The sequence below is a fragment of the Nocardia sp. CA-128927 genome, from assembly GCF_050955855.1.
GTDB lineage: Bacteria > Actinomycetota > Actinomycetes > Mycobacteriales > Mycobacteriaceae > Nocardia.
Genome location: NZ_CP192087.1, coordinates 2915114 through 3145799, shown reverse-complemented (window position 1 = coordinate 3145799; position 230686 = coordinate 2915114). Strand labels below are relative to the sequence as shown.

At 65.6% G+C, this 230686-nt stretch carries 200 protein-coding genes, 1 tRNA gene and 6 pseudogenes (1 of these 207 only partly in view); 106 read left to right on the top strand and 101 right to left on the bottom strand.

The features are described from left to right. The 5 genes from ACQPW1_RS14845 to aceE form a co-directional block, all read right to left on the bottom strand. Positions 1-331, bottom strand: the 5' end (the start) of a protein-coding gene (locus ACQPW1_RS14845) for a KasA/KasB family beta-ketoacyl-ACP synthase (protein ID WP_150408151.1). The gene continues 920 nt to the left of window position 1, outside the view; only the first 331 of its 1251 coding nucleotides appear in the window; it begins with the start codon at positions 329-331; its stop codon lies beyond the left edge, outside the window. Positions 332-341: 10 nt separating this feature from the next. Then, positions 342-641 carry a meromycolate extension acyl carrier protein AcpM gene (acpM, locus tag ACQPW1_RS14840; RefSeq protein WP_150408150.1) on the bottom strand — a complete coding sequence of 100 codons (300 nt, stop codon included), beginning with the start codon at positions 639-641 and terminating at the stop codon, positions 342-344. 118 nt (positions 642-759) lie between these two features. Next, on the bottom strand, positions 760-1674 hold the full coding sequence (locus ACQPW1_RS14835; RefSeq protein WP_433663290.1) for an ACP S-malonyltransferase: 915 nt from the start codon (positions 1672-1674) through the stop codon (positions 760-762). A gap of 127 nt (positions 1675-1801) precedes the next feature. Next, a complete protein-coding gene (locus ACQPW1_RS14830; RefSeq protein ID WP_433663289.1) occupies positions 1802-3136 on the bottom strand; it encodes a PucR family transcriptional regulator in 1335 nt (444 codons plus the stop codon). A gap of 11 nt (positions 3137-3147) precedes the next feature. Continuing rightward, positions 3148-6054 (bottom strand): pyruvate dehydrogenase (acetyl-transferring), homodimeric type, encoded by a 2907-nt coding sequence (aceE, locus tag ACQPW1_RS14825; protein WP_433663288.1) that lies wholly within the window; start codon positions 6052-6054, stop codon positions 3148-3150. Positions 6055-6289: 235 nt separating this feature from the next. Between aceE and ACQPW1_RS14820 the strand changes: the two genes are divergently transcribed. From ACQPW1_RS14820 to ACQPW1_RS14805, 4 genes are all read left to right on the top strand, one after another. Beyond that, positions 6290-6847, top strand: coding sequence for a hypothetical protein (locus ACQPW1_RS14820; protein WP_433663287.1), 558 nt, complete (start codon positions 6290-6292; stop codon positions 6845-6847). 126 nt (positions 6848-6973) lie between these two features. Next, the gene (locus tag ACQPW1_RS14815; protein WP_150408147.1) at positions 6974-7396 is read left to right on the top strand and encodes a DUF3052 domain-containing protein; all 423 of its coding nucleotides are present in this window, start codon (positions 6974-6976) and stop codon (positions 7394-7396) included. 75 nt (positions 7397-7471) lie between these two features. Then, positions 7472-7936 (top strand): peroxiredoxin, encoded by a 465-nt coding sequence (locus tag ACQPW1_RS14810; protein WP_433663286.1) that lies wholly within the window; start codon positions 7472-7474, stop codon positions 7934-7936. Between the two features lie 19 nt (positions 7937-7955). Next, positions 7956-8027 (top strand) — tRNA-Val (locus tag ACQPW1_RS14805). A 189-nt stretch (positions 8028-8216) separates the two neighbouring features. On the opposite strand, the gene ACQPW1_RS14800 is transcribed toward ACQPW1_RS14805, so the two are convergent. The 7 genes from ACQPW1_RS14800 to ACQPW1_RS14770 form a co-directional block, all read right to left on the bottom strand. Continuing rightward, positions 8217-8879, bottom strand: a complete 663-nt coding sequence (locus ACQPW1_RS14800) for a DUF899 family protein (RefSeq protein WP_433663285.1) — start codon at positions 8877-8879, stop codon at positions 8217-8219. 32 nt (positions 8880-8911) lie between these two features. Continuing rightward, positions 8912-9151 (bottom strand): RNA polymerase sigma factor, encoded by a 240-nt coding sequence (locus tag ACQPW1_RS14795; protein WP_433663284.1) that lies wholly within the window; start codon positions 9149-9151, stop codon positions 8912-8914. Continuing rightward, a complete protein-coding gene (locus ACQPW1_RS14790; RefSeq protein WP_433665238.1) occupies positions 9148-9357 on the bottom strand; it encodes a hypothetical protein in 210 nt (69 codons plus the stop codon). Before ACQPW1_RS14790 ends, ACQPW1_RS14795 begins: the two co-directional genes overlap by 4 nt. A 120-nt stretch (positions 9358-9477) precedes the next feature. Next, a complete protein-coding gene (locus ACQPW1_RS14785) occupies positions 9478-9714 on the bottom strand; it encodes a BON domain-containing protein (RefSeq protein ID WP_433663283.1) in 237 nt (78 codons plus the stop codon). Between the two features lie 55 nt (positions 9715-9769). Beyond that, positions 9770-9925 (bottom strand): DUF6131 family protein, encoded by a 156-nt coding sequence (locus ACQPW1_RS14780; protein ID WP_433663282.1) that lies wholly within the window; start codon positions 9923-9925, stop codon positions 9770-9772. A 46-nt stretch (positions 9926-9971) separates the two neighbouring features. Continuing rightward, the gene (locus tag ACQPW1_RS14775) at positions 9972-10199 is read right to left on the bottom strand and encodes a CsbD family protein (protein ID WP_433663281.1); all 228 of its coding nucleotides are present in this window, start codon (positions 10197-10199) and stop codon (positions 9972-9974) included. A 282-nt stretch (positions 10200-10481) separates the two neighbouring features. Next, a complete protein-coding gene (locus tag ACQPW1_RS14770) occupies positions 10482-11330 on the bottom strand; it encodes a DUF1206 domain-containing protein (protein WP_433663280.1) in 849 nt (282 codons plus the stop codon). A gap of 239 nt (positions 11331-11569) precedes the next feature. Between ACQPW1_RS14770 and ACQPW1_RS14765 the strand changes: the two genes are divergently transcribed. Further along, positions 11570-12250, top strand: coding sequence for a YoaK family protein (locus ACQPW1_RS14765; RefSeq protein ID WP_433665237.1), 681 nt, complete (start codon positions 11570-11572; stop codon positions 12248-12250). A 23-nt stretch (positions 12251-12273) separates the two neighbouring features. Here ACQPW1_RS14765 and ACQPW1_RS14760 read toward each other — a convergent pair whose 3' ends face one another. From ACQPW1_RS14760 to ACQPW1_RS14750, 3 genes are all read right to left on the bottom strand, one after another. After that, positions 12274-12621, bottom strand: a complete 348-nt coding sequence (locus tag ACQPW1_RS14760) for a hypothetical protein (RefSeq protein WP_433663279.1) — start codon at positions 12619-12621, stop codon at positions 12274-12276. 120 nt (positions 12622-12741) lie between these two features. Continuing rightward, on the bottom strand, positions 12742-13437 hold the full coding sequence (locus ACQPW1_RS14755; RefSeq protein ID WP_433663278.1) for a chemotaxis protein CheB: 696 nt from the start codon (positions 13435-13437) through the stop codon (positions 12742-12744). A gap of 203 nt (positions 13438-13640) precedes the next feature. Beyond that, positions 13641-13805, bottom strand: a complete 165-nt coding sequence (locus ACQPW1_RS14750; protein WP_433663277.1) for a hypothetical protein — start codon at positions 13803-13805, stop codon at positions 13641-13643. Between the two features lie 180 nt (positions 13806-13985). On the opposite strand from ACQPW1_RS14750, the gene ACQPW1_RS14745 reads away from it, so the two are divergent. Beyond that, the gene (locus ACQPW1_RS14745) at positions 13986-14273 is read left to right on the top strand and encodes a sigma factor (protein WP_433663276.1); all 288 of its coding nucleotides are present in this window, start codon (positions 13986-13988) and stop codon (positions 14271-14273) included. After that, positions 14165-14425: a sigma-70 domain-containing protein gene (locus ACQPW1_RS14740; RefSeq protein WP_433665236.1), complete on the top strand. Its 261-nt coding sequence runs from the start codon at positions 14165-14167 to the stop codon at positions 14423-14425. The genes ACQPW1_RS14745 and ACQPW1_RS14740 overlap by 109 nt, the downstream gene beginning before the upstream one ends. Positions 14426-14896: 471 nt before the next feature. On the opposite strand, the gene ACQPW1_RS14735 is transcribed toward ACQPW1_RS14740, so the two are convergent. Then, positions 14897-15544: a TetR/AcrR family transcriptional regulator gene (locus ACQPW1_RS14735; protein ID WP_433663275.1), complete on the bottom strand. Its 648-nt coding sequence runs from the start codon at positions 15542-15544 to the stop codon at positions 14897-14899. A gap of 173 nt (positions 15545-15717) precedes the next feature. Here ACQPW1_RS14735 and ACQPW1_RS14730 point away from each other — a divergent pair, with 173 nt between their 5' ends. Together ACQPW1_RS14730 and ACQPW1_RS14725 are read left to right on the top strand one after the other, a co-directional pair. Beyond that, a complete protein-coding gene (locus ACQPW1_RS14730) occupies positions 15718-16176 on the top strand; it encodes an SDR family NAD(P)-dependent oxidoreductase (RefSeq protein WP_433663274.1) in 459 nt (152 codons plus the stop codon). 1 nt (position 16177) lies between these two features. Next, positions 16178-16995 (top strand): annotated as a pseudogene (locus ACQPW1_RS14725) (cytochrome P450). A 310-nt stretch (positions 16996-17305) separates the two neighbouring features. Here ACQPW1_RS14725 and ACQPW1_RS14720 read toward each other — a convergent pair. After that, positions 17306-19171, bottom strand: coding sequence for a glycoside hydrolase (locus ACQPW1_RS14720; RefSeq protein ID WP_433663273.1), 1866 nt, complete (start codon positions 19169-19171; stop codon positions 17306-17308). Positions 19172-19446: 275 nt separating this feature from the next. On the opposite strand from ACQPW1_RS14720, the gene ACQPW1_RS14715 reads away from it, so the two are divergent. Both ACQPW1_RS14715 and lysM read left to right on the top strand, forming a co-directional pair. Continuing rightward, on the top strand, positions 19447-19863 hold the full coding sequence (locus ACQPW1_RS14715) for a hypothetical protein (protein ID WP_433663272.1): 417 nt from the start codon (positions 19447-19449) through the stop codon (positions 19861-19863). Positions 19864-20344: 481 nt separating this feature from the next. Beyond that, positions 20345-20824 carry a peptidoglycan-binding protein LysM gene (lysM, locus tag ACQPW1_RS14710; RefSeq protein WP_433663271.1) on the top strand — a complete coding sequence of 160 codons (480 nt, stop codon included), beginning with the start codon at positions 20345-20347 and terminating at the stop codon, positions 20822-20824. Positions 20825-21090: 266 nt separating this feature from the next. Here lysM and ACQPW1_RS14705 read toward each other — a convergent pair whose 3' ends face one another. Continuing rightward, positions 21091-21177, bottom strand: a complete 87-nt coding sequence (locus ACQPW1_RS14705; protein ID WP_433665235.1) for an aldehyde dehydrogenase family protein — start codon at positions 21175-21177, stop codon at positions 21091-21093. 226 nt (positions 21178-21403) lie between these two features. On the opposite strand from ACQPW1_RS14705, the gene ACQPW1_RS14700 reads away from it, so the two are divergent. After that, positions 21404-21883 (top strand): hypothetical protein, encoded by a 480-nt coding sequence (locus ACQPW1_RS14700; RefSeq protein WP_433663270.1) that lies wholly within the window; start codon positions 21404-21406, stop codon positions 21881-21883. 106 nt (positions 21884-21989) lie between these two features. Here the strand turns inward: ACQPW1_RS14700 and ACQPW1_RS14695 are convergent. Beyond that, a protein-coding gene (locus ACQPW1_RS14695; RefSeq protein WP_433665234.1) for an IS5 family transposase occupies positions 21990-22876 on the bottom strand; the annotation gives its coding sequence in 2 pieces (ribosomal slippage) (positions 21990-22778 and positions 22781-22876; 885 coding nt in all). A 512-nt stretch (positions 22877-23388) separates the two neighbouring features. On the opposite strand from ACQPW1_RS14695, the gene ACQPW1_RS14690 reads away from it, so the two are divergent. From ACQPW1_RS14690 to ACQPW1_RS14670, 5 genes are all read left to right on the top strand, one after another. Then, positions 23389-23841, top strand: a complete 453-nt coding sequence (locus ACQPW1_RS14690; RefSeq protein ID WP_433663269.1) for an NTP transferase domain-containing protein — start codon at positions 23389-23391, stop codon at positions 23839-23841. Between the two features lie 38 nt (positions 23842-23879). After that, positions 23880-24317 (top strand): hypothetical protein, encoded by a 438-nt coding sequence (locus ACQPW1_RS14685; RefSeq protein ID WP_433654082.1) that lies wholly within the window; start codon positions 23880-23882, stop codon positions 24315-24317. Next, on the top strand, positions 24314-25315 hold the full coding sequence (locus tag ACQPW1_RS14680; protein ID WP_433654083.1) for a transposase: 1002 nt from the start codon (positions 24314-24316) through the stop codon (positions 25313-25315). Before ACQPW1_RS14685 ends, ACQPW1_RS14680 begins: the two co-directional genes overlap by 4 nt. Positions 25316-25381: 66 nt before the next feature. Further along, positions 25382-26758, top strand: coding sequence for an aminotransferase class I/II-fold pyridoxal phosphate-dependent enzyme (locus ACQPW1_RS14675; protein ID WP_433663268.1), 1377 nt, complete (start codon positions 25382-25384; stop codon positions 26756-26758). Next, positions 26755-27687 (top strand): phosphatidylinositol-specific phospholipase C, encoded by a 933-nt coding sequence (locus ACQPW1_RS14670; protein WP_433663267.1) that lies wholly within the window; start codon positions 26755-26757, stop codon positions 27685-27687. The genes ACQPW1_RS14675 and ACQPW1_RS14670 overlap by 4 nt, the downstream gene beginning before the upstream one ends. 337 nt (positions 27688-28024) lie before the next feature. Here ACQPW1_RS14670 and ACQPW1_RS14665 read toward each other — a convergent pair. Both ACQPW1_RS14665 and ACQPW1_RS14660 read right to left on the bottom strand, forming a co-directional pair. Then, positions 28025-28177 (bottom strand): annotated as a pseudogene (locus ACQPW1_RS14665) (LicD family protein); the annotation flags it as partial. 64 nt (positions 28178-28241) lie between these two features. Beyond that, positions 28242-29087: a PIG-L family deacetylase gene (locus tag ACQPW1_RS14660; RefSeq protein WP_433663266.1), complete on the bottom strand. Its 846-nt coding sequence runs from the start codon at positions 29085-29087 to the stop codon at positions 28242-28244. A 48-nt stretch (positions 29088-29135) separates the two neighbouring features. Between ACQPW1_RS14660 and ACQPW1_RS14655 the strand changes: the two genes are divergently transcribed. Both ACQPW1_RS14655 and ACQPW1_RS14650 read left to right on the top strand, forming a co-directional pair. After that, positions 29136-30227 carry a glycosyltransferase family 4 protein gene (locus ACQPW1_RS14655; protein ID WP_433663265.1) on the top strand — a complete coding sequence of 364 codons (1092 nt, stop codon included), beginning with the start codon at positions 29136-29138 and terminating at the stop codon, positions 30225-30227. Next, positions 30224-31078, top strand: coding sequence for a hypothetical protein (locus ACQPW1_RS14650; protein WP_433663264.1), 855 nt, complete (start codon positions 30224-30226; stop codon positions 31076-31078). The genes ACQPW1_RS14655 and ACQPW1_RS14650 overlap by 4 nt, the downstream gene beginning before the upstream one ends. On the opposite strand, the gene ACQPW1_RS14645 is transcribed toward ACQPW1_RS14650, so the two are convergent. After that, positions 31053-31244: an AMP-binding protein gene (locus tag ACQPW1_RS14645; RefSeq protein ID WP_433665233.1), complete on the bottom strand. Its 192-nt coding sequence runs from the start codon at positions 31242-31244 to the stop codon at positions 31053-31055. The two genes, ACQPW1_RS14650 and ACQPW1_RS14645, sit on opposite strands and share 26 nt — an antisense overlap. Before the next feature lie 376 nt (positions 31245-31620). Between ACQPW1_RS14645 and ACQPW1_RS14640 the strand changes: the two genes are divergently transcribed. Then, positions 31621-31830: a DUF5988 family protein gene (locus ACQPW1_RS14640; protein WP_433663263.1), complete on the top strand. Its 210-nt coding sequence runs from the start codon at positions 31621-31623 to the stop codon at positions 31828-31830. 236 nt (positions 31831-32066) lie between these two features. Here the strand turns inward: ACQPW1_RS14640 and ACQPW1_RS14635 are convergent. Both ACQPW1_RS14635 and ACQPW1_RS14630 read right to left on the bottom strand, forming a co-directional pair. Beyond that, positions 32067-33749 (bottom strand): annotated as a pseudogene (locus ACQPW1_RS14635) (FAD-dependent oxidoreductase). Further along, on the bottom strand, positions 33749-35551 hold the full coding sequence (locus ACQPW1_RS14630) for a molybdopterin-dependent oxidoreductase (protein ID WP_433663262.1): 1803 nt from the start codon (positions 35549-35551) through the stop codon (positions 33749-33751). The pseudogene ACQPW1_RS14635 and the gene ACQPW1_RS14630 overlap by 1 nt, the downstream one beginning before the upstream one ends. Positions 35552-35627: 76 nt before the next feature. Between ACQPW1_RS14630 and ACQPW1_RS14625 the strand changes: the two genes are divergently transcribed. Beyond that, entirely contained in the window at positions 35628-36236 is a 609-nt protein-coding gene (locus ACQPW1_RS14625; RefSeq protein WP_433663261.1) for a TetR/AcrR family transcriptional regulator, read from the top strand. A gap of 21 nt (positions 36237-36257) precedes the next feature. Here ACQPW1_RS14625 and ACQPW1_RS14620 read toward each other — a convergent pair whose 3' ends face one another. The 5 genes from ACQPW1_RS14620 to ACQPW1_RS14600 all read right to left on the bottom strand — a co-directional run bounded on the left by ACQPW1_RS14620 (position 36258) and on the right by ACQPW1_RS14600 (position 41848). Next, entirely contained in the window at positions 36258-37481 is a 1224-nt protein-coding gene (locus ACQPW1_RS14620) for a helix-turn-helix domain-containing protein (RefSeq protein WP_433663260.1), read from the bottom strand. A gap of 345 nt (positions 37482-37826) precedes the next feature. Next, entirely contained in the window at positions 37827-38039 is a 213-nt protein-coding gene (locus ACQPW1_RS14615; protein WP_433663259.1) for a hypothetical protein, read from the bottom strand. A gap of 167 nt (positions 38040-38206) precedes the next feature. Further along, positions 38207-39430 (bottom strand): IS110 family transposase, encoded by a 1224-nt coding sequence (locus tag ACQPW1_RS14610; protein WP_433653875.1) that lies wholly within the window; start codon positions 39428-39430, stop codon positions 38207-38209. A gap of 185 nt (positions 39431-39615) precedes the next feature. Then, on the bottom strand, positions 39616-40587 hold the full coding sequence (locus tag ACQPW1_RS14605) for a GNAT family N-acetyltransferase (protein WP_433663258.1): 972 nt from the start codon (positions 40585-40587) through the stop codon (positions 39616-39618). Positions 40588-40726: 139 nt separating this feature from the next. Beyond that, positions 40727-41848, bottom strand: coding sequence for a diguanylate cyclase domain-containing protein (locus ACQPW1_RS14600; RefSeq protein ID WP_433663257.1), 1122 nt, complete (start codon positions 41846-41848; stop codon positions 40727-40729). Between the two features lie 836 nt (positions 41849-42684). Between ACQPW1_RS14600 and ACQPW1_RS14595 the strand changes: the two genes are divergently transcribed. From ACQPW1_RS14595 to ACQPW1_RS14560, 8 genes and pseudogenes are all read left to right on the top strand, one after another. After that, positions 42685-44274: an N-acyl-D-amino-acid deacylase family protein gene (locus tag ACQPW1_RS14595; RefSeq protein ID WP_433663256.1), complete on the top strand. Its 1590-nt coding sequence runs from the start codon at positions 42685-42687 to the stop codon at positions 44272-44274. A 286-nt stretch (positions 44275-44560) separates the two neighbouring features. Next, the gene (locus ACQPW1_RS14590; protein WP_433663255.1) at positions 44561-45007 is read left to right on the top strand and encodes a hypothetical protein; all 447 of its coding nucleotides are present in this window, start codon (positions 44561-44563) and stop codon (positions 45005-45007) included. 445 nt (positions 45008-45452) lie between these two features. Next, on the top strand, positions 45453-46541 hold the full coding sequence (locus tag ACQPW1_RS14585) for a hypothetical protein (protein ID WP_433663254.1): 1089 nt from the start codon (positions 45453-45455) through the stop codon (positions 46539-46541). A gap of 220 nt (positions 46542-46761) precedes the next feature. Then, positions 46762-47790: a helix-turn-helix domain-containing protein gene (locus ACQPW1_RS14580; protein WP_433665232.1), complete on the top strand. Its 1029-nt coding sequence runs from the start codon at positions 46762-46764 to the stop codon at positions 47788-47790. Positions 47791-47958: 168 nt separating this feature from the next. Continuing rightward, positions 47959-48921 (top strand): helix-turn-helix domain-containing protein, encoded by a 963-nt coding sequence (locus ACQPW1_RS14575; RefSeq protein WP_433663253.1) that lies wholly within the window; start codon positions 47959-47961, stop codon positions 48919-48921. Between the two features lie 447 nt (positions 48922-49368). Beyond that, positions 49369-50583: a hypothetical protein gene (locus tag ACQPW1_RS14570; protein ID WP_433663252.1), complete on the top strand. Its 1215-nt coding sequence runs from the start codon at positions 49369-49371 to the stop codon at positions 50581-50583. Positions 50584-50664: 81 nt separating this feature from the next. Next, positions 50665-51567, top strand: a pseudogene (locus ACQPW1_RS14565) (carboxyl transferase domain-containing protein); the annotation flags it as partial. 693 nt (positions 51568-52260) lie between these two features. Beyond that, positions 52261-53129 (top strand): annotated as a pseudogene (locus ACQPW1_RS14560) (3-hydroxyacyl-CoA dehydrogenase). Positions 53130-53281: 152 nt separating this feature from the next. Here the strand turns inward: ACQPW1_RS14560 and ACQPW1_RS14555 are convergent. Both ACQPW1_RS14555 and ACQPW1_RS14550 read right to left on the bottom strand, forming a co-directional pair. Continuing rightward, on the bottom strand, positions 53282-53890 hold the full coding sequence (locus ACQPW1_RS14555) for a phosphoribosylanthranilate isomerase (protein WP_433663251.1): 609 nt from the start codon (positions 53888-53890) through the stop codon (positions 53282-53284). A 474-nt stretch (positions 53891-54364) separates the two neighbouring features. Continuing rightward, on the bottom strand, positions 54365-55024 hold the full coding sequence (locus tag ACQPW1_RS14550; RefSeq protein ID WP_433663250.1) for a TetR/AcrR family transcriptional regulator: 660 nt from the start codon (positions 55022-55024) through the stop codon (positions 54365-54367). A gap of 547 nt (positions 55025-55571) precedes the next feature. Here ACQPW1_RS14550 and ACQPW1_RS14545 point away from each other — a divergent pair. Beyond that, positions 55572-56585, top strand: a complete 1014-nt coding sequence (locus ACQPW1_RS14545; RefSeq protein WP_433663249.1) for a LysR family transcriptional regulator — start codon at positions 55572-55574, stop codon at positions 56583-56585. 88 nt (positions 56586-56673) lie between these two features. Here the strand turns inward: ACQPW1_RS14545 and ACQPW1_RS14540 are convergent, their stop codons facing one another. Continuing rightward, positions 56674-56988 (bottom strand): hypothetical protein, encoded by a 315-nt coding sequence (locus ACQPW1_RS14540; protein WP_433663248.1) that lies wholly within the window; start codon positions 56986-56988, stop codon positions 56674-56676. Between the two features lie 1197 nt (positions 56989-58185). On the opposite strand from ACQPW1_RS14540, the gene ACQPW1_RS14535 reads away from it, so the two are divergent. Both ACQPW1_RS14535 and ACQPW1_RS14530 read left to right on the top strand, forming a co-directional pair. Further along, positions 58186-59076 (top strand): TetR/AcrR family transcriptional regulator, encoded by an 891-nt coding sequence (locus ACQPW1_RS14535; protein WP_433663247.1) that lies wholly within the window; start codon positions 58186-58188, stop codon positions 59074-59076. A gap of 87 nt (positions 59077-59163) precedes the next feature. Then, positions 59164-60738 carry a carboxylesterase/lipase family protein gene (locus tag ACQPW1_RS14530; RefSeq protein ID WP_433663246.1) on the top strand — a complete coding sequence of 525 codons (1575 nt, stop codon included), beginning with the start codon at positions 59164-59166 and terminating at the stop codon, positions 60736-60738. A gap of 385 nt (positions 60739-61123) precedes the next feature. Here the strand turns inward: ACQPW1_RS14530 and ACQPW1_RS14525 are convergent, their stop codons facing one another. The 12 genes and pseudogenes from ACQPW1_RS14525 to ACQPW1_RS14470 form a co-directional block, all read right to left on the bottom strand. Further along, positions 61124-62716 (bottom strand): TerD family protein, encoded by a 1593-nt coding sequence (locus ACQPW1_RS14525; RefSeq protein WP_433663245.1) that lies wholly within the window; start codon positions 62714-62716, stop codon positions 61124-61126. Between the two features lie 500 nt (positions 62717-63216). Next, complete coding sequence (locus tag ACQPW1_RS14520) at positions 63217-64074, bottom strand: class I SAM-dependent methyltransferase (protein WP_433663244.1); 858 nt, start codon at positions 64072-64074, stop codon at positions 63217-63219. A 2-nt stretch (positions 64075-64076) separates the two neighbouring features. Next, entirely contained in the window at positions 64077-64772 is a 696-nt protein-coding gene (locus ACQPW1_RS14515; protein WP_433663243.1) for a MerR family transcriptional regulator, read from the bottom strand. A 174-nt stretch (positions 64773-64946) separates the two neighbouring features. Further along, positions 64947-66563 carry an alpha/beta hydrolase gene (locus tag ACQPW1_RS14510; protein ID WP_433663242.1) on the bottom strand — a complete coding sequence of 539 codons (1617 nt, stop codon included), beginning with the start codon at positions 66561-66563 and terminating at the stop codon, positions 64947-64949. A gap of 32 nt (positions 66564-66595) precedes the next feature. Beyond that, a complete protein-coding gene (locus ACQPW1_RS14505) occupies positions 66596-67099 on the bottom strand; it encodes a GNAT family N-acetyltransferase (RefSeq protein ID WP_433663241.1) in 504 nt (167 codons plus the stop codon). A 46-nt stretch (positions 67100-67145) separates the two neighbouring features. Beyond that, a complete protein-coding gene (locus ACQPW1_RS14500; protein WP_433663240.1) occupies positions 67146-67964 on the bottom strand; it encodes a hypothetical protein in 819 nt (272 codons plus the stop codon). A 59-nt stretch (positions 67965-68023) separates the two neighbouring features. After that, positions 68024-68733 (bottom strand): annotated as a pseudogene (locus tag ACQPW1_RS14495) (response regulator). Positions 68734-68755: 22 nt separating this feature from the next. Beyond that, complete coding sequence (locus ACQPW1_RS14490; RefSeq protein ID WP_433663239.1) at positions 68756-69829, bottom strand: sensor histidine kinase; 1074 nt, start codon at positions 69827-69829, stop codon at positions 68756-68758. 297 nt (positions 69830-70126) lie between these two features. Continuing rightward, complete coding sequence (locus ACQPW1_RS14485; protein ID WP_433663238.1) at positions 70127-71566, bottom strand: alpha/beta hydrolase; 1440 nt, start codon at positions 71564-71566, stop codon at positions 70127-70129. Positions 71567-71852: 286 nt separating this feature from the next. After that, on the bottom strand, positions 71853-72980 hold the full coding sequence (locus tag ACQPW1_RS14480) for a diguanylate cyclase domain-containing protein (RefSeq protein WP_433663237.1): 1128 nt from the start codon (positions 72978-72980) through the stop codon (positions 71853-71855). Between the two features lie 212 nt (positions 72981-73192). Next, on the bottom strand, positions 73193-74368 hold the full coding sequence (locus tag ACQPW1_RS14475; RefSeq protein ID WP_433663236.1) for an alkane 1-monooxygenase: 1176 nt from the start codon (positions 74366-74368) through the stop codon (positions 73193-73195). Positions 74369-74749: 381 nt separating this feature from the next. Continuing rightward, the gene (locus ACQPW1_RS14470; RefSeq protein WP_433663235.1) at positions 74750-75106 is read right to left on the bottom strand and encodes a TetR family transcriptional regulator C-terminal domain-containing protein; all 357 of its coding nucleotides are present in this window, start codon (positions 75104-75106) and stop codon (positions 74750-74752) included. A gap of 477 nt (positions 75107-75583) precedes the next feature. Here ACQPW1_RS14470 and ACQPW1_RS14465 point away from each other — a divergent pair, with 477 nt between their 5' ends. Both ACQPW1_RS14465 and ACQPW1_RS14460 read left to right on the top strand, forming a co-directional pair. Then, a complete protein-coding gene (locus ACQPW1_RS14465) occupies positions 75584-76132 on the top strand; it encodes a hypothetical protein (protein WP_433663234.1) in 549 nt (182 codons plus the stop codon). A 215-nt stretch (positions 76133-76347) separates the two neighbouring features. After that, on the top strand, positions 76348-77841 hold the full coding sequence (locus ACQPW1_RS14460; protein WP_433663233.1) for a carboxylesterase/lipase family protein: 1494 nt from the start codon (positions 76348-76350) through the stop codon (positions 77839-77841). A 5-nt stretch (positions 77842-77846) separates the two neighbouring features. Here the strand turns inward: ACQPW1_RS14460 and ACQPW1_RS14455 are convergent, their stop codons facing one another. The 5 genes from ACQPW1_RS14455 to ACQPW1_RS14435 form a co-directional block, all read right to left on the bottom strand. Then, the gene (locus ACQPW1_RS14455; protein ID WP_433663232.1) at positions 77847-78548 is read right to left on the bottom strand and encodes a DUF899 domain-containing protein; all 702 of its coding nucleotides are present in this window, start codon (positions 78546-78548) and stop codon (positions 77847-77849) included. A gap of 123 nt (positions 78549-78671) precedes the next feature. Next, on the bottom strand, positions 78672-79577 hold the full coding sequence (locus ACQPW1_RS14450) for a universal stress protein (RefSeq protein ID WP_433663231.1): 906 nt from the start codon (positions 79575-79577) through the stop codon (positions 78672-78674). Between the two features lie 28 nt (positions 79578-79605). Continuing rightward, positions 79606-79833, bottom strand: coding sequence for a hypothetical protein (locus tag ACQPW1_RS14445; RefSeq protein WP_433663230.1), 228 nt, complete (start codon positions 79831-79833; stop codon positions 79606-79608). A 44-nt stretch (positions 79834-79877) separates the two neighbouring features. Next, positions 79878-80480, bottom strand: coding sequence for an Rv1733c family protein (locus ACQPW1_RS14440; protein WP_433663229.1), 603 nt, complete (start codon positions 80478-80480; stop codon positions 79878-79880). Between the two features lie 81 nt (positions 80481-80561). Next, on the bottom strand, positions 80562-82274 hold the full coding sequence (locus tag ACQPW1_RS14435; RefSeq protein ID WP_433663228.1) for a SulP family inorganic anion transporter: 1713 nt from the start codon (positions 82272-82274) through the stop codon (positions 80562-80564). Positions 82275-82473: 199 nt separating this feature from the next. Here ACQPW1_RS14435 and ACQPW1_RS14430 point away from each other — a divergent pair, with 199 nt between their 5' ends. The 14 genes from ACQPW1_RS14430 to ACQPW1_RS14365 all read left to right on the top strand — a co-directional run bounded on the left by ACQPW1_RS14430 (position 82474) and on the right by ACQPW1_RS14365 (position 97262). After that, positions 82474-83001, top strand: a complete 528-nt coding sequence (locus tag ACQPW1_RS14430) for a flavodoxin domain-containing protein (RefSeq protein WP_433663227.1) — start codon at positions 82474-82476, stop codon at positions 82999-83001. 29 nt (positions 83002-83030) lie between these two features. Beyond that, positions 83031-83942 carry a universal stress protein gene (locus ACQPW1_RS14425; protein WP_433663226.1) on the top strand — a complete coding sequence of 304 codons (912 nt, stop codon included), beginning with the start codon at positions 83031-83033 and terminating at the stop codon, positions 83940-83942. Positions 83943-83977: 35 nt separating this feature from the next. Beyond that, positions 83978-84856 (top strand): universal stress protein, encoded by an 879-nt coding sequence (locus tag ACQPW1_RS14420; RefSeq protein WP_433663225.1) that lies wholly within the window; start codon positions 83978-83980, stop codon positions 84854-84856. A gap of 25 nt (positions 84857-84881) precedes the next feature. After that, positions 84882-85931 (top strand): zinc-dependent alcohol dehydrogenase family protein, encoded by a 1050-nt coding sequence (locus tag ACQPW1_RS14415; protein WP_433663224.1) that lies wholly within the window; start codon positions 84882-84884, stop codon positions 85929-85931. 73 nt (positions 85932-86004) lie between these two features. Next, positions 86005-86925, top strand: coding sequence for a universal stress protein (locus ACQPW1_RS14410; protein WP_433663223.1), 921 nt, complete (start codon positions 86005-86007; stop codon positions 86923-86925). A gap of 13 nt (positions 86926-86938) precedes the next feature. Continuing rightward, complete coding sequence (locus tag ACQPW1_RS14405; RefSeq protein WP_433663222.1) at positions 86939-87565, top strand: DUF2267 domain-containing protein; 627 nt, start codon at positions 86939-86941, stop codon at positions 87563-87565. Next, a complete protein-coding gene (locus ACQPW1_RS14400) occupies positions 87562-88224 on the top strand; it encodes an SRPBCC family protein (protein WP_433663221.1) in 663 nt (220 codons plus the stop codon). Before ACQPW1_RS14405 ends, ACQPW1_RS14400 begins: the two co-directional genes overlap by 4 nt. A gap of 20 nt (positions 88225-88244) precedes the next feature. Beyond that, positions 88245-91439, top strand: a complete 3195-nt coding sequence (locus ACQPW1_RS14395; protein ID WP_433663220.1) for a beta-phosphoglucomutase family hydrolase — start codon at positions 88245-88247, stop codon at positions 91437-91439. Positions 91440-91550: 111 nt separating this feature from the next. Beyond that, positions 91551-92276: an SDR family NAD(P)-dependent oxidoreductase gene (locus tag ACQPW1_RS14390; protein WP_433663219.1), complete on the top strand. Its 726-nt coding sequence runs from the start codon at positions 91551-91553 to the stop codon at positions 92274-92276. A 28-nt stretch (positions 92277-92304) separates the two neighbouring features. Beyond that, positions 92305-93195, top strand: coding sequence for an ATP-binding cassette domain-containing protein (locus ACQPW1_RS14385; protein WP_433663218.1), 891 nt, complete (start codon positions 92305-92307; stop codon positions 93193-93195). Positions 93196-93213: 18 nt separating this feature from the next. Next, positions 93214-93996 carry an ABC transporter permease subunit gene (locus ACQPW1_RS14380; RefSeq protein ID WP_433663217.1) on the top strand — a complete coding sequence of 261 codons (783 nt, stop codon included), beginning with the start codon at positions 93214-93216 and terminating at the stop codon, positions 93994-93996. Between the two features lie 55 nt (positions 93997-94051). After that, positions 94052-95341, top strand: a complete 1290-nt coding sequence (locus tag ACQPW1_RS14375; protein ID WP_433663216.1) for a wax ester/triacylglycerol synthase domain-containing protein — start codon at positions 94052-94054, stop codon at positions 95339-95341. A 102-nt stretch (positions 95342-95443) separates the two neighbouring features. Beyond that, positions 95444-95695, top strand: a complete 252-nt coding sequence (locus ACQPW1_RS14370; RefSeq protein WP_433663215.1) for a hypothetical protein — start codon at positions 95444-95446, stop codon at positions 95693-95695. A gap of 82 nt (positions 95696-95777) precedes the next feature. Beyond that, positions 95778-97262, top strand: coding sequence for a phospholipase D-like domain-containing protein (locus ACQPW1_RS14365; protein WP_433663214.1), 1485 nt, complete (start codon positions 95778-95780; stop codon positions 97260-97262). Between the two features lie 50 nt (positions 97263-97312). Here ACQPW1_RS14365 and ACQPW1_RS14360 read toward each other — a convergent pair whose 3' ends face one another. Then, on the bottom strand, positions 97313-97567 hold the full coding sequence (locus tag ACQPW1_RS14360; RefSeq protein WP_433663213.1) for an excalibur calcium-binding domain-containing protein: 255 nt from the start codon (positions 97565-97567) through the stop codon (positions 97313-97315). A gap of 452 nt (positions 97568-98019) precedes the next feature. On the opposite strand from ACQPW1_RS14360, the gene ACQPW1_RS14355 reads away from it, so the two are divergent. Beyond that, on the top strand, positions 98020-99021 hold the full coding sequence (locus tag ACQPW1_RS14355) for an Acg family FMN-binding oxidoreductase (protein WP_433663212.1): 1002 nt from the start codon (positions 98020-98022) through the stop codon (positions 99019-99021). Positions 99022-99080: 59 nt separating this feature from the next. Here ACQPW1_RS14355 and ACQPW1_RS14350 read toward each other — a convergent pair whose 3' ends face one another. Next, positions 99081-100040 carry an acyl-ACP desaturase gene (locus ACQPW1_RS14350; protein ID WP_433663211.1) on the bottom strand — a complete coding sequence of 320 codons (960 nt, stop codon included), beginning with the start codon at positions 100038-100040 and terminating at the stop codon, positions 99081-99083. 30 nt (positions 100041-100070) lie between these two features. Beyond that, positions 100071-100823 carry a sigma 54 modulation/S30EA ribosomal C-terminal domain-containing protein gene (locus ACQPW1_RS14345; protein WP_433663210.1) on the bottom strand — a complete coding sequence of 251 codons (753 nt, stop codon included), beginning with the start codon at positions 100821-100823 and terminating at the stop codon, positions 100071-100073. A gap of 227 nt (positions 100824-101050) precedes the next feature. On the opposite strand from ACQPW1_RS14345, the gene ACQPW1_RS14340 reads away from it, so the two are divergent. Beyond that, positions 101051-102076 carry an Acg family FMN-binding oxidoreductase gene (locus ACQPW1_RS14340; RefSeq protein ID WP_433663209.1) on the top strand — a complete coding sequence of 342 codons (1026 nt, stop codon included), beginning with the start codon at positions 101051-101053 and terminating at the stop codon, positions 102074-102076. 9 nt (positions 102077-102085) lie between these two features. Further along, the gene (gene mgtA, locus ACQPW1_RS14335; RefSeq protein ID WP_433663208.1) at positions 102086-104740 is read left to right on the top strand and encodes a magnesium-translocating P-type ATPase; all 2655 of its coding nucleotides are present in this window, start codon (positions 102086-102088) and stop codon (positions 104738-104740) included. A 12-nt stretch (positions 104741-104752) separates the two neighbouring features. On the opposite strand, the gene ACQPW1_RS14330 is transcribed toward mgtA, so the two are convergent. Next, positions 104753-105604 (bottom strand): Acg family FMN-binding oxidoreductase, encoded by an 852-nt coding sequence (locus ACQPW1_RS14330; protein WP_433663207.1) that lies wholly within the window; start codon positions 105602-105604, stop codon positions 104753-104755. Positions 105605-105806: 202 nt separating this feature from the next. On the opposite strand from ACQPW1_RS14330, the gene ACQPW1_RS14325 reads away from it, so the two are divergent. The 5 genes from ACQPW1_RS14325 (at position 105807) to ACQPW1_RS14305 (ending at position 111815) form a co-directional block, all read left to right on the top strand. Next, on the top strand, positions 105807-107339 hold the full coding sequence (locus ACQPW1_RS14325) for an AAA family ATPase (protein ID WP_433663206.1): 1533 nt from the start codon (positions 105807-105809) through the stop codon (positions 107337-107339). A 27-nt stretch (positions 107340-107366) separates the two neighbouring features. Continuing rightward, the gene (locus ACQPW1_RS14320) at positions 107367-108014 is read left to right on the top strand and encodes a response regulator (RefSeq protein ID WP_433663205.1); all 648 of its coding nucleotides are present in this window, start codon (positions 107367-107369) and stop codon (positions 108012-108014) included. A 77-nt stretch (positions 108015-108091) separates the two neighbouring features. Next, a complete protein-coding gene (locus ACQPW1_RS14315; RefSeq protein WP_433663204.1) occupies positions 108092-109867 on the top strand; it encodes a GAF domain-containing protein in 1776 nt (591 codons plus the stop codon). Positions 109868-109977: 110 nt separating this feature from the next. Beyond that, positions 109978-110895 (top strand): universal stress protein, encoded by a 918-nt coding sequence (locus ACQPW1_RS14310; protein ID WP_433663203.1) that lies wholly within the window; start codon positions 109978-109980, stop codon positions 110893-110895. Between the two features lie 41 nt (positions 110896-110936). Next, positions 110937-111815, top strand: coding sequence for a universal stress protein (locus tag ACQPW1_RS14305; protein WP_433663202.1), 879 nt, complete (start codon positions 110937-110939; stop codon positions 111813-111815). On the opposite strand, the gene ACQPW1_RS14300 is transcribed toward ACQPW1_RS14305, so the two are convergent. Further along, entirely contained in the window at positions 111816-113159 is a 1344-nt protein-coding gene (locus ACQPW1_RS14300) for a wax ester/triacylglycerol synthase family O-acyltransferase (protein ID WP_433663201.1), read from the bottom strand. It abuts the gene before it with no gap. A 342-nt stretch (positions 113160-113501) separates the two neighbouring features. Between ACQPW1_RS14300 and ppsA the strand changes: the two genes are divergently transcribed. The 3 genes from ppsA to ACQPW1_RS14285 are packed head-to-tail and all read left to right on the top strand — an operon-like array spanning position 113502 to position 116989. Continuing rightward, positions 113502-115778: a phosphoenolpyruvate synthase gene (ppsA, locus tag ACQPW1_RS14295; protein ID WP_433663200.1), complete on the top strand. Its 2277-nt coding sequence runs from the start codon at positions 113502-113504 to the stop codon at positions 115776-115778. Between the two features lie 51 nt (positions 115779-115829). Next, positions 115830-116117, top strand: coding sequence for a hypothetical protein (locus tag ACQPW1_RS14290; protein WP_433663199.1), 288 nt, complete (start codon positions 115830-115832; stop codon positions 116115-116117). Further along, positions 116114-116989 (top strand): DUF302 domain-containing protein, encoded by an 876-nt coding sequence (locus ACQPW1_RS14285; protein WP_433663198.1) that lies wholly within the window; start codon positions 116114-116116, stop codon positions 116987-116989. Before ACQPW1_RS14290 ends, ACQPW1_RS14285 begins: the two co-directional genes overlap by 4 nt. Before the next feature lie 177 nt (positions 116990-117166). Here ACQPW1_RS14285 and ACQPW1_RS14280 read toward each other — a convergent pair whose 3' ends face one another. After that, entirely contained in the window at positions 117167-118156 is a 990-nt protein-coding gene (locus ACQPW1_RS14280; protein ID WP_433663197.1) for an Acg family FMN-binding oxidoreductase, read from the bottom strand. A 97-nt stretch (positions 118157-118253) separates the two neighbouring features. Next, positions 118254-119264 (bottom strand): 1-phosphofructokinase family hexose kinase, encoded by a 1011-nt coding sequence (locus ACQPW1_RS14275; RefSeq protein ID WP_433663196.1) that lies wholly within the window; start codon positions 119262-119264, stop codon positions 118254-118256. Between the two features lie 428 nt (positions 119265-119692). Here ACQPW1_RS14275 and ACQPW1_RS14270 point away from each other — a divergent pair, with 428 nt between their 5' ends. The 6 genes from ACQPW1_RS14270 (at position 119693) to ACQPW1_RS14245 (ending at position 123617) form a co-directional block, all read left to right on the top strand. Beyond that, positions 119693-120145: a nitroreductase/quinone reductase family protein gene (locus ACQPW1_RS14270; RefSeq protein WP_433663195.1), complete on the top strand. Its 453-nt coding sequence runs from the start codon at positions 119693-119695 to the stop codon at positions 120143-120145. Positions 120146-120386: 241 nt separating this feature from the next. Further along, positions 120387-120881 (top strand): PAS domain-containing protein, encoded by a 495-nt coding sequence (locus ACQPW1_RS14265; RefSeq protein WP_433663194.1) that lies wholly within the window; start codon positions 120387-120389, stop codon positions 120879-120881. Between the two features lie 149 nt (positions 120882-121030). Further along, positions 121031-121381, top strand: a complete 351-nt coding sequence (locus ACQPW1_RS14260; RefSeq protein WP_433663193.1) for a WXG100 family type VII secretion target — start codon at positions 121031-121033, stop codon at positions 121379-121381. 21 nt (positions 121382-121402) lie between these two features. Next, positions 121403-121714, top strand: a complete 312-nt coding sequence (locus ACQPW1_RS14255; protein WP_433663192.1) for a WXG100 family type VII secretion target — start codon at positions 121403-121405, stop codon at positions 121712-121714. Beyond that, positions 121711-123042, top strand: a complete 1332-nt coding sequence (locus ACQPW1_RS14250) for a hypothetical protein (RefSeq protein WP_433663191.1) — start codon at positions 121711-121713, stop codon at positions 123040-123042. The genes ACQPW1_RS14255 and ACQPW1_RS14250 overlap by 4 nt, the downstream gene beginning before the upstream one ends. Positions 123043-123206: 164 nt before the next feature. Beyond that, a complete protein-coding gene (locus ACQPW1_RS14245) occupies positions 123207-123617 on the top strand; it encodes a hypothetical protein (protein ID WP_433663190.1) in 411 nt (136 codons plus the stop codon). 99 nt (positions 123618-123716) lie between these two features. Here ACQPW1_RS14245 and ACQPW1_RS14240 read toward each other — a convergent pair whose 3' ends face one another. The 8 genes from ACQPW1_RS14240 to ACQPW1_RS14205 all read right to left on the bottom strand — a co-directional run bounded on the left by ACQPW1_RS14240 (position 123717) and on the right by ACQPW1_RS14205 (position 133977). Next, the gene (locus ACQPW1_RS14240; RefSeq protein WP_433663189.1) at positions 123717-125735 is read right to left on the bottom strand and encodes a helix-turn-helix transcriptional regulator; all 2019 of its coding nucleotides are present in this window, start codon (positions 125733-125735) and stop codon (positions 123717-123719) included. 229 nt (positions 125736-125964) lie between these two features. Then, positions 125965-126906, bottom strand: a complete 942-nt coding sequence (locus ACQPW1_RS14235) for a hypothetical protein (RefSeq protein ID WP_433663188.1) — start codon at positions 126904-126906, stop codon at positions 125965-125967. A 3-nt stretch (positions 126907-126909) separates the two neighbouring features. Beyond that, positions 126910-127959, bottom strand: coding sequence for a 3-oxoacyl-ACP synthase III family protein (locus tag ACQPW1_RS14230; protein ID WP_433663187.1), 1050 nt, complete (start codon positions 127957-127959; stop codon positions 126910-126912). A 92-nt stretch (positions 127960-128051) separates the two neighbouring features. Beyond that, entirely contained in the window at positions 128052-128888 is an 837-nt protein-coding gene (locus tag ACQPW1_RS14225; RefSeq protein WP_433663186.1) for an SDR family oxidoreductase, read from the bottom strand. Positions 128889-129362: 474 nt separating this feature from the next. Beyond that, on the bottom strand, positions 129363-130385 hold the full coding sequence (locus tag ACQPW1_RS14220) for an ABC transporter permease (protein ID WP_433663185.1): 1023 nt from the start codon (positions 130383-130385) through the stop codon (positions 129363-129365). Continuing rightward, positions 130382-131350 (bottom strand): ABC transporter permease, encoded by a 969-nt coding sequence (locus ACQPW1_RS14215; RefSeq protein ID WP_433663184.1) that lies wholly within the window; start codon positions 131348-131350, stop codon positions 130382-130384. The genes ACQPW1_RS14220 and ACQPW1_RS14215 overlap by 4 nt, the downstream gene beginning before the upstream one ends. Further along, positions 131343-132878 (bottom strand): sugar ABC transporter ATP-binding protein, encoded by a 1536-nt coding sequence (locus ACQPW1_RS14210; protein ID WP_433663183.1) that lies wholly within the window; start codon positions 132876-132878, stop codon positions 131343-131345. Before ACQPW1_RS14210 ends, ACQPW1_RS14215 begins: the two co-directional genes overlap by 8 nt. A gap of 22 nt (positions 132879-132900) precedes the next feature. Next, complete coding sequence (locus tag ACQPW1_RS14205; RefSeq protein ID WP_433663182.1) at positions 132901-133977, bottom strand: ABC transporter substrate-binding protein; 1077 nt, start codon at positions 133975-133977, stop codon at positions 132901-132903. 172 nt (positions 133978-134149) lie between these two features. Between ACQPW1_RS14205 and ACQPW1_RS14200 the strand changes: the two genes are divergently transcribed. Further along, positions 134150-135163 (top strand): LacI family DNA-binding transcriptional regulator, encoded by a 1014-nt coding sequence (locus ACQPW1_RS14200; protein WP_433663181.1) that lies wholly within the window; start codon positions 134150-134152, stop codon positions 135161-135163. Between the two features lie 14 nt (positions 135164-135177). Here ACQPW1_RS14200 and ACQPW1_RS14195 read toward each other — a convergent pair whose 3' ends face one another. Further along, on the bottom strand, positions 135178-135438 hold the full coding sequence (locus tag ACQPW1_RS14195) for a response regulator transcription factor (RefSeq protein ID WP_433663180.1): 261 nt from the start codon (positions 135436-135438) through the stop codon (positions 135178-135180). A 236-nt stretch (positions 135439-135674) separates the two neighbouring features. On the opposite strand from ACQPW1_RS14195, the gene ACQPW1_RS14190 reads away from it, so the two are divergent. Together ACQPW1_RS14190 and ACQPW1_RS14185 are read left to right on the top strand one after the other, a co-directional pair. Then, positions 135675-136409, top strand: coding sequence for a response regulator (locus tag ACQPW1_RS14190; protein WP_433663179.1), 735 nt, complete (start codon positions 135675-135677; stop codon positions 136407-136409). Between the two features lie 118 nt (positions 136410-136527). Next, positions 136528-139134 carry a tetratricopeptide repeat protein gene (locus ACQPW1_RS14185; RefSeq protein ID WP_433663178.1) on the top strand — a complete coding sequence of 869 codons (2607 nt, stop codon included), beginning with the start codon at positions 136528-136530 and terminating at the stop codon, positions 139132-139134. A 73-nt stretch (positions 139135-139207) separates the two neighbouring features. Here ACQPW1_RS14185 and ACQPW1_RS14180 read toward each other — a convergent pair whose 3' ends face one another. The 7 genes from ACQPW1_RS14180 to ACQPW1_RS14150 all read right to left on the bottom strand — a co-directional run bounded on the left by ACQPW1_RS14180 (position 139208) and on the right by ACQPW1_RS14150 (position 153844). After that, positions 139208-142138, bottom strand: coding sequence for a BTAD domain-containing putative transcriptional regulator (locus ACQPW1_RS14180; protein WP_433663177.1), 2931 nt, complete (start codon positions 142136-142138; stop codon positions 139208-139210). Between the two features lie 282 nt (positions 142139-142420). Further along, entirely contained in the window at positions 142421-143725 is a 1305-nt protein-coding gene (locus ACQPW1_RS14175; protein WP_433663176.1) for a hypothetical protein, read from the bottom strand. 82 nt (positions 143726-143807) lie between these two features. Further along, positions 143808-144116: a hypothetical protein gene (locus ACQPW1_RS14170; protein ID WP_433663175.1), complete on the bottom strand. Its 309-nt coding sequence runs from the start codon at positions 144114-144116 to the stop codon at positions 143808-143810. Positions 144117-144148: 32 nt separating this feature from the next. Further along, positions 144149-144958, bottom strand: a complete 810-nt coding sequence (locus tag ACQPW1_RS14165; protein WP_433663174.1) for an ESX secretion-associated protein EspG — start codon at positions 144956-144958, stop codon at positions 144149-144151. Further along, the gene (locus ACQPW1_RS14160) at positions 144955-147579 is read right to left on the bottom strand and encodes a hypothetical protein (protein ID WP_433663173.1); all 2625 of its coding nucleotides are present in this window, start codon (positions 147577-147579) and stop codon (positions 144955-144957) included. The genes ACQPW1_RS14165 and ACQPW1_RS14160 overlap by 4 nt, the downstream gene beginning before the upstream one ends. Continuing rightward, entirely contained in the window at positions 147572-153334 is a 5763-nt protein-coding gene (locus tag ACQPW1_RS14155) for a hypothetical protein (protein ID WP_433663172.1), read from the bottom strand. Before ACQPW1_RS14155 ends, ACQPW1_RS14160 begins: the two co-directional genes overlap by 8 nt. 12 nt (positions 153335-153346) lie before the next feature. Then, positions 153347-153844, bottom strand: coding sequence for a YbaB/EbfC family nucleoid-associated protein (locus ACQPW1_RS14150; protein WP_433663171.1), 498 nt, complete (start codon positions 153842-153844; stop codon positions 153347-153349). A 237-nt stretch (positions 153845-154081) separates the two neighbouring features. On the opposite strand from ACQPW1_RS14150, the gene ACQPW1_RS14145 reads away from it, so the two are divergent. From ACQPW1_RS14145 to ACQPW1_RS14135, 3 genes are read left to right on the top strand one after another with little or no spacing between them, the layout of a single operon-like run. Continuing rightward, a complete protein-coding gene (locus ACQPW1_RS14145; RefSeq protein WP_433663170.1) occupies positions 154082-154504 on the top strand; it encodes a YbaB/EbfC family nucleoid-associated protein in 423 nt (140 codons plus the stop codon). 18 nt (positions 154505-154522) lie between these two features. Beyond that, positions 154523-167455 carry a C2 family cysteine protease gene (locus tag ACQPW1_RS14140; protein ID WP_433663169.1) on the top strand — a complete coding sequence of 4311 codons (12933 nt, stop codon included), beginning with the start codon at positions 154523-154525 and terminating at the stop codon, positions 167453-167455. Between the two features lie 43 nt (positions 167456-167498). Beyond that, positions 167499-168530 carry a hypothetical protein gene (locus ACQPW1_RS14135; protein ID WP_433663168.1) on the top strand — a complete coding sequence of 344 codons (1032 nt, stop codon included), beginning with the start codon at positions 167499-167501 and terminating at the stop codon, positions 168528-168530. A gap of 26 nt (positions 168531-168556) precedes the next feature. On the opposite strand, the gene ACQPW1_RS14130 is transcribed toward ACQPW1_RS14135, so the two are convergent. Next, on the bottom strand, positions 168557-169096 hold the full coding sequence (locus tag ACQPW1_RS14130; RefSeq protein ID WP_433663167.1) for a hypothetical protein: 540 nt from the start codon (positions 169094-169096) through the stop codon (positions 168557-168559). Between the two features lie 35 nt (positions 169097-169131). Between ACQPW1_RS14130 and ACQPW1_RS14125 the strand changes: the two genes are divergently transcribed. The 7 genes from ACQPW1_RS14125 to ACQPW1_RS14095 all read left to right on the top strand — a co-directional run bounded on the left by ACQPW1_RS14125 (position 169132) and on the right by ACQPW1_RS14095 (position 176795). Beyond that, a complete protein-coding gene (locus ACQPW1_RS14125; RefSeq protein WP_433663166.1) occupies positions 169132-169686 on the top strand; it encodes a type VII secretion target in 555 nt (184 codons plus the stop codon). A gap of 70 nt (positions 169687-169756) precedes the next feature. Beyond that, positions 169757-170017: an AMP-binding protein gene (locus ACQPW1_RS14120; protein ID WP_433663165.1), complete on the top strand. Its 261-nt coding sequence runs from the start codon at positions 169757-169759 to the stop codon at positions 170015-170017. A 16-nt stretch (positions 170018-170033) separates the two neighbouring features. Then, entirely contained in the window at positions 170034-171158 is a 1125-nt protein-coding gene (locus ACQPW1_RS14115) for an ANL family adenylate-forming protein (RefSeq protein WP_433663164.1), read from the top strand. A gap of 22 nt (positions 171159-171180) precedes the next feature. After that, positions 171181-172737, top strand: a complete 1557-nt coding sequence (locus tag ACQPW1_RS14110; RefSeq protein ID WP_433663163.1) for an NAD(P)-binding domain-containing protein — start codon at positions 171181-171183, stop codon at positions 172735-172737. Next, positions 172734-173813 carry an alpha-hydroxy acid oxidase gene (locus ACQPW1_RS14105; RefSeq protein WP_433663162.1) on the top strand — a complete coding sequence of 360 codons (1080 nt, stop codon included), beginning with the start codon at positions 172734-172736 and terminating at the stop codon, positions 173811-173813. Before ACQPW1_RS14110 ends, ACQPW1_RS14105 begins: the two co-directional genes overlap by 4 nt. Next, positions 173810-175222, top strand: a complete 1413-nt coding sequence (locus ACQPW1_RS14100) for a cytochrome P450 (protein WP_433663161.1) — start codon at positions 173810-173812, stop codon at positions 175220-175222. Before ACQPW1_RS14105 ends, ACQPW1_RS14100 begins: the two co-directional genes overlap by 4 nt. 124 nt (positions 175223-175346) lie before the next feature. Continuing rightward, entirely contained in the window at positions 175347-176795 is a 1449-nt protein-coding gene (locus ACQPW1_RS14095; RefSeq protein ID WP_433663160.1) for an ATP-binding protein, read from the top strand. Between the two features lie 18 nt (positions 176796-176813). Here ACQPW1_RS14095 and ACQPW1_RS14090 read toward each other — a convergent pair whose 3' ends face one another. Both ACQPW1_RS14090 and ACQPW1_RS14085 read right to left on the bottom strand, forming a co-directional pair. Then, a complete protein-coding gene (locus tag ACQPW1_RS14090) occupies positions 176814-179843 on the bottom strand; it encodes an alpha-mannosidase (RefSeq protein WP_433663159.1) in 3030 nt (1009 codons plus the stop codon). A gap of 246 nt (positions 179844-180089) precedes the next feature. Further along, a complete protein-coding gene (locus ACQPW1_RS14085) occupies positions 180090-181280 on the bottom strand; it encodes an IS110 family transposase (protein ID WP_433663158.1) in 1191 nt (396 codons plus the stop codon). 238 nt (positions 181281-181518) lie between these two features. On the opposite strand from ACQPW1_RS14085, the gene ACQPW1_RS14080 reads away from it, so the two are divergent. Genes ACQPW1_RS14080 through ACQPW1_RS14065 form a run of 4 tightly spaced genes read left to right on the top strand, consistent with a single transcriptional unit; the run spans position 181519 to position 185652 of the window. Beyond that, positions 181519-182904 (top strand): extracellular solute-binding protein, encoded by a 1386-nt coding sequence (locus ACQPW1_RS14080; protein ID WP_433663157.1) that lies wholly within the window; start codon positions 181519-181521, stop codon positions 182902-182904. Beyond that, complete coding sequence (locus ACQPW1_RS14075; protein WP_433663156.1) at positions 182897-183817, top strand: carbohydrate ABC transporter permease; 921 nt, start codon at positions 182897-182899, stop codon at positions 183815-183817. Before ACQPW1_RS14080 ends, ACQPW1_RS14075 begins: the two co-directional genes overlap by 8 nt. Next, entirely contained in the window at positions 183817-184641 is an 825-nt protein-coding gene (locus tag ACQPW1_RS14070) for a carbohydrate ABC transporter permease (RefSeq protein ID WP_433663155.1), read from the top strand. The genes ACQPW1_RS14075 and ACQPW1_RS14070 overlap by 1 nt, the downstream gene beginning before the upstream one ends. Next, entirely contained in the window at positions 184642-185652 is a 1011-nt protein-coding gene (locus tag ACQPW1_RS14065; protein WP_433663154.1) for an ABC transporter ATP-binding protein, read from the top strand. 24 nt (positions 185653-185676) lie between these two features. Here the strand turns inward: ACQPW1_RS14065 and ACQPW1_RS14060 are convergent, their stop codons facing one another. Beyond that, complete coding sequence (locus ACQPW1_RS14060; protein ID WP_433663153.1) at positions 185677-186657, bottom strand: hypothetical protein; 981 nt, start codon at positions 186655-186657, stop codon at positions 185677-185679. A gap of 390 nt (positions 186658-187047) precedes the next feature. Between ACQPW1_RS14060 and ACQPW1_RS14055 the strand changes: the two genes are divergently transcribed. Next, complete coding sequence (locus tag ACQPW1_RS14055; protein ID WP_433663152.1) at positions 187048-188454, top strand: glycoside hydrolase domain-containing protein; 1407 nt, start codon at positions 187048-187050, stop codon at positions 188452-188454. A 42-nt stretch (positions 188455-188496) separates the two neighbouring features. Here ACQPW1_RS14055 and ACQPW1_RS14050 read toward each other — a convergent pair whose 3' ends face one another. Next, the gene (locus ACQPW1_RS14050) at positions 188497-188877 is read right to left on the bottom strand and encodes a winged helix-turn-helix transcriptional regulator (protein WP_433663151.1); all 381 of its coding nucleotides are present in this window, start codon (positions 188875-188877) and stop codon (positions 188497-188499) included. A gap of 111 nt (positions 188878-188988) precedes the next feature. On the opposite strand from ACQPW1_RS14050, the gene ACQPW1_RS14045 reads away from it, so the two are divergent. Continuing rightward, entirely contained in the window at positions 188989-189396 is a 408-nt protein-coding gene (locus ACQPW1_RS14045; RefSeq protein WP_433663150.1) for a RidA family protein, read from the top strand. Between the two features lie 69 nt (positions 189397-189465). Continuing rightward, a complete protein-coding gene (locus tag ACQPW1_RS14040) occupies positions 189466-189969 on the top strand; it encodes an HAD domain-containing protein (RefSeq protein WP_433663149.1) in 504 nt (167 codons plus the stop codon). Here the strand turns inward: ACQPW1_RS14040 and ACQPW1_RS14035 are convergent. Both ACQPW1_RS14035 and ACQPW1_RS14030 read right to left on the bottom strand, forming a co-directional pair. Next, positions 189929-190354 (bottom strand): fumarylacetoacetate hydrolase family protein, encoded by a 426-nt coding sequence (locus ACQPW1_RS14035; protein WP_433663148.1) that lies wholly within the window; start codon positions 190352-190354, stop codon positions 189929-189931. The two genes, ACQPW1_RS14040 and ACQPW1_RS14035, sit on opposite strands and share 41 nt — an antisense overlap. Before the next feature lie 22 nt (positions 190355-190376). After that, positions 190377-190760 carry a winged helix-turn-helix transcriptional regulator gene (locus ACQPW1_RS14030; RefSeq protein WP_433663147.1) on the bottom strand — a complete coding sequence of 128 codons (384 nt, stop codon included), beginning with the start codon at positions 190758-190760 and terminating at the stop codon, positions 190377-190379. Positions 190761-190852: 92 nt separating this feature from the next. Between ACQPW1_RS14030 and ACQPW1_RS14025 the strand changes: the two genes are divergently transcribed. After that, positions 190853-191692 carry an NAD(P)H-binding protein gene (locus ACQPW1_RS14025; RefSeq protein WP_433663146.1) on the top strand — a complete coding sequence of 280 codons (840 nt, stop codon included), beginning with the start codon at positions 190853-190855 and terminating at the stop codon, positions 191690-191692. A gap of 30 nt (positions 191693-191722) precedes the next feature. Here the strand turns inward: ACQPW1_RS14025 and ACQPW1_RS14020 are convergent, their stop codons facing one another. The 3 genes from ACQPW1_RS14020 to ACQPW1_RS14010 form a co-directional block, all read right to left on the bottom strand. Next, on the bottom strand, positions 191723-194467 hold the full coding sequence (locus ACQPW1_RS14020) for a P-loop NTPase fold protein (RefSeq protein WP_433663145.1): 2745 nt from the start codon (positions 194465-194467) through the stop codon (positions 191723-191725). A gap of 119 nt (positions 194468-194586) precedes the next feature. After that, positions 194587-195120, bottom strand: a complete 534-nt coding sequence (locus tag ACQPW1_RS14015; RefSeq protein WP_433663144.1) for a DUF3145 domain-containing protein — start codon at positions 195118-195120, stop codon at positions 194587-194589. A gap of 95 nt (positions 195121-195215) precedes the next feature. Further along, entirely contained in the window at positions 195216-196049 is an 834-nt protein-coding gene (locus ACQPW1_RS14010; RefSeq protein ID WP_433663143.1) for a serine hydrolase domain-containing protein, read from the bottom strand. Between the two features lie 42 nt (positions 196050-196091). Here ACQPW1_RS14010 and ACQPW1_RS14005 point away from each other — a divergent pair, with 42 nt between their 5' ends. Continuing rightward, positions 196092-197285 (top strand): serine hydrolase domain-containing protein, encoded by a 1194-nt coding sequence (locus tag ACQPW1_RS14005; protein WP_433663142.1) that lies wholly within the window; start codon positions 196092-196094, stop codon positions 197283-197285. 12 nt (positions 197286-197297) lie between these two features. On the opposite strand, the gene ACQPW1_RS14000 is transcribed toward ACQPW1_RS14005, so the two are convergent. Continuing rightward, on the bottom strand, positions 197298-197825 hold the full coding sequence (locus tag ACQPW1_RS14000) for a hypothetical protein (RefSeq protein WP_433663141.1): 528 nt from the start codon (positions 197823-197825) through the stop codon (positions 197298-197300). Positions 197826-197935: 110 nt separating this feature from the next. On the opposite strand from ACQPW1_RS14000, the gene ACQPW1_RS13995 reads away from it, so the two are divergent. Next, complete coding sequence (locus ACQPW1_RS13995; protein ID WP_433663140.1) at positions 197936-198436, top strand: GNAT family N-acetyltransferase; 501 nt, start codon at positions 197936-197938, stop codon at positions 198434-198436. An 86-nt stretch (positions 198437-198522) separates the two neighbouring features. Beyond that, positions 198523-198870: an iron chaperone gene (locus ACQPW1_RS13990; protein WP_433663139.1), complete on the top strand. Its 348-nt coding sequence runs from the start codon at positions 198523-198525 to the stop codon at positions 198868-198870. 74 nt (positions 198871-198944) lie between these two features. On the opposite strand, the gene ACQPW1_RS13985 is transcribed toward ACQPW1_RS13990, so the two are convergent. The 3 genes from ACQPW1_RS13985 to ACQPW1_RS13975 all read right to left on the bottom strand — a co-directional run bounded on the left by ACQPW1_RS13985 (position 198945) and on the right by ACQPW1_RS13975 (position 201885). Further along, positions 198945-200075, bottom strand: coding sequence for an NDMA-dependent alcohol dehydrogenase (locus ACQPW1_RS13985; RefSeq protein ID WP_433663138.1), 1131 nt, complete (start codon positions 200073-200075; stop codon positions 198945-198947). Between the two features lie 143 nt (positions 200076-200218). After that, complete coding sequence (locus ACQPW1_RS13980; RefSeq protein ID WP_433663137.1) at positions 200219-200749, bottom strand: DinB family protein; 531 nt, start codon at positions 200747-200749, stop codon at positions 200219-200221. 71 nt (positions 200750-200820) lie between these two features. Then, positions 200821-201885, bottom strand: coding sequence for a phosphotransferase family protein (locus ACQPW1_RS13975; protein WP_433663136.1), 1065 nt, complete (start codon positions 201883-201885; stop codon positions 200821-200823). A gap of 80 nt (positions 201886-201965) precedes the next feature. On the opposite strand from ACQPW1_RS13975, the gene pabB reads away from it, so the two are divergent. Together pabB and ACQPW1_RS13965 are read left to right on the top strand one after the other, a co-directional pair. Further along, positions 201966-204221 carry an aminodeoxychorismate synthase component I gene (gene pabB, locus ACQPW1_RS13970; RefSeq protein ID WP_433663135.1) on the top strand — a complete coding sequence of 752 codons (2256 nt, stop codon included), beginning with the start codon at positions 201966-201968 and terminating at the stop codon, positions 204219-204221. A gap of 105 nt (positions 204222-204326) precedes the next feature. After that, entirely contained in the window at positions 204327-206120 is a 1794-nt protein-coding gene (locus ACQPW1_RS13965) for a TerD family protein (RefSeq protein ID WP_433663134.1), read from the top strand. Positions 206121-206198: 78 nt separating this feature from the next. Here the strand turns inward: ACQPW1_RS13965 and ACQPW1_RS13960 are convergent, their stop codons facing one another. The 4 genes from ACQPW1_RS13960 to ACQPW1_RS13945 all read right to left on the bottom strand — a co-directional run bounded on the left by ACQPW1_RS13960 (position 206199) and on the right by ACQPW1_RS13945 (position 210143). Further along, positions 206199-206924, bottom strand: a complete 726-nt coding sequence (locus ACQPW1_RS13960; RefSeq protein ID WP_433663133.1) for a TetR/AcrR family transcriptional regulator — start codon at positions 206922-206924, stop codon at positions 206199-206201. A gap of 9 nt (positions 206925-206933) precedes the next feature. After that, the gene (locus tag ACQPW1_RS13955; protein WP_433663132.1) at positions 206934-208163 is read right to left on the bottom strand and encodes a cytochrome P450; all 1230 of its coding nucleotides are present in this window, start codon (positions 208161-208163) and stop codon (positions 206934-206936) included. 188 nt (positions 208164-208351) lie between these two features. Next, positions 208352-209767, bottom strand: coding sequence for a DUF1254 domain-containing protein (locus ACQPW1_RS13950; RefSeq protein WP_433663131.1), 1416 nt, complete (start codon positions 209765-209767; stop codon positions 208352-208354). 82 nt (positions 209768-209849) lie between these two features. Further along, complete coding sequence (locus tag ACQPW1_RS13945) at positions 209850-210143, bottom strand: hypothetical protein (protein WP_433663130.1); 294 nt, start codon at positions 210141-210143, stop codon at positions 209850-209852. Positions 210144-210575: 432 nt separating this feature from the next. On the opposite strand from ACQPW1_RS13945, the gene ACQPW1_RS13940 reads away from it, so the two are divergent. After that, entirely contained in the window at positions 210576-210854 is a 279-nt protein-coding gene (locus ACQPW1_RS13940) for a hypothetical protein (RefSeq protein WP_107654974.1), read from the top strand. A gap of 143 nt (positions 210855-210997) precedes the next feature. Continuing rightward, a complete protein-coding gene (locus ACQPW1_RS13935; RefSeq protein ID WP_433663129.1) occupies positions 210998-211591 on the top strand; it encodes a MerR family transcriptional regulator in 594 nt (197 codons plus the stop codon). A gap of 59 nt (positions 211592-211650) precedes the next feature. Here the strand turns inward: ACQPW1_RS13935 and ACQPW1_RS13930 are convergent, their stop codons facing one another. Together ACQPW1_RS13930 and ACQPW1_RS13925 are read right to left on the bottom strand one after the other, a co-directional pair. Next, complete coding sequence (locus ACQPW1_RS13930) at positions 211651-212955, bottom strand: carotenoid oxygenase family protein (protein ID WP_433663128.1); 1305 nt, start codon at positions 212953-212955, stop codon at positions 211651-211653. Between the two features lie 26 nt (positions 212956-212981). Beyond that, positions 212982-213536 carry a hypothetical protein gene (locus ACQPW1_RS13925; protein ID WP_433663127.1) on the bottom strand — a complete coding sequence of 185 codons (555 nt, stop codon included), beginning with the start codon at positions 213534-213536 and terminating at the stop codon, positions 212982-212984. Between the two features lie 104 nt (positions 213537-213640). On the opposite strand from ACQPW1_RS13925, the gene ACQPW1_RS13920 reads away from it, so the two are divergent. Then, on the top strand, positions 213641-214159 hold the full coding sequence (locus ACQPW1_RS13920; RefSeq protein WP_433663126.1) for a PadR family transcriptional regulator: 519 nt from the start codon (positions 213641-213643) through the stop codon (positions 214157-214159). Between the two features lie 15 nt (positions 214160-214174). On the opposite strand, the gene ACQPW1_RS13915 is transcribed toward ACQPW1_RS13920, so the two are convergent. After that, entirely contained in the window at positions 214175-215449 is a 1275-nt protein-coding gene (locus ACQPW1_RS13915) for a vWA domain-containing protein (RefSeq protein WP_433663125.1), read from the bottom strand. Positions 215450-215652: 203 nt separating this feature from the next. Here ACQPW1_RS13915 and ACQPW1_RS13910 point away from each other — a divergent pair, with 203 nt between their 5' ends. Together ACQPW1_RS13910 and ACQPW1_RS13905 are read left to right on the top strand one after the other, a co-directional pair. Then, positions 215653-217029: an MFS transporter gene (locus ACQPW1_RS13910; RefSeq protein WP_433663124.1), complete on the top strand. Its 1377-nt coding sequence runs from the start codon at positions 215653-215655 to the stop codon at positions 217027-217029. Then, positions 217019-217441, top strand: a complete 423-nt coding sequence (locus ACQPW1_RS13905; RefSeq protein WP_433663123.1) for a MarR family winged helix-turn-helix transcriptional regulator — start codon at positions 217019-217021, stop codon at positions 217439-217441. Before ACQPW1_RS13910 ends, ACQPW1_RS13905 begins: the two co-directional genes overlap by 11 nt. 12 nt (positions 217442-217453) lie before the next feature. Here ACQPW1_RS13905 and ACQPW1_RS13900 read toward each other — a convergent pair whose 3' ends face one another. Both ACQPW1_RS13900 and ACQPW1_RS13895 read right to left on the bottom strand, forming a co-directional pair. Next, a complete protein-coding gene (locus tag ACQPW1_RS13900; protein ID WP_433663122.1) occupies positions 217454-217870 on the bottom strand; it encodes a hypothetical protein in 417 nt (138 codons plus the stop codon). 188 nt (positions 217871-218058) lie between these two features. After that, positions 218059-218232, bottom strand: coding sequence for a CsbD family protein (locus tag ACQPW1_RS13895; RefSeq protein ID WP_433663121.1), 174 nt, complete (start codon positions 218230-218232; stop codon positions 218059-218061). A gap of 222 nt (positions 218233-218454) precedes the next feature. On the opposite strand from ACQPW1_RS13895, the gene ACQPW1_RS13890 reads away from it, so the two are divergent. From ACQPW1_RS13890 to ACQPW1_RS13860, 7 genes are all read left to right on the top strand, one after another. Continuing rightward, the gene (locus tag ACQPW1_RS13890; protein ID WP_433663120.1) at positions 218455-218787 is read left to right on the top strand and encodes a hypothetical protein; all 333 of its coding nucleotides are present in this window, start codon (positions 218455-218457) and stop codon (positions 218785-218787) included. Positions 218788-218886: 99 nt separating this feature from the next. Next, positions 218887-219474: a chemotaxis protein CheB gene (locus tag ACQPW1_RS13885; protein WP_433663119.1), complete on the top strand. Its 588-nt coding sequence runs from the start codon at positions 218887-218889 to the stop codon at positions 219472-219474. Beyond that, a complete protein-coding gene (locus ACQPW1_RS13880; RefSeq protein WP_433663118.1) occupies positions 219471-221381 on the top strand; it encodes a CheR family methyltransferase in 1911 nt (636 codons plus the stop codon). The genes ACQPW1_RS13885 and ACQPW1_RS13880 overlap by 4 nt, the downstream gene beginning before the upstream one ends. Before the next feature lie 35 nt (positions 221382-221416). Beyond that, on the top strand, positions 221417-222304 hold the full coding sequence (locus ACQPW1_RS13875) for a GAF domain-containing protein (RefSeq protein ID WP_433663117.1): 888 nt from the start codon (positions 221417-221419) through the stop codon (positions 222302-222304). Positions 222305-222319: 15 nt separating this feature from the next. After that, positions 222320-223075, top strand: coding sequence for a GAF and ANTAR domain-containing protein (locus ACQPW1_RS13870; RefSeq protein ID WP_433663116.1), 756 nt, complete (start codon positions 222320-222322; stop codon positions 223073-223075). A 149-nt stretch (positions 223076-223224) separates the two neighbouring features. Continuing rightward, the gene (locus ACQPW1_RS13865; RefSeq protein WP_433663115.1) at positions 223225-223989 is read left to right on the top strand and encodes a phosphoribosyltransferase; all 765 of its coding nucleotides are present in this window, start codon (positions 223225-223227) and stop codon (positions 223987-223989) included. 178 nt (positions 223990-224167) lie between these two features. After that, positions 224168-225070: an STAS domain-containing protein gene (locus tag ACQPW1_RS13860; RefSeq protein ID WP_433665231.1), complete on the top strand. Its 903-nt coding sequence runs from the start codon at positions 224168-224170 to the stop codon at positions 225068-225070. A 6-nt stretch (positions 225071-225076) separates the two neighbouring features. Here the strand turns inward: ACQPW1_RS13860 and ACQPW1_RS13855 are convergent, their stop codons facing one another. After that, positions 225077-225751: a PAS and ANTAR domain-containing protein gene (locus tag ACQPW1_RS13855; protein WP_433665230.1), complete on the bottom strand. Its 675-nt coding sequence runs from the start codon at positions 225749-225751 to the stop codon at positions 225077-225079. A gap of 202 nt (positions 225752-225953) precedes the next feature. Here ACQPW1_RS13855 and ACQPW1_RS13850 point away from each other — a divergent pair, with 202 nt between their 5' ends. Both ACQPW1_RS13850 and ACQPW1_RS13845 read left to right on the top strand, forming a co-directional pair. Further along, positions 225954-226436, top strand: a complete 483-nt coding sequence (locus tag ACQPW1_RS13850) for an anti-sigma factor (RefSeq protein WP_433663114.1) — start codon at positions 225954-225956, stop codon at positions 226434-226436. Continuing rightward, entirely contained in the window at positions 226426-227262 is an 837-nt protein-coding gene (locus ACQPW1_RS13845) for an RNA polymerase sigma factor SigF (RefSeq protein WP_433663113.1), read from the top strand. Before ACQPW1_RS13850 ends, ACQPW1_RS13845 begins: the two co-directional genes overlap by 11 nt. A 4-nt stretch (positions 227263-227266) precedes the next feature. On the opposite strand, the gene ACQPW1_RS13840 is transcribed toward ACQPW1_RS13845, so the two are convergent. The 4 genes from ACQPW1_RS13840 to ACQPW1_RS13825 form a co-directional block, all read right to left on the bottom strand. Next, entirely contained in the window at positions 227267-227773 is a 507-nt protein-coding gene (locus ACQPW1_RS13840; protein WP_433665229.1) for a flavin reductase family protein, read from the bottom strand. A gap of 107 nt (positions 227774-227880) precedes the next feature. Then, positions 227881-228546 (bottom strand): VC0807 family protein, encoded by a 666-nt coding sequence (locus tag ACQPW1_RS13835; protein ID WP_433663112.1) that lies wholly within the window; start codon positions 228544-228546, stop codon positions 227881-227883. Next, positions 228546-229103 (bottom strand): TetR/AcrR family transcriptional regulator, encoded by a 558-nt coding sequence (locus ACQPW1_RS13830; RefSeq protein WP_433663111.1) that lies wholly within the window; start codon positions 229101-229103, stop codon positions 228546-228548. The genes ACQPW1_RS13835 and ACQPW1_RS13830 overlap by 1 nt, the downstream gene beginning before the upstream one ends. A 16-nt stretch (positions 229104-229119) precedes the next feature. Further along, entirely contained in the window at positions 229120-229482 is a 363-nt protein-coding gene (locus ACQPW1_RS13825; protein WP_433663110.1) for a MerR family transcriptional regulator, read from the bottom strand. A gap of 51 nt (positions 229483-229533) precedes the next feature. Between ACQPW1_RS13825 and ACQPW1_RS13820 the strand changes: the two genes are divergently transcribed. Continuing rightward, complete coding sequence (locus tag ACQPW1_RS13820) at positions 229534-230169, top strand: NAD(P)H-dependent oxidoreductase (protein WP_433663109.1); 636 nt, start codon at positions 229534-229536, stop codon at positions 230167-230169. A 139-nt stretch (positions 230170-230308) separates the two neighbouring features. Here ACQPW1_RS13820 and ACQPW1_RS13815 read toward each other — a convergent pair whose 3' ends face one another. Then, the gene (locus tag ACQPW1_RS13815; protein ID WP_433663108.1) at positions 230309-230557 is read right to left on the bottom strand and encodes a YdeI/OmpD-associated family protein; all 249 of its coding nucleotides are present in this window, start codon (positions 230555-230557) and stop codon (positions 230309-230311) included. Between the last annotated feature and the right edge of the window lie 129 nt (positions 230558-230686).

The window sequence follows — 230686 nt, the reverse complement described above, 5'->3', positions numbered from 1 at the left end:
CCACACCCAGCCGTTCCGGGTCGACCTCCGGGCTGCCCGCGTTACGCCAGACTTCGCGACCGAGCACGGTCGCGAGCTGCTCGACGTACGCCATGCGCCGGCACTCGACTCGGGTGAGCAGGGTCTCGGGCCGAACCTTCAGGTGACCGCCGATGCGGACCGGAAGATCGTATTCCTCGACGAAGGAGTCCTCGAGAACGTCGATACCGCTCTCGCCGTTGAGGAGTCCCTTCCACGTCGCATCGACATCACCAGCGATCGACGTGGTCGCCGCCAGGCTAGTGACGACGACGTTGGGGAAGTTCCCGTTCAAGGTGGAAGGAGTGGTCACAGTGTCAGCCCTACTCGGCGTCGAACTTGGCCTTGAGCTCCGCGGCGGCTTCGCTGTTCTCCGCCTCGAGCTTCTGGATGTAGCCGACAGCGTCGCCGACAGTCTTCAAGCTCGCCAGATCCTCATCCGGGATCTTCACGCCGTACTTGTCCTCGGTCTGCACCGCGATCTCGACCATGGACAGCGAGTCGATGTCCAGGTCATCGACGAAGGACTTCTCGATCGTCACCTCGGAGGGTTCGATACCCGTCACCTCTTCGATGATCTTGCCGAGTTCCTCGACGATTTGTTCCTGGGTCAGAGCGGCCACTTCGTGGCTCCCTTCTTGTTCTTTGTAGGGCGTGTACTGGTTTTTCGGATCGAGACGGCCGAAGGTTACGTCCGCTCGGTCACAACCGTGCATATCGATGCATGGCTGCGCAGGAAAGCTAGCCGGAGATGCTTACCCCGGCCAACGCGGGGAGGTCTTCCGGGGTCTTCAGGGCCAACGTGCGCGTGCCCTTCAGCTCCCGTTTCGCAATGCCGACCAGGGTGCCCGCCGGTGGCAACTCTGCCACCATGGAAACCTCTGCCTGCCTTACGGTTTCGGTGCACAGATCCCACCGGACGGGCCGGGTGACCTGGGCAGCAAGCTTGTTGATCGCGTCGCGACCCGAGGTAACCGGCTTACCGTCGAAGTTCGACAGCAACGTCCGGGTCGGGTTGTTCGGCACGATCTGCGATATGGCATCGGTCACAGCCTCCTGTGCCGGCGCCATGAACGCGGTGTGGAAAGCACCCGCGACGGGCAACGCGCGAATCCGCGCCTTCTCCGGCGGGTTCGCGGCGAGTTCCGCCAGCGCGTCCAACCGACCCGCGGCCACGATCTGGCCCGCCGCGTTGCGGTTGGCCGGAACGAGGTCGAGTTCCGCGAGCCGTGCGAGCACGGTGGCCTCATCGCCACCGAGCACCGCGGACATGCCGGTCGGTTCCAACGCGCACGCCTTGGCCATCTCCGCTCCGCGGATGGCGGCCAATCGAACCGCGTCATCCGGGGAGATGACCCCGGCGACAGCGGCGGCGGCGAGCTCACCGACCGAGTGCCCGGCGACGATGGTAGCGGCCGGAAGTGAATCCGTGGGGATTTCCGAGTAGGCCAGCAACGCGGCGGCCACGACGAGTGGCTGGGTCACTGCCGTATCGGTAATCTCCTCCGCCGTCGCGGTGGTGCCGAGGCGAACCAGGTCCAGGCCGGAGGCCATGGACCAGAGAATAAGCCGGTCAGTCGCGCCAGGGAGATCGAGCCAAGGCGCGAGCATGCCGGGAGTCTGGGACCCCTGTCCAGGGGCGAACAACGCGATCACTCCCTAAGAGAACACTGTGAGGTGCCCCGCCGGAGATGTCGACGCGAATGAAGCTTGCCCTCGCGTTTTGTGGGAGTCCCACAAAAGGTCACGTGGGTCGGTCGGATCGAACGTCCCACGAATTCCGTTACAGGCCCTCGCCACCCAATGTGAAATGAGAGGCCTCTGGGGTAGGTGTTGACGGTTCGTTACGGGTTCGTGTCAAACGACCCACTGTTGCGGCGATTCTGAGCACATACGCGTCTCGCGGATTCATCGGATCACGACCCGTGATTTCGGCAATCCGTTTGAGGCGGTAGCGAACAGTATTTGGATGGACGTACAACTGACGCGCGCACGTCTCGACGGCTCCACCGCAATCCAGATAGGCCTCGAGCGTGTCCGCCAGTGACGATCCCGCCGAGGCCAACGGAAGGACAAGATACTCGTTCAACGCGTCGATCGCAGCTCGATCGCCGAGCAAAGCGCGTTCCGGCAGCAATTCGGTCGCATGCACCGGGCGTGGCGCGCCGCGCCAGCCCACCACGGCCTCCATTCCGGCCAGCGCTTCGACCGCGCTGGCATGCGCGGCGCCCAGCGTGCGGGTGGTCGGACCGATCACGACCGGGCCATCGGAGAAGACCTCGGCCAGCAGATCCGCCAGGAATGGCGATATATAGGAAGAGTCGCCGAGGTGGCCACTCACCACCATCACCAGCCGAGTGCCCTGTACTACTGCCAGCGCGGCCCGGCCGTGCCTGGCCGCGATCGCGTGCACCGAGCCCACCGATGACACGCCCTGTTCGCCGGGCGGGGTGCCGACCAGCACGGTTGCCGGTGCGGTGGCGTCCCAGTTCAACGTGGCGGCCCGGGACAGCATGTCCGGACCCGTGTCACCACGCACCACGGCGTCGACGACCAGCGCCTCCAGCCGGGTGTCCCACGCGCCACGCGATTCGGCGGCGCTCGCGTACACCGAGGCGGCCGCGAAGCCGAGCTCACGCCCGTACCTCAACACCGCCTCGGTGAGCGCGACCAGCTGCCGGTCGTTGCGCGCGAGCGCGGGCAGCCACTGTTCGAAGAACTCCATGGCCACCCGGACCATGTCCACGGTCTGGCGCAGCGTCAACCGCCGCGCCAGATCCTGCGGGATCACCTGGAACGCGTCGAGGCTGAACCGGATGTCGCTATCCGGGTCCTGTAGCCATTCCAGGAAGTTCACCACCGCGGTCTGCACCAGCATCTGGACGCCCGCGCGCTGCGCGGCGTCCAGATCGGCGAAGAACGGCAACCGATCCTGCATCGACCCGACCGCCTCGGTAGAGAGACGGCCTGAGAACTGCTTCACGCGTTTGAGCAGCGTGTCCGGTAGTGGGTCGCGAGTTTGCCGGTTCGGGGAGAGCGCGCCCGTCGGCAGATACACCTCGTGCTCGGAAGAGCCTTCGGAGATCCGACGCGGCCGCGGCGGTTTACGGTCCACCATCCAATCGTCCGCTACTCGCCATCCCCATCGGAACTCGACGCGTTCTTCGGCGCGGCGTCGACGTCATCGATGCGGTACTTGCTTGCGGCCTCGATCACCTTGGCATTGTCGATCTTTCCGGCCTTTGCGAGGCCGGACAGCGCGGCTACCACGATCGATTGGGCGTCGACATTGAACACGCGGCGGGCGGCGGCCCTGGTGTCGGAGAAGCCGAAGCCGTCCGTGCCGAGTGTGATGAAGTCGCCGGGCACCCACTTGCGCACCTGGTCCGGTACCGCGCGCATCCAGTCCGTCGCGGCGACGAACGGGCCCTCGGCCCGCGACAGCGCCTGGGTGACGTACGGGGTGCCGTGGTCCTCGTCGGGGTAACGCAGTGCGGCGATCTCCCGCTGCAATGCCTCCTTGCGGAGTTCGCCCCACGAGGTCACCGACCAGACATCGGCCTGCACGCCCCAGTCCTCGGCAAGCAGCGCCTGCGCGCGCAGGCCGTCCGGCACGGTGACGCCGGAGACCAGGATCTGGGCTCGCACGTTGCCGTCGCCGCCGGGCTTGTAGAGGTAGATGCCCTTGAGCAGACCGGCGATGTCGACGCCTTCCGGCTCGGCCGGCTGCTGGTACGGCTCGTTGTAGAGGGTGATGTAGTAGAAAATGTCCTCGCCGCCGAAACCGCCGTCCGCCTTGCGGGTATCGGTCCCCGGCAGCGCGTACGGACCCGGTTCCGGGGTGCCGCCGCCGTACATCCGACGCAGGCCGTCCCGGATGATGTGCGCGATCTCGAAGGAGAACGCCGGATCGTAGGTGACCACAGCCGGATTGGTGGAGGCGAGCAACAGCGAGTGTCCGTCGTTGTGCTGCAGACCCTCACCGGTCAACGTGGTTCGCCCGGCGGTTGCTCCGAGCACGAAACCACGCGCCAGTTGGTCCGCCGCGGCCCACAGACCGTCGCCGGTGCGCTGGAAACCGAACATCGAGTAGAAGATGTACAGCGGGATCATCGGCTCGCCGTGCGTCGAGTACGAGGTGCCCACCGCGGTGAACGACGCGGTCGATCCGGCCTCATTGATGCCCTCGTGCAGGATCTGCCCGATCGAGCTCTCTTTGTAGGCAAGCATCAACTCGGCGTCGACCGATGTGTACAACTGGCCGTTGCGGTTGTAGATCTTCAACGAAGGGAACCACGAGTCCATACCGAAGGTACGGGCCTCGTCGGGGATGATCGGGACGATCCGCTTGCCGATCTCCTTGTCCCGCAGCAGCTCCTTCATCAGCCGCACCAGCGCCATCGTGGTGGCCACGCTCTGCTTGCCCGAGCCCTTGCGCACCGACTTGTACGCCTCGTCGCCGGGAAGTTGCAGCGGCTTTGCTGTGGTGCGTCGTTCGGGCAGGAACCCGCCGAGCGCCTTGCGGCGATCCAGCATGTACTGGATCTCGCGTGACTCCATGCCCGGGTGGTAGTACGGGGGCAGGTACGGATCCTTCTCCAACTGCTCGTCGGTGATCGGAATCCGTTGCAGGTCACGGAAATCCTTGAGGTCCTGCAGCGTCAGCTTCTTCATCTGGTGCGTGGCGTTGCGGCCCTCGAAGTGCTTGCCGAGGGTGTAGCCCTTGATGGTCTTGGCCAGGATCACCGTCGGCTGACCCTTGTGTGCCATCGCGGCCGCGTAGGCGGCGTACACCTTGCGGTAGTCGTGGCCGCCGCGCTTGAGGTTCCAGATGTCCTGATCGGACAAGTCCTGCACCAGCGCCTTGGTGCGCGGGTCACGGCCGAAGAAGTGGTCGCGAACGTAGGCGCCGTCGTTGGCCTTGTAGGTCTGGTAGTCGCCGTCGGCCGTGGTGTTCATCAGATTCACCAGCGCGCCATCGCGATCCGCGCCGAGCAGCGCGTCCCACTCCCGGCCCCAGATCACCTTGATGACGTTCCAGCCCGCACCGCGGAAGAACGACTCCAGCTCCTGAATGATCTTGCCGTTGCCGCGCACCGGACCGTCCAGCCGCTGCAGGTTGCAGTTGACCACGAAGGTCAGGTTGTCCAGGCCCTCCAGCGCCGCGACGTGCGCGAGACCGCGCGATTCCGGCTCGTCCATCTCACCGTCGCCGAGGAACGCCCACACGTGCTGATCGGAGGTGTCCTTGATGCCGCGGTCGTGCAGGTAGTGATTGAACCGCGCCTGATAGATGGCGTTCATCGGGCCGAGACCCATGGAAACCGTGGGGAATTCCCAGAAGTCCGACATCAGCCGCGGGTGCGGGTACGACGGCACCCCGTGGCCCGGGCCGCCGTGGCTGTACTCCTGCCGGAAGCCGTCGAGCCGGTCGGTGCCGAGCCTGCCCTCGAGGAAGGCGCGCGCGTAGATGCCCGGCGAGGCATGCCCCTGGATGAAGATCGAATCGCCGCCGCCGGAGTGATCCTTGCCGCGGAAGAAGTGGTTGAAGCCGACCTCGTACAGCGCCGCCGAGGACGCGTAGGTCGAAATATGGCCGCCGACACCGATTCCCGGGCGCTGCGCGCGATGCACCATGATCGCGGCGTTCCAGCGGATCCAGGCGCGGAAGCGCCGTTCCACCTCTTCGTCGCCGGGGAACCACGGCTCATTTTCGGTGGGGATGGTGTTGACGTAATCGGTAGACGTCAACGCGGGGATGGCGACACGGCGTTCACCGGCCCGCTCCAGCAGACGGAGCATGAGGTAACGCGCTCGGCCGGGGCCCTCACGGTCGAGCATCTCATCGAACGACTCGAGCCATTCGCTGGTTTCCTCCGGGTCGATGTCCGGTAGGTAGGACGCCACCCCTTCGCGGATAACCCGCACGCGCTCGGTCGGCTGGGCTTGCGTTCCGTTCGGATCGCGGCCGGCCGGAGCGGCGGACTCGGATCCAGCGGGTTGCGCTGGAGCGGAAGAGTGGATCAGGTCGGTCAAATCTGCTCCTCGTACAGGGGTGGACATGCGGATAGCGTCGGTATCCCTGAGCGGTGGCGCGTGGGTTTGCGTACCACTCGTTTACGAAAGGTCGGGGCGCACCCTCCATCCTTGCCGATGGCGTGCCCCAGGTCATCATGTCAGCAGGAAATCCAGTACCGTGCGCTGGGCAACATGAGCCCAGGCCGCTGTAGTTTTCGAGCGCCCGGCGAGGCGCACGTCATACGGGAGGACGATGAAGACGCTGGACCCGCGCGGGTTCGGACTGGTGTGCGCGACCGGAGCGATCGTTGTCGGCTTGGTGGTGGCCGGCTGCGCGAACGGGGTCGTGGGCACGGCGAATCCCAATACCGCTGATCTAGCGGCCTACAAGACCGAGGCGGCCGCCTCGTCGGCCGCGGCTACCTCGTCCAAGCGCGCTGCGGCGCAGGACAAGGCGATCACCGACAACTGTGCGCAGTTCCCGACCACCACCGGCGTCGGGGTCTCCAAGTACAACGAGTTCGTCGACGCGCATGACGCCAACGCCGCCGACTACGCGGCCAAGCGAGAACTTGCCGCGTCAACCCTGGATGACGCCGCGAACAAGGTGGAGACCGGAGTCAACACCGCGAAGGACACGCTGCCGCCAGATCTGGCCGCGAAATTCACCGACTACGTCACAGCGGCGCGCGCGCTCTCCGCGGAGAGTCGCAAGATGACCTACACCGCGCCTGTCGGGCCGCTCAACGACGCAAGTAGGCGGGTCAACGACGCGCGCAACGCCGTCCGCAACGCCTGCCCGAAGCGCTGAAACGGTCCATGACACAACATTGTCACGCGACATTCCGGGCCATTTTCTTCGGATCGGCTTGCGCTGGAGGCCATAACCATGTTCGCTTGCAACTACCTATTGTCGGGAGTTGAGGAGGACACCACCGTGGTCGCCGCGGCGGACGCGCAGAACTACGCTCAGAAGCTTGGCATTACACACGGCTTGGTTGTCCAGGAATTGGGCTGGGACGAGGACGTCGACGACGACTTGAGAGCCGACGTCGAGGAGTCCATCGGCAGCGATCTTGTCGATGAGGATTCCGACGAAGTAGTCGACGTTGTGCTGCTGTGGTGGCGCGACGGGGACGGTGATCTGGTCGACGCACTGATGGATGCGATCGGTCCACTCGCCGACGAAGGCTTCGTCTGGGTACTCACGCCCAAGACCGGACATCCGGGTCATGTAGAACCGAGCGAAATCGCAGAATCCGCACCGACCGCCGGTCTGACTCAGACATCGGCGATCGCTCTGGGTAGCTGGGCGGGCAGCCGCCTGGTGCAACCGAAGGCGCCCTCGAAGCAGCGCTGACCCACCTTTCGCTATGGTGTCGCCGGGCGGTGATCGCGCCGCCCGGCGGAAACCCGACACGATGGAGGATTTGCGATGCCGCTCGAAGTTGGCACTGTCGCGCCGGATTTCACGCTCAAGGATCAGAACAACCAGGACATCAGCCTGTCGGACTATCACGGCAAGAAGAACGTGCTGATCGTCTTCTATCCCCTCGCCTTCACCGGCATCTGCCAGGGTGAGCTGTGCAAGGTGCGCGACGAACTCCCCAAGTTCCAGAACGACAACGCGGAGATCCTCGCGATCTCCGTCGGCCCTCCCCCCACCCACAAGATCTGGGCCGCGGAGCAGGGCTACGTCTTCCCGTTGCTGTCCGACTTCTGGCCGCACGGAGCAGTAGCCCAGGCCTACGAGGTCTTCAACCAGAAATCCGGCTACCCCAACCGCGGCACCTTCGTTGTCGATCGCGAAGGATTCATCCGATTCTCGGAGATGAACGGCCCCGGAGAAGCCCGTGACCAGGCGGCTTGGGAGAAAGCGCTCGCCGCGCTAGATTCATAACCCGGTCGGCAACGATCAAGGGCGTATAGCTCAGCGGTAGAGCTCTGGTTTTACACACCAGCGGTCGGGGGTTCGATCCCCTCTGCGCCCACAAATTTGAAACCGCAGGTGATAGGCCTGCAGGTTCGAGAGGCTGAGTCGCTTATTCGAACCATGCGTCACCACAGCGTCGGTCCTGGACGGGGCACGATACAGGCGGGAATGACGGACCCTGGGTAGCCTGCGCGGTGCGGCTATGGCCGGCCGCTACACCGTGTGCAGAAAGGTTGGCCGTCTCGCCTCATACACGGGATCCTTGGCTGCGATGCGCGGTCAGATCGAGCCAATAGCACCAATTGCCAAGCGTTTCCGCGCGACGGGCGAACATGGAGTAGGTGTGGAACATACGACTGCCATCGCGGTCGTTGCCTGCCATGCGCATTGCGGAATCATCTCGTGCGGAGTGAAAATCGTAGGCGAAGTCGCTGCCGGAGCAGGAGTACCAAGGAAACACCCAACCCCTGCGCCTCTTGTATTCCTCGATCTGGGCCAGCGGCGCTCGGGAGACCGCGACGAAGGACGTGTCCCTGGACTGCAGGCGGGCGAGCAGCTCGGCCGAAACCTCCTCGGCCGCAGCGCTACAACTCGAACAGCACTCGTCCCCGTCGAGCATGAAGTGACAGACGAGGAGCCTGCGCAGCCCATCGAACAGATCCAGCAGCGTGGACGTACCGCCGGGCCCTGCGAAGTCGTATCCCTTGTCCAGCTTGATCATTGGCAGTCTGCGCCGCTGGGCGTCGACAGCGTCACGTAACCGGGCGGCCCGTATCTCATTGGCCAGTAACTCCTGACGGTCGATCAGCCATTCCCCACGGGAGACAACCTGCGCCAGGCACGTCGTATCGTCCGGATAGAACCCTTCGGGCACCGACGTGGTCGCATCGAGACTGTGCGGTGAACTCATCGTGAGGTCCATATGTCGGAGCGTGTAGCGATTCAGAGCGCTCGTGCAAGGTGCGCTCTGATCGCGTGCAGACCGTCGTGAAGTAGCTGTTTGACAACAGGTTCCGGCACTCGGGCGGCTCGGGCCGCCTCCGGGCAGGACAGATGTGCGTAGTAGACGATCACGATGATGCGGCGCTGCGGATCCGGCAGCTCGGCTATCGCGTTCGCTATTGTCCGTCGATCCCGCTCACCGACTCGTCGTCCCAGATCCGCCGGCCAACCGGCGATCACTGACTAGGTTGGGGCACATCGACCTGGCAGTTCTCGACTTTCGGGTTCATGCCGAGGTAGTTGAGCGGACCGGCGACGATGGTGACAGCGATCGTTCCGCCGCTCGCGCAGTTGGTGGGTGCGGTGTTGTAGTAGTGCCGTTGCGCACCGGCGATCACGCCGATGAGCAGCCACACGAACACCAGTCCCATGGCGACGCGGGTCATGCCCGAACGGCGACCACCGCGCATCCTCCTACTGTCGTTTTCGTATGTTCTCATTTCCTATCTCCGTACGATCGAACGTCATACTGCTGGTGCATGTTCGGTGACGGACGCACCACTTCTTCATCCACCGGCCGCCACCACCAGGGCCGAATCATCGACGGTTTTTACACCGGCAAAACTGCGGCACAACTCCCCCACCTTCTGCGCCGATTCGACATCGGCGACCCCGCCAGACACCGTGACCGTGCCGGTCACCGAGTCGAAGACCACCGTCAGATCGGAGACGGCGAGGTCGTTCCCGTGGACAACGGTCGTGATCGCCGTGGCGAGCTGACCTTCAGAATCCGCCTGTGTCATGGTGCTCCTTGGTTCGAGGGACGCCGCGGTGCCGATCCGGCCGCGCCGGGACCGATCAGTAGTAGTGGCGCCGGCCGCCTACTGCGTGGCCCGCCATACCGGCGACCATCAGCACGACACCGATGACCAGGATGATGACTCCGGCGGTGATGAGCAGCGGGATGCTGAGTAGGAATCCAGCGATGAGAAGGATGACTCCGAGAACGATCATTGGTGGTACCGGCTTTCGATGGAGAAGTGTGTGAGATTTCGTGAGGTCAGTGTTTGAAGGCGTCGCCGAGGTCGTCACCTGCTTGCTTGACGTTTCCGGCGGCCTGATCGCGGCGGCCTTCGCCGCGCATGCGCCGGTTTCCGGTGGCGCGGCCGAACAATTTCTTGACCGTGCCCTTGGCGGCTTCGGTTCTGTGGGCGAGCTTTTGCTTGATGCTCATCGTGGTGTTTCTCGTCTCTGGTGACATGGGATCCGGCTGCGGGTCTATCGCCACGCAGGGTGCGTACCGAATTGCCGGCGCGGGTTGCGCGGGGCCAGGCTTCGAATCCTTTGTCCGGCAACGTTGCCGGATGCGTCGGTCGCAGCGGCATCGCCGGAGTGGCCGAAGTGAACTGAGTGTCCGGGTACCTGTAAGTAGACGCCGCCCACAGCAGCGTGTCAACACTGTAGGTCTACGATGCTGAACTACATGTCAGAAAGAGATCTTCGCGCGATGACCGAATCTCCGTGCCTGCACCCGCGAACGAATGACAGCGACCATCAGCGCATCGAGCGACTACATCTTGGCGTAGCGAGCCATGGCAAAGCTGTAAAGGCCGTAGGTGATGATGCCCAGTCCGGCCACGACCAGCAGTGCCACGCCATACGGTTGCGCCCCAAGGGTTTTCAATGCGCCATCGAGTCCGCTGGCCTTGCTCGGCGCAGATTGGCTCGCGGCAAGGATCACCAGTAGCCCGACCGCGGCGATGGCAATTCCCTTCGCGATGTATCCGGTCATGCCAAGCCGCCGCACAAGGTCGCTGGTGCTGCCCTCGAGATCGTCGAGGAAGTTGCGGCTAGCCCCCTTGTAGGCGTGGTATCCGCCGATCCCGATGATGATCAGCCCGACCGCGATGAGCGCGATCGTGCCTGCGGTGGATTGCATCAACCGTGCGGTGAGCCCGGCACTCTGGCCGCCGCTGGATCCGCCGCTACCGCGCGCGAATCCGAATGCGGAGAAGGCGAACGCGAAGTAGACCACCGCCAGGGAGAACGCCTTGACACGATTGACCGCTTCGGACTTCTTACTGTCCGCGTCAGGTCTGGACGAACTACCCAGCGCCGCTTCAGCACACCGCCACAACGCCATCAACACGAACCCGACGACACCGACCCACAATGCGATGATGCCGCCCGGTTTACCAGCCAGCTCAGCCATGGCACCGGAGGAGTCCGCAGTACCGCCCGCGCCGCCGAGCGCGATCCGAATCGCGATATAGCCGATGATCAAATGCAGGATGCCACTCACGATGAAGCCGGCGCGGGCACATCGCTCGAACGCACTGTTCTGGGCGATCCGGCCCGCGACCGAAGACGAGTTGTCGTAAGCCGCCGACGACACCCCGGACGCGTTGCGGTCAGCCATGCCATCTCTTCCTACCGGTGGTGCTTGGACGTTCCCCATCGAACTGATACCTCTGGCAGATACCCCGCCACCGTGTATCGAAACACCATCCGCCGCCGCGGTTCCGGCGTCATGGCGAGCCTCTGTGGCACATCCGCAGGCAACGGCGGCACCGTTGATCTCACTGCTCGAATACAGTTCGAGTAGCGAGAGGCGAAGGAGGCCGACTTGTGGAGAAGCAGAAAGAACGCAATGTAAGAATGCTTTTCGACAACGAAGCCCGGCTGTCCTGGGTCCTCGCGGGGCTGTCCGGTCTCATCGGGGCCGCCGCGTTCATGCACACCGCCGGCTATTTCGTCACCTTCATGACCGGCAACACCGAACGGGCGATCCTCGGAACCTTCCACGACAAAACCGAGGTCGTCATCCCGGCAGCACTGTTGCTGGTGTCTTTTCTTTCCGGCGTCGTGGCCTCATCCTTGTGCCGCAGGCACCTCTGGTCTCGCCACCCGCACGGACCAACCATCCTCACCACCATCAGCCTCGTCCTCGCATCGGCAATCGACACAATCTTCAGCCAGACAACGGAATCGGCGGAGGTCGACCTGCTTCCGATCCTGGTTGTCGCATTCGGCATCGGCGCCCTCAACACCTCGTTCGTCAAGGACGGGGAGGTATCGGTGCCCTTGAGCTACGTCACCGGGACCCTGGTCAAGATGGGCCAGGGCATCGAACGCCACATCAGCGGCGGCACCATCACCGACTGGCTCGGCTATTTCCTGCTCTACACCGCCTTCGGCCTGGGCGCGCTACTCGGCGGCCTGCTTGCCACCGTCGTCGCCGGCGGGACCATGCTGATCACCGCGGCCGTCGCATGCCTGGCCGTCACCGGGTACACACATTTCCACCTCGACAAACACGGCCCGCTCACGACCGAATGATTCGAGCACGCCACGGGTACGTTTCATACCGCACTCAACGAACGGGATGCCAAAGCGGCGGTCGAGACCTGCACGCGCACAACACTATTGCCGGAATCGCTAGTGGCCGACGCCGCTGTACGAAGATACCAACGACGGTGGTCGATCGCGGCGACACGCACCGGGCGGTCGGCGGAGCTGACCGTCCACGGTGCGCACTGATCGCCGCCGCAAGTACCGAATTCGACCCGAACCGTATGGCCGACAACGTCTTCGACCAGCGCGTGCTCCGCGGCGGCCGGAACGATCACGTCCCCACCGGAGAGGAGGTGGCAGATCATCGGTACTGCGCCACCGCCATCGATCGAGACGAGCCCGATCCTGCCGGTCACACAAGCGGCTGGGCCGAGACGGCATGGTGGCTGGATTGTATTCATGGAGCCCCTCCGGGCGATTTCCGGTCATCGTGGAAGGTCTCCCGCGACGAACCTCGGTACGTTACGAGTGTAGACCTACAACGTTGACACGCCACGTTCTGGGCGGAGTTTGCCCAAATCAACAGCTCGATCCACCGTCTGCTGTGCAGCGCCTGCTCGAGACCCGAGAAGTCCGCAGACGACCGCGCCGATCTGTTCGAGGGGAAGCACGAAGTCGACGGATTCGGTGGCTACCGCGGACTCGGGCATACCGGCGAACTCGGCAGTCTCCGGATCCTGAGCGATCACGATGCCGCCGCGTGACTTCACCGTATCCACTCCAGCGGCACCATCACGGCCCGTGCCGCTGAGCACACAGGCAATGGCACTCGGCCCGTAGACCCCTGCTACCGACTTGAAGAGCAGATCTGCCGAAGGCCGGAGAAAATGGACGAGCTCGCTTCTCGACAGCGCCAGGACTGCCCCCGATGCGACGAGCAGGTGCCGGTCGGGCGGTGCCAGATACACCGTGCCCGCTTCGGCACGCTCGCCGTCCTCGGCCAGCTTGACCGGGAGACTCGTAGCGCGGGCGAGAACCTTGGCGAGGATGGTCGGGTGGCGCCGATCAAGATGCTGGACAACGAGTACCGGCACCTCGAGGTCGGAGCCGAGCGCACCCAAGACCACGCTCAGGGCGTGGATCCCGCCGGCCGAAGCCGCGATGGCGACGACGTCACAGCGCTCCGATGCGCGCCGATCGGCCATCACACCGTGCACCCGACTCCACGCCACACCGCACCGCCGTACCGCAACGTCACGGCGCGGGTTTCGCCACTCACCTCCGGCATACCCTTGTCCAATTCGCCCATCTCACAAGCCCTTTCGTGCCGGGGTACCGGTGTTGCGCTACCCGGCAAAGTCTACCGGCAGTCGCTCCAGACGTTGTAGAACTCCACTGTAGACCTACAACGTTGACATAAGTCCCGAAAGGGCGTCTACTTGACGCACAGCGATCCGAGCGAGGCTTCGAGGATCACCGCGGTCATCACGATCGGATCGGTCGAGCTGAGCCGCACAACGACAGCCCCGCCCACGACGGCAATGCCCTGAAGAGAGGCATGCGGCACCGCCGCCGGGCAGGGATTCGATAGTTGGCCCATCCCCGTGCACGCGAGTCCGGGTCAGCTATTCGGAGGTAGGTCGACCGGTCCCGGGCCGGTCGACACACCACATGACGACTGAACGACCGGTTCCAGCCAGGCCGAGATCCGGGCGTCCCGACCGAGTCGTTGTTCCGCGAGCTCGCAGATCTCGGTGCTTACGACTCGCGACGAGAAGCCTTGCGGGAGGAGCTGATCCGACGATGCCAGCCGCTGGCCGAGCACATCGCCGGCAAGTTCGCCGGGCGCGGCGAGAGCTTCGATAACCTGCTCCACATCGCGCGGGTAGGGATGGCGACCGCCGTCTACCGCTTCGACCCCGTCCCGGGTCGTCGTTTCTGGCCTTCGTCGCACCGGCCATCATCGGCGAAATACGCCACCACCTCCGCGACTACACCTGCACAGACCCGATACAACGGCGTCTCGAGGAAATCCGGCAAACGATCGCCCCCGCGATCGACACGCTGACTCTGCGGCTGGGACACATCCCCACCGCTACGGAGATCGCCGAAGAACTCTACGTCGACCTCCTCGAGGTCACTCAGGCACTCATCGCCCGCACCGGCTACCAGACCTCTTCGATCGACTCGGCATCCGGCAACCATATTGCTTGGCATTGATCCTCGATCATGATCGCTATCCAGTTGCTGAACGCTTGAATTCGTCGGGGTCCTCGGCGTGCCGACACGCCGCTACGGCCTGATTCTCCCGACTGTGGTCGGATCGAGGTCGACCTGCTTGCCGCATCGGCGTGCCACGTTTGTTGAGGGCACGGTTGATGGTGCTGGCGGGAAAGCGCTTCTCTGTTTCGGCTTGGCACGCGACGGCTGTTTGGGACGACGCCGCACCGCCGACGCATCCCCACCTCGATCTTGGCACGGACAGCTTCGAGTTCTCGCAGTTCAGCACGGTTCGAATAACGTCCCGCTAGGTCCACAAATTTGACACCGCAGGTCAAAGGCCTGCAGGGCCGATAGGCTGAGTCGCTTATTCGAAACGCGTGTCGCCAAAGAGTCGATCCTTGGGCGCGGTTGCAATACAGGCCAGGCGGGTTGTGCCGCCCGGCAAGGCTGGCCGACACGCTCGGATCCTTATCCGCCGAGAGCGTCGGTCGGTTCAGTCGGTTGCAGGCGGTTCATCCAGATTCTGGCGGTCTCGGCCAGTGACGTTGCCGCCGTCTCCGCGTCCATCATGGTGGCGGTCTGAGCGGCAGCGAGTCCGATTGCGCTGGAGACGATTCCATTGAACGCGGCATCAACGGCGGCGATCTCGGCTTTGCTTGTGCCCAGACCACTCGCGTCGGCGATCACCGCGCGAATCATGCCCCGCAGCAACTCCCAGAACGCGGTGAGCTGGGCGTACTGCTCGGGATCGCGCCGAACCGCGACCGCGTATTCGACGACCAGGGTCGTGTAGGCATCGTTGGCGGTGAGGATTCGCCACTGCTGGGTGAGCATCTCGATCTTTGCCTCGAGATCGTCACCGGATCGGGCGAGCAGCTCACTCGCCTCGGCGAAGAGTCGCCCGTAGTGGCGCTCGAGCAACGCCTGGCACAGCGCCTCCTTGCTCGGGAAGTGGGAGTAGATAGAGCCCGTCGTACGGGCCGCATTGGCCGCGATCTGCGCAACGGTGGTAGCGAGGAATCCGTTGGCCAGGAACACCTCTTCGGCGGCTTCGAGCACCAGCTCACGCGTGCGCGCTCGACTCTCCTCCCGAGTCAACGGCTTGCCCCGCTTCATCGCTGCGTCTCCTCGTGTTCACCGTCCTCGGCACCGGCCCCCACCATATCGCACTGCCATACGCATTCCTTCGTTCTATAGATTCTATAGAAATCCGTATAACGTCATTATATGGTTTGCGTAGTGGCCGCTCAGTGGCCGCCCGAGGTTCGCCAGGAAGGAGGGGCAGCGCGATGCGGCAGTTAGGGCCCCGGACGGTAGCGATCGCCGGAGCCGGCGCTGCGACGGGCCTGGCGACAGCGCGGCGGTTCGCCGAATGCGGCGAGGCCGTGGTCTTCATCGACAGCACCGTGGAGTCCGTCCGGGCAGCGGCCGATTACGTCCTAGCCGGTGACGGCCGCGCAGCGGCCTATCGGCTCGATCCGGACAGTGTGGATCAATGGCAGGTGCTGGCCGCCATGGTGCGGGAACGCCACGGGCCGCTGGACGCTTTGCTCAATTGCATCGAGATAGGTTGTCCGACAGCGATTTCCGGCAACAACGGAGCAGAGCTGGATGCGCTCGTCGCGGGCGTCGGACACGGCTGCCGCGCCCTGGCCAGGCAGATGATCGACACGGGTGTGCGCGGCCAGATCGTCAACGTCGTCCCTGGAATCGATCCTGCAAATCACCCTCGGCGTCTCGCGGGCTGAGATGTCCCGCTGGAAACCAGCGATGCACGCGCTCCTGCGAACCGCCACGTCCAACCAATACCTCGCCCGTTACGCCACCCGCCGAATCGGCGGACTGAAAACTTGGAAGGCGATGCACGCCCTGATCGCCGAGTGCGACGGCTTGATCTACGCCGAGATCGCACGCCGACGCCACGCCGCCGACGTCGAACAACCGGACCTGCTCGATCGGATGATGCACCTCGAGCAACCCTCCCTCACCGACCGGGAACTGCGCGACCAGGTCATGACGATCTTGCTCGCCGGCCACGAAACCACCGCGTCCACCGTGACCTGGGCCGTCGACTACCTCCTGCACAACCCCGCACCGATGGCCACCGCCACCGCCGAAGCACGCAGCGGCACAGGCGAAGACGCCCACATCGAAGCCGTCGTCAACGAAACCCTCCGGTTACACGCACCCGCACCGATCGTTGGCCGGTATCGGTCAGCGCCTACCAACTCGGCAACTACCAGGTCGAACCCAACACAATGATCATCCCGTTCATCCACGGCATCCACCGCCAACCATCGCTTTATCCCGAACCCGGCACCTTCCGACCGGAACGATTCCTCGAAACCAAACCCGGCATTTTCACCCTGATCCCCTTCGGCGGCGGCACACACCGGTGCCTGGGCGACAGAATGGCCATCTTCCAAGCAAAACTGATGCTGCAAACCATCCTGCGCGAAGTCGACCTCTCCTACCACGGCAATAGAAAGACAACAACAAACCTACTGCCCAGCAACAACATTCACGTCACCGCCAAAAGGTCTGCACCCACGACACAGCCATCATGAGACACCAGCGGCTCAACACGAGCGACAGGGAGAGACCCAGCGAGACCGGAAAGCTGAGCACGCACGGCATTATGTGACGTTCATGCTCGCCCATTATTCCGACCTCCGGTAGGGGACACTTACCGGCGGCCAGCTTGGTCATCGAGTTCTGCAACGACTGGTCTTGGCCGCTGCAAACGTCTCGCCACAAGTACGAAGTGCTCAACCGCCGCATGCCACTCTTCGCTCGGTGCGGCGGCTGATCGGCAAGTACCACGCCCTTATGTCCGAAACTGCTCGGTCGCTTGCCGGTTCACCCACGCTGACAACGCTATTGGCACAGCGTCTCGTTGGTCGTGCCGATCCGTGCGACGACACATCCGGGCTCGATAGTGCCGAGTACTTGGTCGACGTACGGCTGCTCGCTGAAGTTCGCGATGCTGGTCAGTGTGCCTGCGAACTCGGTGCGCTGGACCAGGCGGTCGGGGGTCAGCCACTGAAAGTCGGTCATCGGTTCAGTACCCGCGGCCTGTTGTATCTTCGCGAAGAACCGCTGCAGGCGTGCGATCGACGGGCCCTCGGCCTCGATGGCCGGCAGGTTCAGGGCGTAGATCAACGGAGTGTTGTAGAGCATGGCGAGTTGTACCCGTCGCACAGTCAACACCGGTGTCTTGTTGACCGGCAGTTCCCAGCGGTCGGTGCTGATCACCGAATCATGCAGTGCTGCTTCGTACATGGGGATCCGGTAGCGGGGATCGAATGCCGCGGTGACCAGATCGGCAGGCAGTTCGACCGGCTTCAAGAAGAAGTCGGGGCCGTTCTCGCCCCAATAGGCTCCCCAGAATTCCTCGTCCTGCTCGGCCTCCCACAACCGATCGTTCATCGGAGTGCTGGAGCCGTGGCTGAAAACGGGTACCATATTCGCCCATCCACCTACGGTTTCCGAGCCGAAGACATAATGCTCCGCGATCATCGACATCCGGTCCAGCCGGTTTCGCCTGTCCTGCTCCTCGGTCATCGGATGATCGGCGCTGAAGTCGCGGAACGTTTCGCCCGTGGCGTCGACGTCGAGGAAATAGCTGAGTTCACCTGCACTGGTCGCACGGGCGATGCGTTCGGTGATCAGTCCGGGCCGCTGTGCGAGGGCCTGCGAGCTCAAATAGCAGCCGCGGCCACCGAATCCGGTCACCGGACGACCGTCACCGTCATACACACAGTCGGCTGGGAACACTCCCTCGGGCCACCGCGAGGATTCCTGATCCGCCTCGGTGGGATCTTGTCCGTTGTCGAAGCTGTCGTAGCGTGCGACCAGATACCCGGCGGCCTGCGCTTGCCGAACCACCTCCGCTGCACCCGATTCGGCGTCGTCGTAGCCGAGCCACATCTTGTCGATACCTAGCGCGCCGAGCTGTTCGATCGCAGCCACGCTGCAGCCATCACCCCACAGGTAGGCGTGAAACGCTCCGATGAGCTTGGCCGCTTCAGGATTCGCCGCGATCTTCGCCGTCAAGTTGCCCAATTGCTGGTGGTCTTGTAGCCAGCGTCGATAGTCCAGTGCAGCCGCGATCGGTGATCCGTTGGTTGCCGATACCGCGACGATATAGACGTGCGTGCCTGCGTCCGGGTCGAAGTCGTGCTCGATACCGACGCTGAGCCTGCCACCGTCCGACGACACGTACACCGTGCTACCGATATCACTCGGAATAGCAAGGCTGCCACCGAAATCCGCATCCCGAAACCCGAGCACGGGCAGGGTCAGATCCTGCAGTCGAATCCCGCCCGGATTGATCAGCCCAGCCTGGGGCTCGTTCCAGAACGGATCCGCCGTCGGGACATCAAGGCCTTCACCGCACGGAATCTGCAGGGCCTCGGCAGTGGCCGGTATCCGCGGCCACCGCAACTGCTGGCGCCGGTCGGCAGCCAGAGTGAAGCTCACCCGCGCGCCCTCGAGGGTTGCAGTGACATCGAGGCCCAGATCAGGCAATTGCCAACTCGCCGTTGTACTCTCGGCGCTCAGCGAGGTCACCGCTCCCAGATCGGTCTGCGCCCGATCCACCAGATCAAGACCGTCGATCGTCACCTGCAAGGTAGCCGGATCAACGACAATCTGACCGCCGCCTGTGGTGAATATTATTGTTGCCCCTGCGATTTGGACTGTACCCACTGCGCTCTTCCCCGGTACTTCGCTCGCTGTCACCGTCGATACGGTAACAAACAGCACGTTGCGATCAGGCAGTTTCGGCCGCTTCGGCCGGACACTGGCTCGGCGGTGTCCGCAGAGACCGGGCGTCTCGTTCGCCGAGCTTCCGGTCGGTGCCTGGTCGTCGCGAATTCTGCACCACCACAACCATTTCGACTGTGCCCACTGCCAGATGAGCCACCGTCGAATCTGCCGATATGTACGGTGCGGTGACAGGTTGTCATGGGAAAATCCATACGGGTCGACAGCGGGTTGACCGGTGAGGAGACGACATGTCCGAGACCACGCCCGAGCGTGAAGTCACTGATGTGGGCACGATCCCGTCAACCGTGGTCGGCGAGGACACGTCGGGGAATGAGGCGGCGTCCGAGGAGCGTGGACTGGTGATCCCGTCGACGGTGATCGGGTCCGAAGAGACCGGGCCGACCACGATCTCGGCCAGCGAGTTCACCCGTGCGGACGTGGGCACCTTCAGCGTGCGGTACCGGGGTGCGGTGCCCCAACTCGTCGTCACCGGCGGAACAGTAGTGCCCTCGGTTCTCACCGTCGTGGACGGATCAGGAAACGTGCTGGCGAACTACACCGCAGGCCCGGCCACCCCACCGTCCAAGGCCCGCCGCATCCCCGAGGACCAGAACGAACTCGGTTGCGCCACCCCGGATTGCCTGCCCTACAGCCTGCGTAAGTAGACCTGTCCCCCAACCCGAGGACCACCTCGAGCCGACGCCGTTCATAATCCGACAGCCCCAGCGGGGGCACGGAAGTTCGAACGGCCCAAACCGAGGCCTGACCGCCGACAGCTCTCTCGGCGGTCAGGATCAGCCCCCGATTCGACCCCGCTCGCCCGCAATCAGAATTCGATCGGTAGGTCAGCTGGACCGGCTGGCCCACTGGACAGGTTCAACATACCCCTTCGAGGCGAGCGCGCGGCGGAAACCTACGCAACGGCGATCTTTCCGATTGGATGCGGAGCTGAGCGCGTATGTCGTATGCTGTTCTCGCACAGGCTGTTTCGTTTTTGATGGCGTTCATCGCGACGGGACGTCGATAGATTTGCCGCTTGCCTACGGAGCGGCAACTGCCATCAACACGGGTCCAGGGCGATCGACCTTGCCCCATAGCGGGACCCGGGCGTTGACATTGCTCCTTCAACTAATTCGGGAGAAAATGATGAGTCGTCTTTCTTTTTTCAAAGACGCAGGCGAGAAATTGATCGGGCGCAAGCCTGAGGAAATTGCGGCGGCTCCGAATGTCGAAGAACTGGAAGCCAATGCCGCGGATGCCATAAAGACCTATATCGGCGCGCAGGGCATCGACACCAGTGGTTTGACGATCACGTTCGACGCAGCTGCGTCGGCGGTCACGGTCAGCGGTGACGCGCCGGACCAGGCCACCCGCGAAAAGATCATTCTGTGTTGCGGCAACGTCAAGGACGTCAGGGACGTGGCCGATAATCTGACCGTTGCCGCCCCCGGCGACGAATCGCAATGGTACGACGTGGTCAGTGGGGATAATTTGTCGAAGATCTCCAAGCAGTACTACGGTGACCCCAACAAATACCAGCAGATTTTTGAATCCAACAAGCCGATGCTGAGCAGCGTGGACAAGATTTACCCGGGCCAGAAGTTGCGTATTCCGCCGCTGGCCTGAATTCGCGTCAGCAGGCGGTATCGCTCTCGCGAGCCGCCCGAGTACGCTCGGGCGGCCCCGGTCTCTGCGTGTCTCGGGCTGAGCTGGGTTCGCGACTGCGGCGGGCAGATAGATGGCCGGGAGGGGTTGAAGTGTTTCTGGCCGAACCTCTTTCGGTCGGCGCTCCCCTCCGGGCAACGTGCGGGCAGAGACTGTGGCCATCCGAACGTCCGCAACTAGCTGCGGAGCGCGTGGCTGGCGAGGCTGACCGTCAACGCGGCCGCATGTCAGCACGTACGGCGAGCTGCCAGCTGTGGATAGTTCCATGGCACGATCGCCGCGACTACACCGATCGGCTCGCGGCGCACGAGCATGCCGGCGCGCCCGTGCCAAATGCTCGACGTCGCCACTGGCGAAGGTCTCTACCGTTACGACACAAGCCCTCGGTGACCGACCGCGTGACGTCCACAGTCAGTCGAGAAACGTACATCGAAGAGATGAAATCTGTTCGATCGCAACCAAATCCAGATTGATAGGGTGCAGGCTTGACGTAGCGGCGGCATACCAGCGTGCGGCTGCAGAGGAGCGGAAGGCATAGCCATGGCCCCCAAAAACGGAGACGTCCGCATCATCATCACCGGCGGTGAGATCAGCAGCGTCGACAAGCTCTCGTTCGAGTACCTCACCCAGTACAACCCGCCCGACGGCAAAACTTACAGCTCGTACCTGCTCTATACCAACGCAGGCACCATGGTCAACCATCAACGATTCCAGTTCGTGGACCTCAAAGAAGAAGCCGACGGCTTCTCGTGCAGGCTCAAGATGACCGAGGGCTACTACAAGGACTACTGGCTCGACTCCAAAGATGGTTACCTGCAAGCCTGGTCGTCGAGCGACACACGCTGGCGATTCATCGACAAAGGCCCCTACTACCACTGGCACCAAGGCACCGGCGACCCGTCAGCCAGCAAGCTGGTCAGAGTCCTCACCGAAGAGATCGCGCCGAAAGCCTTCTACATCCGGGCACAAATGGGTGAACCACGCGACGAGTCGGCACAGTTCAACATCCTCGAGTGGTAACCGACCCCGGTAGACGAGTACGCGGCTAATGGAACCCGTGGTCGCGTCGAAGGTTCGGCCCTAGCCAGTGTTTTGAAAGTGGGTGAGGGCGGGCAGGTGCCCGCCCTCACCCGTGTCGGAGCCATTGGTCGATGGCTGTGATGTGGACGGTGGCCTGGTAGCGGACGGCGAGTTTGTCGTATCTGGTTGCCATGGCACGGTTTTCCTTCAACTGGCCGATACCGCATTCCACGGCATGGCGTTGCTTGTAGTCCTCGGCGTCGAACGCTGGTGGTCGCCCACCGGCGGAGCCTTTCTTCTTGCGGTTGTCGGTTTGGTCGGTCTTGATCGGGATGGTGGCTTTGATCCCGCGTCCGCGCAGGTGTGCGCGGTTGGCGCGGGAACTGTAGGCCTTGTCGGCGCGCACCCGCTCGGGCCGGGTGCGCGGGCGTCCCTTCCCGAGGCGGGGCACCGCGATACCGGCGAGCACGGCGGTGAACTGTGGGCTGTCGCCGCGCTGACCGGCGGTGATCAGGAAGGACAGCACCTTACGGCCCTGCTCGGACGCCAGGTGGGTTTTGGTGGTCCATCCACCACGGGAACGCCCGAGCCCGTGATCGGCGGGCTCGATGTCGACCCCGCCAGGCGGCTCGGACTGGGCGTGGCCGTCGCGGCGGGCCCCGGCGGCATGCCGATGCGCTCGGGCGATGGTGGAATCCACACTCACCTGCCACCCGATGCGACCGGCGGCATCGGCGAACGCTTGCAGCATCTTCCAGATCAGCGTCCACACCCCCGCACGCTGCCAGCGACGGAACAGCCCATATACCGTCTGCCAGTGCCCGTAATACTCGGGCACGTCCCGCCACGGTGTCCCGCATCGGGTGCGCCATCGAATCCCGTCGATGAGCTGTCGTTTCGTCCACTTCGGCGGGCGGCCCGCCTTTTGCCACGAGGCAACAGCGGTTCCAGCCGCGCCCACTGGGCATCGGTCAGATCCGCGCGCCTCGCCACCGATACGCTGGTCACGAGGTCTCCGGTATTCAGGTTCTTCTTCGTCGCTGAACCATCTACCGGAGACCTCCCTTCATCTGGTCACCGACACGCCAACGCAGGCAACACCTTCCGCATTCCACGGGTTGAGGGGCGCCGCTACACGGCGCCCCTCAACCCGAAACACTTTCAAAACACTGGCTAGTCGACTGCCGCGCATCGCCATGGGGAGCGCGCACCCTGGCCATCAGGCGGGTGCGGCAGTCGCACAAGCTCTCGCACCTGCGTCGATGTCGGTGTGCCGTCCCATGACGTTAGTTACATGAGACAGCACAGCTCAGAGTGCATCTTCGACCGTGGTGTGGATCGGAACCGAAGGCAACGACGTCGGGCGGGAGGTAGCTTGCCCATTGGATGGATTGCTTCGGATCTCTTGTCGCAGTCGATCTCTGGGTTTGCGGCAGCATCTCGTGTGATGATCAGCTGGGTATTCGCGCAGGCATCTGTGTGTCTGCGCCGTGAGGAGCGTGGTTGTGGCGGTGGCAGGGTCGCCGGTGCGGTTGGCGGTGGTGCTCGCGGCGGGGTTGGGTACTCGGTTCGGGATCGCGACCGTGCCGAAGCCGCTGGTCGCGGTGGCGGGGGTACCGATCCTGCATCGGACGTTGGCCGCCCTTGTCGAGGTGGGGGTGCGACGTGTGGTGATTGTTGTCGGGCATCGGGCCGCGGAAATCGTTGCGGCCGTTGGGGAAGTGTTCGACGGGATCGCGATTACCTATGTGCACTCCGATCGGTATCAGGAGACGAACAACGCCTACTCGTTGTGGCTGGCGCGGGAGCATTTGGGCGATGACCTGTTTCTGGTCGAGGGGGATGTGGCGTTCGATCCGAAGGTGCTGTCCCGGTTGATGTCTCGCCCCGAGTCTGCGGTGCTGGCGGTGGCGCCGCCCTCTCTGTCAGGCTGTGGTGAGACACTCGGACTTCCCTGAGTTCACTGTTTGAGGGCATGACTGGAGCAGCAATCCCCATGAGTAGCCCGAACCCCGCGGCCCGAGGTGGTGGGCCGGTTGATCCGGCGCCGAAGCCGACGCGGCGGACCTTCACCGCCCAGTACCGCGACAAGATCATCGAGGAGTACCGTGACGCCCCGCACGGGCAGAAGTCCGCGGTCCTGCGCCGTGAGGGTCTCTACCAATCCCAGATCGCCGAGTGGACCCAGGCCCGCGCCGCGAAGCTTTCCGGCGCCGCCCAGCACGCTGCCCGGCGATCCAGTGAAGCGGTCGCATCCCAGGCCGTGGACACGGCCGGGTGTCGGGAGAACCAACGTTTGACGCGTGAGAATGCCCGTCTGGCAAAGCAATTGAAGCAGACGGAGGCCGCGCTCGAGATCATGGGAAAACTGCATGTGCTTTTGGAATCCATCTCCGAGAGCACGGGCACAGCGCCGCGACCGACCAAGCCATGACCGACGCCTACGGCGACCTACGGGCCGTCGAGGTCCCTATCCGCCGGGCCTGCACGCTGATCGGGCGGGCACGAGCCACCCACTACCGCCATCAGCGCCCACCGATCCAGGGGCCCAAACCCGCGCGGGCGGTCCCGGGTAACGGTCAAGGGCTCACCGCCACCGAACGCGCCCATGTGCTCACGGTGATCAACTCAGCGCCCTACGCCGACCTGGCGATATGCCAGATCTGGGCGCGGGAACTCGACGAGGGTAACTATTGGTGCTCGATGTCGAGCATGTATCGCATCGCCGCGGGCGCCGGTCAGAACCGGGAACGGCGACGACAGGCCACCCATGCGGCGAAGGTGAAACCCGAACTCCTCGCCGACGGCCCGTCACAAGTGTGGACCTGGGATATCACCAAACTACGCGGCCCTGCCAAGGGTGTCTGGTTCCACCTGTATGTGCTCATCGACATCTACTCCCGCTACAACCCGTCCTGGATCGTTTCCCACCACGAAAGCGCTGAACTGGCACAAGAATTCATCGACGAGGCCATCGCACGCAACGGCGCCATCCCGCACACCGTCCACGCCGACCGCGGCCCGTCGATGACATCGGGGCTGGTCTCGGAGCTGCTCACCAACCTCGGTGTCACCCGATCCCATTCCAGGCCACGGGTATCCAATGACAACCCCTTCAGTGAGGCGCAGTTCAAGACCCTCAAATATCTTCATGATTTCCCGAAGTCCTTTGCCTCCCTGGCGGATGCGCGGTTGTTCCTGGAAGGATTCTTCAACGAGTACAACCACATCCACCGCCACTCCGGTATCGGCTGGCACACCCCCGCATCAGTGCACTTCGGCACCGCCGACGCGATCGACGAGGCCCGCCAGATCACCCTGACCGCCGCCTACCACGCCAACCCCGCCCGCTTCGGCCGCCGACCCACCCCACCGAAAATACCGGCCATCTTCTACATCAACGAACCCACACCCCAACCCCAAATCAACTGATCAGCACTGTCTCACTTGACTTGACAAATTCCGCCGTGGCGGCCGGAGTTCGCAGGCACCGTCGCGGTGGTCGAGGACGGCACCGTAACGGAGCTGAGACTCGCGCAGCGACAGCGACCGGAGCAGCGCCTCGACGAAACCGTCAAGACTGTGAATGTGGCGTTGTTACGCCGGACCTACCTCGACGCGGAGTTCCGCGGCGGGCTCGAGAGACTGATCCATAGTGGTGGCGAAAATGCTTTCTACGAAACCGTTTTCGCCGACACGGTGAGTTGTGGGCGCCACGAGTTGGGTGCGGTGGACTGCGCAGATCTGCGCTGGTATGAGGTGGACAGTCCGGCAGATCTGGTGCGAGCCGATTACGTGTTCGGCACGCCTGAACAGCGTTTGGCATTCTTGGACGGACAGCATGGTGGCTACTGGCGCCACGGCGTCGTCGACCATCGAATGTTGGATAATCCGTGGTTCCCGCCTGCTGCTATGACCGCCGCGATGGCGGCGGAGTTCCCGGACGCGATGCGGCACTATCCGCCGGGTCAAGCGGCGTTCGGTGCCTTGCTCGCCGCTGTGGTTGGTCAACCGGTCGAGCGGCTAGTGGTCGCGAATGGCGCCTCGGAGCTCATCAAGGTTCTCGGCCCGCTGTTGGGTCGGGTGGTCCTCACCGTCCCTAACTTCAATGAGTACGAGCAGGTGCTCTCGGGTGGTACCGCGCGCCGGTTCGAGCTGGTGGCACCGGGTTTCGCGCTCGACCCGGACGAGCTGTTGGACGCCGCCGGGCCGGGCATCGATGCGGTGATCGTCACCTCACCGAACAACCCGACCTCACAGCTGGTGCCCCGCGAGGACCTGCTGCACTTGGCCAAGGAGCTACGCGATGTCGGCGCCCGGCTACTGGTGGATGAGTCGTTCATCGACTTCTCCGGGCAGGCGGCCAGTGTCGCCGAGGATGTCACCGACCACCCCAACCTGGTCGTGATCAAGAGCATGAGTAAGGCCTACGGCGTCGGTGGAATCCGGTTGGGCTACTTGGCCACCGCCGATCTCGACTTCGCCGCCGCGGTTCGCGCCGAGCTGCCGATCTGGAATCTGAACGGCATCGCCGAGTCGTTCCTGCGGCTGTTGCCCCATCATGCTGCCGATTTCGCGGAAAGTCTGCGCCAGGTCCGTGCCGCGACCGCGCAGCTCTACGACGGTCTTTGCGCGCTCGGGCTCACCTGCTGCCCGCCGGAGGGAAACTTCGTCCTCGTACGGCTCCCAGATCCGTGGACAGGTGCTGCGGCCGCCCTCGCGCTGTTCGAACACCACAGCCTGCTGGTCAAGCATTGTGCCGGTAAGTCCATGACCGATGGTGAACGGTATTTGCGGTTGGCCAGCCGCACTGCGTCCGACAATGACCGCCTTGTCGCCGCATTGGCCGCCATCCTCGAACAGGGGCCGTCATGACACCTCAGTCGGCGGCGGCGGACTGGATGGCGGAACTGTCCGACGGTGCCACGCTGGCTGATCTGACCATCCCCGGCACGCACCAATCCTGCGCCCGCTACGCCGGACCCAGTTTCGGTTTCCTCCAATGTCAGAACGTCGGGTTCGACCTCGATCAGCAGCTCGATGCCGGTGTGCGCTACCTCGACATCCGCTGCCGCGCACATCGACGGCAGTTACGCGTGCATCATGCCTCGGTCTTCCAGCACAAGACGTTCGAGGACGTCCTGTCGACGTGCGGCGCTTTTCTGGCGGCTCATCCAGGAGAGACGATCCTCATGCGGATACGGCAGGAAGCATCGTCGGTGACACCGGAAGCGTTCCGGGCCTTGCTGATCGATCACACCTCGACCCTGCCACACGGCGATCTGCTGCGATGGCACGGCGCATTGTCGTCGCTCGGCGCGGTGCGCGGCAAGATCACGTTGATCAGCGGTCCACCCTGCGTCGGCGGGATCGCTTGGAAGGGCGCTCTGATGGATGTTCAAGACGACTACGAGGTGCGCACACTCGAAACAAAGACCCGCGCCGTGGTCGAGCACCTACGGCGAGCGGCCTACCTGCCGAGCGGAATGACCCGGCCGTTGTTGGTGAATCACGCTTGCGGCTACCGCTTTCCGCTCCTGAGTCGTCGCCGGATCGCACGATATGTGGTCCCCCGGATCAGCCAGGTGATGCGCGAGCTCGGCGAGTCGGGCGCCCCGGGGGGACTGGGTGTGGTCGCGTTGGACTATGCGGATGAAGCTGTCGAGCTCGTCGAGCAGCTCATCGCGTGGAACGCCCCGTTGCGGACGGTAGGGCTGGTGGAAAAGTGTCCAGAGTCCTTGGGGGCCAGTGTTTCAGCTCCGGAAAGCGATAGGGATCGAAGTGCGCTTCGGTCGCCCAGGTAGGTCCGTACGCGGTGGTGAGGTACCGACGGACCACGTCGAGGGGCGGTGCGGTCAGCTGCAGCGGCCCGAAAGCGTAACGGTGCAATGACTCGAAGCTTGCGCCGTCGAAATACTCGCCGGGCCACCGGTGCCGCGCCGTGGGAGAGGCGAAGGTCCATCGGCCGGCGGGCCGCTCGATCATGGCGAAGATATCGACATAGGGGAAACGAAACCGATGCCAGGGCCGCAACTTTCGCCCGCTCAACGGGTACACCTTGATCAGGGAGAAGGCCATCTCCCGCCCGATCGCGAACCCGCGGTCAGCGAGAAACCCGCGCGACTCACCCAACAGTCGCGGTAGATCGCTCCGGCGGACACCGACATCACCATCGGAGTCCCAGGGAATCATGCCACCGTGGCGGACCGCACCGAGCAACGTACCGCTGATCGCCAGATACGGAATCTCCAAGTGCCCCAACAGTGCATCGGTAATCTCCAGGCAGGCATACACCTGGTCGACCAGGCGCTGCGGGACCCGAGGAAACGGCTCGGCGATGTGCTCCACGTCTGTCGTCCTATCCGTTGTCAGCGTCGACGAACCCGTCGAGCGGATGGGTGTAAGCCGTTCCCTGCGGCAGGCCACGCTGGACGTAGTACTCGGTACCCAACCCCCACCGGAATACCGGTCCGGGCAGCCGCAGCAGCCCGGCCAGAGTGCGCGGGGCCTTCCCGCCGGTGGCCTGACTGGCATGTGCGGCCACCGCTGCCCGCTTGGCCGCACACCACCGTCGCACATCAACGCGGTGAGTGAGCACCGCCCGAGCGACGAAGGCATTGTCGAATTGCCCTGGCGCGAGCCGAGGAAGACCAGGCCAGCGCACGGCGCGCAGCGGTCCGGCGAAGGGAATCCCGAGCAGCTTGGCGGCCTGGACCAGCCGTTCACGATCGAAGGTGGCTTCCAGGACAATCGGTGTCCCGGCCAGCGCTGCAGCCCGGTAACCGACCCGATGTGCCTGCACATGATCTGGATGACCGTAGCCACCGGCGGGGTCATAGGTCGTGAGCAGATCGGCCTGCTCACGGCGCAGAATCGCGGCCAGCCGCAGCGCCGCCTCCTCAGGGTCGGCGGCACTGAACGGAAACGTCTCGTGCGCCACCGGATCCGACCACCCCGAGTCGGCATAGCCCAGGAATTCGACCGAGGCACAGCCGAGCACGTCAGCGGCGACCCGTGCTTCGGCGGTGCGCAGCGCGCCGAGCGCCTGACCCCGGGCTACCCCGGCGGCCAGTCCCTGCTCGCCGTCGGTCGCGAAAACGACGACAACCCGATGTCCTTCTGCCACAAGGCGTGCCATCGTCCCGGCGGTCAGCAATGCCTCATCGTCGGGATGTGCGTGGAAGAACACACAAGTCCGTTGCATGGAAGAAAAGCATGCCGGACACGCATCGTTCATGGGACGGTTCACACCATGATCGTTCATGTCACCGACGTCTTCGCCCCACGACTCGGCGGCATCGAGATACAGGTCGCCGGTCTGTCCGCGGCGCAATGTTCCGCCGACGAACAGGTGTGCGTGCTCACCACAACCCCCGACGGCGGCAGCGGCCGAGACGATTTCAGCAGTGGTTACCCGGCGTATCGAACGACCGTCGGTCAGGCAGGGCGGTTCCTTGCGCACCTGCAACCACAAGTTGTGCATGTTCACCTCAGCGTGGTTTCACCGCTGGGTTGGGTCGCGATTCAGTGGGCGCTGCGCTCAGGTGTGCCGACGGTGGCCACCGTGCATTCCCTGTGGGATCGCCCAACCCGCGTCGCGTACCGACGGCTGGCGCGCCACGGAAGGTGGGCACACAGGTTGGTCGTCACCGCGGTCAGTGATTGCACGCGAGAGCTCGTGGACGAAGCGATCCCTGGTCTCGATGCCGTCACCGTCGCCAACGCAATCACGCTGTCCCGCTGGCGAACTACGCCGCGCAGACACCACAACACCGGCGAGGTGCATGTCGTGGCGGTCGGACGGCTGGCACCCCGACGACGACCGATTGCGCTGCTCGATGTTCTCCGGATCGCCGAGCGGCGACTACGACCAGGAATCGCCTTGCGTGCCACGGTCGCCGGGGATGGCCCCCTTCGACCCGCAATGACGGCATACCTACAACTGCATGGCATGACCGGACGAGTGCATCTCGCAGGCAGTCTCGAGCCTGCCGCGCTCGCTGCCTTGCTGGGCAGCGCCGACGTGCTGCTGAATCCGGTGCGGCGCGAGGCATTCGGCATCGCAACCTTGGAAGCGCGCACTGCGGGCGTGCCGGTCATCGCGCTGGCCGGGACCGGCGTCGCCGACTTCGTTCGCCACGATGTCGAGGGCCTGCTCTGCGCAAGCACCGACGACTTGGTCGACAGCCTGGTCGCCTTGGCCGAAAACGCGGACGTGCGCGGTCGAATCGCTGCTCACAACCACTCCACGAGCCCGACTCTGTTCGACTGGCCTGCCGTTCTGGACCAGTTCGATGATTGCTATGCACGGGCATCCGTGCTCGCCGACTCGGAGCACCGATGACCCGCCGCCCGCCCGGCTCGACCGGTAACTTTCAGCGCACGATCGACCGGTTCCGCCACCTCACCGCCACCGGAGTCGCCACAGACGTGCTCCGAGCCGCGAAGCTGGCGATCACCGACCCCCTACCACAGCCTGCGTCGTCTCGTTCGGAACGAATCGTCGTCAGCCTCAGCACAATTCCCGAACGAGCCACCCGGCTCCGCCCGACCTTGCGCAGCCTGCTCGACCAGACGTGCCCCGCCGACCGGATCGTCCTCGCATGGCCCGCAACCACATTCCGAAACCACCGCCCCTACCCACCGGTGCCGCCCATACCCGCCGGTGTCGACATCCTGCCGTGTGAGGACTCGGGCCCTGCCACCAAACTCATCCCCGCAACCATCGCCGAACCCGACTCGATCCTCGTTATCGTCGACGACGACGTCATCTACCCCCGAACATTCCTCGCTGACCTGCTCCGCGCGCACCGCACCCACCGCGACGCCGCGCTCGGGCTCCGTGGCTGGCACATCGCCTCGGGCATCGACTGGCCCCGCCACATCTTCGGCACCGGTATCACCGAACCCGTCAGCGTCGATGTGCTGCTCGGCACCTGGGGAATCCTCATACCGCCGACCGCCCTCGGCCCCGACATCAGCGACTTCACCGGCTGGCCACCCGAAATCCGCTGGGCCGACGACGTCTGGACCAGCGGACACCTGGCTCGACGTGCCATCCCCCGCCTCGTCATCCCGGCCACCGGCCTCCCCATCGAAACCAGAACCTCAACCATCAACGCACTCAGCACCGGCATCAACCGCACCGGAACCGGCTACCACTCCGGCATCAGCGCATTCCAACAATGGTGGTAATCACAGCAATCAGCCCGTGGCCGTCCGCCGTCCATGCCATCGCTTCGATGCTGCGGTGGTCGAGCAGCGCGCCCTTGGGCTTGCCGGTGGTATCGCTGGTGTAGATGATCAGCGCCAGTTCCTCTTCGACCACCTCGGCGTCGTGTTGCGGACCATTGGGGCTGATTTTTCGACGACACCAGGATCTCTAGAGTGCCGGTGAATTGGGCCGAAGAACGAACGGATGCCTCCCGCCGGATATACCACAAATAGCGTGGCGAATCCGTCGCTGATGATCGAGGCCAATGCCGCGCAACCATATCCTCGGCCTCGCCCTCCAAATGAATTTGGATCGCGTTCACACATTTGGTTGGGGTCGAGAACCGCCCGGGAATTGGACCGGAGCGCCACACTGCATGCCAGGCCAACAATCGACAGTGAACACCACCCAAAAAATCTCGGCGATGCGTCGCGGCTACTGGTTTACCGTCGACCGTACGAGGGCCCTGCTGCCGGGCCGCCAAGGCTCATCAGGCTCTCGCAACAACGAGCAGGTGGTCATCATGTCGCAAACGATCGAGGTCCGTCTTGTCGGTGGACCCTCCGGCGTCCCGGACTGCTGGGAGATCGACGCCCTCCACACCTACCAGCAGGTGAAGGTCCCCCGCCTCGGCGGATACGAACACTTCGATCCCACCGGTACCCACATCGCCCACGACGGTTGCGACCTGCCCGTCTACCAGTGGTCCTATCGGACCCGCATCGCCGAATAGTCCAGCAACCGAACAAAACTCACCCCCTGGCTCGGGAGCGGAGGCCGTGCGGCAGCTCGTGACTTCGATGAGCTGATGCGTCGCCCTGACGCTGCGGACGCCCTCCTTCGCCAAAGTGCGCTGAAATCGGCCGTCACAGCCAAGTGTTCTGCAAAGCGGGTAAAACCGAATCGCCATCAACTCCGAAGGCGCACTACAGCTTCCCGCGAACCGCCTCGCCCGAATCACCCACGACCTTAGAGCTGAGGTCGTTGTGCCGCAGAGCGCAACTCGGCGATGCTCGTGATCTTGTCGCGTGGCTTGCCCCGGTCGCGTCCCCGCTGGCGCTCGGTAGCATCGATCGCCCGCCAGCCGGTGAGGTCCAGCGCGTCGGGCCGGCGTCGGCGGATGAGGTCGGCGAATTGCGCGGTGCTCGTCTGCGGTGTCGGGAGACGTCCGGCGGAGAAGTCGGCGAGTAGGTGCGCGACGGTTTCCTGGGCGCAGGATTTGTTGGTGCCGAGCACGCCGGTGGGGCCTCGTTTGATCCAGCCGGTCACGTAGACGCCGGTCAGCGCAATGCCGTTGTCTGGGTGGCGGACTCGGCCGGCGTCGTTGGGGAGCACGGCTCGTGTGTTGTCGAAAGGCAGTCCGGGATCACTGTGCCGCGGTAACCGATCGCGCGCAGTATCAGTCCGGTCTCGATGAGCTCGACGGTGCCGGTGTCGACGGCGCGCACGGTTCCGGATTCATCCGTTTCGAGTCGGTTTCGGGCCAGTCGGAGGCCGGTTACCTGGTCGGTGCCGAGGATCTCGACCGGCGCCGCCAGGTAGCGCAGGATGATCCGGCGGTTTCCGGGTGTGGTTGCGCGGGTGGAGTATTCGGCGGCGATCCGCGTCTTGTGGCGTAGCGAAGCTGCACTGGCCGGGTTGTCCACCAGGGCACGGCTGACCGCGTCGAGTTCAGCCTCGACCGGATCGGTGATCACGTCCACGCCGGGTATGTCCGACAGCGCGAGTAGCTCTGGTGTGGTGTACGCCGCCTGTGCGGGTCCACGTCTGCCGACGACGACCACTTCCTCGATATTACTGTCCCGCAGCGCGGTAACCGCATGGTCGGCGATATCGGTCCTGGCAAGCCGATCGGGGGACCGTGACGAGGATTCGGGCGACATCGAGTGCGACATTGCCGTTTCCGACGATGACCGCCCGGGTCCCGGACAGGTCGAAGGTGCGCTCGGCGTAGTCGGGATGCCCGTTGTACCAGTTGACGAACTCGGTCGCCGATACGCTGCCCGGCAGGTTTTCGCCCGGAAGGCCGAGGGCCCGGTCGCCTGCCGCACCGTAGGCGTAGATCACGCCGTGATGGTTGTCCAACAGTTCGGCGTGCGTCAGGTGGGTGCCGATCTCCACGTCGAGATATAGCCGGAAGCGAGAGTCGGCCAGCACGGAATCAAAGGTCTTGGCAATGGATTTGGTGTGCGGATGATCCGGTGCTACCCCCGCGCGGATCAATCCGCCCGGAGTCGGTAAGCGGTCGAACATAGTGACCTCGACGCCGGGGTATTTCAGCAACTCTCGCGCGGCATAGCAGCCCGCCGGACCGGATCCGACGATCGCGACGCGCAGCGGATCGGCCACCTCCACCGGGACCGGAAGCTCGACCGCACCCAGGGCCTGATGGATCGGATTGTCTTCGTAATAGGCGGCATTGATTTCTAGGTACCTGGTGTCGATGCCGATCAGCGCGGCATCCCGGATGATCGCGTCGACCGGGCAGGTCGGTACGCAGACCCCGCAGTCGATGCAGGTGGCCGGGTCGATATAGAGCATTTCGGTAGTGGCGAAACCAGGTTCGTCCGGACCGGGACGGATGCAGCCGACCGGGCAGACCGCGACACAGGAGGCGTCGTTGCAGCACGCCTGAGTGATGACGTGGGGCATCAGAATTCGCCTTCCGACGGACCGTACACCGCAGCGGTTGCCGGGAGTGGTTCGACCGCCACCGGCAGCCCACAGAACGCCGCGTTGCCGGAGACGTCGAGCCGATCAGGGTCGGTGATGTCGTTGATGCTGCTTCCCGCAACACGATTGGCGACACCGAGCCGAGTTTCGGGACGGCCGTGACCGAAGCCGTGCGGCAGGCTCACCGTGCCCTCCATGATGTCGATGGTCTGTTCGACGTCCACCCGGATCGCCCCGACGGTGGAGCGCAGCAACGCCGCACCGTTGGAAAGGCCATACCGTGCCGCATCATTCGGGTGCATCAGCAAGTGATGTCGCGGATCGCCCGCTACCAATCGCCCGGAGTTGTGCCCCCACGAGTTGTTGCTGCGCACGTGCCTGCGGCCGATGAGCCGCAGCGGTAGCTCGGGATCATGCTCGTCGCGTGCGAGATCGGCGGCCAGCCGCTCGAGGTCGGTGGCGATGATGTCGGGGAGCAGGTGGATCTTGCGGTCCTTGGTGCGAACCCGGTTGGCAAATCCGGTCCGCAGCGGGCCGAGGTCGACACCGGACGGGGACGCCAGCAACGCCGCGACCGACAACCGGGCAGGACCGCTCCGCAGCAGCAGGTCCACCAGTCGACGCGGCGACAACCGTAGCCGCACTTGGGCTTCCGCGTTCTTGGCGTTCAGCAGTTGCTTCAGCAGTCCCGATCGTGAGCCGGCGAGCTTGCGCTGGTAGGCCAGCCCCAGATCGCGGAAGAGCTCCCAGTCATGCCGCGCCCCGGCTGGTTTCGGCAGCACAGCGGGTGAGTATTTCGCCGTGTTGTGGACTGCCAGGGCACGGAAGACGAGATCGTAGTGGTCGCGTTCCAGCGCGGGAGTCGGCGGCAGGATGATGTCGGCGAGCCTGGTGGTCTCGTTGAGGTAGAAGTCGATCGCGACCATGAAGTCCAGTTGCGCCAGTCCGGCAGCCAACCCGGACCCGCCCGGGGTGGACAACACCGGGTTGCCGCTGATGGTGACCAGCCCGCGGACTTGTCCGTCGCCCGGGGTGGTGATCTCCTCGGCCAGCACCGCGACGGGGAGTTCGCCGCCGAACGGCCGTGCGCCACGCACCCGGCTCCGGCGCGACCCGAAGCCGCCCCGGCCGAGAATTCTGGTGACGTCGCTCGCCGGGTCGGTCACCAGGGTGCCGCCTGCCCGGCCGAGATTTCCGGTGACGATGTTGAGCAGCTGGATCACCCAATGGCACAGGGTGCCGTACTGCTGAGTGGAGACACCAATGCGGCCATAGCATGCCGCGCCGTCGGCGGCGGCAAATTCCCGGGCCAGCCGCACGATGGTGGCGGCAGCCACCCCACTCACTCGGGCGGCGACCTCGGGAGTGAAACCAGCTATGGCCGTACGCATCTCAGCGAACTCGACGACGTAGTCGGGCAGTCCCCCGACACCATCGGCCAGCACCACATTGAGCATGGCCAGCAGCACGGCGGCATCGGTGCCGGGACGGACGAAGACATGTTCGTCTGCCACCGCGGCGGTTTCGGTGCGGCGCGGATCAAGCACGACCACCCGGCCGCCGCGCTCCTGGATCTCGCGTAACCGCCGCGACATTCCGGGTGCTGTCATCATGCTGCCGTTGGACGCCACCGGATTGGCGCCGAATACCAGCAGATACCGAGTGCGCTCCAGATCGGGCGCAGGCAGGATCATCTGATGCCCGTAGAGCAGCCACGAAACGACATGGTGGGGCAGTTGATCGACCGAGGTAGCCACGAAGTGATTGCGCGTGCGCAGCATCGAACTGAACAGCGTGCCGTGCGACCGAACCCTAACATGAATGTAAATCAGATTTACATTCTGCTACGATGATCACATGCCCGAGGCAGGCCGGGTCCGGCGGACACCACGACAAACACGCAGTCTCGAACGCGTCGATCGGATCCTCGCCGCCGCCGCGGCGTTGGTGCAGGAAGGCGGCGTCGAGGCCGCTACCACAACAGCGATCGCCGCCCGTGCGGACGTCTCGCCTGCCGCGCTGTACCAATTCTTCGCCAACCGAGATGCCGTGCTGGAACGACTGATCGCCGATCACGTCGAAGAGTTGGACCGCAAGCTGGCCGCGGAATTGACCACCCTCCGCCCGGACAGCATCGCCGCGGCGATCGACGCATTCATGACCATTCACCACACCCATTACCTGGCCCACCCGCAGTTCGTGGCGCTCTACTACGGCGGCAGGCAAAGTCGGGGCATCACCGCCGACGTCCACGCACATCTGAATCGCTTGGTGGACATGTGCTACTCGGGCCTGATCGGCAGCGGACTGCTCCCGCACGAAACCGACCGCCGAGCCATCGAGGTTGCCGTAGAACTCGGCGACCGAGTATTCGAACTCGCCTACCGACACGGACCTGACGGCAGCGACTGGATCATCGCGGAAGGCACCTCGGCCCTCACCCGTTATCTGGAAGCGCACCAGTAGGGACTCCGGGGCGTGGCGCGGTCATGCGAGTCCGGCGGCTCTGCATAGTTTGACCAGGTCTCGCCTGATCAGATGGTGGTCGTGGCGGGCGAGTCGCTGCAGGGCGCGGTGCGCCATCCAGTCGTAGCGAATGTCTTCCGGGCAGGCCAGCTCGGCTTGTTGCAGCGCGAAGACAGCGGCGAAGTCGGAACCAAGGAGGCTGTAGGCGTAGGCGGTCGTCAGATAATAGTGAACTCGGAGGTCGACATGGGCGCCGTCTGGTATTTCGGTGTTCGCGGCCAGCTCTACCGCGTCATCGATCTTGCCGAGTTGCAATGCGATTTTCATCGCGGTGATTGCCACTTCGGTATCTCCGAACCTCACTCTATGGTCGACAGCAGCGTGGTCCATCTTTTCGGCGATCGACCAGGCAGCTGCCACGAGATCCTGGGATTTCGACACGTCGGCTACACCCGCGGCAGCTTCGGCGGCGGCCAGTTGCAAGGCCCCGTACGGGGATTGGGCAGACAGGGACGCCGAAGCCAAGCGATGAGACGCCGCGAGCGCGTAGTCCCGGCTTTCGGCGTGATAGCCCAGCGACAGCAATGCGCTGGACACGTGCCAGGAGCTTGCGGCAACCAGGGTCGGTGTCGCTGTCCGGGCGAGGATGCCGCTCGATCGGTCGGCGACAAGCCATGCGAGGTGATAGGCACCCATCTGGGTAAGCAGCAATCGGGCGAGATGGTAAGCGTCGACCATCAATTGGTCGGCCTCGTCGGCTTGCCCGTTCTGCGTTTCTTGCGTGGATGCGCGAATCGACCGCGCTGCCACCAGCACACCGGGCAGTCGAGCGGCGAGTTCGCTGTATCGATGGCTCGAGTTGAGCCAGATGGCCCACAATTCCTCGAGCGCGGCACGCGCCGCATTCAATGAACGTAGAAGTGGCGCGCCTGCCGCAGGTAGAGCCCGCGTGGATGGATGGTCCATGATGGCTCTGTTGAGCGGGGTGAGCTCCAAGCCCACGTTGCGTGCGGCGGAATGGCTAGGGGGCGGCCAGCCGATCAACTCCTGGGGGTTGTCGAAGTGGAGCACTTCGGCGAGCCGAGAGGTCATCTGGATGCTGTCCAAGCGGGTTTGACCTTGTTCGATCTGCCGCAGCCACTCCTCGCTGCGACCGACGAGTTGCGCGACAACCCGACGGGACAGGCCGAGTCGACGGCGGCGCAACTCGATACGCTCTGCAATGGTCAAGGCACCGCTATTCACTGTGGTCTGAACCTTTCATCACGTCCACGCACGCTGGGCGAAAGCCCTTGTCACTCAAGGCTGATCCGCATCCGGCGGGGTTCAAGCGAATGATCGGACGAATTTACATATCCCGGACATCTCCTACAGCCCAGGTGGTCACTTCATCGACCAGACTGCACGTCGCGCAACGCGACGCCAATCCGGTGTTCCACGAGAAGGAATACACCCGCAACCCGTTGCGCTCGACCGCCACCGCCCCAACTAGTGGTGGAGGAGCTAGCGGAATCCGTTGCGGCACAGCGGTCGGCGATTGCGTCAGCGGGTGGCGACGCCCGCCCTGCCGACGCTGGGCCGCCCGCACCGTCAGCGTCGGCCCGGATCAGTCGCCGCGGAAAAGTTGTCGGCAATCTCGCGGGCGCGGCGGGCAGCGGCACGGGCGCGCTCGGCGAGACGGCGGGCGTCGTCAGATCCGTTACGGCCGTGCGACGCGATCTCGTCGTACAGGCGGGCTCTATCGCCCTGGATCACGGCGAGCCTGCGGGCCGCATCGACCACACTCGCAACGGGCCCGACCACGCTGCGATCGAGACCCAGTCCTTGTCATCAGCACGTTGTGCTCCCGCGTCGTGCCGCGCTGCCGGTGACAGGCCGGCACTGTCCCGGCGGATCTGCTCATCGGTCGCCACATTCGCAGGGTACGACCGGCCAGCGCCAACAAGAAAGACATCCCAGGAGCTTGAATGTCAAGCAGCGGACTGCTGAGCTGGGTCGGGCCAGGCTGTGGTCTCGTTGTAGAGGGTTCCGGTTTTGAGGCAGCCGTGCAGGATCCCGACGAGTCGGTTGGCGAGCTGGCGTAGCGCGGCGTAGTGACCGACACCGCGGGCTCGCTGACGGTCGTAGTAGTCGCGGGCGCCCCGGGACCACATCAGCGCGGATTGCGCCTGGGTGGTGAGGGCGTCGATGAGCCGGTCGTTGTGTACGAACCGGGCCAGGGCGACCTTCTTCTTGCCCGACGCGCGGGTGATCGGGGAGGTGCCCGCGTAGTTCTTGCGGGCTTTGGCGCTGCGGTAGCGGTCGGGGTCGTCACCGAACTCTGCGAGCACCCGGGCACCGAGGACCTGTCCCAAACCGGGCTGGGACGCGATGATCTCAGCGGCCGGGTGCTGCCCAAAATGCGCCTCGACCTGCCCCTGCAACGTCTTGATCTGGGTGTTGAGGACAGTCAGGACCGCCAGCAGCGCCTGGACCGAGGCTGCGTAGGCCTGCGCCACGACCTCGGGCTGGCCGAGCTGCTCGCTGCGCAGTGCGGCCGCAATAGCGGTGGCTTTGTCGGCGACGTTGCGGCGGCGCGCCCGCTTCAACGCGGCACTGATCTGGGGGATCGTGAGCCGGGCCGCCGCAGCTGGGGTGGGTGCTTTGGCGAGCAGTTCCAGGGTGTCGGCGGCGTCGAGGTCGTCGAACGCGGCCAGCGCGGCGGGGAAGTAGTCACGCAGAGCGTGACGCAACCGCTGGGTGTGGCGAGTTCGGTCCCAGATCATCGTCTTGTGAGCACGGGCCACCACCTTCACGGCCTCGGCTCGCGCGGAATCCCCAGCGACAGGTCGCAATTCGTGGGAATGGGTGCGGACCATATCCGCCAGCACGTGAGCGTCACCAGCGTCGCTTTTGGCACCCGAGACTCCCAGCCGGTCCCGAAACCTGGCCGCCTGCAATGGATTCACCGCCAGTACCGTGTATCCGGCGGCGACCAGCGCCCCGACCCAGGGACCGCGGTCGGTCTCGATCCCGACCAGGACCTCGACCTCGTCGGCGTCGTCGACCAGGCCGCCGAGGATCGCGTGCAGTCTCGCCATTCCGGCGACGCCCTCGGGCACGCGCGCTTTGGCCAGGCGGCGCCCGGCGGTGTCCATCACCTCCACGTCGTGGTGGTCTTCAGCCCAGTCATCTCCTACGAACAGTCGCAACAATCCTCCAATTGCTAATGCCGATCACCGTCGAGCAGCCAGCAGGAGAACCATCAGCGACCTAATCAAGCAGTGCTCACGCCCATTCGGGCGGGCACGACATCCCAGCAGCGATCAACTCTCCCGGCCTACCGGCAGGGGCACGGTCTTTCTCCAGGACTCGAAGTCCAGGGTGCGAAAGTGCTCACCTACCGGCCGGCTACTACCAGGAGTGTGCCGGATAGCTCACTCCCAGAACTGATTAGGGTGCCGCCGCCACCGACGACACTTCCATCCGGCACTGATTCGACCGACCACGGCGTGGACATCACTGTCGAATGCGTGGACCACCGCGGCGGTGCCCGGTCGACCTGGGGCGGCACGTCGCGGACGAGGCGAGCGGTATTGGCCACGAGCCGGTAGACGGCGACACCGTCGGCGGCCCGGCGACACGACACCGGCTCGAACCCTGCGATGACCAGCGCCCGCAATTCGGCGCGAATGCGGCGACGCAGTCCATGCGAGCTATCCAGGCGCAAATAGTCGCTATCGGCGGGGATCGCAAGCAGCATCGTCTCGATATCGGCCTGCGGATCGATCACCGGATCACCGAATACCAGCCCAGGTGGTGGCTCCGGCCAGCGACGGGCGGGTACCGACGCGTCCCACTCGACGATGATCCGATCGGTGGGATGCCCGCGGTCACGTCCGTTGTTTTCGATGCCGTAGAAATTGGGCACGAAATCGCGTCCGCGGGCCGCCAGCACATCGAGGTAGAAATAAGCATTGTCGGCGCGCAGCGGGTCATAGACCCACCGGATGGTGCGCAATCCGCACGCGAGTGCCATCTCGCGCAAGTGATACATCAGCGCGCGGCCGACGCCGGTGCCGCGGTGGTCGGGCCGGACCACCAGCAGTTCCATGTAGTGGTACAGCGAGGCGGCCTGCCCCGCACCGCCTTGGTCGCGACCGAGGAAGCCGTAGGTGAATCCGGCCAGTTCCCCACCCGAGTAGGCGCCGAGCGCGATACCACCGTTACGGGCAAGGGCGGCCAGCAACCGTGCGCTCGGCGCGGGATCGCCACGCCGCAGCGCAAAAACTTCCCGATACAAAGCAATCGCGTCCGCCAGCTTCTCGGACCCCTCGAGTTCGCCAACGACGATGCTCGTCACCGGTGTCATGCCACGAAGTTAGCGAACCCGGGGGCTGGCAAGTCAACGCAACGTGCGATTAGTGACCGCTCAGTTACTGAAACGCAACACCCACAGGCACGACTCGATCAGAGGGCACCTACGTCGGTTGTTACCGAAATCCGCCTTTTTAGTGCACCGCACCCTGGACGCCTATAACCACAACGGTGTTGCCGCCCAACTGTTTTGCCTGATACATGGCCGAGTCCGCGCGATGAAACAAGGTCTTATCCCGCGCGTCGATATGCTCGACCTCCGTACCCGCAGGTTCATATGTTGCCGCCCCGACGCTGGCGGTAATCGTGATCGGCAAATCGGGGATCGTTTCGATCGCGTTGCGAAGGCGCTCGGCGAGAACGCCTATGTCTGTCTTCCGCAGATAACCAACGACGGCGAATTCCTCACCGCCGGTGCGCGCGACGGTAGCACTCGACGGAGCCGCAGCACGCAGGCATTCGGCCGTTCGCACCAGCACCTCGTCGCCGAAGGCGTGACCGAAGGTGTCGTTGACGGATTTGAACCGATCCAGATCCAGCGCCACGACATACACCCCAGCGTCGACGCAGCGCCCGACGAACCGCGCCAGGCGCGAGTCGAGGCCGCGCCGATTCAACAACTTGGTCAACGGATCCGACAACGCATCCAGCCGAAGTAGCCAGTGGCAGAACTGCACGGTAGGGAGCACGACGCAGGTCACGACCAGATTGGCCACCACGATCGCGGCGCCGAGGGCGAAGTCACCCGCACCGGGTCCGGTATGCGCAGGCACCCCGATGACCAACATGGTCGTCAACAACACAATCGATAGCAGTGACCAACCCAGGTGTATCGCCAGGACTCGCGGACCGTGGAAGATCGTCACGTATCCCCCGGAAGTGACCAGCATGACGATGCCCAATGCGCCGAGCAGGCGGTCCTGGACCACCACGTTGCTCGCGGTGATGCCGATATCCATCACCGCGACCCACATGAGTGACTCGACTTCCCGCGGCCACGGCAACAACCACCAGCGCAATGCGAACAGCCCGGCGATCGCGGGCCCGACGACGGCCTGTAGCTCCCCTGACGACCCCTTCTGGCCAACGTCCGACATCAAGATCAGCACCGTGATCACCAGCATCCCCATGCCGCCGGATCCGATCATGAACTTCAACGGCCGCAGCGCAGAATGGGATTCGAATGTTTCCAGCAGCCAGCGGTAATCGACCCGGTCTTGCCACCAGGCTCGAAATGTCGAACGGATATCAGCCACCGAATTACCGCCTTAGACCGGCAACCGATCACCGGTCGGTCAGGGATAAAGCTCTCGGACAGAGATCGCGCGCAAGACAGGAACCGACTCTAACCGGAATTACCGGACTTTCCCGTGAGGGGAGTCACTGTGCGTCGAAGGCGACTCGTGCCCGCGACCTGACGTCGGTCGATGACCTTCCTACCCGCCGCCCTGGACGACCTCGACACCTTCGCTTCGACAGCCGGGCAGTCGTCCGCAGCGATGTGAGCTCGCGAACAGGTCACCGCAGCCGGGCCGAGCACGAAGCTGGATGCCCGCGGCAGCAACCCTCGGCGGCCATACCGGTCGACCGCACGCTTTCCAATTCGCGAACGACTTCGCCTGCCAAACTATTCGTGCGATCGAGTACCAATTATTTTGGGAGGGGGACCGACCAGACGAGCCTATGCTGACCGGGCGTCGAAATGTCACTCTGCTCGTATGCGGCGTACCCGATGGGACGCGGTAGGCGCGGCCACTTCCGCCGGGTCTTACCGCAGGAGTGAGCGATGGTTACTCGGCCCGGGGAAGGACGAGTCAACGACCAGCCGGTAAACCGAGAGGCCGTCGGCAGCCCTGCGGCACGACACTGCTTGAAATCCGTCCGCGATCAACAGGTTCGAACTCGTGCGGATCCGGTGTTGCAGCGGGGCCAGAACCGAGCCGTGCCGATGCGCTGGGTCGGGAGCGATTGCCAGCCGTCGTCGTGCGCGCCGAGCGCTATGCCGCTATTGCGTGCCGATGCGGCCAGCAATCGTGGGCTGGGTGCGGGGTCTTCGGGTCGAAGCGCGACCCAACAATGAACGGTGGGGGCGATGAATTGGGATCTGCTGGTCCGCGGCGGCACCGTCATCGATGGCACTGGTCGACCAGGTTATCGGGCTGATATCGGGATCGCGACCGGCCGAGTTGCGGCGGCAGGCAGCCTCAACGGTGCGCGGGCCGGTATCGAAATCGACGCAACGGGACGGTATGTCGTCCCGGGTTTCATCGACACCCATGTGCACGGCGACGCGTCCGTGTGGGATCCGGCAGTGCAGTTGGCGGCATTGCGGCAAGGTGTCACCACTTTTGTCCTTGGTCAGGACGGGCTGTCGTTCGCACCTACCAGCCCGGCGGCCCTGACTTGGGTTTCACGCTACTTCTCCGCGGTCAACGGCCCATGGTCAACGCCAGCCACCCAGTGCTCGCAGTCAACGGGAACCCAGGCAAGAAATGGTCGATCCGGACCACAACTCAGCGTCGCCGAATTGCTGTCCCTCTATCACCATACGACCGCCCTGAACACCGTGTACCTGCTTCCGCACGGAACGATTCGACTCTGCGTCATGGGCAACTCGCCGAACGCACCCGATGCCCAACAGCTGGCGGCGATGGTCAGGCTGGCCGAAGAAGGCCTCGACGACGGCGCGGCAGGGGTCTCCTCGGGCTTGAGCTATCTACCGGCCCGCTACGCCGCCGTCGACGAACTGGCCGCCGTCTGCCGACCGGCCGCCCGACGGGGCCTGCCCTATGTGACCCACATGCGCACCTACGGCGCCGCGTCCGCAAGCGGCATGGCAGAGGCTTGCGCCATCGCCAGACAAGCCGAGATCGCGGTACACATCTCGCACTACCACGGACCAAGCACATTGTTGACCGAACTCGTCGACAACGCATTGAGCGCCGGCATCGACCTCACCTACGACACCTACCCCTATCTCCGTGGCTGCAGCATCCTCGCCAGGATGCTGCCCGACTGGCTCGCCACCGCCGACCTCGACCGGACCCTCGACATACTGACAGAGCGCAAGACCCGCCTGCGGTTGGCCGAGGAGATCGAATCCGGGACATGGCAGCAAGTCACGCTCGCCCACGTGCCTAGCGCGCGCTACGGCTGGACGATCGGGATGCGGTTGTGCGATGCCGCACGCCACCTCGGCCGCGCTCCCGCTGATTTCTGCGCTGATCTGCTCATCGATACGGCGCTGGGCGCGGGCGTGGTCTTCGACCATCCGGATAGCGAAGACTCGATCAGTGAGTTGCTTCGACACCGTGTCCACATGGGCGGATCCGACGGAATCTACGTCGCGGGGCATCCGCATCCGCGCGGGTACGGCACGTTCGCCCGGCTGCTGCGCCGCCACGTCCGAGAGCTCGGCGACTGGTCGTGGGAGCAAGCAGTGGTCCACCTTTCCGCACGCCCCGCCCAGCGTTTCCACTTGCCCGACAGAGGCACTATCGCCTGCGGTCAGGTCGCGGACCTGGCGATCATCGATCCGGCCACCGTCGGAGACCGAGCGACGTATACCGATCCCAATGTCTTGGCCAGCGGTATCGATGACGTCATCGTCGCAGGCACGCCGGTACTGACGGCCGGAAAACTGACCGGCCGGTTGCCGGGCATTCCGTTACAAATATGCTGAAACACCTGCTCAATTCGGCCGAACTAGCTTGAAATACCCTGCGGGGGTTATGACGCGGCCGGTTGATGAAGCTGCGGCGAGCCGCAACGATAAATGACTCGTCTCGGCGATATCTTGTCTGTGGATTATCTGACGCTCGTACCAGAAGCAGTTTTCATCCAGCCCGGCTCGCGTACCGAAGTATCAATCGGGACCTGCTCGTCCTGGACGACATGAGCGTCGACGTCGACGGGTAACGGCAGGACCTCCCTTGCCCATGCCTTCGATCGACAGGAGATAGTTGTCCATGAAAGCTTCAAAGATCGTCTCAGGTGTCGCGGTCTGCATGGCAGCCGCCTCGATGACCGGGTTGTCGGCAACCGCTGACGCCAAGGTGGAACCTTCCATCGCGATCGACTCGGTTGCCGCCGGGGCCTCCGACGACGGTGAAGCCGCGGGCAGTGTAGACGTCACCGTCACCTACAGCTGTGCAAAAGGCGAGGCCACCACGGTCAACGTTCTTGTGCGACAGCGTGAACCGAAGGCCTCCGAGACACAGCCGGTTGGTGAGTTCTTCACCGATGCCACCTGCGACGGAACCAAGCAGGAGAACAAGAAACTCAATGTCACTTCGATCACCGCGGACGAATTCGCGGCGGAGGGAACGGGGCTTGTCGTAGCAACCCTGCTGAAGTCCGTTGACGAGAAGCCCGAAATGGTCGTCGTCGACGCCAGCGATCTCAGCTGGAAATAGCGATCGCGCCGTAGCGGAAAGCGCATGCATCCCCTTCCGGACACCGAGGGAGTCGCAATCCATTGCAGCACAATGGATTGCGACTTTCTTGTTTCTCGACCGCGGCTACTACGACAGCCACGAAGCGGCACGTAGCCGAGCACCGCGTCCAGGCGGGTACGAGCAATGACGCTCTGCGCAAACGGATGGACTACGGCACGATGGGCCGTGGTGCACCGGCGGATGCAGCAATGCCGCCGGGTGCACGCACCAGACCGGCTGCGGCGCAGTACATCCCCTCCGTCCGATGCCGCTCCGTATCGTTCCCGCGAATTCAGGATGTCGCGAATCATCTTGCGATACAGTGTAATTCGCATACCCCCATGATCCCCCACTCGCATCGTGACCTGCCTGGGTCCTGCAGTGGAGGAGAGCATGCGGTCCCACATCGGACAAGGGAGCGTTCATGACCGATCAGATGCCCGACGCCACGCAGCCGTCACCGTTGCCGATCACAGAATCGTTCGCCGAGGCCTCGCCTGCCAACCCCCACTGGCAACTGTTCGGCGGTGGGGAATTCGACGGGAAGTGCCTGCAACTCCGCACAGCGGGGACGAGTTCGAACGAGGTGCCAGGTACGGCATTCCTCGACCAGCGGTTCTCCCCCTCGCAGGGATTGATCATCGACTTCGACTACGCGACCACCACCGAGCCTGACGTGGGCGAGGGGTTCGGCCTCTACCTGATAAACGGAGATCACACGACCGAGCCCGGCTCCGCCGAGGGCCTTGGCTACGCCAGTTCTTACGCCACACCAATAGTCCCCGGCGTCACGGCGGGATGGATCGGCATCGGCTTCGGCAACAGCAGCCGGTTCACGGGGAACCCCTCGATATCCCTGCGCGGAGCCGGTGACCTGACGTCGGGATTCGCCACGCTCTCGAGAAGTTCAGTCTCCGATGGGTTCAACGCCACGTGGGAAGAGGGTGCACATATCCAGGTGCTCCTTATCGACGGCCGCCTGAGCGTGCGCCGTTCCAGCACAGCGAAGCCGGAAGGCGAAGGGCTGCTCGACATCGACTTCTCCGAACTGCCCGATGAGTTCGCGATGCCGGAAACACTCAAGCTGGGCCTCGCGGCGGTGGGCGGGCCCTGCCAGATTCGGAACCTCGAGGTGGCCGCGGTCGAACAACCCCGGATCACTGTCGAACAGCAGGTCATCGGGCGCTGGGAGCAAACCTACCCAGACAACGCGAAGGGGCACGTCGTCAGCTACACCCTCACCCTGGCCGCGCGCGAGGAGCGAGTGGTGTGGTGGCAGATCTCCTTCGATGTCCCGCCTGGCACGCGCGTCAACCCCCAGCAAACCCAGTGGTACCAGGTGATCCGGGACGGCCTCGAGGGAACCGTGGTGATCGCCTCCCCCGACGACAAACACACCATCGACCCCAACGAGCCGCTACCCGTGGGCCTGCAACTGCTCTACCCGTCGCAAGCAGCGGCGGGCGACGGCACCCTGCGCAACCTCCACGCCACCGAGGTCGCCCACCCCTGACCCGCAGACCACACGGCAATCAGCCGGTAGACACGCGGCAAAGGGCGAACTCGTCCCGAAAATGCCTAGCAGCGGCCGACTTCGACGATATGAGGGAATCGGCCCGTTTTGGCGCATACGGCGCACGTGAGTCCGACAATCGATTGCCAGTGCACTGTCATCGACACGACGTGCAAGCCCTGAAGTCGACTCAGCGACGTATGGAGGCGCTGTGGCAGTCATGCTGGACACCGACTCGACCGATCCGCGCGACCGATTCGACATGCTGGCGGCCGCTGTGCAGGAGGCCTCTGCGCCGTCACACCTCGTCCGAACTTCTCCATACGGAGCAGTTTTCGGACATATCGATATCTGGCGCCTCGGACATGTTCATATAAAGCGAGGATCGTTCTCCGATGTCCGCTTGGTCCGAACGCCGGAACAGATCAAAAGTTCGCCCACGCCGTTGCTCTGTGTACAGCTACAGATGGGCGGCATGACGCGTCTGACACATGCCGATACTCGAGTTGAGTTCCGCCCAGGTCGGCTGTATCTTCTGGATCTGGATCTGGAGTACGAGCTCGACTGGATCGGCGGGCGGGTGACGTCGGTGCACATTCCACACGATAAGCTCAATGTGTCGGTCGAAACAATTCGCGCCGCCCTACTGCGCCCCCAATGTAGCCCGCTGTATCCATTGATCGCCAATCAAATTGCGTTGATGAGTGATTCCAGCGACGCGCTCGAGGGCGATCCCGCGGCGCCGGCTCTTGGCGATGCTTTCGCAGAAATGGTGCGCGCTTACTTGCTGTCAGCTGCCAGGCAGAGCAATCCGGACGGCACGGCCCTGCCTCGAGATATTCTGCTGACCCAGATTCGTGACTACGCACATCGCAGGCTATGTGATCCGAACCTGAGCCCGGCTCAGATCGCCCGCGCCCACCATATTTCGGTCCGCCATCTGTACAAAGTGTGTGCCGACGCCGGGTTCAGCCCCGAAAAGTGGATCGTTGCGCAGCGACTGGAACGTGCGCACAGTGACCTGGCTCGATTCGACATGCGCCACCGCTCGATCGGGGCAATCGCCTACAGCCTCGGCTTCCGAAGTCCCACGCATTTCGCCCGGCGGCTCTATGCCGCCTACGGCCTGACCCCGAGCCGGTTGCGCCGGGAGGCTCTCGAACAGCAGGCCGCTGACCTGCGTCTGCTGCACGTCGACGACACAATCGACGTGCAGCAGACCACACTGCCAGAACACCGTGCCAGGTGATTATCCGGTGGGCGGCTCGCCGCCGTGCTCTGCTCTGCAACGACGGTGATCTACCCGATTCGAACCCTACGGCTCACGAAGGCCCGACAATTGATTGTGAGTGCACATCCATCGACCGTGCGTGCACACTTGAACTCGGCTGAGCACAAAGTAGAGGGCGGTACAGCGGTGGCTCTGGATACCAACCAGTTCGATCGCTGCGACCGGGGCGAGGTGGCGGCAACCCTTCGGAAATTTGCTGCGTTTACATGCGTTGCGGACAATACTTCTGACGACCTGGCCTATGCGCATTATGAGGGCTGGAGATTCGGACAGGTCCGTATACAACGGTGGTTGCTTTCTGGATTCAGCATGGTCCGAACAATCAAACATATTCGAAATTCACCGACTCAGATCATCGCGATAAACGTGCAAATACACAACACCTCGCGCCTGACGCAAGGGGAGACTCAACACGAGACGAGGGCGGGTCAGCTGTTCATCATGGACCTCGATTTGCCGTACCAGTTGGACTGGCACGGCGGTCTAGCGGAATGCCTGCTGCTGCCGACCGACGAACTGGGACTGTCGGCCGAAACGATTCGCACCGCTATGTCGCGGCCCCAGAGCAGCCCGATATGCAACTTGCTCGCCAACCACATTTCGCTGATATGCGCCTCCTCTGACGCACTGGAGGGTGACCCGGCAACCCGGGAACTGGGCGATTCCATCCTGGAAATGGCACGTGCTTTCCTGATGTCCGCAGCTGCGTGCGGAAACGAGGATGGCACGGCCCTTCCGCAGGATGTCTTGCTGACCCAGATTCGCGATTACGTGCAACGCCGGCTGGCTGATCCGGACTTGAATCCGGCCCGAATCGCTCGCGCCCACAACGTCTCGGTGCGTCACCTGTACAAGGTGTGCGCCCGCGCGGGTTTCAGCCTCGAACAGTGGATCATCGGGCAGCGCCTGGAGCGCGTGCGCAGCGACCTCGCGCGAGTAGACACCCGGCACCGCTCGATCGCGGCGATCGCCTACAATCGCGGCCTCCGAGATCCCGCACATCTCACTCGGCGCTTCCGTGCGGCCTACGGCGTCACGCCGAGTCAGTGGCGTCGCGAGGCGCTCGAACAGGCCAGTGCCACTGGGTAATTAGATGACGCCGCGTGTGTACGCCGTCGTACGCGCGGCGCAAAATTAAGGCTCAGCAACTGGGCATGGGAATGGGCCCTCGGCCACCGCGCCGACCGCCCGTCCCAGCTTTGCTTGGTCGATCGTCACACCAGCCTCGGCGATCGGGCCGTTGTCGATATCGTCCATCCTCGGCGGTCGTGCAACCTGCACATTCCTTGCGTCCTGACCACCGATATCGACGATGCCACCGTACGATGGCGTACCGATCCGATTGGACTGGACGCCGGCTGGCAGCAACCATACAGCTCCTCGCATCCCCAGTGAGAGTTTCTCCAGCGCAACAATTGTCGAGTAAATTGGGTAGTGAGGGAGACGTCGTCGGATCTGCTACCGACAGCCGTTGTCCTCGGGAGAACACCCGATCACCGTGCCACTGACGAAGGGTTCAGACCACAGTGAATCGTCGTGTATCGACCGTTGGCGAGCGTATCGAGCTGCGCCGCCGACGGCTGGGGCCTTTCTCGTAAGGTTGTCGCGCAGTTGATCGGCCGCAGCGAGGAGTGGCTGCGTCAGGTCGAACAGGGGCAGGCCCGCTTCGACAGCATTCAGATCAGCTACCGGCTCGTCGAAGTGCTCCGCTTCGTCGACCCGATGGAGTTGATCGACGGGTCGTCCTCCACCCGTTCTGCCGCGCGCGATATCGACCTGCAGCTCACTCCGCTGAGGCGAGCCATCATGGACCATCCGTCCACCCGCGCCTTCGCCCCGGCGGCTGAGCACGCGTTGCCGTCGTTGGCTACGCTGCGCAACTCGCTCGAGGAGTGCTGGGCCACCTGGCTCAACTCGAGCGGTCGGTATACCGAACTCGCCGAACAACTTCCCGGCGTGCTGATCGCCGCGCGATCGATTCGTTCGGCCGCACAGGCAGTGCCGAACGGATCGGTCGAGGAGGCCGGCGAGCTGCTGGTCGGCGCCTACCACCTCGCACGGATCCTGCTCACTCGGGTGGGGAACTACGACCTCGCATGGCTGGTCGCCGACCGACCGATCGGCATCCTCGCCCAAACAGCCCGAACGCCCCTTGCCGCCGCAAGCTCCTGGCACGTCGCCAGCGCGTTGTTATCGCTAGGCTATGACGCCGAATGCCGAGACTACGCACTCGCTGCGGCTCAGCACCTGGCTACCGAATCTGAGCCCGGCCAAAGGCTTTCCGGGGCACTGCAATTGGTCGCCGCCGAAGGCGCGGCCGGTGCCGGTGATCTGGCGAGATCACAGGACCTCATGGCGAACGCCGAGCAGATCGCGGAAAAACTCGACACCGCGGCTGCCGACCACAGAGTCTGGTTCGGGCGCATCGAAGTAGCGATCACCGCGATGAACATCGCGGTGCGGCTGGGCCAGATCGATCACGCGATAAAGCTCGCCGCGAACGTAGATATACCGGAGGGCACCGCTGTCAACGTTCGAGTCGGCTATTACCTGACCACCGCCTACGCCTACGCCCTGCGAAGGGAAGACTTCGCCGCCGTCTTCGCGCTGCAACAAGCGGAACGGGCCTGCGCCGAAGACATCCGCTACGACTGGATGGCACACCACACCCTGAAGAAACTCGCCCGCAGCGACCACCACTTGATCAGGCGAGACCTGGCCCAACTACTCACCGTCGCCGGACTCGCATGACCAACCCATCGCCCGGCGAATACCACGGTGGGTTTGTGGGTCGTACCTGACCGCGATTGGGCTCCAACTTTACTTGGCTCGATGAGGCCGAGGTCGCCTTATTGTCGTGTTAGCGCAGGGAGATGGAGCCATCGGAGTCATGGCTCACCGCATACGACAGGCGGGTACGCGATGACCGATCCAACGAGCCCGCGGGCCGATGCGGATCCGCGGAGCGGGTATGACCCCGACGATTGGTGCGGCCGGATCGCCCGCCTGCGTGGCCTGCACGAACTCGCCGAGCGTGGGCCGAGCGACGACGCCACCCAATGGCAGCATGCGCGAGGGAAACTCACCGCACGTGAGCGGCTGGATCTGTTGTTCGACGACGGTTCGTTCACCGAGCTCGAACCGCTGCGGCGCCACCATACCTCCGGGTTCGGGCTGGAGAACAACCGCTTGTACACCGACGGCGTGGTCACCGGCTGGGGAACCGTATGGGGCCGAACGGTATTCGTCTACGCCCACGATTTCCGTATTTACGGCGGCTCGCTCGGCGAAGCGCACGCGCAGAAGATTCACAAGGTGATGGACCTCGCCCTCGCCACCGGCGCACCACTGGTGAGCCTGAACGATGGAGCCGGAGCCCGTATCCAAGAAGGCATCTCGGCGCTGGCCGGCTACGGCGGCATATTCACCCGAAACGTCGCCGCATCCGGCGTCATACCCCAGATCAGCGTCATACTCGGCCCTTGCGCGGGCGGGGCCAGTTACTCCCCCGCCCTCACCGACTTCATCTTCATGGTCCGCGGCAGCGCCCAAATGTTCCTCACCGGCCGCGACGTCGTCCATACCGTCACCGGAGCCCGCGTGACCCACGACGAACTCGGCGGCGCAGACGTCCACGCGACACGGTCAGGTCTCGCCGCACGAATCTACGACACCGAACAGGAATGCCTCGACGACGTCCGCCACCTGCTGTCGCTGCTGCCAGCCAACAACCGCGAACAACCACCCCGACTAGACACCACTGACCCACCCGACCATCGCACCGACGCCCTGATCCACCCGACCATCGATGCGGCCACCGGCTTCCAACCCAGCGAGTTCGGGCCGAAAGTCCAGCGCCGCAACTATCTTCACCTGCCGCGGCTGCATCTGCTGCTCATCAAATGGGGCGTCATGATCGCTGCCGCGCCCTTGGCTGCCGGGCTCGTCCAACTCGTCGCCGGGCCTGTGCTCGGTGTTCCGATCGCCGCGCCGTGGCAGCTGTACCTGTTTGCCACCACCACCGTCGCCGCGATCGGCATCGGCGCGCTGGCCGTTTTCGCGGTCTTCGGATCCCTCGGGCCGTTGGTCAACATGTTCTTCTTCGTCGCACTCGCGATGACCACCTCTGCCGGGACCATCCCCTTGCAAGCCACCCCGGCCTTCTTCCGGCCATCGCCACGATCGAACCCATGCGGCCCATCGTCACCGGCCTGCGCTCGATCCTCTACTACCACTCCGCGCCCTTGTCCGGTCTCGGCTCGGCCTGGGTGCACATCGGCGTCATCGCAGCGATTGCAGTGGCCGTCGGCGCCGGTGTCACAAGCCTTTTCGACCGGCACCCACCGTTCAGCCGCCACCCCGTGCCGCACGAACACCCCACATCGACAGCCCGCGCAAACTACGCCCGCTGAATTCAGAGGAGAACAAATGACCATCCAGATCCGGAAGGTGACCGTTCTCGGCACCGGCGTCCTCGGTGCACAAATCGCCTATCAGACCGCATTCAGCGGATTCGACGTCACCGCCTAAGACATCACCGACGACGCCCTGGCCGCAGCCCGCGACCGCTTCACCGGACTCGCGACCATCTACCGCGACGAAGTACCGGGAGCACACGACGGAAAGGCCGAAAAAGCCGCGGCAGCAATCACGTTGACGACGCACCTGGGCGCAGCCGTGCGCGATGCCGACCTTGTCATCGAGGCCGTGCCCGAGGTTCCCTCGATCAAGCAGCACACCTACGAACTACTGAGCGCGATCGCGCCGGAACGGACCATCTTCGCCACCAACTCTTCCACCCTGCTACCCACCGCGATCGCCGGATTCACCGGTCGACCGGACAAGTTCCTGGCACTGCACTTCGCCAACGAGATCTGGAAGCGCAACATCGCCGAGGTCATGGGCACCACCCACACCGACCCCGAGGTGTTCCGGGCAGTCGTCGATTTCGCCGCCACGATCGGGATGGTGCCCGTCGAGATCCACAAGGAAAAAGCGGGCTACGTACTCAACTCCCTGCTCGTGCCTTCCTGATGTCGGCGATCGAACTCGTCGGCGACGAATACGCGACACCGGAGACAGTCGACCAGACCTGGAAAATCGTCACCGACATGCCGGTAGGCCCGTGCCAAATGCTCGACATCGTCGGCCTGAACACCCCCTACAACATCCTCACCAACGGCACCGACCACCAGAAGCAACTCGCCAACTGGCTCAAAGACAACTACCTCGACCAAGGCAAACTCGGTGTCGCCACCGGCGAAGGCTTTTACCGCTACGACACAAGCCCTCGGTGACCGACCGCGCCAACGCTGTTGTTACCAGGCCTCGGCGCCACGGACGGGATTCACAGCGCGCTCGATACGGCCGACCCCGCACGCTGTTTCACCACGAGGACTCCCGCACCCACGTCCCCACCCCATGATCAGGCCCTCGAACCCTCGAGTGGTCATGTCAGCCGCGCGCCGCTTCGATGAACGCTCGGATCAGGTTCGGCGCCTTCATGCCTCGCTCGCGCTCTACCCCCCCCGCTGGATACGTCCACACCCCAGGCGCCGGTCGCCTCGATGGCCTGCCGCACGTTGACCGGGGACAGCCCGCCCGCCAGTAGCCATCGTCCTTCCGGTGCGGTGAACTCCGCTGAGCCCCAGTTCCATGGCTTACCGGAGCCGGGATCAGGGGCATCGAGTAGTAACAGGTCCTCGCCGTACTCGCCGCAGCGCGGAGCGCGCGCCGCGGTGGCTCGCACCAGAGTTCGGCCCGCCGCGCGCAGAGCCTCGAAGTACTCGGGTCCCTCCTCGCCATGGAGCTGCACGCCGCGCACGCCACTCTCCACGGCGAACCGGCGTACATCATCGATCGGCTGTCCCCGGAACACGCCCACAGTGAGCACATCCTGCGGCACCCGTTCGGCCAAGCGGCGCGCGGTGGCCGCGTCGATAGTGCGTGGGCTTCCCGGGGCGAAGACGAAACCTACGGCGTTGGCACCGCAGGTCACAGCGGTCTCGATATCCAACGCGGTCTTCAAGCCGCAGATCCTGATGAACACACCGGTCACCCGACTAGTCAACCAACACGGAAAGAGACATCCGCAAGTGGACCGAGAACCCGAGACCCTCCCAGTCCGATCCAGCAAAAGCAATTCGCATTGCGACGAAATCCGGTGCAGTTCAATCTTCGTCGCTGATCAGTTGCTGGAACGTCAAAATCTATCCGCATGTTCGGCGTGTCGCCATGTGTGAACATTCGGGTTCTACCAACGAGTGCGGGGTCGCCCGGCTGGTCGCATCGGGGCGCCGCGTTTGTTGAGCGCGCGGTTGCTGCTGCTGGCGGGGAAGCCGGTCAACTTGCTACCACCGATACATCCTGCAGCTCGATCTTGGCACCCCCGTCAGGTACGCCCGACCCGAAGCCACGCCCCCGAACGTCCGGCTGGGTCACCTAGCCGCCGCCGGAATATCCCATCAACTCGATCTGATCGCCACCTGGTGATACCCATCTCGGGGACCATCCGGGAGGCACGCGGTCCGGTTCACAGATGTTCGGTGGCGCCGAATAGGTCGAGTGTGGCGGAGTTGAGCAACGGCAGCAGGGTCGGTAGGTGTGCGGGGCCGCGGGTTTGCAGGCAGTGGCGGACGCGGTCGTCGATGCCGCCGATGATGAAGTCGAAGGTCTCGTCGGGTCGGGTCGGGAGTGTGGGTTGCTGTTGGCGGGCCAGGCGGTGGGCTCGGCGCATTCGGTCGGCAAGGATCGCTTGAACCTGAGCTCGTTGTTCGGCGAGTTCGCGGCCGGCGACGAGTGTTTCGACGTGCAGCGCTTGCGCGATTGCGGGGTTATCGGCGAGCGCGGTCAGGTACAGCTCGAGCGAGTCGTGAACGAGGGTGCGCCAGTGACGGGTGTCCAATGATGCGGCGCGCGTGCGGAGTTCGGTGTCGAGTGCGGCGACGAAGTAGTCGCAGGCTGCGCGGAAACAGTCTTGCTTGTTGGTGAAGAACTCGTAGAAGGTCCGCCGGGAGACTCCCGCGGCGGCAACGATCGCGGCGACCGACGTGCCGTGATAGCCGTGGGTGGCGATCTGCTCGAAAGCCGCGCGGTGAATTCGTTCCCGTTGCGAGGTGACGACGGTGTCGCGGGCAAGTTTGTGCCGGCCCGGAGGTAGCCGGGTGGCCGAACCAGCGTTGCGCGCAATCATCGAGGGCAGCGTATCCGAGATCGGCTGGTCGCTGTGGTTGCTGGCGCCTCTATTGCGTACCGAGGTGATGAGGGAAACAGTCCACCATTGTTTAGGTACGACAGTGTTTCCGTTGCGTTCGATCCGCGGCGCGGTTCGGCGTGATCAGGACAAATCCCAGGCCACGAGCCTGCGGAGCGAAGGCCGGAGCTGAGGCTTCGGCAGGACGGAGACGCATCATGCGGGCAGGAGCCAGCGGTCGCGCGCACGGGTCGGTGATTGCCCGAGGATCGCCACCATCGAAACCGGCCACAGGATGCGCGTAGCCCTCCTACTGCCGACAGCGCCGCCTGCCTCGATGACATCAGCAAGCGCGCGGGTGGCGCCTCCTCTGTCAAATCCGGCGGTGCTACCAGCTCGTCGATCCAACCGCTCCTGATCCCTGAGAACTGACGCCGGACCAGGCACCCGCGATTGGTGTGTACGACGTGCACCGGATTGTCGCTCTCCCGAGTGACTGGACCGAATGTGCTGTGAATGAGCCGACGGCTCTAGACAAAGGTTGCCGATGTCCGACTGCCACTTACTGACCTCCAATGCAATCACGCTGCGACAGTTCGATTACTTTGTGAACACAGTCCAACTCGGCTCACTCTCGGCCGCCGCCAGGCGATTCGGAATAACACCGTCGGCGATGTCGCAACAGATCGATGCGCTGGAGTCCACTCTCGGCCAGAAGGTGTTCGATCCACGATCACGCCGTTCGAGGCTCACCAAGTTCGGCCGGGAATTCTTCGCCCAGGCCTCGATTGTCGTCGAGTCCGCCCAGCAAGCAATCGCCATGGGACAAACCTTCGGCGAGGGCATGATGACCATCGGCACCACCCCGACGATCGCCCAGAAACTGCTGACACCCCTCATCTACCGACTGCGCCACAAACAACAGATGGACAACGTCGAGGTCCGGGCGTTCGACGATCTCAATGAGCTCAACGCGGCGTTGCAAGAGGGCGCACTCGATCTCGCCGTCGGACCGCTCGAACAGTCCGACTCGCGGATCGTGCACTCCTTGGGCGAAGAAGAACTCGTCGTCGTCTGCCATCCCAGCCAACGCAGCAGCTTCGACGGCTCGTGGAAACAACTGGTCGAGGCGCCGTGGATCCGCTGCGGCTCGAATTCCGATCTCACCGATATCATTTCGCGCGAAGCAGGCCGGGCGGGTGTGCACGCGCGGTTCGCTGTCCGCGCACCCGACGTCACCACCGCACTGAACCTCGTCGAGCATGGCGTCGGTGTCGCACTGGTACCGAAAATGGCGCTACACGGATCGGCCAGGCTGCTGTCCATAGTCCGACTGTCCCGTCCGATTCGCCGGGAATTGACAGTGCACGCCCGCGACAATTCGGTCCATGTCGAGAAGTTCCTCGAGGTCATCACCGACTCGGACCTCGTCCGAAAGTTCACGGCCTCAGGTCTCCTGGAGATCCGGCGGCCCGCACCCCCAGTGGCTGAGCGTGCGTTCGGTCGGCCTCGGATGGATACGGACACCAGCCGCGGAGGCCCTGTCTCCCGCTTGACGTAAGACATCTCGAGCCGCGCCCCAGCGGTCCGGCCGGGTCCCGTGGCGGGGCGGAGGAGCGGCGATTGTGGATCGAGAACGAGCAGCTTCGCTACGAGTACAACACGGCGGCGACGGAGGTTCGGTCGGGATCGAAGGTCGTCGTCAGGGTCTTCCCACCGCGCAATTCGGTGACGCTGATCGTGCTGTCACCTATGAACGATATCTGTGCGGGGCAGGGTCCTTCGTACTCGACCCACACCAGTGCCTGCCTGCTGAACAGCCCGCCGCGCTCTCGAAGCCATACGCGGCAGCCGGAGTCGAAGTCGTGGTAAGGCACCACGACCGCTTCGTGGCGGCCGTCGGGGCTCAGCACGATGTCCTTGACATTGCCGTCATCGGGGGTCCAGGCAGCTATGAACGACATCAACATCCATAGCGGTATCGTCACCAGCGTCACGACGGCAACAAAGGTTCTCCACACCCACTTGCGGTACCGAGACAGCCTAGGGTCGCACGCAAAGCAGAGCACACGGCGATCGTCCAGGATATCGGGGCCGCCGCGAAGGGGATGTCGTCGAGTCGGTAAAAGCGGACTGCCAAACCGCCGGGCCCGGCAATGAACCATGCCGCGATCGCTGCGGCAAATAGCACAGGGATGGCAAGCAACCCGGCGACCCGTACCCAGCTCGGCGTCTGATCCGCCCTGCTCACACACATTCCGATACGGGTGACTTCTCTTCAAATACCTTCTCGGCCAACGATTTATCCACTCGCGCGATCTGTGTCCGAGCTCCCCGCGTTCGGAGGCGGGTCGCCAGCCTATCAGTGTCTGTCTGCCGTTTACGAGCCCCGAAAGATCCTGGCAAACCCTCCTGCGCATCGCCGACCATCATTGCCCGCACATCGTTCGACCTGTTTCACGTCTTCGAGTTCGACTCCGAACCGGTTGTGATCGGATCGTCTTTTCACCGGATGTGTTCAGCGACGCTCCATTTCGCTATACCTGCGAGGGATGAGTCACCAATGGTTCAGATCTCGATCCGCCGTTTCCACCATGGGAGGTCGTGCGGGGCGAACGGATCGTTGACTGTCCGGGCGATGACGCGATCGTCGAGCGGTCCGAGTTCTCTTCGTAGTTCTCGTTGGGCCCGGGACCGGAGAGAACAAGCGGCCCGTTCGAGCAGCGTCCTGATGTGGTAATCGCCGCTGTGTAGGTTCGAGTCGTCATGTCCGTAGTCGGGCGCCAGGACTCGACGTGAACGCCGACCCGTGTCGGCCCATCGCCGGAAGGCATGCGCGACGGACCCGTGCAGGCCGTGAGAGCGTTCGAAATCGGCGATCTGGCGATTCGCGGCGGGCGAGAGCCGACGTATGACAGGCGATCGTCGGTAGATAGCTGCTGGTCGGGCATGCGTGCTGCGTAGCGGTAGCTGTGATCTGATCTCACCCGGTGATCGGCGAGGCATGGGAACTTCCAGGGGATAGCGCAAGATTCTCGCCGACCCTAGCGGCATGTGGCTGATGGTCTCAAGGGCACCCGCCCGCCAGTCGTCGGCTAGCCGTTCGTGGATCATGCCCTTGACACGAGCCGAATTCGTGACGAAATCGAGGAGATTGTTCGTTGCCCACCTGCGTGATCTGTGGACGCGAGCTGCGTCCGGCAACCAGGGGCCGACCACCGCGGTACTGCTCGCGCGCCTGCCGGGCGCGGGCCTACCGAGCCCGGGTCGCGGACGGCTCCGCAGGTGACAACATCGCGCCCAGCGGCCCGACCAGCGATAGCTCGGCAGATGATCCCGCGGCGGCGAAGACCGACCTCGGCGAGCACTCGAGAAATGGGCCGGGCAGTTCCGGACTCTCGTTGACCCTCTCGCACATTGTGCGGGCCGCCACTGAAATAGCCGATCAGGGCGGCAGCGAGGCGGTCACGATGCGCAGCACCGCCCTGCGGCTCGGCGTCGGCACGATGTCGCTGTATCGCTACGTTGCCGGTCGTGAGGAGCTGAACGACCTGATCGTGGACGCGGCATACGGCGAAATTGCCTTGCCCGAGCCCGGCCCTGATGGATGGCGGGCCAAGCTGGAACTGTCCGCGCGGCAGGAATGGCAGCTCTACCGCGACCATCCGTGGGTCGCCCAGCTCGTTGCCGCGACCACCCGGCCGCCCCTTGCCCCGAACCTCATGGCCTACACCGATTGGCGGATCCGCGCGCTCGACGGCCTCGAGCTGGAGTTCGTCACGAAAGTCCAGGTGGCCATTATGGTCGGCACCTATCTGCAGAGCGCTGCGGTACCACTCGCGTACGAGCGGCGGTCCGCACGAGCAACCCGGCGCACTCGTCAACAGTGGTTCGACGCAAAACAGAACAGCATCGATCGCATCCTGCCCACCGCCCGGCTGCCCATGGTGTCGCAGTTCGGTGCCGCAGAATACCGGGCCGCCGAACCCGCGAACATTTTCGAGTTCGGACTCCACCGCATGCTCGACGGCATTGCGGCACTTATTGCCTGACCCCTTTTCGTCACGAACTCGATTCGTGACGAAAAGCTATGTTGCCCAGCACATTACAGATAGTGACGCTGCATGTACGGTGATATTATGACTCGTACAAAGTACGCACACTGGTTAGCGGCTTGCCTAGTCATCGCGGGCTGCGGCACCGCGACAAGCGACCGGGGTTCCGCGGTCATCCAGACCACAACCGGTGCGCTGCACGGAGTGGTCGCGAGCGATCACCGCACGTTCCAAGGGATCCCATACGCGGCACCACCGGTCGGCGAGCTGCGGTGGGCACCGCCCCGTCCCGCGACGCCATGGTCGGGCACGCGGGACGCGACCGCGCCGGGTAAAGCGTGCGCGCAGAACGCCGGGTTTATCGGCGAGCAGCCCAGCGACAGCGAGGATTGCCTGTACCTCAACGTAACCACACCCGGTCCGGCGCCGAAACAGCCTCTGCCGGTGATGGTTTGGATTCACGGCAGCGGATTTACGCAGGGCTCGGGCAGCATCTACGACGCCCGCCGCCTGGCCACCGAGGGGGAGGTTGTAGTGGTGACGGTGAACTACCGGCTCGGCATATTCGGGTTCCTGGCACACCCCGCGCTCGACGCGGAACAGCCATCGGGAAACTTCGGGCTCGAGGACCAGCAAGCGGCGCTGCGCTGGGTAAAGGACAACGCGGCCGCCTTCGGTGGCGACCCGAACCGAGTGACTGTGTTCGGCGAATCGGCCGGCGGTGTGAGCGCATGCTCGCATCTGGCGGCACCGGCTTCGGCCGGCCTGTTCCAGCGCGCGGTCATTCAAAGCGGCCCATGCACCGCGACGTGGACCGACACCGCGGGCAACTGGCTGCCGCGCTCACGCGAAGAGGCCCGGCGGCAAAGTCTCACGGTCGCCGACCTACTCGGCTGCTCCGATCCGGCAACCGCGGCAACCTGTTTGCGCGGCAGATCGACGACCGAGCTACTCCCCCAATCGCGTTACGGATGGGGCCCGGTGTTCGGCGGCGGCGGAGCGCTACCGCAGCCGCCGGAGCAGGCGATCGCCACCGGCCGGTTCAACCATGTCCCGGTGCTGAACGGGATGACCCGAGATGAGCACCGGATGTTCGTGGCGGGCGCCGAACTGCAGGGCAGACCGCTCTTTCAGGACACGGACTATCCGCGGGAGATCGAAGCCATCTACGGTGCCGGGCGCGCACCGCAGATCCTCGACAGGTACCCGCTTCGTGACTACGGCTCGGTGAGTCTCGCATTGGCCGCGGTGGTCACCGACGGCATCTGGGCGTCCTCGGTCGGGCAAATCAGTCGCCTTCTGGCCGAACAGGTTCCGACCTATTCGTTCGAGTTCGCCGACGACCAGGCACCCTGGGTGCAGACCGTCCCCGCACCCAGCTTCCCCACCGGCGCGTTCCACGCCGCGGAGCTGCAATATCTCTTCGGCGCCGACTACTTCACCGGTCAGCTTTCGGACCCGCAGAAACAACTGTCCGACACCATGATCCGGTACTGGGCACAGTTCGCGCGCACCGGCGATCCGAACGGCCCGGCAACACCGCAGTGGCCACGGGCGGGTAGCGCCACCTCGGACACCCAATCGCTCGCGCCGGACACGATCGGGCAGACTGCATTCGACAAGGAGCATCGTCTCGACTTCTGGCGCTCCCTCGGCTGACGGCAACCGGCATTCCCTCATCTGTCTCGCGACCCACGCGCCACCCATGCCTGCGTGACGGATTGGCCAGGCGGTGTGGTGATTTGGCCAGTCCGGCGGCGTATCGCCACGCCGAAACAGCTGGTCTTTATCAGCGAGCGCTGGCGCGGGGTCGGCCTGCTCGTCGCATCGGTATGCCACGCCGATTGAGGGCTCGGTTGATGCTGCTGGCGGGGAGGCCGGTCAGCCTGCTGCAGGCGACCAGAGTGGGTCCTTCAAGATAGGGCTGTTCAGCACGGTTGAATAACGTCCAGTGAAGTCTCCGACCCACCCACCGAACCCAGCGTGGCCACCACCGATCACCGGCTTCTCCGCGAGATCACACCACTGGCCAGTAGAGCTGCGGTCAGATACGCGCACCCTTTTCGAGATTGCATCTGCGACAAAGGATCTGCAGGTTCGCAACACTTGTCGCACCGCCGCGACTCAACGGGATGACGTGATCGAACTCGAGGTAGTGAGTGTCGCCGCATTGGCAGCAGCGTCCCCCATCTCGTTGCCATACTTCGGCTTTCACGTCTGGCGGGATCGATCGGGTGTCTCGTTGACCGGGGGCAAGTACCAGTCGCTTCGCGATCCTCAGGGCGCCTTCGAGGACAGCTGCGACATACTCCGGATCGGGAAGGCTGTAGGTGCCACCGCCGCGGGCAGTGGTCGCAGAAATGATGACGTTCCCGTACTCGCTGGCTATCGAGACTATTTTCGACCAGGGCAGCTCGGTGCCCGCGCCCGCGCCGACGAATCGGAGTTTCTTGCTGGTGCCGATCAGCCTGCCGCTGGTGTGCCGTGGCCCGCTGGCCAAGTATTTGATCTGCGCCGCGTTGACATCGATGTACAACGTTTCGTCGGCTTCGAAGTGCAAGTCGGGTCGGTGTATGCGAGGCAGTTCGCCGGTACGTACTTGGGTGAGCGATCGGCCACGGAGCATACGTTGACGAAGCGCATCGATATGATGTTGGGCGAAGCCGAGATCAACGGCCGATTGCAGATCGGTCACCGCCCGGGCAAAGCCATCGAGCTCATGCTCTTCGATCTCGTTGTCAGCGAACGCAAACGCGACCACTCGCTCCAGGTACGCGACTGCGATTGGGCGCAATGCCTCTCGACCACTGGCCTCATGAATCCGCTGGAAGCGCAAGGAGACCCACAACTCATCCCACGCGGCACCGCGCGGCCCTGAGGTGATCAGTACCTGCCAGACCTGGGATCGCCATGTCTCCAGGAATCCGTTGACGTCGGCCTCACACCAACGGCACGGTGGCGGACTGCCGAACCGGGCGACTCGTTTGGTCCGCCCACAGCGTTCGCACAGTGCCGGATCCGCTGGAAACGCCGGTCTTCTATCGTTGGTCCACGTGGTGCCGTTCCACCAGCGCACCTGACTCGCATCGGTCGAATCCGGATACCACCCCGGCGCAATCTGTGGCTGGAGTTCTTGCGGCGCTCCGTAATTGGATGCGGCAGTGGGTGATGGCGTGTCGGGCGCATCATCAACCTCAACACCGAACTCCTCGGCAAGTCCGCGCAGCCCGCTGACCCAGCCCTGACCGACAGCCCGGAACTTCCATACGTCGTCGCGCCGGTAGAACTCGCCAAGCACCATCGCGGTCACGGCATCTGACTGCGCGATGTCGAACAAGACCAGCGTGCTGTCCCCTGCGCGCACGTTCAGCGTGAGATCGGAGACATCACGGAACGATCCCTGGTCGACCGATCCGGACACAACGATTCGGGAAACGCCCGCTTCGACGGCAGCCAGCGAGACCGTCAAGACCGCGCGTCCGGTCGCGGACTCGTCGAGCGAGACCGCGCCCGATGGGTGCTGCGCAGCGTTGTAGAAAACGAAGTCGTCGTTGGTCCGGATCTTCCCGGACTCGGCCAGTAGCAGTGCCTGAGGATCTACCTCATGCCGAGAACCCCATTCAAGCGTCACGGTCACTGCGGGGGCGGTGATCGCAGTGTTCCCCCCTTTTGCGAGCCTCACGACGTCCACACCGTTCCCGCGCCAGATTCCGTTACGCCACGGGAACCTTCGCACCTTCGCCAATGATCCTCTGGAAGCACAACGTGCGGCATCGGTCAGCCGTATCTGCCGAAATACGGGCCAGAAACTTCCTGCCGCATTCGTACCCGATCGCCGACCGCGATGGCGCAACACTGGTCATCGACGCCTGCCGGAGCCATCAGCCGCTGCGTCACCGACTGCACCGCCGAACGCGGTGACGACGAAGGACCAACGATTGCCGGACCCTCGTTCGCCTGCGTTGTCCCTGCCAGCACCGATCGCGGTCTCCTCGGAACTACTCGGGGTCATCGCATCCGCAACCCGCATTCAGCGCATCGAAAATATTGGCCCGCAATATATTCCGATGCCGCGCCTGGGGCGGCGCCGGACGTTCTCGGCGGGTTGTGGACTGGCCGAGATGCCCGAGGAGGCTGTCACGCCGTGTTCTTGGTGGCGTGTGCCAGCATCTGCAGGCCTGCGGGTGTCAGGCTGTCGGATCGTTGCCAGAGTTCGGTGTCGATGGCGTCGCGTTGCCCGAGGTGCTTGGTCGGTCCGAAGCCGTGGTCGGCCAGGTGGACTGTCATCTCCTCGGGTGTTGGGCAGGTCAGCCATGGTTCGCCGCCATCGGCGGCTACTTGCCCCACGAACTTGGCGTAGGTGTTGCCTGCTTCGTCGCGGAGATGTTCGGGGAGAAGATAGTCGAGGACGAGTTCAGTGCCGGGGGCGAAGCCGCTGAGGGTGGCGAGGGTGCGGTCGATGGCGTCCCAGGTCAGGTACATGGTGACGCCGAGCCAGCTGATCAGTGCCGGCTCGGTGGGGTCGAAGCCCGCGGCGATGAGCCGGTCGGCGAGCGGGTCATCGTCGAAGTCGACGGGCACGAAGCTGACTGTGCCGGGGATCGGCATCGCCGTAGCGGCAAGGCGGTGTTGTTTCCATTGCTGGGTGGCTGGGTGGTCGACCTCGAAAACGCGCAGGCCCTTGGTGTGGTCACGGTAGGCGAAGGTGTCCAGCCCGGCGCCGAGGATGACGTACTGGGTCAGGCCATGCTCGGTCAGCAAGGCCAGCCGGTCCTCGACAACACGGCTGCGCACCGCGGTTTGGGCTCTGGCGCCCGACAGTATGGGGTGATCACCGTGCAGACGGTGGTAGCTGATCAGCTCATCGGCTCGGTCGCCGAGTAACCGCACAGCCAACGGGTCGCTGAAGATCAGTGGGGCCTGATCGACGATGAGGTGCGCGGCGCGGGCGGCGGCGGCCATCACGGCCGTTTCGCTGGAGTGTTCTTCATACACGTTCAGGACTCCCGCTCGGCGAGATGGCCCAGCCTGCGGGCGGATACCTGGATGTGTGCGATCCGGCGCGCGGCGCCGAGTGCCGCTTCACCGAGGACGGTCATGACGGCCGCCCCGTCGACCACCTCGGCTCGCTCCGATATGCGCAACGCGTGCTCGACGTCGATCTCGGCAACCTGTTCAGCGGCGTCCAGGTACGTATCGAGCGCTTCGGATGCCCAACTGCCATAACCCAATTCCGACATCCGGACCAGCACGCCGACCAGCGTGTCGATTGCCGAAGCACGGAAGTCGAGATTCCAGCCTCTGCGGCGGAACGCCGCGTCCACTGCGGCTCGCGCCCGAGCCTCTTCGCCTTCGTCGACCAAGGGCTGCGGCTTATCCAGGGAGCCGGTGACCACGCCGAGCAACTCGAACCTCGGCAGTTCCGGGCCCTCGACCGCATCGAGCACGTCGCCGATGGCCGCCACCGACAAGCCGCCGACTTCGATCAGCGCACGGATCATCCGCAGACGGCGGACGTGCTCGTCGCCGTAGCCCGCTTGGTTGGGGCTGGAGAGTTCGCCGGGCATGAGCAGCCCTTCGCGCAGGTAGTACTTGATCGTGGGAACGGACACCCCGCTGCGTTTGCTCAACTCCGCCATCCGTATCCGTTCATCTGCGGTTTCTTTACTTCGCCTGGTCTCCCCAGCAGTCATATGGATAGTGTAACTACCTATTTCCGAGGACTTGCATGACAACCCAGCACGCAGGCACATTCTCGTGCCGAGCCATCCACTGACACCGCCCCCTGATGATCTTCGCGGCGGTGAACCCTCGCCGCGTGGATTCGGCGACCTATGGCGTCGGTCATTCGAACTGCGTTCACCCGCTCAACGTTCAGCGCGGTTGGGCTCGGGCAGCGGCATGCCCTGACAAGTCAGGTCCTGCTCCGGGGTCACGCCGTCGACCAGGAACGATTCGACGATCTTGTCGACACAGTCGTTGCCGTTGGCGTAGATGCCGTGGTCACCTTCCTCGGTGACGGTGAGCAGACGGGAGTTGGCGAACGTCCGGTGCGTCCGTTCAGCGCCCGCACGTGGAGTGGACGGGTCGTTGACCGATTGGACCAGCAACACTGGCGGAATGCCTTGGCCGGTGGGCGTTTCGAGTCGTGTCTGCGGTCGCTGCCAAGAGGAACACGGCCAGAGGACATGGCTACCCCGCAGCGGGTAGGCACTGCTGAGACCTTGCAGCGCAGCCAGATTGTCGTCCCAGCCGTGCGCGGGTGTGTCATTGCATTTGATCGACCACTGAGTCGCCATCCAACTATCGAGATTCACACCGAACGGTGCCACCCCGCCGATCAGCCTGCCGAGGATTGCCCGCAGCGCCGGGGTCAGTTCGGCCAATTGCGCCAGCGCCGTGCCGATTTCAGGGTCCCCGGGGTCGACGGCCGGGCGATCAACCACCGCACGCAATGCCGACAGATACTCCGCGGCGTGGGGGAAGTAGTGCTTGTCGTACATCGCCTGGATCAGTGTGGAATCCAACGCCATTGCGTCGATCGGCTCGCCTTGCGGCAGTCGCACCGGTTGCTCGGTGAGCTTCGCGCGTACGTGCTCGTAGCTCTGCCGCACTGCCTCGCTGGTCGCACCCAGACGGTACTGCTGGTCATATCGTGCGACCCACGGCGTGAAGTCACCGCGGAACCGTCGCTCGAATCCCGCCGGAGCACCCAGCTGGTCGTCCTCCCAGCTGCCGGTGACGTCCATCACCGAATCGAAAACGAACCTGCCGACACGGTTCGGGAAATAGGTGGCGTAGTAGGCGCCGAGCCAGGTGCCGCCGGAGTAGCCGAGCCAGTTCACCTTCTGCCGACCCAGTAGGTGGCGTAGCAGATCGAAGTCCCGCACGGTCTGTTCCGTGGTGATGTACTGCCCGAACTCCCCCGACTTCGCCTGGCAGAACCGGGCGTGCAGATCGTTGGATCCGCGGAGCAGGTCAAGGTTTCCTCGGCTCTGATCCCTCGGGTCCAACGCGAGATCCGGGTACTCGCCACAGGAGACGTTGGTACTGCCACCGGTACCCCGAACATCGACGCCTATGACCTCCATGTTGTCCAGCAGCGTGGTACGAGCCGCGCGTAGAAACAGCAGCGGCATGGACCGGCCCGGGACGCCTGGCCCGCCGGGATTGGTCAGCAGCGTGCCTTTGGGCTCGCCCGTGGCCGGCCGAAGCCGACTCACCGCGATGGTCAGTTCGTCACGGGTGTCAGGCCGCAGCCAGTCCCGAGGAACGACGTAGGAACCGTACTCGAGCCGACCTGATCCGACTGGCACACCCTTCGGTAGATCTCGGGGATCGAAACACGGCTTCCAGTCGATCTTCTGATCGAGATAATGCGACGACATGACCGGCGCCGGTGGTTGCGCGGGCATTGGCGTCGAGCAAGCCGGGGCCATACCGATGGCGACAGCCACACCGGCGGCGATCATCTTCTCACTCATGGTGGTCCTCTCTCTCGTTGTTGCGGTGGCGATCAGGGTGTGGACCAGCGCAGGACGACCTCGACCTCCAGATCACCGCCGTTGCCGTAGTACTCGCCAGTGGAGATGAATCCCAGGCTCTTGTAGAAGGATTCGGGGCTGCCCGGCCCCTGTCCGTAACTTACGTAGAGCGCGTTGAGACCTCGAGCCTTCAGGTGATTCACCAGCGCGAGCACCGCCTTGCGGCCGATCCCGTGCCGCTGCTGTGGTCCCGCGATCATCAGACGCCAGAGATATGCACCCGGGCAGTCGATTTCGTCGCCATCGTCGATGCCGAGGTGCACCATGACGAACCCCTCCAAGGTGTCGTCCGCGTAAATCGCACGGAACCAGGCACTTTCGGAAAAGTGGGCCTGCGCAATGGATACGCCGTTGTCGGCCACAATGCCTCGCTGCTCGGGTGTCAGCGTTTCACTGAGTTCGCACACGGCGAGCACAGTCTTCTCGGTGATCCGGCGGAACTCGATCTCATGTTCTGCGACAGTCGGTTTGGGCATGACACCTTTCGTGTTTCGAGAGCAACTGACCCGACATGCCACACAATCACCGGCCGCCGAGCTCTAGCACGGTGCTGACCTGGTCGTCCGAGGGCACGTCGATCCGTACGGGAGAACCCCAGTCGCGGTAGCGAACCGTGCTGCCGAGCGGACCGATCTTCGGGATCGAGGTGACGGCCTCGATTTTGACCGGCAAGTCTTGTGCATCGACCCAGTAGTTCACTTCGACGGTCGAAATACCTTGATCTGCTAGGTATTTCATCTGCGAACGTTGCTCGCCGGTCATGGCGTTCCTGGCGGCGGCCGCGGTGTCGATATCGATGGTGTATCGAGTTGCCGACTTGCCGTCCATGTTGTCCGGTGCGACGTGCACGATCGTGGCGCCTGACGTCGGAATCATCTTGTCGGGCACGGCCAGATCTCGGATCTGCTCGGTACCGAACTCGTGCTGGAACAGGGCGGGATCCTCGCCCGCACGGATCGTCAACCAAGACTTCCGGTCGGAATGGCGTTGCCCCACAGGGATTTCGACGTATGTCACTGACGGTGTCAATACGAGAACGGTTCGGCCGGGCTTGCCGTTTTCCGTACTGTCGAACTCGCAACGGTAGGCGTAAACGCTCGGCGATTCCGCGTGATAAACGCAGCTACCGCTACCTTCTCGACCGAGATCGAGATCCATCGACACGCTCTGATGACTGTCGGCGACCCGGGTGGACGCGGCGACCAGCTCCGCGACGCTGTCATGCCGAGCAATGGTATCGGTGTCGGCCCCGGGTGCCGCTCGGCTCGCACCGGAACATCCGCAGAGCAGGAACGCCAAGCCCGCGAACACAATTCGGGCACTTACGTTCTGTTTCCTCACAGACAACGACGCTAGGCGGCGCTGCGGGCCTGGTCGTCACCCTGGAACGGGAAGTCCAGCTACCCCATCGGGAGTATCGCACCGTGACCGGACGGCCGCCGCGCGACGGCCGGCGTGACGAGCCCGGTCTCGTAGGCCACCACGACAGCTTGCGCGCGGCTGGTCAGCTGGAGCTTGCTCATGATGCGTTTGACGTGCGTCTTGACCGTCTCCGCACTCAGCACCAGCCGTTGCGCGATCTGGGTATTGCTCAGCCCGTTCGCGACCAGGCCGAGCACTTCGATCTCGCGGGGAGTCAGCTCGGCCAGCTGCGGCGAGCTGAACATTGTCGATCGGTGGTGCTCGGCGAACGTCTCAATCAACCGCTGTGTGATCGTCGGCGCAATCAGCACGTCCCCGGCCGCGATGGTGACGATCGCGCTGATGATCCGTTCCGGCGGTGCGTCTTTGAGCAGAAACCCCGATGCTCCGGCACCGAGCGCGGCGTAGACGTATTCGTCGAGATCGAAGGTGGTCAGCACGACAACTCGCGGCGGGTCGACATCGCTTGCGCCGGTGAGGATTTGCCGCGTTGCCGCGATGCCGTCCAGCACGGGCATACGGATGTCCATCAGGACGACATCGGGGTTGCTCTCAGCAGCCAGCGCGACAGCCTGGCGCCGTCGGCCGCCTCGCCGACGACGTCGATACCGGGAGCGGCTCGGAACAACGCGACCAGACCCGCGCGAATGAGCACCTGGTCGTCGGCGACCAGCACGCGAATGGTCATTGATCCCCGTTCATCGGAAGTCTCAGCAGCACAGCGAACCCGCCCTGCTCGCGCGGCCCGCGGTCAGCACGCCGCCATACAGTTCCGCACGTTCACGCATGCCCGTAATCCCGTGCGGCGTAAGCGATCCGGTCGAGCTAGCCACACCGACGCCATCGTCGGCGACCCGGAGCGTGAGGGTGCTGTGCCCGTAATCGACGTTCATCCGGGCGCGGGCGGGACCGGCATGTTTGAGAACATTGGTCAACGCTTCCTGCGCTACCCGGTACGCGCACAGGTCCGGTCCCGGCGGTAACTCCCGGGACGTGCCGGTGATGTCGAGCTCGACCGCCAGGCCAGCACTGCGGATTCGATCGACCAGATCGGGCAGCTGCGCCAGGCCGGGTTGCGGACTGTAATCGGTGTCCGAATCCACCCGCAGCACATCGAGCAGGCGGCGCATCTCGGCCAATGCCGCACGCCCCGAGTCGTTCACGGCGATCAGCGCTTCGCGCACGGCCGCCGGATCGGTGTCGAGCACATATCGCGCCACTCCCGACTGCAAGGAAATGACCGCCATGTGGTGGGCGACGATGTCGTGAAGTTCTCGGGCGATCCGGACCCGCTCCTCGGCGGCGGCCCGCTCGGCTCGCTTGGCCAGTCGCTTGTTGCGCCGCGCCCAACGCTGGACGCTGTCACCCAAGACCCAGGCAGTCACCGCCTGCAACAACCCGTTCACCACGGTCGGCCACCCACTGGGCGCCGCAGTGGGGAGACTGAGCCACATTGTCAGGATCATGACCGCCAGCCAGGCGATCGCCGCCACGCGGATGGTCCGGTGCCGGGCGACGGTGTAGAGGCTGACCAGGAGACCGATGCCGAAGATCGGGAAGTCGGCGTGGCCGAGCAGGGAGTAGGCGATCATCGCGCCGCCGATGATCAGCATCGTCACGATCGGAGCGACCCGGCCGAGGACGATCGGCACGGTCGACAACACCGCCAATGCCAAAGCCTGCGGATCGGCACGCTCGGCAAGCGGCATGCCGGCCACAGTCAGCGCGGTCAACACCACCGCAAGAAGCAGGTCGATCAGGATCGACCGGATATTCACCCGCACCGTGACACGCTAACGGTCCGATTCGGATCCGCTCGCCCCTCGATAGCGGTATATATACCTACCCCCGTGGGGGTAGGCACCGCCACGTCACGGGGTGCGGACTGACTGCCCGCCGTCACGAGCGTAAAGCGCCGGGCCACTCGGGTACTCGAACAGGCCTGGCGCGCGGACCGTCCACGACCGGTGTGCCGAACACAACACCCGAGCCGACCATCCGGCCGCGGAATCCTCGCAGACGGGCGGGCATCAGTCGGCATGGCAGGTGAGATCGGTGGCCGGCAGCGTGCCGTCCCGCAGTTAGGCGGCAACGGCTTGCCGGACACAGGCACTGGGCAACAACGAGACGCCGTGCACGGCCGCGTCCTGCAAGGTGACCAGGCGCGAGGCCGGCATGTCGTGGTGCAGTGCGACACCGCCCTGGTAAGCGGTGCGCGGGTCGCCGGTGGCCTGCAGGATCAGCGCGGGGACCGCATTGCGCACGGCGGTGGGCGGTTCCACGGGTGCGGGCCAGAATGCGCAGGGCGAGATGTTGTTGGCGAACGGGCCGAACACCGGCTGCGTCGCCCGGCTGGCTTCGATATTGCGCCAGTACCACTGGGGATCACGCGGCGCGGACACATCGCCGCACAGGATGACCGAGTTGGCGGCCATATCGTCGGGTTGCGCCGTCAAGATGAAGCGCAGGTCCTCGTCGAGTTGCGGATTCGGCTGGACCGGTGTGCCCGCGGCGGCGTCGGTGAGCTCACGAATCGTGGCCGCGAGGGCGTCGTAGCGCCGCGGATCGGCGAGCGCGACGAACAGCAGCGTCGGTATCCAGCGGCCCTCGACGGAGTGCTCGCCGATCCGGATCGGTCGCCATGCCGCATGATCGATCAACGCTGCGACGGCGGACCGGACCTCGGAACGTGTTGTGCCGAGGTGATATTCGCCGTCTCGTGCGGCGATCCAGTCGGCACCGGCGTCGAGTGCGGCCTCGTTCGGTGCCCCCATGTCCTGCGACTGGGCGACGCCGTACCGATCGGGATCGACGGCGCTGTCGAACAGGAGCCGATCGACGCGGTCGGGAAACATCTGGGCGAACACCGCGCCCAGATACGGCCCGTACGACAGGCCGAAGTAACTGATGCGCTGCTCGCCGAGTACGCCGCGGATCACGTCGACATCCCGCGCGGTGTTCCGCGTGGTGATGAACGGCAGCACGTCGGGCTCGGCAGTCTGGCAGCGCGCAGCCAAATCCGCGTGAGTTTGCACAGATCTCGCGAAACTGGCCCGGTCGGCGCCCGCCGAGAACAGGGAAAGACCGATCGGCCAATGACAATGCACCGGCGCCGAGCGGCCGACTCCGCGCGGGTCCATCCCGATCAAGTCGTAGTTGTCGTGGAATTCGGGCGGCATGAACGAACTGGCCTCCACGATGAAGCTCAGTCCGGCACCGCCGGGGCCACCCGGGTTGGTCATCATCGCGCCGCGCCGGGCCGCGGGCACGGCGGCCCGGATCCGGGAGATCGCGATGGCGATCGTCCGTCCCTCGGGCGCAGCGTAATTCAGCGGGACCCGCACCTCCGCGCACTGTGCACCGGCCTGGTCCAGCGCGTCGTCGTGGCACGGCTGCCAGGTCAACTGCTGGTGGTAGAACCGCTGCACACCGGCCGCGGGGATCGTCTCGGTCGGCACCGCCGCCGACATTCCAGCTCCGGTGATCACCCCGGTCACCACCGCGGCCGTTGCAGCCGCCATTCGACACACCAAGCTCGCACCCACAGTGATTCCCGTCCGCATGCACCCCACCACCGCGGTCGGGGTTCGCAACTATCACCGTAGAAATCGCACTGCCCTTTGCGAATCCCACTGATGGAGGATTCGAGCTACCTGATTTCCCCTACCACCGACGGGGTAGCGGAATTCACTCGACGCCAATTGCCGGATCATCAACGGGGACTCCACCTGTGGGGTAACTCGAATTCCGGGTTGTTCTAGCGCAGAATTCCGCACCTTGCCGGATAGGCGTGCATACGCGACTTCCCTACCGACGAGTTGCGCTCGAATCGCCGTCGGTCGGTTCGGCGACCGCGATTGAGTTGCCGCCCATGCGTTTTGCTCGATACATTGCGGAATCCGAATGGCGCAGCGCGTATTGCCCGGCGGAGGGATCGGGGGTGGGGGAAGGTCGGATGGTGGCGAGGCCGACGCTGGCGGTGATCGGGACAGGTAGGTCGGGGATGGTTTCGATGGCACGGCGGAGTTGTTCGGCGATCCGAAGCGGCTCGGTGTCGCCGAGATAGCCGACGACGACGAATTCTTCGCCGCCGGTACGTGCGACAAGGGCGTCGGGGGCGACCGCCGTGCGTAGACGGTCTGCGGCTTGTTGCAGGACTTGGTCGCCGAACGGGTGGCCGAAGGTGTCGTTGACGAGTTTGAATCTGTCCAGATCCAGGCTGGCGATGTAGATCGTGCCCCGTTGGCGGGGGCCGAGGTATCGCCAAAGGTGATAGTCGAGTCCGCGCCGGTTCAGCAGCATGGTGAGTGGGTCCAAGATGGCGTTCAATCGCCATACCCAGCGGCAGAATTGTGCCGTCGGTAGCCCGACTACGTTGAGTGACACCGAGATCAGCGTGATGGCGAGGCCGAGGCGCAGATCACCGGCGGCGGCGCCGGTGTGGACGGGATCGTCGAGGATCAGCAGGGCGACCAGCGTGACGACCGATATCAGTGACCAGGCGACATGGGCGGCGAGGAAGCGCTGTCCGTGGAATGCCCCCAGGTACATGCCGGGAACGGTCAGCAGTGTCGCCACCAAGGCGCCGTAGAGGCGGTTCTCGGCGGCTATCGCGCCGAAGGTGATGGCGATGTCCGCGCCTACACACCAGAGCAGCGATTCCGCTCGGCCGGGCCAGGGCAACAACCACCAGCGCAACGCCCACAGCGCGGTCATGATCACGATCAGCCAGCATCCGATCGCGAAGAAAGCGTTGCGCGGTCCGATGTTCGAGATCACCGACAACGCAGTGACCAGGCACATGACCGCGCCGCCGGCGCCGAGCATGAACTTCACCAAGCCGAGGGCGCCGTGATAGTCGAGGACCTCGACCAACCAGCGGTAATCGACCCGGTCACGCCACCAGGCCAGAATCAGCGATCTACCGCCAGTCATCGAGCCACCGCCTTGTCTGCATAGGGGTTTCCGATAGTCGGACACCCTTCATCAGCGATAGCTGCAATATAACTGCATGTGCCAACTCAGCCCTGTGGGCTACATCACAGCCGACCGGTAACTTCGGGGCGACCAGAGAATGGCCTTCCAGCTACAGCTGTTCGGCCGGCACGTCCGCACCGAAGCCACACTCCAGGCTCTTGGACGTCTACCTAGCTCGTCGCTCCGGTCCGCGCCCGCGCGCTGTTCCACAAGGGCAAGCTGCTCGAACGCTCCGCCGGAATCACCCCGCAGTCAACGGCCGACGCAGCCGACGCCACCGGAACGCAGGTCGGCTGAACCTGCTGATTCACCGGGTTCGACAATTGCTCGTTCAGTTCGTTGCGTCCGTGGGCCACCAGGATTTTGGCTCGTTTACGGGGCTGGATGTTGGCCTTGGTGATATCGCCTTGGTAGTGCGCGAGCACCCGCGGATCCATCACGCGCCGCCACAGCGGCGGAATCGCCGCGCACACGACCATGGTGATGTATCCGGCCGGAAGTCGTGGCGCCTCTTCGGAATTGCGCAGAGTCTGATACCGGCGTCCGGTATTGATGTGGTGATCGCTGTGCCGCTGCACATTGAAGATGAAGACATTGGTGACCAGCCAGTCGCAGTCCCAGCTGTCCTTGGGCGAGAAGCGAGCCCATGAACCGTTGGGCTTCCGCTCGCGTAGCAGCCCGTAATGTTCGATGTAGCCGATCGTCTTGAGTAACGCCATGCCGAGCACGGCCTGCAGTAACAGGAATGGCAATATCCGCCAGCCGAATACGGCGAGCAGTCCGCCGAAAAGCACCACGGTAATCGACCAGGTCTGCAGGATTTGGTTGTGAATACTCCACCACCCCTGGCCCTTTCGGCGTAGCCGCTCCCCCTCCAGCCTGATCGCGGCGCGGAAGCCGGTGATCAGATAGCGCGGCAAGAACTCCCAGAGCGATTCACCGTACCGCGCACTCGAATGATCGCCGGGTGTGGCCACCCATACGTGATGTCCCCGATTGTGTTCGACGGTGAAGTGGCCGTAACCCGACTGTGCCAGGGCGATTTTCGACAGCCACCGCTCCAGTTTCTCGACCCGATGCCCCAATTCGTGCGCGGCGTTGATACCGATAAAGCTCACGAAACCCACCGTCACCGCCAGCCCGAGCTTGTCCACCACACTCAACTCGTGACCGGACCACATGGCGCACGCGACGACCAGGCCGATCAGCTGGACCGGCAGGAACAGGAACGTGCACCACCGGTAGAACCGGTCGTTCGACAGCTCCTCGTACTCCTCGTCGCGCAGATTGTTGCCGTCCTCCCCCACCATCCAATCCAACATCGGGATAACGATGAACACAATCATCGGACCGCTCCACCAGAAGACCGGAGAGCCCGTGCGCAACACCAGCTGAGAGGGCAGCAGCGCGGTCGCCGGTGCGATGAAACCTAAAACCCATAGGTGACGCTTGGGATCAGGTGATCCCAAGCGTTTGCCCAGTATTCGCATGTCTGCCCTTGGATGCGACTCGAAGCTACATTTCGGATGCGCGAAGCATAGGACGAGACCGCACATGATGCCGCCCAAGACTTTTCAGTTAAGCACTGACTTAAACCAACCACGGGAATGCAGCGCCCGGTATTCACCGTGGCTTACATCGACAATTATCAGCACACCGAGGATTGATAACTTTGAAGTCTCTATTGGGTGAAGCCTGGGGGTTTGCTGGGTGACGTGCAGTAGGCGCTAATCGTGGTCGGCCGCTCGAGTGGCGACGACGAGGAGTAGTTGCGCGAGCTGGTCGAGCAGCTCAGTTGGGTGCAGGAGATCGGGCTCGAGGTATGCCTGGGTGAACCCACCGTTGCGGACAGCGAACAACCAGCGGACGACAGTGTCGGTGGGCACGGTGAGCCGTAGTCCCGCCGCGCTCAGTACGTCGTCGATGCGGCTGCTCATCCGAGCGCGCAAGCGCGTAGTCGCCTCGACCAAGACGGCGGCCGCGGCGGGGTCACGCAGCGCGTGCAGGGCGAATTCGGAGTTGACCAGATGCCACCGGCGATCCTGCGGGATCGTCTCGAGAAAAGCAGGCACATACTCCTGCATCGCCGTGTCATTCGCCTGCGGGGTCGTGCTGATCGCGTCGAGGAGATGGGCGGTCTGCTGCTCGTACAGCGCCAGGAACAGCCCCGCACAACCACGCTGCTATCGATCCCCAGATGCTCGGCGACCGGCGACTGAGCCGTCGATCACCGCACACTCCGAGGAGTTCCGAAGATTCTCCACGCGCGTAGCGAACATGATCAGCAATTGCCATCGGCCGAGCTCAGGTAGTCGAAATGGCCCACAGGAAGGGACTTTTCGGCGAACGCCTAACTCTGCTTTTCTGTGCGGCGGGCGCTCCTCCGACGAAATCCGTCCCGCTCTTTGCCCTGAGCACCGACCACTATCTGGAATGCCCAGTGTGTGGGGTGCGGTCGACCGTCCCCCCGCGTGACATCCCGAATCTGTTGGCGCAGGACAGCATTCAGCCCTCGCCCGACGAGATGATCAGAACCCGTGGTCACCTTCTTCAGTCTCGGCATGACCGATATGATCAGCTTCGATCTCCGGCACGCGCTCGGGCAGGAACAAGCGGTGGTCGGCACCGTGCTCGCCGCGGCGCTCACTCCGCTGCTGCGGCGCTCGTTCGGGTTCGGCGCGTGCTGGCTCGGTTCCTATATCTGCTGCGGGGTGGCGATCGCTCTGCTCGGACTGTCCACCCAAATCTGGCTGATCGCGGTGTCAGTACTCTGCTACACCTTCGGCATGGGCGCGGCGGGGATCTCGTCCATGTCGCTGCGGCAAGTGGTGACGCCGGATCGGTTGCTCGGCCGGGTGACCTCGGCGTTCTGGACGGCACACACCGCGCTGGCTCCGGCCGGTGCTGCCGTGCTCACCTTGCTGGTCAGCAGGCACTTATCGGGAGGCTCCCACCACGACCCTGGTCTGTCGAAACCCCAGCTGTCCGCGCTGCTGCGTGAACAGACCACCGTGGTTGACACCGCTCCGGGCGTAACATCGCCCGTATGCCATCGGGGGATCTGGTACGTGAAGTGCTTGAGCTGCAATCACATTGGACGGCCGCCCTGAGCGCACCCATGGCGCGACGAGACGAAACTGATCCTCCGGGAGATCCCCGCGGTAATGTTCGCGTCGATACACGGTTCGTTCCCGTCGTGGAGAGCCTTGGCATGACCGGAAGTTTCCGCCGATGCGCGGCAGCGCTATTGCTAGCCGCCGCTGTAGCAAGCACCGCCATCCTCACGGGATGCACGAGCCCACCGAAACAAACTGCCCCGGAGGTGGTGCGCATCGATTCAGGTTCGGTGCGCGGCAAAGTCGACCCGAGCGGCTACCGCGAGTTCACGGGCATCCCTTACGCCGCCCCACCGGTGGCCGAGTTGCGCTGGCACGCACCGACGGCCCCGGCGAGTTGGGAGGGGGTTCGTCCGGCCGACGCCCCCGGACCCCGATGCCCGCAACCGGCAGGTTGGGGCGAGGAATCGGGGTCGACGACCGAGGATTGCCTGACCCTCAACGTCTGGGCCCCCGCCGACGCGGTCACCGACCTGCCGGTACTGGTGTGGATCCACGGCGGCTCGCTGCTCACTGGCGGTGGCGGCGAATACGGCGCGCAGAAGTTCATGACCGGTCCCGAAGGACCGATGATCGTGGTCACGATCAACTACCGCCTCGGGACGCTGGGCTTCCTGGCCGACAAAGCCTTCGAAGACACCAACGGTGACGTCGGGAACTACGGTTTCCAGGATCAGCAGTTCGCGCTGAAATGGGTGCAGCGCAATATCGCGGCGTTCGGGGGTGACCCGGCCAAGGTCACCATCGCCGGGGAATCCTCGGGCTCGAACTCGGTATGTACCCATCTGGCCGCACCCGCCTCCGCGGGACTGTTCCGCGGCGCGATCATGCAATCCGGGGCGTGTTTGCCGTGGCAGCCCAAACAAGACGCCGAAAGCGCCGCCGACGCCGCCGCGACTGCCCTCGGCTGCGGTGAGCCCGCCACCGTCGCGGCGTGCCTGCGCAGCCTCGACACCTCGGCCATCCTCGCCGCGCAAACCGGGAACCCCACCGGGACTGTCGGGACCCCATTTCTGCCGCGCAGCCCGCTTCAGGCGTTGAAAGCCGGTGCCCTGGCCAAGGTTCCGGTGATCACCGGTGCCAACCACGACGAAACAGCACTGTTCAGCTGGCTGGCTTACGGCAGACCGGGCGGGCCGACCCTGACCGCCGACCGATACCCGCAGGCGCTCACCGAGATAACCCGCGACAGCGACTTCCCGATCGACGAGGACCGAACCGCGGCGGTCACGGCCGAATACCCAGCTGAGAGATACCCGCAGCCGATCATGGCGCTGACCCGGGCAGCCAGCGATCAGGCTGCCTGCATCGTCCGCGGCCAAACCCCAGAACTCGCGGGCAACGGACCCACCTTCGGCTACGAATTCGCCGATCCCACCCCACCCGGGCCACCGAGTACGTTCCCGCTGGGCGCCTTCCACGCCAGCGAACTGTTCTATATGTGGCAGATGAGCACCCCACTCAGCGATTCGGCGCCGACCCCCGCCCAACACGACCTCGCCGATCAACTGGTGCGCTACTGGACCCGCTTCGTCGTCACCGGCAACCCCAACCCCGCAGGACTGCCCCCGATGCCCGGCTACACCAGCGCTGACTCACAGCTGATGTCGTTCAAACCAGATGCCACCGGCCCGATCTCGACGGCCGCTTTCGACGCCGACCACCGCTGCGGTTTCTGGAAAACCATCACCGCCCAACCCTGACCTCGCTACACGTCTCCGTTCGGGCCGTAGAGCCGGGCGACGTCAGGCGAGTCCAGCCATTTGGAGTAGGTCGGCGACTTCGGCCAACCGTCGGGTGACTCCTGCCATTCCTCCTGGCGGCCCCACGGCAGGAGGTCGATCAACGCGAAGGTGTAACTGAGCTGTTCGGTACCGCGGCCGTTGGTGTGCCAGGTGCGGTAGACCTTGTCGCCGTCGCGGAGGAACACATTCACCGCGAAACCTGCGCCGGGCGGCGCGTCTACGTCGGCGCCGAACGAGCTTTCCGACGACGAGTACCAGTCCATCGTGTTGCCGACTTTGGCCTTGTAGGCCAACGCTTCTCGAATGGGCCCGTTGGTGACGATGACAAAGCGGGCATCGTAGTTGTCGAGGACACCCAGCCGGACGTACTGCGACGTGAGCCCGGTACAGCCGCCGCACTGCCACTCCGCGCCGTCGGACCACATGTGGTTGTAGACGATGAGTTGGGAGCGCCCGTCGAATACGTCGACCAGTCGAGTGGGGCCGCTCGGACCGATCAACGTGTAGTCCGGCAGCTCGACCATCGGCAGCCTGCGGCGCTGGGCCGCGATGGCATCGAGTTCACGAGTAGCGGCCTTCTCCCGCACACGCAGATCGTCGAGCGCGGCCTGCCACGTCTGCTGGTCGACGACTGGGGGCAGTGCGCTAGTGGTCTGTTCGGTCATGGTTTTCCTCCCGGTGGCTCGGATGGATCTGCTCCGAATGTGTAGACGAGAGACAGTTGCGGAAATCATCGCTCCCGAACCCGGTTGGTCACGACTGATCTCCGCGCAGGTACCGGTCGGTGCTTACGCGCGCTCGCGGACGACGATCATCGGGACCTCGACCGAATGCAGCAACGCGTTGCTGGTCGAGCCGAGCACCATGCTGGTGAAGCCGCCGCGCCCGTGGCTGCCGACGACGATCAGTTGGGCGTTGGCCGATTCATCGAGCAGTGCGCGAACCGGCCTGTTGGCCAACACGATTCGGCGCACCGTGACGTCGGGGTAGCGCTCGGTGTGGCCGGCGAGGGCCTCGGCCAGGGTCGCCTGCGCGGATTCTTGCGCCCCGTCCCAACCGGCGACCGGCACGTCGAGTCCGCTGACGTCGCTCCACGCGTGCAGCGCGGTCAGGCCGACCTTGCGCCGCGACGCCTCCTCGAAGGCGAGGTCGAGGGCCGCAACGCTGTTGCTGGTGCCGTCGACCCCGACCAGGATCGGCTGAGTCGCCGAAACCGCGTCGATCGCCGGGTTTCCGTGGATCACCGCAACCGGGCAATGCGCATGGTGCGTGGTGGCGGTGCTGACCGACCCGAGCACGCCGCGGCGGAACGCGCCCATCCCGCGGCTACCGACGACCAGCATCCTGGCGTATGCGGACCGTTCGATCAGCAGCGGGATGATCGCCTCGACCGACACCTCGGTGGTGATCCGCGGTTCGTCGCCGGGTGCCGCGGTGCGCGCGATCCGGGTGGCCTCGGTCAGGATTCGCTCGCTGTCCTTGCGCAACCACTCCACGTCGGCTTCGCCCACGGACATGCCGACGCCGAGGCTGGCTTCGATTCCCATCGAGGTCACCAGGTGCAGTCGGCAGTGATGCAGTCCGGCTTCGACCGCGGCCCAGGCCACGGCCTGGTACGAGATCACCGATCCGTCGACGGCGGCAATGATCGCGTCGTCGAGTTGTGTTGGCTGCGAAGAGCTTTCGATGGACATGCCGGTCCCTTTCGATTCGAACTCGAAATCAGTGATGGGCGTCAACGGGTTTCTCGGCCGTAGGCCGCAAAACCGCAAGGCGATGCAGGTATTCGGTTTCATCGACATCGCCGCTGGCAAAGCGCTCGGTGAGCAGCGCTTCCGGGGACAGCCGCGGCGAATCGCTCGGCGGTGTCTGCGTCCCGCGGTCGAACCTGCTGAACGAGATTATCGCTACGGCCGCGATGATCCACAGCGGAACCACGATCAGAATCAAGAGGACGAACATCCACCACTGTGGGCCGTCCGCGTACCAATACATCATTGCCTGTCCTCTCTGATCGGACGGCCGAGTTGCCGCCACTCGTGCGCCCAGCGGGCATTGCGACGCGCGTCGAGCAGCCATCCGGTGCCGCGCACCAGACACCAGCTCGTGAACCACGTGCCGACGAACGTGACGACACCGACACCGATACCCGTCATCGCGGCCGCCGTCGTCGGGCGCAGTTCCGTCGTCGGCGCGCCGTCAGGTCCCAACCACACCGTGACGTGGTCACCGGCCTGCAGGCCGCGGCGCACGGGCACGACCGCGGTGCCGGGACGGCCGTTGTCGTCCCACCGAACGTTCGCTTGGAACTCGTGCACCGCCGACTTCGCCGATTCCTCGATGAGCACGGCGATGACGCTGTGCTTCGTCGCGTTCTCGGCGCGAATCTGCGCCGCACTCTCGGTGTAGGCCGCGGTGCCGAGCGCGCCCGCCACGGGCACCGCCACAACCACGGCGAGCACCGCGACGAGCCGCAGCAAAGCTTCGAACCGATCCGAGGTACGCAGCAACGGGTTAGGGCTCCACGGCTGCCGCGACCACCAGCAGATCACTTGCTGCCACGACGCGTAGATCGGGATGATCACGTTCTCCGACATCGCCATTCACCTCGTTTTCGGCGGCGTCTGCTGTCTAGTTCGAGCATCCCGCTCGGCCTGGCATATCGGCAGAGAAGAAGGTCACCCGGTGGCGGGGCCGTGTGGCCCCGTCTTCGGGTCTACGCGGAAGGCCGCGACGGCAGTGGGCAGCGTCGGATACAGACGGCCTTCGCCAATTGCCGCGGTGAGCCCGGATGCGTCGAGGTCGTCGCGCAGGTCCTGCTTGACTCGCGCCATCGCGAACACGATGCCCTGCGCGGCCAGGTCCGCGCGCAGCTGTTCGACCGCGTCGAGGGCGGTCAGATCGACTTCGACATTTGCTTCGGCGTTGAGCACGAACCACCGCACCGGCTCGCCGCCCTGCTCGTTCCACGAGCGGACGGCGGCGAGGGCACTGCGGTGGAAGTCCTCGGCATTGGCAAAGCACAGCGGCGCGTCATAGCGGTAAACCACCAGCCCGGCAATCGGTTTCGCGTCCGGATAGTCATCGATGTCGTGCATACCCGCGAGCCCTGGCACGAAGCCGAGGACGGCGTCGTGCCCGCGGGCGATCCGCCGAAGCAGATCGAAGACCGACAGCGCGATCGCCACCAGCACGCCGTACAGCACACCGAAGGCGAGCACCGCGGCAACGGTGCCGAGTGCAAGCATCAGCTCACTGCGGCGGAATCGGGCGATCCGCCGGAACTCGGCCAGATCGATCAGCCGGGATGCCGCATAGATCACCAATGCGCCTAGCGCGGCAGTCGGAAAGGCAGCCAGGATGCCCCGGGCACCGAACAGCACCGCGAGCACACCACCCAGTGTGACAACGGAATACAGCTGGGTACGCGCACCCATGACATCCGCGATCGTGGTCCGGCTACCGCTGCAACTCACCGGAAACCCGTGCATCAGTCCGGCCGCCACATTGGTGGCACCCAGCGCCGCGAGTTCGGTATTCGCATCGACCTGTTCAGCGTGCCGCGCGGCGAAAGCTCTTGCGGTAAGCGCATTGTCGGAGAAGCCGACGACGGCGATACCCACGGCGGGCAGGATCAGAGCCCCGATGTCCGCGGCCGCAACCCCGGCCAGACCGGGCACTGGAATACCGGCCGGCACCGACCCGACTACTCGGATACCGAAGCGCTGCAACGAGAAGACAGCGACGACACCGGTGGCAAGCAGGACCGCCAGCAACGGGCCCGGCACCCGTGGTGCGCGCCAGGCCAGCAGCCACAAACCGCTCAACACGGCAGCGGCGAGCGCGCTGGTCTGCCAATGCCATTGGTCGAGGTGCGCCGAGAACGAACGCAGTTGCGCGAGCAAGGATTCCCCGCCGACCGGAATTCCGGTGACGCGTCCGAGCTGACCCGAGATCATCATGGCCGCGGTACCCGCCAGATAGCCGACCAACACCGGTTTGGACAGTAGGTCCGCCAGCACCCCGAGCCTGGCCACCGCTGCCACCAGGCACAGGCCGCCGACCAGCAGGGCGAGCACCGCCGCGAGCGCGGCATACCGGGCAGGATCGCCGAGCGCGAGTGGTGCCAACGCCACCGCGGTGAGCAACGCCGTCGTCGACTCCGGCCCGACCGACAGCTGCCGCGAGGTAGCGAGCAGCGTATAGACCGCCAGCGGCCCGATCGCCGCCCACAGACCCACCACCGGTGGCAGTCCCGCGACGGTCGCGTACGCCATGACCTGCGGAATCAGGTATGCGGCCACCGTGATACCGGCGACCACGTCGGGCCGAAGCCACGCCCGCTGGTAACCCTCGAATTGCCGTAGACCCGGCAGGAAACGTGCCAGCACTGTTCCAGCATTGTGCGCTTCGCGGTCGGACGAGACGGCCGAAAGTCACCGATCACGACTTCCGGACCAGGGACGTCAGGCCCTCACCCACCGATGGCCGAAGGTCCCTTGGTAAGCGTCGGTTCGGCACTGTGCCGCCGCTTGACCCGACCGTAGCGTCACATTCGAACAGTTTCCGCTGGTAAATGAGGAGACCGAGATGCGGTCACAAGTCGTTTATGAATCCATGTTCGGCAATACCGCCGCCATCGCCGAGGCCATCGCGGCGGGGCTGCGTACCCACGGCACCGTGGAGGTGCTGAGTGTGTGCGAGGCCGCGAGCACGCCCGCGCCTTCTGTCGATCTGCTGGTGGTCGGTGGCCCGACGCACGCCTTCGGATTGAGTAGGCAGCGAACCAGACTCGACGCCGCCGACCGCACCGACGCGCCCATCGCCCTCGACATCGGCATTCGGGAATGGCTCGATGCGGCGCTGCCCGCACCTGCGGGCAGCCGGGCTGCCGCATTCGGCACCAAAGTCGCCAAACCGCCGTGGTTGCCCGGATCCGCCGCGCACGCCGTGGGAAAACGGTTGCGCCGCTTGGGTTACCAGCTTGCCGACGAGCCGATGGACTTCCTCGTCGACGGGATGACCGGACCACTCAGCGAAGGCGAATCGGCACGAGCCCGCGCCTGGGCCGAACTCCTCGCCTTCACCGAGCACGACCGCATCGCGCACCTGCACTGAAACCGACAACGGACCCGAAGGGCTAGACAATGACCACCCAGCAACACGATGATCCGCACCGAATCGCCACCGCCCCGGTGGTTGTCGGCGTCGACGGCTCGGAAGCCGGCGATCTCGCCGTGCGCTGGGCCGCCCAGTCGGCATCGCATCGCAATCGCCGACTGCTCATCGTCAACGGCCTCGATCTCGCCGCGACGCGCGGCGTTATGGGTAGCTACGACCTGATGGTTCCCGCGGTGATCGACTCGATCCGCAAACAAGGCGCGGACTTGGTGGCTTCGGCGCGCACGCTGGCGCTGACCATCGATCCCACGCTGATCGTGGAAACCGAAGTCTCCGAGGATAATCCGGCACGCCTGCTGATCGAACGCTCCGCGTCAGCGCGTCTGGTCGCCATCGGTGCGTCGGGCGAAGGCGGAACGATCCGCCATCTCGGGTCCACCCTGCTGGCGGTGGCCAGTCACGGCCACGGGTCGATCGTGGTCGTTCGCGGCACCGAGCTGCCCACCAACAGCGCCGGCCCCGTGGTGGTCGGTATCGACGGCAGCTCGGTCAGCGAAGAGGCCGTCGGAGCCGCTTTTGCCGAAGCAAGCGAACGAAACGCTCCGCTGGTCGCCGTGCACGTGTGGAGCGATCTGCGCCTCGACCGATTCACCGGACACCGGGGCGCCATCGCCGATCCCGCCATCGAGGCCAAGGCGCGCGCGATGCTCGCCGAGCAGCTCGCAGGCTGGCAAGCGAAGTACCCCGATGTCACGGTCACCCGTGAGATCTATCTGTCCGGACCACGCCACTACCTGATCGAGTGGTCCAAGGCCGCACAGCTTCTCGTGGTCGGCAGCCGTGGCCGTGGCGGATTCCGCGGCCTGCTGCTCGGATCGACCAGCAATGCCCTGGTCCAGCGCGCCCATTGCCCGGTGCTGGTCGTCCACTCGCACTGACCGGTCACTGCTCACTTCAGAAAGGCCCGAATCGCATGTCTCCCAACGCCATCAACCCGCCGGTCCTGGTCGGCACCGACGGCTCCGCTGCCGCCACCGACGCCGTGCGCTGGGCCGCCCGCGACGCGGCTCGGCACGGCGCACCGCTGCACATCGTGCATGCCATCGACGCCCCGATCGACTTCGGACCGGGACTCGGCTTCACCCACATCGACTACGACGCCTACCGGCAATCGGGCGCCGTCATCACCGCCACGGCCCGCGAAGCCGCCGCGGCGGCGGCCGCCCCGATCGGCGAGATCGACATCAGCACGTTCGTTGTCGAAGCGCCATCGATTCCAGTACTGCGCGACCGGTCCGCGGATGCGCGCCTGCTCGTCGTCGGCACACACGGCTACGGCGCCATCCGCCGGGGTCTGCTCGGATCGGTGAGCACATCACTGGCCAGGCACGCATTTTGCCCGGTAGCGGTGGTCCCCGCAGCCCAGGACGACGCGCCGGTCAGCGCCCACGGACCGGTGGTTGTCGGTGTCGACGGCTCCGCCAGCGGGGCGCACGCGCTCGATATCGCTTTCGATGAAGCGTCCCGCCGTGGTGCACCGCTCCTCGCGGTGCTCACCTGGTCGGAATTCAACCGCTACACCTCGCGCTCCGACATGCAAGAAGAAGCCGAGACGCTGCTCGCCGAGACCATCGCCGGCTACCAGGAGAAGTATCCCGATGTCCGAGTATCCCGGCTCGTCGCGGAAGCACGCCCGGCCAAATGCCTGCTCGGTACCACCGCGCTCGCTCAGCTGCTTGTCGTCGGCAGCCATGGCCATGGCGGCTTCCCGGGAATGACGCTCGGATCGGTCAGCCAGGCCGTGCTGCACGGCGCCGACTGCCCGATCATCATCGCCCGCCCACCGAACTGACCACCTGCCACCGGAGGACAAACCCATGTACGCCATGACTTTTCGTGGACCAGGCCAACCCTCCTGGGAGCAGGTCCCCGACCCCGAGATCCAGCACAGCACCGACGCGATCGTCCGGGTGGACGCAGTTACGATCTGCGGGACCGACCTGCACATCCTCAAAGGCGACGTACCTGAAGTCACCCCTGGCCGAATCCTCGGCCACGAGGCGGTCGGCACGGTGACCGCGGTCGGTTCAGGTGTGCACACCCGCAAAGTCGGTGACCGCGTACTCATCTCGTGCATCTCGGCTTGCGGTGCGTGCCGATTCTGCAAGGAAGGCCGCTACGGCCAATGCCTGGGCGGCGGCGGCTGGATTCTCGGCCACCTGATCGACGGCACCCAAGCCGAATCGGTTCGCGTGCCCTTCGCCGACATGTCCACCCACCCGATTCCCGATGGCGTCACTGACGAACAGATGCTGATGCTGGCCGATATCCTGCCGACCAGCCACGAAGTCGGCGTGCTCAACGGCCGGGTCCGGCCCGGCGACGTGGTCGTCATCATCGGGGCAGGCCCGATCGGCTTGGCCGCGATCATGACCGCGCGGCTGTACAGCCCAGGCCGTATCGTCGTCGTCGACGTGGTCGACAGCCGGCTGGCGGCCGCCGCCAAGTTCGGCGCGGACATCACCCTCGACAGCCGCCACGAAGACGTCCGCGCCCGCATCGCCCAGCTGACCGACGAGCTCGGTGCCGATGTTGTCATGGAAGCCGTCGGGGTACCCGAAACCTTCGAGCTCGCAGTCGATCTCGTTCGCCCGGGCGGCCACGTCGCCAATATCGGCGTACACGGCACCCCCGCCAACCTACACCTGGAACGGATCTGGATCCGCGACCTGACCATCACCACCGGTCTGGTCGACACCAACTCCACACCCACCCTGATCCAACTGATCCGCACCGGCCAGCTGGACCCGACGCCGATGATCACCCACCGCTTCGAGATGAGCGAATTCCCTAGCGCCTATGAGGTTTTCGCCCACGCCGGGGAGACCGGCGCACTCAAAGTGATGGTCTCCCGCACGACTCCGTAATGACCGCGCTCAACCCGCACGCAGCACTTCGCGCGCGCAAGCCTTCGACCCCCACGTTCCGAGGACAACCGATATGAACACTCCGCACAGCAGCGATCGACACCGTCTGGCATCGGCGGTCATTGTGGTCGGCGTCGATGGTTCGGATGGCTCGGACCTCGCTGTCCGCTGGGCCGCGCACACCGCTGTCCACCGCCGCCGGGAACTGCTCATCGTGCACGGCCTCGACCTCGCCGCCACCCGCGCGACGCTCGCCCACCACGACGCGATGATCGCTCCGATCACCGAATCCATCCACCAGCGCGGCCACAAGATCGTGGGCGACGCACGCCGACTCGCACTCGAGCTCGGCCCGGAACTCACTGTCACCAACCAAATTTCGGACGCGAACGCCGCCGAGCTACTGATGGAGGCATCCCGCACGGCGCATCTGGTCGCGCTCGGGGTGACCGGTAACGCGGGGACCTTCGCGCATCTGGGTTCCACCCTGCTCGCTGTCACCAGCCACGCGCATGGACCCGCGATCGTGGTCCGCGGCACCGGAACCGAACCGTCGATCAGGCTCACCGGGCCCGTCGTGGTCGGCACCGACAACAGTGCCGCCGGCGACATCGCGATCGCGGCGGCCTTCGCCGAAGCCTCGGACCGCAACGCCGAACTGATCGTCGTACATGCGTGGAGTGATTGGAATTTCGACGGATTCGCGGGGAAGCCCGATCTCACCCTCGTCGAGGCCGACATCGAGAACGCCGAGCATGCCCTGCTCGCCGAGCGCCTCGCCGGATGGCAGGAAAAGTATCCCGACGTGCGGGTCACCCGGCAGATCCACCCCGGCGGGCCGGTCCGGCCATTGATGGACCTGTCCGGCTCCGCCCAGCTGATCGTCGTCGGCACTCGCGGGCACGGCGCGTTCACCGGCCTGCTGCTCGGATCGACCAGCAATTTCCTTGTCCAACACGCACATTGCCCCGTCCTGGTCACGCACCAGGACTGACCGAGGACCCACCGTGTCACATACCCGAGACCCCTTCGCCCCTGCCGTCCATTCCGCCAACGTCTGGTTACGCCACGTCGCCCACGCCATGGCCACCGACGATCGCACCTTCGCCTACCGGGCCACCCGTGCTTGGCTGCACACCGTGCGAGACCGCCTCGAGCCGCATGCCGCCGCGCACCTCAGCGCACAGCTGCCCGAACTGCTGCGTGGCGCATACTTCGAGGGCTGGGTGCCCGGCCGCACCCCGGCGTCGCATGACGTGAACACCGTGCTCGCCGAATTCGCCTGCGCGGCAGGCATTACCGACGACGAATCGGTAGGTCTGATGTGGATAGTCACCGACGCGTTCCGTGATCTGCTCTCCCCCGGCCTGCTCGAGCATCTCTTCTCTCGACTGCCCGTCACGCTGAATCGCGTCCTGCTCGGCGTCTCGCCCGGACCGAACGACGAAGAAACGGTGGAGAACCGACTCACCGACCTCGCCGACCGCCTGCAGACCCTTTCCGAGGCGGTCACGGTGCTCGCGCGTGGACTGGAAGCACTCCCGGACACCGAACCGGACAGTGACCGAACCGCAACCGCCGCCCAGGAAGCCCACCGCATCCTCTTGGCCGAACACACGGGAATCAGCTCATGAAAACAAAGACAGCGCTCGCCGTAGGAACCGCGACGTACCTGGCCGGATTGGCAGCGGGCTATCAGATGATCTTGCGCCGTCGGTGTCTCACCTGGGGTGCGACTACCGACGAGGTCGCCCGCGCGATGCCCGGTGACGAATTGCTCGCCGAGCCGGACATCGTTGCCACGAGGGCGATCACGATCGCCGCGACTCCGGCGGCGATCTGGCCGTGGCTGGTCCAACTCGGTCCCGGCCGGGGTGGCGCCTATACCTACGACTGGATCGAGAACCTGCTCGGGCTGAACATGCACAGCGCGGACGAGATCCTGCCACAGTTCCAAAACCTCACCGTGGGTGACACTTTCGCGCTCGGCGAGAATGGTCCGCGCATGCGAGCGGCCATCATCGATCCCGAGCGGGCCCTCGTCTTCGCGTCCGCAGACGGACACTGGGTATGGGCATTCGGGCTCTATCCGAGCACCGAGGGAACCCGGCTGGTGAGCCGCAACCGAATCACCCTCCCCGAATCCGGCCTGCCGACCAGACTGTTCAACCGGCTCATCATGGAGCCGGGCAGCTGGATAATGGAGCGCAAGATGCTGATCGGCATCAAGCAGCGCGCCGAACGTGGCAGCACAGCGGTTGCCGATCTGCCGGCCGACGCTCAGGCAGGCTAACCACGGAAGCCGAGTCAGCTATGGACCACAGCGCGGCGTCCGGACCGCTCGGCGCCCGGCCACCCTACGATGCCGTGCTGTTCGACATGGACGGTGTGGTCACCGACACCGCCACCGTCCATGCCACAGCGTGGAAACAGTTGTTCGACACCGTGTTGCGGGATAGCAGGCTGGCCACGACCGTGCCGACCCGTCCGTTCGACGACGAGGACTACAGCCGCTTCGTCGATGGCCGAGCCCGGGTCGACGGAGTCACCGCATTCTTGTCCTCCCGGGGCATCACCCTGCCACTCGGCAGTGACGATGACCCTGACGACGCGTGGACGGCACACGGCCTGGCCAACCACAAGAATACGATCTTCCTGAATCTCATTGCGGAACAAGGCGTTCACGCATTTCCCGGAACAGTCGACCTGGTGTGTCGACTGCGGGCCGGTGGCGTACCCGCGGGGTTGGTCACCGCCAGCCGCAACGCGCACGCCATCCTGGCCGCCGCGGGCCTCACCGACCTGTTCGACGTCATCATCGACGGGACCGTCGCCGAAATGCTCTCGCTGCCGGGCAAACCCGACCCGGCACTCTTCCTCGAAGCGGCCCGCCGCCTCGGGGTGCCGCCGGCCCGAGCGGTCGTCATCGAGGACGCGCCTTCGGGCGTGCAAGCCGGTGCCGCGGGCGGGTTCGGGCTGGTGGTCGGGATCGATCGCAGGCTGCGTCCGGATGGCCTGGCCGCCGCGGGCGCGGATCTCGTGGTGCACGACGTCGCAGAACTCGACCTCGGCATCCTGCTGACCGATCCGTGGCTGCTCAGCTATGGCGGCTCGGACTCGGCCCACGAGGGCCAGCGCGAGGCGCTCACCACGTTGTCCAACGGCTACCTCGGCACCCGCGGCGCGGCACCCGAATACCCTTGCGGCGGAGTGCATTACCCAGGCACCTATCTCGCGGGTGTCTACAACCGGCGGACCGGCACCGCAGCCGGCCACGAGATCGAAGACGAGCAGCTCGTGAACATCCCGAACTGGCTCCCCTTGGATATCGGCTTCGGCGGTGTGTGGTGGTCGGGCGGCGCCGTTGCGGTACGCAATGAACGCCGCGACCTCGACCTGCGCGCCGGGGTGCTGAGCCGGTCCGCACTGCTGGTCGAGCCGCAGGGCCGCGCGCTGCTGGTGACCCAGCGCCGCCTGGTGTCGCTTGCCCGCCCGCATGTGGCCGCGTTGGAGACCACGCTCGTGCCACAGGGCTGGAGTGGCTCCGTCGAGGTACGGTCGGGCGTCGACGCGGGCGTCACCAATGCCAACGTCGCGGAGTACCCACCGTTCACGCATCGGCAGCTGTCCCGGATCGAAGCCGAGCCGGTTGATCCGCGGACATTCGTCGTCCAGGCCGAGACGAGTTCCAGCCGCATCCGGATCGCCGTAGCCGCACGCACCACGGTTCGCGGCGACGTCGCGACGGACCCGCCGATCACCGAAAACGATGGCGCAGACCGTTATTCCCAACGCTTCCGCGTCGCAGTGCGCGACGGACAGCCCTCCGTTATCGACAAGATCGTCGCGATCGTCACATCCAGGGACCATGCCATCGCCACGCCCGCACTCGGAACGATCGCGGAATTGTCCTGCGCACCAGCGACTTTCACCGATCTACAGGTCGAGCATCAGCGGATCTGGGCCGATCAGTGGGACCAGGTCGCGATCGAACTCGACGGCATCGACACCCAGACCCGCCTCGTACTCGACCTGCACCTGTTCCACCTCGCTCAAACGATCACCGAGCACACCGCCGAGCTCGACGCGGGCGTACCGGCGCGCGGACTACACGGCGAGGGCTATCGCGGCCATGTGTTCTGGGACGAGCTGTTCCTCATGCCCTTGCTCACGCTCTACCGGCCCGAGGTGGCAAAGGCCGTGCTGCGCTACCGGTCGCGCCGACTACCCGCGGCCCGCTTCGCCGCGACCGAGCACGGATTGCCCGGGGCACTGTTCCCGTGGCAGAGCGGCAGCGATGGCCGGGAGGAGACGCCGACCGAGCTGTTCAACCCGCGATCGAAGCGGTGGATGCCCGACAATTCCCGTCGGCAACGCCATGTCGGACTGGCCATCGCGCACAATGCCTGGCAGTACTACGAATACACCGGTGACCTGGACTGGCTCGCCGAGCACGGTGCCGAGTTGATCATCGAGGTAGCCCGGGCGTTCACCGCCATGGCGCACTATGACGCCGCCACCGATCGCTACCATCTCGACGGAGTGATGGGCCCGGACGAGTACCACGACGGATATCCCGACGCCCCTGGCACCGGGCTGCGTGACAACGCCTACACCAACGTGCTCACCGCCTGGGTGTGCGGCAAAGCCGTCGAGACTCTCGACCTACTGGCCGGTCATGCACGCGAAACACTGTGCCGCAGAATCAATATCGACGATCCACGCGAACCCGACCGATGGTCGCGCCTGGCCCAGCGGATGGCTGTCCCGTTCCACGACGGCGTGCTCAGCCAGTTCGACGGCTATGCCGATCTCGCCGAATTCGACTGGGACACATATCGACATCGCTACGGCAACATCGGCCGCCTGGATCTGATCCTCGAGGCGGAAGGCGATACCGCCAACCGATACAAGCTGTCCAAACAGGCCGACGTGCTGATGCTGATCTACTTGCTCGGCCCGGGGCGGCTACTCACTCTGCTGGACCGCCTCGGCTACCCGTGCACCCGCGAAACCCTCGACCGCACACTGGATTACTACCTACGACGCACTGCGGACGGCTCGACGTTGAGTCAGGTCGTGCATGCTTCGGTGCTGGCGCGCATGCGGCCGGATCGAGCATGGTCGGTGTTCGCGCAGGCGCTGGTCGCGGATCTCGACGATACCCAGGGCGGCACCACGAAGCACGGCATCCATCTCGGCGCCATGGCAGGCACCGTCGACATCGTGATCCGCGCCTTCGCCGGCCTGCACTGCCATCGCGACCGGCTGGTGTTCGACCCGTGCCTGCCGCCGCAACTGACCGGGGTGCGGTTCGGTGTGCAATACCGCGGCCAGCGCATAGACGTCGTCCTCGATCACCGTCGGCTTCAGCTGACCAGCAGGCCCTGCGCTACCGCCACGGTAATCGACATCGATGTCGCCGGAATTCCATCCACCCTCAGCGGCGGGCAGATCCGCGAATTCGACCTCGCGCCCGCCACCGACGACCGACTGCCGATCGAATAACCGACACTGAGTCGGATAGTCCTGCGCACTGAGGACTTTCGCCAGGCTCGCCCGACACCGATCCACGCGAAGCTCGAGTGACACGAACCCATACTCCCGGAGGTTGTCACAGTGAACGGTTTCAGTGGACGAAGCGCCATCGTCACCGGCGGCGCACGCGGCATCGGCGCCGCCATCGTGCGAGCACTCGCCAAAGAGAACATCGCGGTAGTCATCGCCGACTTGCTCGAGCCCGAAGGCAGAGACCTGGCACGCGCGCTCGGGCCCAACGTCATGTTCCAGCGGCACGACGTCACCGACAAACAGAACTGGCGCGACCTCATCGACCAGACCGAGGCGACCTTCGGGCCGCTGGCGATTCTGGTCAACAACGCCGGAATCCTCGACTACGGCACCATCGAGAGCGAGCCGCCCGCGATGTTCCGGCATGTCGTCGAGGTCAACCTGTACGGCGCCTGGCTCGGCATGCATATGGCCGTGCCGCACCTGCGGGCCGGCGGTGGCGGGGTGATCGTCAACATGTCCTCGACCGCAGGGCTGGTGGGATACGCGGGCATCGGCGGCTATGTCGCGAGTAAGTGGGGACTGCGCGGCCTGACCAAAGCCGCGGCGATCGAGCTCGGTCCCGACGATATCCGCGTGTGCTCGGTGCACCCCGGCCCGATCCACACACCGATGACGGCCGGGCTCGACGAATCGGTCGCCGCCACACAGCCTTTGCCACGTTTCGGCGATCCGGAAGAGGTCGCCGCGATGGTTCGTTTCCTCGTCACCGAAGCCACCTTCTCCACCGGATCGGAATTCGTGCTGGACGGCGGTGCGACCGCGGGCCGATAGGCGCCCGGTCGAGAGAAAGAGAACTCGGATGTCAGCGATTATCAGCACCAAGGGCCTGACCAAGCGCTACGGGCGCAAGCCTGCTCTGGTCGACGTAGATCTCGAAGTCCCGGCCGGAGTCGTCTTCGGCTACCTGGGACCTAACGGCGCCGGAAAGACCACCACCATTCGGCTACTGGTCGGCCTGATGCGACCGACCAGTGGCAGCGCGGCCATCGGCGGGGCGGACACGGTGCGCGCACGATCCGAGGCGCAACGCCATATCGGCTACTTGCCAGGCGAATTCGTCGGATACCCCGATCTCACGGCAGACCAGTATCTGCGCTACCTCGCACACCTGCGCGGCGGCGTCGACGACAAGGTACGCCGCCGGTTGATCGAACGACTCGGGCTGGACCCCACGGTGCGTATCGGCGCGATGTCGCATGGAAACCGGCAGAAGGTCGGCATCGTGCAGGCCTTCATGTCCGAACCTGAACTGCTCGTCCTCGACGAGCCGACCGCGGGGCTGGATCCGTTGGTGCAGCGCGAATTTCACACCCTGGTCCATGAGGCGAAGGCTGCGGGCAGCACCGTTTTCTTGTCCTCGCATGTGCTCTCCGAGGTGCAAGAGGTGGCCGATATGGTCGGCATCCTGCGCCAAGGGCGACTGGTCGAGGTCCGCTCGATCGGCGAGCTCACCGCCCGGCCGCTGCGCCACATCGATCTCGTATTCGCCGGTGCGGTACCGGCACTGGACCGGCTGCGGCAGCTCGACGGCGTGCGGTCGGTACACCGCAACACCAAGGCGGTGCATGTCGAGCTCGAAGGCTCGACGGCGGAACTGCTACGGGTCATAGCGCCGTTCGAGGTCACCGACATCGTCAGTCGCGAGCCCGATCTCGAAGAGATCTTCCTCAACTATTACGGACAGGACTGAAACGCCATGCTGCGCACCGTGTATACGAAATCTCTGCGCGACCAGCGCCGGGGACTCATCGGCTGGAGCATCGGCGTCGTCCTGATCGTCCTGCTCGAATCCGCCATCTGGCCGTCGTTCTCGGACATGTCCGGTATGCAGGATTTCCTGAAGAACTATCCCGAAGCCATGCGCAAGCTGTTCAACCTCGACCAATTCTCCACCGGCACAGGGTTTTTGAATGTCGAGCTGTTCACCATGATGATGCCGGTCCTGTTCCTGGTCTTCGCCATCGGACGTGGTGCCAGGGGCATCGCCGGCGACGAAGAACGCGGCACCCTGGAAGTGCTGCTGCTCAACGGTGTCTCACCGATTCGACTCGCGCTGGAGCAGGCCGCCGTGGTCATCACCTCGGTCGCAGTGCTCGGACTCGCGCTCTTCGGGTCGATCGTGGCGTGCTCGGCCATCTTCGGTCTCGGCGTACCGATCGCCTTCGCCGCCTCCGGCGCGTTGTCGATGACCCTGCTGGGGATGGAATTCGGACTGATCGCCGCCGCGATCGGTGCGGCCACCGGTAAGCGTGCGCTGGCGCTCGCCGGGGCCTCGATCCTCGCCGTCACCGCCTATGTCCTGTACGTGGCCAGCCAGCTGGTCACCGCGGTACGCCCATGGGGTCCATGGTCACCGTTCCACCAGGCCGTCGCCCACGGACCACTCGGCGCGGGACTCCCCGTTTCTTATCTGTGGCTCACGCTCACCGGAATCGGCTGTGCGCTGGCCGCTTTGCCGATCTTCGACCGCCGCGACATCGCCGGTGTTTGAACCCGCGCTGTCGATCACACGACCCGCTCGGGTCTCGATCGAACGAGCGGGGCCGATGGACCTCACCGTATTGGTCAGCGACCACACGACGATACCGATGAACATCGGCGCGATCTTACTGTTCGACAATGCCGCCGCCCCGACACCGGCGAGTGTCCGGTCGCTGCTCGCCGACCGAATCCCACGGATACCTCGATTCCGGCAAACGTTGCGGCGCACGCCCTTCGGTTGCGGGCGGCCTATCTGGGTCGATGCCCCCGGGTTTCTGCTCGACCGGCACCTGGAGGTGCGCGCCCGGCCGGAATCAATGACAGAACCAGAGCTCTACCGGATCGCTACCGACATGTTGTGCCGACCGCTGCCGCCGGATCGACCACTGTGGCGCGCATGCCTGGTCATCTCGGCAACGAGTTGCGCGTTGATAATCATCGCGCACCACGTGCTCACCGACGGCCTCGGCGGTCTGGCCGTGCTCGCCGCCTTGGCCGACGAGGGGCAGGCGCCACCGATCCGGCGATTTCCACAACCACCACCCAGCCGGTGGGCGCTGGCCGCCGATGCGACCCGCGACCGACTGCACACGATTCGCGGCCTGCCGGTCGATATCCGGCGCGGACTCGCGGGGCTGCGCGAACTCGGAATCAGCTGGTCCAGCCTGCGTCCGATCGAACGAACTTCCCTGAACCGGCCGACTTCGTCTCGGCGCCGCCTCACCCGGGTCGTGGTCGATCTGGCCGACGTCGTCTCGACCGCGCACCATGCGGACGGCACCGTCAATGACGTAGTGCTCGCCGCGATCACCGGTGCGTTACTGGATATCCTCCATGCGCGCGACGAACGGCCGCGTCAGCTGGTGATATCGGTGCCGATCGCAGGCCGCCGAGCCGCGGATCCGAGCAATTTGGGCAACGACACCGGAGTCCGGCCGATCTCGATTCCCGCGGTTGACGACGACGCGACCCGGCTGACCGACATCGTCGCCGTGTCGAAGGCGATGAGCAGGTCGACCGTCCGGTCCTCGTCCGCGGCGCCACTGGGCGGTGCGTTTCGGCTGCTGCATCGCACCGGCTTGTTCGAGGCGTTCATCGAGCATCAGCGCGTTGTACACACCTTCGAAACGAACCTCCGTGGGCCCGCTACGGCCATACACCTGGACGGGTGCCGCGTGACAGCGCTCATCCCGTCCGTGGCAACCCCGGGCAATGTCGGTGTGACCTTCGCAGTGCTGTCCTACGCAGGTACCCTTGGCGTCACCGTCATTGCCGACCCAGACATCGTCACCGATCAGGACCAGCTCACCCACGCACTCGCAACGAGGTTCGAGCGCCTGACAGCGGTCCCGTGACCATCGGCCCCTGCGCACCAAACGATCGCGTGCATCCGGTCACCGCGGCAGAGGACCATCGGCTATCGCGGATGGTGGCTAGCGGGCGGGATAATCATCCTCTTGTCCATCGGTGTCACCCAGTGGTTGGCGCTACGCCACCGCTTGCACCATGCGCGCCAATGGATTTGGGCGACCGCCTTGGCCTGGTCCGCCGGACTCCTGGTATTCACCGCCTTCGCCACCCCGCTGTGGCAACCCGGGCAATCCACCCTGCTCGTCGCCGCGATCGGCGTAGCCGGCGGCCTCTTGATGGCCGCAACGATGGCCGCCGTGACCGGCGCCTTCCTGGTCCGCATCCTGCGCGCGCAATGAGCGGCCGAAAGCACGTTCAGTAGTGTGAATCGGCCACCTGCGGGGACGGGTGCCCAGGCCGGATGAGAGAAACTGACTACCCATGAGCGACGAGCAACAAATCCTCACCCCCGGCGAAACCTGCTGGCAGATCGCCCAGGCCGATCGGCTCGCGTGCATCGTCGACGCGGCGGACTACTTCCGGCACGCCAAGTCCGCGATGCTGCAGGCCCGCAAGCGCATTGTGCTGATCGGCTGGGACTTCGATACCCGGATCAAGTTCGAACCGCACGAGCAGACCCTCGACGGGCCCAATCGGCTGGGTAAGTTCCTGTCCTGGTTGCCGAAACAGCGACCGGATCTCGACATCTACCTGCTGAAGTGGAATGTCGGCGCGTTCGCGGCGATCACGCGCGGTATGACCCCGATCTTCATCGTCAATTGGATGACCGATCGGCGGTTGCACTTCGAAATCGACGGCGCCCATCCGATCGGCTCGGCGCACCATCAGAAGATCGTGGTGATCGACGACGCGCTCGCGTTCTGCGGCGGCATCGACATGACCGTCGACCGCTGGGACACCAGCGATCACCGCGACGACAACCACTACCGTACCGAGCCGAACGGCAACCGGTACGGACCATGGCACGACGCGACCACCGCCGTAGACGGCGCCGCGGCGAAGGCGATCGGCGAATTGGCCAGGGCCCGATGGAAGGCGGCGACGGGGCAGCAATTGGCCGCGGTCGACGAGATCACCGGGGACACACCGTGGCCGGACGGACTGGAGCCGACGATGCGGTCCGTGGCCGTGGGTATCGCACGGACCCTCCCGGAGCTCGCCGACCGCGCCGAGGTGCGGGAGATCGAGGCGCTGTATCTGGCGGCGATCGCCGGCGCCACGAAGTCGCTGTACATCGAAAGCCAGTACCTGGCTTCGCGCACGCTCGCCGAGGCGATCGCCGCGCGGCTGCGCGAGCCGAACGGCCCGGAGATCGTGCTGGTGCTGCCCCGGCACGCCGACGGCTGGCTCGAGCAACAGGCGATGGACGGCGCCCGCCGCCGCCTACTGCATCTGTTGTGGAAGGCCGACACCGAGAATCGGCTCGGTGTTTACTACCCCGTCACCGAGGCCGGTGCGCCGATCTACGTCCACGCCAAAGTGCTGGTGATGGACGACCGGCTGCTGCGGGTGGGTTCATCGAACCTCAACAACCGTTCGATGGGCTTCGACACCGAATGCGATCTGGCCATCGAGGTCACCCCCGCCACCGCGGACGGTGACCGGCTACGGGAAACCATTCTCGGCGTCCGCCGCCAGCTGATCTGCGAACACCTCGGCGCCGAATTCGCCGAATTCGACGCCACCCTCGCTGAAACCTCATCGCTCCTGCACACCGTCGAAGCCTTGCGCGGCAACGGCCGGACCCTGATGCGGTTCGCGCCGGAGACCGTCCAGGACGAGGACAGTCCGCTGGCGGAGAACGAACTGCTGGACCCCGAACGCACCCCGCCGAACATGTGGGACAACCCCTTGCTCAGCCGAGGCATCCGCAGACTGAAAGCCACGGGGGCGGCACGCGGATAACCCTTCGGCCCCATGACACCCGCGATCCTGGCGATTCAGGCGAGTTCCGGCTACTCGCAAGCGATTCCGTCGTTGTCGCGGTCGAGCTTCGAGCTATAGCCGGGATCACCGCGATGCAGCGGCGCGGCGCCGGCCGCGCGAGCGGCGGCGCAATTGGGGTAATAGGCGCTGGGGACAGTCGGCGAGGTGGTCGTCGGCTGCGGCGGGTTGATCGTCGGCGCCACGGCTGGGACGGCCGGCGGTTGCGGCACAAATGGTTGGGGAACCGCCACCGTGGTGGGTGGCGGCGCAACGGGCGTCGCCACGGCGGGTGCTGCTGATGTCGTCGAGCTGGTCGGGGGTGTCGACGCCGTCGTCGTCGGCTGGAGACGAGTGGTCGAGGTAGGCGACGGAGTCACTTTCGGAGTGGACGCGGTGTCGGCGCCACACGCGGCCGACCCGAACGAAACTGCGGCGATCAGGGAAACGACGACTGCCCAATGTCGAGACGAGGTTGTCATGATGTGCCTTGCTGCTCAGCGGGGGAACGCGATCGAGTGCCGGCCCGGTTGGCCCACTCCCCCGACAGGAGCAATCGCGTCCCACAATCATCGGCCGCGCCATAGCGACCACCCAGAGTTGTAGGTCCCTTGTAGTGCTCACCTTCGGCCCTGATCTTTCCCTCGTGGGTACCAGGCCCGCGTGCAGTGACTTTGGACCCTTCGGCGCGGGCTCAAGGCCTGTAGCCGCTGCACTTGGCGCGACAGACACTCGATGTATGACCGAAAGTGATGCAATTCCCGAAACCTTCGTACCGGATCGACCGACGATTACGGCGGCTGTGCGGCTGGCCGGGCGAGCCCCTTCGGTACACAACACTCAGCCGTGGCGCTGGGTGTTCGACGGCACGCGTCTGCATCTTCATCGCGACAACGAACGATTGCTGACCTCGACCGATCCGCACGGCAGACAGCTGGTCATCAGCTGCGGCGCGGCGCTGCATCATCTGCGCACCGCGTTCGCCGCGCGGGGCTGGCACACCGACACCGTTCGGCTGCCCGATCCCGAGCGGCTCGATCTGCTGGCATCCATCGAGTTCCGCCCGTGGCCGGACGCCCCGATCGGGGTGCACTCCCGCGCCCGCGCGATCGAACTGCGGCACACCGATCGACTGCCGATGCTCCCGCCGCGGAAGTGGGGCGAGCTCGTGCATCTGGCGCGGATGCTGGCGAACCCGCACGATGTCGAGCTCGATGTCCTCGATGCCGAAGGGGGATCGCGGCTGGCCGTGGCGTCGCAGCAGGCGACCGCGCTGCGCCGCTACGACATGGAGTACCAGACCGAATTGCATTGGTGGACTGGACATTCCCACGTAACCGAGGGCATACCTCGCAGCACGCTCGTCTCGGACGCGGAGTTCTCCCGGGTGCCGGTCGGTCGCACCTTCCCGTCCGCGCCGCATTCCGCGCGCCGCGGCGACATCGAGGACCAGGCACAACTGATGGTGCTCAGCACCGAAGACGATTCGATGCTCTCCTGGCTGCACGCCGGCGAGGCACTGTCGGCGGTGCTGCTGGAATGCACCGTTGCCGGTCAGGCCAGCTGCGCACTGAGCCACATCACCGAACTGCCCACCGCACGCAAAACCATCACGAGCCTGCTGGCCCACCATGTGGTGCCGCAGGTCGTGATCCGAGTCGGCTCGGCTCCGGATGGAGAAGAACCTCCGACGTCGCCGCGTCGCCCGGTCACCGACATCCTTGCTTTCGATGAGGGATAGCGGTGGGAAGGAACCCGGGTACGACGTCGCCCGTCGTCGTACCCGGGTTCCGAACCGGATCAGGCCCGCGCTCGCTCCCGCGCCAGCGAACGGTCCCGCTGCTCCTCGAATTTGGGAATCCTTACCCGTTCGAGGTCGTCGAGATAAGCCGCGAGCCGCTCCCGCATCTGCTCGCCACGCGCGGTGAAATCGTTGCGCCCGAAGATGTTCCATTGCCGCAGCACCGGCGCCAACACCTCCTCCAGATGTTGGCGGAGGTCATAGACGCCGTGCTTGGCCATCAGCACACCGTGGCGGCGAAAGTTCGGCATACCCGCGCCGGGCATCCGGAAGTTCTGCACGATCGCGTCGATCGCCTCGATCGCCTGATCCGGCACGAGATCGAGCGCCGCGCCGCAGACCGTCCGATAGAAGATCATGTGCAGGTTCTCGTCGGCGGCGATGCGCTGCAACATCTTGTCCGCGATCGGGTCCTCGCACACTCGGCTGGTGTTGCGATGGGTGACCCGGGTGGCCAACTCCTGAAAGCTCACGTACGCAACCGAATACAGGAAACCCGCGCCGCTGTCCACCTCGGCGGCGGTGGCGCCGGAGGCAAATCCGTTGGTCATGTGGATCATTCGCGCTTCCTCGAGCGCGATCGGGTCCACGCCGCGAGTCACCACGAGATAGTCCCGGATTACGGTGCTGTGCCGCATTTCCTCCGCGGTCCAGCGGCCGACCCAGGTCCCCCATGCACCGTCGCGAGAGAAGTTCTCGGCGATCTCCCGGTGATAGGAGGGCAGGTTGTCCTCGGTGAGCAGATTGGTGATCATGGCCGCTTTGGCCACTTCGCTGAGCGTGGATTGCTCAGCGTGCCAGTCGGTTCCGCCGAGCATGGCGAAGTTACGGCCCTGCTCCCACGGAATGTAGTCGTGCGGATGCCAGTCCTTCGTCATCGAAAGGTGCCGGTGCACACAGTCTTCGGCGATCGGCTCGAGCTCGGTCAGGATTTCACGTTGGGTCAGGTCACGCGACAATCTGGTTGCCTACCTTTCTCTTTTGCTGGATTAGGCGGGTGCGACCACCGCGAGGTCACCGTCATAGCGGCGATAGAACAGCCGCCCGCGGCCGTCCCGCGGATCGGTGCAGAACAGGAACGGCAAGCCGTAGCGGCACAACCGATCCGCCGCTTCGTGCTCGCTGAAATGGGCCGTCGGAAACGGATTCACGGTGAGCGCCAACGGTTCCCCCGCGCTGGGCAGTCCGAGCCGGTGTTGCCGGGCAAGCCGGATGCCCCACGGACCCGCGCGGTGGATCACGGCATCCATCCCGGTCTCGCTGTCGGTGAACAGGTGGGCGTCGTAGTCCATGGCCTCCAGCACCGCGGTCGCCTGGGCCACCGTCCCGCTCAGCAGCGCACAATGCTTGCGGCGCACGATCGGCCGCGGCTCGGTGCACACGGCCAACTGCGGCCGCCACGGATCCGGCCAGCGCGGCCGCACCGCGCCCGCGGTGACGCCGGCCAGTATCCGATCCAGCCGCTCGGCGGTGAATGTGGTCGCGAACCCGCCGCGGCCGGCGGCTTGCGCCCGGACCGGCACATCCCCGAAATCGAGATTCATCTGCACCAGCATCGGACCGTCGGGGCACGGCGCGGCACTGAGCCGCACACGCGCGGTGCCCTCGACATGGTGACGCCGCATGATCCGCTCGATGGTGCGCGTCGCCTGGGCGAGGTGTTCGCCGGTCACCGCACCGCGGGTCGACACGGATATCGGTTCGGCGCGCACCCCGGTCGACTTCAGTTCGGAAACTGTCATGGATAGGCCCGCTTCCCGCTAGTCCGGCGTTTTCAGCGGTCCCCATGTCACCAGCGGACGCACCGTGCGGGCAGGGCCGAAGGTCCCCGGCGGCAGGGACCGACTACCCGACAAGGTCCTTTTGCGGAGGAAGCGGACCGCGCGCGCCGGAATCGGTGACGATAGACCTCGGATTCGGTGCGAAAAGACCATCCCGGCAACGGATGCCGTCGGCCGACACTCGGTATATGAATGCAGCAAGCGATTCATGCGCACCCGACCTCCCCACTGTGCGGGCGGCGCTGACGGTCGCCTGTCGGGCGCCATCGGTGCACAACACCCAACCCTGGCGCTGGGTCTTCGACGGCACCTGGCTGTTCCTGTACCGCGATACCGATCTGCGGCTCCCGGCGGCCGATCCGCAGGACCGCCAGCTGACGATCAGCTGCGGCGCGGCACTGGACCACGCCCGCCAGGCGTTCGTATCGATGGGCTGGTTCACCTACGTCACCCGGATCCCCGATCCCCGCAGGCCGGAGCTGCTGGCCGTGTTCGAGTTCCAGCCGTGGTACGGACCGCTGAACCGGACCGCCGCCAGGGTGCGCGCCATCTCGCGGCGGCACTCCGATCGACTGCCGATGTCGGCGCCCGGCGACTGGTCCGACGTCCTCGACACGGTGCGTGAACTGGCGCGACCACACCATGTGACGGTCGACGAGATCACCGACGCCGATCGCCCCCGGCTGACCGAAGCCGCCAGGCACGCCACCGCGCTCCGTCGGTACGACAGCGCATACCACGACGAATTACAGTGGTGGAGTGAATCTTCGGAGCCGGAACAAGGCATCCCGGCGACCGCGCTGGTGTCGGCGACCGAGGCCGCCCGAACCGATGTCGGGCGCGCTTTTCCGTTCGCACCCTATTCGAACCGCCGCGCCGACCTCGAAGACCGCGCGCGACTGATCGTGCTCAGCACCGTCGGCGACTCCCCCGGCCAATGGCTGCACACCGGTGAGGCACTGTCCGACACGCTCTTGGAGTGCACCGCACGCGGCCTCACCACCTGTGAACTCACCCAGGTCACCGAGCTCGTCGCGACCAGATCGGTACTGGCCGAATTGATCACCCAGCCCGGTGTGCCGCAGATCGTGCTACGAATCGGCGTCGCACCGAAGGACGAGAGCGAACCCGACCCGACGCCGCGGCGTCCCCTGTCCGAGGTATTCGACTTCCGGCCGGTGCAGGCGAACGACACGCCGCGCCGGATGATGTGACGCAACAGGATGCGCGCACCAACCCTTCCTGGCCGCCCTGCAAAATCCACCACACCCCAGCCGACCGGAGGGACGGCAGCCGTCGCACAACTCCCCGTGCTGACCGCGGGCGCGATGCCGGCCGAGGCCGTGCTGTCGGCGCTGGCGGTCACCGCAACCGGACTGTCGGCTGAGCAGAGCCGCAGTCGGCTGCGTGCCGTCGGCCCGAACGCGATCCGCTCACATCGAGCCAGGCTGCTTCCGGTGTTGTTGCGCCAGTTACGTTCTCCGCTGCTACTGCTCCTTGCGGTGACGGCCGCCGCGTCGTTCTTCCTCGGCCAGCGGACCGACGCCGTGATCATCGGTCTGATCCTGACCACATCGGTCGGCCTCGGCTTGTTCAACGAGTTTCGCGCCGAGCGCGCCGCCGAAGCCATGCATGATCGGATCCAGCACCGCGCCACCGTCATTCGCGACGGCACCGCCAGGACGGTCCCGGTGGCCGACGTGGTGCCCGGCGACCTGGTCGAGATACACCTCGGCCAGCTCGTGCCCGCCGATCTCCGGCTGCTCGCCACGACGGCCATGCAATGTGACGAATCGGTGCTCACCGGTGAGTCGCTACCGGTAGACAAAACGGCCGGACAGGTGCCCGCCGGAACCACACTGGCCGAGCTCAGCGGCTGCGCGCTGATGGGCACGGTGGTCAGCGCCGGGCAGGGCCGCGGCGTGGTCGTGTCCACCGGCGGCTCGACGGTCTTCGGCCGGATCGCGCTCGATCTCGGAAAACGTCAGCCCGACACCGCGTTCCAGATCGGCCTGCGCCAGTTCTCGCTGCTGCTGGTGAGCGTCGCGGCGGTGCTGACGATCGGCATCTTCGCGGTGAACGTGGGGCTGCACCGGCCGATCCTCAACGCACTGCTGTTCTCCCTGGCTATCGCGGTCGGCATCTCCCCGCAGCTGCTGCCCGCCGTGGTGTCCACCAGTCTGGCCGCCGGATCCAGGCAGCTCGCCCGCCGCAAGGTGCTGGTGAAGCGGCTGGTGTGCATCGAGGATCTCGGCGATATCGAGGTGCTGTTCACCGATAAGACCGGGACGCTGACCGAGGGGCGGATCGAATTCATGCGCGCCCTCGGCCCGGACGGCACCGCCTCGGACGAGACGATGCTGCTCGGCATGGTCTGCGTCGACGCCACCGTGCACGACGGGGTTGTCGTAGACGGCAATCCGCTAGATACCGCGCTCTGGCAGGCCCCGACCGCACCGCGCGCGGCCGCGAGCCGATATTCGACCCTGGCGGTCCTGCCGTTCGACCACAAGCGCCGCCTCGTCACGGTTCTCGCCGAGGACGATCGCGGCAACCGTCTCATCATCACCAAGGGCGCACCCGAGACGGTACTCGCCTGCTGCACCGACCTGCCGGACGCAGCAAAGGCCATATTGGACAACGAGTTCCACGCCGGACACCGCGTCGTCGCGATCGCCACCCGCGCCGCCGACGGACAGGACGAACTCGGCCGCAGCGACGAACACGAGCTGCGGCTGAACGGCTTCCTGGTCTTCCTCGACCCACCGAAAAGCAGTGCGCGGGAGGCACTTACGCGGCTGGCCGGACTCGGCGTCGCGGTGAAGGTCATCACCGGAGACAACCCGGAGGTCGCCGCGCACGTGTGCGCCGAGCTGGGGTTGCCGCCCGGCAACGCACTCACCGGACCCGATATCGACCGCCTCGACGACCGGCGCCTCAGCGAATGCCTTTCGACCACTACGATATTCGCGCGAGTCGACCCGGAGCAGAAAGCCAGGATCGTCCGGGCACAACGCAGTTCCGGCGTCGATGTCGCCTTCCTCGGTGACGGCGTCAACGACGCGCTCGCCCTGCACGCGGCCGATGTCGGGATCTCAGTCGATTCCGCCACCGACGTCGCCAAGGACGCCGCCGACGTCGTGCTGCTGGAGAAAGACCTGCAGGTGCTCGCCGACGGCGTGGTGGCGGGCAGACGCATCTTCGCCAACACCATGAAATACGTCCTGATGGGTACGTCGAGCAATTTCGGCAATATGTTCAGCGCGGCAGGCGCTTCGGTGTTCCTCCCTTTCCTGCCGATGCTCCCGTCCCAAATCCTGTTGAACAACCTGCTCTACGACGCCAGCCAGCTGGCGATCCCGACCGACACGGTCGATCCCGAGCAACTGGCACGTCCGGCCCGCTGGGACATCGCGCTTATTCGTCGCTTCATGCTGGTCTTCGGGCCTATCAGTTCACTGTTCGATTTCGCTACCTTCGCAATCATGCTGTGGGTGTTCCACGCCGGCGAAACCCTGTTCCACTCAGGCTGGTTCGTGGAATCACTCGCCACGCAAACGTTGGTGCTCTTCGTCATCCGCACGCGGCGCACCCCGTTCTTCCGGAGCCACCCGAGCGTCCCGTTGTTGGTCGCTGCCCTCGCCGCCGTGCTCACCGGCGCCATACTGCCGGCCACTCCGTTGGCCCGGAGTCTGGGCTTCACCCCGCTGCCCGGCGGCTTCTTCGTGGCACTCGCGCTGCTGGTCGTCGTCTATTTGGCGCTGGCCGAAGTAGGCAAACACTTCTTCTTCCGTACTCCGAAACCGGTTGCCCCGCAACGCACCCGGATCCCTGGCCACCGTATCCACCGGCGGGCCGCCCACTTCTCCACCGGCTGACGCGGGCACCGCTCAACACGCCGTTGCTTCGCACTGATCCAGCACATCGCCGAGCGCGCGGCGCGGTGTGATCGGCAGCGGGGCCGCCGCTGCCGAGGCCCAGCCGATCCGGATGACGGCCTGCGGATAGGCCCGGCCCTCCAGCACGCTGCCGCGGATGCGGTCGCGCACCTCAGGGAGCTCGAGCGATTCGGTCAGTACACAGGACGCCAAGCCCACGTTGGTCGCGGTCAGCAATACCGCGCTGAGCGCCTCCCCGGCCGCCAGCCGGGCCAATCGGTCGTCCGCGGGGGTCGCGAGAACCAGCAGTTCGGCGCAGTCGGTCAGCTCGTCGGTGGGCCAACCCAATTCCCGCGTCGCCGTCGAGCACAAGGCCTCGATCAAGTGCACGCGCGTGCCGTGCACCGCCTGTCGGACGCTGGCCCCGAGTGTGGTGGCCCGTTCGCTCACCAGACCGAAATAGCCGGGCGGGATCGGCGCGGCACTGAAGGCACGGTGATCGGTCTGCCGATGGCGAATCGCGTCGGTCAGCGCGCTTTCGAGCATGGTCGATCGGTGCGGCATCAGTTCGATCGCCGCGAGGTGGTTCGGATTCGCCGCATCCGGCAGTCGCCGCACCACGGCTGACCAGCCTGCGGCGGCGAGCGCGATCCGCAGGTGGTGCAGCACCGCGCCACAACTCACTACGGCATCGCGTTGATCCGGGTCGGCGGGCGACCGTGCCCGCGTCGGGTCGAGGTACAGGTGCACGACGTGATCATCGATCTGGAATCGCCACGGCTGGGTGTTGTCGACCGACGGGGCCCGCACCGCGAGCACCAACGCCGCCCGCAGAGTCTGATCATCGGGCCATCCGTAGTCCATCGTCGTCCACCATCCGTTTCGTCGTCGGTCTCCACGCTGCCACCGTCAGATGGTCCGGATAAGAGAAAGATGTCCCCAGCTCGAGGGACTTCGGCAAACGGTCCGGAAGGCCCTTGACATCAATGACCTTCGGCCATCCCTCGGCAGCGCGCCGTGCGTGATGCTGAGTACACGAATCGGATCCCCCGAAAGGCTGTGTCCCATGCCCGAATACGGATCGCTCGCCGAGCTGCGGGAAACGCACACCGGGCTGGTGATGCTGTGTGGCGAACGGGCATACAAGGTGAAAAAGCCCATCCGCACCGACTTCCTCGATTTCAGCACCCCGCAATTGCGCGAGCTGGCGTGTGCCAGGGAGGTCGAGCTCAACCGCCGCCTGGCGCCGGACGTGTACCTCGGCGTGGCCCACCTCACTGATCCGGCCGAAGGGCCGGCCGAACCGGTGGTGCTGATGCGCCGGATGCCGGAGGAGCGCAGGCTGTCGAACACCCTCACCGACCCGGAGTTGTCCCGATCGCGGCTGTCGGCGCTGGTACAACTGATCGCACGATTCCATCAGTCGGCCCGCCGCGGACCCGAGATCGATGCGGAAGGCACGTCCGACGCGTTGCGCGATCGATGGCGAAAGTTGTTGCGCAGCCTCGCCGAAGAGCCCGCCGAGGTCGCCGATCCGTGCCTGGTCGATCGCATCGACTGGCTGGCCATGCGCTTCATCGACGGCCGGGAACCCTTGCTGATGAACAGAATTGCCGACGGCCACATTGTCGACGGCCACGGCGACCTACAGGCCGAGGACATCTTCGATCTGACCGACGGCTTCCGCGTGCTCGATTGCCTGGACTTCGACGATCGACTGCGTTACGTCGACGGTCTGGACGACATCGCCTTCCTGGCAATGGATCTGGAGTACCTCGGGCATTCCGAGCTCGGTGATCAGCTGCTCGCCGACTATCTTCTGGCCGCTGCCGATCCCGCGCCTCGTTCACTGCGCGACCACTACATCGCCTACCGTGCGCTGGTTCGCGCCAAAGTCGATGCCATCCGCTACCGGCAGGGCGATACCGCGGCCCGCGATCGGGTACACCGGCATCTGCTGATCGCCGTACGCCATCTCGATCAGGCGGCCGTCCGCCTGGTGTTGGTCGGCGGGTTGCCCGGCACCGGGAAATCCACCGTTGCCGAGGAACTCTCGGCATTGACCGGGGCGGTGGTCTGCTCCAGCGATCAGGTGCGTGCCCAGCTGCGCGCGACAGGTCGAGTGCACGGCAGCAGCGGAACCTTCGGCGCGGGAGCGTATTCCGCGGCCAACAAGGCGCACGTCTACACCGAGCTGCTGACCCGAGCCCACCTGCTGCTCTCGCTCGGCGTCTCGGTGATCCTCGATGCCAGCTGGATCGATGCGGACGAACGGCAGCGCGCCCAGGTGCTCGCCGCCGACACACACGCCGATGTGGTTCAGCTGCGGTGCGTGTGTCCGCCCGAGGTGGCCGCCCGCCGGATCAGCCGACGCGACGCGGGCGATTCCGAGGCGACGCCACGGATTGCCGACGCGATGGCGGAGTCCACGTCGACCTGGTCGGACGCGACGTCACTCGACACCGGGTTATCGCTGCAAGAAACCGTGAACAGCGCTTTCCGCGCCTGGCAAACACTTAGCCGGACCACGTCAAGGGACTTTGGTCCCCAATCGAGAGTCGAACACCGCGACAGCGGCGAAGAAATCTTCGTAGGCTGAATCAACAGCTCAGGGAGGTGCATCCGAATGGTCACTGTGTTCTTGGTGGACGACCATCACATCGTGCGACGCGGGGTCGCCGATCTGATCGACAGCGAAACCGACCTCGAAGTAATCGGCGAGGCCGGCAGCGTCTCCCAGGCGATGGCGCGCATCCCCGCGCTGCGCCCCGATGTCGTCGTCCTCGACGTGCGGTTGCCGGACGGCAACGGTATCGAGCTGTGCCGCGACCTGCTCAACCAGCACCCCGAGCTGCGCTGCCTGATCCTGACCTCGTTCACCGACGAACAGGCGATGCTCGACGCGATCTTGGCGGGAGCCAGCGGCTATGTCGTCAAAGACATCGGAACCCTCGAATTGGTCGATGCCATTCGCGAGGTCGGTGCCGGAAAGTCGCTACTCGACAATCGAGCCGCCGCCGCGCTGATGGCGAAGCTGCGCGACGAGGCCGAGACCAAGACCGGCCCGCTGGCCAGCCTGACCGATCAGGAACGCACCCTGCTCGATCTGCTCGGCGAGGGATTGACCAACCGGCAGATCGCCGCCCGCATGTTCCTGGCCGAGAAGACCGTGAAGAACTATGTTTCCCGACTATTGGCCAAGCTCGGCGTCGAGCGGCGCACCCAGGCCGCGATCATCGCCTCGAAGCTCCATACACCGCAGCCCAAGGAATGAATCGCTAGCTGCTAGCGGGGCGCACGTGACTGGTCGGCGTATCGCTGCTGCCATCGCCGCGTGGGAGGATGACCAGCATGGATGGCAAGCAGTCCGAGCCGGCCGGACCTGGTCAGACCCCGGTGATCGAGACGTTGTCGCAGTTGCGACTTCGTGAGCTGCTCGCCGAGGTGCAGGATCGGATCGCCCAGATCGTGGGTGTGCGCGATCAGATGGATCGGCTGATCGAGGCAATGCTGGTGGTGACCGCGGGACTCGACCTCGACAACACCCTGCGCACCATCGTGCACGCCGCGATCGAACTGGTCGACGCCGGGTACGGCGCACTCGGCGTCCGCGAGACCGACCGAGACAGTCTTCAGCTTGCCGAATTCGTCTACGAGGGCATCGACGACCGCACCCGCGTCATGATCGGCGACCTGCCGCGCGGGCACGGTGTGCTCGGCGTGCTCATCGAGGAGCCGAAACCCATTCGGCTGACCGACCTTTCGACCCATCCAGCCTCGGTCGGCTTCCCCGCGCATCATCCGCCGATGAACACGTTCCTCGGTGTTCCGGTCAAGGTCCGCGACGAGGTGTTCGGCAATCTCTACCTCACCGAAAAGGCAGGCGGCCAGGAGTTCACCGAGGACGACGAGGTGATCGTGCAGGCCCTCGCGGCGGCCGCAGGCACGGCGATCGCCAACGCTCGCCTCTACGAACAATCTCGCGTGCGTCAGCAGTGGCTGGAAGCGACTCAGGACGTGGCCACCGAGTTGCTCGGCGGCAGCGAGCCGGACGAGGTGCTCGGGCTGGTCGCGGACCGGGCGCTGACACTCACCCAGTCCGCGCTGGCCTTCCTCGCACTGCCGGAAGATCCCGATATTCCGCATGCCGAGGTCACCGAACTCGTCGTCGTCGCCGCGGCCGGTACCGGATCGGAAAACCTGCCTGGACAACGGATTCCGGTTGCCGGGTCGCATTCTGGCAACGCCTTCATGTCCGGCCGGGTGGTGGCCAGCGATCAGCTGATGTTCCGTCCGCGATTCGACGGACCCGTCGAATTCGGACCGGCGCTGGTACTTCCGTTGCGCGCCGAGCACACGGTCATCGGCGTGCTGGTCACCTTGCGCCCGGCCGACGCACAGCCGCTCGACCTGGCCGGACAAGCGATGATCACCGCCTTCTCCAACCAGGCCGCGCTGGCACTGCAACTAGCGGCTACCCAGCGACGGATGCGCGAACTCGACGTGCTCTCCGACCGCGACCGCATCGCCCGCGACCTGCACGATCACGTCATCCAGCGACTGTTCGCGGTCGGGCTGTCGCTGCAGAGCACCGCGCAACGGGCCCGCGCTCCCGAGGTCAAAACCCGGCTCACCGAGACCATTCAGGACATCCAGTCCATCGTGCAGGAAATCCGGCACTCGATCTTCGACCTGCACAGCAGCACCGCCGCGGACGCCCCGACCTTGCGCAAGAAACTGCACGCGGTGATCGCCGAGATGACCGCCGACACCGGCCTGCGTACCACGATCCGGCTGGCCGGACCCGTCTCGGTATTGGCGTCGCCGCTGGCCGAGGACGTCGAGGCGGTACTGCGTGAGGCGGTCAGCAATGTAGTCCGGCATGCGTCGGCCACCACGGTCTCGATCAACCTCTCGGTCCGTGACGACGTCACCATCGAGATCACCGACGACGGCACCGGCATCCCCGCGGACCTTGCCCGCATGAGCGGATTGGAGAACCTGGCCGCGCGGGCCGAGCAGTCCGGCGGCAGCTTCGAGATCGAACGTGGCGCCGACCGCGGCACGGTGTTGCGCTGGTCCGCACCGCTGCCCGACCAGCCGCCGCGCAAGCCTGCCAACCTCTGACATAACAGCCTTTGGACCCGCGCATTCGGGACCAACGACAGACGTGTCCGGCCACGTCGAGTTCCTAACCTACGGGTACCAGAATCACTGGACCCGAAGGGACGCCGCCCATGCCCACCTACCCAACCAACGATCCGCATCGGCTGGCCACGGCCGCGGTAGTCGTCGGTGTCGACGGTTCCGAAGCCTCCGACCTCGCCGTCCGCTGGGCCGCCGAAACCGCCTCCCAGCACAACCGCAGGCTGCTCATCGTGCACGGCCTCGATCTGGCGGCATCGGCGGAGCTGCTCGGGATCTACGAGGTAATGGCGCCTCCGGTGATCGATACGATGCGCCAACGCGGTGTCGACCTGGTGACAACCGCCCGCAGGCTGGCCTACCAGGTCGATCCCACCCTAACCGTGGAAACCGAAGTCTCCGAGGCCAACCCGGCCCGACTGTTGATCCGTCGATCGGAAACGGCGTACCTCGTCGCGCTCGGTACCGCGGGTCACGGCGCTCCCATCGGCTATCTCGGGTCCATCATGCTGGCCGTCACCAGTCACGGCCGGGGCAGCATCGTGGTCGTCCGGGATACGGGCACCGAGCAGCGGACGCGACGTGTCGGCCCGGTGGTTGTCGGCCTCGACGGCACGCGGCACAGCGAGCCCGCTGTCGCGGCGGCATTCGCCGAGGCGAGCGAGCGCCGCACCCAACTCGTGGCTGTACACGCGTGGGGTGACCTGTTCTTCGACCGATTCGCCGGAGTTCCTTACACCATCCCGGACAACGACGCCCAGATCGCCGGGCAAGCCATTATCGCCGAGCAGCTCGCTGGCTGGTCGGAGAAGTACCCGGATGTCCAGGTGATCCGCAAGGTGTATCTGTTCGGTCCGCGGCGAGCCCTGACCGACTGGTCGGGGTCCGCTCAACTCGTGGTGGTCGGCAGCCGTGGTCGCGGCGGATTCCGTGGCCTGTTGCTCGGCTCCACCGGTAATTCGCTGGTTCAGCGTGCGCATTGCCCGGTCATGGTCGTCCACGCCAAGTAGCGCCCCGCCCGGCTCTGCGTCACCGAAAGGTACGAAATCATATGTCTACCAACAGCATCAACCCACCGGTCGTGGTCGGTATCGACGGCTCCGACGCCGCCGACGAAGCATTGCGCTGGGCCGCCGTCGACGCCGTCCACCACGACGCGCCGCTGCACATCGTCTATGCGATCGGGCCGCCGGCCGACTTCGGGCCGGGCGTCGATTTCCGCCGGGTCGACCACGACGAATACCTCGAGCGCTGCGCGGCGACACTGGCGGCCGCGCGCGAATTCGCCACGGCGGCAGCCGCACCCGTCGACGATCTCGACATCGACACGTTCCTGATCGAAGCACCGCCGATTCCGGCGTTGCGGGACAGGTCCAAGGACGCGCGGCTGCTGGTCGTCGGCACCCGAGGCATGGGCGCCTTCCGCCGCGGACTGCTCGGCTCGGTGAGCACGGCGATGGCCCGGCACGCCCAGTGCCCGGTGGCCGTCGTCCCGGAGCCCGAGCATTACTCACCGCGCCGTGTGCGCGGCCCGGTGGTGGTCGGGGTCGACGGATCGGTATGCAGCGCACGCGCCATCGATATCGCCTTCGACGAAGCGTTCCGTCGCGGTGTCCCGGTACGAGCCGTGCTCACCTGGTCCGAATTCAATCGGTACATTCCGCGCACCGAGATGCAGACCGAAGCGGAGGCAATGCTGTCCGAGGCACTGGCCGGCTACGCAGAGAAATACCCCGACCTCGCGGTGCAACGGGTGGTCATCGAGGATCGACCGGCCAAGCGGCTGCTCGAGGAGGGCGAATGGGCGCAGCTGCTCGTGGTCGGCAGCCATGGCCGCGGCGGTTTCGCCGGGATGACCCTCGGATCGGTCAGTCAAGCCGTCCTGCACGCGGCCGATTTGCCGCTCATCATCGCGCGGCCGCAGAGCTGATCAGCTCATCTCGTTCGTTCGAGCGCATTGGAGTAGCTCCTCGACGGTCTCCTCGATGCGCTCGGCGAGCAGGTGCAGATCAGGGGTGCTGTCGTAATCCCCCGTGATGCCGAACCGCAGCTGGTCACCGTAGCTGAGAATGGCGATGCCGGTGCGCACGCGCATCGCGATGGGCGCGTAGGCCAAGATTTCCAGGACTTCTCGACCGTACAGGTGAAGTCGGCGCCGAGGACCCGGCACGTTCGTTGCCAAACTCGCGATGCCGCGCTGCGGGTATCGCGACGCCAGGCGCACGGTCCAGGCGATCGACGCGAACGGCAGCCACCGCGCGAATGCGAGCAGCGAGTTCGCGGCCGCCGCTTCACCGCTCGCCTTGTGTGCGGCCATCCTGCGGTGCACCATGGCCAATTGCTCGACGGGGTCGGCGGATTCGATCGGGAGCAACGGCAACATTGCCGAAACACGGTTGTCCAAAATGTCTTTCGCGGTGGCGGCACGCACCGACACCGGCGTGAGGATGCGCAGCTTGCCGGCCGTCGGCTCCTCACCGCGTTTCAGCAAGACCGTGCGAAAGGCCGCGGTGACGGCGGCCAGGACCACATCGTTGACCGTCGTTCCGAAGGCGGCGCCGATCTCCCGGACCGCAGGCAGCGACGCCCGCGCGACGGCGTATCGGCGTTGCCGTCCGATGGATCCGTTGAGGGAGGACCCGGAGGCGGGCAGCACCGCGGATATCGCCAGCGGTATCACCGCGCTCAGCGTCCGCGCCACAAACCGCGGCGCGTCGACCGGCAGTCGCAGGGACTTCACCAGCAGGCCTGCCCAATCGGTCGACGCAGCGCCGTCATCCGGCCCGGCGAGGTCCGGTCGATCGACCGGATCATCGCAGAGCCGCTCGAACAGGGTGATCCCCGAGACGCCGTCGACCATGCTGTGATGCACCTTCACGATCATCGCCCACCGGTCGTCGGCCAGGCTCTCGACGACTACACATTGCCAGAGCGGGTGATCACGATCGAGCCGTTCCTCCATCACCTCGGCGATCAGCTCGCACAGCGCATCCTCGTTCCCGGGTGCAGGCAGCGCCATCCACCGAAGGTGATGTGCCAGATCGAAATTCGGGTCGGTCACCCACGCCGGCGCGGCTAGATCCCATGGCGCCCGGTGTACTTTCTGCTGGAGCCTGCCGTCGACGGCCAGTCGCTTCGCCAGCTCCAGCTCGAGCTCCGCGCGCGGCGGCGGCGATCCGGCAACGATGGCGACGGCGCCGATCCCGACGCTGACGTGTCGATCGCTGTCTTCCAACTCCATGAATCCCGAGTCCAACGGGCCCAAATCGGCCATGGTGGGTGTTCCGTTCCAGCAGCGTGGACGCCGAGCCGAGGGTCGGCGACGGTCGCGACCACCGGTCCATGGTCGCGCGACCATACCGGCGTGCAGAAGATGCGAAAGCCACCCATCGACGGTGACATTCGACCCGGACTGCCGTTCGCACACGATGCTCAGGCCATTGGTCCCTACAGCCCGGGTATCACGGCTCTCACCTTCCGATTGTCTCCGGATCACCCTGAGGGCATGGAGACGAACTGGCATGTGATTCGCACCTGGTCGACGATGGTCGCCCAATCGCTGGGACTGCCCAAAGCCAACGCAACCACCATCCACTCCTAAAGGATCGGAACCGAAATGGGCGACTATGTGGCCGGATTCGGCGAGCTGCGGCTCGTCGACGCGGACAAGGCCGGCGGCAAGGGTGCGAATCTCGGCGAGCTGGTCGCGGCGAAGCTGCCGGTGCCACCGGGTTTCGTGATCCTGCGATCATGCTTCGACGAGGTGATCATCGAAGGACCGCACGGCGCCGAGCTGGATCGCTTGCACACCGAGACGCTCGCGGCGAGTGCCGACGGACCCCGCGTGACCGAATTGTGCCGTCGCATGCGCGAACTCGTACACAAGGCGACGATCGACGGCGCGATCCGTGAATCCGTGCTCAGCGCGTATCACGCGCTCGGCGAAGACGCCACGGTCGCGGTGCGTTCCTCCGCGATCGGCGAGGATGGTGCTACCTCTTCGTTCGCCGGCATGAACATCTCGCGCACCAATGTGCGCGGCGACGACAAGCTGATCGCGACCGTCATCGATTGCTGGGCTTCACTTTTCACTCCGCGCGTGGTGACCTACCGGGCCAGGCGCGGGATGCGTCAGCGCCCGGTGATGGCGGTCGTGGTGCAACGCATGGTGGCGGCCCGGCAGTCCGGTGTCGCGTTCACCGCCGACCCGGCCACCGGACGCCGCGATCGTGTCGTCATCGATGCCGCCCGCGGCCAAGGTGAGGTTGTCGTATCCGGCGCGACCGAACCCGACACCTACCTGTTCGATGCGACCGGCCCGACATTGCTGGAAAGCCGAAGGGGCCACCAGAGTTTCGAGATCGTCGCAGGCCCCGACGGTGATCGGCAGGTGGAGCTGGCCGGCACCGATACGCCGGTGTTGGACGAGGCGCAGGCCACGGCGGTCGCCCGCCTCGCGTTGGCGGTACAGCAGCATCACGGCGGCAAGCCGCAGGATGTCGAGTGGACCTTCGACGACGAGACCCTGTGGCTGGTGCAGGCCCGTCCGATCACCATGCTCCCCGACAGTCCGGGCGAACAACACGCCGCCGGCTCCCCTTCTCGAATCCTGGTGCGCGGCTTGGCCGCCGCGCCCGGTCAGGCAACCGGTGCCGTGCGCATCCTCACTTCGCCCGCGCAGGGTCAATCGCTGCGCGACGGCGAAGTGCTGGTGGCTCCGATGACCAATCCCGACTGGCTGCCCACCCTCACCCGCGCGGTGGCCGTCGTCACCGACAGCGGCGGCATGACCTGTCACGCGGCGATCGTCGCGCGCGAATTGGGCATCCCGTGCATCGTCGGCGCCCGCACCGCGACCACCACGCTCACCGATGGCCTCCTCGTCACCGTCGATGGCGCGGCAGGCGAAGTCCTTGCGGGACAACCGCAATCGAAGGCCAGTGCGGTCACTGTCGAACCGGCGCGGGTTACCGCGGCAGAGACGACGGCAACCCGGATCTACGTCAATCTCGCATTGCCGGAAGCAGCCGAACGCGTGGCGAAGACCGAGGTCGACGGTGTCGGCCTGCTGCGCGCGGAAACCCTACTGACCCAAGCACTCGACGGCCGCCACCCGCGCGACCTGATCGCCCGCGGCGAGGAGAAACGATTCGTCGACCACATGGCGGAATCGCTGCACCGCATCACGTCCGCGTTCCAGCCGCGACCGGTCATCTATCGCGCAACCGACTTGCGCAGCAACGAATTCCGCGCACTCACCGGCGGTAGCCGATACGAGCCGATCGAACACAATCCGATGATCGGCTACCGCGGCTGCTACCGCTACATCCGCGAACCCGAGCTCTTCGCCCTCGAGCTCGCCGCCCTCGCCAGGGTCCGCGAACAAACTCCCAACCTGCACTTGATGATTCCGTTCGTCCGCACTCGCTGGGAGCTCGAAGCCTGCCTCGAACTCGTCGACGCCAGCCCACTCGGCAAACAGCGCGGGCTGCACCGCTGGGTGATGGCCGAAGTGCCGTCGGTCGTGCACTGGCTACCGGAGTACGTCGGCCTCGGCATCGATGGCGTCTCCATCGGCAGCAATGACCTCACCCAGCTCATGCTGGGCGTTGACCGCGACTCGGAGCAGTGCGCAGAGCTCTTCGACGAATCCGACCCCGCCGTCCTCGACGCCATCGGCCGCATCGTCACCACGGCCCGCCGTCTCGGCATCACGTCCTCGCTGTGCGGGCAGGCGCCGTCGAACCACCCGGAGTTCGCTGAACACCTTGTGCGCATGGGTATTACATCGATCTCGGTCACCCCGGACGCCGTTCCCGCGGCCCGCCGCGCGGTCGCCGCCGCGGAACGACGGCTGTTGCTCGACCGCGCACTTACCGACGCACCAACCTGATCCGCACTCCCCCGGCTGCGGCCCACCCTCGACAAAACCGGAGGAAGCATCGTGAGTGACATGACGTCCCGCGAGCCGTACCACAGCAAGCCCGGCGAGAGCCTGGCCGACACCTATAACATCCCCGGCATCGTGCTGTTCATCGGCGGAGTGGTCGGCTTGGCCTGCACCCTCACCGCCGCGGGCTATGGATTCACCGGGTGGGTCACCCTCGGCGCGAGCGCTACCGCATTGGCCTTCGTCGTGAGTGTCACCCTGTTCCTGCTCGAGCACGAACGCCTGCGCCGACTCGCTCAGCGTGCACCGGAGTCGTCGGCAGCACGCAAACCCCGTTCATGACCACCTACCAGATCTCCGTCGATCACTCGACGCCGCAGACCATCTTCGGGCTGCGCCGCACCGTGCGTATCGACCATGCCGGCGACGACATCGCCGCCGGCATGGACGCGCTGTACGAACTGGCCGCGGCCACCGGATTCGCTCCGGTCGGGCCGCCGTCCACGACCTATCTCGGCGAATTCCGCCCCGGTACCTCGACCGAGGCCGACTTCGGACTTCCGGTCGCCCCCGTGCCGATCGCCGCCAACGAAGCGGTGACGCTGCGGCGCAGCGAACCGGAGTTGTTCGCGCATGTCACCCATCGCGGCGACTACCGCCGAATCGGTGACGCATACCAGGCCTTGGACGACTGGATCCGTGGCTCGCGATACCAGCAGGCCGGACCGCCGACCGAGGTGTACTTGGTCGCGCCGGAGGAGGCGTTCGCCCCCAACGACTTGCTCACCGAGATCCGGATCCCCCTCATCGCCGCCGAACTCGTAGTTCACGTATCGGCGCCGTTCGCCGAGACCGTCTCGTTGGTGCGAGACGCATTGGCCGAGCAGGGATTCGGTGTCCTCACCGAAATCGACGTCCGCGCAACGCTGCTCGCGAAACTCGGCGTGGACATGGAGAACTACCTCATCCTCGGTGCCTGCAACCCGAATCTCGCGCGCCAAGCCCTCGATATCGATCGACGGGTCGGACAGCTGCTGCCCTGCAATGTGGTGGTCCGCACGGAGGACGATGGCACCGTCGTCGAGGCCGTCGACCCCGACCAGCTGCTGCGCGCCGACAACCAGCCGGGGCTGCGCCCGATCGCGCAAGACGCCCGATCCCGCTTGGCCGCCGCACTCTCCGCTGTCGCGCAACGCGCCGTATCCACGCAATAGACACTGCAATAGCCCGGGACAATCGGATGTCCCGGGCTGTTCTGCTGTCTCCCCGAATCACTCACCGGTACAGACACATTCGAGACTGCACCGAGCAGCAGCCGGGTTGGCATAGATGACGCGGCCGCCGGGTGTATTGGATACACCCGGCGGCCGGCCATGCGGCGCTGATTCGGGTCAGCGGCCGTTCGAGGGCTCGAAGGGATCGAGCACGTCCGCGATTACGCGCCGGGGCGTCGGCGGCAGCGGCTCGGCGCTGGTCGGAATCCAGCCGATGCGGACGATCGCCTGGGGGTAGGAGCTGTCGTCGAGTACGCCGACACGGACATCGCGGCGCAGTTCCGGGATCTCGAGTGGTTCGGTGAGCACGCAGGTGGCCAGGCCGACGTTGGTGGCGGTCAGCAGCACCGCGCTCAACGCCTCACCCGCCTGTAGTCGGGACAACCGGTCGTCGCCCGAGGTACCGATCACCAGCAGTTCCGCGAAATCGGGTTCGTGTGCGGAGTCGGTGAGTTGCGGGGCGACGAAGGTCCGTGCGGGCAGCTCGTCGTCCGGGCGAGGGCTCGGGGTGTTGCGCGCGGGCACACCGTCGGTGGCGCTGTGTCTGCCGCTCCAGGTCGCTAGTTCGAATCGGTAGTCCGGGTCCATCGCGTGATGGACTGCCGCGGCACGGGTCGCCGCGATCAGATGCTCGCGCGACCGGTTCGAGGCCTGGCGGACAATCGCGCCGAGGGCGGCCGCACGTTCCGCGGCGAGCCCGAGATATCCGGCCGGGATCTCCCACGAGGTGTAGTGCCTGCGGTCGGTCTGCCGGTGCAGAATCGCCGCGCTGAGTTCGACTTCCGCCGGGGTCGGCCGGTGCCGCAGCAGTTCGACGGAGGCCAGGTGATCAGGGTCCGCCGGATTCGGCAGCCGATGCACCACAGCCGACCAGCCGAGCGCCGCCAATGCCACACGCAGATGATGCAGTGCCGCACCGCAACTCACCACCATGTCCCGTTGATCGGGGTCGGTGGCCGGAAGCCCGCGTGCCGGATCGAGATACAGGTGCACCGATCGGCCCCCGATCCGCCAGCGCCACGGCTGGGAATTGTGCACCGACGGCGCCCGCACCGCGAGCGCCAGTGCTGTCTTGACGGTGTCGTCGTCGGGCAGTCCGTGGTCCATGTCGTTTCCTCCGTGTTGTTTGGCTCCACCGTCTCACCGGCGAGTGGTCGCGGATAAGAGCCGGACGGCCTTGTCCCGAACCGAAAGACCCTCGTAATCAAGGACCTTCGGCCACCCTCGCGGGCTCCGCGACACCGCGCTCGGCGCTCGGCCGGTCGATGCGGTGTACGCGCACCGCAGCCTGCAGTGCGTCGACGGTTGCGGGCTCGAATACCTCGGTGCCCGGTCGCATGACGGTGGCCGCGGCCGCCGCTACGCCGAACTCGCTGGCATGCAGGCAGTCGGCGCCTGCGGCGAGCTGATAGGTGAAGGCACCGACCAAGCTGTCCCCCGCGCAGGCATCGCTACACAGCGGCTCCTCCGCTGTCGGCGCGGAAATACAATGGTGGAAAGCAACATTCGAGTACACCGCACCCAGTGCACCCACCGTGGTGATCGCATTGCCGGTGGCACCCGAAGCCAAGAGGAGGTCGTTCGCGGTCTGGGCGTCGTCGAAACACTCGATCGGCCGCCCGATCAGGCCTGCGGCTTCGCGCCGGTCGAGCCGGATCGCGAACGAGTTCTCGGTCAATACACCCCGTAGCTGGGCGCCTGCGATGTCGAGCACCACACGGGTCGAGGACGGATCGATGCGCCGCACCAAGCGAGCGCAGAAGTCATCCGGCAGTCCAGGTGGCACGCTGCCGGTCAAGACAATATACGGAAACTGTTGCGCGGCAGCGATAATCGCCTGGATGCAGCGATCCTGCTCGATCGCGGTGAGCTCAGCGCCCGGGGGCACCAGGTGGTAACTGTGCCACGGATGCGTCTCGGCAACGACGACGGCTTCTCTGGTATCAGAAGATATCTCAACTCCTCGATGAGCGAGTCCCTCCTCATCGAGCAGCCGATTGAGCCGCTGCCCGACCTCCCTGCCATACGTATGCAGCGCAACTGCCGAACCGCCGAGTTTCCCGACACAGCGGGCGACATTGATCCCGCCCCCGCCACCCTGCACCGACCGCACGACGGCCCGGTTCTTGCCCTCGGCGTGCAGCCGGTCCACTTCGAGACTGATATCCACGGTCGGGTTCATGGTGACGGTGAGAATCGTCGGCGCTACCGACATCGAGTGCTCCGCAGGCCATCGTCCGGGCCGGGCCCTCATCCCAGCGAGCCGCCGCTGAGGATCATCGTCATGGCGCATGATTCGTACCCTAAGAAGGCACAGACGGCCGGTCTGCTGGATATCGTCACCAGCTGAACGGCCGAAGGACCCTCCTCCTGGTCGCCTACTCCACGCCTACACGTTGGGTGGCGTTGCGCCGCTTCGCATGTACGAACGCGGCACGTTACGGCCCGAGCCTTACACACTGACAGCCCGATCTCGACATCAATCCTGAAACGGACAACAGCCGTAACGATTGAGATCCGCTGAGCGACAGCATCGTTGGCGGGTGGGGCGGCATCACCGGATGGTGCTGGCGACATGTTCGTGTCAGGCCTGCCGAGGTGAGCAGTCCAGACCCGGAAGGTCTGGCGGGGAGGAAAACAGTCATGGCGCAGACCACGGAGCAGTTTCGCCGTAAGGTCGAGAAGTTCAACAAGGTGATCATCAGGCTGCAGAAGCTGGGAATTGCCCTCGGCCCGCACTACCTGATCACCACGACGGGGTGCCGAACCGGCCAGCAACGGATCGCGGCGATCGGGGTGATTCCCATTGCCGGGCAACGCTATATCTTCCAGGCATACCCGAAGGCAGCCTGGGTCGCGAACGTTCGCGCCGCGCAGACGGTCACCCTCTCCCGCGGCCGCCGATCCTCGGTCGTGAAATTGGTCGAACTGCCCGTCGAGGAACGTCGGCCGATACTGCACGACCACATCGTGAACAGCCATGCGCGAGTAGGCAATCTGTTCGTCACGACCGGCTTGGTCGACGAGCCGACCCCGCAGGCCATTGCCGCCGCCGCGGATCGGATCGCGGTATTCCGCATCGAGGCCCAGCCCTAGCGACAGCAGAAGTTGAGCTGCTGAGCGTTCCGCCTGATCGCGTCGTGACGCGAGGAGCTCCGAGATTGTTGTCCCTTCAATCATTGTTCGTCGTGAACAGACTGTCCGGCAGGCAATTTCGGTACACTAACGTGAGGTGAAAGAGGGTGCGGAAGTCACCTCTACTCGACCGATCGATGCGCCCAGATTCCTTTCATCGAATATGAGCTATCACACCTTATTCCGAGTGATGGGAAACGCAATGAGCATCAGTCAAAAGATCACCGCTGGTGAACTGGACAATCTCACGTTTCAGGGCAAGCTCGAGAACGGCCACCTAGTGCCCGGTGGCCTGCTCGGCGACCAGGCCGCTATGGACGACATCGAGGTCGGCATCTACGTGCTCGAGAAGGACGGCACGCTGATCGCCTGCAACAAGACCGCCATCGGCGCCTGGGGACGCAGTCCCGAGCTCGGCACGAGCGAGAAGTACTGCGGCGCGTTCCGCCTGCGCTACCCCTCCGGCGAGGTCATGCCCCACGAAGCAGCCCCGCCCTCGGTAGTCATCAACAACGGCGGCACCGTCCGCGACGCCGACGTCATCTGCGAACAACCCGACGGCTTCCGCCTCCTCGCCCTGGTCAACGTCTTCCCGATCCGCGACGAATCCGACGAGGTAGTAGGAGCCGTCAACATCTTCCGCCACAACACCACCAAAACCGTGCCCGGACTCCTGGCGTCGGCAGACGCCGGCTGAACACCGCCTCCGGAACCACCCAGCACCTCTTCCGGCGGGAACCGCCCGCGGGGAGAGGTGCTGTGCTGGCTGCGGTCGCCGTCCTGTTCCGCGGGCGCCTCATACTCCGGCGTGCGGATCGCGACAGGCGCGGCAGCGTGTAGATTTCAGTGTCACGGGTTGAGGGGAGGACCGTCGTGTCGCAGACAAATCCAGGGGATCCAACATTCGAGGTCGTTCCGACCGAAGTGAGCGATGCCGGTCGTTTCGTGCAGTTGACTGCCGAGGAGTTGGTCGCCGGCGTCCGTTCCCTCGACGCCGACATCAGCAGGCTGCTGGAAACCTGGACCGGCACATCGGCCTCGGTCTACCGCACTGGCTGGAACGAAACGCGGGAAGGCGCCCAGACCGTTCTGGACTCGTTGGCGACGCTGGCAGAGCTTCTCGGTGTCGTCGGTGCGACCCACACCCAGCTCGACGCCGCGCGCGCCGCCGGAACGAGCTCACTCGATCTGCCGTGACGTCATTGGGGGGATGCATTTATGGATGATTCGTTTCGGGTGGATCTGGACGAGCTCGACGACATCAATGCCCGCGTCGCCGGTTTCGTCGGATTCCTCAACGAGAGCCTCACCGGGCTGACGCAGCGGACCGCCGCATTGCAGTCGAGTTGGACCGGCCCGTCCGCGACCGCCGCCAGTCAAGCCTTCACCGACTGGCTGTCCGGCGCACACGAGGTCGCCGCGGGTATCGAGGCGATGCGCGCGGCAGCCGTCGCCGCGCACGACCGATACAACGCCGCCGTGGCAGCGAATCTGGACATGCTCGGCCGAGGCAGCGGGGGTCCGTCGTGACCGTGCTCGATGTTGCTCCGCAGACCTACTACGACGCCGCCGACATCTGCGCAAAAGCAGCCTCGGGATACTTCGATGCATTCAAGAGCGGGATGCGCTCCTTCGGTGACACCACCAACATGGCGGGCAGCGTCGGTGACGGTAAGAAGTGGGCCGAATCCTATGACCAGCAGTGCAAGGACATGTACACCATGTCCATCGATCTCGTGCTCGCCCTCGACGGCTACGCGCAGGTTCTCAAGCAGGCCGGCTACAACCACGCCCTCGCCGACTTCGACCCCGCCAGCGGCCAACCGGCACCTGCGGAACCAAACCTGACCCCATCGTTCACGCTGTCCCCGCAGGAACTGGTCTCACTACTCGTTCCGCCGTCGGCAGGCGGACCCGGCCGCGGCATCGTCGACGACGGCCTCGAACTTGCCGTCAAGGTCGGAATCCCGGTCCCCGACGGCGACACCGACAAGCTGTCACACTCCGGCGACGTATGGAACACGCTGGCCACCAACGACGCGATCACCGCCACCACCGGTGAACTCGAACGCGCTGCGGCAATGTTCCAACAGGTCACGTCACCGGACGCCAACTTTATCGACGAAGACCTGCGTGAGCTGAAAACCGCCGCTTCCGACGTCGCAGGCGCATACGCCGAACTGGCACAGGGCTGCCGCGACCAGAAACAAGCGCTCGACGAGCTGCGGGCCGAACTCCGTAGAACCTTGGAAGACCTCGGCAAAGCTCTGCTCGAGGAACTGGCCATCAACGCCGCCATCGCCGTGGCATCCTCGTTCGTCAGTTTCGGTGTCGGAGCCGCAGTCGCAGCCGCGAAAACCGCCAAGGCTATCGAAAGATTCGTCGACATCCTCCGCGCCGTGGTCAAAGCCGCCAAGCTCAAGATCGCCGTCACCGTCGAGCGCGCGGGCGCCAAGACCAAAGCGACCATTCAACGCATCAAGGACCTCACCACCAAGCTCGCTGAGAAACTCAAAGGAAAACGCGAAGTTCCCAAGCCGAAGACATTGGACGAGAAATCATCCGCTGTCCGGGACATACTCAACGATGCGCATGGCAATCCGATCGGCATCGAGGACTCAGCCGGCGTCCGGCTAGTTTCCCAGAACGAACTCGATACGGCGCGTGCGCAGCTACGCGAACAGCTCGGAGAGCCAGAAATAAAATCGACTCCAAAGGGTGACATTGAGGTTTGGAACCTTTCCGGCGACCCGAAAGTGACTGTGACCTATCGCCCGTTCAGCAAGTCCGGTGGTCCGACTCTAGATTTCAACGATGTCCCCGGCGCGCCAACGAAGAGATGGCATATAACGGAGTAGTTGAGCGGCTGGTATCATTTCTGCGGCATATGAATGGAGGTTGAGTGTCGAGTTCGGAAGAAGTGCTCGCGTATAGTGAGAGCGTTTTCATCAATTTCCGTGATTTCAAGTTCGACGAGGGGAACAGTCATTCATATAAGTGGATCGACCTGAAGATTTTCGACATGTTGACAGTGGAAGTCGATGACCGAGCCACACTGGATGCCCTGATCAATCAAGTCGAGTATCGAGACGACTACGTCGGGGGCGGGGTCGATCCCGCAGGCACTCGCCACGGACCGTACTGGCTTGATCGCCTCTCGCCGGATGTGTACGAGCCGGTCACCGGGCAGAACGTTGTCGAGATCGTGCGAGAGTGGCTCGCAGAATGCGGCACCGTGCCACGCGAACTCGAAGACACGATCCAGCGCCAGGTATTCGACTCCGTGATGGGATCCGCTAACAGCTACGTGCTGCGGGATCTCGACAAGTCCGCGATCAACGACTACGGCGACGTCCACACCGAGTTCCATGAGATCGTGGTCATAGACCGAACGGCTCAGAAGGTTCGACTCATCGTTGCCTCCGACGATTGAATCTTCCTGGCAAGTGGTGCTGGTCCTCGTCTCGATCCAGCTACAACGGCCGCGAACCATGCAGGATGGCTACTAGATCCCTGTATGCGCCCCTGCCCGCTAACCGATGGCGGAGACCGACGAGCCCGTCGGATTGGCCCCGAGGACGAAGGTCAGTTCGGTGCGGCGGGCTATTTCTAGTTTGCGGTAGACGCGGGTGAGGTGTTGTTCGACGGTGCTGGTGGTGATGTCGAGGGCGGCGGCTATGTCGCGGTTGCGGTTGCCGTGGGCGGCTAGTTCGGCGACGCGGCGTTCGGCGGGGCTGAGGGTTTCGAGACCGTTGGGGTGGAGTCGGGGGCGCGGGGCGGGGCGGGGTGGGCGGTCGCCTAGTAGGTCGTGCAGGAGGGGGTCTGCGCCGCAGGAGTCGGCTAGGCGGGTTGCCTCGCGGATCAGCAGGCGGGCCTTGTCGTGGTCGCCGACGGCGCGGTGGGCGGTGCCGAGTTCGCCTAGGACGGTTGCCAATTCGAGGTCACAGCCGCCGGAGCGGGCGATTGCGGCGGCATCGCGGAGTAGTCGCACTCGCTGGTAGCGGTCGGCGGTCGCAGCGAGCAGGCGGAGTGATACGCCGCCGGTGCGGTGTCGGCTGGCGGTGCCGAGCAGATCGAGGTGGCGGGTGGCGACGGCGCGGGCGTGGCGGTGGTCGCCGAGGGCGAGGTGGGCGGCGGCGACGTCGTTGCGCCACGGGACCAGCCAGGCGAAGTCCATGCGCCAGCGGCGCATCAGGTGACCGCAGCGGCGGAAGGTGCGCAGTGCCTCGTCGGCTTGGCCGAGGGCAAGATAGTGGTGGCCCCGCGCATGCAGGTAGGGCAGGCCGAAGCGCGACTCGAACATGGCGCGGGGCACGGGTCTTCGTAGTTGCGCCTCGGCGTCGGCGTGCCTGCCGGTCAGCGTGTACGCGCGAACGAGCGCCGCGACCGGGGTCCCGATCCAGACGCCGAGTTGTTCGGCGGGAACGTGATTCAGCGCGAGTATCGCGTCATCTGCGGCCGCGCGCGCATTTCCTTTGCGCAGCATGGTTTCCGCGCGCAACGCTGCGAAGATCGACTGCCAGGTCGGTGCCTGACGCGCCTCGGCCTCGGCCAGCAGCGAGTCACACCACGCCGCCGCGGTATCGAGCCGGTCGGTATAGATCAGGCAATGCACTGCTGCCGCAAGGGTTTCCACGGTGCTCGGGGCGAGCCGATGACAGGTGAGCAAACGCTGTGCCAGGGTGAACGTTTCGTCGCCCGGACGCCCGGCGAACAGACCGGTCAGCAACTGCGCGCCCAGCAGGTGCGGTGACGGTCGCAGCGCGGTCGCCGGGCGTCGCCGCGCCTGGGCCGCGAACAGCCGCGGATGGCGTTGCGCATGCGGCGGATGCGCGGACCGCAGCCATGCGCACAGGAAATCGACCTTCGGCGCCGCCTCGCCGAGCCGACCGCAATCCAGTTGCCCGAGCGCCTGATCCGCGTGCTGGGTCTGCCCGTGCCAGAGCAGGAACATGACGGCGGCGGGCAATCCCGCGGCAGGCACCCGGCCCGAACGAACGACCGCGCGCATCCGGATGTAGTTCCGCGTTCGATTCGACGGGCTGACCCGCCATTCGGCCCGCACCAGCCGGATCGCGATGGTGGCGCGCTCCGCGGGGTCACGTGTCGCACGGTAGGCCAGCTCCAACCGCTCCACCGCGCGGTCGATCTGGTCGTTCGCCAACGCCTCCGCCGCGGCGGTGAGCAGTACCACGCCCGCCCACGGGTGGTCGGCGTCACCGGCCGCGACCAACTGATCGGCGATGGCGGCGGCCGGAAACCCTTTGTCGTGTAACAGCTTCGCCGCACGCGCGTGCAGTTCCCGGCGGACCTGCGCCGGGGTGTCGCGCAGGATCCGGTCGGCGAGGTCGAGATCGTCGAACAGCGCCCGCGCGGACGACCCGGCGGCGAGCTGCCGGACAGCGGTGCGCACCACCGCCTCGTCGGCGGCGAGCAGTTCGGCGACCAAGCCGACCGTGCTTGCGCTGCCGAGCACAGCCATGGCCTGGCCGACCCCGGATTCGGTGAGTGTCGACCACTTCTCGCCCTGCGGCGAGATCTGCCGATGCATACCCGAGCCCCCTTCGTCGATGCGATGTGACCGACTGGGGAAGGGCACCATCGAAGAGAGCAGCTCGGGTGCGCTGAAGATGCGGCATCGTCGCAGCAGGGGCGTATCCGGACGCCCCATTGATCCAGCCGGTGCCCATAGCGTAGGTCGCCGACCGCGACCTGTCATCGAATCATGGCAACAAGATCGCCGAAACCATTCCGACACGAATGACGGAATGTGAGTAACATCAACATCTTTCGCGTCGCGAAGCACCGCCGCCGCCCACCGTGGCGACGGCTGCCGACTGCGGATGGTAGGCAAGACACGCTGCCGCGGCATCGTCGGCAGCCAGGAACAGCACCGAGGCAGCGGTGTCGACCACACCGGATTCGCGCGCGCTCAGATACGCGTGGACGGGCGCCGCCGTGTACGGATCGCCGACCGCCGGGGCGACACCGACCACCGATTCCGTTCGGAGCCGCAAGGTTTCGGCAAGCTCGGCCCCGAACCCCACCACCGGGGCCGGTGCCAGCAACACGGCTCGCCCCTCGGCGAAATCGTCACCGTCGAGACCCTCATCGGCCATGCAGGCTCGAACGGCCGCCGCCGCGAGCTCGATCGACTCCTGCGCGCCGTGCCGAATACGCATGGCCGAGCGGCCGTTCGCGCCCGCCTCACCCAGGTTGACCCAGGCCGACGGGTCCGCCGTCCCCGTGGTCTCCCGAGTATGCAGCGGGCAGAATCCGCCCGCGGTCGGCGAACTGCCGAGCAGGAGCGCAGCGGCCCCCGCGGTGTACGGGAACCCCGCGACGTAGCGCTTGGTCGACGGATGGGTATCCCCCGCCACCAGCAACGCGTACTCCACGTCACCGGTGGCCAGGAAGCATTCCGCGGTGTTGATGGCGTGCAACAGACCGGTGGCGCCGTGCATCAGGTCGAACGAGAACGCGGGTACCCGGCCGGGCTGGTATTCCAGGCCGAGGCCGATCCGTTTCTGGATCAGTGCCGATACCGCGGGCTCGGAGATGTTCTCGTCCCGGAAGACGCCGACGTTGATCAGCATGCCGACCTCGTCGACCGAGACATCCGAGCCGGCCAGGCAACTGCGGGCCGCCCGGGCGGCGAGTTCGAAATAGCTGGCGGTGTCGAGATCGGTGTTGGTCGCCGCCGCGACAATGGTGGTACCCATGGCTCACGCCTCCAGACGCGAAATAGTCGCGGCTAGATGGCCGGAAACGAGGCCAGAAGCCGCGGGAATCATCAGGATCTTCGATCCTTTGGGAATCTTCTGCTGCCCGAGATACTCGTGCAGCACCAGAAAATGCGATGTCGATGCCGTATTACCGAAGTCCTCCAACACATTCAGGGCTTGTGGCATCGGAGTGCCGAAATGCTGCTCGGTCAGGTGCCCGAGGTATTCGATGACCGGACCGCTGAACTGATGGTGGATCCAGTAGTCGTATTTCTCCCCCTCCCAGGTGCGCCCGGTCTCCTGCAGGAAGGTGTCCAGGCGGCGGATCGCCTGCAGGTATCTGCCTTCGTTCTGCATGGCGCGGTTGTCGGTATAGAGCGCGATCCCGGCCGACTGGTCGCTCGGCATGCCGAGGCAATGCTCGGCCCCTTCGGCGGCGGTCATCAGTTCGACGTAGTGGATCTCGTCGTGATCGTCGCCGCGACCGTCGAGCACGACGGCCACCGCCGCATCACCGACGGTCAGTGCCGCGAACTGCGGATCGTACGGTTTGCTGATCTCCCGCACCGCAGTCTCCGCGATCGGTGTGATCTGTTCGCCGCTGACCACCAGGCCGTTGCGCACCACCCCCGCCTTGATCATCCGGTCCAGCACCAGCACCCCGGTCATCATCCCCGCGCACGCGTTGGATACATCGAAATGCCGGGCCGAGGTCGCGCCGATCGCGTTGCCGAGCATCAGCGCGAATGCCGGTGCGTAGCAGAAGATTTCCTTGCCGCGGGTGCGGGTAATGGAGGCCGAGATGACGATATCGAGCTCGGCCGCGGTGTAGTCGGAATGCCGCAGACAATCGTCGATCGCCCGCAGCGCCAATTCGAAGGACGATTCATAGCGGTCCGGATGCGAGTCGTAGACCCGCCGATTCTTGATCCCCGTTATCCGCTCCAGATCCAGCGACCTCGGCACGGCCAGACTGTCGATCAATTCCTCGGTGGAACGGATGGTTTCCGGAGTGTACGAGCCGATCGACTCGAAACGCGTACGCTGCATTACCCCTGCTTTCTGCAGATCAGCCGATGACAAACATGTTGTGTCGCTTGGTAATTCCGACAACGTTGTCGTTGACTGCACAGCCACCGCGCCTATTCGGCGGGCTCGACCAGGGTCGCGCTCACCTCGCACAGCCGCTGCCCGAGCGCGTCGTCCTGCGCACGACGCGACGGAGTCTTGATGCGGTTCTTCTGGAAGTAGGCGCCGGTGACCCCGTCGACCTCGGGGTCGGTCGCGAGATAGCTCAGCGCCCGGCCGCCCTCCTCGACGGAGATCATGAACAGCCGCTTGGCCACCGCGACCAGGGGCTGCCCGAACCACGGCAGCGAATCCCAGATCCCGCTCGCCACCGCGCCGGGATGAAAGGCGTTGACCGTCACGCCGGTTCCCTCGACCCGGCGCGCCAACGCCCTGGCGTACAGCACATTGGCCAGCTTCGATCGGCTATACGCCTGTTCACCCGAATACCCGCGTTCGAGGCCGAGATCATCGAAATCCAGGCCGGCGCCGAAATGCAGCACCGACGACGTGAACAGGATGCGCGAGGGGGCGCTGCGCACCATCAGATCGATGAGCAGTTCGGTGAGCAGAAAGCCACCCAGGTGATTGACGCCGAACGTGGCCTCGATGCCGTCCTCGGTCTCGACCCGATTCTTGTGATAACCGCCCGCATTGTTGGCCAGCACATCCAACCGGTCGTATTGCGCCAGCACACTTTTGGCGAGCTGCCGGATCGACCCCTGCGAAGCGAAGTCACATTCGAGGGTGTCCACGCCGCCCGCTCCGGCGGCCCGCACCGTCGTCGCCGCATCGGCCAGCTTCCGCGGATTCCGTCCGACGAGGACCAGCCGATCACCTCCCGCGGCGCACTGCTGGGCTGCTGCGAGGCCGATACCCGATGTCGCCCCCGTGATCAGGATCGTCTTCATAGCCGATCACCCTGCCACACGTTTTCGGCCGATCGACGGCACCGCGCAACTGCCACCACGACCCTGAAACATGCTGCGCAGGAACAACATTTGCCGAAATGCGCAGGTCCGACATGGCGATTCCGCACGCCACCACACTCGTCGCCGCCACCGCGAGCATCGTCGCGGGGCTACGGGTAGGGGGTTATAGGGGTATCCCCACGTGCCGTCATCGACCACACCGGACCGCGCTGAACAGGCCGGTCAGCCGATTCCCAGTGCCCGCCCGATTCCGCTGATGAGCGCGTACGCCCCACCGATGACGATCAGTGGCGAGAGGATGGCAAGCCAGACAAGCGCACCTTCGGGGTTATTGACGTCCATCGCAGTCTCCTAACGTTGTCAAATCTGGTCAGGATGCTTATCGGATAAGGTTTGCTGAATGTTACTTACCTTCGAAATATGGACCGCACCATCCACGATGTCGAGGCGCTGTCATTCTCGGCGCACGTACCCGAGCAGCCGCTGCAGCACGACCACCACGAGCAGGAAGGCGCCGCTGACGACGGACTGGTAGTTGCTGTCGAGGGTGCCGATCTCGTTGATGATGTCCTGGATGACGTTGCGCAACAGGACACCGAAGACGGTGCCGATGACGGTTCCCACACCGCCGGTCAGCAGGGTGCCGCCGATCACCACCGCGGCGATCGCGTCCAGCTCGGTGCCGACGCCGATCACGGTGACCCCGGATTCCAGATAGGCCGCGGTCATGGCTCCGGCGAAGCCCGCCAGCAGTCCGCTGAGGGTGTAGACCATGATCTTGGTGCGGATCACCGGCAAGCCCATGAGTACCGCGGAACGTTCGGAACCACCGGTCGCGAACACGACCTGACCGAATGCGGTGCGCCGCAACAGCACCGCACCTGCCACGAACAGCAGCAGGGCCAGGTAGACCGGATATCCGACGCCGAACAGCGTGCCACGGCCGATCTCCAGAAAGGCCTGTCCGCGCTCGATTTTGTATGTTTTCGCGCCCTCGTCGGTGATGGCGAGCAACAGGCCTCTGACGAAGAGCAGGGTCGCCAGGGTAACGATGAACGGCGCCATGCCGGTCCGAGCCACCAGCACGCCGTTGATCATGCCGATGAGACCGCACACCGCGAGCGGCAACAGCAGCGCCGCCGCGAACCCCCACTGTGATCCATACGCGGCCAGTACCCCGCCGAGCGCGTACACCGACCCTGCCGACAGGTCGATGCCACCCGAGATGATCACGAAGGTCATGCCGAGCGCGATCACAGCGAGGAACGAACTCTGCAACGCCAGATCACGCATATTGGCAACGCTGCCGAAATGCGGCAACGTCACCCAGGCGACACCGGCTACCGCCACGAAAACCACTGCGGCGGGCTGCTTCTGAAGGAACTCGAGCAGCAGCCGCGCACTCCTGACGACCGGAGAATCACTCCCCGCGCCGGAGCGAACCCGGCGATCGGCCGGTCGGGTCGTAGTGCTCATCGGCTGTTCCGCTCCCGCGCGACATACACGGCCGCGACGATGATGACCGCCTGCACCATCTGGGCGGTCGAGGACGGCAGATCATGCTTGATCAGGGTGGCCAGCACCAATTGCATCAGCAGTGCACCGGCCACGGTACCGACCACCCTGACCTTGCCGCCGGTCAATGGTGTGCCGCCGACAACGACCGCGGTGATGGCCGAAAGTTCCATCAGCAGACCGATATCGGCCGGATCACTGGCATGCAGCCGGGCCGTGGCCAGCACCCCCGCCAACCCGGCGAACACACCGCAGATCGCGTAGACGGTGATGAGCACACGCCGCACCGGCAGCCCGGCCAGCTCACTCGCGGATCGATTGCCGCCGACCGCTACCAACTGGCGGCCGAATGTGGTTCGGCGAATCAGCAATCCGGTGCCGACCGCCAGCACCGCCGCGATCAGCACACTGATCGGAACGCCCAGTACTTCACCGGAGCCGAGGGTCAGGAAGGACGCGTTCTTGATGTCGACGAGCTGCCCGTCCGCGATCACCAGCGCCAGCCCGCGGCCACCGACCAGCAACGCCAACGTGGCAATGATGGGTTGAATCCCGATGCGCGCCACCAGAATTCCATTGAACACGCCCGCCGCCAGGCCGATCAGCAGCGCAACGAGCACCGCCGCTGCGGGCCCGTAGCCGAGATACTGCGGAATCATCGCGGCGGCCAGCGCCATCACCGCGCCGACAGACAGGTCGATGCCCTCGGTCCCAATCACCAGCGCCATGCCGAGGGCCACGATGATCACCGGCGCGGCCTGCAGCAGCTGCGTGCGTAAGTTGGTGAGCGTCAGGAAATTCGAAGTAGCCACCAGGTTGAACAAGACCAGCCCGCCGAGGGCGGCGTACACGCCGTACGCCTGCAACCAGACCGTGCTCCGGGCCCGCCACGCAGGCGGCCGCCGGGCCGCAACCTGCTCAATCATCGGCATTCCCTTCGGTTTCGGGCGCCTCGGCGAGCGCGGCAAGCACATTGCCCTCGGTCAACTGATCACCGATGAGTTCACCGACGGTCGCCCCGTCGCGAAGGATGAGCAGCCGGTCGGCGCCGTCGAGCAACTCCTCCAACTCCGCGGAGATGAGCACGACAGCCAGGCCCGTGTCGGCGAGTTCGTCGATCAGCGCCTGCACCTCGAGCTTGGCGCCGACGTCGATGCCGCGGGTCGGCTCGTCGAGCAGCAACAGCTTGGGCTGCAGGCACAACCAGCGGGCGAGCATCACCTTCTGCTGATTGCCACCCGACAGTTCGGACACCTTCTGCTCCGGACCGGCAACTTTGATCCGCAGCCGGGTGATGAAGGTATCGACGATCCGATCCTGTTGCGCGCGGCTGACCAGGCCGAACCGCGACAGCCGTGGCAACGCGGCCAGCACGATGTTCTCCCGAACCGACAGCTCCGGAATGATCCCGTCCGCCCGGCGGTCCTCGGCCAGCATGGCGATTCCGGCAGCGATCGCCGCGGGCGTACTGCCGGATCGAACGGTCTTACCGCCGATGACGACCGAACCGCGATCCAACGGCAGCGCCCCGAAGATGGCCCGCGCGGTCTCGCTGCGCCCGGACCCCAAAAGCCCTGCCAAGCCGACGATTTCACCCGCACGCGCGGACACCGAGACGCCCGCGAGCCGGTGTCGGCTCACCAGATCCTCGGCGCGCAGCACCTGCTCGGCGGTGGCATGCTGATCGTCGCTGAAGTTGGTCGCACCGTGCGCCTTGATCTCGCCGATATCGCGGCCGAGCATCATGGCGATCAACGGCAGCCGCCCGAGCTCGGCCAGCGGCCCGGTATGCACCAGCTTGCCGTCACGTAACACGGTGACCCGGTTGCAGATTCGGTAGAGCTCGTCGAGCCGGTGACTGACATAGACAACGGCGATCTCACGTTCGTGCAGCCGCTCGATCACCTCGAACAGCGTTTCCACCTCGCGAGGTTCCAGTGCGGAGGTCGGCTCGTCCATGATGACCACCCGCGCGTCGATCGACACCGCGCGGGCCAGCGCGACCATCTGCTGTGCGCCGACACCGAGGCTGCGCAACGGCTTACGCACATCATCGACGATGCCGTATCCGGCGAGCAGTTCGGCCGCCATCCGGAACATCCGCCGTTGATCTATGAGCCCCAACCGATTTCGCGGTTCGCGACCGAGAAAGACGTTGTGCGCGATGCTCATCATCGGGATGAGATCGACCTCTTGGTAGATCGTGGAGATGCCTGCGCGCTGCGCGTGCAGCGGTGTCGGGAACACGGCCGGTTCACCGCGATAACGCAGCTCTCCGCCATCGAGCTGGTAGACGCCGGTCAACGCCTTGATGAGGGTCGATTTGCCCGCACCGTTCTCACCCACCAGCGCATGCACCTCGCCGGGGCGCAAGGTGAACGACACGCCATCGAGCGCACGGGTACCACCGAACTCCTTGCGCGCCTCGACGACTTCGAGGACCGGTTCGATCATCGGAACCTGCCTGCCGGAGCGATCAATACGAGTTGGCCGCCTTCGCGGCGGCGTTGGTTTCGTCGTACTCGTCATCGGAGATGATCACGGTCGCCGGAATGGCGGCGCCGTCCTGGAACTGCTGCAGCGTCTGGAAAGCCAGCGGCCCGAAGCGCGGATTCGACTCGATGACCGCGTTGTACGCGCCGTCGACGATCAGCTGAACCGCATTGTGCGTGCCATCCACCGAGACGATCTTGATGTCGGTTCCGGGCTTCTTGCCCGCGCCCTTGATGGCGTTGACGGCCCCGATGCCCATCTCGTCGTTCTCGGCATAGACGGCGGTGATCTCCGGATGGCTCTGCAGCAGCTGCTCCGTCACCGACAATCCCTTGGACCGGTCGAAGTCACCGGTCTGCTCCGCGACGATGGTCAGCCCCGGCGCACCGGCCAGCTTGTCCTTGAAACCCTTGGTGCGGTCGGTGGTCACGTTGTTGCCGGACGAGCCGAGCAGGATCGCGACCTTGCCCTGGCCGCCGGTGACCCGGATCATCTGATCGGCCGCCCGCTTGCCCTGCTCGACGAAGTCGGACCCGATGAAGGTCAGGTAGTCCGTGCACGGTTGGGAGGTGACCTTGCGGTCCACGGTGATGACCGGCACGTGTTTGGCCTTGGCGGCGTCCAGCGCCGGTTGCAGCCCATCGGAATTCAGCGGGGCCACGATCAGCGCCTGCGCGTCCTGGTCGAGCAGCGACTTGATGTCGCTGATCTGCTTGTTGAGATCGCTCTGGGCGTTGGTGACGAGCAGGTTGCCCGAGGGGATGCCGAGTGCACCGGCCTGAGCCTTGATCGACGCGGTTTCGGTGATCCGGAACGGGTTGGCCTCCTTCTCCGATTGGGAGAAGCCGATTTTCGCCGTTTTCAGGTCGATCTTCGGATAGCCGGTCTGGGCGAGGGTGCAGGTCGACTGTCCGCTCGGCTGGGCCGCCGCCGCGGACGCCGCGGGACCGGCCCCGGTCGGTGCGGTTGTATCCGTCTCGGATTTCGCACATCCGGACAGGGTGAGGCCGACCGCGGTGGCGATCGCGACGACAACAGCGTGGGTCTTGTTGACTGGCATGGGTTTACTCCTTCAGGGCGCCCCGATCGAGGGCGGGAGCGCGACCCGATCCCCGCTGCCGTGCGAGGCGTTAGATGAGTTTTACAACGTTGGAACAACGTTGTAAGTAGTTTGGAGAAATCCGTTGAAGTTGGTTTCCACGGACTGGCCGATCGCGAGGAGGAGCAGCGCAGTGGCCGCCACGCTCAAAGACGTTGCGACACTTGCCGGCGTCTCCATCAAGACCGTGTCGAACGTGGTCAACGGGTACGACTTCGTCAAACCGGTGAACCGGCGCAAGGTGCTGGAGGCCCTGGAGGCGACCGGCTACCGGCCGCACCGCGGTGCCCGCAATCTCCGGCGCGGGCGGACCGGTTTCATCGCCCTGGTGCTGCCGGAACTGAACATCCCGTACTTCGCCGAGCTGACCGGTCTGATCATCACCGCCGCCCAGCAGCACGAGTGGGGTGTCTTGATCGAACAGACCCAGGGCACCAGGGGCCAGGAACGCGCCGCGCTCGCGTCGATGGGCCCCTACCTGATCGATGGGGCGATCGTGAGCCCGCAGGCGCTCGAGGCCGCCGACTTCGCCGAGCTGTCCCCCGCGGTACCACTGGTCCTGCTCGGCGAGCACGCCGTCGACGTGCCCTTCGACCATGTGGCGATCGATAACGTGCGCGCCGCCCGCACCGCGGTGGGTCACCTCGCGCGGATCGGACGTCGGCGCATCGCCGCGATCGGCCACAACCCACACCGCGGCACCGCCGCCCTGCGCCTCACCGGCTATCGGGAAGCGTTGGCCGAGGCCGGAATTCCCGAGCGCGGCGAGTTGATCGTGACGGCCCTGGAGTACCACCGGCGCGACGGCGCCGAGGCCATGGCTCACCTACTGGATCTACCGGAACCACCCGACGCGGTGTTCTGCTTCAACGACCTGCTCGCCCTCGGCGCGATGCGCAAAGCCGCCGAACGGGGCCTGCGGATTCCCGAAGACGTCGCGGTCGTCGGGTTCGACAACACCGAGGAGAGCGCGTTCAGCATCCCGTCGCTGACGACCATCGCCCCCGACAAGGCTGCCATCGCTCGAACAGCGATCGAGCTACTCCGCCGCCGTGGCGCCGAAACCTTTGCGGTACAAGACATCCAGATCCCGTTCACACTCGAGATCCGGGAGAGCACCAACGACCTGACCGTGCGCTCGGTGTGATCGGCCCCGCCGAATCACCATTGGTTCACATCGATGATGCCGTCCTGCACGGCGAGGGCGAACAGGGCCGCCTTGGTGGTGGCGATGCGGCCGGTGGCCGCGTACTTGGCGCGAATGCGGGCGATGTGGGTATTGACCGTCGCGACCGAGAGGTGGAGATCTTGTGCGGCTTCGGCTTTCGAATCGCGACGCAACCAGTTGAGCAGCACCTGTAGTTCGCGCGGGCTCAACGCCGGGCGATCGTGCATCGGTGAGTAGGCGCGCGATACGACCATCGGTGCTCCTTCTGCGAACCGTGCGCCGAAAGCCTCGTGAGTGCGACGAACGGTGATCTGTCGGGCTCGATGTCGTCTGAACGACGGCACCGATGCCGTCCATGATGCTCGGGATTTGCCCGTGACACAGCGGGGCATCTCGCATACCTACCGCAACATCGAGCGCGAAATCGACACTCGCGCCGACATACCGGCAACATCTTGCTCGATTCCCGGCCGAGGGCGATGATCGCCCCATGGACTACCGCATCCTGGTGGCATCCCCGCTGGGCAGAGTTGTCGAACCGGCCTTCGCAAAGGTGTTCCCACAGGCCACCATTGCCGTCGCGGTCGACGAGGAGGCGGTCCGGCGACACATCATGGACAACGTCCGCTTCGATGTCGTCCTCACCGATCTGGTGTGGAACCGACCCGAACTCGCGCTCGAGCTCGGCTTCGACGGCCTCGATGTGCTCCGCACGATGCACGACGCCGACCGCGTCGCGCCGGTGATCCTGGCCGCGCAGGGCCACAGCATGGAGCGCGAGCATCTGGAGGAGGCGCAACGTCTGCCGGAAGTGGCGGCCGTCTACCAGAAGTCGACCGGGATCGAACCCCTGATCACCGCCGTCCGAACCGTAGCGCACGGCCAGCGCCAAGCCATGGCGGCCGCTACGACCGGTCCGCGGCCGCTGTGCGAGCTGTTCGAAGGGCGGCGCGGCACCACGGCGGCCAGGCTCGCGGGGGCGATCGCCTCGGGCCGCGCTATCGATCTCGCGTCCCTCGCCGACGTCGCAGGCGTCGGCATCAATACCGCGAACAAGGTGACCAATCACTATCTCGGACCGATCATTCGCGAACGAGCGGAACATGATCCGCTGCTGCCGATCACCCTGCCCGTGGTCGCCCGCTGGTGCGGGCTGCACATGCGATACATCGTCAGCTGGTGCCGTCGCCACGACAACGCCGACGTCGTGCACCCCTACGGCTAGGCCCGCCGTTCATCTGTTCAGCGGATAGTGCACGCCCCGGCCCGACCGTATCGTTTTCATATTCGCGGAGAGCAAGAACACCGACCTCTTCGGCAATACGAATGACGGGGGGCCGAGGATGACGGAAGCATCGTGGCCGAGTGCCCTTCTCCTGCACGGCCGCAACCTCCTGGAGGACGGACACGCGGCGGCGGCGATCGTCGCACTCGGCGATGCGCTGGCCGAATGCGCAGGCCCCGAAGCCATCGAGCACAGCGCCGAGTGCCTGTATTGGATCGGGTCCGCGTACGGGGCGATGGACGAGATCCAGGAAGCCACCGATGCGTACTGCCGCGCCGCGGATCTGCTCGCGGACCAGTTCCTGACGGAACTGTCCGTCCGATGCGCCGAAATGGCCGGGCGCGGATTCGATCTGCTGGAACGTCCCGACCTGGCGGTGCCGTACCTGCGCCGGGCCGGGGCCGGACTCTGGATACACGGGGACGACCAGGAACGGACCGAATGCGACGAGATCCTCGGGCACGCGCTCGCCGCGACGGAACAGCACGCGGAAGCCATGATCGTGCTGCGCCGCGCGGCGGATCATTATCTCGACCTCGGCCGGATCGTCGATGCCGCCCTGTGCCGGGAATCGTGTGGCGAAGCTGCGATGGGACTCGATGACGCGCAGCGCGTCCGCGACGAACACCGCGCTGCCCGCGAGCTTTACGAGCGCGCGGGTGAGTCCGACCGGCTCGCCATCTGCTCGTACACCATCGGGTCGGCGAGCATGGCACTGGGCGATACCGAGACCGCGGAACGGGAATTCCTACGTGCGAAGGCTGAAGCAACAGTCGAGCAGAACATTGCCGGGGTCGCCGACTGCGACTACGAACTCGCCGATCTGTACCTCGCGAACGGCCGCACGGAGGACGCTCTCGCCGCACTGAGCGCGGCTGCGGTGGGATACGCGGCGGACGACGAACACTTGAAGTCCGCCCGCGCCTACAACCGGGTCGGTCAAATTCACGGGGCCGCCGGTCGACTCGCCGCGGCGATCCCCGCGCTGGCGGCCGCGTGTACGGAATCGCTGGCGGCGAATGAGCCCGAACTCGCCGCAGGCTGCGAAGTTCCGCTCGGGATAGGCCTGCAGAACTGCAGCCGCTATCCGGAGGCGATCGCCGCCTTTCAGCGGGCCCGGGACTACTACGCACGCGCCGACAACACCCTCGACGCGGCCGAATGCGACATGCATCTGGCCACCGTCCGAATGTCGCAGGGCGACCTCGGCACGGCCGAATCACTGTTGCGGGATGCGACCACGGCGTTCGAGCAGCATCGAGACGACCCCCGATACGCGCACTGCCTGCGCTATTCGGCTGCCGTGCAAGGGTTCCGCGGGGACGTCACCCGGGCCAGGGCCATGCTCGTCGAAGCGCGGCGGTATGCCGCCGCGGCCGGGGACATGGACCAGGTACGGGGATGTGAGTTCGAGGAAGCCCGGCTGATCATTCAAAGCGGTGGCAACTTGCCCGACGCCATCACACTGCTCGACTCGGCAGGTCGAGGCGCTGAGCAGGCGAAGGAATGGGCGATCGCCGCGCAGTGCCAGGAATTCAGTGGCGTCGCCCAGTTCATGCAGAATCGCTACGCGGAGGCCGAGCACAGCCTGGAAAAGGCCCGCGACGCCTACACGCTGCTCGGTCTCAGCACCGAGATCGGAACGGCCGACCTGCATCTCGGCCTCGTGTACAGCGAGACCGGACGATTCGTGCAGGCCGAGGAAGCGATACGGCGCGGCCGCACGAGGCTTGTCGAGCTGGGCGCCGACCATTACCTTGCCCACACCGAAAACCTCATCGGCACAATGCATCTGAAGGCTGGACGGTACCCGCTGGCAGCGGAGGCGTTCCGGTCCGCCGAAGCGGCGCTGTCGCGATCCGGGCTGCCGTTCCAGTCCGCGGTCACCCGGCTGAACCATGGTTCGGCCGTCATGCTGCAGGGCGAGTTCGCAGCGGGCATCGCGCTCATGGAATCCGCGATCGAGGTATTCGAAACCGATGCGGCCTATTCCGTGTATCAAGCCATGGCGCTGCTCAATATCGGTTGTACCGAGCGGAATCTCGACCGCGGTGACGCGGGCCTGGCGCATATCGCGTCGGCGCGGAAGATCTATGCCGACTTGGGCAGCGTGGTGTCGGTCGCGAAATGCGATCTGATGACGGCGGCCTGCGCCGCCGCGGACGGGCGGCCCGGCCAGCTGCGCGCCGCACTCGATCTCGGTCTCCCGGCCGCCGTCTTCATCGACGCCCAGCGCTTCGGGTTCGCCGCCGCCCAGTCTCGGATCTCCTGGGAAGCACTGCACCGGGTGCTCCAGTCGACGATATTCGATTGGGCCCACCGGCTCGGCGACGCGGCCTTGCTCGCCGATCTCGTAGAGACCGCCATCAACTCCGGAACTCATGTGGCCGAGCACTATTCGGCCATCGATCAGAGCGATCTGCAGGCCATGATGACCGCGCTCGCTGTCGCGGGTGCCGATTCCGCGGACACCGTGGCCCCCGACCCCGCCGCTGAACGCATGAGCGGAGCGGCGGCGGCACTGATATCCGGTGCGATTCTGCCCATGCATCCCTCACCCCGCCTCCGCATGCCCGACGGCCATGTGGCACTCGCGCCCTACCTCGAGGCTGCCGACAGGTTGTACACACCGATCGAGCGGCCGGGCGAGGTATCGGTGTGGTGAGTCCGAGGTGACAACGTCGTCGATTCGCTCATGACGCGACGCTAAACCTTGCCCCCGGGGTGAAGGTCAAGGCTCATTTGCGTTGGGCGAGGGCGAATGCGGCCGGTGCGGGGGTGACGACCGGGGGCCACGAGGGAGGGAGGTCGGGGACGGCGAGACCGATGCGTTGGCTCAGTTGCGCGGCTTTGCGCAGGACCGGCTCGGCCTCGTCGGTGCGGCCGAGTGCGGTCAGGGCGTTGCTGTAGACCCACATCGCCCGCAGACGTCGCACGAGCGCCGAGACCTCGGTGAGCGCCCGCACGGCTTCCGCGGCGATCGGCACCGCAGCCTCGGCGTCGCCGCTGTAGAGGGCCACCTCGGCCAATCGGGCCAGCGCCCAACCTTCCTGATGGCGGCGACCGTCGCGGCGGGCCACCTCGAGCGCCCGCTCGCACAGCTTGCGGGCACTCACCGGATCGCCGCAGTGCAGCGTCGCGAATCCCAACTCGTGCAAGGCCATCGACTCGAGCCGGAGGCTGCCGACCACGCGCGCGATGAACAGGGCCTGTTCGGCGGCTTCGACGGCCTCCGGCCAGCGCCGGGCGTCACAGTAGGCGCGGGCGAGCGTCGCCCACCCCATCCCCTCGCTCCATTGGTTGCCGTGCAGACGTCCCAGCTCGATGGCGCGCCGGAAGTGTTCCAGGGCAAGATCGGCATCGCCCTGGTAAGCCATGGCCGTGCCGAGCATCTGCTCGGCGATGATGGCGGCGGGCCGATCGCCCAGATCCCGCAGCATCGCACCGGCATGGCGGAGGGTGCGCGCGGCGCTGAGATCCGCCATGCCGACCAGTCGGGCGACGGAGGCGGCCAGTAGTGCCCGGGCCATGGTCCGGCGATCGCCGTCGTCCTCGGCGGCCCGGCTCAGTGCCTCGAGCACCGGCGCCACCTGGGACAGGTGCTCCCCCGCGTCGCCGCCCACCGCGAGCGACAGCGCGAGATCGACTGCGGACGTACGGGTTCCGGCATCGGGCAGCTCGGCGACCTGCCGATAGAGCGCGACCAGCCCGAATCGCTCGGTCATCGCCCATGCGGCACACTGCCGTTCGTCGGCGAACCGCTGCCCGGTCACGTCGGTCGCGGCGTAGTACTCGGTGCCGACACCCGGATCACGCAGTTCCACAATGTTTTTCGCGCTGGCGAGATAGAAATCGATCAGTCGGCGCAGGGCCAGCGGCCACTCTTGCTGCTGCGCCGAATCCGCCACTCCGCGACCGAACAGCCGCAACAGGTCGTGATAGCGGTAGCGACCCCGTTCCGGCGTCTGCAGCATGTTCAGGTCGACGAGGGTTTCGCAGAGCCGCTCGGCCTCGGCTTGATCCCGGTCGATCAGGGCGGCGATGGCCGCGACGGACAGATCGGGTGCGTCGGAGAACGCGACGAGCACGAAAGCCCGCGCGAGCTCGGGGGCGAGTTGCCGGTAGCTGTCCCGGAACACGAGTTCCACACTGGTGTTGCCGACCGCGAGCTCGGCCAGCCTGCCGCGCTCGTCGGCCAGTCGCTCGGCCACCGTGGCGAGCCGCCAGGTGGGCCTGCTCGCCAGCCGCGCCCCGACGATGCGCAGCGAGACGGGCAGATGCCCGCACGCGCGCAGGATTTCGTGTGCCGCGTCGGGTTCGTCCGACAGCCGCTGCGCGGACACCATGCGCTCCAGCAATTTCCACGCCGCGCCCGAATCGAGGACATCCAGCGAAACCAGCCGCGCACCGAACAGTTCCGCCAGGCTCGATCGGCTGGTGACCAGCACCGCCGCCGTGCCCGTGCCGGGCAGCAACGGGGTGAGGTGGTCGACGTCGAGCGCGTTGTCGAGCACCAGCAGAATGCGCTTACCGGCTATGGTGCTGCGCCACAGGGCTGTTCGCTCCTCCAGGTCCGCCGGTAGCTCGCCGCGCTCGACACCGAACGCACGCAGAGCGACCGCGAGGAGCATGTCGGCCGATCGCGGATGCTCGTCCATGCCACCGAGGTCGAGATACAACAATCCATCCGGATAGCGGCTCCGCACACGATGCGCGAGATGCACCGCGAGCGTGGTCTTTCCGACGCCGCCGAGCCCGGTGATCGCGATCACCGGGCGCCGCTCGGAGTCCGCGTCCAACACCTCGATCAGCTCGTGCGCGAGGTCTTCCCGTCCGACGAAATCGCCGATGTCGGGGGGCAGCTGCACCGGAACGCGTGGCGGCTCGGAATCCTTTGCGGCCTGCGGCAGTTCGTTCGCGATGCCGGCGACCGGCTGCTCTGCCGACAGGATCCGCTGATGCAGTCGAACCAGCTCCGGACCGGGATCCAGGCCGAGTTCGTCGGCGAGCAACCGGCGCGCGTTCCGGTACACCTCGAGCGCCTCGACCCGCCGCCCGCTGCGGTGCAGCGCGACCATCAGCAGTTCGTGCCACCGCTCGGAGTGCGGTTCGGCGGCGACGAGCGCCTCCAGCTCCGCGACGGCGGCCGAATGCCGACCGAGGTCCAACGCGACGGCCACCGAGACTTCGTAGAGGGCCAAGCGCAACCGGCCCAGGCGTACCCGCTCGCTGTCGGCCCACGGTCCCGGCAGACCGATCAGCGGATCGCCGCGCCACAGCTGCTGCGCCGCGGCCAGCTTGGCGTCCGCCTCCTCGACCGAACCCGAACCGCGATCGGCTTCCGCGGCCGCGATCAGTCCCTCGACCGCGACGACATCGAACTCGACCGGCAGGCCGAGCCGATACCCGCCCCGCGTCGAACCGAGCCACTCGTTCCCGGCACCCGGATGGCCGTGCGTATCGAACTGCCGACGCAGCGCGAGGACGTGATTGCGCAACACACTCGGCGCCGATTTCGGCGGGCGGTCGGCCCACAGGCGAGCGGCCAGCTGCGTCGTCGACAGGGTGCGCCCCGGCTCGGCCGCGAGCATGGCCAGCACGGCCAGCAGCTGCGGCGCGGCGATGTCCAGGCGTTGGTCCCCCAGCCATACCTCGACCGGCCCCAACATACGTAGTCGAAGTGCCTCAGGCCCCACCCCGTCAACGCCCGAGCACTGCTGCGGTGCCAAACAAATCCCTCACCTTCGAATTCCGCTGAGCAACAGGGATTTTGATCGTCACCCAGCAGACACCATGCCGTTGCGGCACACTCTATCAAATGTGACGCAGGTCACTTGTCCAACCTCGGTGTCGGGCAATAGACCAGCCGTGTGATCAACCGTAGGGGCGAGGGCCTCGGCGATCAATGCACGCGATTGCGGTCTGCCGCAAGAACACGCTCGGGTCCGGGCTCAGACCGAGAAATCCGCGCGGTCCTGGGTCATCGCCACGGAAACCTTGGTCACCAGGCCCGCCAGCGACAGCTGGTACAGCGCGCCGTCAATATCGTCGTTCGGGTCGGTGAACAGGGTGGCCAAGGTATCGCGGGCGACCACGCCCGCCTCCGCGGCGGCCACCAGCGTCGCCGCGGCGGCGCGCAACTCGGCGCTCGGATCCTCGCTGAGCACGCCACACACCACATCCATCACGGTCTCGGCGGTCCAGATGCCCGGCACGGCCGCGCTGAGCTGCTCCGCGGACGGTGAATCTCCGCGATACCAGCTGCCGTCCTCCCACCAGTAGCAGAACGACAGCAGCCCGCGCGCCGCACGGGGATTGAGCACCTGGTTGGCCACCCAGTCCGGCGCGCCCGCATACAGATCCGGCAGTTCCGCACCCTCGTTGTAGGCCGCGTCCAGTTCCGGGGCGTTCCACACCCCACCCGAGAGCATCGCCCGGCCGCCGGGCAGCACATACAGCGTGGAACCGCTGCGCCCCGAACCCTCGAAGACGCCGAGCGCGGGCTGGATACGCGGCCCCCACTCCGAGCCGACGGCCACGAAGGCCGCCGCGATCGTCGCCCAGCGGGCCCACAGCACGGGCAGCACCGGGAAGTCGTGCACCGATCGCACCGCGACAACGCCCGCCTCCTGATCGGCCCTGGTCCGCGCGGCGGCCTGCTGGGGTGAGCGCCACTGCCAGTTGTCGTGACCGAGGTAGGCGGCCAGCCACATCGGCAGCCGTTGGCGCGGAAAGGTTTCGAGGTCGGCCCGATACGCCTCGGGCACCAGCAGGTGCTCGTCGGGAAACGGCTCGTCGCCGTAGTCGTAGTCGAGCTCCAGCCGACCGCCGACGTCGAACTGGATCGACAGCCGCCACCAGGGTCCGTCGCCGAGTGGCGCCGAGACCTCGCGCTGCCACCGGACCAGTTCCAGGATCTCGTCCGACGGCTCGATGCGGGCCGCCCGGTCCGCCTCGTCGTAGTAGATGACGGTCTGCACACCGCCCGCGACGGTGAGCACGAAAACCGCCGCCAACCGCTGCCAGCCCTCCGGACCGGCCACCGCCAACTCCTGGGCGACCCGCGTAGCCAGCTCGATGGCCTGGCTCTCGACCGTCGGCTCGGTCGCGGCCGGATCCGTTTCCGGGACAGTCGCATCCGGCACCGCGACAGCGACCGGCGGGGCGGCAGCCGACGGCTCGCTGCCACCTATCCGGAAGGCCACGTCCGGCGCAGCATCGGCCGCCACCCCGGCGTTCTGGTGTGGATCGGTCATCTAGTCAGGTCCTCCTCGTCGCTGCTGCGACTGCCCTTCCAATGCAACGGTTTTCGGAAATCACGGACAGGCCCGGCCGCGATCACGGATCCGTGGAATCCATGTCGTCGATCTTGTTCGAGGCGCCGTACATGCCGGAGCTGAACTTGCCTGCCGATTCGGACATGTTGTCGCCGCCGGTCAGCAGGCCCTCCGAGGACTTCGTGTAGCCCTTGTCACCGTTGGCGAACTTGTCGCCGTAGTCGTCGTGGCCCCACGGATACCCTTTGCCCTGCAAGGTGTTTCGCAACGTGTTCATGATGTCGTGCGTCTTGTTGCCGACCGCCTCCATCTTGGCCGCCGCGCCCCGCAATCGCGTGGTGTCCACCTGGACCCTGCGTTCTCCCGACATGTCGTCGCCTCTTCTTCTCGTGCTTCGAACGTTCAGTACCGGTCGTCGGGACGCCCCGCCTCCCAATGTGTTTCGAGGCGTTGCATCAGATTGTCGATGTCGCGCTGGATCCGCTCGGTCAGCTGCCGACGACTGGTGGCGACCGCGACCGGCGCGTCGTCGATCGACATCACGTACCGCCCGTCGTCGACCACGTCGCGCCACATCATCTTCGTCTCGTGGATGCCGCGCGGACCGTACTTGGACCGGCCCTGCACCACGATGATCGATCCGGTGCAATCGGCACGCCGCTGGAAGAACTGCTGGGTCTGATAGACCGGCGAATCCTCCCGGTCGTCTCGGACATAGCTGGTGCCCCAGGTCGGCGTGGCATGCTCGGCCGGGTCGGTCACGACCGGAACGTCCGGCAGCCGACCGGCCTCCACCGGCGGGAGCAAGTTGACCACCGCACCCGCCAGCGCGCGCGGATCACACTCCGTGACGGTGAACGCCGGGGTGTCGTAGGTGATCAGGCCGGGCGCCTGCTCGAAGAGGTAGCCGAGCGCGCCCGCCCGCGCGGCGTGCAGATGGTACTGCTTGGCCATATTGCTCTCCGCCTGCTCGTCCCAACTGCGCACTCGGACAAACAGTTCGGGGGCGGTCAGCACTTCGACCGCGCCGTCGAACGAGCCGCCCAGCCGATGCCGCAGTTCCTCCCAGGCGGCCCGCTTGCGCCGTTCCAGCTCGTCGGCCATGACCACCTCGTCGGTGACGAACAGGAACGGCGTCGGTAGCGAACCTCCGCGATACTGCTCGCACAGCACGATGAACTCCAGCGCGGTGAACTTCCACTGCTGCGTCACGGCTCGATCACCGGCTTCGACCGCTCGATGTCCGGCCCGAGGGCACTATCCAGATTGCCCGTCGAGTCGAGGTACTTGGGCCGCTTGTACTCTCCGCTGCCCTGCGCACCGGGACCGGGGCCAGGACCGGGACCCATCGGCCCCGGCGAGCCGGCCGGGTTAGTCTGCACCTGCTGGCCGTCGGAAACGCTCTGGATTGCGGCCCGCGGGAACAACTTCGACGACTCGACCGGGCCACCGGACAGGGTGGTGAGCTGCGAGTGTGGCGGGCCGCCGGGGCCACCAGGTCCGCCGGGCCCGCCAGAGGGGATGCCTGCACCGTGCTTGAGCGCCGTCGCGAGATCGTTCGGCAGCCCGCTGCTACTCGCCATCTCCATGTGCTGGAGTTCGCCGACACCGGGGATGCCGAGCAGTCCGTTGTTCGCCAGACCGGCGAGCGTTTCGGTGCCGGTTTTGACCACGTCGCCGATAGTCGTGGTGAGCCCGTTCAATCCGTCGGTCAACAGCTTGAGCAGATCCCCGCCGCCGGGGGTTTGGGCGATGCTGCGGCCCAGATCGCGCATGGTGTCCGGACTCAGGTTCCGCAGTACTTCCGGATCGAGGTTCTTCAGCGTTTCGGGGCTGATGTTCTTCAGCACGTCCGGGCTGAGGTTCTTCAGCGTTTCCGGGCTGAGGTGCTTCAACTGTTCCGGGCTGAGGCCGCCGAGGATGTCGGACCCCATCTTCTTCAGTTCCTCCGGGCTCAATCCCTTCAGCAGATCGGAACCCAGCTTCTGCAAAGCCTCCGGACTCATATTCTTCAGCAGGTCCGGGCTCAGACCACCGAGCAGATCCGACCCGATCTTCTTCAGCGCCTCCGGATTCAGATCCTTCAGCGGGTTCTCGCCGTGCAGCAGCTTGCTGAGCAGATCCTCGGGCGATCCCGGAGGTGCGCCGACGCCAGGCTTGCCCTGCCCCGGGTTGAGCGGTGGGTTGATCTTGGGAGTCGGTGAGGTGGCACCGGGCCCGCCGACCGGGATATTGCCCGAGCCGCCGCTGGAGCCGCCGCCGGGTCCGCCGGTGGAGACGCCGCCGCCGGGCTTCGGTGCGTTCCGCGACCCATCTCCCTGACCGTAATTGGCGAGGTCGGGTATGGGGATGTTCGGGCCGGGGGAACCCTGGCCACCACCGCTGCCGCTCGAACCGGGGCCGCCTTTCGAACCGGAGCCACTGCCCGACCCGGGGCCACCGCTCTGTCCGCCGCTGCTGCCGCCATTCTTGCTGTCGCCGAGGCCCTTTTTCTGGCCGTCGTCGAAGCCGCCCTTGTAGTTGGGGCTGTTCTTGTCTACGCCGCCGCTGTTTCCACTGCCGCCACCGCTGCCACTGCCGGGTCCGCCGCCGTAGCCTTGCCCGTTGCCGCTGCCGTCACCCTTACCGTCGCCTTTTCCATCGCCCTTACCGCCGCCGTCTTCCAGACCCTTTTTGTAGCCATCCTCATAGCCGGCCTTGTATTCAGGACTGTTCTTGTCGATGTTGTTGCCGTTGCCGCCGCCCTTGCCGTCGCCTTTTCCGTCACCTTTGCCGTCGCCCTTGCCATCACCTTTGCCATCACCCTTGTCCCCGGGCGGCGGCGGTGCGGCGACGGTGCCGGTCACGGCGATCAGCGGCATCGCGGCGACCGCACCCTCGATACCGGGCAGGTAGGTGTCCTTGTACCGGCCGCGGTAATCACCGAGCCGATCTCGCTTCACACAGTCCGATGCGTAGGTGTTGTCCCAGGTCTCGCCGGGCGTCTTGTTGTAGGTGTAGTTCAGCCACTTCGAGCAGTACAGGAGATCGTTGCCGAGGTTGGTCAGGCTGTTGGCGAAGGTGAGCGAGCTTTCGGTGAATCGCTGGATCGCCTTGGTGGCCTGGTCCGCGCCTTCACCGCTCCACATTTCGGCCGTCACCCGTTTCAGGGCGCCGTTCAGATCGGTGAGATCTCCGCTGAGTTGTCCGCTCATCCAGTTGTATCGGGTACCGGCCTCATAGGTCCGCCAATCGTGCCCGATCAACGAGACACCGAAGGTGTGGAATCGGTCCCACCCCCACCCGCTGCCGTCCTCGACGCTGATCGGCTGGCCGGGGTCCACGCCGGTGGGCGGTTTCGGCTTGTCCGGGTTGCTGTTGGTATTCGACAGATGCGGTTCATTCGGCGGGTCGTTCTTCGGCTTGATGGACTCAACCTTCTGCAGGTCGCCCACCTTGTCGAGTTCTTCGGTCGACTTCCCGTCGGCCCGAAGATAGTTCCCGCCCGCGCTGAGGAACGTGTCGCCCATGTCCTCCATGATTATCTTCATGGTGTCCATCGCGGTGAGGACGTCCTGGCCCTTTTGATTGAAACGGTGCGTGAGCTGGATACCGCCCGTCTCGTCGGACCAGTTGTCCATGCTGGCCATTTTGTTGTTATTGATGAAGTCCTGATACCACTTCAGTTTTCCGATCATGTCGTGACACAGCTGTGCGCACTGGACCACGACCTTGGGATCGAACTTCAGGGGATTGAACTTCAGGTTATGGTGATCCGCCTTGGAGCGCAGATCCTTCCAGTCGTTGGCCGAGGTCTTGGTCGTATCGTCGATCTTCTTTGGCTCGTCAGCCATCTGCGCTACTCCTCGTAGTCGATCGCGCCGTGCTATCCGGTTCTGGCTCCTGGTTCGAAACTCCCAAAGCAAAAGGGACATCGACGGAATCGTCGGGTCCGGCTCGTTCGGGTGCCTCGGACGGCGAAGGCATCAACATCGGTTTCGGTGTCTTTCGTGGCTTGTCGTTCTTCTTGCGATCTCGGCGTGGTGGCTTCTTCTTCGCTCCAGCAGCGGACTGCGCTGCGGGGGGAGGCGTGGTGCCGGGCGGCGGTGGGGTGCCAGGTGGCGGCGTGCCACCGGACGCGGACGGCCCGCCCGACTGCTGGCCGTCCTGCGCCGGCATCCCGGGTGGCCGTCCCGGTGTGGACGGATGCTGGGTCCCGGCGGCGTTCGGCTGCGAGTTTCCGTGCTGCTCCGGGATTTTCGAGGGTCCGGGCCTGTCGTCCTGGCTCCCCGGCCCGCCGGGGCGGTCACCGGCACCTTGGCTGCCCGGATGCGCCGCGGAACCCGAGCGTTCTCCGGAGCCTGGGTCGCCCGAACGCTCGCCGGAACCCGGCGCATCCGAACGGTTCTCGGCGCCGGGAGCGTCCGGCCGATCGGTGGAACCCGAGCCACTCGAGTGGCCCCCGGAGCCCTGTCCACCCGGGCTGTTCGCAGAATTCTGGCCACTCGAACGGTTTTCCGAACCCTGACCACCCGGGCGGTCCTCGGAACCCTGCCCACCTGGGCGATTCTCAGAACCCTGCTCACCTGGGCGATTCTCGGACCCGTGACCGCCAGGGCGATTCTCGGAACCCGGACCACCCGAATGGCTCTCAGACACTGGACCACCAGAGCGGTGCTCAGGACGCGAAGCATCCGGGATGCCTCGGGTGTCGCGTGCGCCCGAGTTGTTCTCGGCACCAGGCAGTTTGGCATTGCCCTCCTGGTCCTCCGACCCCGGCCTGCTGTGCGAGCCGTTCGCGGCGCCGGGGTTGTTTGCTGAGCCGAGATCGGCCCCCGAGCCTCCCGAACCGCTGGCTGCTTGCTCGCCCAGCTGATTCAGCATCCCGCGCAGCCCGGACAGGTCCGGCGGCGGCACATTCCGCGACGAGCCTTCGCCGGATTCGGAAAGGCGGGTGAAGTCCGGCGACTGCGCACCTTCGCTCGACGGCAGGGACGCCCCGCCGTCATCCGGTGGCGGAATCATCCCGTCCGCGGCATGCAGGTTTTGCAGCATGTTCGCCAACTCGGCCGGGTCCGGTTGCGGCGGCTGATCCGAGGGCTGGTCGCTTTCGGCCGAGTCGCTACTGCTCCCACCGGCGCCGTCCGCACCGCGGTTGTCATCACCGCCGTGATCGGAACTGCCGCGCCCCGCATCGGAGTCGCCCGTGCTGCCGGAGTCGCCGTATTCGTTGCCGCCCACGTCATCCGGTCCGCCGTCACCGTGACCCGAGTCATTGCCCTGTCCGGAACCAGCACCGCCGCCCGAATCACGGTCGCCGCCATCAGAACCAGCACCGTCACCGAAGTCGTCGTACTCGTAGTAGTCGTGGTCCTCCCCGCCCGGACCCCAGTACCCCGGATCGTCGATATACAGATCGGAATCCGGTGGCTCCCAATCGTTCTCGTCGCCGCTGCCGCCGGACCCCGGCGGAATCCAGTCCTCGGACTTCGGCGCCTGCGGCGCGTGGTACGCGCCCGGCAGCGGACCGATCTCCGGCACACGACGCGGCCGCGTCTTGGTGGTCTCGTCGCTGCCCTCGACCCACGGATTCTTGCGCAGCGGTGGCGGTGGCGGCGCGTCGGTCCCGTCGGGATGGGAGACGTGGACCTTGCCGCCGTCGTCGACCTTCCAGGTCGTGCCGTCCGGCCTACTGCCCCAGGAGGTTCCGTCCGGTGCGGTGACCCGCACGGCCCCATCCGGCCGGACCTCGCGCACGGTCCCGTCCGGGTCGGTGACGAAAGTCCTGCCGTCCGGGCGGGTTCCGCGGGCCACGCCGTCCGGATCGGTGAACTTCGCACCGTGCGAACCGATTTCGGAGGTCGAATGGTCCGGGTGGGTGACCCGGAAGCCGCCGGAGGTCCGCTCCACCTCCGCGCCGTTGGACAGGACGATCGGCTCGGTCGTGGTCCGGACTTCGGCCTCGCCGTTCGGTGCGGTGATGCGCACGGATCCCCGCGAGCCCGTCTCGTAGGTGGTGCCGTCGGGATCGAATACCTTGCTGCCCTTGGGCGTCGACTCCAGGCCGGTCCGGTCGGGCCGATCCATCTGGATGATGCCGTGCTTGCGCGGGCCGTCTTGCGGGAAGCCGCCGAGCCGATCGCGCACGCCGAAGTCCAGCGTGCCCTTCAGGTCACTGTGTACGACGGTCCCGTCGGGATGTTGCGTTCGCCCGCCGCCTTGGCTGTCCGCGGAGTTGAACACCACGTGCTTGCTGCCGTCCGGGTTCTCGACCGTAACGGCGCCGTTCTGCTCGGCGGTCTGCTTCGTCCCGTCGATACCGGTGGTGATGATGGGCTTGTTCGGCCCGGACTCCACCACGGTGCCGTCCGGCTTGGAGACGGTCTTGTCACCGGTAGGTGAGGTGAATTCCGTTGCGCCGTTGGGCTTGACCGTCGTGGTCCAGTCGTCCGGGGACTTGGTCTGCACGGAGCCGTCGGGCAGCACCGCGTGCGAGACGCGATCCGGCCGGTTGAAGCTCGGCGAACGCACACCGGTGTCCTTGCCCGCCCCCGCCGCACCCTCGGGACGCGGTGCCGCGCCGGTGCCGTCGGGGGCGACGAACACGATCGAATGGTCGGGGTCGATCCGGATGGCCTGCGGATCATCGGGGCGGCTGACCACCATGGTCCCGTCGGTGCCGATCACATGTCTGGTGCCGTCCGGAGAGGTGACGACGAAGGAGCCGTCGGCCTTGCGTTCCCAGCCCGCGCGGTCGTTCGGCACGACGTGGGTGGTGCCGTCGGGCCTGGTGACCGTGGTGGGCCCATCCGGCGGAGTGTGGATGGTGGTGCCGTCCTGTTCCCGCTGCGTCCGATCGCCGGACGCCGAACGGAAGTCCGTCGCGCCGTTGCGCTGAATGGTCGTCGTCGACCCGTCCGGGGACCTGGTCTGCACCGAGCCGTCGGGCAGCACCGTGTGCCGGGTGCCGTCGGGCCTGCCGAAACCGAACTCCCGATCCGGCCCGCTCGCCCCGCCGGTTCGCGGACCAGGTTGGGCCGCAGGGTGATTGGCGGAGTTCGGCACGAATTCGGTGGATCCGTCGGGGCGGATGCGGACCGCCGTCGGATCGCCGGGACGCCCGATGGTGATGTTCCCGGCGGGGTCCACCAGATGCCGGGTGCCGTCGGGCGAGGTGACCAGGACTTCGCCCCGATCGTTGCGGATCCAGTTCGGATTCCCCGGGCGGTGTTCCTCGTAGGTCCAGCCGCCGCGGCCGGTCTGCACCGCTCCCTGCGGCCCGCTCGGGTCGTGCTGTCCCGGCGGCGTGGCCGCCCGTGGCGGTGGCTGGTGTCCCTCGGGCGGCGGCAGCAGCCGCTGCTCGGGTCGCGGCGGCGGAGCACCCGTGTCGTGTTCGCCCCGTGCATTCGACGACGAGGAAACGTTGTTCGACTCCGGCACCGACGGACGGGGCGCCGGCGGTGTCCCACCGGAATTCGACGCGGCGATCCGCTGCGGCGGCTGCTGCCCCGTATTGGTCGAATTGGGCTCCGGCACCGACGAACGCGGCCGACCCGAGGGGTTCGAGTTCGACTCGTTCACCGGCGGGCGTTGCTGCGACGATGTTCCGTCGCCCGCGCCGGAATTCGACACCGACGGACGTTGCTGCGGCTGCGGCCCGGCCGGCGACTCCGAGCCGGGCGCACGCTGCTGCGGCGGCGCACCAGCCGGGCTCGACTCCGAACCCGGTCCACGCTGCTGCGGCGGCGCACCAGCCGGATTCGTCTCCGAACCGGGCACGCGCTGCTGCGGCGGCGCTCCGGCTGGGCTCGACTCCGAACCGGACGGCCGTGGCGACTGTCCTGCGGTGATGGTCGATTCGGGCGTGGTCGAGCGCACCGAAGGCTGCGCATCGCCGGCGGACGGTTGCGGTGCAGGCGAGCGTTGGTACTGCGCCGAACCATCGTTCCCGGAGGTCGTACGCGTGTCCCTGCCCCCGCCGTCGGCGCGTTCGGTCGAACTGCCGGCATTAGATGAGCTGCCGTTGCCAGCGTTCGACGAATTGCCATTTCCGGCAGTCGAATTCGTCGACGTCGGGGGTCGCTGCTGGGTGCTGCCCGGCTGGTTCGATGCGGACTGCTGCCCATTCTGCCCACCACCGGTGGACTGGTTGTTCGTTGTCGACCCACCCTGATTCGACGTCGAGCCGTTCACATCGCGCGAATTCCCGCTCCCCCCTGCGGTATTCAGCGGCGGCGAGTTTCCGTCACGGCCTCCCCGGCCGCCCGGCGACGAACTGTTCTGCCCGTTCGTCGCGTTGTACTCGGACTTGTTCCCACCAGCGCTTTCCCCGCCGCCCGACCCGTTACGCGAGCTGCCACCGTTCGTCGAATCACCATGGTTGTTCGACTCGTTGGTCCGGGCCGGAAAGGTCGAAGGAGATGTATTGTGCTCGCTCCCACGCGATCCCGTGCCGGACTCGTCGAAGGTGATCGCCCGGTTGCTGCCCGGGGATCCGCTCGTTCCGAAGTTCCCCGGCCGGTTCGTGGCGTGCTCACCGTCGAAACCGTTGTGCGTGCCGTTGGATCCGTTACGCCCCGGATCGAAGGAGAACCCGCCCTTCCCCGTGAAGTTCGCCGACCCGTCCTTGTGCGACCCCCACGGAACCTCGAAGCTGTTGCGGTTGTTGAATCCGTGAATCCCGACGTAACCCTTGACGCCACCCGCGATCCCGCCACGCGCCGCACCACCGACCCAGCTGGCCGGGCTACCGAAGGTCCCCTCCCAATCACCGGTGACCATGACCGCGCCGAGACCGCCGACGGCCGCCCCGACCGGGCTGGAGGCGATGCCGATGAACGCGCCGTTCCCGGTCCGGACCCACGGGTTGGCGAGCTTGTTGCCGATCAGTTTTCCGGTGAATCTGCCGATCCCGTCGGCCGCGATCCGGCCGAACGGCGAACCGAGGCCGGAGGACAGCAGCGAGACGCCGAACTCTTTCCCGTCGAAATGCTTCCGATGCCCGGCGGCCATCTGCCCGAGCTGCACGCTCGCGTCCAGCACACCGGATATGAACATCGCCTCGAGGATCTTCAGCAGGTAACTCTTGCTGAGATTGGCGAACCGTGTTCCGAATACCGAAAGCACCTTCGCCAAGATCCGTTCCTGGAGCTGCAATTCCAGCCTGCGCAGGATGGATTGCGTCGCCGCGGTCTCTGCTGCCTCGACGGCAGGCGCGGTCGGCGGAAACATCCAGGCCCAGGCGATTTCGATGGCCAGCGCGATCAGCGAGACGATCGTCATCAGTTTCGCGGCTTCGATCTGTGTGCCGTAATCGAAGGTGGCGTCGGAGATCTGCTCCATGAAGTTCGCCAGCGATTCCATCGATTGGTCGCCGGTGAGCAGCTGATCGAACAGCGCGCCCATCTTCTCGCCGCCGAGCCCCTCGGGGTAAGCGGACATCGTCATGCGTTTGACGTCCTCGATATCCGGCGTCAGTTTGTGCAGCGCAGAGCCGGCGGTCTTGTAGGCGTCCGAGACATCCCAGACTTCGGTCTCGTCACCGTCGGGCCACGCACCGCCCGCGATCCACCCGAGCCAGCGCAGCTCCGGCGGAAGATACAGTCCCATCTCGGTGCGACCTCAGTCGTCGTGGTCGCTGACCATCGACCGTCGCCCCTCGAATCTGCGCGCATCACCGAACCCGGCGCCCTCGTCGTGGTAGCGCCGTTCCGGCGAATTCGGCGGCGCGACCGACACCGGCGGTACCACCGGCATCATCGACCCGAGGTCGGGCGCGTCCTCGATGAGGTCGGACAGGCACGGCAGCTGAGACTTGCGCTCGCGCAACGGTTCCATGAGCAGGCGGGCCTGCTCTTGCACCTTCCTGGCGGCGCCTTGCACGGCTTCGGTCATCGCCTCGGCGATCTCCGTGTGGGTCAGATCGCCGATGTCATCGGCGAACCGGGTGTCGATGAGAATCCCGTCGGCGTTGACGGTCACAGTGATTCGCTTGTCGCACGCGGTGACGGTGGCGGTGAGCCTGGCCCGGTCCCGTTGAATCTTGGCCAGGCCCAGCATTTGTTCGTGCAACGCTTCCATCATCATCGCGGCATCGGCCTTCAGCCGTTCGTTTGCCACCAGAAGCCTCCACATCGTAGGTCGAGCCCGTTGCGCAACGCCGCGCTGAGCCCAGTTGTCACCCAATGGGATTCAACACCGTCCAAGTCATACACACGTAAGCCGAGGCATAAGCGCGACGTAATTATTTGATAATCGCGGATTTTCGGGGCGATGAGGTGCGGTAGCGTTCGTCGGGGAATCGATGCGGAAGGCATCGCCGGTTCCGATTTCTTCGGGCAGCAGGGAGAATTCGACGTGGACAACGATCGGGCCAAAGGCGATTTAGCAGATCTGCTCGATACGGTCAATCTGCATATTCGCTCGATTGCCGAGGCGCAGCGCCAGCGGGTCGAACTCACCGCCACCGCAACGGCGGCCAAGGGCCGGGTCCAGATCACCGTCAACGCCGACGGGGTCGTGATCGAGACCCGATTCGCCGACGACATCGACGAATTGGACTACGACGAGATCGCCGACGCCGTCACCGAGGCCACCCAGGACGCCGCGATGGAGGTGGCCCGGCGCGCCAACGAGTTGATCGCGCCCATCCAGCGCACCCGTTCGCAGCTGCCCAGCCTCTCCGAGATCGTCGCAGGCCTGCCGGATCTCAAAACCCGTGTCCCGGAACCACAACGGGCCTCGTTCGAGGCCCCGTCGGCACGTGACAACGACTACTGAAACAGCCCTGGCTGATCGATGAGCATCGAGATGCCCGAGGGCCTGCAGTGGCTCAGCTATCTCGCCGGTGCGTCCTGGCCGAAAGGCGACGAAGACGCGCTGTTCGCGCTCGGCGACGACTGGCACACGGCCTCCAAGGACTTGCACGACCTCATCGAGGCCCTGCACGTCGCGTGTAATACCGCGCAGGTGAGCTATTCCGGCGACGGCGCCGACAAGATGAAGAAACAGTTCGACCAGTTCTTCTCCGGCGATCAGTCCGTCGACAAGCTGGCCGAACAGCTGAAGCAACTGGGCGATTCGGTGCGCCAATGCGGCACCCAGACCGAGTACGCCAAGCTGCAGATCATCATCACCCTGGCGATCCTGGCCGCCGAGATCGCCTACGCGCTGGCCACGCTCTGGGGTGCGTGGGCGGTGCCCGCCATGGAAGCCGAAGCCGCGGGCGTGTGCCAGCTCATCGGCCAGCGACTGGTCACCTTCCTGGCGAACCGGGCCACCCGCCTCGCGCAGATGCCGATGTGGAAACTGGCCGCGATCACCGGAGTCGAGCAGGCCGCAATCGGTTTGGGCGCGGACGCCCTGGCCCAGGGCATCCAGCTGGGCAAGGGGCATCGCGACAGCTTCGACGTCAAACAGATGGTGATCTCGGGTGCTGTCGGCGGGATCTCGGGCGCGGTGGCGGCACCGGTCGGCAGCATGATCGGTAAGCGCCTCGGCAATTGGGTCGGCCACGACTCGATGACGTGGTGGAAGGCGGGCGGCATCGCGATCGGCGCGGGCATTCCCGCCGGTGTGGTCGGCGCCGGGGCGGGGCTCGTCGCCAACGGCGTCTTCACGGGTCAGTGGGAGTTCGATCCGGCCGCGATTCTCGGTGGCGTCGGCGGTGGGTTGGTCGGTGGCGTCCACGGTGTCGCGGGGCACGCGCAGTCGATCGGGATGACCAAGGGCGGCTACACCGGGCTTTCCGCCCCACCGGCGGTCGGTGCCGACGGCAGTCACGAGCGGCCGGACCCGAGGGTCGTCGAGGTCAACGACAGCGATAGCGGATCCACGCACAGCTCTTCGCACGACGACGGCGACGGCAACGGCCAGTCGTCCCGTTCGCCGTCGGTGCATTCGACCAGCGACCGATCCAGTGCGGAGCCCACGAATTCCACCGCCACACACAATGATTCGACGACCCGAAACGGTCGGCCGAACACTTCGGAGACGAACGGCAGGACCGAGACCAACAACTCGGCCGCGCAACAGAACAACAACTCGCAACAGAACAACAACTCGACGAGGTCCACCAACCAGTCACAGTCGACCAACCAATCGCAGTCGAACTCCGGCGCAGGGCGGTCCACTGACACCGCGCCCGCGCCGCAGCCCGCCGCGTCATCGCGCGTCGAGGGGCAGTCGACCCAGCAACCTGCGACGCGCACCGGGATCGATCCCAATTCGAGTACCTCGCAACCGCCGCCGCAGTCGGTGCACGCACAGTCCACGAATTCGCCTGTGCCGCAGGCGGCAGCGCAGTCCCACACCACGGAAACGTCGAATCTCGAAGGCAACTCCAATCATTCGACGACGTCAACCGCACAGTCGCACCCGTCCGTGGAGCAGCCGCTCACCGACGCGTCCACGAATTCGCCGCTGCCGCAGTCCGCACACGTTGAGAACATCGCGGAATCGCTTGTGCCACAGTCCTCGACGCAGTCGAACCCGGCAATCCGCTCGGAAGGACCGCCCGCACAACCGGTTACCGGAAACACCAACGCGACGCCGGGCAACACCCAGTCGCCGGTGACGCCATTGCGGAGTGAAGCGCCGTCTCCCCCACCCTCGGTCACCGACAAGACCCCGGTCCAGTCGCCGCCACCGTCGCCTCGCCCGAGCATCTCCTCGGTCGGCGACGGCTCCGCCCGCCCGCCGATCACGGCAGGCGTCCGAACCGACCCGATCGCGAACAATCAACGTGCGCCGATCTCGTCGACGGTCACCGCCGAATCGCAGTATCGCCCGGTCGAATCGGCGCAGGGCCCCCAGGATCACCTGGCGACCCCGAAACAGTCCGACGCGTCGATCGAAACCCGCAGGGAACCGGCGACTTCCAACCAACCGCCCCAAGATTCGGACGCGTCCAAGACCCCCGGCGCATCACTCGGACCGGCCAGAGGCTCCGACGAGTTCCCGAAGCCGAAGAGCGACGAGCCGGTTCCGCATCCGTCGGATTCGATCTCGCCCGAGCAGTTCCCGCACCCGGAGTCGATCAGCGAAAAGCCGCGCACTGGACTGGAATTCGCGCCAGAGGGTCGCTTCGACCCCACCCCGCAGCAAGCAGCCGCACTGCCCGGCCATCGCCTGGAGCGCCTCCCCACGGGCGGCGACGGCCTGTTCCGGGCGATCGATCACGCGACCGGCGGCAAGCTCGGGCCCGGACCAGAGGGCGTCCGCGAGAAATTCGTCCAGACTCTGCGGCAGCGCAAGGACAATCTGATCGGGAAGTTCGTCCCCGATGACCCGGACTTCCGGGAGGCAGCCCGGGAAATCACCCGGATCGACGCCAACCTGCGCGACTACCCAGATCACCCAGACCGCCGAGCCTGGGAGACCGAACGCGAGTTCCACAGGCAGGACCTCGAGTTGGAACGCTCGCAGGCGTTCGATATACAGCACGAACAGCTGTCCCGGCCCGGCCCGCACAACAACCAACTCGGCGACTTCCTGCTCTCCGAGGGCGCCGACGCGCACGACCTGCACCTGGTGGTGGTGAACCGCGACGGCACGATGATGCACTTCGGCCCGCAGGACCGTCCAGAGCACATCCTGGTTCGCGCCGACGAGACCGGCGACAACTACCACGTCGCCGCACCGATTACGCAGCGGCACAATGATTTCGGCAACTTCGAACCCGAGTCACGGCGCAGCACAACGCTCGACGGCGACTCGCACCCGTATCCGCTACAGGCACAACAACCCACCGGGGCACCCCAACGCGCCGGGCTGCACGGTCCCGCCACCAACACCTACTTCGGCGAGGACCTGGGAACCAAGCTCCAATCCGGACTCGACGGTGTGGAGAACCCGCCGCGCATCCAGTTCGATCGAACCGGAGTCGAGCCGCCGCCACTGCCCGTCGCCGATCGCTGGGAAAACCTCACGCCGGAGCGGCGTGAAGAGCTGATGCCGACGCCCGGCGTCTCGGTCACGGTGCCCAGGCAGACGGATATCTTCGGTGGTGACGTACTCACCCTCGTCTTGGACAGCGGCCGGTCGCATGAGCTACCGCTCAGGTTCTCCGCGCCGGCGACCCGCTTCGACTCGGTGTTCGACGGGCCGACCTACGAGGTTCAGCTACCGACCGGACGCGTCGAGATTCCCGAAGTGATGACGCGGGGTTTCTCGTTCCAGCCCGGTCCGGCCGGGCAACCGGGCACGCTGTCGTTGAACCTGGCGCGCGGCGGCGTCCGATTCATGGGCTACGACAACATCAATCACACCCCGGCTCCGTTCGATGTGCCGTACGAGGGCACCATCGTGGCGAAACCCGGCGATGGACCGTGGCGGTTGGTCAAGTTTCCCACCAGTTCCGAGTGGACCCGCGTCGCCGCCCCCGAGACGGTGCTGCCGAAGCTGCCGGTGCTCGAGCAGCGCCACCAGGACCCAATGTTCGGACCGCACGGCGCCCACCCTCGTGACGTGCGCCAGGGCGATGCGGGCGACTGCTTCCTGCTCGGCAACCTGAAGGCGGACGCCGAAGGCGACCCGCTGGCGATCGCCGTCGCCATGCGTGACCACGGCGACGGCACGGTCAGCGTCCGATTCCGCGACGCGGGCGCACTGGAATGGGTGCGCGTGGAGAAGAGCATCTACGTCCGGCCGGGCACGCACAGCGGGTTCTTCGTCGGCCACGAACCCGGAGAACCGTTGTGGGCCAGCATGATAGAGAAGGCCTACGCTCAACGATTCAATAACGGCAACGGCTACCACGGCTTCACCGACTTCGGAATTTCCTCCGTGGCAGCGGAACATCTCAGTCAGGGCTTCTACCATCCCGAGGGCGGTTTCCGACCGCAACCGGTCCGCACCGTGGGTGACGTCGGCCTGCTGAACCCGCTCCGATTCGATGTCAACACCCTGCACGATCTGGTGTCGGAGACCATCCAGCAGGATCGGGCGCGCGCCGGCCTGCCGAACCACACGCCGCCAAGGGTCGACCCCGAATTCCTCCGCCGGATCGCCGATTCCTACGACGACTGGAATGCCCGCGGCGACGCTCTGCGGGCGTCGACCTGGCAGGACCTGCTGACCGCCCATCCGAACGACCCCGCGGCCAGGACCGCCGGATGGAACCAGTTCGTGCAGACCCGTGACCTCGCCACCCCCGCCGGCTTCCGCAGCTATCTGGACGACCGGTATCCCAGCGGGGCGGACACCGAGAAGGCCGCTCTGACAAGCTATTTCGATACGGTGAACTCGGGCAAGCCGGAAGCCAGAACGCTGCCGGGCGAGGTCGCGGGCGCAGCGATCGCCGGGCGCATCGACTACGCGTTGCAGCGCGGCACCACCGTGACACTCGATACGCACCGGTTCGGCCAGGACAACGAAAACATCACCGAGGTACCGGGTTTGGTCGGCAGCCACACCTACGCGGTCATTTCCGTCGAACGCGACAGCAACGGTCAACCGCTCAGGATCCTGCTGGACAACCCGTTGGATCGCAATTTCGTGTTCCCGCCGGCGAAGGGTATCGAATACCGGCTCGCCCCAGGCGGACCCGGCTACACCACCGACTCCAACGGCGTCCAGACCCGCGAGGACCGGGATGGCACCATTTACACCATCCGCCCCAACGGAATCGAGTCCCGCCGGGATCCGGACGGCACCACCTACAGCATGGGCCGCGATGGCACCCGGCGGGTCGAGTTCCCGGACGGCTCACTGGACCAGTTCTCCGTCCCGAACGGCAGCAGAGTCTGGCAAACATCCGACGGAACACAGTTCGGGACCCACGCGGACGGCACCACCGAGCGAAAAGCCCCGGGCGGCAACTGGGTTCCCGACCCGGTCCGCGTGGACCCACCGGATCGCACCTTCCCACGCCGCGGCGGCATCATCGCCGTCGATCTGCGACATCTACCCAAGTTCGGCGCGCTCAATATGAGCGGTGCCGGTGCGCATGGCCTCTACGGTCCGGAGCCCACCGCGGGCGCCGCCATCACGCCTACCGCCACCGCGCACCCGTCGAGCGGACCCGAAATTCGTTCCCACACAGGCGATTTACGTCCAGACATACGTGTTCCGCACGACGGTTCGCAACCGCATCCTCGACGCGATTCCGGCGCAGACGAGCGGCCTGCGCAGCCGTCCGGCACCGGGCACCGACTCTTCGGCAACGAGTTCGGTCCAGCACCCGAACCACGCAGCGGCACAACAGATCCCGCGCCGCTCCCGCAGGGCCGCAGCGGCGAATCCGCCGACGGCAGCAGTCGGCACCGCACGCCCGACCAGGTCAACCCGATCACCGCGGCCGCCGTGCCGGGTTCCGATTTCCACGGTCATGTGGAAGCTCCGACCGTCAGTCACGTGGATCAGGTGCAGGCCCAGGTCGAAGGCGCGCTGCGCAGTGCGGTCGACGGTCACGGTGATCTGCGAGTCGATCCGATCGATGTGAACCGGGGACGGTACCGCGTCACCGACACCAGCGGTGTCTACGGCAGCGATCAGCACAGCTTCGAGGTGCGGGTCGAGACCCAGCGCATCGGCGACGACACCGCGGCCCGGTCGATCCTCAATCACGACAAGGGCCAGCACGTCATCCAGATCTCCGACCGGATCTCGACCAAGCACGTGCCACGCGCACTGGCTCATGAGATCGGCGAGATCGTCGCCGACCGCAAGCGCTACATCGTCGACAAGCTGGATGCATTCGGCCCCGACGAAGGCGTGCTACGTCCCGGCGAATCGACCGACGAGCCCGCGCTCACCCCGCACGACGCCGGTCGCATCCAAGAGCTCCGCGTACTCGGCCAACAACTCGACCAGCTCCCCAGCCCGGCCAACCGAACACCCGACGACCGAGCCCGCTACGACGAGCTGCACCGCGAAGCCATGGCATTGGTCGAGCATCTGGGTCTGCGCGAAGGCACGCCGGGCGCCGGCGACCGCAGAACCTTGATCAACGAGCACCTCGAGTCTTCACCCACCGGTCGCGATCAGGTGCGTCATCTACTCGATGATGCCGGTGGCGACAGAAATCGGCTCTCCTCGAACGACCAGCGCCTACTGCGTTCCATTCAGCGCCAGGCCGGAGTGGACCGAGCCGCGTTCGATGCGCATCGGGCCGAGCTGCGGCCCGCCTTCGACCGACCCATCGCGGACGAGGGCGGAAAGATCAGCCCGGAGCGAACTCGGGAGCTCGCCGACGAGAGCACCAACGAACGTACGAAACGCAGCGTGCAGACCCTGGCAGGTCTGCGCGAGCAGGCCGCAGGGGGCGATTACCCGAAGCTGTCGGTCATCGAAGCGGGCGGCGGCGCGGCACTCGCGGCCCGTGATCCGGCAGCACTTCTGGTCGACGATCGTGGACGTTGGCAGTCCGACAACGGCGACCGAATCGCCCAAACCGCAGACCAATTGCGCAACCTCCGCCAGACCGGACTCGGCGATCCCTACCAATTCGTCGACGAGGGCCGACCCGACGCCCGGGTGCCGCTCGATGCGGTCCGCTACTGGGAAGACTCGATCGCTGCCCAAGGACCGGTGGTCGACGGCAAAGCATCCTTCCGCATGGAAGGCGGGAAGCTGCTCGCCGACATCACCCCGATCGACGGCAGCCCGCACGTCACCGTGGAGGTCGACGGAATCCCGGTCATCGCGACCGGCTTCCCGCCCGAGATCATTCCCGGCACCCGCGAGGTCGGCGGCATGCACGGCACATTCGACACGGCCGCAAAGGAATTGGGCAACCTCAACACGCCTGCTGCCACAGCCGCGAAAGCTCAGGTCGAAGCGCTGTCCTGGCGCGACCCCGCCTCCGCGGACAAGGTCTCGGACATCCTGTCGGACAACAACATCGACCGGTCCGCTCTGACCAAGAACGTCAACCACGCGCTGGATTCGCTCAGCAACTGGAAGTCGTTGCGCGACAACCACCCCGGTCAGATCCTGTCCGGTGACGAAGCAAACCTCGCCGGAGTCGACCCCGACCTCGCCAAGCACTGGATCGTGGCCGGGACCGGCGGCACCGGCATCAGCGGCGTCGAGAACATGCTCAAACTCAGCACCGACGCCAAATTCACCATGATCGGCCGCAACGCGCCGCCAGGACTCGCGGACAACACCCAATGGAAAGAAGTACGCGGGCAGCACGACCTCGGCTTCGACGCAGGCAACCCCACCGCCGCCAGCAGACAGAACCCCGACGGCAGCTGGCCCAACCCCACCGCGACCGGCCGACTGACCATGGCATTCGACCGGAACATGAACATCACCGGAATCGAAGAACACACCGGTCCCCAGGGGTCCCGATTCTCCGTCGGCCCGCACGAAGGCGACGGTGTGATCGCCTCGCTCGGCACCCGCAATTCGGTACCGCCCGCCGTCGCCGATCTCGTGGACACCGCGATCAAACGCGACCCGAATTCAGTATCCGCGCGAATGCTTTTCGACAACGACGGCCAATACCTCGGTTATCGCATCACCGTCGACGGCCGCGATATCGACGTCACCGGCGCAGCCTCCCGCTTCTTCCCCGGCGGACAACTCTTCAAGCCAGGAACCGGGGATGTCCCACCGCTGCCCGCGTCGAACCCCGGAAAAGTGTGGAGTACCAACGACTCCCGCTACGCGCTGGCGCGATCCGGCCCCGGCTTCGCCGCACAAACCGCTTCGAACCGGGACGCGCCGCCCGAGGGCGGAAACTTCGACGGTGGATACGTCGCCTCCGCTACCCAGGCAACGCACTATGCGGCATGGCGACGCATCGACGGTACCGACGCAGCGCACACCATTACCGCTGCGGCCGTGCCGGGTTCGGAATTCCACGGTCACGTCGAACCACCGGCCACCAGTCACGTCGACCAGATCCGCGGCCAAATCGACAGCGCAGTGCACAGCGCGATCGATGGTCACGGCGGATTGCGGGTCGACCCGATCGATACGAATCGGGGCGAGTATCGCGTCACGGACACCAGCGGTGTCTACAGCAAAGACCAGCACAGCTTCACCGTGCGCGTGGAAACTCAACGTATCGGCGACGACACCGCCGCCCGGTCGATCCTGAACCACGACAAGGGCCAGCACGTCATCCAGATCTCCGACCGGATCTCGACCAAACACGTGCCACGCGCGCTCGCCCACGAGATCGGCGAAATCGTCGCCGACCGCAAGCGCTATATCCTCGACAAGCTCGATTCCTTCGGCCCCGACGAAGGTGTGCTGCGCCTCGGCGGACCGACCGACGAACCCGCGCTCACACCCCACGACGCCGGTCGCATCCAAGAACTACGGGTGCTCGGCGACGAACTCGACCGACTGCCGGCCACGCAGCAACCGGAACGCAACGCGCTGCGCGGTGAAGCGATGGCGCTGGTCGACCACTTGGGTCTGCGCGAAGGCACGCCGGGCGCCCAGGAACGCAGAACCCTGGTACTCGACCAGCTCGACCGCTCCGCCTCCGGCAGCGCGCACGTACGTAACCTGCTCGAAGACGCGGGCCGCGAGCCGAACCGGCTGCCGCCCGAGGATCAGCAACTCCTGCAACGCATTCAGGACCAGGCCAAGGACGACCAGGCCAGGTTCGAGGCCCATCGGAACGCCCTGCGGCCCGCCTTCGAGCGCCCCATCGCGTTCGACGGAGAACGCGCCACCCCCGAACAGACGCGGACACTCGCCGACCAGAGCACCCAGCAACGCGCGCAGCGCAGCGCGCAAACCGTCGCCGACCTGCGCGCACAAGCAGCAGCCGCACCGCAGGGCGACTATCCGAAACTCTCGGTCATCGAAGCGGGCGGTGGTGCCGCGCTCGCCGCACGCGATCCGCAAGCATTGCTGATCGACGATCGCGGACGATGGCAATCCGACAACGGCGACCGAATCGCCCAAACCGCAGACCAATTGCGCAACCTCCGCCAGACCGGACTCGGCGACCCGTATCAGTTCGTGGGTGAAGGACGTCCTGATGCCCGCGTACCGCTCGACGCGGTCCGCTACTGGGAAGACACCATCGCCGCTCGAGGTCCGGTAGTCGACGGCAGAACAGCATTCCGGATGGAGAACGGAAAGCTGCTCGCCGACATCACCCCGATCGACGGCACCCCGCCGATCACCGTGGATGTTCAAGGCGTACCGGTCATCGCCACCGGCTTCCCGCCCGAGATCATCCCCGGCATCGCCCGCGGCATCGGCGGAATGCACGGGACATTCGAGACGGCCGCAAGGGAATTGGGCAACATCACCACCTCCAGTGCGGCGGCGGCGAAGGCACAGATCCAAGCCCTCTCCTGGCGGGATCCGGCCTCGGCGGGCAAGGCCTTGGATATCCTGCCGGCCAACGGTATTGATCCTTCCGTGCTGTCCCAAGCAACCCGGGATTCGCTGGGTGCGATCGACAACTGGAAGTCGTTGCGCGACAACAACCCCGGCCGGATTCTCTCCGGCGACGAAGCCAACCTCGCCGGAGTGAACCCCGACCTCGCCGGTGAATGGATCGTGGCCGGCACCGGCGGCACCGGGATCAGCGGCGTCGAAAACATGCTCAAACTCAGCGACAACGCGAAGTTCACCATGATCGGCCGCAACGCGCCGCCTGGACTCGCCGACAACACGCAGTGGAAGGAAGTACGTAGCCAGCACGATCTCGGCTACGACCACAACAACCCACGGGCCGCCAGCGAGAAGATCAACGGCGACTGGCCCAACCCCAAGGCAACCGGCCGGCTGACCATGGCATTCGACCGGAACATGAACATCGGCGGCATCGAAGAACGCCCCGGTTCCCGTTTTGTTGTCGCCGGTTTCGAAGGTGATGGTGTCATCGCGTCGCTCGGCACCCGTAACTCGGTGCCACCGGCCGTCGCCGACCTGGTCGATACCGCGATCAAACGCGACCCGAATTCAGTATCCGCGCGAATGCTTTTCGACAACGACGGCCAATACCTCGGTTATCGGATCACCGTCGATGGCCGCGATATCGACGTCACCGGCGCGGCTTCGCGTTTCTTCCCGGGCGGACAACTCTTCAAGCCAGGAACCGGCGACGTCCCACCGCTGCCAGCGGTGAATCCCGGGACGGTATGGAGCACACAGGATTCCCGCTACGCGCTATCGGGTCCGGCCCGCGGCTTCGCCGCACAAACCGCCTCGAACCGGGACGCCCCGCCCGAGGGCGGAAACTTCGACGGTGGCTATGTCGCCTCCGCGACGCAGGCGACGCACTATGCGGCGTGGCGGCGTAACGACGCAGACGGGTCGAATGTCATTACCGCCGCGGCCGTGCCGGGCTCCGAATTCCACGGTCACGTCGAACCACCAGCCACCAGTCACGTCGAACAGATCCGCGGCCAAATCGACAGCGCAGTGCACAGCGCGATCGATGGTCACGGCAGTCTGCGGATCGACCCGATCGCAACGGCAAAGGGGGAATACCGCGTCACCGACACCAGCGGTGTCTACGGCAACGATCAACGCAGCTTCACCGTGCGCGTGGAAACCCAGCGCATCGGCGACGACACCGCGGCCCGCTCGATCCTGAATCACGACAAGGGCCAGCACGTCATCCAGATCTCCGACCGGATCTCCACCAAACACGTACCGCGTGCCCTGGCCCACGAGATCGGCGAGATCGTGGCCGACCGTAAGCGCTACCTCGTCGACAAGCTCGACGCTTTCGGTCCCGACGAAGGCGTCCTGCGCCCAGGCGGACCCACCGACCAACTCCAGCTCACCCCGCACGACACCGGTCGCATCCAAGAACTCCGCGTACTCGGCGAACAACTCGACCAGCTACCCGGCCCGGCCGACCGAACACCCGAGGACCGAACCCGATACAACGAGTTGCACCGCGAAGCGATGGCCCTGGTCGAGCATGTGGGTCTCCGCGATGGCACACCGGGCGCCGAGCAACGCAGGGCACTGGTGTTGGATCACCTCGAGTCCGGCTCCACCGGTCGCGACCAGGTGCGTCATCTACTCGACGACGCCAGCGGCCACAAGGACCAACTTTCCGCCAATGACCAGCGACTACTGCGTTCCATTCAGCGCCAGGCCGGGCAGGACCAAGCCGCGTTCGACGCGCACCGGGCCGCATTGCGACCTGACTTCGAGCGCCCCATCGCGTTCAACGGAGAACGAGCCACCCCGGAACAGACGCGGACACTCGCCGATCAGAGCACCCAGCAACGGGCCGAACGCAGCGTGACGACCCTCGCCGATCTGCGCGAGCAGGCCGCGAGCGGCGACTACCCGAAGCTGTCGATCATCGAGGCAGGCGGCGGTGCCGCGCTCGCCGCACGCGATCCGCAAGCATTGCTGATCGATGATCGTGGGCGATGGCAGTCCGACAACGGCGACCGAATCGCCCAAACCGCAGACCAATTGCGCAATCTCCGCCAGACCGGACTCGGCGACCCGTATCAGTTCGTGGGTGAAGGCCGCCCCGACGCCCGCGTACCGCTCGACGCGGTCCGCTACTGGGAAGACACGATCGCCGCTCGAGGACCGGTGGTCGACGGCACAGCGACATTCCGCATGGAGAACGGGAAGCTGCTCGCCGACGTCACCCCACTGGATCGCTCGACTCCACTCACCGTGGAAGTCCAAGGCATTCCGGTCATCGCGACCGGCTTTCCACCCGAGATCATCCCCGGCACCCGCAACGTCGGCGGAATGCACGGGACATTCGACACGGCCGCAAAGGAATTGGGCAAGCTCAACACACCCGCCGCCACCGCAGCAAAGGGTCAGATCGAGGCACTGTCCTGGCGCGATCCCGCCTCCGCGGGCAAGACTGTGGACATCCTAAAGACAAACGGCGTCGACCGGTCCGCACTGAGCGACAACCTCAACCACGCGCTGGATTCGCTGAGCAACTGGAAGTCGTTGCGCGACAACCACCCCGGCCAGATCCTCTCCGGCGACGAAGCAAACCTCGCCGGAGTCGACCCGAATCTCGCCAAGCACTGGATCGTGGCAGGCACCGGCGGCACCGGCATCAGCGGCGTCGAGAACATGCTCAAACTCAGCACCGACGCCAAATTCACCATGATCGGCCGCAACGCGCCGCCAGGACTCGCGGACAACACCCAATGGAAAGAAGTACGAGGCACGCACGACCTCGGCTACGACCACAAGAACCCTAGGGCTGCCAGCCAGCAGATCAACGGCGCGTGGCCCAACCCCGACGCAACCGGCCGACTGACGATGTCGTTCGACGAAAACATGGACATCACCGGCATCACGAAACAGTCGGACCCCCAAGGCACTCGGTTCGAGGTCGCGGGATTCGAAGGTGACGGCGTCATCGCGTCGCTCGGCACCCGCAATTCGGTACCACCGGCCGTCGCCGACCTCGTGGACGCCGCGATCAAACGCGACCCCGATTCGGTGTCCGGACAGATGCTGTTCGACAGCGACGGCCAGTACCTCGGTTACCGCATCACCGTCGACGGCCGCGATATCGATGTCACGGGCGCCGCCTCCCGCTTCTTCCCCGGCGGTCAACTCTTCAAGCCCGGAACCGGAGTCGTCCCGCCGCTACCTGCGACGGATCCCGGGACCGTATGGACTACCAACGACTCCCGCTACGCATTGTCGCGGCCGGGGAAGGGCTTCGCCGCACAAAACGCCTCGAACCGGGACGCACCGCCCGAGGGTGGAAACTTCGACGGCGGATACGTCGCCTCCGCCATTCAGGCCACACACTATGCAGCGTGGCGCCGCGGCGGCGGTCGAGCCTTCTCATGAACGAAACAACCGATGGCGTGGAGGACAAGATGGGTAGCGAACCATGACCGCGGCCTTCGCGGAGGTATGGCGGACGGCGGTGGCCGACGAGCCGAACGAGTGGGTGCGGGCCGTCGCCTATGCCGAGATTGCCGCGCGACCGGCCGCGATCGCCGTCGCGGGGCCCACGCTCGCCGCGTGGGACCTGGCGTCCGGTGCGCCGCTCATCCGGTCGAGTATGCCGGGCGGGCAAGAGAATTCGACTCTGCTGAATCTGACGATCGGTCGCCTAGACGGAACCCCGATCGCGGTGACCGGCGACATCGCGGGCCGCGTCCAAGCGTGGGACCTGACCAATGGTGAACCACTCGGGAAACCGGTCGCCGAACTGTACGGTCGGGCGGCGGCACTCGTCGCAGCGGGCGAACTGCTGCTGATCGGCCGGGGCGCGGGCGCGACCTCGTCGGTGTACGAGGTTCCGGTCAGCTCCGGATCGGTCGAGGTGTGGGACATCGCGACCCGGCAGTCCATCCACTCGCTGTGGCATGGCGGCTTCACCGACTCGATCGCCGTCGTCGAACATGGTGATCGCACCGTGGCGGTCGCGGGATCGACCTACGCCGCACGGCCGTTGCTGGATCCGGACGACTCCGAATCACAGCTCACGACCTGGGATATCCGGACCGGCGAAAGTCTCGACGAACCCATCGTGCTCACCGGCAACTCGGTGGCCGAACCGATGGCGGCGGGCGTCCTGGATGGACGCGCGGTCGCGGTCGTGGTGGGCGGCGGGGGTTTGCGCCTGTGGGATCTCGCCGAGCGGCGCGAACGGTCGACGATCCCCTGCCGCGGCCGCATCGAGGCGATCACCTGGGCGCAGACCGCGACCGGACCGATGGTGCTGGTCGGTGGCGGTGAGGTGCAGGCGACCGGCCGGAATTGGCTGCGCATGTGGGACCCGCGCGACTGGCGGCTGATCGCCGAAACCAGCACCGGCAGCGGCAGTATCTCGAGCTGCGCCGTCGCCCCGGACGGCAGCGTTATCGTTCCGTGGGGTGACCGTGTCCAACTGCTGCGCGTCCCGGAAACATCTTGACGCGCAGCACCTTCACCAGCCAGGAACTAGAGCCGGGACGACAGCGCGTCTCGGTAGGCACTCGCGGTCGCTTCGAGCCGCGCACGGGTGAAACGCCCCGGCTCGCGGTCATAAGCGGCGCGGCCGACGGCCGAGATGAACGCGTCCGCGGGGACAGCATCCATCGAGTCGGGGATGAACTTCAAGACTTCGGTCACTGCCTCGACGGCGGTAGCCGCCGCGATGCGGTCGCGGTCGCCTTGGTCCGGCGCGGCACCGGCCGCCGGGACCAGTGCCAACGACTTGGCAGCCTGCTCGGCGACCAGCAGGAATTCACCGGGGCAGATGATCCGCGACGCGGTGGGTCCGCCGAATGCGGGCGGCGACGGCGGGATGGCCTCGTCCAACTCGAACGTGAATTGCCGCGGCAGCCCGCAGCGCGCACAACTACCCCCGTACACGGCGAGCAGGCGCCCCTCCGGGTCCTCACGCAGCACATGTTCGGCTTCGAAACTCGTCTCGCCGCAGGAGCAGGCGTGCAGATCCATATAGAGCTGGCATTCGACGGACGACCGAGCAATAAGCACCCGGAAATGCTACCCCGACCGATCGAAGGAGCACGATGAGTAAACCCGTCGAGATCAAACCCGAAGGACTGCGCCGCGCCGCAACCGAATTCGACGATGTCGCCGATCGCGCCAAGAAGGTGCTGGACGCGTTGAAGGGCTCCTCCGAGAGCAAAGGCGAGCCGTGGGGCGACGACCACGCCGGTGAGAAGTTCGCCGATGGGGAGAAGGGATACAAGAAGAACCGCGACGGCACGTTCTCCTCACTGTCCAGCCTCGTGGGCGTCTTCCAGGACAACGCGAAGAACCTCCGGGATTCGGCGAAAACGTTCGAGGAGAACGAGCAGGCAGCGTTGCAGCCCCGGCAGGCGGTGCAGCGCACCAGGCGGGACTCGGTCCAGCGCTCCGTCGGGGGATACAGCCCCACTCTGCGCGATTCCGTCGCCGCGGTGCCGCGGAGCAGGCTGTTGCGCACCGACGCCATGCCGCGGAACGACACGGCCCCACTCGAGCCGTTCCAGGCTCCGCTGCGGCCGACCGAGATCACGCCACGTCAAACGATCCGCGACAACATGTACACGCCGGAGGGCGAGGTCGCCGAGCCCGAATAGGGTTTGGCGGAGCGGCCAAACTTGTTGAATCTCAAAGTATCTCGAGACCGGAATCACTATCATCGGTCCGGTGAGCTTCCCCGAGTCGATCGTGCAGGCATTGCATGCCGCTCCGGAAAAGGTGGTGGTCGAGCACGGTGCGCGGTCGATCACCCGGGGCGAGTTGGTCGCGATGATGGGCACGATCGCCGGTGGGCTGCGCGGGTCCGGGCTCGGCCCGGGGTCTGGCGTGGCGATGGCCGTGGACGTCAGCGCCGAGTCGTTGGCCGCGTACCTCGCGGCGTACACCCTCGGCTGCCGCGTGATCGGGGTGCGGCCCGGTCCTGAGTGAGCGACAGCAGGCCCATGTGCTGAGCAATGGCGTGGACGCCGTCCTGGACGATCGGCGGGTGGCGGCCTTGCTGCAAGGCCCAGCGAACCCGTTGACAATCGAGGCGCGACCGGGTGACATCGCTCGGGTGGCCTACACCAGTGGCACCACCGGCCTGCCCAAGGGCTGCGCACAGACCTATCGAGCGATGTCCGCGCATTGGTCCTGGGGCAAACGGACGTGGAGCCAGGACACGGCGGAGCTGGCCGCCTGCGCCGATCGCTACCTGCTGTTCGGCACGCTGGCGGGCGCGGTGGTGCAGGATTACCTCGCGCTGTGCCTGCTCGGCGGTGGCACGGCAGTGATTCCAGAACTCGATGGCACACCGTTGTTTCCCGGGGTCATCGAGCGGCTGCGAATCACCGCCACGATCATGAACGTCCCCCGGCTCTACCAGATGCTGGACGACCTGCGCGCCGCGCCGACGGACATCAGCAGCCTGCGCGCCATGGTGGTCGCGGGCTCGCCACTGACCGCGCACCGCTTGACGGCGGCGGTTCAGGCGCTGGGACCGGTCGTGCACCAGGCGTACGGGCAGACCGAGACCGGCGGCCTGACCACACTGACACCGCACGAGATCGGCGCGGGCGTGCTCACCTCGGTCGGCCGTCCGCTGCCCGGGGTGCAGGTCGACATCCGGGACGACGAGATCTACGTGCGCAACGACTACATGATGTCGGAGTACCTCGGCGACCCGGCGGAGACCGCCGACGTGCTCGTCGACGGCTGGCTGCGCACCCGCGACCTGGGCTACCTCGACGACGACGGCTACCTCTACCTGACCGGCCGGGCACGCGACGTGATCATCGTGGACGCGCTGCCGGTGTACGCCGGTCCGATCGAACGAGTGCTGTCCGGACATCCGGATGTCGACCAGGCCTATGTCGTCGGCGCCCCCGATGACCGCCGCGGCGAGGCCGTACACGCCTTCATAGTCCCCCTCACAGGACACTCACCGGACTCGACCACACTGTCCGCCCTCGTACGCGCGGAACTCGGCGAATCGAGTGTGCCGCAGACCTACACGGTGGTCGCGGACGCCCCGATCGCGGCGAGCGGCAAGCCGGACAAGAAAGCCTTACTGGAGCTATATCCACGGTAGATCACGACATTTGGAGGAGACCTTGTCAGAGCTCGACTACCTGATCATCGGCGCAGGCCCGGCCGGTCTCCAGATGGGCCACCACCTACAGCAGGCCGGCCGCGACTATCTGATCGTGGAAGCAGGCGAGGCCGCAGGCACGTTCTTCAGCCGATTCCCCCGACACCGCAAGCTGATCTCCATCAACAAGGTGCACACGGGCAGCGATGATCCCGAGTTGAACCTGCGGATGGACTGGAACTCGCTGCTGCACGGGCCGCTGTTCAAGGAATACTCACAGCGGTTCTTCCCCGCCGCCGACGATATGGTCCGCTACCTCGGCGATTTCGCTGCGCGACAAGGTTTATCGATCCGCTACGGCACGCGGATCGAGCGGATCAGCCGACCGGATCTGTTCGAGGCCGTCGATCAGCATGGTGAGGTGCTGCGCGCGCGTCAGTTGATCGTGGCTACCGGTGTCTCGAAGCCCCACGTTCCGGACATTCCCGGCATCGAGACAGTGGACCTGTACAGCGAAATGTCGGTGGACCCAACGGAGTTCACCGACCAGCGGGTGCTGATCATCGGCAAAGGCAACTCGGCCTTCGAGACCGCCGACAATCTGATCGAGCACGCCGCCGTCATCCAGGTAGCCGGTCCGCATTCCATCCGGCTGGCCTGGCAGTCCCATTTCGTGGGACATCTGCGCGCGGTCAACAACAACTTCCTGGACACCTACCAGCTCAAATCGCAGAACGCGATCCTGGACGGCAACATCGTCGACATCTCGCGGCAGTCGGACTCGTCGTATCTGGTGACGGTGAGCTTCTCCCGGGCCAACGAGGACATCCGCTACGACCGGGTGATCGCGGCAACCGGATTTCGGTTCGACGCCTCGATTTTCGCGCCGGAATGCAAGCCGGAACTGGCGATCAACGACCGGTTCCCGGCACAGACCCCGGCGTGGGAGTCGACCAATGTGCCAGGACTGTACTTCGCGGGCACCATCACTCAACAACGCGATTTCAAGAAGTCGACCAGCGGCTTCATCCACGGGTTCCGTTACGGGACAAGGACATTGCACCGGATCCTGGAGCAACGCCGGCATGGTCGGAGCTGGCCGCACCGCGACCTGGCCGGGACCGCAGGGGTCGGCGAGGAGATCCTGGCGCGGGTGAACCGGACCTCCGCGTTGTGGCAGATGTTCGGCGTGCTCGGCGACGTCGTCACGCTCACCGCGGCAGGGTCGGCCCGGTATTGGGAGGAACTACCGGTCGATTTCGTACTCGACGCCATCGCGGCGGACTTCTTCGGCGAGGTGGACACCTATCTGGTGATCACCCTGGAGTACGGCAAGGACCACGACCGCCTGGACCCGTTCGACATCAATGCCCGGCGCATCACGCAGTCCGACGCCGACAACGCCCTCGACGGCCGCTACCTGCACCCCGTGCTGCGGCTGTACCGTGCCGACCGGCAAATCGCGGAGCACCACATCACCGAGAACCTCGAGAACGAGTGGACGAACGAGACGGTGCACCGCAAGCCGTTGTTCGAGTTCCTCGAGACGACGCTGCGCGCGCCGGAGCCGACGCGGTGACCAACCCGCTGGTCGCGCTCGAGCAGCGGGCAAAGGAACTACTCGATCCCGTGCACTACGACTTCTTCGCCGGTGGTGCCGGAGACGAGGTCGCCTTGACGGACAACGAGCAGGCCTTTCGACGACTTGCGTTGCTGCCCAGGGTGTTACGTGACACCAGCCGCCGGTCCAGCGCGACGAACCTGCTCGGCGATCCGAGCAGCATGCCGGTGTTCGTGTCCCCCACAGCGTTTCACAAGCTGGCCCACGCGGAGGGCGAGCTGGCCACCGCCAGAGGTGTGGCCTCGGCTGGACTCATCCTGATCGCCAGCATGGCCGCGACGGTGACCATCGGTGAGATCACCACCGCCGCACGGAAAGTCGACCGAGACGCCCGCGTGTGGTTCCAGCTGTACCTGCAACCGGAGTCGAAGGTGACCGAGGAGCTGGTCCGGCGGGCCGAGCGGGCCGGTTGCACGGCACTGGTGGTGACCGTCGACTCCCCCGCGCTCGGCCGCCGGGGCCGCGACGACTACCACGGCTTCCACGACCTGCCTGCGGGCCTGTACGCCGAGAACATGCGCGGCCTACCGGGCGTGACCGGAAGCGGGGTCCGGCGAATCGAGATGTCGTCCGACTTCACCTGGGACCACCTCCACCGCCTTCGGGCGATGACACAGCTTCCCGTTGTGCTCAAAGGGATCCTGCACCCCGAGGACGCGCGGCTGGCGGTGGAGCACGGGGCCGACGCGATCCTCGTGTCCAATCATGGTGGGCGCCAGCTGGATATCGCGCCCGCAACCTTGGACGCCATGCCTGCGATCACCGCCGCTGTGGCCGGACGGATCCCGGTGTTCCTCGACGGTGGCGTCCGGCGCGGCTCGGATGTAGTGCTGGCGTTGGCACTTGGCGCCACGGCGGCCGGCGTGGGGCGGCCGGTGTTGTGGGGCTTGGCCGTCGGCGGCGACAAGGGGGTCACCGGGGTGCTGGACAACCTGCGTACGGAGTTCGAGAACACGTTGACCCTGTGCGGGGTAACCGCACTGTCCGAACTCGACCCCGGCATGGTCATCGCGCGAGGGGCGGCGGCACGATGATGAGACCGACACCGGTGCTGGCGACCGTGGGCGCGCTATGGGCGGTATCCCGCTGGCTGCCACAGGCGGTGGTGGCCCTGCGGGTGTGGATCTTCGCAAAAGTCAACGGCAGCAACGAGATCACCCTCCCCGGCGAGCGCGGCGGTCCGGAGCAGTTCCTGCGGCTGTACTCGCACCCGGCGGCCAATGGACGCAGTAGAGGAGCGGCACTCTCGGATCTGTTCTGGTACTGGCTCGCACCCGGACCCGAAGTCCACCAGGAGCACCTCGAGGACGGCCCACGCTACGACGAAGCAGCGCGCACCACCCGCGCCGTGCTGTCCCTGCCCACCACCGAGATCGAGCAACTCGCGGACCGTTGCGCCCGCCGAGTACTCGACGAACTCCCGGCCCGCCCGCTCACCCTCGTCCGACTGCGCGACCTGATGATGCCGATCTGGGCAGAGTTCTTCTACGAGTTGGTCTTCCGCGAACCTTGCCCACGAGCCGCCAGAGATCTCATCGTCGGCAACGCCGACGATGTGGTGACCTCCCTGAAGTGCACGGGTCTGCGCCACATGCGCCGTCGCGACCGGCTCACCCGATACCTGCTCACCAGAATCGACGCAGGCGAGGTGCCACACCAGCTCCCCAGCCTGCTCAGCCGCCGCGAACGCGCCTACTACCTACAGGGCGCCTTCTTCAACACCGCCGTCGTGCAGATGTCCGAAGGCATGGCGCATTTGCTGCTGGCGATCGCCCAGCACCAGGACGTGCAGGACCGCCTCCTCGCCGAGCCGAACACCCAATACCTGGACCACGTACTGGACGAAACACTGCGCCAGTTCCCACTATTCGGCATCGCACACCGAATCACCACCGACGACATCGACCTATGCGACGGCAGCGCGATCCCCACCGGAACAGTGTTGTGCTTCAACTACCCCGACTTCGAACGCACCGGCCACACCGACCCGGACCGCTTCGACCCCGACCGCTGGTCCACCCAGCGCGCCAAGAACACCCACCACATCCCCTTCGGCGTAGCCGCCAACCGCCCATGCCCAGCCTGGCGCCTGTCACCGATCGCCATGCGAACAGTCGCCCGAACAGTCCTAGACCAATACCACCTACGCTCCTCCGTCTCCCACACCCGATCCATCCCCCACCGCGCCCCCTGCCTACTCCTGTCCACCGCCCACCCACCCTCCCCAACCCGAGTGCGCGCCACCCTGACCGCGCTCCGCCTGCGAGACCGATTCGAAGACGTCTGGCGCGCCATCACCCAACTCATCCTCGGCACCTGGATGGTCCTCGGCGCCCGCCGCCTACACCTCTGCGCAACCTACTTCGATGCACAGGACCTACGGGAGACTCCGACCTGCCCGGTAGCGAGCCCGCGCCAGTCTTCCTCGGCACCACCGCGCTGATCAGGCGATGCACGACCGATCTCCAGACCAACTCCGACGCGAGATCTACCGCATCCAATAGGGTAAGGTAGATTAAATCTACGTAGATGCTATCTACATAGATGCTTCCCACCGAAGGAGTCAAGTGACGTCAGGGTTCGTCGGCCGCAGCGTCGAGCTGGGACTTCTGCAGACTCGCTTTCAGCGCGTCGCGGGATCCCGCAGGGGCACCGCGGTTGCGATCAGAGGGCGCCGACAGGTCGGAAAATCGCGGCTGGTTCAGGAGTTCTGCGACTCGGCACAGGTACCGTATCTGTACTTCACCGCTACCAAAGGTATGCCGGTCTCCGAGTCACTCGCGATGTTCCTGGCGGAGTTGAAGTGTTCCCGGATCGCCCAAGATCCAGAGACCCTTCCCGAAAGCATCGGTGGCGGATGGCCCGACGCGTTCCGACTGCTCGCGACTGTGCTCGCCGCGGATACCCCGACCGTGGTCGTGATCGACGAATTGCCTTGGCTGGCAGAACAAGACACGGTCTTCGACGGCGCGTTACAAACGGCGTGGGACCGATTGCTGCAGCAACGCCCGATCCTGCTGCTACTGCTGGGTAGCGACATCCACATGATGGAACGACTCACGGCCTACGACCGCCCGTTCTACGGGCGAGCCGACAACCTTGTCCTCGAACCGCTCAATCCCGCCGAAGTCGGTCACGCTCTTGGACTCGATCCAGCCGAGAGTATCGACGCGCATCTGATCACCGGCGGACTGCCGGGTATCTTGCGCAGTTGGCCACACGGATTGCCACCGCTCGAGTTCGTGCGACGCGAATGCGACGACCCCGCCGCACCATTGTTCGGCGTACCCGAGTCCACTCTCCTCGCTGAGTTCCCCGCCCCCGACCAAGCCCGACGCGTACTCGAAGCGATCGGCAACGGGGAACGTACCCACGCCACCATCGCCGCCACAGCAGGCAGCCGCAGCGGAGCACTACCTTCTGGGACATTATCGCCGCTACTGCACCGACTTTCGGTAGAAAAACAGGTGCTGTCGATAGACCAGCCACTATCGGTCAAACCCGGGAAACCGGCACTCTACCGGGTCGCCGACAGCAACCTCCGGCTCTATCTCGCCACTTTGCGCTCGGTCCAGGATCTGGTTCGACGGGGCCGAGGCGAGGCGGCCTACGCGTTGTTCGCCCGGCGCTGGACCTCCTGGCGCGGCAAAGCAGTCGAGCCCCTCGTACGCGACGCGCTCGAACTGAGCGCGCTGGCAGGAGCACTGCCATGGAAAGACGTCACCACGGTCGGTGGCTGGTGGAACCGCACCTTCAACCCCGAGATAGATCTCATCGGCGCTGACCGCTCCCCGGTCGCGAACCGGATTGTCTTCGCCGGATCCATCAAATGGCTCGGCACACCCTTCGACCGGCACGACCTAGCCGAACTAACTCGCGCGGTCGGCAACGTTCCAGGCTTCGAACCACGCGAAACAGCATTGGTCGTAGTGTCTTTGACCGATATCGACAGCGCACTCACCGACACTGTCGATCTGGTGTGGACCGCCACTGACGTGCTCTCGGCATGGCGTTGAAATCTGCCGCTATGACGACTAATGGGGTCGCTCACCCGGCGGCAGTTCAGGGGAACGGGCGAATCGGATAGTGACGAGCTGGAAAGGCCGCAGCCGCAAGCGAACCCCCGTTCCTTCCGCGATCGCTGAGGTGTCGTCCTGTAGTGGACGTTCCAGCAGATCGCAGACCTCGAAGCCGGTGATCCCGAAACCTGCGGTCACCAGGGCCGAGGCTCGGCCACCGTTTGCCTCGTAGACACGGAGCACGACATCACCGCTGCCGTCGTCTGCGAGTTTGACGGCGCTGGTCACTACGGCGTCGTTGTCGATAGTGAACAGTGGGTCGACGGGCTCGGCGACGCTCCGTCGCGGCGGTGTGAGGTTGATGCGGTAGCCCGCGCGCACCGCGTCGCCGATCGATGCGCCGGGGATGAGTGAGTGTCGGAAATGGTGTGGGCCGTGGTCGGTTTCGGGGTCGGGGAATCGGGGTGCGCGCAAGAGTGAAGCGCGGACTGTGGTGGTTGTGCCGCCGTCGGGGCGGACGGTGCGGGTGACGTCGTGGCCGTAGGTGGAGTCGTTGACGAGGGCCACGCCCCAGCCGGGTTCGGCGAAGTGGACGAAGCGGTGGTTGCAGGCTTCGAACTTCGCGTACTCCCAGCTGGTGTTGGTGTGGGTGGGGCGGTACAGGTGGCCGAATTGGGTTTCGGAGGCGTAGCGGTCGGCGTGGATGTCCAGGGGGAAGGCGAGTTTGAGGAACTTCTCGGTTTCGTGCCAGTCGACGCTGGTGTCGATGTCCAGGGCTCGTGATCGCAGAGTCAGTGTCTGCTCGACCTTGGAGGATCCGAACGAGCGGCCGATCCGGATGCCGCCCGAATCGGGTTCTGCGGCAACAGAGTCCGCTTCGGTGAGGTTGGTGACCCGGTTCCGGTAGAAGAGGTCGACGTCCCAGGCGTCCCACGAGTTCGGGAGGTCCGGGTGCAGTTGCAGCAGGTTCGCGACCGAATCCGGCGGCAGTGTTTCGCGCTGCTGCTCGTGGTCGAACATCGATACAATAAGACCGCGTGCGTCCACTTCGACGCGCAAAAGGCCGTTGTCGAGGACGAATCCGCCACCCTTGCGCTCGGTCACCGAGCACGGGTCATCCGACTGTTCCGGAGCCGCCGCACCGGCCGGAACCGACCGCCACGCGTGCGGTGTCGCGTTGAAGACATTCGGTCCCGCCTGCTCACCACCGAGCGCCCATTGCGACCGCTCGATGATCGCCGTCAGCTCCTCGGCCACCTCCGCGTACGTCTGCTCCGCCTCGCGATACACCCACGCGATCGCCGAGCCCGGCAGGATGTCATGAAACTGGTTCAACAGCACCGTCTTCCAGATCCGATCCAGCTCCGCGTACGGATACGAAACACCCTTCTGCACCGTAGCCGTCGCGGCCCACAACTCGGCTTCCCGCAACAGATGCTCGCTGCGCCGGTTCCCTTGCTTCGTCTTCGCCTGACTGGTCAGCGTCGCGCGATGTAACTCCAGATACAGCTCCCCCACCCAGACGGCCGGGTTCTCGTACTCTGCCGCGGCTTTGGCAAAGAACTCGGCAGGCTTGTCCCACAACACCTTCGGCGAGCCCTCGAGGTTCTTCATCCTGGCGGCTTTCGCCACCATCTCTCGCGTCGTCCCACCGCCGCCGTCGCCATAGCCGGTCGGCGCCAGCGACATCGACGCGCGCCCCTTCTCCTTGAAATTCCTTGCGGCGTGCGCGATCTCGCGGCCCTGCATCGAGCAGTTATAGGTGTCGACCGGTGGAAAGTGAGTGAAGATCCGAGTCCCGTCGATCCCCTCCCACAGAAACGTATGGTGCGGAAACTGATTGATCTGACTCCAGGAGATCTTCTGTGTCAGTAGCCATTTGGACCCGGCGGCCTTGATGATCTGCGGCAGCCCGGCGGCGAAGCCGAACGTATCGGGCAGCCACGCCTCCTCGTTCTCGACGCCGAACTCCTCGAGGAAGAACCGCTTGCCGTGTACGAACTGGCGCGCCATCGCTTCGGAGCCAGGCATATTCGTGTCGGCCTCGACCCACATGCCACCGGCCGGCACGAACCGTCCCTCCGATACCGCCTTCTTGACCTTCTCGTAGACCTCGGGCCGGTGCCGTTTGATGAAGTCGTATTGCGCGGCCTGGGACATCGCGAACACGAACTCCGGCTCCTCGGCCAGCAACGCGGTCATGTTCGCGGTGGTCCGCGCGACCTTGCGCACCGTCTCGCGCAGCGGCCACAGCCAGGCCGAGTCGATGTGCGCGTGCCCGACGGCGGAGACCGTGTGCGCGGACGGAATAGCCGGTTTGGCCAGGACCTCGACCAGACACGCACGCGCGGCCGCGGCGGTGGCGTTGACGTTCTGCAGATCGATGGCGTCGAGCGCGCGCTCGATCGCCCGGACGATGTCGTAGCGCCGAGCGGGGTCCTCCGGCATCTCGTGCATCAGCTCGCCGAGCACCTCCAGATCCAGCACCAACTGCCAGACCTCCTCGTCGAACACCACGAGATCCATTCGGCCGAGCCGGTATTGCGGCTCGGTACCGGCGGTGAGCTTGTCGCCGAGCGCGGTCGGCCCGAAGAAGGGAATGACCGGATTCGACGCCGCCTCGACGTGCAACAGCACCTGCTCGCCGCCGACCGCCGGAGTGGCCACCCGCACCCACTGGCTACGCGGATGCAAGCCCTTGACCGGCGACCCGTCCGGCCGATAGACCAGCCCCTCGCACTGGAAACCCGTCATGTTCGGATCGAATCCGATGTCGATGATCGCCTCGACGGTCTTGCCGGCCCACTCGGCGGGCACCGTCCCCTCGACCGTGAGCCAGCTCGTCCCCCACGGCGCGCCCCACCGGGCACCGGACTGGGTGGGCGTCCGTGGCGCGGCCAAGCCCTCGGCGACCGGCACCGGCTCATCGGGCGCGACCCAGATGGACGCGGTCAACGGCACCGACTCCGGATAGATCGCCGGAACGATCCGCTCATTGAGAACTCGTCCGAGGCGGTCCTCGATCAACCGACGGTCATCGTGCATAACGGTGGCTCCCATTCGGATCGCGGGCATGATCAACGAACTCCACCCATTCTCCACAGGGAGATGAATTCTCCGGCACTCTGGACGATTTGGGCCTGGCGTGCCGTCTTCGGCCCGAATCCGGGGAATGGGCTTCGGTGGGCGGCGTCTTGTGACAACGTCTGGGTGAGTATGGATTTGCCTTTCAGGAGGAATCTCAATGAAGTTGTCAAGCCTGTTCGGTGATCTCCGGGATCGTTGATGTGGTCAGGTGGCGGGGGTCGGCTGGTAGGTCTTGTGGTCGCGGAGCATGGCCCACAAGACGTTGAGGCGGCGACGGGCCAGGGCGAGCACGGCTTGGGTGTGGCGTTTGCCTTCGGCGCGTTTGCGCTGGTAGTAGGTGCGCGAGGCGGTGTCGTGGCGGGTGGCGATCATGGCCGCGAGGTAGCAGGCGCGCAGCAGGCGCCGGTCGTAGCGGCGGGGGCGTTTGAGGTTGCCGCTGATGCGACCGGAATCGCGTGGTACCGGGGCCAATCCGGCGACGCCGGCGAGGCGGTCAGCTCGGTCGAACACGGTGAGATCGCCACCGGTGGCGGCGAGGAACTCAGCGCCCAGCAAGGGACCGAATCCGGGCATGCTCAGGATGATCGGGGCGTGGCGGTGGCGGCGAAATCGCTGCTCGATCAACGTTTCGGTGTCACCGATCTCGTCATCGAGGCGCATCACCTCCTTGGCCAGCCGTGCCACCATCACCGCGCCGATCTGCTGACCCGCCACGATCGTGTGCTGGCACTGGGCCGCGGCCAGCGCTGCGGTGGCGACAGCGGATGCGTTGCGCGCCTTGTGTTCTCGCAGCCACGCTTCGAGCCCGGCCGGGCCCAGTGCGCGCAGTCCATCGGGGGTGTTGTAGCCGGTGAGCAGGATCAGCGCGGCCCGGGAGTTGCTGTAGTCGAAAGCGCGTTCCAGGGCCGGGAAGTACTCGAGCAGGCTCGCGCGCAGCCGGTTGATCGCGCGGGTGCGGTCACAGACCAGATCGGTGCGGGCGGCGCTGAGGATGCGCAGCTCGACGGCGATCTCGTCACCGGCGCGCAGTGGTTGCAGGTCGCGGCGTATGCGGGCCTGGTCGGCGATGATCGCCGCGTCCTTGGCGTCGGACTTGCCGTCGCCGCGGTAACCGGCCGCGGCGTAATAGACGGTGCGGCCGGGGATGTAGAGCAGCCGCTGGCCTCGGGCCAGCAGCAGGCTGATCAGCAGCGCCGCGCCACCGTGGTTGAGATCGATCGCCCATGTCACCGCACCGCCGTCTGCCATCGCGAGCACGTCATCGATCAAGACGCACAGCTGCGCCTCGTCGTTGACCACTTTCCGCGACAAGCAGCGTTTACCGTCCGGGTCGATCACCGCGCAGTGATGCGCGGCTTTCCCTGCGTCAATACCCGACCAAAGTTGTTGTGGCACAAGCACCTCCATCATATCGGTCCGATACATCCGGGGCGACGACCACGCCGTCTTGTCCTTACACAGCGATCGGATCGCGTCTCTCAATCAGCGGTCGAGTCGTCGTGGAACGACGGGCGGCCAATCCTCCTCGGCCATGAACCTCGGCACACCCATGAAAGCCAAACCCGTCGCTCCTGGGTGATTCGAAACCCGCTGGCAGCGGGATGGCCCACCCAAGAAGAAAGGTAAGGACCCCATGGCATCGAACTGGCGGATGTTCGCGGCGGTGGTGAGCGTCAGCTCGCTCTTCGTGGGAGTGGCGGCCTGCGGGTCGGACAGCGGCGGGGAGTCGTTGACCATCACGGCGAACGCGATCAACTCGGCGGGCGGGAAGAACGCGGCCGAGGCGAAATGGATCGAAGACTGGGTCATCCCGAAGTTCGTGGCGCAGCAGCAGGCCAAGGGCGTCACGGTAAAGGTGAAGTTCCAGGCCACCGGCGTTCCGGACGAGGACTACAAGAGTCGGATTGCCAAGGACCTGAAGACCGGCACCGGCGCCGACGTGGTGTCGCTGGACGGGATCTGGGTCGGCGAGTTCGCCGAGGGCGAGCAGATCGAGCCGCTGGATGACCTGGTCGGCGCGGACAAGGTCAAGGCGTGGGACGGCTGGCAGCAGATACCGGAAACCGTGCAGCGGCTGACCTCCTACAACGGCACGCAGTACGGCATCCCGCAGGAGACCGACGGGCGCGTGCTGTTCTTCAACCGCAAGCTGTTCCAGCAGGCTGGCCTGCCCGCGGACTGGCAGCCGACCAGCTGGGACCAGGTGCTCGAGGCTGGGCGGAAGTTGAAAGCGGTGCCCGGGGTGACTCCGGTGCAACTCAATGCGGGCACCAGCTTCGGGGAAGCGACCACCACGCAAGGCATTCTGCCGCTGCTGGCAGGCACGGGTAGCACGTTGTTCGAGAACGGCAAATGGGTCGGGAACACGGCGAACTTCCGTAAGGTGCTGGACCTCTATCGCACGTTGTACAGCGAGAAGCTGGGTGACGCGGAGTTGCAGCAGGATGCCAAGGGCCGGGAGAAGAGCTTCGAGAAGTTCGCCAAGGGCCAGGTGGGAATTCTGTTGGAGAGCGACTACTTCTGGCGCGGCGTGCTCAATCCGACCGGAGGCAGCTTCCCGATGGCCGAGCGAGACACGCAGGTGGGCTGGGCGAAGATCCCCGCGGCCACGCCCGGCACCGGGGTGAACGGCCAGGACTTCGTGAGCATGTCCGGTGGCGGCGGGCGAGTGATCAACCCGAAGAGCAAGAACGTCGGATTGGCCTGGGAACTCCTGCAATTCATGAATTCGCCGGAGGCGTTCAAGGAACTGATCGCCGGTGGCGGGCCGCGGATCACCGCGCGCCAGGATGTGAACGCCGACGCGCTGGGCGGCGATCCGATGCTGACCTTCGTGTCCAAGCAGATCCTGCCGATCACGTCCTTGCGGCCCGCATTACCGGAGTACACCAAGGTGTCCAAGGCGTTGCAGCAGGCAACGCTGGACGTGGTCACCGGCAAGAGTCCGACGGATGCCGCTGCGGCATATGGCAAAGCCGTGGAGGAGGCGGTCGGCAAGGACAAGGTAGCCGGTGACTGACCCCGTGACGCCCGGCCCGGCCGCTATCGCCGAGATGCGGGCCGACACCGACGTCGCCGGATTGGGGCGTTGGAAGGCGAGCGCGTTCGTCACCCCTGCGCTGCTGCTGATCGCGGCGTTCCTGGTGTTCCCGGCGCTGTGGCTGCTGTGGATCGGGCTGACGAACCTCACCGTGTCCGGGCGCACCTCGGTGGACGTTTCCTTTGTCGGACTGGACAACTACGCAAAAGCGCTGAGGGACCCGCTGTTCGGGAACAGCGTGTGGATCACGCTGCTGTTCGTGTTCGGCTCGGCCATCATCGGGCAGAACGTCCTCGGTTTCTCCCTCGCCTGGTCGATGCGCACCGCTGCCCGTTGGGTGCGCGCCGTGGTGGAGAGCCTGGTGCTGCTGGCTTGGATTCTGCCCGCCAGTGTCGTTGCGGTGCTGTGGATTACGATGCTGGACCGCGACGAAGGTACCGTCAACCGGCTGCTCGACAATCCGGGCTATGCCTGGATGATTCAGCAGCCACTGGCCGTCATCATCGTGTTCAACATCTGGCGCGGCACCGCGTTTTCGATGCTGCTGTATTCGGCGGCGCTGTCCACCGTGCCGCCCTCGCAGCTCGAGACCGCCCGGCTGGCCGGGGCGTCCAGGCCGCAAATGCTGCGGGACGTGGTGTTTCCGCACGTGCGCGGGCACACCCTGACGAATACGTTGCTGATCAGCCTGTGGACCTTCAACGACTTCACGCCGTACCTGCTGACCCGAGGTGAGCCGAACCATCGCAGCGAAACCTTGCCGATCTTCTTGTACCGCCAGGGAATCGATGACGGGGCACTGGGTTACGGCGCCGCCGCGTCGGTGCTGATGCTGCTGATCAATCTGGTGCTGGCGTTGTTCTACCTGCGGCTGCTGCGGCGGAGGACGTGATGAATCCACGACAGATCGTCGCCCGGATCGGGTTCTATACCTTCGTCGCGGTGGTGACCGGGTTCTTCGCGCTGCCGATGCTGTGGCTCGCTTCGGCGCCGTTCGACACCAACCCCGGATACGCGCCGCGGATACCGGAAAAGCCGACCCTGAAACACTTTTCGGCACTGTTCGAGAACGACCTGACGATGGGCTCGCTCTGGAACTCCGTGCTCCTGTCCTTCTTCTGCATGGCGCTGGTGGTTTCCAGTGCGGCGCTGGCGGCGTACGCGCTGTCCCGAGTTCGGATTCCCGGCCGAGATGCCTTGCTGTACTTGCTTTTACTGCTGTCGAGCGTGGTCACCGGCACCGCGGCGATGGTGCCGATCTTCCTGATGATCTGGAAGATCGGGCTGCTGGACAAGCAGTTCGGCGTGGTGCTGGTGCTGTCCGGTGGGTTGTTGCCCGCGGCGGTCTTCATCCTCAAGGACTTCATGGACTCGGTGCCCAGGTCGTACGAGGAATCGGCGCGAGTGTTCGGGGCCGGGCCGTTGCGCATCCTGCGCGACATCGTGGTGCCGCTGGCCCGACCGGGGCTGGCCACCATCGCGGTGTGGACCGTGGTGAATGTGTGGGGCAGTTACCTGGTGCCGTTCCTGCTGCTGCGCGACCAGGACAAACAGCCTGCCGCGGTGGTGGTGCGCACCTTCTACGACGAGGGCGGCGGCGCACAGCTCGGCCCGATCTCGGCGTTCTCGCTGCTGTACTCGATTCCGGTCGTGCTGATGTACCTGTTCGTCAACCGGCGCTACGGCTTCCGGCTCCACGGAGGGATCAAGTCCTAGATGGTGCAGATCGATCTGGTCGACCTGACCAAGGTGTACCCCGGCGACGTGAAAGCCCTTGACGCCCTGGCTTTCACGATTCAGGACGGTGAGTTCTTCGCGCTGCTCGGGCCGTCCGGGTGCGGCAAGACCACACTGTTGCGCACCATCGCCGGACTGGAAATCCCGACCAGTGGGCAGATTCGGATCGGCGACAAGGACGTCACCCGGCTCTCGCCAGGCCGACGCGACGTGGCAATGGTGTTCCAGGACTACGCGCTGTTCCCGCACATGACCGTGGTCGACAACATCGCCTATCCCTTGAAAGTCCGTGGCACCGACCGGCGTACCCGGGCGGCGAAGTCAACCGAGACCGGGGATCAGCTGTCGCTACAGGGATTGATGGAGCGCCGCCCGGCCGAGCTGTCCGGCGGGCAACAGCAGCGGGTCGCGCTGGCGCGGGCAATGGCGTGTCATCCCAAGGTGTTTCTGTTCGACGAGCCGCTGTCCAACTTGGACGCGCGGCTGCGGCTGGAAGCCCGCACCTTCCTGAAGAAGCTGCAACACGAGCTCGGCGTCACCACTGTCTTCGTCACCCACGACCAAGCCGAGGCGCTGGCGCTGGCCGATCGAATCGCGGTGATGTCGAACGGCCAGATCCGCCAACTCGGTACCGCCCGTGAGGTATTCCGTCGCCCCGCCGATACCTTCGTAGCCAACTTCATCGGATCCACGCCGATGAACCTGATTCCGGGGGAACTGGTCGGCCAGGACCCCTCCATCATCTGGGGCGCCCGCCCGGAGTACCTGACCTTCTCCGCCACCTCCGTACCGGATGCCCTGCACGGCACCGTATCCACGGTCGAGCACCTCGGTGCAACCTCGTTGGTCACGGTGGCGGCAGACGGGTTCAGCGTAGGTGTCACGGTGCCCGAGGCGGACGAACCCGCCTTGGGCACCGAGGCCTGGGTAATCCCCCAACCCGACCGCGTCCTGCTATACGACGCCGAATCAGGTCTGCTGCGCGCGTAACCAACGTTGTCGAATTTCGTTTAGCTACCGCCGGTGAATTCCGGTCCGTGGAAAGAAGTCACGTTCGGCAGCGGTGATGAGGTCGCGATAGCCCATGCCGTAGGTCCACGCCGCATACCGGAATGCGTCGAGAGCCGCCTCGAGTGGATCGTCGTTGTCGACGCAGAAGTAGGCACCCACCGGTGGATATTGCTGAATGTGTGCACTCGAGCCCGGCACCCCGGAGACGACCGTCTTCGATATGCGGGTGTCACTGTCGAGGCGGCGGCGCAACCGTTTACTGCTCTGAAAATGAGGCGGGGGTGGCTGATTGTCGTCCATGGCCCGCAGACCTTCGCGGATCCAATCGACGTCGGCGAGGCCCGCACGTTCGAAGGCACGGTGCACACTCCAACGCGCGAAGGCCCGCTGCTGCTCCGGGGTGAGTGCTTCGACATCCTCGAGCAGTCTGTCGGCGATCGCCGACAGGTAGTACGCGGAGACGATCCCGGCGAGCGCGGGACTCGGCGGGTGGATGCCCCATTGCCGAGTGCGCTCGTAGACGGCCTGTGCCAGTGGATGGTCGGGCGTGACACGCCGCACGTCACCGTAGTCGTCGATGACGAAGACAACGCCGTAGTCGATTCGGACCTGATCGGTCGGCAATGGGGACGACGCGTTGTCGGTTCTTCGCGGGTTCCGGACTCGGGACACCCCACAGGCGGGTGACGAGTGTCGCGGCTGTTGGTATTCGGCGAACTCTCCGGTGCGGTACTCGGCGATTTCCCCAGTGTGGTACCCGAGGAACTCCCCCGTATCGGTGGCATCGTTGCCACCGGCATAGGCGGGCAGCAAGAAGCGGCCCGACGGGATCGGATCCGCTGGCCACATCGAGTCGTCGGCGCCAGACTCCTCGACTACCTCCCAGCCGCCGCGATCGGCATCGGTGGTCCCATAGTCGGCAGTGCTGTCGGTTCCCCGGAACTGGCTGTGGTGAGCGCGGATTTGGTGGCGTGGTGTTCGCATGGTCAATTCCCCTGACGTAGAAGCGGTCTCGTCCAGCAGCGGGTGGCGTGATGCCACCTTCCTCGGTCGACAGCACCGCTCAGGAAGCCGCTACTGGTCGGCCGCCCAACAGTAATATTCAGTAAATTCCGGCATCTGTTATCGAATATGTCGGACCTCACGCGATCATCGTTAGCCGCATAAAGCCACGCTAAACGCAGTGTTAATTACGCTGATATCCGAGCACTACCGGGTCGGTCGTCGGCGCTGGTGACCGGTGGGGCCGGGCCGCGGAACGGCCCGGCAGCTCAGGCCAGGAGCACGAGTAAGATGGGAGCACAGGAACGCTGAAGAACGTGGGCGTTCACCTCCTGTCGTGAGGCATATCGACGCAACCGAACCAGGCCAGTGATGCAGCTACTGGATTTCTCCGCCGCACTTATCGAACCGCGAGCCATCCTGGACGCGGGATACGCCGGGGTCATCGGCTACTTCTCCGACTCCCGGCCCGGAACGAATTTCGGCGCGAAACCATTGCGACGCGACTACTGCGACCAGCTTCGCGCCGCCGGGTTGGAGATCGTGTCGAACTACCAGTACGGCAAGGGCGACACCTCCGATTGGCTCGGTGGATATGACGCGGGCGCCCGCCACGCCGAGATCTGCATGACCTACCACACCGAAGCCGGTGGTCCCGGCAACCGGCCGCTCTACGCGCCCGTCGACGCCAATCCCACACTGGAGCAGTGGAACTCGCTCATCGCGCCCTTCCTGCGCGGCTGGGCGTCGGTGGTCGGCCTGCGCTGGACCGGCATGTACGGCAACGCCCGCTGCATCGACTGGGCACTGGAAGACGGTGTGGCCAACTGGTTTTGGCAGCACAACTGGTCCGGCGATCCATCCATCAACGGACACCATCCCGCGGCGCATCTGCATCAGATCGAGATCGATCAACGCGAAATCGGCGGTGTCGGCGTGGACGTCGACGAGGTGCTGAAGCCCGACTACGGCCAATGGTCCGCGGCGAGACCCGATTTCACCGAACTCGACCAGATCGGCATCAGCCCCAACCATTCCTCCCGCGGCGGGTCGCCCGTGCTGTGGTTCCTGCTGCACACCCAGGAGGGCAACGGGACCGCGGAATCGCTCGCGCGTTATCTACAGGACCCGAACAGCGGGGTGTCTTATCACTACACGGTGGACAATGCGGGAACCGTTGTGGACGTGGTGGATACCGAACGCGCCGCGTGGTCGGCACTGGATGCCAACAACCGATCGATCAACCTGTGTTTCGCCGGGTCTCGTGCCGCGTGGGGGCGCGCCGAGTGGCTGAACTACATGGGTCGTGCCATCGATATCACCGCCTACCTGGCCGTGCGGGACGGTCTGCGGTACGACATCCCGCCACGGATCATCAGCCCGGCCGAGCTCGGTCGCGGCGAAGCGGGTATCGCCGACCACAACGCGGTGACCATCGGGCTGGGCGTCGGGACGCATACCGACGTCGGCCCCGGCTTCCCCTGGGACATCTTCTCGGCCGCGGTAGCGAAGTACTCCGGCCAACCGAATGGAGACGGCATGGCTCTGCTGGACGAAACACTGACGAACTGGGCCGGACGCACCGTGACCACCCGTGACGTCCTCAAGTACATGGACTTCTACAACGGCTTGATCCTGGATCAGCTCATCGGGCCCGGCGCCAGGGAACAGAACGGCCAGGTCACTCGCTGGCCGCAACTCGGCGACCACACCGTCGTCGAAGCGCTCGCCCTCATCGGCGAGAAGCTGGGGCTCGAAGGGTTCGGGCTGGACCAGTGAAGGCGTAGCGCGCGGCGGCGTTGTCGGGCAGGAGCTTTCCCGTCAGGCGTCGAATCGGCGGCGGGAGGTCTCGATGTGGCCGAGGTAGCGGTGGGTCCAGCCGCACATCCGATCGACTGTTTCGCGAAGGGCCTGGCCCGGTTCGAGGAGGGTGTACTCGACTCGCGGCGGGACGGTCGGGTGCACGTTTCGCTCGACCAGACCGTTGCGTTCCAGCATGCGCAGGTTCTGGGTGAGCATCTTGTGGCTGATGCCCTCGACCTCGTTCCGCAGCTCGCCGAACCGCAGGGTGCGTTCACCCAGCGTCTCGATGATCAGCAGCGCCCACTTGTTGGCCACATCCGAGAAGATCTCGCGCGCCAACGAATCCGCGCGCGACAGGTCCGCGGCGTTGTCCGCGCCGCTGAGCTGCTTAGTCACCATCAGGTTCCCCAGTCACTTAAAAGTGCGTTCTTCCACGTCAGCGCACACTCTCCTACAGTTCTCCAGTAACCACAAGAGAGTGTCAACGAGCTCTCACCACATGGAGGAAGCATGACCATCACCCTCGTAAACCCCAAGGGCCTACCGGAAATCGGCGCCTACCGACAGGTCTCTATCGCCACCGGATCGAAGCTCGTCTTCATCGCCGGCCAGGTCTCCTGGGACGCCGACGGCACCACCATCGGCAAGGACGACCTCGCCACCCAGGTCGAACAGTGCTACCTCAACATCGCCACCGCCCTCGCCGAACTCGGCGCCACCTTCGACAACGTCGCGAAACTAACTGTCTACGTGGTCGATTGGACCCCCGACAAGATGCCCCAGTTCATGGAGGGCGTAACCCGTGCCGCCACAAAGCTAGGCGTCACCCCGATAGCACCAGGCACCCTGATCGGCGTCGCCGCACTGGACATCCCCGACCACCTGGTCGAAGTGGAAGCCACCGCCATCCTCGACTGAACCCGTTCGACGAGCATCGAACCGGTTCGCGCACTTGGCCATTCGCCGCACCCCGCTATCGTGTGATCGATGACCGGAGACGAAGAGCGCCCGCTGCTCTTCCTCGATGTCGACGGGCCGCTACTCCCGTTCGGCGCGGGTACCCGGCCGGAACCCCACAACCTTGCCCCGGTCGGGCACTTGGCGCGGTTGCGTCCGAAAGTCGGACTTCAGTTGGCGGCTCTGCCATGCGAGCTGGTCTGGGCCACCACCTGGGAAGAAGACGCAAACACAGAGATTGCGCCACGAATCGGGCTGCCACGACTCCCCGTGGTCGTCTGGCCCGATCCGTCCGACGAACAACTGCGCGAGGACCAGTGGTTCGGACTGCATTGGAAGACCCGGACCCTGGTGGGCTGGGCAGCCGGGCGCCCGTTCGTCTGGGTCGACGACGAGCTCACCGATTCCGATCGGGAGTGGGTGGCCGCCCACCATGAGGGTCAGGCCCTGCTCCACCGCGTCGAGGCTTCCCGTGGCCTCGATGACGAGGACTTCACCGTTCTCGAGGAATGGCTACAAAGTCAGCGCAGGTAATGGCCACCGTCCGTATCGACAGAAGCACGGGCCAGCCGACCTGAGCTAGCGACTCCCCGTCAACCACGGTGTTGCGGAGGGTGCCGATGCCGGAGATTTCGACGACATCGCCCGGCGCCATCGGTGCGACGCCGGCGGGGCTGCCGGTGAGTAGGACATCGCCGGGTTCGAGGGTGATCCAGCGGGTTACGTATTCCAGTAGTTCTCCTGCTCCGAACACCATTTCGGCGGTCGGGGCGGATTGGACGACTTTGCCGTCTAGGCGGGCGATGATGTGTAGGGCGGAGGGGCCGGGGATGTCGGTTTCGATCCATGGCCAAGCCCTCTCCGCCGACCTCCGCTGAGGCCTCGTCCGCCCCGCGTCGGAGCGGCGGGCGAGGGTCATCGAGAGTTCGACCGGCTTCGGGCTAGCTGAGCACGACCGGTGGTGGGGTCTGGAGGAGGTCGCGACCGATTCGGTCGAACAGTACCTTCAGGGGTTCGCCGACGTCTTGGCCGAATTGGGTCAGGCCGTAGGTGACCTGGGGTGGGGTTGTCGGCTCGACCTCGCGCCAGACCAGGCCGTCTTGCACGAGTGCGCGGAGGGTTTGGGCGAGCATCTTCTCGCTGATGCCCTGGATGCTTTCGCGTAGCTCGTAGAAGCGAAGGTCGTTACCACGCAGGGAGATCAGGACCCAGACACCCCATCTGCTGGTGATGTGGTTGAGCACGTCACGCGCGGGGCAGTCGGTGTGAAACACCTCATAGCGGTCGCCGACCTCGGCCGGTGCTGGCTGCGCGCCTCCCATCATGTCATGAGCTTACTCAAAGGTATGTCCTTACAAAACGACAGCTCGGCTCCTAGCGTCATCGCCGCACTGAACATCGCACAAAGGAGCTGAACATGATCGTGGTGACCGGGGCTACCGGAAATGTGGGCCGACCGTTGACGCAGGCGCTGGCCGAGGCGGGCGAGCAGGTGACTGCGGTGTCGCGGCGGGCGGCTGAAGTGCCGGACGGGGTCCGGCACGTGGCGGCCGACCTGGCCGAGCCGACGAGTCTCGCACCGGTGCTGGACGGGGCGAAGGCGCTGTTCCTCCTGTTGTCCGGCGACCTGCACGCGCCCGGTGCCAGGCCTGCGGACATCATCGGCTTGGCCGCCGACAGTGGCGTCCGCCGGGTCGTCTTGCTGTCCTCGCAGGGTGTGTCGACCAGGCCGCTCGGGCCGACGCGGGTCGCGATGCGCGCGCTGGAGGACGCGGCGCGGGAGTCCGGCATGGACTGGGTCATGTTGCGGCCCGGCGGTTTTGCCTCCAACGCGTTCGCCTGGGTGGAGTCCGTCCGCGCGCACGGCGTGGTCGCCGCACCCTTTGGCAACGTCGGCGTGCCGGTCATCGACCCGGCTGATATCGCCGAAGTCGCCGCGGCCAGCCTGCTGGACAACCGGCACGCCGGCAGCGTGTACGAGCTGACCGGGCCGGAGGTGATCACGCCGCGCCAGCAGGCGGAGACCATCGCCGCCGCTATCGGCTCGCCGGTGCGGTTCCAGGAACTCACCCGCTCGGAAGCCAAGGCCGGGATGATCCAGTTCGTGCCCGCGGAGCTCGCCGACGACACGCTGGACATCATCAGCGCGCCGAATTCGGCTGAGCTACAGATCAGCCCGGACGTGGAGCGGGTACTCGGCCGCGCCCCGCGTTCCTTCGCGGACTGGGTCGCTCGCAATATCGGCGCGTTCCGCTGAGGCGCGACTGGCTGCCGAGCCGATAGCGGCCTACTTGCCGACTGTCGCGTCCGCGACATTCGTCGTCATCAGCACGTAGGAGAAACGGCGGATTCGCGGCAGCCAGGCCTGGAGGACCGACAAGTCGGGCAGGGAGACGTCTTCCGAGACCTTCGCCAAGCCGCGGTGGAGCCGAATCCAGTGCGGCAGATGGGCATTCGGGAAGTCTCCGACAACTCGATTCGACCAGCCTGTCGCCGATCGGAGTGGTTCGAGGTCGAGGACGAATTGACTCCAGGGGGCGTGCGGCGGCCGACGGGCGATGCCACCGTCGACATCGTTGCTCGGGTCCGGCGGAGTGTCGAGTACACCGCAGAGGAGCCGCGCATGAGCAGTGAGCAGGCCGAGGAGCAGGACTACGGCCTGGTATTCACCTGGGCGACCGTCAGTTCCGAGGAATCGGGAGGCGTCGGAGAGGTCGCGGGTGGCTCGCACCATGCGGTACAGGTTGAAGACGCGTTTCGCCTCGCGCGGGGTTTCGATCAGCAGATCCAGCGAAGTCAGCAGGGCCAGTTCGGGTTCGGTGAGTGGTCTCGGTACCTCGGTGATCACTCGCTGCTGGGTGTCGACCTCGGATCCTGGCTCGATGACGATGGACCCGCCATCGGTGTAGATGTTGTTCGGCAAATCAGGTCGACGCGGATCCGGTTGGGTCACAGCTTGTTCGGTCTGCGCTGGGGGTTCGACTTCGCCTTGGTCGATCGATCGGAGCAATCGACCGAGGCTCCCTTCCGACATGGTCGGCAGCGCGAGTGGGATGTTGAGGATCTTCTCCAGATAGTCCTCTGGCGTGTGCCAATCATCCGCCGGGTCACCGGCGATTCCGTCGTGCAGCAGGTCGGCGTACTGACTGCGCAGCGAACGGAGCAGCCATCTCGGGTCGACACCGACGACAACTACGAACAACTCGAACGCCAGTAGGAGATGGACTGCTTGTAGTACGGCGACGACCTGGTCCGGGCGGCAGCGGTCGAGGTCGTCGATGTACAGCACGATGCGATCCGCGGGGCGGTGCGATCCAGCCCATTCCTCCGGATGCTTGCGCCAGTCGTCCATCAGCCGGACGAGTTGTGCGAGGTCCTTGCGAATGGTCGAAACCAGGCCCAGATTCCCGGAATACGAGTCACCTTGCGCGCGATCGGCGAGAAAGGAGTAGAGGCGTCGGCCCGGCGCGAGTTGCGCCAACTGCCTGCCGAGCTCGCCGACGTGCACGACGACGTCGTCGAGTTGTGCTTGTGCGACCCGCTGTTCGGCTTCGGCGGTGCGCAGTTCGGCGAGCTTGTCGGCCAGTTCCTTGGCGGCGGCGTCCTTGGTTACCCGGCTCAACTGCGACTGCACGTCCTCGGTGACCTCGCGCAGATTCCGCAATCCCGCGCGGGTTCGGGTAAGAAGCCAAATGCCCGTGCCGCTGCCGAACAGCGTCAGGAAACCGAGGACCGGGCCGACCCATTGCCGAATCTCCGGTGCGAACTTCACCACCACGACTCCAGCCACCAGCAGGATGCCCGCGACCGCGAGCGACAGACGACCCCACCGTTCGGATGCCCCACGACGCAGCTCGTCCGCCTCGGTCAGGGTGCCGTGCAGTTGCGCACTGAACAGTTGCGCCTGCTCTACCTCATCGCTGACACCCAATTGGCGCCACATCTCTTTGATCCGGCTACCGAATACCGGAGATGCCCGCAGCGCCGTCAGGAGATCTCCGGCGGTGGTCTTTCGCTCGGCAATCGCTCGGTCCACGTTTGCCTGCAGACGGGCGGCTGTCGCACCGGCCTGCTCCGTGAGGAGCTCCAACTGGTCTCGTTGGTCGAGGTGTTCGGCGAGTTCTGTGCGGATCTGTTTCGCGTGTTCTTTCGGATCGAAATCGGGGCCGGCCAGCTGCCGGAAGATCTCGTCACCGAGGCTCGCCCACAGATTCGTGTCCGCGTAATGCCATGCGTTGAAACCGATTTGCGCGATCTGGTCGCAGTACCGCCTACTGTCCGAGCCGGCCAGTATTCGAACCCTTTCGCGCATCAGCGCCATGAAAGGGCTCTTGCCGGAACCCCATTCGCCGAATATGCCGATGGACAGTGGCAAAGGCGTTGTCCGGTCGGCTATTACGGTCGCCAACATGCCGACGTAGGGGGCAAATCCCAGTTGGTCACTGGACAGCGGGAGCCCTTTGTTGGGGTCTACTAGATCCCGAGCCGTGCCACCGGCCAGTTCGGTTCCGATGGTCCGCGACAGTCGCCTGAACTCCCGAACGATCAGTTGCTCATGCGCCGCTGTTTGGCAGAGAAAGACCAGATGATCCAGGCTATTACGGGAAAGTGCCTGTACCGCTTCGACAATCGCAGGCACGAGTACCGCCGCCACACGGTCTGCGGGCTCGGCCAATGTTCCGGTACCGAGGAGCGGAAATCCGAGCGCCTTTGTCCCATTCGCCACGGCGGCGTCGATCGCGCTGGTGGCGGCAAAACGCAGTGAATCATCGGTGACGTCACTCAGGGCGACAAGGATTGCCCGCCGCAGCGGTGGAGCCACGCTCCCCGAAGCCGCCAGGAACAGCATGGTCGGTTTCTTGCCGCGAACTGGGTAGAATTGAATGGCATCCCACGGCGATTGCGGAAACCGTTCCTTCAGCGCAAGTCCCAATCGGCCGAGTCCACCGCCGACGGACACCACGACCGTGTCGATCTCCAATTCCCACGGCTGACTCGTCCGTGCGACCGAGCACAGGACATTCCCAATCACTCCGAGAGCGATTCCGGACGGCAGCTCGTTCGGCACGTGCACCCCCTGCTGACCCTGCGTTTGCTAGGCCGAAAGGGATTGTAGTGCAACGAACACCGGCGAACCGGTCTGTTGCGAGACTAACCGACGTCCCGCCGCAACCACGTCACCTCGGCACCGGATTCCGTCCCATACCGGTAGATCTCCAAGTCTTCATCCCACGGAGTCCCCAGCGCGCGATCGATTTCCGCGGCCAGGTCATAGGTGTTGTACTTCCCGAGTTCTCCCGCCGCCTGCAGCATTGCCCGCACCCGCATTTCACCGAGCGTGACATCACCATTGGCACTGGTGGAACCGTGCCAAAGCCCGAGGCCGGGCACGAAACAATAACGTTCGCCGTCCACCCCCTCACTGGGGTCCTCGGTGACCTCGAAACGCAGCACGGGCCAGGACCGCAAGGATTGGGCAATCCGGGCGGCGGTGCCTACCGGTCCCATCCATTCGCTGGTTGCGCGCAATTGACCGTCGGCGGGTTGGGCGGTCCAGCGCAACTTCGCGGGCGAGCCGAGTGCGGAGGTGAGCGCCCATTCGACGTGCGGGCACACCGCAGCGGGCGACGAGTGGATGTACACCACACCCGCCGTCACGTCCGCGAACTGACTCGATGCGCGCACTACTAACACCTCCAGCGTCGACGGGGGACGTCTTCCCCAACGAGCCCGTCTGCTGGTGTTGCCTGAGTGTACTGGAGTGCCCGATGTTACGTGTGTTACTTCACCGCCGTGTTGCGTGGGAGTGTCGCCTCCGCAATAACGGCATCACTGAGGGGCGGCCAGGCTGCTCTCGCCCAGTCGCCGAAATTCTGGTCGGTCAATACGAGACACGCCAAAGACGACGCGGGGTCCACCCACAGAAACGTGCCGGACTGCCCGAAATGACCATAAGTTCCCCCGGAATTGGTGCTCCCTGTCCAATGCGGAGTCTTCCCGTCCCGAATCTCGAAACCCAGACCCCAGTCATTGGGGCGCTGCGAGCCGTAACCGGGCAGCACGCCATTGAGGCCGGGGAATTGGACCGAGGTCGCCTCGGCGTGCGTCTGCGCGGAGAGCAACCGCGGGTTCAGCAATTCCCCCGCGAAACGAGCCAGATCGGCGGCGGTGGACCGGCCCGCGTGCCCGGCGGGCCCGGCCAGCACCGAACTGGTCATGCCGAGTGGCTCGAACACCGCGTCGTGCAGGTATTCCTCGAACGCGATCCCGGTCTGCTCGGCGACGAATCGCGCGAGCACCTCGAATCCGATGCTCGAGTAGATGCGCCGGGTGCCGGGCGCGGCCTGGATGTCGGTGGTGTCGAAGGCGAGTCCCGAGGTGTGCGCGAGCAGGTGCCGCACCGTCGATCCCGGCGGGCCGGCGGGCTGATCGAGTTCGATCGCCCCCTCCTCCACCGCGACGAGCACCGCGTAGGCCACCAGCGGCTTGGTCACCGACGCGAGCGGGAACACCCGATCCACGTCCCCCTCGCGCACCTGCTCCCCGTCACGGGTGACGACCGCGCCCGCCGCGTGCCGAACCGGCCAATCCCTGATCTGTTCGAGTGAACCCACTCAGCGAGCGTACGAGAAGAACGCCGTTACCATCGAAACACCATGAGTGAAACACTAACGATCCACGGCGAGGTCGAGTCCGGCTTCGGGCCCGTCGCCGACGCTTTCCGGCGCAACTTCGCCCAGCACGGCGAAATCGGTGCCGCGGTCGCGGTGTACGCGGGCGATCGGCCGGTGGTGGATCTGTGGGCGGGTCATCGTGATCGGCACCGGACTCTGCCGTGGGAACGCGACACGATCGTGCCGGTGTTCTCCTCGACGAAGGGACTGGCCGCGTTCACGCTCGCGGCGGCGGTGTCGAAGGGACTGCTCGACTATGAGCGGCCGGTGGCCGAGTACTGGCCGGAGTTCGCCGCGAACGGCAAGGACAAGGTCACCGTGCGGCAGCTGATCGATCATCAAGCCGGGCTGTCGGGTCTAGATTCGGTGGTGAGGCTGAGTCAGATCGCCGACCTGGACGGACTCGCGCTGATCCTGGCCGCGCAGAAGCCCGCATGGAAGCCGGGCACTCGGCACGGCTATCACGCGATCACTCTCGGCCTCTATCAAGGCGAACTGCTGCGCCGGGTCGACCCGCAGCACCGCACGCTCGGGCGCATCTTCGCCGAGGACTTCGCGAAACCGCTCGGCCTGGATTTCTTCATCGGCCTGCCCGCCGAACAGGGGCTCGAACGCATCGCCACCATGTCCGCGACCCGTGGCCTGGACGCGCTGCGTTACGAACGCGACTTCCCGCTGCGCATCGGTGCCGAGATCGCCGCCAAGCGCGGGTTCGCCTACGCCGCACTGAGCAATCCGCGCACCGGTAGTCCCGTGCGGGCGACCCGACGTGAATTCCTCGAGGTGGAGCTGCCCGGCTCCAACGGTGTCGGCAACGCTCGTGCATTGGCCCGCGTCTACGGCGCCGCAGCCGGTCGCACGGGCGCCCTCCCGATCGACGGCACCTTGCTCGCACAACTGGCGAGCGCGGACACCGCCGACGACGTACCCGCCGGAGACCTGGTGCTGCACATCAAGACTCGCTACCACCTCGGCTTCCGCAAGTCCGGCCGCGAGTTCCGCTTCGGCTCCGACAAGCGCGCCTACGGCACCACCGGCCTCGGCGGTTCCTTCGGATTCGCCGACCCCACAACGGGTCTCGGCTTCGGCTACTCGATGAACCGCCTCGGCCTAGCCGTCCTGGACGACGTCCGCAGCCGCAACCTCCGCGAAGCCTTGCTGCGCTGCACGAGCTGAGCGGTCAATTGCTCAGTGCCACACAGAGATCCTCGTAGGGCCGACCAATGCGAGCAGCTGCCGAGAGGTCTGGCCATCCTTGGACGTCACCCGGACCGACATGAATCCCCGTGCGATGTACCAGTGGTGCTGCGCCGATGCCGGACTGTCCGTGCCGTGCATGCCTGCGGACCAGTCCCGGCCACTCAACACGAAATCACCGGGATCCCGCGTCGGAAAGACCAGCGTGCCGTCACCGGAGATGTCGCGTTCCACCGTCCGGCCAGTGTCCAGATTCGTCGCACGCAACACCAATGCGCCTGTCTCCGTGCCGAATAGCGGGCGACCCTGATCGTCGTACCAGGTGCTCTGCGTCAAATCGCTCACCGGAAACTCGACGTGAGCGGGGAAGGCACAGACATCACCCGCCTGATACTCGTACGGCTGCTGCTGCGGGTGGGTTACGACCGGGACGCCCGGTTCCGCATTCGCCGGTGCGCCCCCGACCGTGCCAAGTACGGCGACAATTGCCGCCAAGGACAAGGTAGTTCGTGTACGCATCACGCGCCCCTTTCTCCTGTCCGCCCATTGTTCCCAGGAACCGCACTGCGCGAGCGCAATTGGCGCAGCCGGGCGAAGTTCGTCGACAGACCTTCCGTAACAATGACCGCATGACCGCTCCGGATGTATGGACTGTCGCGCCAGAGGACTTCGACTCCCCCGTCGCCGCCATGCTGTGGCGCGCCTATTACACCGAAGTCAGTGACCGTTGGTATCGGCTGTATGAAGGGCGGGCGACCGATCCGGTGGAACTCGAGCGTGGGATTGCGGCGACAAGCGGGGGCGAATTCGCGGCGCCTCGTGGTGTATTTCTGGTCGCGCATTATGCGGGCGAACCGGTCGGGACGGCCGGGGTGCATCTGCTCGATGATGCGACCGCGGAGCTGAACCGAGTGTTCGTGCTCGCGGACATGCGAGGGAAGGGTGGTGCGGGGCTTCTCGTTGCGGCCGCCGAGCAGCACGCGCGCACTCTCGGCGCGGAGCGGATGGTGCTCGATACGCGGCTGGACCTGGTGGAGGCCAGGGCGCTGTATGCCCGGCTCGGGTACGCGGAGTCGACGCCGCACAACGACCAGATGTATGCGGAGTGCTGGTATCGCAAGAAGCTTTAGCCGAGCGCCGGTCCTGCTTACACTGACGATGGCTCCACCATCTTCAGCGATTCGATCGATACCCGAGCACGGAATCGAGGGACCTCGTGGCAGAGCAGCCCGCAACCATCGACACATACATCGCCGCATTTCCCGAAGACGTGCGCGGCATCCTCGAAGAAATCCGGCACACCATCCAGCGCGCCCTGCCGGAGGCGACAGAGGCGATCAGTTACGACATCCCGACCTTCAAACTGAACGGCCACAACACCGTCCACTTCGCCGGTTGGAAGAAACACATCAGCGTCTACCCGATCCCGGACGGCGACAAAGCGTTCAACCGCGCCGTCGAACCCTATCGAGCAGGCAAGGGAACGCTGAAGTTCCCGCTGACCAAACCCATCCCCTATGACCTCATCGCGCAGATCGCGACCACCCTGGCCACCCGCCCCTGACCGAAGAATTGGGGCGGACATCCTGGCCGAACTGCGCTCGTGACCCAGCCCGGCCGGGTCACGAACACGCTCGTCTACCAGTCGGCTTCGGTGTACTTGATGATGCCGCGAATGTTCTTGCCGTCCAGCATGTCCTGGTAGCCCTGGTTGATCTCCTCCAGGGCGTAGGTGCGGGTCACCATGTCGTCGAGGTTGAGCTGGCCCGCCTTGTACAGCCGGAGCAGGTTCGGGGCGTCCTGGCGGGCGTTGCCGCCGCCGAAGATGGTGCCCTTCACGGTCTTCTGCAGCATAGACAGCAGGAAGCTGTTCATCTTGACGTCACCGGCGTCCATCCGGCCCATCGACGTGACGACGAGGGTGCCCGCCTTGGCCGTGAGGATCAGACCCTCTTCGACGTAGTCGCCGTGCATTTCGCCCATGGTGAGAATGACCTTCTCGGCCATCCGTCCCTCGGTGGCTTCCAGCAGCGGCATGATCGCGGCGGCCATGCTCTCGTAGGTGTGCGTGGCGCCGAACTTCGCCGCCTGCTCCCGCTTCCACGGATTCGGGTCGATCGCAACGACTTTCGACGCGCCGGAGAGCACCGCGCCCTGCAGCGCGCTCATGCCGACTCCGCCGATGCCCGCGATCACCACGGTCTCACCGGGCGCGACCTGCGCGACATGGGTGGCGGAGCCGAAGCCGGTCGGCACGCCGCAGCCGACCAGGCAGGCCACCTCGAACGGGATGCTCGGGTCGATCTTCACGACCGAGGTGTGGTGCACCGTCATGTACGGCGCGAAGGTGCCGAGCAGGCACATCGGGATGACGTTCTCGCCGCGCGCCTGGATCCGGTAGGTGCCGTCGCTGATCGCCTGACCCATCAGCAGGCCCGCACCCAGATCGCACAGCGCCATGTTGCCGCTCACGCAGGACGGACAGCGCCCGCACGCGGGGATGAACGACAGGATGACATGGTCACCCACCTCGAGGTCGGTGGGGCAGTTCGGCCCGAGCTTGGTGATCACGCCCGCGCCCTCGTGCCCGCCCATCACCGGGAAGGCGGGCATCGGCGTCGCGCCGGTGACGATGTGATGATCGGAATGGCACATGCCCGCTGTTTCCAGCCGGATCTGCACCTCACCGGAGACCGGATCGCCGACCTCGATCTCTTCTACCGACCACTGTTGGTCGATCCCCCACAGGATCGCGCCCTTCGTCTTCATTCCTGTCGACCCTCTCGCATGCACGTGCTTATGTGACTGCACCCACACTAAGCGAAAAGTGGAACGCGTTCTAGTACCGAGTTGGAAATTCAGCGGTATCGGCACTCGAGGGTTCGGAACACGTTCTAGTCCTGCGGCGAATGTCAGCCGCGCACGTCGTGCACGTGGTGGACCAGATCGTGGATGAAGTAGGTCGCGAACGACCCCACCGTGAAGGTCGCGCCGTCACTGCGCTCGCCGCGGCGGTCGCGCCGATCGAGCGGAACAGACTCGAAGGAACGCGCGACCGAATCGGCCGCATCGGCGAGTTCAACGGCGACCCGCGCCGGATCCTGCTGGTCGTAACGGTCGGTCACGGCGGTCTCGTCCTGGTCCCAGTTCGCGAAGCGCGGGACCGTGCCGTCGGCCGATCCGCGCAACATCTGGTCGAGGCGGATATCGAAGAGGCGGCACACGTCGCGGACGTGCGCGCCGTACTCCAGCGGCGACCAGGTCGAGTCGTCCGGGCGCACCCCGGCATCGGGCCGGGTGAGCACCTCGGCGAATCGCGACGCACTGTCGCGCGTCAGCGGCGGCACGTCCTCGTAACGGATCGCAGCGGGGTCGAATCCGCAATCGGGACAAGCCCGTTCGACCACCCAGGTCCAGTTCTTCACATCAGGCTCGATCGGCATGCGCCAAACCTAACCTGGCCGAATACCATCAACCACGGATATCCAGCCAACTGTCGGCGACATCCCGTCAATCACTCCATCAGCGAATGCGCGCGCTCGAACAGCTCTAGCGTGATCGCGTGCAGGAAGTCGCCGACCTGCTTGGGCGCCTTGCCCGCGAACGCGCGCGCATGCGTGCCCTCCAGCACGATGCCGAGCTTGAAACAGGCGAGCACGGTGTACCAGGGGACGGCGCTGAGGTCGCGGTCGGAGAACTGCCCGTAGTGGGCCACCATCTCGTCCGGGGTCGGCAGCCCGCCCGCGGCGCCGAGCTTGCCGACCAGCGCGGCGCCGGTGGTGCCCGGTTCCGGCCGGGTGGCGATCTGCCAGCCCAGATCGAGCAGCGGATCGCCGATGGTGGACATCTCCCAGTCGACCATCGCCGCGACCTCGGGGCCGTCGAAAGAGAACATCATGTTGGCGAGGTGGCAGTCGCCGTGCAGGATGCCCGGGGTCCACTGCGCGGGCCGGTTGCGGTCCAGCCACTCACCGACCCGCTCGACGCCGGGGATCTCCGGACCGGGGTAGCCCTCGTTGGCCGAGTACGACTCGAGTTCGCCGAGCCAGCGCGGCACCTGACGCTCCAGGAAGCCGTCGGGCTTGCCGTAGTCGGACAAGCCGAGGGCCTGGTAGTCGAGCGCGCCGAGCCGGGCGATGGCCTCGACCGCGGACAGTCCCATCGCCTTGCGGACGGCCGGATCGCCCGCGTGCAACTCGGGCAGCTCGTTGGCCGGATTGAAGCCGTTGATCGGCTCCATCAGATAGAAGACCGCGCCGATCACCGAGTCGTCGGGGCAGGCCGCGATCACCCGCGGCGCGCGCACGTCGGTGTCGCTGATCGCGCCGAGCAGCCGGGCCTCGCGCCGGATCACGTCGTTGCTCTTGGCGCGCAGATGCTTCGGCCCGCGGCGCAGCACGTAGTCCCCGCCGCCGCGACCGAACCGCAGCATGACGTTCTGTGTCCCGCCGCCGAGCGAGGTCACGTCCTCGAATTCCCCTGCGGGCAAGCCCTGCTCATCCATCCACTTGCCGACTAGGGCGAAATCGACGAGCGCCGGATCTACGCCAACTGGTTGCGCAACAGACATGTCCAACATTGTGCACCACCCGCCGAAACGAACTGAGGGCACTAGACAACAGTTGGGCCCAACCAGGGCGGCGTAGGGTTTCGAGCACCATGCGCACGTTGTTGATCGACAATTACGATTCGTTCACCTATAACCTGTATCAGCTGATCAGCGAGGTGAACTGCCTCGAGCCGACTGTCGTGCGCAATGACGAGGTCGGCGAGCTGGAATTGGCTCGCTTCGACAACATCGTCATCTCGCCGGGACCGGGCCGACCGGACGTCGCGCGCGATGTCGGAATCTCGGCGGCGGTGATCGCCGAGACGGACCTGCCACTGCTCGGCGTATGCCTCGGTCATCAGGGCATCGTGGTCGCCGCGGGCGGGACGGTCGCCATCGCACCGGCCGCGCGGCACGGCTACCTCGACCGGATCGAACACGACGATCAGGACCTGTTCGCGGGCATCCCCCAGGGTTTCACCGCCGTGCGCTATCACTCGCTGTGCGCCCAGCCGCCGCTGCCGGACAGTCTGGAGATCACCGCGACGGCCGCCGACGGGGTGATCATGGGCGTGCGGCATCGCACGCGGCCGCAGTGGGGTGTGCAGTTCCATCCCGAGTCGATCGCCAGCGAGTTCGGTGCCGCGCTGCTGCGCAACTTCGCGAAACTGACTGCGGCACACCGGGCGCGGGCGACCGGGCGGGAGACGGTCGCGCGGCGATCGGACCCGGTGACCATGCGGCTACGGCCCGTCACCATCGCGCACGCGCAATCGCACTCGGAGACAACGCAATCCACCACCTCCACGCTGGCACCCGAGCAGTTCCCCGCTCTGGTGGAGCAATTCGGCGCGATGGGCAGCGGGCTGCTGAGCGGCCACTCCGGTGTGGCACGACCCGACATCCTCGATCGCTACGGCGGCCAGCCGCGGCATTGGCAACTACAGCACGCGGTGATCGACCGGGCGATCGATACCGAGAGCGCGTTCGTGCGGCTGTATGGCAACTCCCCCACCGCTTTCTGGCTCGACAGCGAGCACGTCGAGCCGGGGCTGGACCGGTTCTCGTTCCTGGGTGACGCGAGTGGACCGCTCGCGGAGGTGGTGCGCTACCGGGTCGGCACCGGCGAGGTGACCGTCGAATCGTCCGACGGGAATCGGCGCGTCGTCGCCGGTGGGATACTCGACTATCTGGCCGCCGAATTGCGCCTGCGCCATCTCGAACTCCCTGATCTGCCTTTCGATTTCGCGGGCGGATACGTCGGGTACCTCGGTTACGAAGTGAAGGCCGATTGCGGCGGACAGCCGGTCCATCGAGCGCCGACACCGGACGCGCAATGGATCTTCGCCGACCGGATCGTGGTGGTCGACCACGTCGGCGGCCGCACTCATCTACTGTCCCTGACGGATTCGACGGCGGACTCGCTGCGCGCGGGCGCCGACTGGCTGCGCGACACCGGGGAAACCCTGGAAACCCTTCCGACATGGGCGAATCCACCGACCCTGGACATGCCGTCGGACGGTGACACCGTCGAACCGCTGCTGACCCGCGGCCGCGAACGCTACCTCGCCGACATCGCGATCTGCCAGGAACGGTTGCACGCGGGCGAATCCTACGAAATCTGCCTCACCGACAGCGTGACCGTGCCCGCCGCCGAGGACGGCGGCCTCGACTTCTATCGCACGCTGCGGCGCTGCAATCCCGCGCCGTACGCGGCCTTCCTGCGGTTCGACGATCTCGAAATCGCCTGCTCCTCACCGGAACGCTTCCTGAAGATCGACCGCAGCCGCACGGTGGAGAGCAAGCCGATCAAGGGCACCGCCGCGCGCGGCAGCACGCCCGCCGAGGACGAACGGCTGGCCCGCGAACTGGCCGACAGCCCGAAGACCAGGGCCGAGAACCTGATGATCGTCGACCTGCTACGCAACGACCTCGGCCGGGTGTGCGAGATCGGCAGCGTGCACGTGCCGAAGCTGATGGCCATCGAGTCGTATATGACCATGCACCAACTGGTTTCCACGGTGCGCGGCACGCTGCGTCCCAGCGTCGTCGTGATCGACTGCCTGCGTGCGTGTTTCCCCGGCGGCTCGATGACCGGCGCCCCGAAGCTGCGCACCATGGAGATCATCGACGAGCTGGAAACCGAGGCGCGCGGCATCTACTCGGGCACCGTCGGTTTCCTCGGGCTCGGCGGCACCGCCGACCTCAACATCGTGATCCGCACCGCGGTGCGCTACGACGGCCGCTGGCGGATCGGCGCGGGCGGCGCCATCGTGCTCGACTCCGACGCCGAGGACGAGTACCACGAGATGGTGCTCAAGGCCGCCGCCACCCTGCGCGCGGCGGCGGACCGCGCCAGCCGCTGAGCCGGACCAGCGCGAGATAAAAACGCCGCTGACGGCGTGCGGCCCGCCGAGTGGAGGGGTCGGCGGAGTCGGCGTGTCGGAGGGTCGTGGCATAGTTCGATCACGATGAAACTCAGCAAAGGCGCCAATGCAGCGGTACCGACATCCCTTCTTGCCGTGGTTGTTTCGTGGCGGTCGGAACACACGGTAGACGCGCATGCCCTCTTGCTGGGCGAGTCGGGCACGGTCCGCACCGATCGCGATCTGGTGTTCTACAACGCCCCGCGCCACGTTTCCCAGGCGGTGACCCTCGATCAGGAGCCCGCGCCGCGGACCGCACGGCTCAGTGTTTCGCTGCCGCGCACCGAGGCGGACGTGGACCGGATCGTGATCACCGGATCGGTCGACGAGGGCACCTTCGGCGACATCACCGGCTTGTCCCTCACCATCCACGACGCGCACGGGCCGATGGCCGGGTTCGCGATCGAGGACGCCGACCCGGTCACCGCGCTGATGTTCGGCGAGTTCTATCGCAGGGACGGTCAGTGGCGGTTCCGCGCCATCGCGCAGGGGTGGTCCACCGGGTTGCCCGGGCTGGTCACCGAATTCGGGGTCAGCGTCGACGAGCAACCGCGAACGTCGCACCCGGCCAACCCGTTCGGTGGACGGTCGCCGCACCCGCCGACGCTGGAGCGGCTTCCCGTGGACGACGACGATTCGTTCGCCGCGCGGCAGGCTCCAACGAATCCACGGCTGCGGCAAACAGATCTGCTCGACCAGCCCCGCTCGCCGTACCAACGACCGGTCGATCTCGCGCGTCGTCCGGCCGACCCGGTGCCCCCGCCCGCCCCGCCGCCGCATCCCGAGCTGGCCGACTGGCATTCGGATCCCGAGAACCCGGCCCGCCTGCGCTGGTGGGACGGAACCGAGTGGACCAGCGCCACCCACCATCGGCCCCAGCCGAGCGACCGGCACTGCGAGCGGTGCGGAAACCTCCGGCGCCGCAAGCTGTTCGGCGGCCTGGCACCGTGTCAGTCGTGCGAAAAGGAGATCGAAGAGTTCCTGACGCACTGGCACACCCAGGCATGGCGGGTACTCACCACGTATGGGCCGCGCGGCCCCGAGTGGGCGGCGCTGTGGGCGTCGTTGCGGTATCAGCGAATCGACGAGAACGCGGGCCGCGAGGCATTGCGCGACGTGGCGCTCAGCTATGTGGAGCGGTTGGTCACCTTCACCTTTGCCGACGGCGAGGTCGAGCACGACGAGCTGGCGGCATTCGAGCACGCCGTCACCGAGTTGGCGCTGAACGGCCCGCTGGTCGAGGACCTACGGCGACGAATGCATCGCGGCCGCGCGCTGTCCCGGCTGCGCGGCGGCGATCTGCCGGTGATGCGCACCCCGGGCCTGCACCTCGACCCCGAAGAGAAGGTGCACCTCGATTTGCCCGCGGTGCACGTCCGCCAGTTGGCCCGCGGTCCGCGGCTCACCGAGGGCAGGCTGATCGTCAGCAACAAGAAGCTGCGCTTCGTCGGCGACGGCACAGGCACCGAATTGCCGTGGTCCCGTGTCGTTTCCGTGCATGCCGAGCAGAACGCGGTGGTGCTCGCGGCGACCTCGTCCCGCGGCGGCGCCACCTTCACCGTCGCCGATTCGGACTACGTTGCCGCCGCGCTGGAGGGGGCGCTACGGGTCGCCAAGCGCCTGATCCTCACCCCCGGCCAGCGCGACACCCGCAGCATCCCGCAGGAGGTGAAAGCCGAAGTGTGGCAACGCGACGGCGGCAAATGCGTCGAGTGCGGCGACAGCCACTACCTCGAGTTCGACCACATCATCCCGCTCAGCCGCGGCGGCGCCACCAGCGCGAGCAACCTGCAGATCCTGTGCCGCGCCTGCAATCGCGCGAAGGGCGCCCGCATCTGAATGCAGCCGCACACCTTCTGACTCCTCGCGTACCGAATCGCATGCGATTGCGTCTGCGGGAGATCAAGAGGTGTGCGGCTATTCGGTCAGCAGGCCTGCCGTGTGGCCTAGGTCGACCAGCATCGCGTCGAAGAGGATCTCGGGGTTGGACAGCGGGATGGGGTAGTTGCCGAAGACTTCCAGGGTGACGTGCCCGTACAGCCGGGCCCACATCTGGATCATCAGATACATCACGCCGAGGTCGAGCTTCTCCGCGGGGAACTTCTGCCCGGACTCCGATAGCGCCGCCAGCAGCTCGGTCTGGAAGTGCACGAGATCGTCGCGCAGCTCCGGCGGGATGACGTCGGTCGGCGGCGTCACGATGTCGTAGCTGGCCAGCAGCCGGCCCGCGGCGGCGAGGAAGATCCGCCCGAACGGCTCGTCGAAGCGGCGCAGCGCGCGGGCCTCGCCGCCGCCGGGCGAGGCGAACACCAGGGTGAACTCCCTGGTGTGCGCCAGCGCCCAGCGTCGAAATCCCTTGCAGATGGCGAAGAACTGCACCACGCCGTCGTCCGGCAGCGTCGCGATCTCGGCGGACAACTCGTCGGCGAGGTCGGCACAGAACTCCAGGCGTAGCCGTTCCAGCAGGTCATCCAGTGACCCGTAATAGCGGTACAGCGCGGGGGCGGTGATGCCGAGCTCGCGCGCGATCGCACGCAGGCTCACCGCTGCTTGTCCATGGTCGACAAGCAACGTCCTGGCCACCCGCCGGATCTCAGCGTCGGTCACGATCGGCGAGCGGCCCCGTGGTTTGGGGTTACTCATGGGTGTGATTCAAGCGTATTCGACATCCCACCGCTTGATGCCGTTCAACCAGCCGGAACGCAAACGCACAGGTTCTGCGACCTGGCGCAGGTTCGGCATCGCGTCGGCGATGGCGTTGAACATCAGATCGATCTGCAGCCGGGCCAGATTCGCGCCGACGCAGTAGTGCGTGCCGGTGCCGCCGAAACCGACGTGCGGGTTGGGGTTGCGCAGCACATCGAAGCTGAACGGGTCCTGGAAGGCTTCCTCGTCGTAGTTGGCCGACCCGTAGAACAGTCCGATCCGCTGGCCCTTCTTGATCTGCTGGCCGCCGAGCTCGAGATCCTGTGTCGCGGTGCGCTGGAAGGCGTTCACGGGGGTGGCCCAGCGGACGATCTCGTCGGGCGCGGTGCGTGGCCGCTGCTCTTTGTACAGCTCCCACTGCGCCGGGTTGTCCACGAATGCCTTCATACCGTGGGTGATCGAGTTGCGGGTGGTCTCGTTGCCCGCGACCGAGAGCAGGATGACGAAGAAGGCGAACTCGTCGGAGGCCAGGCCCTCGCCGTCGATGTCGGCGTTGACCAGCTGGGTGACGATGTCGTCGGCCGGACACTTGCGGCGGTCCTCGGCCATGTTCCACGCGTAGCCCATCACCTCGGCCGTCGCGACCTGGTGATCACCCTCGAATTCGGGATCGTCGTAGGAGATCATCTGGTTGGACCAGTCGAAGATCTTCTTGCGATCCTCCTGCGGAATACCGATGAGCTCGGCGATCGCCTGCAGCGGCAGCTCACAGGCGACCTGCTCGACGAAGTCACCGCGGCCGTTCTTCTTCGCGTCGTGCACGATCTTGGCCGCCCGCTCGGTGAGCGCGGCGCGCAGGCTCTCGATCGCGCGCGGCGTGAAGCCCTTCGAGATGATCCGGCGCACCTTGGTGTGCTTGGGCGGATCGAGGTTGATCAGCAGCATGTCGCTGAGCATGCCGATCTGCTCCGGGGTGACGTCCTCGTTGAACCGGATGATCGAGCCGTTCTCGTGCGAGGAGTACAGCTCCGGGTGCTTCGAGATCTCCTTGATGTGGTCGAGCTTGGAAACGACCCAGTAGCCGCCGTCGTCGAAGCCGCTGGCCCGGCCGGACTGCGCGCACCACCACACGGGGGCGGTGCGGCGCAGCTCGGCGAATTCCTGCACGGGCAGTCGGCTGGCGAGCATGTCGGGGTCGGTGAAGTCGAATCCTGCGGGAATCGCGGGCGTGGTCACGGGCTATCTCCTACCGGTCTGGGCTGCAGACCTCACAACATTGTGTGGAACACGTTCCAGAAATGATGGAACCACAGAACCGGGGCCGGTGAACAGTGTTTAGTAAAACCCGTTTACTTGATCCTGATCGATGCTGTCCTCGGGTTAGCTGCCCTCGGGCATGACCGACCGTGGGTAGGTGACTGTTCTCAGGACACCGGCAACAGCGGCGGCGGCTGCCAACGACCCTGGATCGCCTCGTCTTTCGGCGCGTACAGCCGCATGGTCAGGGAGAACTGTCCCGATTCCGGGATGGGCAGCCAGTTGCCCGGCGGGACACTCGGGCCCGGGTCGGCGTGCTGGACCGCGAGCTCGACGGAGCCGTCGGGGTTGGGCACTACCGGGAGTTGATGGCCGATCGCGTAGATCTCGGCCGGGTTGGGCAGCAGATAGCTGTCGGCGTCGTACGCGGTGAGCGACCAGAAGGCGTCGACCGGCGGCGTTTGACCTGCCGGAAAGTGCAGGCGGAACCGGCCGGTGCCGCCGTTGGCGCCCGCCGTGGCGAACAGCGTCGGATAGATGGCGTCCTGGGGCAGGTTGGCGCCCAAGCCTTTCCATGCGACGGCGGCACGCTGCAAGTAGTTGGTACCGTAGGTGCCGATGGCGGGGTCGAAGGTCCAGCCGTTCTCGTTCACCGACTTCGGATCGAGATAGACCGGGATCTGTTGGCGCGCTGTGTCGGCCGCGGCGGTCAGTTCATTGTCGGAGAGGCCGATGACCTCGCCGCCCGGCGTAATGCCGATCGTGGCAAAACGTTTCATAGCGGGTGCGTCATCGGGGGCGGGCGGATTGGTCGCCAGCACAGCACACATCCGATCGAAGAAGGTCCGCGCGCCCATCTCGGCGACCTGTTTGGCCGGTGGTGTCGAATCCGCTTGCGGCGCAGGTGGAACCGTTGACACCGGTCGGCCCGCGATCCAGTCGCTCAGTGGCACCAGCTGCAACTGCCGCTGGAGATCATGCACTGCGGGAAGATCTTCCGCGCCGTTGACCTGTATCCGGCCGATCAGCCACACCGTCGGCGTCGGCACGCGCAGCGGGGTGACATCGTCGGGCAGTGTGCCGGACCAGTCGGGCCCGACGATCGCATAGGTGTAGGGCGGTCCCGACTTCGCCTGTGGCCGAACGCTGCTCGGGTTGTGCACGGAATTGGTCCACGCGTCGAGCAGCTGCATCAGCCAGTACCGCCCACCGTCCATGGCGGGCACCCGCAGCACCATCGGTTCGGCTCGCAGCTCGAGCCAAGCGGCCGAATACAGCGTGTCCAGGTTGAGCCGCACCACATCTCGGCGCGCGGGCGTCGGCAGCGCGGCGGCGTGCTGGAACCTGTTGGCCGGTGCGGTCGCCTCGGCGGCCGCCCTGGTGACATCCATCAGCACCAGCGGAAAGCCGAAGATGTAGGCGTCCTTGGCGATCGACTCGGCGGTGCTCGGCGCGGCGGTGTCGGGGCCGGACGACGCGTCGTCGGACCCGTCACACGCCGACAACCCGACCGCGGACACCGCCACCGACGCCGCCAAACCGAATATGGTCCGGCGCGACAATCCGCCGTCGGTCGCGCCCATAGGTCTTTCCCCTGCTTCCGATCCGGTCGGACATTGCGAAAGATCCGCGCAGGAGTATAGCCAAGTGTTTGCCGCGTGCCGCCTAGGTGCCCAGCACGGCGTTCATGATGGTGCCCGCGCTGGTGGCGACGACACCGCCGATCATGGCTCCCGCGATCATCTTCGGCGACTGCAGCGCGCCACCCTGCCACTTCTCCCAGGCGAACTTGCCGCCCGCGAAAATGATGGCGAGGATCCCGGACAGCAGCGCGAACCAGGTGAGGTAGCGAACCATCTGTAACAGCTTGTCCGACAGGGGTGGCGCTTCCGGGGTGGGGTTGCTGACCTGCGCCAGTGTCGTGAAGGTATCCCCGATCGACGTCAGAATGATGCTCACCGTCTACTCCCTACGCTCCACTACAACTTTGCCGTCGCCGAGCTGCCACGCGAAAGTTGTTAAACCACCGATGAATTCGATCTTGGATGAGGATACGGGCACGCCGACGGCCGCGTGGCCACCGTGCGCAGAACCACACGGCACCGACCACGACTGCTGGCCTTGCGAGCTCACGCTCCGCGGTATCACCTGCGGAATCGCCCCCAAGCGGTAGTAAGCGACAACCCGCCGACGGAATCGGCGGCGCGCGGCGACCGGGTCATCGAGCACCCCGCCCCACCCATCATCCCGACCATCAGCAACCCCGGCAAGGGCCCAGCGACACCGAACTTCACTGCGCTGCACCGACCCGACTGCATTGCAGCGAACAAACCGATACCATCGCAGTCAGCGAATCTTGCCCTGTCCCGAATCCAGAATGAGCTGACCACGATGATCCTGCTCGCCGTGCACGACACACTGCTTGCTCAGATCGGCAACCCCAGCCCCGAGGCTCCGCCGGTCTCCGACAAGTTCCTCCAACTGGTCCGCTACTTCACCTGGTTCGTCCTGCTGGCCGGCATCGTCGCCATCATCTACGCGGGCGGCAAGTTTGCGTGGGAGAAGTGGACCGGCGGCGGACTCGACTCCCCGAAGATGGTGGCGGGAGCCATGATCGGTGGTGTGGTCGCCACCAGCGCGGGCACCATCATGAACGCCGTCATCGGCTGACCGCGCCCACCACGAGAACCCCACTCCCCCAACACCTCTCCGACCGCTCGTCCCGTCCTGGTTCGGTGCGCGAAATTCACCCTTGAATCCGACGCTACGTCAGGTTCTAGCGTGGAGTATGCGCACCGAGAGGAGGGGGGCCGATGGGCGAATCGCAACGCAGCTGGCGGATCGGTGAACTGGCCGGCGAAACCGGCATCACGGTCCGGGCACTGCATCATTACGACCGGCTCGGACTGCTGTCACCGTCGACACGAACATCCGGCGGGCATCGCTGCTACACCGACGCCGACGTGCGTCGGCTACATCGGGTAATCGCGCTGCGCAGCTTCGGCTTCCCGCTGGAAACCATCGGCGCGGTGTTGGACGCCGCACCGGATCAGGACCCGCGCAAACTGATCGTCGACCAGTTGGCGCTGGTCGACGAACGGATCGGGCAAGCCATCGCCTTACGCACCCGCCTCCTCGGTGTGCTCGACGGACTCGACCGCCTGGTCGAACCGTCGGCCACGCAATTCCTACGGTTGATCGAGGAGACGATAACCATGAACCAGCCACTGACACCCGAACAGTTCGCGGAACTCACCGAATCACGGCGCAAGGCAATGGCACAGCTCAACGCTGCCGAACTCGCGGACCTCACCCGCGGCCGCGAACAAGCGTTCGCCGCGCTGAGCCCCGAGGAACAGCAACGCCTGCACGAACAACGCCGCGCCATGTGGCCGATCGAGTCCTGAATCCCTAGCGGGATCGACGCAACGCGTCGCCGGAGGAAACTCCGGCGACGCGACCCGAACTACCGATCCGCGAGCCAACTTCCGTGGAATCCGAACGGGACACGACGCGGCAGGTGGATGGTGGCCACCGGTCCGGCGGACAGGTCGTCGGCATCCAGGATGGTCAGATCGCTGCGGTCGGTCTCGGCGTTGTAGACGTAGGTGATGAGATAGCCGTGGCCGCCGGGGTTCTGGTCGGCCGGTGCGAAGGCGGCCTCGCCGGGAATCCGACCGGGACCGAACTCGTGCGACGTCTGTCTGCCGGTGTGCAGGTCATAGCGGATGAGGGCGCCGGAATCGCCGGACACCGAGGCGTGACCGAAGCGGGCATCCAGTCCGGTGAGGCGATCGTCCACGCGCGGGAACTCCGCGTTCCGATCGTCGAGCTGTTCTTCGGCGACGGTGCCGGTGGTGAGATCGATGGTCCAGCGCCAGAGGGTCGACTTGTCGAAAGAGCCTGATCCGGTGCGCCACAACTCCGGGTAGCGGATCACGTACAGCACAATCTTGCCCGGCTCGTCGTAGGCGTTGAGCGAGTGGAAGACGTAGCAGGGGTCGATCGGGAACCAGCGGACCTCGCCGTGCGGGTCGTCGCGCCGGAGCACGCCGAGCCGCGCCTGGTAGCTGTCGCTCCAGCGGAACGGCATCCCGGCGCCGGACGCCGCGGTCGCCAGGTCGAAAACGACCGGAAGATCCATGAATACGACATGCTCGGCGGTCAGGTTGAAGTCGTGCAGCATCGTCGGGGCAGGCACGTCGATAGGGCGGCTGAGCAGCAGATTGCCGTCGGCGTCGGCGCGGTGATAGGTGAGGAAGGGCTCGCCGACCAGCTCGTAACCGAAGAAGTGCAGTTCGCCGGTGACCGGGCAGGTCTTCGGGTGCGCGGTCATCGCGGTACGCAGCTTGCCGTCGAAATCGTAGGGGCCGACGGTATCCAGTTCGCTCGTCAGTTCATACGGATAGGACGTTTCGACCAACGCCAACGTCCGCCCCGCGTGCCGGACGACGTGGGTGTTGGCGGCACCGGCCACCAGGTCCCGCGTGCCGAGGTCGCCGTAGGTGCGGGCCCCGTCGGTGAAGGTCGAGGTGCGCACCCAGCGATTGCGGTAGGAGACCGCGCGGCCGTTCTCGATCCGCACCCCGTGCACCATGCCGTCACCGGCGAACCAGTGTCGGGCGGCCGCGGCGTGCGGGTTGGGGCCGTTGCGCAGGTACCAGCCGGTGAGCTCGGCCGGGATCTGTCCGGTGACAGGGAGATCGTAGGCGGTCAGTTCCTCGGTGACGGGCGCGTAGTTGCCGGTCAGGTGCGGGACGGAAGTAGTCATGGGAGACAACCGATCTGGTCGAAAGGTCAGGCTTCGGCGCCGGTGGGCGCCTTGGCCTGGATGTAGGCGACGTAGCGGATGGTGAAGACGACGGGGATGACGAAGGACAAGACCTGCGCGATAGTCCGCGGGGTCGAGCCGGCATGGGCGAGCACGGTCAGCACGGCGCAGCCGATGACGAAGCTTGCCGCCCAGACCGCGGTGAGCACGTAGGCGGTGCGGACGAATACCGGGTTGTCCCAGAGCTCTTTCGGGGTGGATTGTTTCGCGATACCGAGGGTGAAGGGCTTGCGCACCGCCAGCGAGACGAGGGCGATCAGCGCGAGCACACCCGAGGACAGCGCGGGGCTGTAGGGATGCAGGGCGGTGTTCGGATCGGCGAAGGCGAGCACGGTCAGCGCCGCGAAGAAGACCAGCGAGCCGAGTTCGATCATCAGGCCGTCGAGGGTGCGGCCGGCCCGGAGTTGGCTGGTCACTTCCACAATCGACAGGACCAGGGCGATCAGCGCCGCCCACTGCCAATGCGCGGAGGGGATCACGGCGTAGACGATCCAGGGGGCGAAAGTGCGCAGGTACGACATGTCCGAAAGCTCCTCGACTCGCGTTGCCGCGATATTCCAGTTGTGACATGTCAAAACTAGAGGCTCCTGTTCGACCTGTCAAGAGTGGAATGTAGAGTGAGGGCATGAGTCTCCGGTACGCCATGCTCGGGTTGCTGGCCGACCGCCCGGCCAGCGGGTACGACCTGCTGCAGCGGTTCAAGGTCTCGCTGGCCAATGTCTGGTTCGCGACGCAGAGCCAGATCTATACCGAGCTCGCCAAACTCGCCGACGCCGAGCTGATCGCGGTGTCGGACGAAGGCCCACGCGGCCGCAAGGAATACGCGATCACCGACGCGGGGCTGGTCGAGCTGCGGCACTGGCTGACCGAGACCACGCCGAAGCGGGTGATCCGCAACGAGACGCTGCTGCGCGTCTTCTTCCTCGGCGCGGTCTCGCACGCCCAGGCCGCGGACTATCTGGACGGCATCGCGACCAGGTCCGGCAAGGGGCAGGCCGAGCTACACGCACTCAAGGATTCGGTCGACTGGGACGACAACGACTTCTCCCGGTACGGCCGGATCGCGATGGAGTGGGGTGAACGCTTCTACGCGATGAACGCGGAGTGGGCCGAGTGGGCGCGGAAGCAGATCCCCGAGGACTGAGGGCAATTCGGCGGCTCAGCGCAGGATGCCCGCCGCTTTGGCCGCCTTCAACCAATCCGGGAACTCGCCGAGCAGGCGCGCGTACAGCTCGCCGTCGTCGACCTGGTCGATGTCGTCGAGTGCGAAAAAGCCTGCGTTGTCGACGATTCGCCCGGTCATCTCGTCGAGTGAGCGTAGAAGACCGTAGTTGGCGCGGCCGAGGCCGATGAACTGCCAGAAGGCAGGCAGCTGCGCGGCCTCGCGCATGAGCGCGCCGATCTCACGCTTGTTCGCGAAGCCGCCGTCGGTGAAGAACAGGATCAGTGTCGGCCCGTCGCCGGGGCGCAGCGAGGCCATGATGTCGCGCATGATCGGCAATTCGTCGTTGCGGCCGCCGATTCGGTTGTAGTCGATGCCCGCGTGGGCGCCGCTGAGGTGCAGGAAGGTATGTGCCCATTCGTCGCTGTGCGCGACGGTGATGTCGGGGAGCTTGGCGAAGGAGTGGGCGTAGAGGTAGGCCTCCAACGAGCCGTTGTTGTCCAGCTGGGTTGCCACCGGAACCATTCGCTGCACCACGCGATGCACGACCTCGGTGCGGTACTGCTTGATCATGCTGCCGGTCTTGTCGATCACCAGCACGACGCGTGCGCGAATGCCGAAGGCGTCCTTACTGATCAGCACCTTCGCGACTTCGCGTTTGCGCATGTCCAGCTTTTCGCGCTTCTCGAACGAGAGTGCGGCCTCGCCGGGCACGGTATGCACCTGAAGATCCGAGGCGGGCTGCGGTGGCGCGGCAGTTACCGCCGGTGCGGGCGTATCGTCCACGCGCACACCATGATCGGTGACCAGCGCCGCGAATCCACCCGCGTAGCCCTGCCCCACCGCCCGCACCTTCCACTCGGCGCCGCGTCGATACAACTCGAGCGCGATAACCACCGACTCGCTACAGAGCCCCTCGATCCGATACTCGTACAACACATTTCCGGACGGATCGGCCACCGTCGCCACCGGCGCGGCGAACTGCCCGAACGAGGCGTTCGGATCGTCCAACGTGATCACCGCCCGCAGCTGCGCGATCTCCGCGGGCACCTCGGCCAGCGAAACTTCCAGCGCCGCAGCCACACCGGTCCGCAGCACTACACCGGGAGCACTCGGCTGATTGAAGAACACGAAGTCGGCATCCGACCGCACCTTTCCCGCCGCGGTCACCAGCAACGCCGACACATCGACGGCCGCGTCGGTCCGCACCGACAACACAACCCGCGGCACCGCCAACGCCCCGTTCTGCCCCTTCACAAGTGCAGCGCCCACCGAGACTCCCTAGAACAGACTGACGACCGTAGTCAGGGTAGGCCAGCAGCTACCCCACCGCCGAGGTATCCGATCGCCACCCGGTGAGCTCGCCGATGACCTTCGGGAACACGCTCGCGGTGTTCGTGTAGATGCCAACCGACCCGGAGAGACCGCAGTCACAGCCCTTGCGTTCGGAACAGTTGTGACTTCACAATAGTTGTGTGCTTACAACTGTTGAGGAGATGACTGCGCGGCGTAAGACGCTCGTGCTGGCCACCTGTTGTCTGAGTTTGCTGATCGTTTCCATGGACTCGACCATCGTGAATGTCGCGATACCCACCATCCAGACCGATCTGCACGCGCCGCTGTCCCGGCTGCAGTGGATCGTCGACGTCTACACGCTGACGCTGGCCAGCCTGCTGATGCTGGCGGGGAGCGCGGCGGACCGATTCGGACGGCGCAGGCTGTTCCGGATCGGGCTGGTCACCTTCGCGATCGGCTCGATGCTGTGCAGCCTCGCGCCGTCCATCGAGGTGTTGATCGGCGCCCGATTCCTGCAGGCGATCGGCGGCTCGATGCTCAACCCGGTGGCAATGTCGATCATCACCACGGTGTTCGTCGGACGGGTGGAACGTGCTCGCGCGATCGGTGTTTGGGGCGCGGTGGTCGGCATTTCGATGGCACTCGGCCCGACCATCGGCGGCGTGCTGATCGACGCGCTGGGCTGGCCCGCGGTGTTCTGGATCAACCTGCCGGTCTGTCTGCTCGCGCTGGTGCTCACCACGCTGTATGTGCCGGAATCGAAGTCGGCGACGGTGCGCGGCATCGACCCGATCGGGCAGCTGCTCGCGGTGGCGTTCCTGTTCTCCACGGTGTTCGGGCTGATCGAGCGCAAGCCGGTGATCTTCGTGGTGTCGGCGATCGCGTTGGCCGCGTTCATCTTCTATGAGTCGCGCCGCGTCGACCCGTTCATCGATCTGCGGTTCTTCCGCAGCGCGCCGTTCGCCTCGGCGACGGTGATCGCCATCTTCAGCTTCACCGCGCTCGGCGGGTTCCTGTTCAGCTGCTCGCTGTATCTGCAAGGGGTCCGGCACTATTCGGCGGTGCACACCGGTTTGCTGTACCTGGCGATGGCGGTCGCGATGGTGATCTTCTCGCCGCTGTCCGGTCGACTGGTCGGCAGGCACGGGACCAAACCATCACTGATCGCGGCGGGTCTGATGATGACTATCGCCGCCGTTCTGCTCACCACGCTCGATCCGAATACCCCGGTGTGGGCGCTGGTGATCATGTTCGCCATCTTCGGGGTCGGTTTCGGCATGGTGAACGCGCCGATCACCACCACCGCGGTCAGCGGGATGCCGCTGGATCGGGCGGGCGCCGCGTCGGCGGTGGCCTCGACCAGCCGACAGGTGGGCGTCAGCATCGGTGTAGCGCTGTGCGGCGCGCTGACCGGCGCGGGACTGTGGTGGGTGATCGCGGTGCTGACCGCCGGTGTCGCCATACTCGGCATAGTCGCGAATACCCCGTGGGCCAAGCGGTCGAGTGACCGTGTCGCCCCGCTGCTGGAACAGAAGGTGCCCGTTCATGCCGGATGACAACCCCACACCCGACGAGGTGTGGAGCCTGCTCACGCGAGTCGTGATGTACTCCCGTGACCCGTGGCGACGCGCCGCGGTCGAACGAACAGGCTTGTCGTTCAGCCGCATTCGGGTGCTGCGCAGGCTGCGCAAGGCCGGGCCGATGACGGTCAAGGAGGTGGCCTACGCCGCGACGATGGACGCCCCGGCCGCCACGGTCGCGGTCAATCAGCTCGCGGAGCTCGGTTACGTCGTCCGGGAGGTAGATCCCACCAATCGGCGCAAGAAGCTCGTCACCATCACCGACGCCGGTCGCGCCGTGCTTGCCCAGGCACTGGCGACGCCGGATCCCGCGCCGGACTCGGTCACCGCCCTGTCCGCCGACGACCTACGTGCGCTACGCGACATCCTGAGCAGAATCGAGCACTGAGCCGGAAACCCTTCAGGCGCTGACGAACTCGCGGTCGCCGTACTGAACACTGCCCGAATCCCAGGTGCCGCCCAGACCGGCGACGAACCGTTGCGCCAACTCCATATCGGCCACATCGACCACGAGAATCAGCGCGTTCGCCTCGGTGACCGAGCCACCGACGAGCCGCTCCCGAGCCACCGGATCGGCGACCAGTCCGTCGCGGAACCGCCGCACATCGACCCCGGCGATCGTCACCGTGAACGCGTCCACCCCAGGGGAATTCGACGCGAGCCGCTGGAAGGTCAGCACCGATTCCTGCTGGAACTGCGTGCGTACCTGGTCGGCGATCTGCCGCAGCTCGGCACTGTCGACACAGGCCAGATGGAACTCGCGGGACCGCTCATAGGTCGCCTGCTGCCGCTCATCCGACGAACACCGACGCAACAACAGCCACCATCCGTGCCGCGATCATCCCGATCCTCCCGAGTCACCGATCTACGCGATAGATCACTGCACGTTATCGCCGGACTCGGCACGATCAAGACCTTGTTTCGCTGGACGGACCCGGGACGCGGACGAGCGGGCGGCGCCCGATAGGGCACGCACCCGCTCGACTGCAGCGACCGGACTATCGGTCAGTTGCGAAAAGCGTCCTTGACCTTCTCGCCTGCGTCCTTGAGGTTGGACTTGATCTGATCGGCCTTGCCCTCGTTCTTCAGGTCCTGGTCGTCGGTCGCGTTACCGAACTTCTCCTTGGCCTGACCGGCGAGTTCTTCGGCCTTGTTCTTGGCTTTGTCAGCTGTGCTCACTGTCGAACCCCTTTCGTCGGGTGAGACCGACCTGCCTTTATCGGGCCAGTCGTGTGGCGGATAACCGGACTGAGCCGATGCAAACACGTGTGCGTAGTCACCGGCACCGTGGGTAACCCCCAGTTAGGCCCCCGAGCTGGGGCTCAGGCGTACAGTTCCAGTTGAAATTCCCCGAGTCCCGAAGCGTGGCTCCCCGTACCCGCGACCGAACCCGGAGGAATCATGACCCTCGTATCGCGCGACGAACTCGTCCAGCACGCGCCCTCGCGCCCGCCGCCGCAGTTAGCCGGTCCAGAGCTGTACGACACCGCCAAGTTCACCGATCTGGGCGACCGCCTCGTCCGGAAACTCTTCGATAGCGGCCTGCAACTGGACACCATTCGGATGGCTTTCGACCGCGACGGGCTGACCACCGCCGAACTCGACGAACACCGAACCGCCATCGTCGACATCCTCACCAACCTCGATTCGATGATCCGCACGACCGGCCTGGCGATGCTCACCTTGACCGCCACCGCGCCGATGGCCGAGCAGCGAAGCCGAAGGCGGCGATGAGACCCTGGTCGCGCCGCGCCGGACCGCAGCCATCGCTGGGCGGGTATCCGCCATCGCGTTACCCTGAACCCGTGCACCTCACGGCTGGTCGGCGCGACCATGACCACGGATGACCCGTACGCCGTCGTCGCCATAGCCTCGTCGGCGGGCGGTATCACCGCGCTCTTCAAGGTCCTCGGCGCTCTCCCGGCCACGTTGCCGGTACCCGTGCTCGTCGTGCAGCACCTCGACCCACGCCACAAGACCGTGCTGGCCGAATTGCTTTCGCGCCGAACCGAATTGCGTGTGAAGCTGGCGACAGCAGGCGAAACCGCCGAAGCGGGAACGGTTTACATCGCCCCGCCGAACCACCACCTGCTGGTAGAGCCGAACGGGGTACTCGCGCTGTCCGGCAGCGAGCTCGTCCACTTCGTCCGGCCCTCGGCCGACCTGCTGTTCGAGTCGGTGGCGGGCGCATACGGTCCGCGCGCGGTTGCCTGTGTGCTGACCGGATCCGGCAGCGACGGCGCGACGGGGGTGAGCGCGGTCAAGTCCCGTGGCGGCACGGTGGTCGTGCAGGATCCGGAGGAAGCGGAATTCAAGGGCATGCCGAGCGCCGCCGTGGCGACCGGCGACGCGGATCTCGTTGTGCCACTTGACGAGATCGCCGGCGTGCTCCGCGGTCTCGTGGTGCAGAGCGAATCGTGACCGAATCGAGCGAGGAGATCATGACGGCACCGGGTGAAGACATCGACACCGTCGACCCGGCGTTGGAGGATCTGCTGCTGTTCATTCGCGATTCGCGCGGGTTCGATTTCACCGGCTACAAGCGCTCGTCGCTGACCAGGCGGATCCGCAAGCGCATGCACGAGGTTCAGGTCACCGACTACCTCGACTATCGCGATCTGCTGGAAAGCAACGCCGAAGAATTCCGCCACCTGTTCAACACCATTCTGATCAACGTCACCAGCTTCTTCCGCGATCTGGAGGCCTGGCAGTACCTCCAGCGCGAGGTGCTGCCGGAACTGATCGCGAATACCAAGCCGGACAGCGAGATCCGGATCTGGAGCGCGGGCTGCTCCAGCGGCGAGGAAACCTATTCGCTGGCGATCGCGTTCGCCGAGGCGCTCGGCATCGAAGAGTGCGCGAAGCGGGTCAAGCTCTACGGCACCGACGTGGACGAGGAAGCCCTGCGCGAGGCACGGTCCGGTGTGTATCCGGCGAAGGCGCTCGGGCAGCTGTCCGGCGAGCTCCGGGACCGGTATTTCGAGCCGATCGGCGACAAGTTCGCGTTCCGGTCGGACCTGCGGCGCCGGGTGATCTTCGGCCGCCACGACATCACCCGCGACGCGCCCATCTCCCGGCTCGATCTGCTGTTGTGCCGAAACACGTTGATGTACTTCAATGCCGAGGCACAATCGCAGATCCTGGACCGGTTCCGCTTCGCGCTGCGGGAGGGCGGATTCCTGTTCCTCGGCAAGGCGGAACTGCTGCTCGCCGAGGGCGAGCGGTTCGGGGTGGCGAGCATGCGCCAGCGCATCTTCCGGCGCCGGGCCGGTGCGGTCAGGCCGCCGCACCAGCCGAGCCCGGCGCGGCTCGACGTCGACCTCGGCCGGGAGGTGCAGGGCCTGGTCAAGAAACGCCAACTCGGCGAGCTCGCGCTGGAGACCGCCCCGTTCGGGGTGATCGGGCTGGATGCCGAGGGCAAGGTCTCGATCCTCAACAACCAGATGCGCAGCCAATTCGGCCTGACCCAACACGATGTCGGCAGGCCGCTGAGTGAGCTGGAGATCTCCTATCGGCCGGTCGAATTGCGCTCGCTGATCCAGCAGGCCGTGTCCGAACGCCGCAGCATCCGGGTCAGCACGGCGGAACGCAAGCTCGGCCCGGACGAAGTCCAGTATTTCGAGGTGCATATCCAGCCGCTGTGGGGCAGCGACGGCGCGGACGTCGGAGTCGTGGTGAATTTCGTCGATACCACAGTGGCGACGCGACTTTCGCTGGAAGTGAAGGTGAAAAGGGAGGAGCTGGAGACGGCCTACGAGGAACTCCAGTCCACCAACGAGGAACTCGAAACCACCAACGAAGAACTCCAATCCAGCATCGAGGAATTGGAGACCACCAACGAAGAACTGCAATCGACCAACGAGGAACTCGAAACCACCAACGAAGAACTCCAGTCGGGCAACGAAGAACTCGAGACGATGAACGAGGAGATGCGGATCCGCACCGACGAATTGAACGAGACGCGCACCTTCCTGGAGGGCGTCTTGTCCAGTGTCGCGGCGGGCGTGGTGGTGCTGGACGATCAGCTGCGGGTCCGGAGCTGGAACCGCGGCGCGGAGGAGATGTGGGGGCTGCGCTCCGAGGAGGTCCAGCAGCAGGTGTTCTTCGCGCTGGACTTCGGGCTGCCCACCCAGCTGCTACACGAAAGCATCCAGCGCTGCCTCAAAACGAGTCGGCGGGACGGCCCGGTGGAGATCCCGGCGGTCAACCGCATCGGGCGTTCGATCACCTGCGCGGTGACCTGTTCACCGCTGGACGGCACCCGCGACGGCGTGGTGTTGCTCTTGGAGGAAGTCCCCCCGACAAATGTTGCCAGGCAGAGCAATTAACGCCGTTGCCAACATATGCGCGTAGGCTTGGCAGCGTGCGGTCGCATTCGGACGCTCACCAGGAAATTGCCCGTGAGTGGCAGGAATTCAGCGCCGAGCGAGAACGAGCCGCTCGCGCGGCAGCGGTGGCCGCGAAATACGAGGCGCAGGCCACCCAGCGACCGGAATCCATGCAACCGTTTCGGCAACGCATGGCGGAGCTGCATCGACGGATCGAAGGCAGGCATCTGGCCTGCGCGCGACTGCACCGGATATATGCCCTGCGGCTACAGCGATGGTACATCGGCGATCGGGCCACGCTGCGCCCGGTTTTCATGGCCGCGGTAGCCCAGCACCTCGGCATGGACAGCGCCGCGGTCACCCTGTTCGGCCAGACCGGCGAGGAACTGCTGGTCTCCGCCTCGGACGTCACCGCACGTGCCGCGCACGACCTGGAGCTGCTGATCGGCGAGGGTCCGGCGCGCGACGTGCTCGGCGGCCGGGAGTTCGTCACCGCCGACGGCGCCGACCTGGCCGCGCGCTGGCCGCAGTACGGTCCGGCGCTGACCGAGCTCGGCGTGCAGTCCGTGGTCGCGGTTCCGCTGCTCTCCTCCCGCCTGCTCGGCGCCCTGTGCGTGTTCACCAGCCGAGCCGGACTGCGCACCGAGATCACGCCCGCCGCCGAAAAGGTGGCCGACGCCCTGGCCAATACGGTCCTGCTCGCCTCGTACGGGACCGCCGACGACGGTGCGCCGCAGGGATCCCTGTTCGACGACGCCGATTATCTCGTCGCCGTGCACCAAGCGGTCGGTATGGTTGCCGTGCAATGCAGTTGCGATCTCGACGCCGCGCAGGCGCTGCTGCGCGCCCGTGCCTTCGCCGACGGCATCGAAGTCTCAGAGATCGCTCGCCGCGTACTGGAGGACGGATACCAATTATGTTGACCGTCAAGGCATTTCATGGCTGACGAACTGGCGTTGGGGATGTCGGAGTTGACGGCGCTGCTGTTGACCGGCGACGACGTCGCCGAATCATTGTGTGCCATCGCCGATACCGTGGTGCGGATGCTGCCGGACCACCCGATGGCGGGGGTCACGCTGACCCGTCAGCACGGCACCATCGTCGGCGGCTCGAGCGACGCGCGCGCGATGCTCACGGAGGAATCCCGATTCAGCGAGGGGTACGACCCCTGTCTGGAGGCCATCAGTACGGCGCAACAGGTTTCGGTACCCGATGTCGCGACGGAGCACCGCTGGGGCGGCTATTCGACCCGGATGCTGGCCTACGGAGTCAAATCTATTTACGCCCAACCACTTTCGGTGGACGGCGAAGCGGTCGGTGCGCTGTCGCTCTACTCGACCCGGCCGAACGGCTTCACCGATCGGATCCGGCGTGCGACCACCCTCACGGCCGAACACCTCGGCGTGCTGCTCGCCGTCGCGACCGACACCGCCCGGCAGGCGAAGCTGACCGAACAGTTGCGCGCGACGCTGGCTTCCCGCTCCACCATCGATCAGGCGCTCGGCATCCTGATGGCCGAACGGCGCTGCGACCGCGAGGCGGCCTTCGAGGTGCTGCGTGGCAGGTCCCAACAGCGCAACGTTCGTGTCGCCGACCTGGCTGTGGAGATCATCGCGACGGTCAGCGGCCGGGAACCCGCCGCGCCGCATTTCGCCGAGCCACGAGAGCCGTCACGGTCCCGGCGCCGTTCGTGATCGCCTACTCCCCAAGGTGTTTCGCCTACCCAGTCCGATCGGCCCGGCAAACCGACCGGGAAAGCCGTACCGCCGAGTAGAATTGGCGATGTCCTCCTGAGTCCCGAAGCGCGGCTCCGGATCATGCCACTCGATGCTCGGGGGACCGCATGGACGATCCCGCTTTATCCGGTGCCCACACTGACCTGTCCAGTGACCGCACCGATCACCGCACACATCTGCGTTCGCTGTTCCTCGATCGGTACGACGCGGGCCGTCGACTCGCCCACCGGCTGCAAGCCTTCCGCGGCCCGGAGGTCGTCGTCATGGGCGTGCCCCGCGGCGGCATCACGGTGGCCTATGAGATCGCGGTCCGATTGCGCCTGCCGCTCGGCGCGATCGTCGTCAACAAGCTCCGCGTCCCCTATCGGCCGGACCTGGCCTTCGGCGCCATCGGCGAGGACGACACCCGCATCATCGATGAGGTCGTCGTCCGCAGCGCCCTCCTGACCCCCGAAGAACTCGCCGACACCGAATCACACGAACGCGCCAGCCTGCACCGCCGCGCCGAACGGATCCGGCGGCACGGTCCGCAACCGAAGCTGGGCGGGCGCACCGCACTGGTCGTCGACGACGGCGTCTCCACGGGTATGACCGCACGGACCGCATGCCGGGCCGCCTATCGTCGCGGCGCGGTCCGCGTCGTGCTCGCGGTCCCGGTCGCACCGCACCGCATCGTGCGGACGTTGGCCTATCACGCGGACAAGATCGTGTGCCTGGAGACACCGGCCAACCCTCGCCCGCTGGACGAGTCCTACCTGCGCTTCGACCCGGTCACCGACACCGATGTGGACCACCTGCTCGGCACCCGCCGACCGGGGTCGGCCGCGCCCGCTCGAATTCGCCTGGCGGAGAGCGGAAACGGCAGCGGGTAGCCGGGATACCCGGGTCGCCGCGCCCGGAAACCTGGCGCGGCCGCTTTCGATGGCTCCATCACCCACGATAGGTATACGATTCTGCGGGCGGTGGACGGTCCAGAAAGCGGCTTTCCACGGCATTTTCGAGCACGCGAGTCCGATGCGTGCGATGGACCGGAGGGCGGCATTGTCCGAGATGTCGATTACCACTCTCCCGGCTGATACCAACTCCAACGGTGTCAGCGAGGGGCTGCTTTCCGAGCTGGTCGAGCACCTGCGCCAGAACCGCACGGTGCTGCGCGAGGAGTGGGCGCGCCGCATCACCGAGGCGCGGTTACTGACCGCGATGACGCCCGACGAGATGTTCTCCGAGGTCACCTCCGTCTACGACAACTACGTCGCGGTGCTGGAGACCGGATCGGTTGAGGCGCTGCAGGATTACGCCCGCGATCTGTCCGAGCGCATCGTTCCGCGCGGCGTCGAGACCCACGAGATCCTCGGCATCGTGCTTTTGCTGCGGGACGTGTTGGCCCGCTCGCTGTTCGAGAAGTATCAGGCCGATTTCCAGCTGCTCAACGCGGTGCTCGACGCCTATGAACCGGCCGCCAACCGGATCGCCAACACCGTGGGCGTCTCCTTCGTCGACGAGCGCGAGCGCATCATTCGCCAGCAGCAGGAGGCGATCCGCGAGCTGTCCACGCCGGTTCTTCAGGTGCGCGAGCAGCTGCTCATCCTGCCGATCATCGGCGTGCTGGACAGCCAGCGAGCCCGCCAGCTCACCGAGCAGCTGCTGCGCGCGATTCGCGCCAATCGCGCCAAGGTGGTCGTCATCGATATCACCGGTGTGCCGCAGATCGACTCCACGGTGGCCAACCACTTGGTGCAGACGGTCGAAGCGTCCGGTCTGATGGGTGCGAGCGTGATCATCACCGGTCTGTCCTCGGAGATCGCGCTGACGCTGGTGACCATCGGGCTCGACCTGTCCAAGATGAACGCGGTCGGCGACCTGCAGGGCGGCATCGAAGAGGCCGAACGCCTGCTCGGCTACGAGGTCAGCCGCACCGGTACCGGCGACAGCAACCGGCGGCCGGAAGCCTGAAGGCCGCTAGTCGGCGTGCTCGTGCACGGTCAGCAGCAGATGATCGAACGCGGTCTGCACCTGCGGCGGCGCCGGCGGCAGCGAATCGAGTTCGGCGATGATCCGGCCGGCCAGGGTGCGCAGCTTGACGTTGGTTTCCTGCGACCGCCACTGCAGCACTCGGAAGGCCTGTTCGGCGTTGAGCCGGTACACCCGCATCAGCACGCCCTTGGCCTGCTCGATCACCGCGCGCGCCTCGAACAGTTCCGGCAGCGCGCCCGCGAGCACCTCCTGGCGCTGTTCGTCGATGGTTTCGGTCAGGTCGACGTAGTAGCCGGTGGTGCCGACGACCTTGCCGTTCTCGGTCATGGTGTCACCGAAGACGATCACGTGGTGCGTCTGGCCTGCGGTGTCGATGATGCGATGGCGGCTGAAGAACGGCTCGGCATTGCGCAACGACTTGGCGATGGTCTCCGCGACCTGCGCGCGGTCGTCCGGATGCTTGTGCGACAGCAGCAATTCCGTGGTCGGCGTCACCGTCCCCGGCGCGTACCCGTGCATCACGGCGACCTCGTCCGACCACTGCCACCGCTGATCGGCGAACCAGAAACCGAAGCTTCCGGTCGCCTGCGGTGTGCCGCCACCGACCACCTGGACGACCGCATGGGTCCCCGCTTCGGTGGCCGTCGCGCCTGTTTCCATCACCGGCCAAGTATGCGCGCTACCTGCGGGTTTTGTGCCGCCTCGACGGTCGGTCGCTCGTGTCGGAACCATAATGAAACACCGCGCATTCAGAGTCTTTGTGCCCTGTCCATAGGGACCTTGTGCCCTATCCGCGCGGTAAGACGAGTCACATCGCGGCGATGAGATGTCGGCGATCGGGTTGGGGCCACGCTTCGCGGGTATGGCGGAGGTGAATCGTTGGGAGGCGGTGAACATGATGAAGGTGGTTTCCAAGACATCGACACCACACCAGATGGCCGTGGTCGCACACCGAGTGGCCTTCGAGCTGGCAGCCGAGCCGCACGAACTGGGGATGTTGCGGGCGCTCTCCGATACCACGTGCATGATGGCCGACGTCACGCTCGATGCGATCCCGGACATTCGGCTGGTGCTCAGCGAAGCGGCGACCGCGTTGATGCTCGACGCGGTGCCCGGCTCGACGCTGCGGTGTGCGTTCACCTACAACCGGCGCCGGATCAACGTGCGGATCAGCGCGACGACCACGCGCGACGTCGAGGTCAATCGTGATCCGTTGAGCTGGCAGCTGGTGCAGGTGCTCACCGATTCGGCCGAGATGATCCAGGACTCTTTTGACATAGACGCGGGTGGGTATCCGACGGCCATCGAATTCATTTGGGAGCGAGGTACATCCGATGCAACGTGAGTTCACCACGGACCGAACCGACCTGCCGCGACGCACCAGTTCGCGCGGCGACAGCTACGACAACATCGAGCCATGGTTCGAGAAGATGGCGGCCCTCACCGCGAACGATCCGCACCGAAACGAGTTGCGCGCGGAAGTGACGCGGTTGTGCCTGCCGCTGGCCGAGCACATCGCCCGCAAGTTCGCCGGGCGCGGTGAGGCTTTCGACGATCTGCATCAAATCGCCAGGGTGGGTCTGGTCCTGTCCGTCGACCGTTTCGATGTCTCGCGCGGCAGCTCGTTTCTGTCCTTCGCCGTGCCGACGATCATGGGCGAGGTGCGCAGGCACTTCCGCGATCGCACCTGGGCCGTGCGAGTTCCGCGCAGGCTCAAGGAGATTCAGCAGCTGATCGGGCCCGCCACCGAAACACTGTCCAACCGGCTGGGCCGCGTGCCCACCGCCAGGGAGATCGCCGCCGAGCTGGAGGTCGAGCTCAGCGAGGTCACCCAGGCGTTGATCGCCCGGAACGGCTATCAGACCAACCCGATCGACGGCATCACCCGCGACGACGGCGAGAACTCGCCGCTGCCCGTCGCCGCCGGACTCGGCGTCGAGGAACCGTGCTACGGACTGCTCGAGCAGTCGATGACGGTGCGTCCGTTGATCGCGGCGTTGCCCGAGCGGGAGCGCCGGGTGCTGATCATGCGGTTCTTCGAATCGCTGACTCAGGCGCAGATCGCCGAACAGCTGGGTGTTTCGCAGATGCAGGTCTCGCGCATCCTGTCGAAGACCTTGAATACCCTGCGCGAACAGGCGATGGACGATCGACCGGCCAACGTGGCCTGACCGGCTACGCCACGTGGCCCGGCTTCAGACCGGCGACCGAGTTGTAGCGCAACGGTTCCATGTGCGGCTTGGGGGCGGAGGCGACCTCCGGCTCGATGAGCATGCCGACGTGATCGCCCAGGTCGTGCCGTTCGAGAATGCGGCCGGTGAACCAGCCCGCGGCTGCGTCCAGGATGGGTAACTCGGCCGGACCGGGCGCCCACTTGCAATGTGCGAACTTGTTGATGTCGTCACCGGTCTCCGCGCCGAAAAGCGCTGCCAGCGAGGACTGTTCGCGGCCGAGCAGGTGTACGGCGAGGTGCCCGGCGGCCATCGCGACGCCGAAGGTGAAGTTGTTCTTGGAGATGCCGACCAGGAAGCGCGGCGGTTCGATGCTGACCTGAGAGGTGAAGCCGACCAGGCAGCCGGCTTGGCGGCCATCGGCTCGGGCGGTCACGACGAACACCGGATAGTCGGCGGCCGCGATCACCGCGTCGAAACCGGATCTCTCTGTTGTGGCGTTGTCCGACATGGTCCTCGCGCTCGGCTCGGCCGCGACCCCGGACCGCGCGTTCGGCACGGCTCGGAACCACGGCAAGTGGTCAGTCCGTAACCCACACTACGAGACAATGCCGGTGATCAGGCCCGCAGATTTCGACTCTTGGTGTAGCTGAGATGAAACAGCAGCAGCGGTACCAGGATTACCGGCCACGCCACCTGCATCGCTACCGAGGCGGCGTCGATCGGCAATGTGTACGCGAAGGCCAGGTTGACGGCGGCGTTGAGGATCGTCGCGACACCCCACACGCTGGTCACCACTCGCAGGCCTCGCCGGAAATCCGGCTCGGTGTCCCAGCGGGCGTCCCAGGCACGCGCGCCGTCGGCGCCGACCTCGGCGATCAGGAACCCGCGGAAGATCGTCACCAGGGCGGGCCGACCGCCCGCGACCACCGACCCGAGCATCCAGACCCCGGCCAGGCCGCCGATCATGCCCGCCCACGCGTCGCGGATCAGCATGGTGCGCGAATCTCCGGTCAGTACCGAGAGGACTACCCCCGACGCGATCACGGTGAGGATGAACAGGGCGAGGTATTCGATCCGGCGCCTGGTGACGAACCGGTACACCACCACCGCGGCCGGCACTATCATCGATACCAGCAGCGCCCAGCGTTGCTCGACACCGGCGGCGCGTAGGCCGTAGAAGACCGCCAGCGGCGCGACCATGTCGGTGAGCACCGAGACGATGACTGCCTTTCGGCTGCCGACACCGGGCGCGGGGCGGACCTGGTTGTCGAGATAGGCCATCAGTGGCGACCTTTCGTCATCGCACGGCGAAACAGTTCGGTCAGCTCGGCGGCGTAGGCGTCGAGGTCAAGTTGCGGGCTCGCGGCGTATTGCACTGCGGCACTGTCGATTGCGGCGCGGACGGTGGCGGCCATCACCTGAGGGTCGAAGTCGCGATATGCGCCGTCGCGCTGGCCATCGCGAAAACCCTTCTCCAGCAAGTCCGTTGCGCTTGGCGCCGCAGCATCGACTACCGGGCTGCCGTCCTCGGTCCGTGCGTTGCCGGTGATCTCGACGATCGCGCGCACGTGGGCGGAATGGTCTCGGAGGAACGCCATGTTCGAGGCGAGATAGGCGGCCATCTTCGGCCAGTGGCCTGTTTCGGCCGCGATTCGCGGACTCATGAAGGTGGCGGCGGCATCCAGTACATGCTCGACGACGGCCTGCGTCAGCTCCGCTTTTCCCGCGAAGTGATACGAGATCAGCCTCGTGCTGCTGATCCCGGCCTTGGCCGCGATCTTCGCGAACGAGGTCTGGCCGTATCCGAGCTCGGCCAATGTGTCGATGGCCGCCTGCAACGGATCACGCCGCGGGTCAGCGACCTGCCGTGATGTCCTCGCGAAGCTTGAGGATGTTGGCCTTTTCGGCCAGGAGTCGTTCGATACCCGCGTCCAACTGGCGGGTGCGGTCGTCGAGTTGCGCCAGCACGTCGTCGCGGTCCTGGTCGGTGGCGCTTTGCGGAGCGGTGCAGGCGATGTGGATGAGGGCGGCAGCCTCGGAGAGGGACAGGCCGGAGGCGAGCAGGCAGCGGATGTCCCGCACGGTCTTCACGTCTTCTTCGCGATAATGCCGGTAGCCGTTGGGGTCGCGCCGCGGCGTCAGGACGCCCGCGTTCTCGTAGTGGCGCAGCATCCGCGGGCTCGCGCCGGTGCGCTCGCTCAAATCCTTGATCTGCACCCTGCGCTCCTCCTTGACATTGACGTTAGTGTCATACTTTACCTTGGCAACATGACGAACGAACGGAGTCGGCCGAACGTACTGCTCGTGGTCTCGCACCCGGATCACGAGTCCGCCACCTGGGCTATCGCCCGCGCGGTCGAACAAGGTATCCAGGCGGACGAAAGTACCACTGCCACAACGCATGACCTGACCGCCACGGGATTCAATCCCGCATTCACCGCGGCGGATATCGCGGTCCATCGACAGGTCGGCGAGGTTCCTGCGGACGTCCGCCGTGAGCAAGAGTTGATCGAATCGGCCGACGTGGTCGCAGTGCTCTTTCCGGTCTACTGGTGGTCCATGCCCGCCCTCGCCAAGGGCTGGATCGATCGCGTATTCAGCCGCGGCTGGGCCTACGAGAACACCTCCCCCAACGGCCCGAGTGCGATCAAAGAGCTGCACTACATCGCGCTGGCAGGCGTCAACCAAGACACCTTCGATCGCCGCGGCTACAAGGACGCGATCACCCTCCAGCTCCGGGAGGGCATCGCCGGCTACTCCGAGATCGCCGCGTCCTCCATCGAAATCCTCTACGGCACCGAAACCACCGACCCGCACGCCCACCAGGAACTAGCCGCCCAGGGTTACAAACTCGGCGCCGACCTGGCCCAGCGCGCCCAATCGGCGTTCGATCAGAGAGGTTGAGTCGTGAGTGGCACACCATGGTGGGGCGCTCTCGCGTTTCGCCGCAGCCATGCGCCACTCGACAACGGTCAGCTCGCCTGCGTGAGTGACGCGACGATCTGATCGAGCTGCGCGGCGCGGGCGCCTGGTGTCCGCGCCTTCAGCAGCCAGCCGCCCACCGCCCGTCCGCTTCGGCCGCCCGGATCGCCGCCAGTCCCGGCTCCCGCATCCGTCCCGCGGCGATCAGTGCCTCCGCCTTCGCCACATTCAGTTGTGACCAAGGGCTTTTCGCCCGCCGCGGCGAATACCGCTGCAGATAGTGCTGCTCATCCAGCCCCTTGCGATGGCTGTCGATCCACCCGTAGCAGAGCGCGACATCGAGAGCCTCGCCGATCGTGGGCGACTTCAAGTTCACCCCAGAGCAATTCGAGCAGGAACTGGCCAAGCAGTCCAAGGAAAAGGCGACGACAAACTAGTCCAGCCTGCCGGTGATCCGAGCGGCTCGTATCCGCAACCCAACGGACCACGCCTTTATGGT

Coding starts and splice junctions, on each gene's coding strand:
- ACQPW1_RS14140 (WP_433663169.1), top strand. CDS start 154,523: ATGAGCATCGAGATGCCCGAGGGCCTGCAGTGGCTCAGCTATCTCGCC.
- ACQPW1_RS14305 (WP_433663202.1), top strand. CDS start 110,937: ATGTCTACCAACAGCATCAACCCACCGGTCGTGGTCGGTATCGACGGC.
- ACQPW1_RS14300 (WP_433663201.1), bottom strand. CDS start 113,159: ATGGCCGATTTGGGCCCGTTGGACTCGGGATTCATGGAGTTGGAAGAC.
- ACQPW1_RS14595 (WP_433663256.1), top strand. CDS start 42,685: ATGAATTGGGATCTGCTGGTCCGCGGCGGCACCGTCATCGATGGCACT.
- ACQPW1_RS14515 (WP_433663243.1), bottom strand. CDS start 64,772: ATGACTGCTGGGGAGACCAGGCGAAGTAAAGAAACCGCAGATGAACGG.
- ACQPW1_RS14225 (WP_433663186.1), bottom strand. CDS start 128,888: ATGAAGACGATCCTGATCACGGGGGCGACATCGGGTATCGGCCTCGCA.
- ACQPW1_RS14220 (WP_433663185.1), bottom strand. CDS start 130,385: ATGAGCACTACGACCCGACCGGCCGATCGCCGGGTTCGCTCCGGCGCG.
- ACQPW1_RS14530 (WP_433663246.1), top strand. CDS start 59,164: ATGACTCGTACAAAGTACGCACACTGGTTAGCGGCTTGCCTAGTCATC.
- ACQPW1_RS13890 (WP_433663120.1), top strand. CDS start 218,455: ATGACCCTCGTATCGCGCGACGAACTCGTCCAGCACGCGCCCTCGCGC.
- ACQPW1_RS14580 (WP_433665232.1), top strand. CDS start 46,762: ATGCTGGACACCGACTCGACCGATCCGCGCGACCGATTCGACATGCTG.
- ppsA (WP_433663200.1), top strand. CDS start 113,502: ATGGGCGACTATGTGGCCGGATTCGGCGAGCTGCGGCTCGTCGACGCG.
- ACQPW1_RS14355 (WP_433663212.1), top strand. CDS start 98,020: ATGACCGAAAGTGATGCAATTCCCGAAACCTTCGTACCGGATCGACCG.
- ACQPW1_RS14280 (WP_433663197.1), bottom strand. CDS start 118,156: ATGGACCACGGACTGCCCGACGACGACACCGTCAAGACAGCACTGGCG.
- ACQPW1_RS14715 (WP_433663272.1), top strand. CDS start 19,447: ATGTCCGAGACCACGCCCGAGCGTGAAGTCACTGATGTGGGCACGATC.
- ACQPW1_RS14210 (WP_433663183.1), bottom strand. CDS start 132,878: ATGATCGAACCGGTCCTCGAAGTCGTCGAGGCGCGCAAGGAGTTCGGT.
- ACQPW1_RS14640 (WP_433663263.1), top strand. CDS start 31,621: ATGTCGCAAACGATCGAGGTCCGTCTTGTCGGTGGACCCTCCGGCGTC.
- ACQPW1_RS14230 (WP_433663187.1), bottom strand. CDS start 127,959: ATGCAGCGTACGCGTTTCGAGTCGATCGGCTCGTACACTCCGGAAACC.
- ACQPW1_RS14450 (WP_433663231.1), bottom strand. CDS start 79,577: ATGTCCATCGAAAGCTCTTCGCAGCCAACACAACTCGACGACGCGATC.
- ACQPW1_RS14315 (WP_433663204.1), top strand. CDS start 108,092: ATGGATGGCAAGCAGTCCGAGCCGGCCGGACCTGGTCAGACCCCGGTG.
- ACQPW1_RS14545 (WP_433663249.1), top strand. CDS start 55,572: ATGTCCGACTGCCACTTACTGACCTCCAATGCAATCACGCTGCGACAG.
- ACQPW1_RS14340 (WP_433663209.1), top strand. CDS start 101,051: ATGAATGCAGCAAGCGATTCATGCGCACCCGACCTCCCCACTGTGCGG.
- ACQPW1_RS14215 (WP_433663184.1), bottom strand. CDS start 131,350: ATGATTGAGCAGGTTGCGGCCCGGCGGCCGCCTGCGTGGCGGGCCCGG.
- ACQPW1_RS14270 (WP_433663195.1), top strand. CDS start 119,693: ATGGCGCAGACCACGGAGCAGTTTCGCCGTAAGGTCGAGAAGTTCAAC.
- ACQPW1_RS14285 (WP_433663198.1), top strand. CDS start 116,114: ATGACCACCTACCAGATCTCCGTCGATCACTCGACGCCGCAGACCATC.
- ACQPW1_RS14040 (WP_433663149.1), top strand. CDS start 189,466: ATGACCGGAGACGAAGAGCGCCCGCTGCTCTTCCTCGATGTCGACGGG.
- ACQPW1_RS14590 (WP_433663255.1), top strand. CDS start 44,561: ATGAAAGCTTCAAAGATCGTCTCAGGTGTCGCGGTCTGCATGGCAGCC.
- ACQPW1_RS14240 (WP_433663189.1), bottom strand. CDS start 125,735: ATGCATCGGCAGATCTCGCCGCAGGGCGAGAAGTGGTCGACACTCACC.
- ACQPW1_RS14655 (WP_433663265.1), top strand. CDS start 29,136: ATGATCGTTCATGTCACCGACGTCTTCGCCCCACGACTCGGCGGCATC.
- ACQPW1_RS14410 (WP_433663223.1), top strand. CDS start 86,005: ATGAACACTCCGCACAGCAGCGATCGACACCGTCTGGCATCGGCGGTC.
- ACQPW1_RS13835 (WP_433663112.1), bottom strand. CDS start 228,546: ATGGCCTATCTCGACAACCAGGTCCGCCCCGCGCCCGGTGTCGGCAGC.
- ACQPW1_RS14080 (WP_433663157.1), top strand. CDS start 181,519: ATGGCATCGAACTGGCGGATGTTCGCGGCGGTGGTGAGCGTCAGCTCG.
- ACQPW1_RS14265 (WP_433663194.1), top strand. CDS start 120,387: ATGAGCATCAGTCAAAAGATCACCGCTGGTGAACTGGACAATCTCACG.
- ACQPW1_RS13870 (WP_433663116.1), top strand. CDS start 222,320: ATGGCTGACGAACTGGCGTTGGGGATGTCGGAGTTGACGGCGCTGCTG.
- ACQPW1_RS14660 (WP_433663266.1), bottom strand. CDS start 29,087: ATGCAACGGACTTGTGTGTTCTTCCACGCACATCCCGACGATGAGGCA.
- ACQPW1_RS14395 (WP_433663220.1), top strand. CDS start 88,245: ATGGACCACAGCGCGGCGTCCGGACCGCTCGGCGCCCGGCCACCCTAC.
- ACQPW1_RS14810 (WP_433663286.1), top strand. CDS start 7,472: ATGCCGCTCGAAGTTGGCACTGTCGCGCCGGATTTCACGCTCAAGGAT.
- ACQPW1_RS14065 (WP_433663154.1), top strand. CDS start 184,642: ATGGTGCAGATCGATCTGGTCGACCTGACCAAGGTGTACCCCGGCGAC.
- ACQPW1_RS14345 (WP_433663210.1), bottom strand. CDS start 100,823: ATGACAGTTTCCGAACTGAAGTCGACCGGGGTGCGCGCCGAACCGATA.
- ACQPW1_RS14190 (WP_433663179.1), top strand. CDS start 135,675: ATGGACTACCGCATCCTGGTGGCATCCCCGCTGGGCAGAGTTGTCGAA.
- ACQPW1_RS13925 (WP_433663127.1), bottom strand. CDS start 213,536: ATGTCGTACCTGCGCACTTTCGCCCCCTGGATCGTCTACGCCGTGATC.
- ACQPW1_RS14830 (WP_433663289.1), bottom strand. CDS start 3,136: ATGGTGGACCGTAAACCGCCGCGGCCGCGTCGGATCTCCGAAGGCTCT.
- ACQPW1_RS14765 (WP_433665237.1), top strand. CDS start 11,570: ATGCTTTTCGACAACGAAGCCCGGCTGTCCTGGGTCCTCGCGGGGCTG.
- ACQPW1_RS14255 (WP_433663192.1), top strand. CDS start 121,403: ATGGATGATTCGTTTCGGGTGGATCTGGACGAGCTCGACGACATCAAT.
- ACQPW1_RS14440 (WP_433663229.1), bottom strand. CDS start 80,480: ATGTCGGAGAACGTGATCATCCCGATCTACGCGTCGTGGCAGCAAGTG.
- ACQPW1_RS14485 (WP_433663238.1), bottom strand. CDS start 71,566: ATGGCGGCTGCAACGGCCGCGGTGGTGACCGGGGTGATCACCGGAGCT.
- ACQPW1_RS13845 (WP_433663113.1), top strand. CDS start 226,426: ATGCAACGTGAGTTCACCACGGACCGAACCGACCTGCCGCGACGCACC.
- ACQPW1_RS13935 (WP_433663129.1), top strand. CDS start 210,998: ATGGGCGAATCGCAACGCAGCTGGCGGATCGGTGAACTGGCCGGCGAA.
- ACQPW1_RS14465 (WP_433663234.1), top strand. CDS start 75,584: ATGACCGATATGATCAGCTTCGATCTCCGGCACGCGCTCGGGCAGGAA.
- ACQPW1_RS14275 (WP_433663196.1), bottom strand. CDS start 119,264: ATGTCGGTAGCGCCGACGATTCTCACCGTCACCATGAACCCGACCGTG.
- ACQPW1_RS14070 (WP_433663155.1), top strand. CDS start 183,817: ATGAATCCACGACAGATCGTCGCCCGGATCGGGTTCTATACCTTCGTC.
- mgtA (WP_433663208.1), top strand. CDS start 102,086: ATGCGCGCACCAACCCTTCCTGGCCGCCCTGCAAAATCCACCACACCC.
- ACQPW1_RS14475 (WP_433663236.1), bottom strand. CDS start 74,368: ATGATTGTGTTCATCGTTATCCCGATGTTGGATTGGATGGTGGGGGAG.
- ACQPW1_RS13980 (WP_433663137.1), bottom strand. CDS start 200,749: ATGCCGATCGAGCCTGATGTGAAGAACTGGACCTGGGTGGTCGAACGG.
- ACQPW1_RS14735 (WP_433663275.1), bottom strand. CDS start 15,544: ATGAAGCGGGGCAAGCCGTTGACTCGGGAGGAGAGTCGAGCGCGCACG.
- ACQPW1_RS13905 (WP_433663123.1), top strand. CDS start 217,019: ATGCCGGATGACAACCCCACACCCGACGAGGTGTGGAGCCTGCTCACG.
- ACQPW1_RS14330 (WP_433663207.1), bottom strand. CDS start 105,604: ATGGACTACGGATGGCCCGATGATCAGACTCTGCGGGCGGCGTTGGTG.
- ACQPW1_RS14025 (WP_433663146.1), top strand. CDS start 190,853: ATGATCGTGGTGACCGGGGCTACCGGAAATGTGGGCCGACCGTTGACG.
- ACQPW1_RS14385 (WP_433663218.1), top strand. CDS start 92,305: ATGTCAGCGATTATCAGCACCAAGGGCCTGACCAAGCGCTACGGGCGC.
- ACQPW1_RS14155 (WP_433663172.1), bottom strand. CDS start 153,334: ATGGGACTGTATCTTCCGCCGGAGCTGCGCTGGCTCGGGTGGATCGCG.
- ACQPW1_RS14790 (WP_433665238.1), bottom strand. CDS start 9,357: ATGACCCGCGTCGCCATGGGACTGGTGTTCGTGTGGCTGCTCATCGGC.
- ACQPW1_RS14770 (WP_433663280.1), bottom strand. CDS start 11,330: ATGGCTGACCGCAACGCGTCCGGGGTGTCGTCGGCGGCTTACGACAAC.
- ACQPW1_RS13950 (WP_433663131.1), bottom strand. CDS start 209,767: ATGGGCGCGACCGACGGCGGATTGTCGCGCCGGACCATATTCGGTTTG.
- ACQPW1_RS14170 (WP_433663175.1), bottom strand. CDS start 144,116: ATGTCGGGAGAACGCAGGGTCCAGGTGGACACCACGCGATTGCGGGGC.
- ACQPW1_RS14325 (WP_433663206.1), top strand. CDS start 105,807: ATGCCCGAATACGGATCGCTCGCCGAGCTGCGGGAAACGCACACCGGG.
- ACQPW1_RS14000 (WP_433663141.1), bottom strand. CDS start 197,825: ATGCGTACACGAACTACCTTGTCCTTGGCGGCAATTGTCGCCGTACTT.
- ACQPW1_RS14375 (WP_433663216.1), top strand. CDS start 94,052: ATGGACCTCACCGTATTGGTCAGCGACCACACGACGATACCGATGAAC.
- ACQPW1_RS14050 (WP_433663151.1), bottom strand. CDS start 188,877: ATGGTGACTAAGCAGCTCAGCGGCGCGGACAACGCCGCGGACCTGTCG.
- ACQPW1_RS13930 (WP_433663128.1), bottom strand. CDS start 212,955: ATGACTACTTCCGTCCCGCACCTGACCGGCAACTACGCGCCCGTCACC.
- ACQPW1_RS14510 (WP_433663242.1), bottom strand. CDS start 66,563: ATGAGTGAGAAGATGATCGCCGCCGGTGTGGCTGTCGCCATCGGTATG.
- ACQPW1_RS14625 (WP_433663261.1), top strand. CDS start 35,628: ATGCCCGAGGCAGGCCGGGTCCGGCGGACACCACGACAAACACGCAGT.
- ACQPW1_RS13985 (WP_433663138.1), bottom strand. CDS start 200,075: ATGAAGACGAAGGGCGCGATCCTGTGGGGGATCGACCAACAGTGGTCG.
- ACQPW1_RS14780 (WP_433663282.1), bottom strand. CDS start 9,925: ATGATCGTTCTCGGAGTCATCCTTCTCATCGCTGGATTCCTACTCAGC.
- ACQPW1_RS14100 (WP_433663161.1), top strand. CDS start 173,810: ATGATGAGACCGACACCGGTGCTGGCGACCGTGGGCGCGCTATGGGCG.
- ACQPW1_RS14585 (WP_433663254.1), top strand. CDS start 45,453: ATGACCGATCAGATGCCCGACGCCACGCAGCCGTCACCGTTGCCGATC.
- ACQPW1_RS14550 (WP_433663250.1), bottom strand. CDS start 55,024: ATGATTGCGCGCAACGCTGGTTCGGCCACCCGGCTACCTCCGGGCCGG.
- ACQPW1_RS14470 (WP_433663235.1), bottom strand. CDS start 75,106: ATGCAGGAGTATGTGCCTGCTTTTCTCGAGACGATCCCGCAGGATCGC.
- ACQPW1_RS13820 (WP_433663109.1), top strand. CDS start 229,534: ATGACGAACGAACGGAGTCGGCCGAACGTACTGCTCGTGGTCTCGCAC.
- ACQPW1_RS14125 (WP_433663166.1), top strand. CDS start 169,132: ATGAGTAAACCCGTCGAGATCAAACCCGAAGGACTGCGCCGCGCCGCA.
- ACQPW1_RS14480 (WP_433663237.1), bottom strand. CDS start 72,980: ATGACTGGCGGTAGATCGCTGATTCTGGCCTGGTGGCGTGACCGGGTC.
- ACQPW1_RS14235 (WP_433663188.1), bottom strand. CDS start 126,906: ATGGGTACCACCATTGTCGCGGCGGCGACCAACACCGATCTCGACACC.
- ACQPW1_RS14365 (WP_433663214.1), top strand. CDS start 95,778: ATGAGCGACGAGCAACAAATCCTCACCCCCGGCGAAACCTGCTGGCAG.
- ACQPW1_RS14505 (WP_433663241.1), bottom strand. CDS start 67,099: ATGCCCAAACCGACTGTCGCAGAACATGAGATCGAGTTCCGCCGGATC.
- ACQPW1_RS14630 (WP_433663262.1), bottom strand. CDS start 35,551: ATGCTGCGCACGCGCAATCACTTCGTGGCTACCTCGGTCGATCAACTG.
- ACQPW1_RS14540 (WP_433663248.1), bottom strand. CDS start 56,988: ATGTCGTTCATAGCTGCCTGGACCCCCGATGACGGCAATGTCAAGGAC.
- ACQPW1_RS14415 (WP_433663224.1), top strand. CDS start 84,882: ATGTACGCCATGACTTTTCGTGGACCAGGCCAACCCTCCTGGGAGCAG.
- ACQPW1_RS14430 (WP_433663227.1), top strand. CDS start 82,474: ATGCGGTCACAAGTCGTTTATGAATCCATGTTCGGCAATACCGCCGCC.
- ACQPW1_RS14685 (WP_433654082.1), top strand. CDS start 23,880: ATGAGTAGCCCGAACCCCGCGGCCCGAGGTGGTGGGCCGGTTGATCCG.
- ACQPW1_RS14180 (WP_433663177.1), bottom strand. CDS start 142,138: ATGTTGGGGCCGGTCGAGGTATGGCTGGGGGACCAACGCCTGGACATC.
- ACQPW1_RS14195 (WP_433663180.1), bottom strand. CDS start 135,438: ATGGTCGTATCGCGCGCCTACTCACCGATGCACGATCGCCCGGCGTTG.
- ACQPW1_RS14425 (WP_433663226.1), top strand. CDS start 83,031: ATGACCACCCAGCAACACGATGATCCGCACCGAATCGCCACCGCCCCG.
- ACQPW1_RS14045 (WP_433663150.1), top strand. CDS start 188,989: ATGACCATCACCCTCGTAAACCCCAAGGGCCTACCGGAAATCGGCGCC.
- ACQPW1_RS14135 (WP_433663168.1), top strand. CDS start 167,499: ATGACCGCGGCCTTCGCGGAGGTATGGCGGACGGCGGTGGCCGACGAG.
- ACQPW1_RS14090 (WP_433663159.1), bottom strand. CDS start 179,843: ATGCACGATGACCGTCGGTTGATCGAGGACCGCCTCGGACGAGTTCTC.
- ACQPW1_RS13920 (WP_433663126.1), top strand. CDS start 213,641: ATGAGTCTCCGGTACGCCATGCTCGGGTTGCTGGCCGACCGCCCGGCC.
- ACQPW1_RS14700 (WP_433663270.1), top strand. CDS start 21,404: ATGGCCCCCAAAAACGGAGACGTCCGCATCATCATCACCGGCGGTGAG.
- ACQPW1_RS13855 (WP_433665230.1), bottom strand. CDS start 225,751: ATGGAAACAGGCGCGACGGCCACCGAAGCGGGGACCCATGCGGTCGTC.
- ACQPW1_RS13960 (WP_433663133.1), bottom strand. CDS start 206,924: ATGAGTAACCCCAAACCACGGGGCCGCTCGCCGATCGTGACCGACGCT.
- ACQPW1_RS14750 (WP_433663277.1), bottom strand. CDS start 13,805: ATGGGCCAACTATCGAATCCCTGCCCGGCGGCGGTGCCGCATGCCTCT.
- ACQPW1_RS14400 (WP_433663221.1), top strand. CDS start 87,562: ATGAAAACAAAGACAGCGCTCGCCGTAGGAACCGCGACGTACCTGGCC.
- ACQPW1_RS14035 (WP_433663148.1), bottom strand. CDS start 190,354: ATGACCCTCGCCCGCCGCTCCGACGCGGGGCGGACGAGGCCTCAGCGG.
- ACQPW1_RS14160 (WP_433663173.1), bottom strand. CDS start 147,579: ATGGCTGACGAGCCAAAGAAGATCGACGATACGACCAAGACCTCGGCC.
- ACQPW1_RS14605 (WP_433663258.1), bottom strand. CDS start 40,587: ATGACACCGGTGACGAGCATCGTCGTTGGCGAACTCGAGGGGTCCGAG.
- ACQPW1_RS13995 (WP_433663140.1), top strand. CDS start 197,936: ATGACCGCTCCGGATGTATGGACTGTCGCGCCAGAGGACTTCGACTCC.
- ACQPW1_RS14245 (WP_433663190.1), top strand. CDS start 123,207: ATGTTGACAGTGGAAGTCGATGACCGAGCCACACTGGATGCCCTGATC.
- ACQPW1_RS14800 (WP_433663285.1), bottom strand. CDS start 8,879: ATGAGTTCACCGCACAGTCTCGATGCGACCACGTCGGTGCCCGAAGGG.
- ACQPW1_RS14670 (WP_433663267.1), top strand. CDS start 26,755: ATGACACCTCAGTCGGCGGCGGCGGACTGGATGGCGGAACTGTCCGAC.
- ACQPW1_RS14030 (WP_433663147.1), bottom strand. CDS start 190,760: ATGATGGGAGGCGCGCAGCCAGCACCGGCCGAGGTCGGCGACCGCTAT.
- ACQPW1_RS14175 (WP_433663176.1), bottom strand. CDS start 143,725: ATGACCGATCCACACCAGAACGCCGGGGTGGCGGCCGATGCTGCGCCG.
- ACQPW1_RS14060 (WP_433663153.1), bottom strand. CDS start 186,657: ATGCGAACACCACGCCACCAAATCCGCGCTCACCACAGCCAGTTCCGG.
- ACQPW1_RS14455 (WP_433663232.1), bottom strand. CDS start 78,548: ATGACCGAACAGACCACTAGCGCACTGCCCCCAGTCGTCGACCAGCAG.
- ACQPW1_RS14185 (WP_433663178.1), top strand. CDS start 136,528: ATGACGGAAGCATCGTGGCCGAGTGCCCTTCTCCTGCACGGCCGCAAC.
- ACQPW1_RS14205 (WP_433663182.1), bottom strand. CDS start 133,977: ATGCCAGTCAACAAGACCCACGCTGTTGTCGTCGCGATCGCCACCGCG.
- ACQPW1_RS14730 (WP_433663274.1), top strand. CDS start 15,718: ATGCGGCAGTTAGGGCCCCGGACGGTAGCGATCGCCGGAGCCGGCGCT.
- ACQPW1_RS14320 (WP_433663205.1), top strand. CDS start 107,367: ATGGTCACTGTGTTCTTGGTGGACGACCATCACATCGTGCGACGCGGG.
- ACQPW1_RS14785 (WP_433663283.1), bottom strand. CDS start 9,714: ATGACACAGGCGGATTCTGAAGGTCAGCTCGCCACGGCGATCACGACC.
- ACQPW1_RS14005 (WP_433663142.1), top strand. CDS start 196,092: ATGAGTGAAACACTAACGATCCACGGCGAGGTCGAGTCCGGCTTCGGG.
- ACQPW1_RS13840 (WP_433665229.1), bottom strand. CDS start 227,773: ATGTCGGACAACGCCACAACAGAGAGATCCGGTTTCGACGCGGTGATC.
- ACQPW1_RS13885 (WP_433663119.1), top strand. CDS start 218,887: ATGACCACGGATGACCCGTACGCCGTCGTCGCCATAGCCTCGTCGGCG.
- ACQPW1_RS13940 (WP_107654974.1), top strand. CDS start 210,576: ATGATCCTGCTCGCCGTGCACGACACACTGCTTGCTCAGATCGGCAAC.
- ACQPW1_RS14310 (WP_433663203.1), top strand. CDS start 109,978: ATGCCCACCTACCCAACCAACGATCCGCATCGGCTGGCCACGGCCGCG.
- ACQPW1_RS14420 (WP_433663225.1), top strand. CDS start 83,978: ATGTCTCCCAACGCCATCAACCCGCCGGTCCTGGTCGGCACCGACGGC.
- ACQPW1_RS14055 (WP_433663152.1), top strand. CDS start 187,048: ATGCAGCTACTGGATTTCTCCGCCGCACTTATCGAACCGCGAGCCATC.
- ACQPW1_RS14680 (WP_433654083.1), top strand. CDS start 24,314: ATGACCGACGCCTACGGCGACCTACGGGCCGTCGAGGTCCCTATCCGC.
- ACQPW1_RS14650 (WP_433663264.1), top strand. CDS start 30,224: ATGACCCGCCGCCCGCCCGGCTCGACCGGTAACTTTCAGCGCACGATC.
- pabB (WP_433663135.1), top strand. CDS start 201,966: ATGCGCACGTTGTTGATCGACAATTACGATTCGTTCACCTATAACCTG.
- ACQPW1_RS13975 (WP_433663136.1), bottom strand. CDS start 201,885: ATGTTGGACATGTCTGTTGCGCAACCAGTTGGCGTAGATCCGGCGCTC.
- ACQPW1_RS13965 (WP_433663134.1), top strand. CDS start 204,327: ATGAAACTCAGCAAAGGCGCCAATGCAGCGGTACCGACATCCCTTCTT.
- ACQPW1_RS13860 (WP_433665231.1), top strand. CDS start 224,168: ATGTCGATTACCACTCTCCCGGCTGATACCAACTCCAACGGTGTCAGC.
- ACQPW1_RS14705 (WP_433665235.1), bottom strand. CDS start 21,177: ATGCTCGTGCGCCGCGAGCCGATCGGTGTAGTCGCGGCGATCGTGCCA.
- lysM (WP_433663271.1), top strand. CDS start 20,345: ATGAGTCGTCTTTCTTTTTTCAAAGACGCAGGCGAGAAATTGATCGGG.
- ACQPW1_RS13865 (WP_433663115.1), top strand. CDS start 223,225: ATGGACGATCCCGCTTTATCCGGTGCCCACACTGACCTGTCCAGTGAC.
- ACQPW1_RS14820 (WP_433663287.1), top strand. CDS start 6,290: ATGAAGACGCTGGACCCGCGCGGGTTCGGACTGGTGTGCGCGACCGGA.
- ACQPW1_RS13850 (WP_433663114.1), top strand. CDS start 225,954: ATGGCGGAGGTGAATCGTTGGGAGGCGGTGAACATGATGAAGGTGGTT.